Here is a 169,773-nt window from a genome sequence, read left to right as displayed (position 1 = left end):
GATTGGCCTTGTCTTCGCCCAGGGCCTTGCGCAGCACTTGGCGCACATACTCGTCAGTGTCGGACACCAGGGTGCTCTGGGTCTCGGCCACCTTGTCGAAACGGGTCAGCACCTGTTCGACCTTTTCGCGGTCGACCACCTTCAGCTTGGCGATGGTTTCGCCCAGCTTTTGCACTTCCTTCGGCGCCAAATGCTTGAACACCTCGGAGGCTTCTTCCTCGCCGAGGGACATCAGCAAAATGGCTGCGTCTTCTACACCTTTGTCGTCCATGATCTTGTGCGGTAGGAGGTGGGTGTGGGCGGGGGATCAGTCGGTTTCGCCGGCAATCCAGTTGCGCATGATGTTGGCCACGGCAATCGGGTTGTCCTTGGCCAGCTGACGGGCGCGCTCCAACTTGTCGTTCACGGCCGGCGCTTCCAGGGCGGGCAGACCGCCAGGACCCAGGACCACGGGCAACTCGTTCGCGTCGTCGACCACGGCGTTGAGCTCGTTCTTTTCTTCGGGCGGCGCAGGCGGTGGATAGGCGGCACGCAGGGCCGGACGGACCATGCCAAAGACCGCGATCAAGGCCACCGCCACCAGGGCCAGCGGCACCACGGAAGCGCGCAGCATGTCGACCACAAAAGGTTGCTGCCACAGCGGAACATCGACCGGTGTCGATTTGTCGACCATGAAGGGGGCGCTGATGAGCTTGAGCGAATCGCCGCGTTCCTGGCTGAAGCCCATGGCCTCTTTCACCAGTGCGGTCAATTTGTCCAACTCTTCTTGCGAAACCGGCGCGGTATTGGTCTTGCCCTTGGCGTCGGTGGTGCTGCGGTGGTTCAAGACCACGGCGGCGTTCAGTCGGCGCACATTGCCGGTGGCGTTGCGGGTCACCCGCACGGTCTTGTCGAGCTCGAAATTCGTGACGGCTTCGCGGCGGCTGCTGGTGCTGCCGCCGGTGGCGCCTGCGGCTTGCAGCGGCGCGGCTTGGCCGGTGATCGGGGCGGTGGCGGGGGCGGGCGGTTGGTTGCCGGCAGCGCCAGGCACGCCGGTAGGCAGGGCCGGGTTGCCGTTGGTGGATTCGTTGGTCTGCGAGCTGCGCACCGAGACTTGCGCGTTCTGGCCTTGGTTGGGCTTGAACTCCTCGGCGGTGGACTCGACTTGCGAGAAGTCCACATCGGCGGTCACGGTGGAGCGCAGGTTCTCGCGGCCCACCACCGGCTCCAGCAGTTCGTAAATGCGCTTGTTGAAGTTGGCTTCGATCTGCTGTTTGTATTGCAGCTGCTGGCTGTCCAGCCCGGTGCCGTTGTCGTTCGACTGGTTGGAGAGCAGGGCGCCCGAATGGTCCAAAACGCTGACGGCCTTGGGCGCCAGATCGGGCACGCTGGCCGACACCAGGTGAACGATGCCGGCGATTTGCGCGCGGTCAAGCGTGCGGCCGCCGCGCAGGGTCAGCATCACCGAGGCGCTGGGTTTTTGCTGCTCACGGAAGAAACCGTTTTGCTGCGGCATGGCCAGGTGCACGCGGGCATCGGCCACGTCGGCCAGGGCGGTGATGGTGCGGGTCAGCTCGCCTTCCAGGCCGCGCTGGAAGTTCAGTCGCTCGTTGAACTGGGTCTGGCCGATGGAGGTCTTGTCCATCAATTCGAAACCGACCGTGCTGCCCTTGGGCAAGCCGGCCGAAGCCAGCTTCATGCGCACGTCGTAGACCTGGCTCGCCGGTACCAAGATGGTGCCGCCGGCCTCATGGCGGTAGGGCACGTTCAGCGTGGTCAGCTGGCTGATGACGGCGCCGCCGTCTTTGTCCGACAAGCCGGTGAACACCGGGCGGAAGTCACCTTGATTGCTCCACAAGGTGATCGCCAAGACCGCTCCGGCCAAGGTGGCCAAACCCAGGCCCATCATCACCTTGCTGCGCGTAGGCATGGCGGCCAGGCGGGCGCCAAAGCCGTCGCCGCTGCTGGGGGCCAGCGGAAGGGTCGTGACGGCGGGGCTGATGGCGTTGTCCATGGGGCGGCGGCTGAGAGAGCGTGAAGGTGTGAGCAGGAAGAACCGGATGAGAGCTAAATCACGGTTGGCCTGCGGAGCTTTCCGATGTGATGAATTATTCGGATTTGCCCCCTTAAGAAAGCGGCGAACAAGCCGAGGAAGGGGTCGCAGTTCGCGCCTTCAGATCGTGAACAAATGCCTAGGATTCATCCCATCGTCACTGCGGCTATTGCTCTGCAGTTGGCGCCCACGGAGTTGTGATGGACCTGAAGCTAAAACCGTTTGATTTCGCCCAAGCCGCCGCCCGCGCCGGCCTGGGCGTCAATGGTCAGCCCCTGGCCAAGACCCGTGAAACGGCTGGCGCCAGCTTTGGGGACGCCATGGCGCAGGCGATGCGGGGTGTCAGCGCCTCGCAGAGGGAAGCCTCTCGATTGCAGCGCGAGGTGCAACTGGACAATCCCACGGTCAGCCTGGAAGAAACCATGATTGCCATGCAGAAGGCCCAGTTGGGCTTCCAAGCCACGCTGCAGGTTCGCAACCGACTGGTGTCGGCTTATTCCGAAATCATGAACATGCAGGTCTGAGACCTGGGCAAACCCGGCGGACGCCGAATCCTGGTTTTTGCCGCAGCTCAGTGCTTGGCGGGCGCGGTGCCCGGTTCAAGCTTTGCTTTTGCTCAGCATCCGGGCCAGTTTTTGGGTCTGGTCGATGAAGCGCTGCAGGCGCAGCTGTGAGTTCATGTCCATGTTCGTGAACAGCAGGCCCAATTGCCGGCCGGTGTTGGGCTCATGGCATGGACGGTCGGACTGCAGGCGCAGTCCGGTGTTGATGCGGGTCTCCCGGTCCAGCTCGATTTGTGCTTGGACCCACTCAAAACCCGTGGGGAAGGGGGCATGCTCGGGGGGCAGCAGCAAAGCCACGCCGCCCAGACTGAGGTCCAAGATGCGCAGGCGCAATTCCTGATCCGGCTTGGTGGGGTGTTTCAGCCGAACATGCGGTGTGCGGGTGTTGGGGCGGACTCGAAAGGCTTGGCGGCGCTGGAAGCGAAACATCTGGCTTGGCAAGGCCGCGCGCAACTCTCTCGCTTGTTCACGCTCCGATCCCTTCACCAGCATCAAAGCATCGAGATCAAACTGCAGCCGGATTTGGTCCAAATAGGCGACTGCGCTGACCTCGGTGCCACTGATCAGGTCTTGCAGTTCTGGCGCATCGCTACGGACTTCAAACGCCAGACCCGCGTGAGGCTCATCCACGGCGATGAGGGTGGTGCTCAGGTTCTGGCCGGCAGGGGTGCTGAGGTTGATGCGGCAAGCCTGCGTTTGCAGGATGCGCAGGTAGGCGATGATTTCTGCCGGAGCAGAAACGCGAAATTCGCTCGGTTCGCTGGGCTGAGGTTCAGCCACGGCGGACGGAGCGAATCGTTTTTTTTCTGGGTGGGCGTCGCGGCTCATGCGTGCGTTCAGGCTGCCGCCGGATGAAAAGCCGGCGGCTGAGTTTGCTCAGTGCAGGGTCTTGCTCTTGCCGGTCAACACCTGATTCAAATCATCCAACCAGGGTTCGGCCAGATGACGGATCTCGGCGTCGTTGAGCAAGATGCGTTGCATGATGCGCGTCTTGAGTTTGTTCTCGTCCGGTGCCAGCTTTTCGTTAGCGGCCGCGTGCTTCAACTGAGAGATCAGCAGCACACAAGCGCCTTCAAGCTTGACGACTTCGTCCCAATTGCCGGTTCGAGCGGCGCACAACATATCGGCGCTGGCTTGCTCAATGGCTTCGTAGTAGCTCAGGAGTTGGGTATTCATCGCGAGTTCCGCTGGAGACTGTGAGGTGGGGGAAATAAGGGCGGGTTCGTTTCGGGCGAGGGCTCAGGTCGCGCGCAGGACTTCTGGCGCGTGGGAAATGGCCATCCAAGCTTCACGCACAGGGGTCAGGATGCGCTGGCACTCCTCAATGGCTGCGGCATCGCCATGCAGATTCGCACGGGTCAGTCGCATGCAAAGGTAGGCGTAGAGCTCATTCAGATCCCCCGCGAGCGGCCCGGCTTGCATGTTCAAGCTGGCTTTCAGGCCCTCATCAAGAATTCGTACGGCACGGCTCAACGAGCGGTTCTTCAACTCGGTGTTGCCCGTCTCGATGGCGCTGCGAGCTTGGTTCATCGCCTCGAACACGCCGTCAAACAACATGGTGACCAGTCGGTGAGGACTGGCGGATTGAACATCGGTTTCCAAGCCCACCTTTTGGTACATCGACGCGCGCTGGTTGCGTGATGCAAAAGGGGACGCTGAGTTGCCGTACATAGAGTGCTTTCGATAGGGGCCTTGTTGTTTAAGTTTTCGACCTGGGACGCCAAAACTTGAGTGACTCACCTGACCGATCAGTGCAACTTTCCGGGCCGTTTTTGAAAGTGTTTGTGACGGGTGTGACATCTGCCCGCCGCGAGCGCATGGCCAGCTGCGCTTGGGGCTGGGGCGGTCGAAAGCGTTGACTTGGCGAGGGCGTTCAGAAACGAAAAAAGCGGCCTCGTTTGAGGCCGCTTTGCGATTGAGCGGGATGCGGGGCTGTGCGCCCAGCGGCGCGTGACTACTTCACCAGATTTTTCATCTGTTGATTGACATAGGTCGACAGCCCGCTGAGTTGCCCCATCTGCACATCCAGCGCGGTGTAGCGGGCGCGCAGGCGCTTCTCGGTCAGGCTGACCTTGGTTTCCAGTCGCTCGGCGGACTTGCCGTTGTCGTCGATGCTCTTTTTGAGTCCAGCTTGCCGTGTGGACAGCCTGCCATCGACACCCAACTCCTGATCGGCAAACTTGCGCAGCTGTTGGGCCAGTCCGTTGTTGCTGCTGTTGCCGCTGTCGGTCCCCATGAACATCTGCTTGAGGTTGGGGATGTCGGCCAAAGCGGCCTCGAGCTTGGTGCTGTTGAGCTTGAGCGTTCCATCGGCGCTCGGATCCAGACCGATGTCTGAAAAGCGAGTGAACTTGCCGCCTAGGGTGGTCGTGCCTCCGGCCACGATGCGCATCTGAAAATTCATGCCTACCACGCTGGTTTCACCCTGCAGCGCGCCCGCAGTCTTGCTGCCCGCGTCGTACTTGGTTTGGTCGCGCATCAAGGTGGCCGCAGCGTTGTACGCGGTCATGAAGTCCGTGATGGTCTTCTTGATGGCCTCTTTGTCTGGGCCGACACCGAGGGTGACGGGAGAGCTAGTGGGCTTCAAGAGTCCAATCGTCAGACCTTCGATCGAGTCTTTCAGGGTATTGGAGGCCGAATCGATCTTCAGACCGTTGAGAAGGACTTCGGCATTGCTGGCCCCCTGATCCCTGTTCATGAAGGGCACGGAGACGCCAGGGTTGTAGGCGAAGGCCGAGAGACCGTTGTTGTCATCGATGCCGTCGTCATCGGTCACACTGATGCGAAAGCCGTTCATTTCGCCGGTTTCAGACGAGCGCATGACCAAGCGAGCGCCACTGCTGTCTGTGATGATGGAGGCCTGCACCCCCGCACCGGCCGCATTGATCTTGTCTCGAATTTGACTCAGCGAGTCATTGCCCGCCGTGATATCAATCGACACGGCGGTGCTTCCTGCCTTGGCGGCGAAGCTGGGCAAACCTGGCGGGTCACCAGGTGCGGGCGTTGGCGCATCCGTCCATTTGCCCAACTCGATGGTGATGCGGCCTTGGCCGATCGCACCGGTTGTGGGTTTGACGCTGCTGGAGATCGATTGCACCGACGCCAAGCGATTGACCTGAACCGCGATATTGCCTGCCGGCGCGCCGGCTCCGGTCGTGACAGAAACTGCACTGGTGTCGCTGGACGTGCCGAGATTGGCGCCCCAAGTGTTGACCGAGGTCAGCTTGCTGGCAGCGTCGCGCATGGCGGAGAGGGCAGCCTGCACCTTGCCATAGGATGACAACTGGCTTTGTAGCTTGTCGGTCCGGGCCTTGAGTTGGTTGATGGGCGTGCGTTCGACGGCCACCAGTTTGCCGATCAGCGACTCAATGTCGAGGCCGCTGCCGATTCCTGCCGACGTGATGCTAGGCATGAGACTGCTCCCGGAAACACTACAAGTGCAAAAGACCGATAGGCATGAGCTCTATCGGCCATTTGCAAGAGAACCTTGAGGGTCCAAAGACACCTCTGGCAAGAAACTCAACCCTTGAGCAGCGACAGAACTTGTTGCGGCAACTGATTGGCCTGCGCCACCATCGCATTGCCCGCTTGCTGAAGAATCTGGGTTCGGCTGAGGTTGGAGGTTTCTGCCGCGTAGTCAGCATCCATGATGCGGCTTCGTGCAGCGCTCTGGTTTTCTACCGAGACCTGCAAGTTGGAGATCACCGCCTCGAAGCGATTTTGCGAAGCACCTAAAGTGGCGCGCTGGCTGCTGATGGTGTTCAGCGCCACATCGAGGTTGTCGATGATGACTTTCAAGTCAGCTGTCGTCGACGCATTGGTGATGGCCGATGTCGTCACCGCAAGAACCGATGTATCGATGGTCAGATCCGAAGTCGCGACAATGATGGTGTCTTCTGCACCCGTGTTCGGCCCGACCTGGAATTCCTGAGGCAAGGTGGCGTCCGCGCCGAGGATTTTCTTGCCGTTGAAGGTCGTGCCGGCAAGGACGCGAGAGATTTCATTGGCCAGCTCGCCGTACTCCTTGCCGATGGAGTCCAAGTCGGTGGTGGTGTTGGTCGCATTGCGGGACTGGACCGACAGCTCTCGCATCCGTTGCAGCGTATCGCCAACCTTGGCCAACGCGCCTTCAGCCGTTTGCGCCAGGGAGATGCCGTCGTTGGCGTTGCGAATGGCCACATTCATGCCGCGCACCTGGGCATGCATCCGTTCCGCAATCGCGAGGCCGGCCGCATCGTCCTTGGCAGAGTTGACACGCATACCCGAGGACAGACGCTGCATCGACACCCCGAGGGAGCCTTGCGACATATTGAGATTGCGCTGCGCATTCAGCGAGGCAATATTGGTGTTAATGGTCTGGGGCATTTGAGCACTCCTACTTGTTCCGCTAACTTCCGGTTGAACCGGGGTCTTGACGCAACCGCTGCCCCTGGGGCTTTGCAGTTGCTGAACCGCCCGGCCTTTTCAAGATGGATGCCCGTTGGCCGCCACTTGTTCCGAACGTCGGGTTCGCTTTGAAACTCAACCCGATGGACAAATTCTCTGAGTGCTTTAGTTTTTCAAAAGCCCGAATAGCGGGCAAAACAACGGGCATAAAAAAGCTCCGCGCCCGACTGTGGGTCGGGGCGCGGAGCGCGAGGAGGGGAGTTTTTGTGCAGAACTGGTGGCCGCGCAGGGTCAGGTCTTGCGGCCTGACCCGGCCATTTCTTGCTGAATCAGCCGCCGCGCAGCAAGGACAGAACCTGCTGCGGCATCTGGTTGGCTTGCGACACCATCGCCGTGCCCGCCTGCTGCAGGATCTGCGCTCGACTCAAGTTGGCGGTTTCCGAAGCGTAGTCCGCGTCCATGATGCGGCTGCGTGCGGCGCTTTGGTTTTCCACCGAAACCTGCAGATTGGAGATCACAGCTTCAAAACGGTTTTGCGCTGCGCCCAAAGTGGCTCGGGTGGAGCTGACCGTGTTGATCGCAATGTCGATGTTGTCGATGGTGGCCTTCAAGTCGGCGACTGTCTTGGTGTTATCAATGACATCTCCGGTCACCGCCGTGATGGTGGTGTCTGCCGTCATGTCTGTGGTGGTCACCGTGACGGAGTCGTTGACGGTGGTGTTGGCACCGATCTGGAATTCCTGCGATCCCGCGGCGCCCGCCAATACGGCTTTGCCGTTGAAGGTGGTGCCGGCCAGCACGCGCTGAATTTCAGCGCCCAGCTCGATGAACTCCTTGCCGATGGAATCAAGGTCGGTGGTGGTGTTGGTGGCGTTACGGGCTTGAACACCCAGCTCACGCATACGCTGCAGGGCGTCGCCCACCTTCGACAAAGCACCTTCAGCGGTTTGCGCCAAAGATATGCCGTCATTGGCATTGCGTACCGCGACGTTCATGCCGCGAACCTGGGCTTGCATACGTTCTGCAATCGCCAGGCCGGCGGCATCGTCTTTGGAAGAATTGACGCGCATGCCGGATGACAAGCGCTGCATCGATGTCGCCAACGAAAGCTGTGTATTTGAAGCGTTACGTTGAGCGTTCAGGGAAGCGATATTGGTGTTGATGATGGAGGGCATTTTCAATCCTTTCGGTGTCTAAGACTTGCCGGAAACCCGGTCTCACGGTTCGATAACTCAGCTGCTTGAGGAGGCAGCTTTGCCAGCAGTTGGGCAGACGAATCTGCACCTTCTGCACCGTCCGCGTCCTGCCGCTGCACTGGGGCGCAATGCCTTTTGCAATCGGCCGGCTGACCGGACCACGTAGTCCTTGCACTTCCTCGGACCCGTTGGTTTTGTTATCGGAGACACCTCAGATTGACTTGAACTCTTTCTTTGAAAAATGACGCCGCCGAGCAGCGAAAAAATCGCTAAAGATTTTTCGGTCGGCGACGTCAAGGGGCTTGTGCTGGAGGGGTGAGACTTTCCGTTCCTGCAACGACGGGTTTACTCAGGGCCAGCGGTGCTGGCCCGGGGTCATCGAAGCAGCGACAGGACTTGCTGAGGCATCTGATTGGCTTGCGCAATCATTGCCGTGCCTGCCTGTTGCAAGATCTGCGATCGACTCAGGTTGGCGGTTTCCGTCGCGTAGTCCGCGTCCAAGATGCGGCTGCGTGAAGCGCTCTGGTTTTCCACCGACACCATCAGGTTGGAGATCACGGCTTCGAAGCGATTCTGAGCGGCACCCAGTGTGGCACGCTCGGAACTGATCGTGTTGATGGCCGTGTCGATCTGATCAATGGTGGTTTTCAAGTCAGCCGAGGTCTTGGTGTTGTCGATGGCGTCGTTGGTCACCGCAGTGATGTCTGCGTTCCCGGTCAGGTCTGTGGTGGTCACCGTGACAACGTCATTGGCGGTGGTGTTTGCTCCCACCTGAAACACCTTGGCGCCTGCACCGCCGCCGAGGATGGCCGTGCCGTTGAAGGTGGTACCACCCAGCACGCGCTGGATTTCTTTGCCCAGTTCAGCAAACTCCTTGCCGATCGAGTCCAAGTCCTGGGTGGTATTGGTGGCGTTGCGTGCTTGCACGCCGAGTTCACGCATACGCTGCAGCGAATCGGCCACTTTGCCGAGCGCGCCTTCAGCCGTTTGCGCCAGCGAGATGCCGTCATTGGCATTTCGCACCGCCACGTTCATGCCACGCACCTGGGCGCTCATGCGTTCAGCGATGGCCAGGCCGGCGGCGTCGTCTTTGGCAGAGTTGACGCGCATGCCTGAGGACAGGCGTTGCATCGAGATGGCCAAAGAACCCTGTGAGGTCGCAACATTGCGTTGCGCATTCAGAGAGGCAATATTGGAATTAATGATTGCGGGCATGATGTGCTCCTGTTTCAGCTACAAAAGTTCCCGGCTCAGCGCCGACGTGATTCGGACGTTCAAATTGAACATCCGGGATACAGGCCCGAAGTCTTGCGACCCCAAACCTGCCTCGCCCGGCGCCAGTTAACCGTTGCAGCCCCGCACCTCATTCGATTGGGGTGCTCAACCAGCGGCCTCCTTACCGGACCACGTGTTCCGTTTCCAGAACCCGTTGAGAGTGGTATCGGACAACGCCAAGTAAAACTTAAGCGCTGTTTGTCAAGAGGCTTGATCTGTTGATAAGCGCCGGGGTTTTGGCTCTATTCCTGAATTCGCTGAACTTGCTCGTTTTTTGAGCAGTGCGGTCGGGATGAAGGCCGGGCGGCGCTGTTGGGCTTGCGGTACTGGCTCGGGCGAAATCCTTTTTGGAAACTGATGTGCTTTGCGAAACAGCAGCGCAATCATCTGATCTGCGCTGAGGGAGAGCTGTCAGGAGGAGCATCCTGTTCATGCGCTCTGAGTTGTTTTCGGCAGCAGGGCTCAGTCCGAGCTTTTGAGAAAAGGCGGCTAGAGGGTGCTATTCCTTCGATTGAAGGTGTCCGTCGATCCTAAAGTTAGGGCCGTTGCTGTCGAGTCGTGCGCGCATCGCGCGCTTCCTGGTCAGCAAGCGTCCAGGCCCGGTTCGGCTTTGTACGGATCGATCCCGATAGAACTGATCTCGAAAGACTCGTCCGGTCCATTGCTGCAATTGTTGTTGCAGGCATCCGGGCGATGACTGAACCTCAAACCCGGAGAATTTCATGCAAGCTATGTCGCAAGCCCACTCACAGTCGCTCACTCTGTCCAGCCAGCCCGCCGCGGTTCAGGAACACGTCATCAGCGATGAGGCGGCTTTCTTGCTCGCCCGAGCCCGCAATATGGCTTTTGCGGAAGCGGCCCAAGGTCGCTTGGGGCAGGGCCTGTCGCTATTGCAGGATGCGCTGGAAGCGGAACCCTTGGCCCATGATTTGCTCAGCGATATGGCCGCACTGCTGCTTAGCGCCGGAGAGTTGACTCATGCGGAAGCCTATGCCCGCAAAGCGCTGGCGATCTCCCCAGATCATGGCGCCAGTCTGTACACCCTGGCTTTTGCTCAGTCCGGTCAGCAGGCCCCAGAGTTGGCGCGCCAGACTTTGCGTCATTTGCTGCAAGGCGATGCTTTGCGCAGCCTCCTGCATGAGGCCCCAGATCTCTTGCCGGTCGCCATGACGGAGCTGTCGCGTCTGGATGCGCTGCTGGGCTGAGGCCCGACCAACTCGTCCTGGCCGCAGGTTCGGCCCCAAGCAGCCTGCCTGGGCGGACGCTTCCAAGGCGCCGCTTAGCCTTGCTGCTTGCTCAAATGGCCCCAAAACTGTTGCCTGCTCACAGCGGCAGCAGGCCTGTTGACCTGTCGTTCCTGCGGCAGTGTCCTGGCCAAGAACGAAGTTGGAGTGGAGTCAGATCATGGGCCGTTTCAGTCCAGTTGTCCAAGCGCCACGCTACCTCAAAGAGTTCCAGTGCGTGGGTTCGGCTTGTCCGGAGAGTTGCTGCACGGGCTGGCAAGTGGCCATCGACAAGTCCACTTACCAGCGCTATCAAACGGTCAAAACCGAGCCATTGGCCAGTTTGATGCGATTGCATGTCGAAAAGACGCAGACCGGTGTGCGTGATTCCGACACCTTTGCCAAGATCAAGCTGGGCCTGGGCGAAAGCTGCCCCTTTCTGGATGAAGCCAGCTTGTGCCGGATTCAAACCCATCTTGGTGCCGCGGCCTTGTCCAGAACTTGTGCTGAATACCCCCGCATCTATCTTCGGGACGGGACACGTCCCGGCTTGGCCGCGACCTTGAGTTGCCCTGAGGCGGCGAAACTGGCCTTGGCGCGTGAAGATGCGCTTGACATGGTGGATGTCACTTTGGACTTCGCGAATCCGAGCTTGGTGCCGGTGCGCCGCCAGCGTTCAGAGCCAGCCACCACGGAGTCGGATTTGGTGCGCAAGCACGCCGTCCTTGTGGGGCAGGTGATCGAGTCGCTGGTTCGCTCTCCCCAGTTGAGCGCCGCCCAAGCTTTGGTCTACAGCGGCCTGCTGCTGCGACGCATCGGCGGCTTGGCGAAGTTGCCGATGGCGGAGGCCGAGGCCGGCTTGGCCCAGACCTTGAACGAGTACCTCAGCCCGAGTCGTTTGACGCAGGTGCCGACCTTGATCCGTGGACTGGATGTTCCCAAAGCGGTTCAAATGGATTTGATGCAGGGGGCATTGCAGCGCTATCACCATGATCAAAAGGGCGCGCAAGGTGTTCGCCCCTCTTTCTTGAAGCTCTTGATCGAGGTGTTCGACGGTCTGCAGTTGAACCAGGCCGGCCCCCGTGAGGCGAGCTTGGCGCTGTACTGCCAGGCGGAGACAGAGTTTTTCCAGCCCTCGGAACAGGCGTATCCACATGCCTTGAAGAACTATCTGCTCAATGCGCTCACGGGGGGCTTGTTCCCGCGTGAAGGGGCGGACGGCCTGGACGAGGAGTTCATGAGTCTGGCGCTGCGCTTTGGCCTGATCAAGTTCTTGTTGATTGGCCTGGCCGCCAAAGAGCAGCGTGTGTTGAACCTGGATGACTACAGCCGGGTGGCGTTTGTCGTAGCGCGAAACATCGAGCACAACCGGCGCTTCATGCCTGAGGTCCTGCAGTCGCTTCAGGCTCATGACGCCCTGCGTCTGGAAGTTCTGGCAACCTTGGTGGCCTGATAGGAGAAGGGCAGTCCAGCCCTTGAGGCTGATCTGGCCAGTCTGCCGCTGCTCAGCGACCGTGTAGGTATTTGCCTGACAGCCCAGTGCGGTAAAGAGGGACTTCAGTCCTGGATTTGGGCTGATGTTCCGGGCTTGTTTGGATCTTCACAATTCGTTCCAAGTTGTTACGAATCGTGAAGTCCAAAACCTGGAGCCGCCAAATGAACGCAGACCAAATCCTCGCCGAAATCCGTGAAGCCAATCTGTCTTACCTGATGCTGGCGCAGAACCTGATCCGCGCCGACCGCGAGCAGGCCCTGTACCGTCTGGGCATCTCCGAAGACACCGCCACGCTGATCGCCACCTTGAGCCCGGCTCAGCTGATGAAGATTGCTTCGGGCAACACCCTGCTGTGCCGCTTCCGCATGGACGACGATCTGGTCTGGGGCTTGTTGACCAGCCACGGCAAGTCGGCCGCCAACGACGGCGTCAGCCGCCTGCACGCTTCGATCCTGATGGCCGGCCGCCACCAAGAAGCCGCCTGATTCCAGACCTTCCCCGAACCTCTTTCTGACCGAGACCCCATCATGCGCAACAAGAGCATCGTGACCGAAGCCCGCCAAATCGAACGTGCGGTGACCCTGATCAACCTGGGCGCGCGCCTGCAGGTTCTGGAGTCGGAAACCGATATGTCTTACGAGCGTCTGCTGCGTCTGTACAAGGAAGTCTCGGGCAAGAGCCCCAGCAAGGGTCAGCTGCCGTTCTCGACCGATTGGTTCATGACCTGGCAGCCCAATATCCACGCCTCGCTGTTCTTGAATGTGCATGAGTACCTGAACAAGGTCTCGGAGCTGGACGAGATTGATGCGGTCATCAAGGCCTACCAGCTCTACCAAGAGCAGACGCAAGCGCAAGGTCTGGAAGCGATGCTGTCCATCACCCGCGCCTGGCGTCTGGTGAAGTTCATCGACAACGGCATGCTGACGATGACCAAGTGCTCGGATTGCGGCGGCCAGTTTGTGACCCACCCGCACGAGATCGCCCGTCATTTTGTCTGCGGCATGTGCAACCCGCCGGCCCGCGCAGGCAAGGGCCGCGCCCAGGGTTCGATCCAGATGCACTGAGCCATGGCGGACGTGACCGCGACGCAGCACGCTGCTCAAGAAACCTGGCGTCTGGCGCTGGTGGTGATTGCCCGGGACGAAGCGGCGCACCTTGAACGACTGCTGCTCAGTGTCAAGCCCTGGGTGGATGAGATGCTGGTGCTGGACACCGGCTCTGTGGACGCCACGCCCGCCATTGCGCTGGCCTGTGGCGCGCGCCTGGCTCGTTTTTCTTGGTGCGATGACTTTTCGGCCGCGCGCAATGCAGCCTTGGCTGCGGCCGCTGCGGACTGGCATCTGGTCTTGGATGCCGATGAATGGTTGATCGCGGGAGGCGAGTTGTTGCAGTCGCTCAAGCAGCGTCGTCCGGACTTCGTCGGCAGCATTGAGCTGTTGGATGCGTTCGACGATGGGGAGATTCGCCATGCACGTTCGCGTCTGTCGCGTGTCTTGCCAGGACACGTTCGTTACCAGGGGCGCATCCACGAGCAACCTCAACACAGCTTGCCCATCCTGCCGCTGGCACTCGAGGTCGGGCATGACGGCTATTTGCCCGAGCGTCTGGCGCTCAAACGCGGCCGCAACGAGGCCTTGCTGAAGCTTGCCTTGCAGCAAAAGCCCAACGATGCCTATCTTTGGTATCAATGGGGCAAAAACTGTGCGGTTTACGATGACCATGCCGGCGCTGAGCAAGGCTTCGCTCGGGCGGCGCAGCTCGACGCGGCAACTCAGCCGTGGTGGTTGGATTTGGCCGCACGTCGACTGTTTGCGCTCAAGCAATTGAAGCAGCATGAGGCGGCGATGCAGTTTGCCGAAAGTCAGCTGCAGATCTGCCGCGAATCACCGGACTTTTTCTTTGCCTTGGGCGACCTTTTGCTGGACTGCGCCGCCGACGATCCCGCCCAGGGTGAAGCCTTGTTGCCCTTGATTGAAGATGCCTGGCGACGGTGTCTGGAGATCGGTGAGCGGCCCGACCTCAGCGGCGCGGTGCAGGGGCGCGGCAGCCATCTGGCGGCGCACAACCTGGCCTTGGTGCTGGAAGGAACCGGGCGGCCCGAAGAGGCGCAGGCCTTGCGGCAGGCCTACGCGCAGTCTTGAAGCCTTGCCTCAGCCCGGGGCGCTGTCCCTCACCCGGTTCGCCACCACCAGCAAAGACATGCGGTTGAAGAACCACATGCCCTCAATCGCCCAGGGCGTGAACTTGCGCAGCACATTGCTCAAGGTGAAAGGCGTGTACCAGCAGTTGTGGTCGGGATGCACCACCTCCACAAAGGTTTGTGCGCCGCTGCTGTAGTCAAAGTGGCGGCGAAAGCAGCTGTAGGCATCGGGCACCGTGATCACATACTGATCCGCGCCCAGCGCGTCCAGGTGGCGGAAGAAGCCCTCGACATCCGGCACATGCTCCAGCACCTCGGGCACCAGCACCAGGTCGTAATGGTCCTTGACCTGGCTCCAATCGGAAAAGAGCCGCCCGCGCAGATGCGGCTGCATGCTGCTGAAGGCCTCATGGTTGATGTCGAAGCCGTCCAACTGACACAGCGGGTCCAGGCGTAGATGCAAGGACTGGTTCAGGTCGGTGATGGGCCAGTCGACGCAGCCCACATGCAGCACTTTTTTGCCCTCGCACATGGGGCCGAACACTTCCATGCGCGACTTGCCGACCAGGTCTTCGCCCACCCAAGTCTTTTGCACAAAGTAGGGGGCGTGCGCGTGCTCAAGTGCTGACACCGGCGTTTGCGGAACTTGCCTTGTCGTCATTCAGGCGACCTTTCGTTTGTGCAACTCGTCATAGCACTGCAGGGTGCTGCCCCAGGCCTGGTCGGCAAAGGGCAGGGCAGGGCCGCTGTACTGCGCGCCGCTGAAATGATTGGGAATGAAGTAGTGGCTGGGCCAAATCGTCAGCCCGGCGTACTGGTGCATGCGGTGGCATTCGGTCAGAAACAGCGGGCCGACGCTTTGCCAGGCCATGCGGTCGTCCACCCGCTCGGTGTTTTGCAGATCCAGAATCATCTGGCCAAAGAAGGGGTTCTCAGGCACCGAGGCCACATAGCCTGCGGCAATCAGACCGGGCCGGGCCAACTCGTTCTCCCAGCAGGCGCAGGCTTCGCCCTCGAACAACCAGGGCTCCAGCGGGCGGCGGCAAACGCTGTCGGCGTCCACCACAAAGCCCCCCTCTTGGTAGAGGATCTCCCAGCGCATCAAATCGGCCACGCCATTGAGTTCGCGCCTGGACATATCGCGCATATGGCGGGCATTGATCCAGCCATAGTCGCCCAATTCGGCGTTACCCCAGACCTTCAGCGTCCAGTCGGGGTTCTGCTCGCGCCAGGTGGCGATGCAATTGTCGGGGCGCTTGCTCTCGTCGCCGACCCAGATCACATGCAGGGTGCGTGGAATCATTGACTTGCTCCGCAGTCAAAACAGATCTGCAATCTAGCGCTAGGCTGCTTTGGGCAAAGCGGAGATAAGCCCTGGCTTCACTTCCTACATTCCTACAAGGAAAAATTGCCGCTTTGCCCGGAAAACAGCGGTCTGCCCGGCAAAGCAGGGCCGGCGCAGGGCAGGGTTGTAGGAATTTGCCTGACAGGGGTGAGCGATAAACAGGGACTTCAGTCCTGGATTTGGGCTGATGTTCCGGGCTTGTTTGGATCTTCACAATTCGTTCCAAGTTGTTACGAATCGTGAAGTCCAAAACCTGGAGCCGCCAAATGAACGCAGACCAAATCCTCGCCGAAATCCGTGAAGCCAATCTGTCTTACCTGATGCTGGCGCAGAACCTGATCCGCGCCGACCGCGAGCAGGCCCTGTACCGTCTGGGCATCTCCGAAGACACCGCCACGCTGATCGCCACCTTGAGCCCGGCTCAGCTGATGAAGATTGCTTCGGGCAACACCCTGCTGTGCCGCTTCCGCATGGACGACGATCTGGTCTGGGGCTTGTTGACCAGCCACGGCAAGTCGGCCGCCAACGACGGCGTCAGCCGCCTGCACGCTTCGATCCTGATGGCCGGCCGCCACCAAGAAGCCGCCTGATTCCAGACCTTCCCCGAACCTCTTTCTGACCGAGACCCCATCATGCGCAACAAGAGCATCGTGACCGAAGCCCGCCAAATCGAACGTGCGGTGACCCTGATCAACCTGGGCGCGCGCCTGCAGGTTCTGGAGTCGGAAACCGATATGTCTTACGAGCGTCTGCTGCGTCTGTACAAGGAAGTCTCGGGCAAGAGCCCCAGCAAGGGTCAGCTGCCGTTCTCGACCGATTGGTTCATGACCTGGCAGCCCAATATCCACGCCTCGCTGTTCTTGAATGTGCATGAGTACCTGAACAAGGTCTCGGAGCTGGACGAGATTGATGCGGTCATCAAGGCCTACCAGCTCTACCAAGAGCAGACGCAAGCGCAAGGTCTGGAAGCGATGCTGTCCATCACCCGCGCCTGGCGTCTGGTGAAGTTCATCGACAACGGCATGCTGACGATGACCAAGTGCTCGGATTGCGGCGGCCAGTTTGTGACCCACCCGCACGAGATCGCCCGTCATTTTGTCTGCGGCATGTGCAACCCGCCGGCCCGCGCAGGCAAGGGCCGCGCCCAGGGTTCGATCCAGATGCACTGAAGCATGTCGGCGAGCCCAATCTTGCCGATCGCGCCCAAAAGACTTGCCGCCGGGGTCGCCCCGCTGATGCGTTGGCCACTGCCGGCGCTCTTCAGCTGGGGGGCTGCTTGGGCGGTATTTCTCTTCTTGTCGCGCTCTGGCCTGAGTCTTCTTGCGGCCTTGCTGCTGGCGAGCGTTTTGGGGGCCGGTCTGGCTCTGCTGCATTCAGCCCGCTGGCGCCGCATCATGGTGGCCTTGGGCTTCCCCTTGTCGGTGCTGATGTCCGGCCAACTCGCGGCGATGCCGGCGTGGATTTGGCTGCTGCCGCTGGCACTCTTGGCCCTGGCCTATCCGAGTCGGAGCTGGGGCGATGCTCCTTTGTTCCCCACCCCTCGCAATGCCTTGCTGGGGCTGCGCGAACTGGCGCCTTTGCCCGATGGCGCGCAGCTCTTGGACGCCGGCTGTGGCTTGGGTCATGGCTTGCGTGAGTTGCGGCGCGCTTATCCCCAGGCGCGAATTGAAGGCGTTGAATGGAGCGGCTTGCTGGCGCGTGTCGTTGCTTGGCGTTGTCCTTGGGCCAAGATTCACCGCGGCGATATGTGGGCGCAAAGCTGGCAGCCCTACGCCTTGGTCTATGTGTTTCAGCGCCCGGAGACGATGGCGCGGGTCTGGGCCAAGGCCTGCGCCGAATTGCCCGACTCGGCATGGCTGATCAGCCTTGATTTTGCAGTCCCGGAGCAGCAGCCACGGGCGTCGATGCCTTTACCTGGTGGGCACAGTCTTTGGATTTATCAGATAAGGACCAGGCAAAGACCGGGTTAGCGCGGTCAAACCGGCTCAGATGCAAGGACTGAGTTCATAGGGCAGACGGCACACTCAAGAGCCATCAATCCCCGCCGATAAGGGCAGGGAAGCTTCACTCAAAAACACTATGTTCGTCATCATCGGCTGGGTCATCTCAATCGCTTGTATCTTCGGCGTCTACATTGCCCACGGAGGCAATATGGGCGTGATCTTGAAGGCCTTGCCCTTTGAGATGACCACCATTTTTGGTGCAGCGATCGGCGCTTTTCTGGCCAACAACCAGATGAAGGTGGTGAAGGCGGCGGTTGCCGGCTTGGGCAGTTGCTTCAAAGGCAGCAAGTTCAGCAAGGCGCGTTATCTGGAGCTGATGGCCTTGATGTACGACATCTTGCAAAAGGCCCGCAAAGAGGGCTTGATGTCGATTGAAAAAGACGTCGAAGACCCTCACTCGTCGCCCCTCTTTCAAAAATACCCGATCGTGGGCAACGATCACCATGTCACCGAGTTCATTACCGATTACCTGCGCATGATGGTGTCGGGCAATCTGAATGCGCATGAGATCGAATCGCTGATGGATGCCGAGATCGACACCCACCACGCCGAAGAGCACAGTGCCGTGGCCGCTTTGCAGCGTCTTGCCGGCGGTCTGCCGGCCTTCGGCATTGTGGCCGCTGTGCTGGGTGTGGTGAACACCATGGGCTCGGTGGGGCAGCCGCCTGCTGTTCTGGGCGGCATGATCGGGTCGGCGCTGGTTGGTACTTTCCTGGGCATTTTGTTGGCCTATGGTTTCGTTGAACCTTTGGCCGGCTTGTTGGAGCAAAAGGTCGAAGATGCAGGCAAAGAGTTGCAGTGCATCAAAACCACTTTGCTGGCCAGCATGCAAGGCTACGCCCCGCAGGTGGCGATCGAGTTCGGCCGCAAGGTCTTGTTCTCGGGTGACCGCCCCAGCTTCGCCGAGCTTGAAGGCCATGTGAAAGGCAAGAAGTGAGCGTCTTCTTGAATGCGCTGAGGCATTTGATGAGCAAGGCTTTTGGAGCGTGCCATGGCTGGTGACGCCAAGAAACTTCAACCCATCATCATCAAGCGCGTCAAAAAGGGCGGCCATGCCGCGCATGGCGGCGCCTGGAAGATTGCTTACGCTGACTTCGTGACGGCCATGATGGCCTTCTTCTTGTTGATGTGGCTGTTGGGCTCCACCACCGAAGGGGACAAGAAGGGCATTGCGGATTACTTTAGCTCGCCCTTGAAGGTGGCCATGCAAGGTGGCTCGGGCTCCGGGGATTCTTCCCATATCGTCAAAGGCGGCGGTCGAGACCTGACGCGCGAAACCGGCCAAGTCAAGTCCGGCGATGTGGAGGCCAAGCAACGCACCTTCAGCTTGCGCGCGCTGAAGGAAGAGCAGCGCAAGGCCGAACGCGCACGCCTGGAACAGTTGAAAGAAAAAGTCGAAGACGTGCTGGCGAGCAACCCGCAACTGGCCGCGCTGGGCGGGCAGATTCGGCTCGACATGACCAAAGAGGGTTTGCGCATCCAGATCGTCGATGAAAACAACCGCCCCATGTTTGACAGCGGCAGCGCCGTGGTCAAACCCCATATGCGGCAATTGCTGCGGGAGTTGGGTTCGGTGCTCTCAGAAGTGCCCAACCGCCTGACCTTGGAGGGCCATACCGACGCCCAAGGCTACTCAGGCGGTGAGCGGGGCTATAGCAATTGGGAATTGTCCGCCGACCGGGCCAATGCTTCCCGGCGAGAATTGATTGCCGGAGGCCTGCCAGAGCCGCGTACATTGCGGGTTCAGGGTTTGGCCTCCAGCAAGTTGCTGGACAGCAAACAACCTGAAAGCCCGATCAACCGACGTATTAGCATCATCGTCATGAACCGTGACGCGGAGGACGCCGTCTTGAAGAATCCGCCGCCCGATGAACCTGCGGCCGAGGCCGATGATGCGGAAGCCGAAAGAATTCCCTCAAGTTCTGCCCCTAAGCCCCGATAACTCCTTCTAGCCCTCGCGAGGAAAGCCATGAGCACAGACATGAAATTTTTGGTTGTTGACGACTTCTCCACCATGCGGCGCATTGTTCGCGGCTTGTTGAAGGAAATCGGCTACAACAATTGCGAAGAAGCCGAAGACGGGGTGGAAGCCCTGAACATGCTGAAGCAAGCCAAGTTTGACTTCGTGGTCAGTGACATCAATATGCCCAATATGACGGGCTTCGAGTTGCTCAAGGCCATCAAGGAAGACCCCAATCTGAAGCATCTGCCGGTGCTGATGGTGACCGCCGAAGCGCGCAAAGAGGACATCGTGCTGGCCGCCCAGTCGGGCGCCGCCGGCTACATCGTCAAGCCTTTCACCAAGGCGACGCTGGAGGAAAAAGTCCAGAAGATCATGCAAAAACTGGCCGCTGCGGCCTGAGCGGGGGAAACACCATGTCGATTGATCAACTGAGCAAATTGCACGTGGGCACCGACCCTTTGCAGGTGTCCCCCGAGGTGTTTCAGCAGATCGGCACCATCACCCGCGTGCTGCATGACACCATGCAGCAACTTGGCGTCATGCCCAAGCTGCAGGTCGCAACCGATGGCCTGCCCGACGCTCGCAGCCGTCTGAGCTACATCGCCACCAAGACAGCGGCGGCGGCCAACAAGGTGCTGAACTCGGTCGACCAGGCCAAGGAAGATCACGCCTTCATTTCCAAGGCCACCAATGAAATGGCGGCGGCTTTGGTGGCCGACCCGGTCAAGGCGGTGGCCAGCGGCGCGGTGTTGAACTTTGTCAAGGAAGTCGATGCCCGAACGGCCCGCATCGACGCGCACCTGACCGACATCATGATGGCGCAGGATTTCCATGATCTGACCGGCCAAGTGGTCGCCAAGGTGGTGACGCTGGCCAACGACTTGGAAGACAGCCTGGTCAAGCTCTTGGTGTCCATCGTGCCGCCCGAGCAGCGCGAGAAAGTGGACCCCAACATCTTGCAAGGCCCCGTGGTCAACCCCGAAGGCCGCACCGATGTGGTGGCCGATCAGGGCGAAGTGGACGACTTGCTGGCCAGCCTCGGTTTCTGAATCTCCGGTCCGCATCAAAAGAACCCGCATCAGGCGGGTTTTTGTTTTTTGGGATGCAGCATTCGGAAGAGGCTGAAGTTGGCGCTTTGCGGACATCCGACTTGGAACGACCGCTTGTCGGCAAGAGGAACCCTAAAGACCGCGAAGTGCCAAGACCTGTCCTCGGCAACTCGAAAAGGCCGCCCGCAAGCCGCGCGCTTCTCTCCTCGGTACTTTGTCACGCCAAAGGACGGCCTGTTTTACCGATCTTTTCTGGCTTAAGTTTTTGCGGCCACGGCGAACAATGGATCTGCGAGCAATTCCTATGCTCGCCAAGCTTCCATTGCCATGGCCGACCAAGACGCACAAGACAGAAATTTACCGGCCTCACCCAAGAAGATTGAAAAATCTCGGGCTGAGGGCCAGCTGCCGCGTTCGCGGGATCTGCCTCACTTCGCCATGATGCTGGCTGCGGGCATGCTGCTCAGTTTTGGGGGCGGGCGCATCGCGGATACCTTGCAGCAAATGCTGGCTCAAGCCCTGCATTTCGACGCTCGCATGCTGGCGCAGGCTGATTTCATGGGCACGCGCTTGCTGGAGCTGACCCTGTATTTTCTGCTCGTGGTGTTGCCGATCAGTGTGTTCTTGTGCTTGGTGGCGGTGGCCAGCAATATTGCCTCTGGCGGCTGGAACTGGACGATGAAGCCTCTGGCGCCCAAGTTCTCTCATCTGAATCCGATCAGTGGTTTTGGCCGCTTGTTCAGCGGCCAAAACCTTGGTCAAGCCATGAAGGCGGTGCTTCTGGCCCTGGTGTTGGGGGTGATTGGCGCCATGGTGATGAAAGATCGCCTCGCCAGCTATGTGGGCATCATGTCAGTGCCGCTGCCGGCCGCGCTTGCTTACGCAGGGCAGCAGTTGATGGGCGGGGCGGTGTTTCTGGGCATTGCCCTGGCATTGTTTGCCGTCATTGATGTGCCCTTGCAGCGCCAGCTCTATATGCGCCGTATGCGCATGAGCCATGAAGAGGTCAAGCAGGAAATGAAAGAGGCCGAGGGCAACCAGGAAATCAAGGCCCGCCTGCGCGCCAAGATGCGCGAAGCCTCGCGCCGCCGCATGATGGCCGCCGTGCCCACGGCCGATCTGGTGGTCATGAATCCGACCCACTATGCGGTCGCGCTGAAGTACGACGATGCCAGCATGGCCGCCCCGCGCGTGATCGCCAAGGGTGCTGACCTGCTGGCCATGAAGATCCGCGATCTGGCGACCGAGTCCAAGGTGCCGGTGCTGCAGTCGCCGGTTTTGGCGCGGGCTTTGTATGCCCATGCGGAGTTGGACAAAGAAATCCCGGTCAGCCTGTTCTCTGCCGTGGCCCAGGTCTTGGCGTATGTGTACCAGCTCAAGGCCGCCATGGCGGGTCACGGACCGAAGCCCGACCTGCCCAATCCGCCGGTGCCTCCGGAACTGGACCCGCACAACAAGCCTGGCTCGGGCTTGCCCGCCGACCCCGATCTGGAAGGTGACAAAGAATAATGAATGCGCTGATCGCTCAACTGCAAGCTTTGTTCGGGCCGAAGGCGGCCGTGCTGAGCGCCCTGGGTGCGCCGGTGGCGGTGATCTTGGTGCTGGCCATGATGGTGCTGCCGCTGCCGCCCTTCGCGCTGGACCTGATGTTCACGATCAACATCGCCTTGGCGGTGATGGTGATGATGGTGGCCGCCAGCATGGTCAAGCCGCTGGACTTTGCAGCCTTCCCGACCGTGCTGCTGCTGACGACCTTGCTGCGTCTGTCCTTGAATGTGGCCTCGACCCGGGTGGTGCTGATGGAGGGCCACACCGGCACCGGTGCGGCCGGCAAGGTGATTGAGGCCTTCGGACACTTCCTGATCGGCGGTAACTTCGCCGTCGGTTTGATCGTGTTTGCGATTCTGGTGGTGATCAACTTCATCGTGGTCACCAAGGGTGCGGAGCGGATTGCTGAAGTCGGTGCCCGGTTCACCTTGGATGCCATGCCCGGCAAACAAATGGCGGTGGACGCCGACCTGAATGCGGGCCTGATCGACGAGGCTGAGGCCAAGCGCCGCCGTGCCGAATTGGGCGACGAGGCGGACTTCTTTGGCTCCATGGACGGTGCCAGCAAGTTCGTACGTGGCGATGCGATCGCAGGCCTCTTGATCCTGTTCATCACGATCGTCGGTGGCTTCATCATCGGCATGGCTCAGCATGGTCTGTCGGCGAAGCAGTCCGCCGACTCCTACATCTTGTTGGCCGTGGGCGACGCCTTGGTCGCCCAGGTGCCGGCGCTGTTGATCTCGGTGGCGGCGGCCATGGTGGTCTCGCGGGTCGGCACCGACAAGGACATTGGCAGCCAGATCGGCCGCCAAGTCTTCGGCTCGGCGAAGTCGCTGGCCATCACGGCGGGTGTGATCGGCTTGCTGGGATTGATTCCGGGCATGCCGCATCTGGTGTTCTTGTTGACTGCCGGTGGCTTGGGCTACTTGGCTTGGTGGTTGCGAACCCGCGATCAAGCGCAGCAACGAGCGGCCCAGGCCAGCGCAGCCGCGCCCGTGGTACCGACCGGGGAGCCCAATGGCGAAGCCAGCTGGGACGATCTCATCCCCATCGACACCCTGGGTCTGGAGGTGGGCTATCGCCTGATCAGCCTGGTCGACAAGTCCCGAGAGGGCGATTTGCTCAGCCGTATCAAGGGCGTGCGGCGCAAATTCGCGCAGGAAGTGGGCTTCTTGCCGCCTGCGGTGCACATCCGTGACAACCTGGAGCTGCGGCCCAGCCAGTACCGCCTGAGCCTGCGTGGCGCGGTAGTGGGCGAGGCCGAGGCCTTCCCGGGCATGTGGCTGGCCATCAACCCGGGGCACGCCACCCAAAAGCTGATCGGCACCCAGACCACCGACCCCGCTTTTGGCCTGCCGGCGGTCTGGATCGAAGACCGGCAAAAGGAAATGGCGCAAATGGCTGGATTTACCGTGGTTGATTGTTCGACCGTGGTGGCCACCCATCTCTCACACTTGATGCAGGTCCACGCAGCTAAGTTGCTGGGCCGGGTGGAGACCCAGGCACTGGTCGAACACCTGACAAAACAAGCGCCTCAACTGATCGAAGACGTGATTCCAAAAATGGTCGGCATCGCAACATTGCAAAGAGTTCTCCAGCTGCTGCTGGAGGAGGGCGTGCACATCCGTGACATGCGCTCCATCGTGGAGAGCATTGCCGAGAACGGTGCTGCCGCCAATGTGGCCAATGACCCGGCCGAGCTGGCCCGCCGCATCCGCACCCATATCGCCCCGGCCATCGTGCAGCAGATCTATGGCCCGGTGAAGGAGCTGGACGTGATCGCCCTGGAGCCCGAGCTGGAGCGTCTGGTCACCCAAGCCCTGAATTCCCCCCACGGCGCTGCTCTGGACCCCGGTGTCGCCGACACCCTGGCCCGCAGCGCTGCCGAAACCTCGCAAGCCCAGGAAGACCGTGGCGTGCCCGCCTGCCTGCTGGTGCCTGATCTGATCCGCGCCCCCATGGCCAAGCTGCTGCGCCGCGCGGCGCCGCGCCTGAAGGTGCTGGGCCACAGCGAGATTCCTGAAACTCATTCCATCCGTATCGGTTCCATCATCGGAGGCACGGCATGAACGTCAAACGCTTTACCGCTAAAACCTCCCGCGAAGCCATGGCCCTGGTGCGCCGGGCTTTTGGTGATGACGCCGTGGTGCTGTCCAACAAGCCTTGCGCCGAAGGCGTCGAGGTCTTGGCGATGGCGCCGGAAGGCATGTCGCAAATCGAACGCGTGGCCGCCACCGCCCCACGCGTGGCAGCCCCCAGCCGTGTGCAAGCCCGCCCGGCTGCCGAAGCGCCTGAAGCGAACGCCTCGCGCAGTTTTGCGGCCCGCACCGGTCAGCGCCAGGAACCCAGCTTTGGCTACGCCGACCCTGTGGCCGGTGAGGTGGACCAGGACGTGCAGACCCTGGCCATGAGCACCCTGTCTTTCCAGGACTATGTCCGTGAGCGCGTGCTCAAGCGCCGCCAAGCCGAGCTGGACGGCAAGCCCGATCCGATTCACAGCGCCGCCGCAGACGAACCCGCTTATGAGCAGCCCGGTATCAGCTCGATTGCTGCCATTCGCCAGCAGCGGGCCCAGGCGGCCCTGCAAGCCATGCAGCCTCGCCGCGCTGAACCTGCACCTGTTGCGCCGCCCGCCGCGCCGGCCCGGCGTGCGCCGCCCGTTCTGCGTGATGAGATTCGAGTGCCCGCCATGCAGCGCGATGGCGCACTCATGTCGGATCTGGGTCAGCTGAACGATCTGGCTGATTTGCCCGCACGCGGGCGTCGTGATCAGCAGGACATGATGAACGAGCTGCGCTCGATGAAGGGCCTGATCGAAGAGCGCTTTGGCGCGCTGGCCTTCATGGAGAAACTGCAACGCCAGCCGGTGCAGGCTCGCCTGACCCAAAAGCTGCTGGAGATTGGCTTCTCGCCCGCGCTGGTGCGCAAGCTGGTCGAAGGCTGCCCGGCCGAATTCAAGGGTGGTCCGAACGAGGCCGCCGATGAAACCAGCTGGGCCGCCAACGTCTTGTCGCGCAATCTGATGACGGATGAAGCCAGCCCGGCCTTGGAAGAGCAGGGCGGTGTGTTCGCCCTGATCGGCTCCACCGGTGTCGGCAAGACCACCACCACGGCCAAGATCGCCGCCGCTTTCGCCACCCGCTTCGGCGCCGCCAATCTGGGCTTGATCACGCTGGACGCTTACCGGGTCGGCGCCCACGAACAGCTGCGCGCCTATGGCCGCATCCTGGGTGTGCCGGTGCACACCGCGCATGACCGTGCCTCTTTGGAGGATTTGTTGGAGCTCTTGTCCAACAAGAAGATGGTGCTGATCGACACCGCCGGTATGGCGCAGCGCGACACCCGTACCCATGAATTACTGGACATGCTGGCACACCGCAGCGTGCGCAAGATTTTGGTCGTCAACGCCGCTCAACAGGGCGAGACGATTGAGGATGTGGTCAGCGCCTGGCGTGCATCTGAATGCCACGGCGTGGTCTTGTCCAAGATCGACGAAGCCGTGAAGCTGGCGCCCGCGCTGGACACCTTGATCCGCTACAAGCTCAAGGTGCTGGGTGTCACCAACGGCCAGCGCGTGCCGGAAGACTGGCACCGCCTGTCCTCTCAAGCCTTGGTGCAGCGCGCCCTGCGTGCGGTGGCCGCTGGAGCTTGGCGCATGGACAACGCCGATGTGAACCTGATTTTTGCCGGAGGGCCCGCGCTTGGTCCTCAGCATGCGGCCGCCATGGGCGCCTTCTAAGCCGCCGGTCGAACGAAAAGAAAGAATTGGACAGCATCATGCGCAACTTCTCCCTGCCTCACCAGTCCTCGGCGCCGCAAGACCAGGCCGACGGCCTGCGTCGCTTGTTTGCCAGCTCGCGGGTGCGCTTCATCCCAGTGGTCAGCAACCCGCATGTGGTGGGTTCCGGGGTTTTGCTTGAAGGCTTATGCGCCGCTTTCGCCGAGTTGGGTCTGCACACCTTGGTGGTGGATGCAGGCGAAACATCGCCCAAGCCTTCCGAGTTGGCTTCGGTGGATCTGAGTTCCTGCGTTGATCGCTTGTCCAAGGATGTCTCCTATCTGGCTGCTCGTGGCTTGCCGATGCGCTATATCAACGCCAATGGCTCGGCGGCTCAGTTCCTGGAAGCGGTGACCGATGCGGCGCCGCATGCCGATGTGGTCTTGTTGCACGCAAGTGCGGCCGAGTTGGCTCGGGTGGTGGCGCTGCGTGAAGTGCGCCCCGTGCTGCTGGCCGACACCGACAGCCAAAGCGTCACCCATGCCTATGCCGGCATGAAGTGGCTGGCCAGCCGCGCCGGCTTGATGGTTTACAGCCTTTTGCTCGCCAGTTCGCCGCAGCTGCGCTTGTCTGATCGGATTGCGCAGCAGATCAGCAGCTGTGCCGATGGTTTCCTCGGTGCCGTGCTGCGCGACTGGGCTTGTGTGGATCCGAAATGCCCGCCGACAGCCCCGATTGCCCCGGAAGTCCGCCATCTGGCGCGTGAGCTGTTGATGGCTGCGCCTCCGGGCGCCGCCTTGGAGGCTTCGGTCAACGCAAGCCCACTGCGCCCTGCGCAGCGCTCGCCGTTTCTGTCTGCCGCTGCTGTTTGATTGCTGCTGGAGCTGATGATGTATACCGCCAAAGGCCGCCTGGATAACTCTTCACTGATCAAGCAATACAGCCCCTTGGTGCGACGACTGGCGCACCAAATGATCGCCAAACTGCCCGCCAATGTCGAAATCGATGACCTGATCCAGGTCGGCTTGATCGGTTTGACAGACGCCTTGTCGCGCTTTGATATTGGCCAAGGCGTGCAGTTTGAGACCTTCGCTACTCAACGCATCCGCGGCGCCATGTTGGATGAGCTGCGGGGTGGCGACTGGATGAGTCGCGGCACGCGTCGCCAGCAGCGCGAGATCGAAGGCGCGGTACGCAAGCTTGAGCAAGAGCTGGGTCGTGCGCCGGTCGAGAGTGAAATCGCCTCTGAGATGAAGATGCCACTGGCCGAGTACCAGGATTTGCTGGGCAAGGTGCGCGGTACGCAACTGGTGTATCTGGAGGACATGTCGGGCGATGAGGGGGACGAAGATTTCCTGGATCGCCATGTCGCCGACCATACCAACAACCCGATGCTGAAGTTGCAGGACCACCGCATGCGCGAAGCGCTGGTGGCTGCGATCAAGAACTTGCCGGAGCGCGAGCAGTACATGATGAGCATGTACTACGAGCACGACATGAATTTGAAGGAAATCGCGGTCGTGTTGAAGGTGACCGAGTCGCGGGTTTGCCAATTGCATAGCCAAGCGATTGCACGTTTGCGCGTCAAGCTGCGCGACTGGTGAGTGCGCCTCGGCAGCCGCGGCGCGCCTTGCTTGAAGCGGCTACCGCCTCAATGCAGCTAAAAAGATGAGAATGGCGAGTGCTCAGCACCACCCTGGGGAGACTATATGAGTTTTTGGAAGCCACGCAGCTCGGAGCCCAGTGCGGAAAAAAAGATCGCCGTCTCGCCCTCAGAGGGCTCGGGTGTGCGCAACGAGCAACTGGTCCGAGATATTGCCCAACGCGTGTCCAGCGTGGGTCGAGATGCCGCAGAGGTTCGCGGGGTCTTGGAGGACACGCAAAAAGTGGTGATGGCTCAGGCCGAAGCCATGGGTGCCTTGTCCACGGACTTGAGTCAGGTCCGTCAGGCCCAGCAAGCCATCAGCCAAGCCACCGAACAGTCGCGTGCGGCCGTGGGGCGCGCCAGTCTCGCCTTGGAAGGCGTGGGCCAAGAGGTGGGGGGCATTGTGCAGACGCTGCGTCAGGTGTCGGACGCGGCCTCTGAGATCACCAAAATTGCGCTGCAAACCCGTTTGGTGGCCTTCAATGCCTCGGTCGAGGCGCGTCGCGCCGGCGAGGCCGGCCGCGGTTTCGGTGTGGTGGCCGATGCGGTCAAGGATTTGGCTGGCAAGGTCGAGAACTCATCGAAGGCGATCATGGGCACGGTGCTGGCGCTGGATGGGCGCATCGAAGCCTTTGCGCGCGAATTGCGCCACGATGCATCGCAAGCGCAGCAGAGTGCGATCCACCAAGCGTTTGCCGCCGTGCGCAGCGATGTGGACCGGATTGCTGCGTCGGCGCAGCAAAGCGAGCACACGGTGGAATCGTTGTCCGGGCGCGCGGGTGATCTGGAGCAAGAAGTTCAGCAGGCCATGATCAGTCTGGACACGGCGTTCTCTTGCAGTGATCGTTTCTTGAAATTGTCCGAACAGCTGATCGAGCAAATTGCCGGTTCGGGTATTGAGGTCGAAGACACTCCCTACATCCAGGCCGCTCAAGCAGCTGCCGAAGAAATCAGCCAGTTGCTTGAGCAAGCGCTGGTGCGAGGTCATACCGATATGGCCAAGCTGTTCGATGAACAGTACCGGCCCGTTGCAGGCACTCAGCCGGCCCAGCATCTGACACAGTTTGTCGAGACGGCCGACCGTCTGTTTCCTGCGGTGCAAGAGCGCATGCTGAGCTTCTCAGCCAAGGTGGTGTACTGTATTGCCGTGGACCGAAATGGTTATGTTGCCACCCACAACAAGAAGTACTGCCAGCCCCAGCGCAGCGGTGATGTGGTGTGGAACACCGCCAACAGCCGTTATCGCCGCATCTTCAACGATCGCACCGGCTTGGCATCGGCGCGCAATCAGCGCCCGTTTTTGTTGCAAACCTATCGTCGCGATATGGGGGGCGGCAACTTTGTGCTGCTGAAAGAGGTGTCTGCGCCCATCATGGTCAAGGGCAGACACTGGGGCGGCTTGCGCCTGGCCTTCAGCTTCTGAGCGGAACACCCGACCGGGTGGGCTCTTGAGACGGGCAGTTGGCTTGCTTCAAGGCGCGACACAGGCGCGGTTCTTGCCCGTGTGCTTGGCTTCATACAAAGCCACATCGGCGCGGTCCAGTGCCGCTTCCAGTGTTTCCCCGGGGCGGAAATGCGTCACGCCCGCCGAGAAGGTGATGAACACGTCCTTGCCCTCATGCAAGAACAAGCTGGTGGAGAGGGCGCGCTGCAGGCGCTGTAACACCGCTTGCGCTTCATCCAGCGGCGTGGCCGGCAGCATCAGCACGAATTCTTCGCCCCCATAACGGGCCACCAGATCGCCTGGGCGCAATTCCTTGGACACACGCTCGGCCAAAGACTTCAAGGCCTGATCTCCGGCGCCGTGACCGAGTGAGTCATTCAGGCGTTTGAAGTTGTCGATGTCCAACAAGGCCAAGGCGATGCGAGGTGGCGCAGCACTTGGATCAGACCCATCCGCCTCGCTCGCTTCACGTTCGATCTTGGCCTGCTCAATCGCAAAAGCCGCCAACAGCCCGCGGCGATTGGCGATCTGCGTCAGTTGATCGGTTTGCACTTCGTTGGACAAGCGTCGCAACTCGCCTTCCAGCTCTTCCACCCGCTGGCTCATCTGGCTGGCGCGGTCATGCTCCCGGGTCAAGCGTTCCTGGGTCTGTTGAACCAGCGATTGCACGCTGCGGCTTTCTTCCACCATTTCTCGCACGACGCCGGCCAAGCTCTCCAGCGAGTCGGCTTTCTCGATCACTGCGGCATAGCGCCCCACGCTGTTTTGGAAGCGATCGGTGTGCTGTCCCAGTTCGCCCAATTCGGCCAGCATCTGGTGAATCAAGGACTTGAGCGAATCGCGAGCACGGCTGCGCTCATCGCGCAGGGCGCGTTGGCGTTCGCGTGCACCCCCTAGCATTTCGGTGACCGAGCGCACGCCCCGACCGCTCAGGCCTTGCTCCAGCGTGTTGTGCATCGCTTCGCACTGACCTCGCGCCCAGGAGTCATCTTCCGCCAGATCCACCAAGCTGGCGCTGAGTTCTCGGCACAACTGACCCAGTTCATCGAACAAATGCTGGCGGTGATCCAGCATATGGCGAGCGCGCAAGCACAGGGCCTCCATCTGTGTGGCCCGCTCCGGCGTTGCACCGGCCCGCAGCAATTCCTGATGGGCGGCGTCCATTTCGAGCATCAAATCGGCTGCATATGCTTCCCTGCTTTGCAGCGCATACTGAACCGTCCCGTGCAGTGAAGACCCGATGGCTGGCCAACTTGAAGGGGGCGCCGTCGCCCCCAAGGTCGGCGCGGCAGCAAGACTGCCGCTGTCAGGCGCCATCGGTGCCAGATTCAGCAAGGGCGTGTCGGCCTGTGCATCTTCGAGGGCATTGCTGTCCAAACGACTATTCGGAAAGTCCTCTTCCAGCATGAACTGTGTCGGCGAGCCACTGCCGCTGCCGGCCTCATCATCGGAGGTGCTGATATTGGCGTCTGCGACATCGCTGTCCCAACTGCTGACCAATTGCTGCATGCGTTTGAGCATGCGTTTGGCATCGCTGCGATTGCTGTCCAGGACGCGCTGCAAACCATCTTTCTTGCGGGCCAAGGTCCACTGACGGCCTCCGCGTTCCAGCCCCCGAACCAGGCGTTCCAAGACCTGGGCCAAGGACTCGGCTTGCGCGGCGGGCCCCTCGCTTTGTTGCAACTGCTCCACCATGCGGATCGCATCGTCCCAGCGGGCTTCACGCACGCAGGTTTGCAGATCCATGCGTTGCTGGCTACCCCCGATGCCCAGCGCTATCAGCTTGTTGAGCAGATTCTGTGCATCTTCTTGCAATGAAGCCGGTGCGGCCTCGCTGCCGGATTCGACGGCATAAGCCCTCGCGTAATTCTCTGGCGTCGGCTCCAACTGAGCTTGCGCCAGCCGCAGCAGGGCCGCCTTGGCAATCTGAGCCGCAGGAGCCCCCGCGGGAGAACGAGCCGGGGAGGGACGGCGTTGCTCATCCATGCCTAAATCCTAACGAAGACTGCCAACGGGGTAAGGTGCGCCGGACGCGGCACTGTCTGCGCCAGGGTCGAGCTCGCCGTGGGCGCGCGCAATCCAGGGTGCTTTGCGCGGCAACACGGTCTGTGCCAGCCACCGCTCGACCTCTTCGGGCGGCAAGGGCTTGCTGAACAAAAAGCCTTGCATCAGGCTGCAACCCAGGCGGTGCAAAACGTCCATCTGCCGCAGGGTTTCAACACCTTCTGCGATCACGCGCAAACCCATGGCGCGGGCCAAGGCGATGATGGCGGTGACGACGGCCGAACTTTGCGGGGTGATGCCGAGATCGCGCACAAAGGTGCGGTCGATCTTCACTTCGGAGATGGGCAAGGTGGTCAGATAGGCCAGAGACGAGTAGCCGGTACCGAAATCATCGATGGAAATCTCGACGCCGACCTCGTTCAGACGATGCAGCGCGGGGATCACGTTCTGCAGGTCTTTCATGAGATTGTTTTCGGTGATCTCTAGCTGAATCGCGCGGTGGGGCACGCCGTAGGCGCTGACACATTGGTGAATGTGTTCGACCAGGTCTGAGCGCTCGAACATGCGGCTGGGCAGATTGACCGCGATCGAATCGGAGAAGCCAAAATTCAGCTGCCAAATCTTGGCCTGTCGGGCGGCCTCCTTCAAGGCCCATTCGGACAGAGGCACGATCAGGCCGGTTTCTTCGGCCAGCGGAATGAAATCACTGGGCGGCACCAACGTGTCCCCCCGTTTCCAGCGCATCAAGGCCTCGGCCCCGACCATGCGGGCGCCGCGCACATCAATCTTGGGCTGGTAATGAAGAACGATCTCGCCGCGCTCCAGCGCCTTGTGCAGCGCGCTTTCCAGTTCGAGCTTCTCCCGCCCACGGCCCGCCAGTTGCGGGGTGTAGAGCGCCGAGGCATTGCGGCCCTGCGACTTGACCGCATACATGGCGACGTCGGAGTTGCGCAGCAGATCCGCCATGGTCTGCCCGTCGCGCGGAAAGATGGCGATGCCGATGCTGGCTGTGACGAAACACTCTTGGCCCGACAAGAAGATCGGCTCGCGCATCGCCTCCAGCACGCGCTCGGCAACCCGTTCCGCATCGCGCTCGTCCGCCACCTCGGGCAAGAGGGCCACGAACTCGTCGCCGCCCAAGCGGCCGACCGCTTCCAGCGTCCGGTGCGAACGTCCGCCCACCGTTTCGAGCATGCCCTCCATGACCTGATCGGAGTGACGCACGCAGCCGCGCAGCCGTCGGCCGACCTCCACCAGCAACTCATCGCCTGCGGCATGGCCCAGGGTGTCATTGATGATTTTGAATCGATCCAGGTCGATCAGCAGCAGGCCGACCTCATGACCCCCGCGTCGTGCTTGCTCGATGGCGCGTTCGACCCGCCAGATCAGTTGGCGTCGATTGGGCAGGCCCGTCAAGGCATCAAAATGGGCGAGCTGCCGAATGCGGTCCTCGGCGTGACGGCGATCGGTCACGTCTTGCAGCACGCCGGTATAGCCATTGGCATTGCCGAGTTCATTGAACTCGGGCTCTGCTTCGATATGAACCACCCGTTGGCGGCCATCGAGCAAGGTGACCGGCAGGTCGGTCACGAGCACCGAGTTGTGGGCAATCACGTCCCGCAGCAATCGCAAAAACAGGGCCCGTTCCTCTCGGGGCACCATGCGCATCACCCCGATGAAGTCGATGGGCTCATGAGGTCCGCGTCCGAAAACGCGCAGCGCTTCGGCGGCCAGTGTGAAGCCGCTGTTGGCATACCACTCAAAACTGCCCATTCGGGCCAAGTCTTGGGCGCGCGCCAGCCGCGCTTTGCTGCGCTCCAGCTCGATACGGGTGCGTGAGCTGCGCAGCAGGTAGCGCAAGCGGCCCGCCAACAAACTCCATTGCGAGGACTTGACGAAGAAATCAGTCGCACCAACTTGGTAGGCATGGTTGATCGAGGCGTCGTCATCCAGGCCCGTCAACATCAGCACCGGCGTCGATTCAAAGCCGGGCTTTTCGCGCAGAAGCTTGCAGGTCTCGAATCCGTCCAGCTCCGGCATCATCGCGTCAAGCACGATCATGTCGGGTGCGCACGCACTGAGTTGGGCCAGCGCCTGCGTTCCGCTCGGCGCCTCGGTCACCTCAAAGCCGCGTTCTCGCAGAGCGACCGCCGTCAGCAGCAGGTTCACCTCGTCATCATCGACGAGCAGAATCTTCGGCTGTTCGGGCAAGTCCTTGTTCTGAAGAGGGGGCTGAGCTTTCATGAGGCATTTGGCGACAAGTCCAGCAGGGCTTGCCGCACCAGAGCAACTTGTTCGAGCATACCGTCTAGCAGCACGTCCAAACCTTCTGTTTGGCCCATTCTGACCATTGTTTCAATGGTGGCACAGCGTTCCGATAATTCCATCGCTCCCAAGCTGGCCGAAGAGGATTTCAGGGTGTGGCTGATGTGGCGCACCACATTCAAGTCGAGGGTTTCGCCGCGTGCCTCGGATAACTCCGGCAGCATGCGGTCCAAGGCTTTCAAGTAGGCGGCCACCACCCGCTCAATCAGCTTGTTGGCTCCGCTGGGATCGAGTTCTTGCAAACGTTCAAGCGCAATCGGATCCAGGCAAGAAGCAGTGGTGTTCGGCAGAGTCATGGGGCTGGCTTCGGGCGATGTACGCGGTGTGTCTTGGTGCAATCCACTGCTCCTGTCCTCATGAGACTGCGTTGGGTCAACGCGGTCGGCCGTGGCGGGCAGAGTGCGGCAGGATTTAATCAGAATTCAAAAAAAAAGAGGGTCGGAACAGAGAAGTCCGCAATGCAGCAATAACTCGGATTTCAATGCTCGATCTTGGAAGCCCAAAGAGGTCCAGGCTGGAAGGCTGCACTTTAGCGTTTTGCGCCATGAATCTGTTGGCTGGAAAGTTCCACATTGTCAATTTTGTCCAGGCCTTTGCAGGCTTTTTGCACTTCAAGCGGATTCGTTGCATATCGGCTGCGCGCAGGCCGACTTGAGTCTTCGATGCGCCGGCGGGGCGTCCTTACAATGAGCTCCATGAACAGCCTTAGTGAAGCACGCAGTCCCGCGCACCGCTTGCCCCGGTGGAGTGCTTGGCTCTTGCTGTTGGTGGGCTTGGGCCTGATGTTGCTGGCCCTGGCAGCGCTTGTTTTGGCGCTTCGGCAGTTCGAGGGCGTCAGTTTGGGCAGTCTTTTGTTTGCTGCCCTGTGTGCGACCGTGCTTTTGCTGGGTGTGATGGGGTTGGGGTGGCATGTGGGCGTGAGACTCACTCGGCAGCAGTTTTCCGAGGTCTTGCGTGAATCAAGGATGCAGACCCAAGCCTTGGCGCAGTTGCGCAGTGACTTTCTTTGGTCCAGCGATGCCTCGCATCACTTGGTCCGTTGGCAAGCGCCTCATGCCGGGCCGGTTTCTAATTGGGTCGGCCAAGTGGCGACCCAAACACTTTGGGAGCGTTTTGGGCTCGAGGTCGAAGATGGGACGGGGCGGCAGGCATCGGCTCCTGGCCCTGCCTGTGAAGCGCTGCGACTTGAGTTGTCACGGGGGCTGGCGAGTTTGGATTTGCGTGTCGTGTCGAGCGATGGCAGCCAGCAGTCCTGGCGTTTGCGCGCGATTGCCCAGTATGACGGCCAGGGCCGCTTCAGCGGCTATCAGGGCTCGGCTCAGGAGTTGCGTCGTCCCTCGACGACGTGGCTGGAAGCTTTACCCGGGCCCGCCTGGCTGCTGAGTCAGTCAGGAAACGCGGTTGTTCTGCAGGCTCAGAATGCGCAAGCCGCGGCCTTGCTGGGCAGTGAAACCCATCCTGGCGCTTGTTGGAGTGAGTGCACTCAGCAGTTGTCGCCTCTGCTGGGGGAGGTCTTGGCGAAACACCCGCCGCGCCCCTTTGTGGATGCTTCAGGCAGCTATCAGCTGGCGGTGCTGTGGCCTCAGGCCGAGGCGGCACCCCAGGCCTTGCGTGACGAGGCCGACTCGCAAGTGGCGCATGAGCATGAGTCCTTCAGCTACACGGTGTCGCATGATCTGCGCGCACCCTTGCGGGTGGTTGAAGGTTTCGCCCGGATTTTGAAGGAAGACTACGGGCGCGTGCTCGATCGCATTGGCAACGATCATCTCGACCGGGTGATGGGTGCCGCTTCGCGGATGAACAGCATGATTGATTCCTTGCTGTCGCTGGCCCAGTTGTCGGCCCAGCCCTTGTCACGCCAGCCGGTCAATCTTTCGCAATTGGCAGGTTTTGTGCTGGAAGAACTGATGCGTGCGAGCCCGGAGCGACAGGTCTCGGTGCACATTCAGCCGCATATGTTGGCGCAAGGTGATCCGACGCTGCTGCGCATGGTCTTGGAGAATCTGCTCGGCAACGCCTGGAAGTACAGCAGCAAGCGTGCGCAAGCCGACATTCGGTTCGAGGCTTTGCAGGAGTCGGGGCAGTGGATTTACCGGGTCAGTGACAACGGCGCCGGTTTTGATATGCGCTTTGCAGACCGCTTGTTTGGGGTTTTTCAGCGACTGCACAGTGCCAGCGATTTCCAGGGCACGGGCGTTGGTCTGGCGTCGGTGCGGCGCATCGTGCGCCGTCATGGGGGTGAGATCTGGGCCGAGTCGGAAGTCGGCGAGGGCACTCGGTTTTACTTCACTCTGGCCGGTTGAGCCAGCATTTCCACCGCCTCGACCAGCAGCTTGGCTTGCGCCTCGGTCGTACGGCCTTCGGCACTTGAGAGTTTTTCCAAACGATCAAAAGCGTCCTGTCGGCTGAGTGAATAGCGGTGCATGAGCACGCCAACCGCCATGGCGACCAGATGCTCCCAGGTCTGCTCAGGTGCCGGCTTGGCATGCAGGGCGCCAGGGTCTGCCTTGGCGGAAGGTCCTGATGGGCTGGGCTGAGCACTGCGCCGATTGGCGAAAGCAGCCTCAACAGCCGGCACGATCTGGTGGATGTCCAAGGGTTTGACCAAGTAGGCCACGGCGCCCAACTCCTTCACCTTGGCGACCGTATCGTCGTCGGCAAAGGCGGACAGGAACATGAAGGGGATGTGCAGATACTCGCGCAGATAGGCAGCGACATCGAAGCCGCTCATGCCTTCCATGCGGATGTCGAGCAGGGCCAACTCCGGGCGGTGCTCGCGCGCCAGCAGAATCGCGTCGTCGCCGTTGTCGGCATCGATGACCTCAAAGCCTGCTTGTGCCAAGCCATAGGTCAGGGTCGCCAACACCAGGCGATCATCATCGACTACGAGTATCTTGCCCTTGTTGCTCACCGTTGGAGGCCCCCCGCTGTGCTGTCTTGTGGTCGGTTGTTCACCGGTTTTGTATCTCCATTGTCGCCCAAACTGGATCAGGCGTCCGTGGCCAAGACTCAAGCTGGGGGCAGGCTGACGCTGGGGGGGAGTAAATCGACCCGACAAACGACCTGGTCATCGCGCTGAGTCAGGCTCAGCAGGGCCGTTCGGCGCGGCAGCAAGGCGCGCACCAGACCGAGGCCTGAAACACCACCAGGGACCTGGTTCAGACTGAAGTCGGCGGGCAGGTGTCCGGGGTTGATGATCTCAACCGCCACACTGGCCTCGTCGCAGATCAAGCTGCAGTGCACATGGCCATCGGGGCTGTGCTTGATGGCATTGGTCAGCAATTCGTTCAGCGTCAGCGCGATGGGAATGGACTCGGCTTCAGGCAAGGTCCAGTCATTCACCCGGTCCAAGGTGGCGCCCTCGATTTGGGTGCTGATGCTGCGACCATACATGCGTTGCACCGAACCGATGATGGCATCCATCACGCGGCGCACTTTCAGCGGTCCTGAGCTGCCCACTTGCAGGCCGTAGACCTGCGCAATCGCATGCACCTGGCCAACGGCCTCGTTGATCACGGGCGCCACTTCGGGGCGGCGCGCAGCGATCTGCTGAAGCAGACCCGCGACGCCTTGCAAATTGTTCTTGATGCGGTGATGCACTTCGCGCACCAGCAGCTCGCGTTGCGAGATGGCGGCTTCCAGGCGCGCCTCTTCGGCGGCGCGGTGTTCGGTGACATCGGTGGCCACCAGCAAAAGTTGCTCGGGCTCACCGTTCTCAATGCCCTCGGCATCGTCGGTGGTGCCTGCCAGGTGCAGGAATCTTGCATCCCAGACCCGCATGTGTTCACCCGTGCCGAGTTTGTACTCGCGCTGCGTGACCGCGCTGGCTTGCAAGGCTTCCAACATATCGCGCCGAATCAGCTCCCCCTGGTCGCGCCCGAACAAGTCTTCGGGGCTGGCACCCAAGAGTTCTTCTTCGCTTCTGCCTGCCAGGCTGGCTGCGGCCTGGTTGATTTTCTCCACCGCCAAGGTCTTGGCGTCATGCAGGCTGATGGCCAGCGGCGCCGCTTCGATGATGCGGCTCAGTGAAGCCTGCGCCTGAAGGGTCTGGGCTTCGGCCTGGCGGCGCCGGTCAATGTCGAGCAAGGCGTAGGTCAGTTGCCGGCCGGATGCCCGGGAGCCCGTCACCACGACATTGCCCACCACCCAGAACTCGCGGCCATCGCAGGCCTTGAGCTTGCATTCAAAGGCTTCGGCCTGTCCTTCGGTCAACTCTTCCAGATAATGGGTGTGGCGGAAGGGGTGATCCGATGAAGGCGTGGCCACCACGCTCATGGGATGGCCGGCAAACTCATTCAGATCACCGCCGAACATGCGTCGGGCTGAGCGATTCATCCACTCGATGCCGCCGCGCCCGACGGTCACGATGCCGACCAGCACCGAGTCCAGCACCGCGCGCTCGCGCTCGGTTTGCAGCATCAGCGATTGCTGAGCCCGCCAGCGATCGTCCACATTCACATAGGTGGCGATCACCCCTTCGTCGGGGGAACCGGATCGCATGACGCGCTTGCTGACCTGCATCCACAAAGCCGAGCCATCACGCCGACGCACGCGCCGCTCACCGCGCCACAAACCGTGAGTCTTCAAGGCTTGCTCGACGGCGTCATTCTGATGATCAAAGTCCAGTGAGTTGTCAAACAGTTCCTGGTGAGCCAGGCCGCTCAACTCGTGAATTCGGTAGCCGGTCAAATTGGCCAGCGCATCATTGGCACGCGCGACCCGTCCGCCGCGCAAAATGGCAATGCCGACATCGGAGAGGCTGAACATCATTTCTCGGTCTTGCACCAAGGCTTCCAGTTCGGCCTGCTGGGCTTTCAGTCGGCTGATGTCGCTGATGACCGCGATGGTCTCGGGCTGCCTTGCCGGGCCAGGCACTTCGGGTTCCTGGGTTCCACCGACCCGACGCAGACTCAGTGACAGCCAGCGGGGCTCCGAGGCCTCGGTGCCGACCTGCAAGAACTCCGCTTCAAAAGGAGAGTCGCCTTGAACTGAGGGGAGGGCTTCTTGGATTTTTTGGGCCAGCTCAGGCAGGGCGGCGAACAATTGCCCAATGGGCATTCCTGCAGCGGGCGTGCGGGGCAGGCCCAGCATTTGCGCGAAGCCATGATTGCATCGCAGCAAAGACTCGCCGCGCAGATAGGCCAAGCCGAGGCTGGCGCCGTCCATGATGGTGGTCAGCTCATGCAGCAGTTGTTCGCTGCGGTTTTCTGCCTGCGCTTGCGCGGTGACGTCCAGGGTGACCACCGAGGTGGTTCTTTGCCCCGACTTCAATTGCCCGGGCTCAACCCGTGTCAACAACCAGCGTCGGCCCAGTTCCGGGTGGCGCACCGCATAACGAACCTCCACCCGCTCGCTTCTCTTCAGCGCTTTTTGCAGCTTCTCGAATTCGGGCAGGGACGCGGTCTCGACCATATCGCGACCAATCCCCTGCAAGCCCGCCAAGGCATTGCGTGATGGGCTGGCGTGCGCGGCTACGCCACTCGGCCGGGCCGGGCGAGGCCTCAACCAGCCGGCATCTTGTTGAAAGGTGGCCAAGCCGACGCTCGCCGTGTCCATCAGCGCGTCCAGTTGCTGATGGGCCAAGTCCCGTTCTTGCTCGAAGGTGTGATCTTCCAGAGCCGCCAAAAACCGGCGCGGCAAGCCCGGGCGGGTCGGGCTGAGAGCCTGCACCCGGCCTTGCAGCCAATGGACTCGCCCGGAGGGACCGGGCAGGCTGGCCTGCGTGACGATGAAGGCCTCCGGGGAGTGCAGATTCAGCAAGGCTTCTTGCACCTGCCCTTGTTGCCAAGCCAGCAGGGTTTGCAAAGCGGGATCCGCTTCTTGCAAGGCGCTGGGCACTTGCAGGCACAGCGCGGCAAATGCGCCATTGCTCTTGAGCAGCAAACCGTTGGCGTCGAACAGCACCATGGGCGACGGGCTGAGCTTGAACCACTGGTTCAGTTCGGCAAACTCCCGAGCCACCACCTCATTGGCGCAGGCCTGCAACAGGGCTTGCTGAGGATCCGTCTCGGCCTCCGTGCCTCCACTGGCGGCTGGTCCGGCCGTCATCGGCGCTGGTTTCAGCTTGCCGCGCGGCTTCTCTTCGGGGCGTGCATGCAGCAGCCAACGCGCTGCGTCCTCGGCACCTTGCGGTTCCAGGGCGACCAGGGTCAGCAGGGCCCGTTGGCCGCCGGCCAGCTTCAGACCTGGCGCGGGCGGGCCCATGCGCCCATCCATCAGGGCGCGGCTGGCCAAGCGCAGCCAGTCCCCAAGGCGGCCGCCGTGGCTGGTGTGCAGTCCATGCAAGCCTTTGCCCGGACTTTGCCCGGGGGCATGATCGAGCAACTGCAGAGCGCCTGCATTGGCCTCCAGCACCTGCAGGGCCTCGTCCAGCAACAGCACGGGGTCGCTGATCAGGTTGAAAAGGCCGCGCAAGGCGGCCTGATCTTGGGGCAGGAGGGAGAGTTGATCCGAGGACATTGGCCGCGAGTTTACGGGCATGCGAGACGGGGGCTGCGCATCACTCCAATTGTGTGGCCTTGTGCAACGCTCGCAGCACACATTGATTGATTTCTTCGGCGCCCAGCATCAGTTGCTCGGCTGCGGCGCGGAAATCAAACACCGAGGAGTTTTCAATCGCGCGAACCAACTCCAGATAGGGCTGATAGGGCCCGGCCTCGTCGACCAAGGCTTGGCGAACCCGCTCGGGCATGGGGATCGACTGCAGCAACTTGGTGAAGGGCTGCTTCAGCATATGGTCCAGCAAGGAGAACAAGCCGCAGATGAACATCTCGTCGCGCAACTCCGAGTCGCGCATGCCTTTGGCCAACTCTTCCATCAGCAGACCGCGGCGCAGTGCCGCGTACATGATGGGGCGCATGGCGTGGTCTTTGCTCGCTGTGGTTAACAGCAGGGCCAGCCAGCGCTTCATGCGGGCGTAGCCGAGCAGCATGATGGCGTGTCGGAAGGACGACACCTCGACCGGCAGGCCAAATGCTGCGGAGTTCAGGTAGCGCAACAGCTTGAAGGCCAGGCTGGGGTCCCGTTTGAGGGTTTGCTCCAGACGCTCCACGTCTTCGCCCTGGTCAATGCGAGACATCAACTCAACAATGACCTGCAGGTCGGCCTGCACCTCGGATTTGGTGCTGCCAGCAGGGGGTTCATAACTGCCTTGCATGGGCCAACCAATCACGCCCTGGGCGCCGCGCTCGAAAGCGGCGTTGATGGCCGAGCCATCTCGCAGTTCAGAGATCAGGCGCGGCAGGCCGGTATCGGGGCCGCCGCGGCTTTCGTCCTCGGGATCCAGCACGGCGAACTTAAAGCAAGGCTGAATCTCCGCCGGCAGGGGCTGGGCTGGGTGGCCCTTCAGAAGCAGGGCATTGCCCCGCTTTTTCATGGCCTGCAAAAGCTCAACATGAGCCGAGTCGCTGGCCATGAAGGCCGGCACTTCCAGCATCAAATTCGACGAGGGCTCGGTGCGCAGCAGGCTTTCCAGCAAGTCTTCGCTGAGGACCTTCAGAATGGCGGTGCCACCGCCGGCCGGCCAGACCTCGGCCACCGCCGCGAGCAATTCGCTGGCTTCCAGCTTGGCATCGGGGCGCAGGGGAATCACGGTCAGTCGTGTGGCCGTGACCATGCGTTGACGGTCGATTTGAGGGGTGTAGCCGAGCGCAACGCTGCCCAGGATCGGATGGTTCATGTGAGGGATTGTGAAGGGCGTTTTTGGGGAGTCGATCAGCAGCCAAGGGCCACTTCAGGCGGCTTGCAGGCTTCAGGTGTTGATGTACTGGAACAGCGACATTCTCTGCACCATGGCATAGGTCTTGAGGGCGGCGTCATAGCCCGACTGTTGATTCTGGAACTCGGAAATGCCTTGCACCATGTCTAAATCCTCGGCGGCCGAACGTTCGGATTGGTTGTATTGCTTCAAGGCGGCCATGCGGGCTTCGGTCCCGTCCAGATTATTCAGCCGTTCGCCCAGTTGGCTGCGTACATTTTGCAAGTTCACCATCACGGCGTCGAGGTCGCGGATACGGCCCGTGTTGGACTGGGTGATCTCCGGTCCACTGCGCAAAGGGGTTCGCAACTCGGCCACCGTGCGGTCCAGCACATCGAAGAGCTTGAGTGAGTTGGTCGAAGGTTTGATTTCGAACTGATCGCCATCGACCGGGGCGCCCGAGATGGTGGTGGCAATACCGTCGAAACTGATGGCTTTGCCCGGTGTGAACGGGCCAGAAAAGGCGGTGCTGCCCAGATCGGTGTTGGTTACGGTGATCGTCGCGGCAGGGCCAGTGCCACTGATTTGAACCAGGTAGTTGTTGCCGGTCAGCTGGGAGGGGTCGGCGACCCGGCCGGTGTCAATCCAGCCCTTGGGCGCAGCCCCGGGTGGCACCGAAATTGGATTCGGCAAAGGCCCCGTCTCGAAGTTGCCGTTGCCACTGCGAGCCTGTTCGAAGGCCATACGCCCGTCAACCGTCAGCGCGAAGTTGTCGAGGTTGCCCGTTTGAATCGAACCGGAGATGCCATTGAAGCGCACGCCGCCGGCCTGATCCAGGAAGGGCGGATCGCTGGAGCCCTGGCCTGAGAACAGGAATCCTCCTGCGCCGTCGCCACGGTTGGCGATGGCCAGCAACTGATTGCGCAGGCCAGCGATCTTGTTGGCCAAGCCCACGCGCTCTGAATCGCTGTAACTGGCGTTGCCGGCTGCGACCATGGTCTCACGCATTTGTTGCAGCAGTTCATTGGCATCGCCCAGGGCACCTTCACTGAGGGTCAGGCCATTGCGGCTGGCTTCGAGCGCGCGCTGATTGGCATCCACCCGGCCGATCGAAGCCAAGGCTCGCTCGGCGCGAGCGGCCCCGGTCGGGTCATCGCTGGCCATGGCAATCTTCTTGCCCGAGGTGAGTTGGGTCTGGGCTTCCTGCATGCGTTGCTGGCGGCGCTGCAGGGTCGCGATACTGGCATCAAAGAGATTGGAGGTGGACAAGCGCATGGTGGAATCTCCTGGGCCACTTCAATCGAAGGGCTGTGGGGTGTCGCGAAGGTTGACGCTTTATCGCGAGGTCAAGCGCATCAATTCATCAAACATCGATTGGGCCGCCTGCAGGACTTTGGCGGCGGCTTGATAGCCCTGCTGAAACTGCATCAGACGAGAGGCTTCTTCATCGAGATTCACGCCGGCCTGGCCGGCTCGGGTTGATTCTGCGTCGGCCGCCACCGCCACCGAGACGCTGGACAGGTAGGTCGCGCCTTGTACGCGCGAGCCGATCTCGCTCATGGTGGCGGCGTAGGCCTCGTTGATGGTGGAACCTATGGCGATGCTGCCGCCCGGCAGCAGGCGCTGGCCGACGAACTTTTCACCCTGGATGTTCAGAAACGCCTTGGCATTGCCGTTGTTAGTGGCCGGAAACTTGGTTTTCTCAAGTGCGATGGTGTCGCCCTTGCGTGGTACGCCATTCAGGCTCAACTCAAAGCCCAGATCAATCGGCGGTACGGCATTGGGCTCATTGCCGATGCGCTGCCCGGCCGACCAAGTGCCGTTGAGCACCGAGCCGTCTGCCAGGGTCAGGGTGTACTGGAGCTTGGCCGCATCGATCGGGTCGGGGTCGCCGAAGGCGATGGTCATCGGAGCTTGATTGACATTCAGCTTGCCGTTGACCGCGTACAAGGAGTTGATGGTGGTCGAGCCCTTGTTGTTGATGCTGGTGGTGGCGGTCATGGGCGACGCCGCGGCGATGCCGGTCGGTTGGTCCAACACCCGCCTCATGTCGATGGCGGCCTGCGCGACCGGCTCCAGAATGAAGGAGTCACCGATGCCGGGTGCTGCCGAAGTGAAGTCGATCTTGAAGCCGTCGACCGAATCGCCATCAAAGACGGTGCGCTTGCTGCCGTCGCTGAGCCGGGTCAGCTGATAGGCACCGGTCGCGCCGGAAGGGTCGGGTTCCAGCTTGTAGGCACTGGCCTGCAACTGGCTGGAATTGGTGATGCTGATCTTCACCCCGGCGGTGAAGCTGCCGTCTGGATTGCGTGCATTGGCGCTGGCGGGCAGGGCACGGGCCGCGCCGATGCCAAACATCGGAACGCCCTTTCCTGGTGGATTGGACAGATCCAAGCCAAGGGCTTGCTGGTCGTTCACGCGGGTGGCCAGCGCTGTGGCCATCTGTCCCAGAAGATTGCGGGCGTCTTGCAAATCCTTGTTCTGATACTGCAGCAGCGCAGTAATGGAGCCGCCGGTCAGCACGCTTTCGTCCAGGGTCAAATTGCCATTGCTGTTGACCATGCTGAGGGTGGCGCGGCGGTCGTCATAAGGGTCCGGCGTGACCGCCAGTTGCTGTGCCTGTGCACCCAGCACCAGGCGTTGGCCGCCACCAATAAAGACGCCCAAGGTGCCGTCGCTGGCCGGCAAGGTGCTGACCTGGATGTATTCGCTCAGCTTGGAAACCAGCTGATCGCGTTGATCAAGCAGGTCGTTGGGTTGGTGCCCGGTCCCGTTGGTACGGGCGATTTGGTCGTTCGCAAAGGCAATCTGCTTGCTCAGCTGATTGACCACATCAACATTGGCCTTCAGGTCGCTGATCACCCCCGCTTGCAAATCAGCCAGTTGCTGACCGGCGCTGGAAAAGCGTGAGGCCAGTTCGGTGGCCCGCCCCATCACGACTTGGCGGGCTGAGGGGTCGGAGGGCCGGCTGGTCACGTCCACCATGGCGTTGAGGAATTGGCTCGCTGCCGCGCCCAAGCCGGTTTCTCCGGGGGGGAAGAGCTTCTCCAGCTGCGCCAGCTGACCCATTCGGGTGGAGTCCATGCTGGCAATCGATTTGGTGCTGCTGGCTTGACGGGTCAGGAATTCGTTGTGGGCGCGTTCAACGGTTTGAACGTTGACACCCTTGCCAAAGAAGCCTGCGCCGGTGAACTGGCCTTCGGGCGTGGTCAAGACCACCGATTGGCGCGAGTAGCCCGGTGTGTTGGCATTGGCGATGTTTTGGCCCACCGCTTGCAGGGCGGCCTGATTGGCGAACATCGCGCGGATGCCGATTGAAAGCAGGGCTCCCATGGACTTAGCTCCTCAGGCCTCAGGTCTCAAGCCAGTGCGCGCTGCACACGCATCGTGGTGTTGATGACGCGAGCCAATTTATCGGCGTACTCGGGGTCGGTGGCATAGCCGGCTTTTTGCAGGCCACGAGCGAAGCCCTCGGCGCTGCCGTTTTGAGCCTGGGCCATCACCTTGCTGTAACGCTCGTTGCTGCCGATCAGCCGCGCATAGTCTTTGAACGCTTCTTCATAGCTGCCGTATGCGCGGAACTTGGCGGTAACTTTCTGTGCCTTGCCGTCGATGAACTCGGTGGTCTGTACCTCGGCCACGGCGCCGGTCCAACTGGAAGTGGCCTTGATGCCGAAGATATTGAACGAGGGCGTGCCGCCGGCGCCAGTGATTTCGCGTCGGCCCCAGCCGGATTCATGCGCGGCCTGTGCCAGCATGAAGTTGGCCGGAATGCCGGTTTGTGCTTCGACCGCCTTGGCCGCGCTGTCGTGCTTCTGGATGAAGCTCTGCACATGCGGTGCCACGCCTTTTTTGGCCAAGGTCGGCAGTGGTTGAACCGCCCGGTCCGCCGTCTTGTCCGCAATGCCCATCTGACGTTGCAACTGGCGCTGGATGGCTTCGGACAGCCCGCCGGGCAGTCCGCTCATCTTGCCGGCGAACTGGGTGTCCAGCATCTCGGTGCCCATCTGCGTGGCCGAGTTGTCCATCATGCCGGTGGCCATGGTGGAGGCGCGCATGCTTTTCATCACTTCTTGCATGAACAGCGACTCGAACTGCTTGGCCGTTTCGCGGATGCTGGAGCGGGGGTCGCGTGCCGCTGCGCCCTTGAGGGTTTCAATCGAGCGGTTGTCGACATTCAGATTGCCGCCAGCACCGAAGCTGAAATTGCGGCCGGCTGTGCCGTTGAGATTGCTGTTCAGGCTGCTGGTGAGTCGGCCTGGATTGAAGGGGAGTGAGTTAACGGACATGTCAGATCACCTCAAGCTCGGCGTTCAGGGCGCCTGCGCTCTTCATTGCTTGCAGAATTGCCAGCAGGTCTTGTGGTGTCGCACCCAGGGAGTTGAGTGCTTTCACCACATCGGCCAGCTTGGCTCCAGCCGGCAGTTGGATCAGGGCGCCGGGTTCCTGTTTGATCGCGATGTCGGTTTTCTCGGTCACTGTGGTCTGACCGCCGGAGAGGGCATTGGGTTGACTGACCTGGGGCGTTGAGGTGATGGTCACCGACAGGTTGCCGTGCGCCACGGCACAGGCCGCCAAGCTCACCGCCTGATTCAGAACCACCGAGCCTGTGCGGGCATTGATGATGATGCGGGCGGCCGGCTCGGCCATACTGACGGCCAGATTCTCCATATCGGCCAGGAAATTGACCCGTTCGTTGGGGTCGATGGGCGCACGCACCCGCACCACCCGGCCGTCCATGGCTTGAGCCACGCCGGTGCCCTTGGCTCGGTTGATGGCTTGAGCCACGGCACGGGCCGTGTTGAAGTCGGCCGAGTTCAGGTCCAGCTGAATGAACTCGCCGTTTTGCAGCGGTGTGACCACGCTGCGTTCGACCAAGGCGCCTGCCGGGATGCGGCCGGCCGACAGGTGGTTGATCTGAACCTTGGAGCCGCCGGCGGAAGCCCCGGCACCTGCCACGATCAGATTGCCCTGGGCCATGGCATAGACCTGACCGTCCGCGCCGCGCAGCGGTGTGGTGATCAGGGTGCCGCCGCGCAGGCTTTTGGCATTGCCGATCGAGGCCACATTGATGTCGAGCTGCTGGCCTGGCTGCGCGAAAGCGGGCAACTGGGTGGTGACGACCACCGCGGCAACATTTTTGGGCTGCATCGTGACACCGGGAGGCAGGGTCACGCCAAACTGCTGCAGCATCGCTGTCAAGCTCTGGCCGGTGAAGGGCGACTGCGTGGTCTGGTCGCCGGTGCCGTCCAGCCCCACGACCAGACCGTATCCGGTCAAGGCATTGCTGCGCACGCCTTGCACCGTGGCCACTTCCTTGATGCGGGCGGCCTGTGCGTTTGCCGCCAGCCCCATCCAGCCCATCAGGACGCAGACCAGGGCGAGGGTCAGTCTCAGTGCGTTGCGGTGCTGCGGAGTGGGGGTGGTTTGCATGATGGTCGTGAAGGTGGACTTCTACGACCGATTCTGCGCAAACTTAAGTCGGCGAAAGGTTCAAAAAGAACCGGGACAACCAGCCTATTCCATGAGCGTCGGAGGTGGCACCGCGACCTTTTTGCTCGATCCGGACATTGGCGACCGAAGCGGAGGCGACGGTATTGCCTTGGGTGATCATGTGGGGGTCGACCTGGCCCGAAAAGCGCAGGACATCGACATTGTGATTGACCCCGATTTGTTTTTCACCGCGGATCATCAAGTGGCCGTTCGGCAGCACCGCGATGACCACGGCGGTGATGGTGCCAGAGAAATCGTTCGAATTCTCGTTGGTGCCCTTGCCTGTGGATTTGGTCGCCGAGCTGCCGGTGGCGGTCCCGCGCGCAAAGGCGGCCGGGCTGACGAAGGGCAGGGCGCTCACCGAGCCGCTCAGCGAGCCGCTTTTGTTCAGCTCGCTGGTTGAGGTCTGGCTGGCGCTGATTTTCTCGACGATTTGCACCACCAAGGTGTCGCCGACCAAGCGGGCGCGATGATCCTCGAACAGCGGGCGATAGCTCGCGGCTTGATAAATCGCGCCATTGCTGGGGGGGGCGACCGGTAGCGAAGGCAGGTTGACCACCGGGGCCGATTGAATCTCGACCTGCGGTTCCGGGTAGAGCGTGCTGCAGCCGCTCAGACCCAGGATCAGGCCCAAGCCCATCCCGACGGTCTTGGCGCTCAGCCGCAGCTTGGTGTTGAAAGCGTGAGAAAGCTTCATGAACTTGCCTCTTAAATCTGTGACAGCTTTTGCAGCATCTGATCCGAGGTCTGGATCGCCTTGGAGTTCATCTCGTACGCGCGCTGGGTCTGGATCATGGCCACCAGTTCCTCCACCACGTTGACATTGGAGGTTTCAACATAGCCTTGCTGCAGGGCGCCCAAGCCATTGGTGGTGGGGGCGCCGGTGGCGGGCGCGCCGGAGGCACCGGTTTCGGCGAACAAGTTCTGGCCCTTGGGGTCCAGGCCGGCCGGATTGATGAAATTGGCCAACTGCACCTGGCCCAGTGTTTGGGGGACCGCCGTGCCGGGCACGGTGATGCTGACGGTGCCGTCATTGCCGATCGTTAGGCTTTGGGCATTGGCGGGCACGGTGATGCCGGGCAAGACGGCGTAGCCATTGCTGGTGACGATCTGGCCTGCTGCATCGAGCTGGAAGGAGCCGTCACGGGTATAGGCGGTGGTGCCATCCGGCATTTGGACCTGAAAAAAGCCATTGCCTTTGATGGCCATGTCCAGGTTGTTGGTGGTCTGCTGCAAGTTGCCCTGGCTGTAGATGCGCGCCGTGGCCACGGGACGGACGCCCAAGCCAAGCTGCAAGCCCGTGGGCATCTGTGTTTGCTCGGTGGTATTGGCGCCGCTTTGCCGCAGGTTCTGATAGATCAGGTCTTCAAAGATGGCATGCGAGCGCTTGTAGCCATTGGTGGAGACATTGGCCAGATTGTGGGAGATGGTGTCCAGCTGGGTTTGCTGGGCTTCCATGCCGGTCTTGGAAATATGCAGTGAGCGCATCATGGCGGCGGTCCTCGGTTTTGGGCTTTAGGTGCTGCCGAGCAGCTTGGCCGACTGCTGGCCCTGGGTCTGGGCGATTTGCAGCAGTTTCATCTGTTGTTCGAATTGGCGGCCGGCGGCAATCATGCTGACCATGGTGGCCACCGCGCTGACGTTGGAACCTTCCAGCGCGCCGTCTTGCAATCGGGCATTGGCGTCGGCGGGGAGTTGCTCACCTTCCCCGGCGCGAAACAGGCCGTCGGTACCGCGGGTCAGTGGCGCTTCGGGCGTGACCATCTTGAGCCGCCCGACGGTCGTGGTGGTGCCGCGGCTGTCTTTGGCGCTGATGGTGCCGTCACCGCCAATCGAGAGTTCGGTGTTTTGCGGCACATTGATGGGGCCGCCGTCGCCCAGCACCTGCAGGCCATTGCGCAACACCAGCAGACCTTCGGCGTTAACGTCAATCGCGCCCGCGCGGGTGTAGGCCTCGGTGCCGTCGAGTGCTTGCACCGCCAGCCAGGCGCGGTCTTTCATGGCCACATCCAGATTGCGTCCGGTGCTGGTCAGGGCGCCGCCATCCGGGTTGTAGCCGGTGGTGGTTTCCAGTGAATAGACTCGCGTGCTGGCGCCGCTGCCATTGACCGGCACGGCGCGAAAGGCTTGCAACTCTTCGCGGAAGCCATTGGTCGAGACATTGGCCAGGTTGTTGGACAGCACATCCTGGCGCTGCATTGCGGCCTTGGCGCCGGCCATCGAGAGGTAAATCATGCGGTCCATGGCGACTCCTGCTCAGATCGGCTGCGGTGACCCGTCGGCATCTTGCGTTATCAACGCAGGTTGACGATGGTCTGCAGCACTTGGTCTTGCGTCTTGATGGTCTGCGCGCTGGCTTGATAGGCTCGTTGCGCCGTCACCATATTGACCAACTCGGCCGTCAAGTCGACGTTGGATTCCTCCAAGGCGCCCGATTGCAAAGAGCCCAAATTGCCGTCGCCTGGGACGCCGACCACCGGCTCGCCCGAGCCAAAAGTGCGAGACCAGACATTGCCGCCCATCGGTTGCAGGCCTTGCGGATTGCGGAAGTTGGCCAACTCAACTCGACCGGCGGGCTTGGATTGCCCGTTGGAGTAACGCGCCATCACGATGCCGGTGTTCTCAATCAGGATGCCGGACAACTGACCCGGCGCGTAGCCGTCTTGGGTGAGGTTGGTGACGGCGAAACTGGAGCCGTTCTCGGTGGCACCCAGCAAGTCCAGTTTGATGCCTGGAATGTCCAGCGTCGTAGCGCCTCGAGAATTGGTGCCAGCGGGAACATCCATATTGATGACCGCGGCCGGACTCGTTGGTTTGCCGCCTTCGCGTGGGAAGGTGATCGTCGTGTAGGGGGTGGTCGGATTGCCCGCGTCGTCGACGTCAATGGCGCCGCCTTCGGAGTCGGTGGTGAAGTTGGCACCGTTGGCGGTTGCGTAGACATTCCAAGTCGTGCTGCCGTCATCAGCCGGTTGAGCCTTTTGAAAGTACAGCGTAATGGCAACGTCCTGTCCTTTGGCGTCATAGGCCGTGAGCGAGGTGGCGTTGTTGTACGTGGCAGGACTTTTCAGGTCAATGCCGGTGTTGGTGCCGCCAGGGGCCGTGACCTTGGAGCGCGAATCCAGATTGAATTCTGTGACGATTGAAGTGGTGGTTTTGGGGGCAATGCCTGAGGTCGGCAACTTCATTGGTTGAGCCAGCCCTGGCTGGATGACGCCTGATCCATCGGCCGGGTAGCCGAGCAGCTTGAGTTGGTCGTTGTTGACCACAAAGCCATCTTTGCTCAGCTTGAATTGGCCGTTACGGCTGTACATCACCGGATTGACGCCATCGCTGACCTGGAAGAAGCCGCCACCGTTGATGGCCAGATCCATCGGGCTTTCCGTGGTGGTGATATTGCCTTGGGTGAACTGCTGAGCGACTGCGCCTAAGGCCGTGCCGATGCCGACCGGGCTGCTGCCGGCGCCATTGAGAGAGCCGGCGTAGACGTCCTTGAATTCGGCGCGCGAGGCTTTGGAGCCGTAGGTGCTGGCGTTGGCGATGTTGTTGCCGATCACGTCCAGATTGCGGCTGGCGCCATTCAAACCGGAAAGGCCTTGTTGGAAGCTCATGGTAAATCCTTGCGAAGCTACAGGGGAAGTGCGGCGGGTGCCGCACTCTTTCGTCTACTCAGTGGTCAATCAATCGTCTTGACGGCGCCGTAGTCAACCAGTCCGGCGTTCTTCAGTTGCAATTGCAAATGGCTGCCGCCGGTGTTGACTGCCAGGACCTTGTCTATGGCAAAAGGGGTGCTGGGAATCGTGCTGGTGCCTTTGCTGGCGGTGATGCGGAACTGGTACTCGGCATTGGGTTTGTCCTTGCCACCTTCCCACTTGAAGGTTTGGCGGCCCTTGCCTTGCGCGCCCAGCTGCACCGTGTCGACAATGCCGCCGGCACCGTTGAGGACTTCCAGCTTGACCTGATCGGCGGCCGAATCAATGGTGTAGCCGCCTTCGCCGACGCCCCCCACCATATTGAGCTTGTTGCCCGCCACGGTGACCGGGCGGCCCACCAGCGAAACGCTTTGCAGGGCTTGCATTTGCGTGAACTGGCTGGACAGATTCTTGATGCTGGCGTCCAGGGTGCTGACGCCGCTGACCGTTTGGATCTGCGCCATCTGGCTGGTGACCTGGGCGTTGTCCATCGGGTTCATCGGGTCCTGGTTCTTCATCTGCGCCACCAGCAGCTTGAGGAAGCGGTCCTGCGTGTCGGCCGCGTTCTTGTTGCTTTGCTGCGGGACTGCAGTTGGCGTTTTGACGATGCTGCTGACGTCCATGGGCTGCCTTTCGGGTCAGTGAGGGGAGCGAGTCCTTAGGACTGACCCATTTGCAAGGTTTTGAGGAGCAGGCTCTTGGCCGTGCTCATCACCTCGATATTGTTTTGATAGGAGCGCGAGGCCGAGATCATGTTGACCATCTCTTCGACTGTGTTGACGTTGCTGTAGGTCACATAGCCTTCGGCGTCGGCCTTGGGGTGTTTGGGGTCCAGCACGCGCCGGCCGGGTGTTGGGTCTTCGCTGATGGTGCTGACCTTCACGCCGGCGCTGCCAATGTCGTTGCCGGCGCCCATCAAGGCGGTTTGAAACACGACCTGGCGCGCTTTGTAGGCTTGGCCATCGGGCCCGGCTACGGTGTCTGCATTGGCCAGATTGCTGGCCACCACATTGAGGCGTTGGCTCTGCGCGCTGACGGCGCTGCCGGAAACGCTGAAGATCTGGAACATGGACATGAGGAACTCCTTGGCCGAACGCTGTGCTCAGAGGGTGATCAGTTCAGGATCAAGCCGCGATCAGCCCGCGTTGTGCGACTTCATCGCTTCCAGGGCTGTTCGCACCGAGCCGTTGATGAAGCGCAGGGTGGCTTCGTACTTGACCGAGTTGTCGGCAAAACTCGCCCGTTCGCGGTCCATATCGACCGAGTTGCTGTCCATATTGGTCTGGGCTGCGGTTGAGAACAGCAGTTCCGATTCGCGGCGAGCCCCCATCGACAAAGCCAAATGGCCAGTTTGGGTGCGAGCCAAATTGTTCGGGCCTGCGCTGGCGCCGGCGGTACCGGCTGTCCCAAGGGGGGCGCTGTTGCCGCCGACTCCGCTGGCCGAGGTGGCTTCGCGCAGGGCCCGTGCGAAGTCCATATCGCGTGCTTGGTAGCCAGGGGTGTCGGCATTGGCGATATTGCTGGCCAGCAAACGCTGCCGCTCGGACCGCAAGGCAAGCGCTTGGGTCTGGAAGTTCAAGGCATCGGTGATTCGGTTCAGCATGATGGTCTTCCCTTTTCGCCGCCGGGTTGGGCTGTCTATTCCTTGACCCTGGTTCAGGGCCGGACAGGGGAATAGGCGATGTGACCGGATTGTGTTTTCGCTGTCTCCAAAACATTAGCGGGAATAGCAAGGACTTTGCTGGGTATTTCAAGCCGAGGTTTCGGTCCTGCGGGGTCTACAGTTCGGCCATGTTTCAGATTCGCCCTTCATCCCAGATGCAAGCAGCCCGCCTGGCGCCTCGTGCCGGTCGAGTGGGCTTTGGCTGGGTTGCAGGATTGTTTTTCGCCGTGGTCTTGATTTCGGGGGCCAGGGCTCAACAGCCTCGGAGTCAGGCGCCGGGAGATGTGCCGGCCCTCAGTGCGGACCTGCTCACCCATGTGCAGCAAGTTGCCCAGGCCGGGGCTCGCGGAGGGCTGCCAGCCCAGGCTCGCGTCGAAGTTCAGGTCGGGGCCTTGGATCCTCGCTTGAAGCTCGCACCCTGCGCGGTGGTGCAACCTTATTTGCCGCCTGGCCTGCAAATGTGGGGACGTACTCGCATCGGCTTGCGCTGTGTGCAAGGGCCTGTCCGCTGGAATGTGACTCTGCCGGTCACGGTCAAAGTGTTTGCCAAAGCCCTGGTGGCCGCAGACACCCTGGCTGCGGGGACGACCCTGACTCAAGCTTTGCTCAGCACAGCCGAAATCGATATAGCTGCCGCATCAGGCGCAGTGTTTACCGACGCTGCTGGTTTGAATGGTCGCACCTTGAACCGACCTTTGGGTGCGGGTGAGGCGGTGCGAAGCGACAGTTTGAAGGCTCGTCAATGGTTTGCCGCAGGTGACACAGTGATGGTCAGGGCCACCGGCCCCGGTTACTCTGTCAGTCGAGAAGGGCAGGCCATGGCCGTTGGTTTGGAAGGACAGAACGTCAAAGTTCGATTTGAGAGCGGCCGGATTGTGACCGGCCGGGTTGTCGGTGATCGACAGGTGGAGGTGCTGTGATGAACGCGCTCCGCTCACATCGGTTGATGGTCAAGAAAGAAGAACTGTGCTTGGGCCTCAGGGTCGAGGCCGTGGGAAGTCTTTTTGTCGAAAGTTCTAAAGTTTTCATGTCCCGAGTCGATACACCGGAAAACCTGGAAAGGTTTGGGTCCGTCCCAAATCTATGGAGAACACCATGAAGATCGGTAACAGCCTAGAAGTTTCGTCGGCAGCAGTTGGGGCTGACAAGCCTTCCGCCGCCCAAACGGGACGGGCCACCGCTGGATCAGCCCAAGGCGGTAGCCTGGCCGTGGGCGCCAAACCGGCGCCTGAAGCGAGTGCCAAGCTGGAGTTGTCCAGCAATGCCAAGCTTTTGTCGGGCGTGGCAGAAAACGGAGATTTCGATTCGGCCAAGGTTGAGCGCATCACACAAGCCATAGCAGACGGTAAGTTCACCATCAATGCGAATGTGATCGCCGACAAGCTGATCGCCAATGCTCAGGAAATGCTCAGTCGGATGACGCCTCACTGAGGTGTCGTTGCGGCCGGCAGCCCCGTGTTGTCGCCGCAGACCGAGGGTTCCGTTTTTTGAATTTAAGTGCGCCATGAAGGGCGTGCGCTCAACGCCATTTGGCGGGGGTTGCCATGCAAGCTTTGCCTTCCTCAGACCCGAATGCTGCTGCGGTCAGTCAGCAACTGGAACAGCCCCTGCTGGAAGTGGAGAGCTGCTTGAATCTTTTGGGCGACGCGTTGCTGCGTCGGGACACTCAGGCGATCGAACAATACGCCGCCAAGCTGCACCATTCCTTGGCCCAGGCCATTGTCAGTTTCAGCGAGGCTGCTCGCAGCGGCGCCGTGCCGCCCAATCTGCGCCACCGTCTGGCCTTGGCGGGTGGTCGTGTGGCGGCACAACGCGAGTCACTCGCTCGAGCCACAGCGGCACTGGACCGCGCCATTGATGTGTTGATGCCCGGAGAGAACACCGGCTTGTATTCATCGGTCGGCAAAAGCGAGCGTAAGACGTTGGGTGGCTCGATTCAGGCTTGACTTCATCCCAACTGAACACGCCCCTCAAGGCCCCCCCAGCTCAGTTCAAGCACCAACCCCTGCCGCGCGACTGGAGTCGCCGCCCAGGGGTTTTTTTCATCTTGTGGCTTTTTGGCGCACGCTGTCCAGGTAGGCATGACCATCGGGCGGCATGCCGCTGCGCTGCGAGGTCCAGATCATTTCTCCCAGACTGTCCATCGCCGCGTGATGGGCCTCGTGCAAGGAGTTCCGTTTGGCCGCCAGCAACTCGATGGCTTGCCGAATGCCGTGAGGCTGGTCAATCGACTGTTGCTCGCTGATGGTCAAGTGCATTGAGAGATGCAAGAAAGGATTGGTGCGGCCCTCTTCGACGCTGTAGACGGCGGCCAGAGCCGCCTCTTCGTCGGCCAGCTCCTGGTGGTACTCCGGGTGCTGCGCAATCCAGTCGGCCGCGAGGGCCTCCATCGGGATGAGCGGCGAGCCGTCTTGGAGCTTTCTATAGGTGGCGCAGAAAAAACGCCGCACTTCGAGTTGGGATGGAGCAAACATGGCGCTATTGTCGCTGCTTGTCGATGGGCTTGTTGGGGGCCTCAGTGCTCCGCATCGGGCTTGATCCATGCGCGCCCCGCGCCTTGTTGCCCTTGGGCTTTTGCCTGCTCTCGCTCCATGGCAAACAAGGCTTCCAACTGCAAGCGCGCCTCTTTGGCGGCGGCAATCAAGGCCTTGGCGTCATGTTGAAGCGGCACCATCTGCTCCAATTGCTGCACATTGTGGCGTCGGAATCGCCAGGCCAGCTGACGAGCCGCATGCGCATGCAAGCCCAGCAGTTCCAGAATGCTGCGGCCGCTCATCAAGGCAGCATCCAAGGTTTCGCGCTCAATCAGGGTGATGCCGAGCGCGCGCAGCTGCAGATAGTGCCGTACATTGCGAGCCCGGGCGACGACTTGCAAATGGGGGAAGTGCTCGCGTGCCAAGCTCGCAATTGCCAAGCTTTGCGCCACATCGTCAACCGCAATGACCAGAATTCGGGCCTGTTCCGCGCCGGCAGTACGCAGCAGGTCAAGCCGGGTGGCGTCACCAAAGTACACCCGCCAGCCGAATTGGCGCAGCGATTCCACGGCCTCGGCGTCATGATCCAGCACGGTGGCTTGAAACCCATTGGCATAGAGCAGCCGCCCGACAATCTGTCCGTAGCGCCCGAAGCCGGCAATCAAGATCGGCGTGGGCTCGGGGGCTGCCTGTTCGGCGCTCGGTCGCTGGCCTTGAGCCAACTTGGGAAGCAGGAGCCGGTCAGCCAACAAGAGCAGTGCGGGTGTGCAGGCCAAAGAAAGCGCCACCGCTGCCACCAAGGCCGAGTTTTGAGCGGCGCTGATCAGACCCGCTTGCTGAGCCAACTGAAACACGACGAAGCCGAACTCACCACCCTGCGCCAGCAGGATCACGAAGACCGGGCGTTCCAGCAGCGGAATCTTCATCCATCCCGCCATCAAAGCAAGCAGCAAGCCTTTGCACAGCAGCAAAGCCGCCAGCAGACTCAAGACCAACGCAGGCTGTTCGGTCAGAACACTCAAGTCCAAACCCATGCCGACGGCGATGAAAAACAGCCCCAGCAGCAGGCCCTTGAAGGGCCCCAGGTCGGTTTCCAACTCACGCCGGTATTCGCTTTCGGCCAAGAGGACGCCGGCCAAGAAGGCGCCCAAGGCCATGGACAAGCCCACGCTGTGCATCAGCGCGGCCGTGCTCAGCACCAGCAGCAAGGCCGCGGCCGTGAAGATTTCAGGCGTATGACTGTTGGCGATCCAGCGTAGGGCCGGGCGCAGCGCCAGGCGACCGCCCAACACAATGCCGAGGATGGCGAGCACCGCCTTCAAGGCCTGCCAAGCGCCGTCGCCTGCCTCAGCGGGCGCGTCGGCAGCGCCCATGCCCTGCATCGCCATGATGGGGACCAAGGCCAACACCGGAATCGCGGCGATGTCTTGCAGCAAGGCCACGCTCAAGACGCTCTGGCCCGCGGTGGTGCGGCCCAGATTGCGCTCCGCCAGGACCGCCAGTGCCACCGCCGTGGACGACATCGCCAACCCCAGACTCAGCACCAGCGTCATCGGCCAGGGCCAACCGAGCGCGAGCCCCAAGGCCATCAACAATCCAGCGCAGCCCAGCAATTGCAGCGAACCCCAGCCAAAGATCGGGCGGCGCAGCGCCCACAGCCGTCTCGGCTCCAACTCCAGTCCGACCAAAAACATCATCAAGACCACGCCGAACTCGGCCACTTCAAGAATGGTCGCTGGCGCTGTCACCAGACCCAGCACGCTGGGACCGACCAGAACGCCCGCGATCAAGTAACCCAGGACCGAGCCGAGTCGAGCCCAGCGCGCCAAGGGTACGGCGATCACTGCCGCGCCCAAGAGCACCAAGGGCAGTTGCAGCCAATCGGGGGCGGCGCTCATGGCTGTACTCCCGGGTTCGAGGCCAGTGCACCCGCGGGACGTTCGTCCGTGCCCACCGGGGCTGGGTAATGCGGCTGCTCGCTGTTTTCGCACCAATTCGGGTAGCTCAGCAATTGCTGGGCGAAACGCAAGCCATGTTGATACAGGCTGGCGTCATCGGCGCGATGGGCGCTGTGCAAAATGAGCGGCGGCACAAAATGCATGCCGCACAGGCGAGCCGTCTGTGCTTGTGGCAGCAGATAGTCCTCGATCGTGTGTTGATGGTGACCCTCTGGTCGGTAGTCTTGGGCTGAGCCCCCGCTGGAACTGACCACCCACAGGTCTTTGCCTTGCAATGCGGTACCGCCTGGACCGTAGGCCCAGCCGAAGCGCAAGACTTCATCGATCCAGAGTTTGAGCAGGGCGGGCATGCTGTACCAATGCAGCGGGTGCAGCCACACCAGCAAATCACTGCGCGAGACCGCTGCTTGCTCGGCGTCAACGTCGATGTTGTAGTCGGGGTAGAGCTTGTACAGGTCGCGGCACTCAATCTGTGCAGAGTTCAAGCCCAGGGCGGCCGCCTGCAGCGAGCGCGCCACGCGCGAATGCCCGAGGTCAGGGTGGGCCAGCAAGATCAAAATCTGAGGAGTCGTCATGGTTGAGAGGCTGTGGCGCGGCTAGGATGCGGCCTTGTGTTGTATTGCAGCAAGGAGCTGACATGCCCGTGATTCTGGTCGCCAATCCCAAGGGAGGTGTCGGCAAAAGTACGGTGGCGACGAATATCGCGGGTTTGTTTGCCCGACGCGGTCACAAAGTCATGCTGGGCGACGCCGACAAACAACAGTCCTCAAGGCGTTGGTTGGCTTTGAGGCCGCCCGAGTTGCCGGTGATTGAGGGCTGGGACTTTGAGGATGAGAAGACCGTCAAACCACCCAAGGGTGTCAGCCATGTGGTCATCGATACACCCGCAGGCCTGAGCGGCAAGCAGCTCAAGGCGCTTTATAGAGTGGCGGATCGAATCGTCATCCCGCTGCAGCCGAGCTTGTTCGATATTCAGGCCACCTTTGATTTCGTGCAAAAACTCAGCGACTTGCGAGCGCAGGGCCTGCGTCACGATGCCGGGCCGCAACTGGGCATTGTTGGCATGCGGGTCAAGGAGGGCACTTTGTCCATGCAGCAGTTGCAGGGCTTTTTGCCTGAGTTGGCGGTGCCGGTGCTGGCTTGGTTGCGTGACACGCAGAACTATGTGCAACTGGCTGCGCGTGGTTTGACGATCTGGGATGTGGCCACCAGCCGAGTCGAGCGTGATCTGGCGCAGTGGCAGGAGCTGAGCGCCTGGTTGGACGCCCCGCGCACCGCGGCCTGAGTCTCGACCGCCCCGAACGCCTGCGTATGGGGGCTGTTCGGGCATTGTGCACATCGGTGGCTGAGGCGGCCTGACCTATCATCACGCTTGAGCGCCACAAAATAATCGATGTGGAAAACGGTGTGTTGGGCATTGCAAGCGGAAGAAGGCGTGTATGAAGGTTTTGCTGATTGACGATCACCCCTTGATCTTGTCGGCCTTGCAGTCGGTCATCGAGAACTTAGAGGAACAGGTGCAAGTTGTCGGTGCTGACAGCGCGGCGGCTGCCCGAACGGCGCTGTCTGAACACGAGGGCTTCGATCTGGTGTTGCTGGACCTTCAACTGGGGGACGCCAGTGGCTTTGATGTGCTGGATGAGTTCCGCACGGCTTACCCGGCTCTGCCTGTTGTGGTGATTTCGGCCTCGGATCGCGCCAGTGACGTGATCCGCGCCATTGATCAGGGCGCCATGGGCTTTGTGCCCAAACGGGCCGGCACCGAGTTGCTGCTGCAAGCGCTTAAGTTGGTGATGGCCGGCGGCATCTATGTGCCCCCGATGAATTTGGGGCCGGAAACCATGTCACAGCCCAGCAAGGCAGCTGCGGTCAATGCCAAGCTGCAGCAAATACAGCAGCAGGCCATGGCGTCCAACTATCAGGCGACGACGGGCCTGGAGAGTTTGGAGCTGACGCCTCGCCAGACCGATGTCTTGGCCTTGCTTTTGCAGGGCAAGCCGAACAAGATCATTGCGCGGGAGTTGGGCGTGTCGGTTGAGACCATCAAGGACCACGTGGCGGCGGTTTTGAAGGCCTTGGGCGTGAGTTCGCGTACGCAAGCGGTGCTGGCGGTGGGCCAGATGGTGCAGCGCCAGCCGGATGCCCATTTTTCGACTTGGCGCGTGGGTCAGCCCTGAGGGGGCGCTGCTTCAGGCCTGCGGTGCGTAGGCCAGCCGCACGTAGATGGGTGCGAAAGCCTCGGCCTGCGTGATCTCCAGCAGGCGTTCACGCGCTAACTCGAGCATGGCGATGAAGGTCACCACCAAGACCGCTTGGCCACGGCTGACGTCGAACAGATGTTCGAACTCCAAGAAGCGATGGCCTTGCAGGCGCCGCAAGACGATGCTCATGTGCTCACGCACCGACAAATGCTCGCGGCTGATTTTGTGATGCTGGTTCAGCTTGGCGCGGCGCAAGATGTCCAGCCAGGCATCGCGCAGATCATTCGCCTCCACATCGGGGAAGCGAGGCTGTAGCGACTGCTCGATATGCACCTGGGCGCGCAAGAAGTCGCGTCCCGCCACCGGCAGGGCATCAAGCCGCGCGGCGGCAAGCTTGATCTGCTCGTATTCCAACAAGCGCCTCACCAATTCGGCGCGCGGGTCTTCGGGCTCCGCGCCGTCCTCGGTCTTCTTCGGCGGCAAGAGCATGCGCGACTTGATCTCGATCAGCATCGCTGCCATCAGCAGGTACTCGCTGGCCAGTTCCAGATTGTGCTTGCGCAGCTGATCGACGTAGCTGAGGTACTGGCGCGTGACGTCGGCCAGCGGAATGTCGAGGATGTTGAAATTCTGCCGCCGGATCAGGTAGAGCAACAGGTCCAGCGGCCCCTGAAAGGCCTCCAGAAAAACCTCCAGCGCATCCGGTGGGATGTAGAGGTCCAGCGGCATCTGGAACAGCGGCTCGCCGTACAGGCGTGCCACCGCCACCGTGTCCACCACCTCGGGCATGCCGGGTGGAGCAGGGAGGCGTTGCAGGTCTTCGCTCAGCGCTTCGGCCGCTTGCTTGGCAGGCAGATGCTCAGGATGCGGCTGAGCGGACAGCTCATGCGAGGGCTGCGTCATGGCGGTGCCCGGCGAGGCAGGGCCCGAGCTTTACTTGGCCTTGGTCTGGTAGACGTAAGGCTGTTGGGCCACACGTGCGGCGCGGTAGTCGGCCTGGGCGGCGCGGTCCACGGCCTTGTCCCACAGCAGTTCGCGGCCCTGGCGCTGCTCTTGTTCCAGCGTCGGCTTCTTGGCCTTGAGCTCATCGATGAAGCTGCTGGCTTCGGACTTGTAAGGCTTCCAGAACAATGGCATGGCTTTGGGTAGTTTGGCGTGAAAGACGCAGATTTTACAGTGCGGATGCCTGGCTTTGACGCAGCCAAGTGCTGAGATCGGGCTGAATGCCGTCTGGACCCAAGGCATCGGCCAAGCCGCCGCGTTGAATCAAGCTGGCCGGCTGTGGATTGAGGCCGCAAAGCACCAGCACCTGGCCTTGGCGCTGCAGCGTGCGCTGCAACTGCTGCAGCGCGTCGAGCCCCGAGGTATCGATGGAGATCAGCTTTTCAAGGTCCAGGACCAAGACGCGGCAGGGCGGCTTCACTTGTTCGGCCAGGCCTTCGACTTTGCCGACCGCGCCAAAAAAGAGCGAGCCGTACAAACGCATCACCTGGGTATCTGCCGCCAGCCCCGGCAGAGCCACCGGCTCCACCCGGAACAAGGTACTCATGCGATAGATGAAAAAGACGCAGGCCAAGATCAGACCGACCTCGACCGCCACCGTCAGGTCGAACACCACGGTCAGCACAAAAGTGCCCAACAAAATGGTGCGGTAGGGCAGGCTGAAGTGGCGCAGCCGCGCGAACTCATGCCACTCGCCCATATTCCAGGCCACCACCAGCAAGATGCCGGCCAGGGCCGCCAGCGGGATGTGCACCGCCAAAGGAGCCGCCACCAGCACGATCAGCAGCAGGCTGAGTGCGTGCACCATGCCGGCCACCGGGCTAGTGGCGCCGGCTCGCACATTGGTGACGGTGCGGGCGATGGTGCCGGTGGCCGGGAGGCCGCCGAAAAACGGCGTCACGATATTGGCGACGCCTTGGGCCATCAACTCTTGGTTGGGGTCGTGGCGGGGCAGTTCGGTCAGGTTGTCGGCCACACGGGCACAGAGCAGCGACTCGATCGCGCCCAAGAGCGCAATCGTCAGGGTCGGAATCACCAGCAGCCTAGCGCTGTCCCAGCTCAAGGCCGGCAATGCGAAGCTGGGCAGGCCTTGCGGAATGCCGCCAAAGCGGCTGCCAATCGTTTCCACCGGCAGCTTGAAGGCATAGCAGGCGACGGTGGCGCCGACCAAGGCGATCACGGTGCCGGGCAACTGCGACATCCAGCGCTTCATCTGGGTCTTGAGGTCGTGGCTGCCTCTTTGCATGGCATAGGTCTTGGGCCAGAGCAGGACGGTGGCGACGCAGGCAGACCCGAGCAGCAGTGCCACAGGTGAGATCTCGCGCCAGTGTTGACTCAGCACCGCTAACTGGCCGAAGAAGTCGGCCGGCATGTCCGCAATCTTCAGCCCCAGAAAGTCCTTCAGCTGCGACAGGCCGATCAAGACCGCGATGCCATTGGTGAAGCCGATCACGATGCTGACCGGCATGTAGCGCACCAAGGCGCCCAGGCGCAGCAGGCCCATGAGGAACAAAAGGCCGCCCGCCAAAATGGTGGCGATCAGCAGATTGGGCAGGCCGTAGCGCTGGTTGATGCCGTAAATGATGACGATGAAGGCACCGGCGGGCCCGCCGATCTGCACATTCGAGCCGCCCAGCAGCGAAATCAAGAAGCCGGCAATGATGGCCGTGAAGATGCCTTGCTCGGGCTTCACCCCGCTGGCGATGGCAAAGGCGATGGCCAGCGGCAGGGCCACGATGCCGACCGTCAAGCCCGCTCCCAGGTCGGCGATGAAGCGCGCGCGGGAATAGTCCTTGAGCAGGGACAGGGCGCGTGGGCGAAAAGGGTGAAGGTGCGGCATTGCTGTTGATTTTGCGCCTGCTGCAGCCCAAAGCAATACGGGCCACTGTGGAGTAGCCCGTATCTTTGTCGATCAAGGGTCAGGTCTTGCCTGCCCTTCGGTCCAACGCCTTAGCGCACCCGCATGCCAGGCTGCGCGCCGGGGAAGGGTTCCAGCACAAAGATGCCGGGGTTGGTCTTCTCGTCGGCATGGCTGGCAGCCAGCACCATGCCTTCGCTGATGCCGAACTTCATTTTGCGCGGAGCCAAATTGGCCACCATCACGGTCAGCTTGCCTTCCAACTGCTCGGGCTGATAGGCACTCTTGATGCCGCTGAAGACATTGCGCAAGCGGCCTTCGCCAGCGTCCAGCGTCAGGCGCAGCAGCTTGTCTGAGCCTTCCACATGCTCGGCCTTGACGATTTTGGCGATGCGCAGATCGACCTTGCTGAAGTCATCGATCTTGATCTCGGGCGCGATATCTTCGCCGCCGGGCACGACCTTGGGCGCGGGAGGCGCTTTGAACAGGGCCTCGACCATCTTGGCGTCGACGCGCTGCATCAGATGCTCATACGCGCCGATCTGGTGAGGGCCCATGGCGCGAGCGGCGTCAGCAAACTGCAGCGGCTCCACGCGCAAGAAGGTCTCGACCTTGGCGGCCAGCGCGGGCAGCACCGGTTTCAGGTAAATGGTCAGCAGACGGAAGGCCTCGATGCAGACGCTGCACACATCGTGCAACACCGCTTCCATGCCTTCTTTCTTGGCCAGCTCCCAAGGCTTGTTCTGGTCCACATATTCGTTGACCTTGTCCGCCAACAGCATGGTCTCGCGCAAGGCTTTGCCGAACTCGCGTTCTTCGTACAACTCGGCAATCACATCGGCCTGGGCGCGCAGCGCGTCTAGCAGGCTGCGGCCTTCCACACCCAGGTCACCAGACAGATGGCCGTCAAAGCGCTTGCTCAAAAAGCCTGCGGCACGGGACGCGATATTGATGTATTTGCCGACCAAATCGCTGTTGATGCGGGCGACAAAGTCTTCGGGATTGAAGTCAATGTCTTCCACCTTGGCATTGAGCTTGGCGGCGATGTAGTAACGCAGCCATTCAGCGTTCAGCCCCAGGCCCAGGTACTTCATCGGGTCGAGGCCGGTGCCGCGGCTCTTACTCATCTTCTCGCCGTTGTTGACGGTCATGAAGCCGTGCACGAACACATGGTCGGGCGTCTTGCGGCCGCTGAAGTGCAGCATGGCCGGCCAGAACAGGGTGTGGAAATAGGTGATGTCCTTGCCGATGAAATGCACCTGCTCGACCGACTCGTCGGCAAAGAAGGCGTCAAAGTCGCGGCCGGTCTTGCTGAAGTAGTTTTTCAGCGAAGCGAGGTAGCCAATCGGCGCGTCCAGCCAGACGTAGAAGTACTTGCCCGGTGCATCGGGGATCTCGATGCCGAAGTAGGGCGCATCGCGGCTGATGTCCCAGTCGCCCAGGCCGCCATTGCCTTCTTCGTCCTTGGCAAACCATTCCTTGATCTTGTTGAAGACCTCGGGTTGCAAGCGGCCGGGGGTCTGCGTCCATTCTTCGAGGAAGGCGATGCAGCGCGGGTCGCTGAGTTTGAAGAAGTAATGCTCCGAGCTCTTCATCACTGGCGTGGCGCCGGTCAAGACGGAGAAGGGGTTCTTCAGATCGGTGGGCGTGTAGACCGCGCCGCAGACCTCGCAAGAGTCGCCATATTGATCTTTGGCGCCGCACTTGGGGCATTCGCCCTTGATGAAGCGGTCCGGCAAGAACATGGCCTTTTCGGGGTCAAAGAACTGCTCGATGGTCTTCACATCGATCAGCTCATTGCTGCGCAGGGCGCGGTAAACGTCCTGGCTCAGTTCGTGGTTCTCGGGGCCGTCGGTGGAGTGCCAGTTGTCGAAGCTGATGTGAAAGCCATCGAGATAGGACTTGCGACCGGCGGCAATATTGGCCACGAATTGCTGCGGCGTGATGCCGGCTTTTTCGGCGGCGATCATGATGGGCGCGCCGTGGGCGTCATCCGCGCAAACAAAGTGCACCTCTTGGCCGCGCATACGCTGGAAGCGAACCCAGACATCGGCCTGGGTGTATTCCATGATGTGGCCAATGTGGAAGTTGGCGTTGGCGTAGGGCAGTGCGGTGGTGACGAAGAGCTTGCGGGTCATGATGTTCTTTGGGGGCCTGGCAGCAGCGCCGAGCAGCCCGGCATTTTAGGGGCAGCACCCGCAGCCGGCTTATTGTGGCCGGCAGATGCGGCCGGCAAATGCGGATGCGGCAGGCGGGGCGGGCTCGCCGAATGCGGTCAAGGGATCGCGATCAGGCGATCGGTCAATCAGTCGATCAAGGGGCAGCGGGCGGTGTGCCATCGGCAGCGGGCGCATCATCAGCGTTCGCACCGGCTTCGCCGTTGTTACCTTCGTCTCCCGCTTGAGCGTCGCCATCCCCCTTGTTGGCCTTGCGCATGCGCTTTTCTTCGGTCTTGCGCTTCTTGGCCAATTCACGCTGGCGTTTTTCGTATGAGTAGTTGGGTGTTGCCAAGGACGTGCTCCTGCTGGGGGTCCGCGGTGCGCGGATTTGCCTTCACTGTAACCGCTGCGGCGCTCGGCGCCTTGTTTTGCTGTTGTGCGCCCGCGCCTTAGGTGCTCAATCAACTTAGCGCCGAATGCTCTATTTCGATTGAGGCATCTGCGCTAAGTTGCTGATTTGAAATGCCTTCAAAGCCTATCCACCTTTCCTGTGGATAACTTTGTGGGTAAGCCCTGGTGGGCGTCGCTAAACCCTTGAAATTCGGCGCTTGAGCTTGGCTTGCCTCATTTCGATGCAGTTTCTTGCGCGCTATATGAATCAACAACTTAGCGTCGATGTCGAGGGGCAAGCCGGGTGCCGGGGTGATTTGTCATGCGGGATGGGTGTGAACGGCGAAATGGGGATAAGTCAAGGGGCTGGAGGAATATGTCACAAAAAAGAACGAGATTTGCGGGATTGAATCGACTGCTTTTTCCACATTGGCTGTGGATATCCGTGTGGGCGGCGCTGGCAAAGGCGGGCTAAGTGCTTGATGGCACTGGTTCTTTACTGGACTGCTCAAAAGACAGGCAGTCAGAGTTGTCGGGCTTGGGGGCAATGCCTAGCAGGGCTTTCAAATGGCACGGCTAAAATCGCGCCCTTTGCACAAGAACAGCAAGCAATGGCTCAGGCACAAAATGGGAGGGCGGCACAGAAGTTCGCCGAAGTATTCGAGTTGAAGAGCGCGACCTTGAGTCTGCTCTCCTTGGTGCTGCGGTCGGCCGATCTGTCCTTGCTGGAGTCGGCGCTGCAGGAGCGACTGGGCGATACGCCCGATGTGTTCAACCATGATCCCTTGTTGATTGACCTCAGCCATCTGGTCCGTGCCGAGGCGCAGCCCGATCAAGACGCGCCGGCCCAACTGAGCTTGGACGATCAAGCGCAGCCGGTCGATCTTGATCTGGCTCCCGTGGTCGCGCTACTGAGGCAGTACCGCATGCAGCCGGTGGCGGTGCTGGGGGCCACGGCCGCTGAGTTGGCGCAGGCGCTCGCTCTTGGCTTGGCCGAGTCCCCCGAGCCGGATGCGCCTGTGGCCTCACGCAAAGAGTTTTCTTCATCAGCGGCTGATGTGCCGGCGCAAGCGGGCAGCGTCAAGGAGGTCGTGGTTGAAGTGGTTCGCGAGGTGATCCGTGAAGTGCCCGTGCCGGCTGAAGGTTCGGCGCGTACCTTGATCATCGACAAGCCTTTGCGCTCGGGCCAACAGGTCTACGCCAAGGGCGGCGACTTGGTGGTTCTGGCCCTGGTCAACCATGGTGCTGAAGTGATTGCCGACGGCAGTATTCATGTCTACGCACCGCTGCGTGGCAAGGCGATTGCAGGCGCCAAGGGCAATACCGAGGCGCGCATTTTTGCCACCTGCATGGAGGCCGAGTTGATCGCGATTGCTGGCACTTACCGCACCACCGAAAACCCGCTGCCAGAGACCGTGCTGGGCAAACCGGCGCAGATCCGCTTGGAAGGCGAAAAGCTGGTGATGGAAGCGCTGAACTTTTGAATTTGAATGACGTGTTGAATCGTGGGTTGGCTGCATTTGATGCATCGGCCCGTTTGAAAAAATAGTTTGAAAGGCTTGATTCGATGACCAAGATCGTCGTGGTGACCTCCGGCAAGGGCGGCGTGGGCAAGACCACCACCAGCGCCAGCTTTGCAACCGGCCTGGCTCTGCGCGGGCACAAGACCTGCGTGATCGACTTTGACGTGGGCCTGCGCAACCTCGACCTGATCATGGGTTGCGAGCGTCGCGTGGTGTATGACCTGATCAATGTGATCAACGACGAAGCCAAGCTCAGCCAGGCCCTGATCAAGGACAAACAGCTCGACAAGCTGTTCGTGCTGGCCGCCTCACAGACGCGCGACAAGGATGCGCTCTCGGTCGAGGGTGTGGAGCGCGTGCTGGAAGAACTCAAGGCCATGGACTTCGAGTTCATCGTCTGCGACTCGCCCGCCGGCATCGAAACCGGTGCCTTGATGGCCATGCACTTCGCCGACGAAGCCATCGTGGTGACCAACCCCGAAGTCTCTTCGGTGCGCGACTCTGATCGCATCTTGGGCATGCTCAATAGCAAGACCAAGCGTGCCATCGAGGGCAAAGAGCCGATCAAGGAACATCTCTTGATCACCCGCTACAACCCGAACCGGGTTGAGGGTGGCCATATGCTGTCGCTGGAAGACATCCACGAAATCCTGCGCACGCCGCTGATCGGTGTGATTCCGGAGTCGGAAGTGGTGTTGCAAGCCTCCAACCAGGGCTCGCCGGCGATTCATATGCAGGGTACCGATGTGTCGGAAGCCTACAAGGACGTGATCCGCCGCTTCCTGGGTGAAGAGCGCCCGATGCGTTTCATCGAAGCCATCAAGCCCAGCCTGTTCAAGCGCCTGTTCGGCGGCAAGTGAGGAGGGTGCTTCCATGGGATTTTTGAGTTATTTTCTCGGCGAGAAAAAGAGCACGGCCAGCGTGGCCAAAGAGCGCCTTCAGCTGATCTTGGCGCATGAGCGCAATGGCCGCGCGCCCAAGGCCGACTGGCTGCCGCAGCTGAAAAACGAGCTGCTGGTGGTGATCTCCAAGTACATGGACATCGACCCCAAGGACATCAATGTCGACATCCAGCATGTGGGCGATATGGATGTGCTGGAGCTGAAGATCGAAATGCCGGAACCCAAACCGCGCTGATTCGGTTCTGCTACCCATAAAAAACGCGACCCTCGGGTCGCGTTTTGCTTTTTCTCGCAGCCTTTTCGGATCAGGGGCGCGCCTGGCGTTGCTGCTCCCGCAGCATGAAGAGGTAAAGGCTCTCCACCTTGGCGCGTGCCCAAGGCGTTTTGCGCAGAAACTTCAGGCTCGAGGCAATGCTGGGATCGATGACAAAGCAGCGAATTTCGATCTGATGCCCCAACTCTTCCCAGCCGAAGTAGTCCACCAAGGCGGTGACGATGGCTTCCAGCGTTAGGCCGTGCAGCGGGTCTTTCGATTTGAAAGGCTTGGCAGCGGAGTCGCTGGTGTTCGAAGTTTCACTCATTGGTGGTCAAACTGCTGCCAGTTCTTGCCTTTGAACTGCGCGTAGTAGGCCTTGATCTTGACCATATCGGCTTCGATATCTCCACTGGGGATGAACTCCGGCCCGAGGCCGCTGAGCTTGCGCTCGTAGTCCATATACGCCATCACGATGGGCACCTTGGCGGTGTGGGCGATCCAGTAAAAGCCAGTCTTCCAATAGCGCGTTTTGCTGCGCGTGCCCTCGGGCGGAACGATCAACTGCACCGCGCCGTCCGCCGCCACCAGGGCGGCTGCAGACGCGGCCACCAAGTTGGTGGATTGGCCGCGGTTCACCGAGATGCCGCCCAGCCAGCGCATGATGCCGCCGAAAGGGAAGCGGAAGATTTGGCTCTTGCCCATCCAATACGGTGTCAGCCGCAAAGAGAAGGCCACCATCAAGGTGTAGGGCAGGTCCCAGTTGCTGGTGTGGGGTGCGGCGATCAACACGCATTTGTGCTGTTGGGCGGGCAGATTGCCTTCGATGGTCCAGCCCTTCCATTTGAGGAAGGCGACGGAGCCGGCGCGCAGCAAGGTGTTGACGACGGGCGTGGTGAAGATGGTGCGGTGCATGAAGCAAAGGGCGCCGGGGAGGCGCAGACCGTTGAGAGAGGAGGGCTGAGCGATGAGTTGCCGATATTGGGGAGGGATTATCCCGCCGCAGGCAGGCGCTGGCTCAGGCGCCTGCCTATTTTTTGGGCAAATCAGCAAAGAATGAGTGATTTCAAGGACTTGGCGTCTGCATGCGCAGGCTGTACACGGACTTGTCCACAGGCGCTGTGGACGCAGTTGATGCCAGCCGATTGGCATTTCGTCGTGCGTTGCGTTTGCAACACCGATGGCTTCACTACAGTCGCGCCATCCCAATTTCTCTGAGCTGCCCCTATGCTGAGTGCGTCTTCCAAAATCAAGTTTCGCGCCGCCCCCGGTGCATCAGCCGCCGTGCTGGCTGCCATCGCTGGACTGGGCTTTGCGCTGTGTGTGCCTCATCAGGCTCTTGCCGGCCCCTTGCCCGCTGCAGCTGAAGTGGCCGCCTACGCCGAACGACTGATGGACGAGCAAAAGCTGGGCCGCGAGGGCCCGGGTGTGGCCTTGCTGGTGGCGCGCGGCGATCAGCTGCTTTACAAAGGCGCGCGCGGCATGGCCAGCATCGAGCTGGGCGTGCCCTTATCGGCCGAACAGTCGTTCCGCATCGGCTCGGTGACCAAGCAGTTCGGCGCCGCGGCCTTGCTCAAGCTGGTCGACGAGGGCCGAGCCAAGCTGGAAGATCCTTTGTCCAAGTACCTGCCCAGTTATCCGGGCGGCGACAAGATCACCCTGGCGCAACTGCTCAACCACAGCTCGGGCATCAAGAGCTATACCGGCATCCCCGGCTATATGCACAACCCCATCCGACGCGAGCTGAGCACCGAGCAATTGGTGGCCGAGTTCAAGGATCAGCCGTTTGACTTTGCGCCAGGTCAGAGCTGGGCTTACAACAATTCGGGCTATGTCTTGGTCGGCGCAGTGGTTGAGGCCATCAGCGGCAAGCCATGGCATCAGTACATCGACGAAGCCTTGCTGCGTCCGCAGAGAATCAGCTCGGTTCGCTACCCCGGCGAGAACGCCTTGATCAAGGGCATGGTGCAGGGCTATAGCGGCGATGCCGCTTCAGGCTATACCGTGGCGGGCTTGCTCAGCATGACCCAGCCGCACGCGGCCGGCGCCTTGGTGTCGGATCTGGAAGGGTTGTGGCGCTGGAACCAGGCCTTGCATGGCGGCAAGCTGATCTCCGCCGAGTCCTACAAACGCATGACGACGCCGGAAGGCACTGCGATCAAGTCGCCGATGCGTTACGGCTTCGGCCTGGGCGTGGACAGCTTGCGGGGTCAGGCCATGCTGCAGCATGGCGGCGGTATCCATGGCTTTGTCAGCACCTTGAACTACCTGCCGTCCAGCAAGACCACGGTGGTGGCGCTTCGCAATAGCGATGGTCCGGGCTTGGCCATGGACTTGTTGGTGCGCAAGCTCGGTGCCTTTGCGATCGGCGAGGCCTACCCTGAGCCCAAGCCAGTGCAAGTCAGTGCGGCCGAGTTGAGCGCTGCCGAAGGGGTGTACAGCCTGGACGCCAAGACCAGCCGGACCTTGCGGGTCCAAGGTGGTGTGTTGACCAGCACCCGCAGCGGCGGACGACCCATCAATTTGATCCCGCTGGGCCAGGACCAGTTCGCCTTTGAGAACAGCGTGGCGCGTTTGAAGATCGAACGCGGCGCCGATGGCAAGGCCAGCGGCCTGCGCTTTTTCAACGACGGTGATGGCGCCGGCGAAGCCTGGGCTCGCAGCGCAGACTTGCCTGCAGCCCAAGCCAGCGTCAGCCTGACGCCCGAGCAGCAGCAAGCCCTGCTGGGGGATTACGCTTCGTCGCAGTTGCAGGTGAAGATTTTTCTGGGCCCGCAAGGCCAGTTGATGGGCCAGGTTCCAGGGCAGTCGGCCATGGAGTTGAAGGCCAGCGGCCCGCGTATCCTGATGGTTCAGGGCGTGGACGCCAAGCTGGAGTTCTCGGCGGAAGCTGCTGCGGCGCAAGAAGTTACCTTGCTGCAAGGGCCAGCGCGCATCACGATGAAGCGGCGCTGAATCGGCGATGAAGCGGGCTTGTGACCCCGCTACCCGTACGCTGCAGAGCCCCTCATCGAGGGGCTTTTTTCATTGAGCCGAGCGAGAAGTCCTGCATACCCCGTGCAGCTTGAGGCATAGGCTTGTCTCGTTTTGATGCAAACTCAGGACATCGTCACGGAGGGTTTGCGTGCAAGCTGGGGCCGTTCAGTCCAAGTTGAGTGAGGTATGGGCCAGCCTAACAGGGCAATCTTGTGCCTTTGCCTCATCGAGCAGCCTGCCCCTGCTGCAGGAGGACGATGCCTGTTTTTCCCTGCCCATCACCGACGGCGTGACGGGTTACACCAATCACAACCGAGCCCTGGTCCTGCTGCAGATGGGGCGGGCAGATGCGCTGGCCTTGGCCGCGGCCATGTTTGGCCTGCCTGCGGCTGAACTGCAGCCGGCCGATCTGCAAGACGCGGGCATGGAGCTGTGCAATATCTTGAGCGCCTGTTTGCTGGAGTGCCTGGGTGATACCAGTCTGTCGCACCTGGGCTTGCCCGAGGCGCAAGCCCATGAGGCCTGGCGGCAGCTCAGCCAAAGCGCGCCAGCCTTGGCGCTTTATGTATCCGACGACCCAGCCCAGCGCTTGGCCGTGATGATGATTGAAATCTCTACCGTTGCGGGCGAAGCAGGGCTCAACCCTCTGCCGCAGCCTGACGGTCTTTCTAGCGAGCACTGAAATGATGCAAACAGCCACACCCACCCCCCTGCGTGTTCTGATTGTGGATGACAGTCGAGCCATCCAGGCCATCATTCAACGCGTCTTGCAATCGGCGTCGCTGGGGCCTTTGAGCATCGAGCTGGCCATGGACGGCGAGCAGGCCCTGCGTTTGGTGAACTCCTTCCAGCCCGACTTGGTGATCTCCGACTGGCATATGCCCAAGGTCGGCGGCTTGGAGATGTTGCAAACGCTGCGTCAGATTGGCTTGCACGACGTCAAGGTCGGTTTTGTCACCACCGAGACCGCGCCCCGTCATCTGGATCAAGCGCGAAGCAATGGCGCTTTGTTCGTCATCAACAAACCCTTCAAGGACGAAGACTTGTTGCGCGAGGTGCAGGCTGCTTTGGCCCAGCGGGTGGCGGAGTTGGCGGCGCCCGCCAAGCCGGCAGGCGGGCAAGCGCCCGCGATTGAATCGGTCGATGCCTTGAATCAGCTGATCAAGAGCTTGTTGCGCGACATTCCCTTCCGCTTGATCCCTGCGCCCGGGCAAAAGCTGGCCGACTTGAAACTGCCCCACAACCTGGCCATGTATCTGGCCGAGGGGCAAAAAACGCCTCACGCCTTGGCCGCGCTGGATGCCAATTGCTGTTGCATTCTGGGCGGTGGCGGGGCCCAGTTGCAGCCCATGCCGGTGCGTGCCGCCATGCAAACCGGGGCGCCCACGGCGGAGATGATGAAGTTTGCCGATCAGTTCATGCGCAGCGCCGCTGGGCTTTTGAGCAAGGACGCAGCGACGCCAGAGGTTGGCCTGAAGGTGGTCAACCTGATGCCCAAGCCTTTTGAAAAGCTGGATACCTTGATGGGGCGAGGCCTGGCGCGCAGCGACTACCGTCTTTCGGTGCCGGGTTACGGCGAAGGCCGCTTTGTGTTTGTGCGGGTTTGAGGGGCGCTCCTCATGGAACTCAATGTCGAAGGCTTGGCCGCGGTCTCGCTATTCCTGGCCAATGTGGTTGTGATCATTGTGGTGATCGGCACCTACTGGCGCATGACGCGCTACGAGGAGAGCAATCACATCCACATCGTCAATGCTTTGCGCGAGTCACGCGAAGCCGGGCGGGAGATGAAGATCGCCTCCAGAGAGTTGCTGCGCGCTGCCGAGCGAGGTGGCGCGGGAGGCCCCGGCTTGGGCCTCGCTGGCGATCATCAGCTTTCAGCCTCTGATTTGCGCGCCATTGCCGAGCTGCCGCAGCTGGTGCGGCAGCTGCTGGGGGCTTATGGCTCGGATCATGAGTCGATGCCAGGCGCGGAGTCAGGCGGTGCTGACGACGGGGTTGAGCCCATGCGCTGGCCGGAACGCGCCCAAGAGATGGATCAGGAGCAATTGGAGTCGCTCAAGCAGAGCCATCGCAAAGAGGTCGAGCGCATCTTGGCGCAGCGCCGACGTGTGCAGATGGAATTGAGCCATGCGCGAGAGCGCCTGGAGGAAAGCAGTCGGCTCTTGAACAACTTCCGGGCCCGTGCCACCCAGAGTTTGTCGGACAAGGCGGATTTGAATGCAGCGCGCCAACGAGCCGAACGTGCGGAGCGCACGGCCGCCCGGCTGCAGCGAGAGTTGGAGGAGGCGGCGCTCAATCCGCAGGCCATGACCGGATCGCCCGGCAAACCTGCGGCCGCCGACCCAGCAGCCTTGAAGAAGTTGGAGAAAGAAGCCCAGGCGCAGCGCGAACAACTGGCCGATGCGGCGCGCACCATCGAAAAGCTGCGGCGCGATTTGGAGGTCTTGTCGGCCGACCCACCGCAGCATGACGAGCCCAGCCCTTCAGACAATGAATCGGCACGCCACAAGCTCGAGAAAGAGATCGAGAAGCTCAACGGTCGGGTGGAGGAACTGGAAGACTCTTTGCGTCGCAATCTGGTGGAAAAGAACTTCATCGAAGAGCACTACCTGAAGGAGTCGCAAAAGCAGCGCGAGGCCGAAGCGCTGTTGGCCATGCCAGCGCCGGTTCAGCCAGCAGAGGCCCCACAAAGCCAAGAAGAGAAGGACCCGCGCGACGACGCCTCGGCGCGCCCAGCACCCTGAGGCTCGTACCTTGAGACTCGCTTTGAATCAGGCGCAGGTTTTGGCCTGATGGGCCCTCAAGCCGCAAAGTCCGGCCGCCTCAAGCGCAGATCACTGCAGGCCTGGGCTACGCAAGGCAGGATCCAGCCTTCGGCCTTTTCCTCGGCGCTCAAACCCGGCCACTCGATCAAATAGCGGATCTCGCCTTCGAGCAAATGGCAGCGGCAGGCACGGCACGTGCCGTTGCGGCAGGAACTGAGCAGCCCCACGCCGGCTTGCAAGGCGGCCTTCAAGATGGTTTGGTCGGCAAAGGCCTCAAAGGGGGCTTCTTCGCCTTCAATGGCAATGCGCCAGCGTGCTTTCATGCCGCCATGATGCCTTCAATCTTGACCTTGCCGCGGCGCTGCTGGGCGCTAGACGCTATGCTGTCGGCCCTCGCCGACTCCACAAGAGCCCAGATCCCATGCCTGCCATCACGCAACCAGCGCGCGCTTTTTTCGATCAGCTGAACGACACGTACAACGCCGTCCACAAGCGCAAAGAAGACCTGTTTTGGTCCACCTATATGGCCACCAGTGACGACCATGCGGGCTTTGCAGCGGCCGAAGGGCAATACAAGGCCTTTATTTCTGACCCCCTCAAGCTGAGCGAGACGCGCCAGCATCTGCAGCGCCTGCAAGCCTTGCCCGCCGCCGAGCAAGACGCCGGCTTGGTGCATGGTTTGAAGGGTTGGCTGGCGCTGTTTGAGGCCAATATCATCGACAACGATGAAGGCCGCGCCTTGATGGCGCAGATCATCGAGGCCGAGGCGGCGCTGTTCGCCAAGAAGCGCGACTTGCAGCCCACCCACATCAACGAGCAAGGCGAGACCGAGGTGGCCACGCTGAGCATGCTGGCCACCAACCAGGCCACCAATCCGCTGGAGGAACGCCGCCGCAGCTCCTTCGCGGGCTTTCAATCCATCGAACACTGGGTCTTGGCGAATGGCTTCTTGGACCTGGTCAAGCTGCGCAATCGCTTTGCGCGGGCGCTTGGTTTTGACAACTACTTCGAGCTGAAGCTGCGCAAGAACGAGCGCATGACGCCGGCCCAGCTGAAGGGCATCTTGGACGACTTTGTGGCCCGTACCGACGAGGCCCACGCGCGCACGCTGGCCGACCTGAAGGCGCAGCACGGCGAGGCGGCGCTGCAGCCCTGGAACCTGCGCTTCTTCTCCAGCGGCGACGTGGTACGGCGCATGGACGAATACATGCCTTTTGGCCCGGCCTTGCGCCGCTGGGTCGAGTCCTTCCGGCGCCTGGGCATCCAGTACCGTGGGGCCACCATGCAGCTCGATCTGTTGGAGCGTAAGGGCAAGTATCAAAACGGTTTTTGCCACGGCCCCATCCCCAGCTATGTGAACGCGAAGGGCGAGTGGGTGCCAGGCCAGATCAACTTCACCGCCGAGGCCAAGCCCGATCAGGTGGGCAGCGGCTTACGTGCCATCAACACCCTGTTCCACGAAGGCGGCCATGCGGCTCACTTCGCCAATGTGGCGCAGAACTCGCCCTGCTTTTCGCAGGAATTTGCGCCGACCTCGATGGCTTACGCCGAGACGCAGTCGATGTTCTGCGACAGCCTGTTGGGCGATGCCGACTGGCTCAAGCGTTATGCCAAGAACGCCGCAGGCGAGGCCATCCCCGATCAACTGATCCACGACCGCATCGCCAGCAGCCAGCCGATGCGCGCCTTTGATGAGCGCTCCATCGCTGTGGTGCCTTACTTTGAGGCGGCGCTTTACGAGATGCGCGATGAGGACTTGACGGCCGAGTCGGTGCTGGCACTGGCCCGCGCGACCGAGCTGCGGGTGCTGGGCATGGCCAGCCCACGGCCGATGTTGGCGATTCCGCATCTGCTGAACCAGGAATCAGCCGCTTCGTATCAGGGCTATCTGCTGGCCCATATGGCGGTCTATCAAACCCGCGCCTATTTTTTGCGTGAATATGGCTATCTGACCGACAACGTCGCCATCGGCCCGCAACTGGCCCAGCATTACTGGGTGCCGGGCAACAGCATCGATCACGACGCCACACTGCGCAGCCTGACCGGCGAGGGCTTCTCGGCCCGCTACCTGGCCGAGGCCTGCAACCAGTCGGTGGACGACTGCTGGCGTGACGCGCAGGCCAAGCTGGCCGCCGCGGCCACACGCGTCTATCCGAGCGAGGTGCCGGCCGCGCTGGACGCGCAGATCCGCGTCGTCCATGGCGATGAGGTTCTGGCCGACAGCAGCGAGGGCGAGGCCGCGATGTGCAGCCGTTTCGAAGCTTGGGTCAAAGCGAATTTCCCCCAGCCTGTGGTGGCTTGAATCGCGAAGTCTTGCTTGTGAAATCTCTGAAGTACCTGGCGGGCTACCCGGCCGAAACCTTGCTGCAGGTGCAGCAACTGATTGCCGAGGGCCCCGAGCGTTTGGGGCAATTGCTCGCACGCCGCTATCCGCTTGGCCATGAGGTTCGCAGCGACAAGGCCTTGTTCGACTACACCCAGGACTTGAAGCAGCGCTATTTGCGCAATGCCGAGCCGCTTTCCAAGGTCTGCTTCGACGCCAAGCTCAAGATCATTCAGCACGCCTTGGGCACGCACACCCGCGCCGCGCGGGTGCAGGGCAGCAAGCTCAAGACCAAGCGTGAGATCCGCGTCGCCACGCTGTTCAAGGAGGCGCCGGCCGAGTTCTTGAAAATGATCGTGGTGCACGAGTTGGCGCACCTGAAGGAACTCGATCACAACAAGGCCTTTTATCAACTCTGCCAGCATATGGAGCCGAGCTATGGGCAGCTGGAGTTTGATCTGCGCCTCTACCTGACGTACCTGGACTTGCTCGCGGAGGTGCAAGCGTGATCCTCTTGGCCCCAATGGAGGGCTTGCTGGACCATATGTTGCGCGATGTGCTGACCCGTGTCGGCGGCATTGATCGCTGTGTGTCTGAGTTCATTCGCGTTACTGATCGGCTGATGCCGAATCGCGTCTTCACCCGCATCGTGCCGGAGTTGCTGCATGGCGGCCTGACGCCGGCCGGCGTGCCGGTGCGCGCGCAGCTGCTCGGTGCCGACCCGGTCTGCATGGCCGAGAACGCGGCCAAGTTGGCGGCCATGCGGCCGGCCGGCATTGACCTGAACTTTGGCTGCCCGGCCAAATGCGTCAATCAGCATCGCGGTGGCGCGGTCCTGCTGGACGAGCCAGAGCTGATTGCGCAAATCGTCGCTGCGGTGCGCCGCGCGGTGCCACGGGACATGCCGGTCTCGGCCAAGATGCGCCTGGGCTATATGGATGACTCGCGCACCTTGGAATGTGCGCACGCCATGGTGGATGCGGGCGCCGAGGAACTGGTGGTGCACGCCCGCACCAAGGCCGATGGCTACAAGCCGCCGGCCTATTGGGACCGCATTGCCGCGGTGCGCGAAAGCGTGGCGGTGCCGGTGGTGGCCAATGGCGAGGTGTGGACGGCGTTGGATGCCGAGAACTGCCTGGCGCAAAGCGGCTGCAGCGCCCTGATGCTGGGGCGCGGCATGGTGGCCGACCCGGGGCTGGCGCTGGCGATTCGATCGGCCGGTGGCGAGGGTGTCGAGCCCCTCAGCTGGGGTCAGGTCTTGCCCTTGCTGCGCGACTTCTGGGCCTTGGTGCATGCCAATGTCGAAACCAAGCACCAGTCCGGCCGTCTGAAACAATGGCTGAACTATCTGCGTCGCCGCTACCCGGAGGCGCAAGAGGCTTATATGCGGGTGCGCACCATCAATTCCCCGCTGGAACTGCATCAGCAGCTGTTTGGCTGCGCCGCTTAAGACGCTTCGAGACGCTTCAGGACGCTTGAAACCACGATGAGCTCAAACAACAAGAAAACTGCCTCCGGCTTGGCGGGCCTCGGGGCCCTGACCGGCTTGGTCTATTCCACCGACAGCGGCCGTACCTGCCCGGACTGCCGCCAAGCCAAGGCCGACTGTCGCTGCGGCCGACCGGTGCTGCCCAAGGGAGACGGCATCGTGCGCGTCTCGCGCGAGACCAAAGGCCGCGCCGGCAAGGGCGTCACCCTGGTCAAGGGCGTGCCCTTGGATGAAGCCGGCTTGGTTGCCTTGGGCAAAGAACTCAAAGCCGCTTGCGGCTCCGGCGGCACGGTCAAGGACGGCGTCATTGAGGTGCAAGGGGATCACCGCGAGCGGGTGATTGAGTTGCTGAAGAAAAAGGGCAGCTGGACCGTCAAACAAGCGGGCGGCTGAGACCGCGGTATTTATCGCCCGGACGGGTCTTGCTGTAATAGACTGAAAAGCAGGGAGTGGACTAAAAAATAGCGTACGTGCCGCGCAGATCGGCCGAATCACGTTGTTGGGGTGGTCCATGAAATGCACGCAACTGGCTCGATCAGCAGCCCTCTCTGGGCTGGCCCTTTGGTGTACGGGGCCGGCTCTGGCCGCCTCATTGCTTGACCTGGATATTGACGCGTTGTCGCAGCTGGAGGTGCGCAGTGCGACGGGCTTCAAGATGCCGGCTCGCGAGGCGCCGGCCGTGGTGGCGATCGTGACCGCCGCTCAGATTGAAGCGATCGGTGCTCGCACGCTGGAAGAGGCCTTGCAGGGCGTGGCCGGCCTGCATATCTCGCCCAAGACCCGGCAGCCTTTGTTTGTCATTCGGGGCATGTACACCTACGACAACCCGCAGGTGCTGGTGACCCTGAACGATGTGCCAATCAATCAACTGTTCACTGGCTCATTTGGTGCCGGGGTTCGGCTGCCTTTGGCTGGCGTTGACAGGATCGAAGTGGTGCGGGGTCCAGGATCGGCGGTGTTTGGTGCCGATGCTTTTGCCGGTGTGATCAATATCGTGACCCGAGATCCCCTGCACGAGGCCGAGACAGCTGCAGGCATGTATCTGGGGGCTTTTGGCTCGGGTGGTCTGTGGGCGCGCAAGACCAGCAAGGTCGCGGACTGGGGCCTGATGCTGTCGGCTGAAACTCAGCGCAGCGAGGGTGATCGAAACCGGCGTATTCCTTCCGACCAGCAAACCGTGTTTGACGGTTTGTTTGGCAGCAAGGCCACCCTGGCGCCGGGGGCCTTGGACACCCAGTACCGCTTGAGCAATCTGCATGCCGAATTTGCCAAGTCAGACCTGCAACTGCGCTTGTGGCATTACCGCGCCGATCGCATGGGCAATGCTTGGGGCATCGCGGGTGCCTTGGACCCCACTTCGGTGTCTGCGGCGCGCCAGTCCTTGGCTGAAGTGCGGTGGCAGCTGCCCATTCAACATGACAGCATTCGTTCGGCGGTCCGGGCCTCCTGGATGCAGCATTGGTTTGATGCGAGCTATCGTGTCTTTCCCGCCGGTGCGATCTTGCCGGTGAACGAGGCGGGCGTTTTGTTCGGGCCGGGGAAGTCGCGCCTGTACACCTTTGGTGAGGGGGCATCGGCAACCCGGGTTCGGTGGAAAACAGCTACCGACTCGATTGGGAGTTGCAATACTCGGGGTGGGAAGGGCATCGCGTGCGCTTGGCCTTGGGGGCGAATCAGCAGCATTTCCATGCCTGGGAGTCCAAGAACTTCAGCAACGGTGGCCAACTCGGCACGGTGGTGGACGTCACGAACACGCCCTATGTTTACGCCCCGGATCAATCGCGCCGGGTGACCTACGCCTCCGTGCAAGACGTGTGGAAATGGAGCGAGGCGATGGAGCTGACCCTGGGGCTGCGGGCCGATCGCTTCAGTGACTTTGGTTCTACCGTCAACCCGCGTGCGTCCTTGGTTTGGCGCCATTCGCCCAGCGTGGTCAGCAAATGGCTGTACGGCAGTGCGTTTCGCGCGCCCTCGATGAAAGAGCAGTTTGTTGCCTCCAATCCGGTCAATCTGGGATCCCAGGCCTTGCGGCCGGAGAAGGTCCACACCGTGGAATGGCAGGTCGACTGGACCTTGGCAGCGGGCCTCAATCCACGGCTCGCCGTCTTTTACTATGAGATGACGGACTTGATCCGCTTGGTGCAGGGCACTTACCGCAATGTGGGCGAGTTGAAGGCACCAGGTTTGGAGTTGGAGTTGGATTGGCGCGCCTCGGAGCGTTTGCGCCTCGGCCTGAGCTACGCCTATCAACGCGCCCGTGACCCGCAGGGCCTGCCCGCACCCTTGGCGCCGCGCCACACAGCCAATCTCAGCTTGGACCAACGACTCAATGCCGCTTTGACCCTGAATATGCAGGCGCGTTGGGTGGGCGAAAGGCCACGCGAGCCTGGTAACAAGCAAGCGCCTTTGCCGGCCTATTCTCTGCTGGATGTTGGGTTGCACTGGCAGCCACCCGGCGCAGCTTGGTCACTACAAGGGGGGCTGAAGAATGCCCTGGATGCGCGCGCCACCGAGCCTTTGGATTCCAGGGCCATTCCGGGCGATACCCCGATGCCGGGACGGGAGTGGCGGGCGGACTTCAGAGTCGCGTTTTGATGCCCCTGGGCTTTAAGGTAGGAGGCGTGGCGCGCCGCAAGTGTTGGCGAGCACGGCGCCTTTTGATCTCCACTTGGATCCGCACTTTGGCCGCGCTGCTGCTGTGGGGCGGCATGTCTTTGCTGTCCAGCGCGGTGGCCGCTCCCGAGGCGCTGATTGGCGAGTACCGCCTGAAGGCGGCTTTTCTTTACCGGATCACCCAGTTCGTGGAGTGGCCGGATCCCTTGCCAGGCTCGGAGGATGCCGCTTTCACCCTTTGCGTGCTGGGCAGTGATCCCTTTGGCGAGAGCCTGCGCGAACTCACCACACGCAAGGTGGGTCATCGGCGGATCGCTTTGCTCTACCCGAGCTCCGTCAAGGACGCCCGTGTCTGCCAGATGGTCTATCTCGACGAGGTCACGCCGAAGACGGTCGCGGAGTTGAAATCCACTCTCGGTGAGTTGCCTATCTTGACCGTTGGGGGCGCCCCCCAATTCATCGATCAGGGGGGCGCCGTCGGTTTTGTCATCGAGGCCGGCAAGCTTCGCATGGAGATCAATCTGGACTCAGTAAGGCGCGCCAACTTGAAGCCCAGCGCCAAGCTGGTTGAAGTGGCGGTCCGCACGCTCGGTGCGGGTAGGGGGCGGCCATGACGCGCCTGGCTCAAGTCCCGATCCGGCACTTGAGTGTGTTTCTGATCATGTCCGTTTGCTTGGGCAGTTTGCTCTTGTCTAGCCTGATCCATGTCTGGTCCGAGGCGCGCGCCGCTGGGAGCGCCTTGGGCGACGAGTTGACCACCTTGGCCACTGTTTTGGCCAACCGCAGCACGGCGGCGATTGCCTTCGATGACGCCAAGACGGGCGCTGAGAACTTGGCCGCGCTGAAGGATATTCGGCATGTCCTTCGAGCTTGTCTGTATGGCGATCAGGGTGAGTTGTTTGCCAGTTATGTCCGCGAAGCTGCAGCCTCCTCAAAGGATGGGAGGCGAGGGGATTCAGGCCCGTCTGCCTGCCAAAGCTCGATGTCCCAGGGCGGGCAGGCCTTGCGCATTGACGCGGACGGTGTCCAGGTCCGGCTGTCCGTGCCGGTGGATGAGCAAAGACTGGCCTGGTTGCTGATCGACTCTTCCTTAGAGGGGGTCAACCAAAGGCTGCTTTGGCAATTGCAGCTCCAAGGGGGGGTCTTGTTGGTGGCGGCTCTGCTCGCCTTGATGGCTGCCATGCGCTTGCAGCGTTTGATTTCGCTGCCTTTGCAAGAGCTCAGCGGTGTTGCCAAGTCGATTGTGTCCAGCCATGACTACACGCAGCGTGCGCAACGCGGGGGACCTCTGGAACTGGATGAGTTGTCGGCCGCCTTCAATCACTTGATGCTGACCACCCAGCAGCAACATGCCGATTTAGAGTCGGCTCGCCTGGTGGCCCAGGGGCGATTCGAGCAGTTGCGCGACAGTGAGGCCTACAACAAGCTGTTGTTCAGCGAGTCTTGCATGCCCCAAGGCATTCTTGACACGCAGACCCTGCGCTTTGCCGAGTGCAACCGTGCCGCCCTTGAAGTGTTTGGCTTCAATCGCCCCGAGCAGTTGCTGGGTCTGGCACCGGCAGACTTGGCCCCCATCCGGCAGCCTGATGGCCGCGTTTCAGCTGAACTGCTGGCTCAGCATTCGACGGCGGCTTTGGGCGGCGAGCGCTGCGTGTTCGAGATGCAGTTCCTGCGCGAACGCGCCGAGCAAGGGCGATTGCTTTGGGAGGCGGAGTTGCACCTGGACCTCTTTGAGTCGGGGCCAAAGACCTTGCTGCAATTCAGCTTGATCGATGTGTCGGCGCGTGTGCAAGCCCAGCGCGAGCTGGAAGAGTTGAATCAGCAACTGGAGTCACGGGTGGTTCGTCGCACCGAGGCTTTGTCCGCGGCCAACAGCCAGTTGTCGAGTGCCCTGGATGCCTTGCAAAAGGCCAAGGATGAGCTGGTCCGCAGCGAGCGCCTCGCGTCTTTGGGGGCCTTGGTGGCCGGGGTTGCGCATGAACTCAACACGCCGATTGGCAATAGCTTGGTGGTGGCTTCCACGCTGCAGGAGCACAGCTCGGGGCTGCAGCGCGATATGGACAGCGGCCAGATGCGTCGCTCCACCTTGAACTCCTATCTGGAACTGGCGCAAGAAAGCAGCGGCCTCTTGATGCGCAATTTGCAGCGCGCGGCCGAATTGGTCTCGCGTTTCAAACAAGTGGCGGGAGAACAGTCGGGCTGGCAGCGCCAACGCTTCGACTTGGCGCAGCTGGTCCTGCAGATCAGCGATGGCTTGCGACCGCAGTTTCTGGCGACATCGAACCAGCTTTTGAGCGAGGTGCCCGATGGCATCGAGATGGACAGCCGTCCGGTCGCCCTCGAGCAGGTCTTGACCCAACTGGTGTTGAACACCTTGGTGCATGCGCATCAAGGAGGGCGCGCGGGCCACACCTGGATCGAGGCGCATCTGAAGGCCGGCGATCAAACCACATTGCAGCTTTGCGTGCGAGACGATGGTTGCGGCATTGCGCCTGACACGCTGCCCCGCATTTTTGACCCCTTCTTCACCACCCGCATGGGCTCAGGCGGCAATGGCTTGGGCCTGCACACGGTCTTCAGCTTGGTCAACAAAGCCCTGGGCGGCCGCATCACGGTGGAAAGCCATTTGGGCCAGGGAACAAGCTTCATGCTGGAGCTGCCTTGCATCGCGCCCCGCGGGCTGGATGAGAAGCTTTGACTCACGACCGACTGTCGGCAAGGATTCGGGTTTTTACCGGGCAGGGATAATCGGACGATGAACGCACCCGCCCAAGACAAGAACACCTCCTTCGCTCAACTGCCGCTGAGCGCCGCCATGCAAGCCAATCTGGCGCAGCTGGGCTATGCGCAAATGACGCCGATTCAGGCCGCCAGCTTGCCGCTGGCGCTGGCCGGCCAAGATTTGATCGCGCAAGCGCAGACTGGCAGCGGCAAGACCGCCGCCTTCGCGCTGGCGCTGCTGCACAAGCTGGATGCGGCCCGTTTTGATGTGCAGGCTTTGGTGCTGTGCCCCACCCGCGAGCTGGCCGACCAGGTCACGCAAGAGATTCGCCGCCTGGCCCGCGCGGCCGACAACGTCAAGGTCTTGACCCTGTGCGGCGGCTCGCCGATGAAGCCGCAGATGGAAAGCCTGGGCTTTGGCTGCCATATCGCTGTGGGCACGCCGGGTCGCGTGATGGACCATCTGGAGCGCGGCAGTTTGAACCTGGCGGCTTTGAACACGCTGGTGCTGGACGAAGCCGATCGCATGCTGGATATGGGCTTCTTTGACGACATCGTCACCGTCGCCAAGCAAGCGCCCAAGAAGCGCCAGACCCTGCTGTTCTCGGCCACATACCCTGAAGGCATTGCCAAGCTGAGCGCGCAATTCATGCGCGAGCCCAAGGAGGTCAAGCTCAACACGGCCGCCGTGCAAGCGCCCAGCAGCATTCGCCAGCTGGCTTTTGAGGTCAGCGAGGGCGAGCGTCTGCATGCGGTGTCTTTGCTGCTGAATCATTTCCGCCCGGCCAGCACGATTGCCTTTTGCAACACCAAGGCTCAGTGCCGCGACCTGGTGGAGGTGTTGGCGGGGCAGGGCTTTGTGGCCATGGCCTTGCATGGCGACTTGGAACAAAGAGATCGGGACCAGGTCTTGATCCAGTTCGCCAACCGCAGCTGTTCCGTCTTGGTGGCCACCGATGTGGCCGCGCGTGGTCTGGACATTGCGCAACTGGAATGCGTGATCAATGTCGAGGTCACGCCCGATATGGAGGTGCACACCCACCGCATCGGCCGCACCGGTCGTGCGGGCGCTGATGGCCTGGCTTTGAGTCTGGCCAGCCTGGATGAAATGGGCCGCATCGGCCGCATCGAGCAGATGCAGGGCTATCCCTTCGTCTGGCAAGGGCTCGATTCGCTAACGCCCAGCGCTGGCGGTGTGATGCAGCCTCCGATGGATACGCTGCAAATCCTCGGCGGACGCAAGGACAAGATTCGCCCCGGCGACATCTTGGGTGCGCTGACAGGTGAGGCCGGTTTCAAGTTCGAGCAAGTCGGCAAGATCAATATCACCGAATTCCACAGCTATGTGGCGGTGGAGCGCAGCATTGCGCGCGAGGCGGTCAAGCGCCTCTCGGCGGGCAAACTCAAGGGCCGCAAGGTCAAGGTCCGCCGCATGGCCGACCTGGCCGAGCTTGGCGATTGAGGTCTCAGACGCTCCGCTGTTTCGGTGGTACTGCGTTTCGTGACAAATTGGTGTCAGCGAAAGTCCTAGTGCACCGCAGGCTTTGATCCGACGTTATTTCGAGACGTATGCACATGGTCTCCCCCTCATCTGGGGCCTAGTCTTCATGCATGGCAGTCGAGATCATGGTGACGCATCTGGAGTACACGATGGACACCCAATTCATGCAAAGCAAGACGATTCAAAACATGGCGGCACAGGCGGCCGCCACCCTGCCTAGCAGCCAATTTGAGCTGCGCTTTCAGTCGCTGTTCCACACCGGCAAAGCATTGTCTTTCCCTTGTGATTCGCGCGGCGATGTGCTGCTCGACATGCTCAGCAAAAAGGCGCTGGAGAACTATCTGTTCGCCCGCGCCGTGGTCGGCCACGAGTATGCAAGCCCCGTGGTTCAGCCCTTGGAGGACTGAGCCACAGAGGCTTTTTCACGCCCGCTCGGTTTTTTGCTTTACTTGGACCAGCCGTCTTTCAGCCCGGTGATCTTGTTGAAGACCGGCTTGTCGGCTTGGTGATCAAGCCGGTCGGCGACAAAGTAGCCGTGGCGTTCGAACTGGAAGTGCGCTTCCGCAGCCACGCCGGCCAGTGAGGGCTCCAGATAGGCCGTCACCACCTTGCGGCTGTTCGGGTTGATGAAGCTCAAGAAATCGGCATCGCCCGAGTCCGGCTGAGCTTCGGTGAACAAGCGGTCATACAAACGCACCTCGGCCTCAACGGCCTCATGCACGCTGACCCAGGTGATGGCGCTCTTGACCTTCACCGCATCCGCGCCCGGTGTGCCGCTCTTGGTATCGGGCACCACGGTGGCCAGCACGGCGGTGATCTTGCCGTCCGCATCTTTCTCGCAGCCGGTGCACTCGATCACATAGCCGTACTTCAAACGCGTCTTGTTGCCGGGGTAGAGGCGGTGGTAGCCCTTCACCGGTTCTTCCATGAAGTCTTCGCGCTCGATCCAAACCTCGTGGCCGAGTTGGAACTCGCGCTGACCCAGCTCCGGCACTTGTGGGTGTGCCGGGGCGCTGCTGGTTTCCACATGGCTGAGGCTGCCAAACAGCTCGGCCCAATTGGTCAGCTTGAGCTTGACCGGGTCCAGTACCGCGCAAGCACGCGCGGCCTTGCCTTCCAGGTCGGCGCGCAAGCAGCCGTCCAGCACCGAGTACTCCAACCAGGCGTTGCTCTTGGTCACGCCGGTGGCTTCGACCATATTGCGGATGCTGGCGGGCGTGTAGCCACGACGGCGCATGCCTACCAGGGTCGGCAAGCGCGGGTCATCCCAGCCCGACACATGGCCTTCGTCCACGAGCTGGCGCAGCTTGCGCTTGGAGGTGACCACATAGGTCAGATTCAGCCGGCCGAACTCGTACTGATGCGGCAGCGGGTGCGCCAGCAAGCCGCCTTCGGCCAAATGGCCCAGCAGCCAGTCGTAGAAGGGGCGCTGGTCTTCAAACTCCAGCGTGCACAGGCTGTGGGTGATGCGCTCCAGCGCGTCTTCAATCGGGTGGGCGAAGGTGTACATCGGGTAGATGCACCACTGGTCGCCGGTGTTGTGGTGGGTGGCGCGGCGGATGCGGTACAGCGCCGGGTCGCGCATATTGATATTGGGCGAGGCCATGTCGATCTTGGCGCGCAAAATCATCGCGCCATCGGCATGTTGACCGTCCTTCATCTCGCGAAAGCGCGCCAGGTTCTGCGCCGGTGTGCGCTCGCGGAAGGGGCTGTTCACGCCGGGGCGGCTGAAATCGCCGCGATTGGCGCGCATCTCCTCCGGTGTTTGCTCATCGACATAGGCCAGGCCGGCTTCGATCAAGTGCTCGGCCGCGCGATACATGAAGTCGAAGTAGTTGCTGGCGTAGAACAGGTGCGAGGTGCCGCTTTGGTTCCAATCCCAGCCCAGCCAGGACACCATCTCGCGGATGGCGTCCACATATTCCTGTTCTTCTTTTTCTGGATTGGTGTCGTCAAAGCGGAGATGGCAAATACCGCCGTAGTCGCGCGCCATGCCGAAGTTCAGGCAGATGCTTTTGGCATGGCCGATGTGCAAATAGCCATTCGGCTCGGGCGGGAAGCGGGTGCGGATCTTGGCCGCATCCAGCGGGCCGGCGGCATGGTGGGCTGCATCGCCTGGTGTGCCGGCAAAGTGACGCTCGGGCTGCCCGGGTTGGCCTTGTTGGGCCAGGTCGCGCTCGATGATGGTGCGCAAAAAGTTATTGCTCGGGGCGGGCTTGTTGGCGTCGGCAGTCGTTTGGGACATGAAGTCGGCGGCGCAAGTGCGCCGTCAGAGTGGCTGGTTTGCGCTGATTTTATCGGGGTCGGCGCCGAGGACCGGCCAAGCGCCCCCTGCAAGCAGGAATGACGCTCGCCGCCAACTGCCTCTGAGGGCCGTCCGCCGGGCTTCAGCCTCCCTCCTTCACCACATTGTTGCTACCCGAGCGATTGATCTTGGATTTGAATCCGCGCGGCACATGCAGGGTATTGCCTGTGCCGGAGATGTCGATTCGGTCCACTTCGACGCCGGCCTGAATCCGAACATCGTGATTGATGCCGGTGATGTCTAGGCTGCCAACTTTGTTGCCAGAGCTGATGGTGACGTCATTGTTCGAGCCGGTGATCTCGACGTTGTAGATGCCGGCCTTGCTGAGGGTGCTCTTGATGTTGAGGCCGTCCACATAGACGGTGTTGCCGTCCTCGCTGGTGCCGCCGCAGCCCAAGAGGCCCAAGGGCAGCAGGGCCAAGGCCGTGGCGCATAGCAGGCGACGTTGTTTGCTTGTGTTCATTCGGGTGTCCTTTTCAATGGAAGCTGGGGTTTTGAAGCGGATCAAAGTAAATAGCTGAAGCCGCCGAAGGCGCTGAGGCTTCTTGACTTTTGGGTCAGGGGGCTGGCCTTGGCCTCGCTGCCGAGCTGGTTGGCACTCACGCCCAAGGAAAAGCCGCTGCGCTCCGAGAGGGCGTAGCTGAGCAAGAGGTTGATGCGCGCATCTCGGAGTCCCGCCTTGGGGCTGTAGAACGCCCAGCCGCTCTTCTGCGACTGTTGTGTGTTGACGCCGAAGTAACTCTGCATATGTTCAGCGTTGACCACGCTGGCGCCAACGCCGACGCCCAGCAAGAAGCGCGGAGCCACTGGCCTCGTGTAGCTGATGCCAAAGTCGGCCACCAGGCCCTTCTTTGCCTGCCCGGAGCCGTAGCGCAGCGAGTGCGTGGCCTCTAAGCCTTCGGCCAAGGCATAGTTGAAAAAGGCGCCGGCTTCGGGGCGGATGTCCACATCGCCCATGCCGCGCAGTCGAGCATCTAGCGACTCTTTGCGGCCCAAATCGGCAGTCAAGCGCAGACCGTAGGTCGCCGGCCCGGACTTCGCGAAGTTGTAGCCAATGCCATTGCCGCTGCCAGCGAAAAAGCCATTCGCCCAGCGATAGTCGATCAAGGGAAAACCTTGGACGTGGTAGTCCTTGGCTCCCATGTATTTGGGTGCGTAGACGGCCCCGATACCTATCGTTGCGCCGTCCTCGGCAATCTTGGCGCCATACAGGCGGACGGCGTCAAAGCCTTGCGCATGGGCCGTGGCGGCGCATGCGCCGGCCAAGAGCAGTCCGAGTCCTAGATGAGCCGCAGGTCGACGGGCGGTTTTTGCGGAAATGAAGGGATGGCTTGGAGTTGGCGTCGTCATGGGTGTTCCTGAAATGAAGGCGGGTATGAAACCGATAGCGCCGCAAGCTGCGGGCCATTTGTTCGGTAAAGCCATTCTGTTCAGGGGGCGGCTCAGGCTACAGGCCGATGCGACGAGCCGTTAGTTTTCGGCGCCAGAGGTGGTCTAGGGTCGCAAGAGGAGGGAGTTTTTTGAAAGCCAATGGATTCGGCGGTCGTCTTGCCTGCGCAAGAGCTCGATTCAATGAGCCCAGTCTTCCCAGACCTGGCTCGCCCGCATTTGTTTACAGGCCCTTGAACAAGGGCGCGTACAAGCGGCTGACGGCGATGCGGTCGGGGCTGCCGTGCAGGTGCAAAGTCACCTTGCCGTACTCATCTCGGACCACGCGGTCGATGGCGTCCGAGCGCACGATGACGCTGCGATGCACCTGCCAAAAGCGCTGCGTGTCCAGCTGCGGCAGCAACTCGCGCAGCGAGATGCGCACCAGGTGCTCCTTGCCGGCGGTCAGCACCCGTACGTATTTGTCCGCCGCCTCGAAGTACAAGACCTCATCCACCGGCACCATATGGATGGTATTGCCCAAGCCGACTTGCAGCAGGCGCAGTGGCGCAGGTCGGGGGGGCATTACGGCGCTAGCGGTGGCGCACGGCTCGCTGAGGGCGCTGCCCAGCAGTTGACGCAGCTGTTGCATGGCCAACTCCAAAGAAGCAGGCTCAGCGACTTGTTGCCCTGCTGCCTTGGCCTGTTCCGTGGGCTGGCGCAAAGACAGGGCCTTTTTCAAACGCTCGCAGGTCTGTGCCAAGCGCTCGGGCTGGACGGGCTTGAGCACATAGTCAATGGCCGAGCGCTCAAACGCTTGCACCGCGTATTGGTCATAGGCGGTGACAAAGACCAGCAAGGGGAAGGGCCGATCGGCCGGCCAGTCTTCCGCCATGGCGGCAGCGGCTTCCAAGCCGGTCATGCCGGGCATGCGGATGTCCAAGAAGCACACATCGGGGCGCCTCTGCAGGGCTGCATCGACGGCGGCCTGGCCATGCGCAGCCATGGTCACGATCTCTAGCTCAGGCCACAGGCGCGTCAACTCTTGGCGCAGGTTTTCGGCCAACAAGGCCTCGTCTTCGGCGATCAGGGCGGTGTGCTTCATGGGTTCTGAATCGGAATGAGGATGCGCGCCAGCGTGCCGCCTTGTGGCGCTTGGGTGATGCTCAAGCTGGCCTGTGAGCCGTATTGCGTGGCCAAGCGCTCGCGCACCTGGTGCAGGCCAAAGTGGGTGCCTTCGTTGGCGCCGGCGCGACTGTCGCCGGGCGTGCGCGTGTTCTGGCTTGCTTCCGAGCTGATGCCGACACCACTGTCCAAGACGTCGAGTTGCAGATACTGACCAAGGCGCTGGGCGCTGACACTGAGCTCGCCGCCGTCAATGGCGGGCTCCAGGCCATGTTTGATGGCGTTCTCCACCAGTGGCTGCAGCAGCAGCGGCGCAATCGGGAACTCGGCCAATTCGGCCGGCAGGTCCAAGTTGGGGCGCAGCCGCTGGCCCATGCGGATTTGCATCAGCGCCAGATAGTCGCGCAGGCGCTCGAACTCGTCGCGCAAGGGGTGGCTTTCGACGCGCGAGGCGCTCAAGGTGGCGCGCAGGAACGCAATCAACTGGTCCAGCATGTGCTGGGCGCGAGCCGGATCCATGCCGATCAGCACTCGCAGATTGGCCAAGGTGTTGAACAACATATGTGGCTCCAGCTGGGACTGAAGCAAGCGCAGCTGATTCTCGGCGGCCGCACGCTGTGCCGTCAGAGCCAAGGCATGGGCTGCTGCGACGCGGGAGCGTCCAATGAAGAAGAATGTGACGGCCACACCAGGGATCAAGGAAATAAACAAGATGCTGAGCAAGTTGCGCAAGTTCCCGGAATGCAGGCTCGGATTTCGATGGCCGCTCACCGCATTGCCCATTTCATTGCCGATCGATGCGCCAAGAAAGGTCCCTAGCACCAAGCACACAACCATCAAGGGCCAGCCCGGCCAGTCCGATGGCGCTTCGCTGGCCGAGCGAAGGCGGTTGCGCCATGCAGTGGCCGCCCGGCTCAGCAACTGAATCGTGAAAGAGCAAGAGGCGCTGACGCAAAAGGTGTAGAGCAAGACGATCTTCCAGGGCTGCCGAAACATCAGCAGCTGAAAGAGCGTGAACACCAGGGTGATGATGAGCACGATGCCCAGCTGCCTTTTGGCTGCTTGCGCCCAATGGCGGAACTGGTTCTTGTTGACTTCGGTGATGGGCAGCATGGCACTGGGCAAGGCGGAAAGGCGTGGGGGGCGGACCGGATCGGGTTGATCTGAGCTGTCATCCGCACTCGAGTGCTCATGATGTGCGATGTCAGGCGCTTAGGCGAGCCAGGTGCGACAGGGGGCTCGCTACTGGCGCGAAAATCCGGAATCGCGGCGCCACTGGAGAAGGGGCGCCATGCCTGGCTTCCGGCTTGAAGCGTCTCTGGTCCGCCGCCGTTTGTCTGGCACGCAGAGCTTGGGGTGCTCAGCGTTTCCGGCGGGCCCCACCTCCCAGCAGGCTGCCCAGTACGCCTCGCACGATCTCGCGGCCCAGCGTCGAACCCATGGTGCGCATGGCCGATTTGGCTGCAGCTTCAGCCAAGCCGGGTTGGTGACCGCCGCGCGGGCCGGTGCTGCCGAACAAGATGTCTTTCAGTCCGTCCAATATGCCGCCTTCGCCACCCTCAGCGCCGGCGCCGGCTCCGGCGGGCGCTTGTTGCTTGTCGCTTGGTACACCCTCAGGGCCACCCTTGAGTTTCTCGAAGGCAGATTCGCGGTCGACAATTGCCTCGTAGACTCCAGCGACCAATGAGCTTTTGATCAAGGCTTGGCGCTGTTCGGCATTGATGGGCCCAATCTGGCTGCCGGGTGGCAGCACGAAAACGCGTTCGGTCACGCTGGGGCGGCCTTTTTCATCCAGCAGGCTGACCAAGGCTTCGCCCACCGCCAGTTCGGTGATGGCCGCGCTGATGTCCAGGCCCGGCTTGGCTCGCATGGTCTCGGCGGCCGCCTTGACCGCTTTCTGGTCACGCGGGGTGAAGGCCCGCAGCGCATGTTGCACCCGGTTGCCCAACTGACCCAGCACCGCGTCGGGAATGTCCAGCGGGTTTTGCGTCACGAAATAGACGCCCACGCCCTTGGAGCGCACCAGGCGGACCACCAACTCAATGCGCTCGACCAGGGCCGCCGGCGCGTCCTTGAAAAGCAGGTGGGCCTCATCGAAGAAGAACACCAGCTTGGGCTTTTCGAGGTCGCCCACCTCGGGCAGGGTCTCGAACAGCTCGGACAACATCCACAGCAAGAAGGTGGCGTAGAGGCGCGGCGCGTTCATCAGCTTGTCCGCGGCCAGCACATTGATGACCCCTTGGCCGGCCTCGGTTTGCATGAAGTCGGCGATGTTCAGCATGGGCTCGCCGAAGAATTTGTCGCCGCCTTGGGCTTCGATCTGCAGCAGGCCGCGCTGGATCGCGCCGACGCTGGCGGCCGAGACATTGCCGTATTGGGTGGTGAACTGCGCCGCGTTGTCACCCACATGCTGCAGCATGGCGCGCAAGTCTTTCAGGTCCAGCAGCAAGAGGCCGGCGTCGTCGGCAATCTTGAAGACCATTTGCAGCACGCCCTGCTGGGTTTCGTTCAAAGCCAGCATGCGGGCCAAGAGCAGCGGTCCCATATCGGAGACGGTGGCGCGCACTGGGTGGCCTTGTTCACCAAAGACGTCCCACAGTGTGGTCGGGCACGCGAGGGGCGCTGGGGCCTCGATGCCGCGGTCCTTCAAGGCGGCGAGCAGTTTCTCGGAGGGCTTGCCGGTCTGTGAAATGCCGGTCAGGTCACCCTTCACATCGGCCATGAAGACGGGCACACCGATGCTGCTGAAACTCTCGGCCAGTTTTTGCAGGCTGATGGTCTTGCCGGTGCCGGTGGCGCCGGTGATCAGGCCATGCCGATTGGCCAATGCGGGCAGCAAAAGGCATTCGGTGGTGTCATGGCGGGCCAGCAGAATCGGGTCGGACATGGGGGCTCCAGGGCTCACAGTTAATGCGGTTTTGCTTCAAAGAAGACTCATACCGCTAAGCGATGTGGTGTCGGAATTAAAGCGTATTGCGCTTCAGAGAAGACTCATATCGCGAAGCGATGTGATGTCGGAACTAAAATCGCAGTCTATCTAACTAAATGGGGCTCGCGAACGCGCGGGTTCAGCAGGAGCAAGAGCCATATGGCGGGTCATTCCAAATGGGCCAATATTCAGCATCGCAAGGGCCGGCAAGACGAAAAGCGCGGCAAGATCTGGACGCGCATCATTCGTGAAATCACCGTGGCGGCCCGCCAGGGCGGCCCGGACATCAAGGACAACCCGCGCCTGCGCTTGGCGGTGGACAAGGCCAAGGGCGCGAATATGCCGGCCGACCGCATCAAGTACAACATCGACAAGGCCTCGGGCAATATTGACGGCTTGGTCTATGAAGAAATTCGTTATGAGGGTTACGGCATCGGCGGAGCCGCCGTCATCATTGACACCATGACCGACAACAAGGTCCGCACCGTGGCCGAGGTGCGCCATGCCTTCAGCAAGTGTGGCGGCAATATGGGCACCGAAGGCGCGGTGGCCTTCCAGTTCAAGCATTGCGGCCAGCTGGTGTTCGCGCCCGGCAGCGATGAGGACAAGATCATGGAAATAGCGCTGGAAGCCGGCGCCGAAGACGTCATCACCGATGACGACGGCGCCATCGAGGTGCTGACCGCGCCGGCCGACTTTGAAGCGGTGCGCAATGCCCTGGAAGCAGCGGGCCTGAAGGCCGACGCTGCCGAGGTCACGATGCGCGCCGAAAACACCATCGAGCTCAGCGGCGACGAAGGCGTGCGCATGCAAAAACTGCTCGATATGCTGGAAGACCTGGACGATGTCCAAGAGGTCTACAGCAACGCCAGCATCAGCGAATAAGGGTGGGCTGCGGCCTGTCCAGCAAAACCTCAGAAAGTAAGGTCCTCGAATGAAGGTATTGGTGCTTGGTAACGGCGGGCGAGAGCACGCGCTGGCCTGGAAGTTGGCACAGGGCGCGCGCGTCAGCCAGGTGTTTGTGGCTCCGGGCAATGGTGGCACGGCACGCGATTCGCGACTGAAGAACGTGCCCATCACCGATGTGAAGGCCTTGGCCGACTTCGCGGTGGAACAAAAGATCGCGCTGACCGTGGTTGGCCCCGAGGCTTACCTCGCCGCTGGCGTGGTGGATGAGTTCCGCGCGCGCGGCCTGCGCATTTTTGGCCCCACCAAGGCGGCCGCGCAGCTGGAGTCGTCCAAGGCCTTTGCCAAGGACTTCATGAAGCGCCATGCCATCCCGACTGCGGCCTATGAGGTCTTCAGCGATGTGGCTGCGGCGCATGCCTATGTGGACGCGCAAGGTGCGCCCATCGTTATCAAGGCCGACGGCCTGGCCGCAGGCAAGGGCGTGGTCGTGGCCATGACCCTGGCCGAGGCGCATGAGGCGATCGACTGGATTCTGGAGGACAACAAGCTCGGCGTGGTGCACAACGAAGGTGGCGCGCGAGTGGTGATTGAGCAGTTCCTGCAAGGCGAAGAAGCCAGCTTCATCGTTTTGTGCGACGGCAAGAACGTGGTCTCGCTGGCCACCAGCCAGGACCACAAGCGCCTGCTCGACGGCGACGAAGGCCCCAACACCGGAGGCATGGGCGCTTACTCGCCGGCACCGGTGGTCACGCCCAATGTACACGCCAAAGCCATGCACGAAATCATCATGCCCACCATCCAGGGCATGGCGCGCGACGGCATTCCCTTCACCGGTTTCCTCTACGCCGGCCTGATGATCGATGCGCAGGGCCAGCCCCGCACCGTGGAGTTCAACACCCGCATGGGTGACCCGGAGACGCAGCCCATCATGATGCGGCTGAAGAGCGATCTGCTGGAAGTGCTGCTGCACGCTACCGATGGCACGCTGGATCAGGTCGAGTTGCAGTGGGATCGTCGCGTCGCCTTGGGCGTGGTGATGGCGGCCGGCGGCTATCCGCTGTCTCCGCGCAAGGGTGATGCGATCACTGGTCTGCCGGCCGATGCCGAAGACCATATGGTTTTCCATGCCGGTACCGCTGAAGTGGACGGGCAGCTGCGCACCTCGGGTGGACGTGTCTTGTGCGTGGCCGCCTTGGGTGAGTCGGTGCGCAAGGCGCAGCAACTCGCTTATGAGTCGCTGGTCAATATCCAGTTCGAAGGCAAGCAGTACCGCCAGGACATCGGACACCGCGCGGTGAAACGTTGAGCGGACGCGACCTGCTGCCCCAGCCGCGAGTGTTCGCGGCGGCCGAACGCCCGCAGCAGCTGCGCTTACAAGGCAGCGTCTGGGCGCGGCGTCTGCTGCGTCTGGCCGGTTGGCGCTTGGAGTTTGACGGCCTGCCCGGAAAACAGGGCGTGATCCTGGTTTATCCGCACACCTCGAACTGGGATTTCGTGGTCGGCATTCTGGCCAAGTGTGCCTTGGGTTTGCAGCTGCGCTTTTGGGCCAAGGACAGCTTGTTCCAACTGCCGCTGTTCGGCGCCTGGGTGCGCTGGCTCGGCGGTGTGGCGGTGCGCCGTGACAGCCCCCAAGGCTTGGTGCGCGACACGGTGCAAGACATGCAGGCCGCTCAGACGCGTGACCAGATGTATTGGCTGGCGATGGCACCCGAGGGCACGCGTTCCTTGGCGCCGGCTTGGCGCTCCGGCGCTTATCAGGTGGCGTTGCAAGCGCAGGTGCCGGCCGGCCTGGCGTATTTGGACTACCCCAACAAAACCATTTGCCTGCGGCAGTTTGTGCAGCTTGGAGGTGACCCGGCCGCGGATATGGCGCTGATGGCCCAGACCTTCAGCGCGGAACACGGCTTCAATCCGGCGCTGGCCAGTCCGATAAGGATGAAATCATGACGATGAACACCCAGCGGGTGCGTGAGTACCTGCTTGATTTGCAGTCCCGCATCGTGACCGCCTTGCAAGAAGCCGATGGCGGCGAATTCATCAGCGACGGTTGGACTCGCGAACCCGGCAGCCGCTTGGAGGGCGACGGCCTCTCGCGCCTGATCGAAGGCGGGGCGGTGTTCGAGCGCGGCGGCGTCAACTTCTCGCATGTGCGGGGTCGGGTCTTGCCTCCCTCGGCCACTCAGCACCGGCCCGAGTTGGCCGGCGCGCCGTTTGAAGCCATGGGCGTGTCGCTGGTGATTCATCCGCACAACCCCTTTGTGCCGACGGTGCATATGAATGTGCGCATGTTTGCCGCCTTCCCGGCCGATGCCGATCCGGTGGTCTGGTTTGGCGGCGGTATGGACCTGACGCCGTACTACGGCTTTGAGCGCGACGCCCAGCACTTCCACCGCACCTGCGAGGCGGCCTTGCAGCCGCACGGCGAAGACCTGTACGGCCGCTTCAAGCCCTGGTGTGATGAGTATTTCTATCTGAAGCACCGGGATGAGCCGCGCGGCATCGGCGGCATCTTCTTCGACGACTATGCCGAGGGCGGGTTCGAAGCCGCTTTCGCCATGCTGCGCTCGGTGGGCGATGCCTTTGTGCCCGCCTACCTGCCCATTGTTGAGCGCCGCCATGGCTTGGCCTACACCGAGCGCGAGCGTGACTTCCAAGCTTACCGACGCGGACGTTACGTCGAATTCAATCTGGTCTTTGACCGTGGCACCTTGTTTGGTTTGCAGTCGGGCGGGCGCACCGAGGCCATATTGATGTCCATGCCGCCCATCGTGAAATGGCGCTATCAATGGGCGCCGGAAGAGGGCAGCCTGGAAGCCAAGCTGTACAGTGACTTCCTGCGCCCGCGCGACTGGGCACATGAGGCGGCGACGCATCTATGGCTGTAAACCTCTGCGGGGCGGGCCGCACCGGCCTGTTTGGCGGAAGTTTTGATCCGGTGCATCTGGGCCATCTGAGCCTGGCGCGTTGCGCCCTGGAACAATTGAGTCTGGACCGGCTGCTTTGGCTGCCGGCCGGCCGTCCTTGGCAGAAGACCGGCCGAGGCCTGGCGTCGCCGCAGCATCGGCGCGCCATGGTCGAGTTGATGGTGGCGGCTGAACCGCGCTTCCAGGTGGACGACAGCGAGTTGGAGCGTGACGGCGCCAGCTACACCATCGACACGGTGCGCCAGCGCTTGGCCGCTCATCCTGGCGAGCAATTGTTTTTGGTGATCGGGCAGGACCAGTTCGAGCGCTTTCACACCTGGCGTGAGTGGCGTGAGCTGCTCGGCCTGGTAACGCTCGCCGTGGCCGCACGTGCGGGTCAAGAAGTTCAGGGATCGGCCGAAGTACTAGAAATCCTTCAAGCCGAGCCCAACAAAATGCTGAAACTGGCGATGCCGGCGATGCAGGTTTCATCCACCCAAGTGCGCGAACTGGCTTCGCGCGCTCAGGACATCAGCCCCTTGGTGGGCGACGCGGTCGCGGGGTATATTGCCCAGCACCGTCTTTACAGTGAGTAGGTACTGAATGGACATTCGTAAGCTGCAACGCGCCATCGTCGATGGTTTGGAAGATGTGAAGGCCCAGAACATCGTGGTCTTCAATACCGAGCATCTGTCACCGCTGTTTGAGCGCGTGATCATTGCCTCGGGCACCAGCAATCGGCAGACCAAGGCGCTGGCTTCCAGCGTGCGCGTAGCGGTCAAAGAGCGCGGCATGGATGTGCTGCGCTGCGAGGGCGAAGAAAACGGCGAATGGATCATCGTCGACTGCGGCGCCGCCGTGGTGCATGTGATGCAACCCGCCATTCGCGACTACTACCATCTGGAAGAAATCTGGGGCGGCAAGCCGGTGAAGATGGCGCTGGGCGACGGCAAGACCAAGCTGGTCAAGGCCTCGGATGAAGACGAGGACGAAGCGCCCACCAAGAAGCCCGCCAAGAAAGCTGTGAAGCCTTCGCTGCCCGGCAAGCCCGGCGTGAGCAAGAAGGTCGCGGCCAAGGAAGCCGAAGCCAAGCCTGCGGCCAAGAAGACGGCCGCTAAAAAGGTTGTCGCCAAGAAGAGCGCCAGCTCGCGCGAGGTGGATCACAAGACCCCCGCCACTCAAACCCTCAAAGTGGGCTTGGTCAAGCCTGCCGCGAAGAAGGTGACCGCCAAGAAAGTTGCGACCAAGACCGTGGGCGTCAAGAAGGCGCCGACCAAGTCTGCGGCCAAGCCAGCCGCAAAGACGACTGCCGCCAAGGCCCCAGCGAAGACGGCTGCGGCCAAGAAAGTGGCGGCCAAGAAGGTTGTGGCCAAGAAGGCCGCTCGCTGATCCTCGCTGAAGCTTTTTCATGCGTTTGTATTTGGTCGCCGTGGGCCAGCGTCAGCCGGCCTGGGCTGATGCGGCTTATGAGGATTTCGCCAAACGGTTTCCGCCTGAGATGCGTCTCGAGCTTAAGGCCGTGAAGGCCGAAACTCGCGGCAGCAAAACGGCCGAGCAATTGATGGCCGCCGAAGCGCTGCGCATCGAGGCGGCCTTGCCGCGCGGTGTGCGGCGCGTCATCTTGGACGAGCGCGGCGAGCGCCGCACCAGCATGCAATTGGCCGAGCGCATGAAGCTGTGGATGGGCGATGGCCGCGATGTGGCCTTGATCATCGGCGGGCCGGACGGTCTGGCTACTTCCTTGAAAGCCAGCGCCGACGAGACGCTGCGCCTCTCCGACCTGACCCTCCCTCACGCCTTCGCGCGTGTCTTGCTGGCCGAAGGCCTTTACCGCGCGTGGACGGTGATGACGGGGCACCCCTATCACCGCGAATAGTTGCATCTGCCCCATGAGCGTCAACTTCATTTATCTTGCCTCGCAAAGCCCGCGTCGCCGTCAATTGCTGGAGCAGTTGGGCGTGGCGTATGAATTGCTTTTGCCGGGCCCTGATGAGGATGCCGAGAGCCTGGAAGCCGAGATTGCGGGGGAGTCGCCTGAGCACTACGTCGCTCGGGTGACCGAGGCCAAGCTGGAGGCGGCGCTGAAACGGCTGAAGACGCGTGGCTTGGCGCCAGCGCCGGTGCTGTGCTCGGACACGACGGTCGCGATCGATCAGCGGATTCTGGGCAAGCCGCAAGATGCAGACGATGCGTTTCAGACGCTGAGCCTTTTGTCCGGCCGCAGCCACCGCGTGATCACGGCCGTGGCGATCGGCCTGGGCGAGCGCCATACCTCAGCCTTGAATGTGTCCGAGGTGGACTTCATAGAAGTGCCCGAGGAACAGATTCGGCGCTATATCGCCAGCGGCGAACCTTTTGGCAAGGCAGGTGCTTACGCGATCCAGAGTCAAGCGGCGGCGTGGATTTCTCGCATCGAGGGCAGCTATTCAGGCATCATGGGCCTGCCGTTGTATGAGACAGCGCAGCTCTTGCAGCGTTGGGACGTCGTGTTTTGATCCTGATGCGCCTGTTCGTGTTTTGACGCCTGCCGGCATCGCAGCCCGCATGCGTCAGCATTCGAGGTTAGCGATATGGAAGATGTTTTGATCAACTGGTCTCCGCAGGAGACGCGCGTGGCCGTGGTGGAGAACGGCGCCGTGCAGGAGTTGCATGTCGAACGCACCTTGGAGCGTGGCCTGGTCGGCAATGTTTATTCGGGCAAAGTGGCCCGGGTACTGCCTGGCATGCAGTCGGCCTTTATCGACATTGGTCTGGAGCGCGCTGCTTTTTTGCATGTGGCCGATCTGCATGTGAATGGTGCGCCAGCGCATGTGCGAAGCACGCATGCGGAAGGGGGCGTGGCCACTCCGATCGAGCGCCTGGTCTTTGAGGGGCAGGCTTTGACGGTGCAAGTCATCAAGGACCCCATTGGTACCAAGGGCGCACGCTTGTCGACGCAGATCAGCATCGCCGGGCGCATGTTGGTGTTTTTGCCCCAAGATGAGCACATCGGCATCTCACAGAAGATTGGCTCGCCCGAGGCCCGAGAGCAGTTGCGCAGCCGCATGCAAGCTTTGGTGGGCACGGCCGATCAAGGCGGTGGCGGAGGCTTCATCCTGCGCACCAATGCGGAAGATGCAAGCGATGATGAGTTGGCCTCTGACATCGCCTATTTGCGCAAAGCCTGGGCCGCCATCCGCGAAAAAGGTTCAAGCTCACCGCCGGGCACCTTGCTGCACCAAGACCTGAGCTTGGTCGAGCGAGTGCTGCGCGATTTGGTCAGCGAGCGTACCGGCTCGATTCGCATCGATTCCAAGCTGCAATTTGATGTCTTGCACAGTTTCGGCGAAAAGTTCATGCCTGCGGCGACCGCCAAGCTGGAGCACTACCGAGGCGAGCGGCCGATCTTTGATCTCAACAACATTGATGCTGAGTTGAACCGTGCGCTGGCACGACGGGTGGATCTCAAGTCGGGTGGCTATCTGATTTTTGACCAGACGGAAGCGATGACCACGGTGGATGTGAATACCGGCGGTTTCGTGGGCGCACGCAATTTTGACGACACCATTTTCAAGACCAATCTTGAAGCCGCCGGCGCGATTGCGCGCCAGCTGCGGCTGCGCAATCTGGGCGGCATCATCATCGTCGACTTCATCGATATGACGCGCGAGGAGCACAAATCAGCAGTCTTGACCGAGTTCCGAAAGCAACTCAGTCGGGATCGAACCAAGGTCACCTTGGGGGGCTTCACTCAACTGGGCTTGGTGGAGATGACACGCAAGCGCACACGTGAGTCTCTGTCGCGAATGCTGTGTGAGCCTTGTCCGACCTGTGAGGGACGCGCTCATGTGAAGACGGCGCGCACCGTCTGCTACGACATCATGCGCGAGATCTTGCGCGAGGCCCGCCAGTTTTCCCCCAAAGAATTCCGTATTGTTGCTGCCGCCAATGTGGTGGAGATGCTCTTGGATGAGGAGAGCCAACATTTGGCAGGCTTGTCTGATTTCATTGGCAAGCCCATCTCCTTGACGGCCGAGCCGGCGAATCAAACCGAGCATTACGATATTGTTTTGCTCTAGGCTTGGCATCCCGATTCTGTGTCCGCAAGCGCGCCTCAGCGTTTTTTGGGAAAACGAAAAGAGCACCAAAGCGCTACATCCTGTCACCCGCTTCGCGCCGAAGCCGATGAGGGCTCAGGCAGAATGCAGATTCGTTTGAAGCCGCACCCCAGGGTGCTTTGACTGCGATATTCATGACCGCACAGTACACAAATCTTCTTCAGTTGGATTCGTTTGAAGGCCTCGCCGAGGGCAGCCCTGCGGTACAGCGTCGTTCGATCTTGCTGCGCGCCGCAGCTGCGGCCGGCGGATTGACTGGGCTGGGCTTTTTGAATGCATCCGCTCAGGCTCAGTTTCGGGTGGAAATTTCCGGCATTGGTGGCACGCTGCTGCCGATTGCGCTGCCAGAGTTTCGTGATGAATCCCGCGCAGGTCAGGCGGTGTCGGCCATCATCCGCGCGGATCTGGAGCGCAGCGGCAAGTTTCGGATCATTGATGCGCCGCAGTCTGGAATGTTCGAGGGCAGTGCCCCCGCTTGGAGCGATTGGCGGGGTCGAAACGCAGACGCGCTGGCTGCCGGCTCAGCCTCACGCTTGGCGGACGGCCGGATCGACTTGCGCTACAAGCTTTGGGATGTGGTCAAGGGCCAGGATTTGGGGGGCGAAGCGCATGCAGTGGCGCCCGATGATGTGCGTTTGGCTGCTCACCGTATTGCCGACACCATCTATCAAAAGCTGACGGGTGAGCCGGGTGTGTTTGCCACACGCATGGCCTACGTCACCAAAGCGGGTGGCCGTTACAGCCTGCGAATTACTGATGCCGACGGGGAGGGGGGGCAAGTCGCACTGGCCAGTCCAGACCCGATCATCTCGCCCGTCTGGTCACCCAATGGGCGTGACGTGGCCTATGTGTCGTTTGAGACGCGCAAGGCGGTGGTCTGGATTCAAGACGTCTCGACCGGTAAACGGCGCGCCTTGGCGGATTTCCGCGGCACCAACAGCGCCCCGGCGTTTTCGCCCGATGGCCAGCAACTGTGTCTAACGCTGTCTCGCGATGGCGGCTCGCAGTTGTTCATCATCAATCGGGATGGCAGTGGCTTGCGCCGCCTGACCCAGAGCCCGGCCATCGATACCGAATCTGTCTTCTCGCCCGATGGCCGTTCGATTTATTTCGTCAGTGACCGTGGAGGCAGCCCGCAGATTTATCGCATGTCTGTTTCCGGTGGGGCGGCCGAGCGCTTGACCTTCAACGGCGGATACAACATCAGCCCGGCCATCAGCCCGGACGGACGGACGATGGCCTTTATCACTCGTCTGAATGGCGGCACCTTCCGACTCTGTGTGATGGATCTGGCCAGTGGCACTGTTCAGCAAATCAGCGATGGCAGCGATGATGAGAGCCCCAGTTTTGCCCCGAATGGCCGCCTGTTGGTTTATGCCAGTCGAGCCGGCGGTCGAGATGTTTTGATGACGACCACGCTTGATGGCCGCATCAAGGCCAAGCTGATTTCCACGCTGGTCGATGTGCGCGAGCCGACTTGGGGACCGTTCGGTCGCTGATGCAAGCCCGGTGCAATCAGCCGCGCCCTGTTAGGGGTTTGGCCGGTGCGCCGGGCTCAGCTTGGATCCTGTAGCACAATGCCTTGCACTTCGCGCAGAGACGATGTTTTGTAGGTCGTACTCGGCGTGAGGGTTTGATTTTTTCGAAGGAGAGAAACCCATGAAGATGACCCGTTACGCCCTGAGTTTGTTGGCTGCTGCTGTTTTGGCAGGTTGTGGATCGACCGTCAAGCTGGATGAACCCGCCCCGGTTGAAACCCGTCCGGTGGCGCCTCCTACATCGGCTGCTAACAGTTCAGCCAGCACAGCACCGATGGCCGAGTCCAAGGTGGCGACGGTTGATTTGGGCGCGCAGCTGACGGCGGCCGTGGCCAACCAGCGTGTAGTGCTGTTTGACTTTGACAGCTATGCAGTCAAGGACGACTACCGCGGCCTGATCGAGGCGCATGCCAAACGATTGAACAACGACCGCAAGTTGGCGCTGAGCTTGGAAGGCCATACCGACGAACGTGGTGGCCGCGAGTACAACTTGGCTCTGGGCCAAAAGCGTGCCGAAGCGGTGGCTAAGTCTTTGAGCTTGATGGGTGTTGGCGCTGCTCAAATCGAGCCTGTGAGTTTTGGCAAGGAAAAGCCTGCCGCTCAAGGCAGCGATGAGGCCGCTTGGGCCAAGAATCGTCGCGTCGAGCTGAAGGACAAGTGAGATGAACTTGCTGCAGCGTCGCCCGAGCTTCGCTTTGCTGGCTCTTGCGACATGGCTGGCGGTTGCGCCAGCCCAAGCAGCCTTGTTCGATGATGCCGAGGCACGCAAGGCCATCTTGGATTTGCGCGCTCGGCTTCAGCAGTCCGAGGATGCCCAGAGACAGCGTGTCGAGCAATTGTCGACCCTGGTGCAAGATCAGCTCGGGCCTTTGCGCCGCAGCATGCTGGATCTGAATTCGCAAATCGACACCTTGCGTGGTGAGATCGCTAAGTTGCGCGGCCAGAACGAACAACTGGCCCGTGAATTGTCAGAAACGCAACGCAAATTGAACGACCAAGCCCAGGCCTTGGACTCTCGCCTGAAGCCGCTTGAACCCCAAAAGGTGGCGCTTGATGGCAAAGAGTTCCAAGTCGGACCCGAAGAGAAGCGTCAGTACGACGCCGCGATAGGTTTGGTTCGCCGGGGTGATTTCGCAGAAGCTGTCAATACCTTGAACAGCTTTCTGCGGCGCTTTCCCGCCAGCGGGTATGTCGATTCGGTTCGTTTTTGGTTGGGCAATGCGCAGTATGGCAAGCGTGACTACAAGGATGCGATAGCAACCTTCAAGTCATTCATTGCCGCCAACCCGGAGCACCCGCGTGCCAGCGAAGCCTTGCTCGCTTTGGCCAATTGCCAGATTGAGCTGAAGGACATCAAGTCAGCCAGGCGCAGCTTGGAAGACTTGATCAAGGCATACCCAGGCACCGAGGCGGCACAGGCAAGCAAGGAACGTTTGAGCTCGCTGAAGTGAGTGATCGAGCCTCAATGCTTTGAGTCGTGATGAGTTTGGCCCCGTTCGCGGGGCCTTTTTCTTGCCCGCAGGGACGCCTGCTTTGCTTTCTACAATCCTGCCATGAAGAACAACGACCAGCTTTTGCGGCGTAGCGGCAAAGAACCGAGATTGAATCAGTGGGAATGCCGGATATGAGCCTTGCTGAAGATGTGATGGCGGCAGATGAAGAGCGTCGTTTTGGCGGTTTACGTCGCTTGTATGGTGATGCAAGTTACCAAGCCTTGCGCCAAGCGCATGTGGCGGTCGTGGGCTTGGGCGGGGTTGGTTCCTGGGTGGTGGAGGCACTCGCCCGCAGTGGTGTTGCCGCTCTGACTTTGATTGATCTGGACCAGGTGGCTGAGTCCAACATCAATCGCCAAGTGCAGGCCCTGAGTTCTACCCTCGGGATGTCCAAGGTCGAAGCCTTGCGTTTGCGGATACGAGACATTCATCCGAGCTGCAAGGTCACGGTGATTGAAGAGTTTGTGGATGAGCAAAACTGGCCCGCTTTGCTGGCGGGTGGTGAAGGCCGCTTGAATGGGCTGATCGATGCTTGCGATCAGGTGCGCGCCAAGGCTTGTCTGGCAGCGTGGGCTCTGGAGAGGCGCTTGCCTTTTGTCAGTGTTGGCGCAGCCGGCGGCAAGCGAATGCCCCATCTGATGGAGCTCGGAGATTTGGCTGAGATTACGCACGATCCTTTGCTGGCCTCACTTCGACAGCGTTTGCGCAAGCAGTATGGGTCTAGGCGACAGGGCAAGATTGGAGTCACCTGCGTTTACTCTCGCGAACCGGTGCATCGCCCAGTTGCGTCGGAAGGTCAGTCCTGCGAAGTCGATGGCAGCTTGAATTGCCATGGCTATGGTTCTAGTGTGGCGGTCACCGCAAGCTTTGGTATGGCCGCTGCAGCCGAGTTATTGAAGATTATTTTCGAGGATGACCAAAAGGCTATTGCGCGAAACAAAAAAGTCGTATTACAATAGTTGGCTTCACTGGTAGGGGTCGTTAGCTCAGTTGGTAGAGCAGCGGACTTTTAATCCGTAGGTCGCAGGTTCGAGTCCCGCACGACCCACCAGAAATTACAGCAAATATGTGCTATAATGTGAGGCTTGCAAGTTAACTGATTCGAAGTTGATTCGATAAGTTTGCAAAGCGAGGGCTCTTAGCTCAGTTGGTAGAGCAGCGGACTCTTAATCCGTAGGTCGAGTGTTCGAGTCACTCAGGGCCCACCAAAATTAAGAATGGATCAAGCACCGAATGCGAAAGCACTCGGTGCTTTTTTCATTGCTGGCGCAGTGTTGGTTCTGTCGTGTGTTGTGAACTCATGGCACATCAGGCGCCGAGTTCGCGTGTTCCGATATGGGTATGCTGCGGCAGTGTGGCGCTACCTCCTGACGACTTTGAACCGGCGGGATCATTTCAACGCTCTTGGCTCGCGTCGTTGCTGCTTTGCCTTGGCCTAACGCCATGGGTTCGCGGCTTGTTCGAGCAGAGGTATGGCACGCTCAGAATCTGGCTGAGCCGCACTCCGAAGTCGAATGCTTGAACGTGGCACCTTCGCCTTTGCGCGACGAGGGAGACGGGGGGGCTTGAGAAGGAGTGGCATTCAAGAATGCCTGCCGCGTCGGCAATGGGCCCTGTGGGCCAAGGAGATGGGGTTGACGAGCCTTGCCCCGGCACTGGTCACAACGGTTAGGGCTGCTTCGTTCCCGACCTGACCCGGTTGGCCGCGCTTCCATGCGAGGAGGCCCGTCAGCGAGCATTGTAAGCGATAGCGCGTTGCTCTCTGTGGGCGACCCGCTTATTGCGCATGAAAAAGGCACCCAATGGGTGCCTTGCTGAGGGGGGGCTAACTTCGTATCAGCGCAGTTGCAAGTCATCATCACTGAATCTAATGTTCAGCGGTTCAATCAGCAATTGCTTGGGGCCGTCTTCGAGGTGGCCGGCCACGATGGCATCGATGCCGCAGGCCTGGGCTACTTCCACGGTGCGCGCTGCGTCTTCGGCCTTGACGAAGATGGCGAAGCCGGCGCCCATATTCAGCGTCGAGTAGGCCTCGCGGTCATCTTGCTTGGCCTGCTCTTGCATAAAGCGCAGAACGGGTGTCACCGGCGGCACGCTGTGAATGCGGTAGGTGAATTGACCTGGGTGGCGCAGCAGTTTGCGCCAGCCGTGGCCGGTGATGTTGGCGCAGTAGTGGGGCGTGATGCCGGCCTTGAACAAGGCTTCGGTGACTGGGGAATACAGCACGGTTGGGGCAAGCAAGGCATCGCCATAGCTAAGCCCGGGTTCGATCTCGGTGAGATAGCCATTTGGCAGTCGCTCGACCAGTTTGCGTGCCAAGCTCAGGCCGTTGGCATGGATGCCACTCGAGGCCAGCAAGACGATGGCGTCGCCGGCGCCGAGCTTGTCGCCGACCGAAAGTCGCTCTTTGGGGTTGATCAAGCCGGTGCAAGAAGCGGCGAGGTCGATGCGATCGGCCTCGACGATGCCGGCCAGCGCGGGTGTTTCGCCGCCGCCCCAGGCCACTTGGCAGGTGTCGCAAGCCTTCTTCCAGCCCTCCACCAAGCTTTGGGCGCGCAGTTTGTCGCCGAACCAGTCCGAGCCGCCAGCGGCCCAGTAGGCCTGCACGACCAGCGGCGTGGCGCCGACAGTGATCAAGTCGTTGATCGCCATGGCGATGGTGTCTTGGGCGATGCCGGCGTAATAGCTCTTGCCGGTCAGCTTGTACATCTCGTCAGCTACCAGAGTCTTGGTGCCCAGGCACTCAACGATGGAGGCAATGTAGAACGGCCCTACATCGACTACGTAGGCCGATTCGCCGCGCGAAGCCAGCACCTCGCTGAAGCCGTGGCCTCCGAGGTGGGCGCCGGTTGCGGCGGCGGCGCGTTGCGCGCTGATCTTCAGTGGGTCGATCAGGTCGTAATTGACACCGGCTTGGCTGTAGCTGAGGGTGTCGGGGGAGGAGGGGGCGTCATGCGTGCTCATGGGGCGGGATTATCGGTCAGACCGCGGCCATATTCCGCCGAGCGCATTCAAACCTTTCTTTGCCTTCGTTCGACTGGTCTTGCCAAAGAGGTGGAGTCGGCCCCCGTAGAATCCTGCGCCATGAGTTACCAGGTTCTCGCGCGCAAGTATCGTCCCCACAGCTTTGAGGAGTTGGTGGGTCAGGAGCATGTGGTGCAGGCGCTGGCCAATGCGCTGACGCAGCAGCGGCTGCATCACGCCTATCTGTTTACCGGCACGCGGGGCGTGGGCAAGACCACGGTCTCGCGGATTCTTGCCAAGAGCCTGAACTGCACCGGGGCGGATGGGCAAGGCGGCATCACCGCAAAGCCTTGCGGCGTTTGTGATGCCTGCCGCGATATCGATGCAGGCCGATTCGTCGATTACATCGAGCTGGACGCGGCCTCTAATCGCGGGGTTGAAGAGATTTCTCAGTTGCTGGATCAGGCGGTCTACAAGCCGGTGATGGGGCGCTTCAAGGTCTACATGATCGACGAAGTGCACATGCTTTCCAACACCGCCTTCAACGCGATGCTGAAGACCTTGGAGGAGCCGCCGGACTATTTGAAATTCGTGCTCGCCACCACCGATCCGCAGAAAGTGCCAGTCACGGTGCTGTCTCGTTGTTTGCAATTCAATCTTCGCCCGATGGCGCCGCAGACGGTGCTGAGCCATTTGCGCCAGGTCCTGGAGGCAGAAAACGTGCCGGCCGACCCTGGGGCCTTGCGTTTGTTGTCGCGCTCGGCTCGAGGCTCCATGCGCGATGCCCTGTCTTTGACCGACCAAGCGATTGCCTTTGGTGCCGGATCCCTGGTGGAAGAGGGGGTTCGCCAGATGTTGGGCAGCGTGGATCGCGGCCATGTCGTGGCGATTCTGGATGCCTTGATCGCTGCCAATGGTGCCGATGTGGTGGCGCAGGCCGATGGCTTGCGTAGCTTGGGCCTCTCGGCAGCCGGCACCTTGGAAGATCTGGCAGGCTTGCTGCAGCAGATGGCGGTGGCTCAGGCTGCGCCAGGGGCCTTGGATGAGCAGGATCCAGATACCGCTGAGGCTGAGCGTTTGGCAGCGTTATTGCCGGCTGATGAGATTCAGCTGATGTACAGCATGGCCTTGCATGGCCGGCAAGAGTTGGCCTTGGCGCCGGATGAATATGCAGGCCTGCTGATGGTACTTTTGCGCATGTTGAGCTTTCGCCCGAGTGGGGTGAAGGGCTCAGGCGGTAACTCAAGTCAGATGGCTAGGTCGGGTGTCAAATTGGCGGGCAGCCCCTCGGGGGGTGTGAGTGCAGCGCCGGTTGCATCGGTGAGGTCAGCTGCGCCATCCGCGCAAGCTGCACAAGTGAGTGCTCCTTTGCTACGCCCGCAGGCTGCCGTGGCGACCGTACCCGCGCCGCTACCGTCACAGCAGGTGGCGGCCATTGCGCCTTCACGGACACCGCCGGCCCCCTCTGTTTCCGAAGCTTCGGCACCTGCGCTTGTTGCAGACGCCGGTGTAGAGGCTGACGTAGAGACTGACGCAGCGGGACAGGTCGTGGGCGAGATAGCCCCAGCGCCTATCGTTGAGCCTATCGCCCAAGCGCAGGCCGAAGTTGTTGGATCAGATCCTGTGGCCGCTCCCGCCGAAATGAGTGCACAGCCAGCACGGCCTGCTGTGGGGCGCGCTGTGCCCAGCGCAGACTTCAGTGCGCGGCTGCGGCCGCGTGCGATCGAGCCCGAGCTGTCAGCCAAAGCCGACGCGGATGCCCCGCGTCAGTCGGCCTGTGATGAGGTGCCGCCTTGGCTGGACATGCCTCCGCCCGATGACGATGACATGGCGACCTCGAGCGCCATGGCCTATGACGAGGGTGAGGCCGAGGCCGATGATTCATCGCAGGGCGGATCAACTGCTGAGCGTCAGGCCTATGCTTCAACAGCGGGTGAAGATGTTCCCTTGATTCCCACGGCCTTGGGTGAGCGCTGGGCCGAGCAAGTCAAACCTCTGGGCTTGACCGCGCTGACCCGTGAGTTAGCGGTGCGTTCAGAATGCGTGGGCTTTGAAGAGCAAGGTGAGACTTGGCTTTGGCGCTTGCGCGTTGAGCGTGAATCGCTGCGCCAACCCGCCCTGCGGGACAAGTTGCAGGCGGCCTTGGTCGCCCTTTTGCAGCGCCCAGTTTTGATTGAAATGGAGGCCGGCGTGGCACAGGACTCGCCTGCATTGCGCGATTTGGCGCAGGCGCAATCGCGGCAGCGATCGCTCGAGCAAATCGTCATCAAGGACCCGTTGGGTCAGGCTTTGTTGGCGCAGTTCAAGACGGCGCGTATCGTGCCCGGGTCCATCCGCACGCATTGACAGCGCATCTTTTTTCGCCTCGCCCGCAGTGGCGCGGTGAGTGTTTTTATTGAATCTGATAACCGAGGAGTACGGCAATGATGAAGGGTCAACTGGCAGGTCTGATGAAGCAAGCGCAGGCCATGCAAGACAATTTGAAGAAGGCGCAAGAGGAACTGGCCACCGTGGAAGTGGAAGGTCAGTCGGGCGCCGGTTTGGTGAAGGTCTTGATGACCTGCAAGAACGATGTCAAGCGCGTCACCATTGATCCGAGCCTGCTGGCGGATGACAAAGACATGCTGGAAGACTTGGTTGCCGCAGCCTTCAATGACGCGGTGCGTCGTGCCGAAGAGGTCAGCTCGCAGAAGATGGGCAAGTTGACCGCAGGCATGCCCATGCCCCCGGGCATGAAGTTCCCCTTCTGATGCGATTGACCTGATCGGTGGCGGCACTTGAAACTCTGATCGAGGCGCTCAAGCGCCTGCCCGGCGTGGGGCAGAAGTCGGCGCAGCGCATGGCTTACCACCTCCTGCAGCATGATCGCGAGGGCGCGCAGCAACTGTCGACCGCCCTGCGGTCAGCGGCCGAGCAGATCGGCCATTGCCGGCGCTGCCATACCTTCAGTGAAACAGAGATCTGCACGATTTGCGCGGATCCGGCACGCGATCCCAAGCTGCTCTGTGTGGTGGAATCACCGGCCGATCAGGCGGCTTTGGAGCGTAGCAACTCCTACCGTGGCTATTACTTTGTGCTCTTGGGGCGAATCAGCCCGCTGGATGGTGTCGGCGTGGGGCAGATCGGTGCGGCCGAATTGCTTCAACGCGCTGCGGAAACCGGGGTTGAGGAAGTCATCTTGGCCAGCAGTTTCACCGCAGAGGGCGAGGCCACAGCTTATGTGCTGGCTGAAGCGCTGCGCGCACGCGGATTGAAGGCCACACGCTTGGCGCGGGGTGTTCCGGTGGGCAGTGAGCTCGAGTATGTGGACTTGGGCACGATCGCTCATGCCCTGGTCGATCGACGTTAGCCGGTCGAGGCCCACTGTTGTGCGCCCTGACTTGCAGCGCCCGTGTTAACTTTTTTCAAAGCAAGGGAGACGCGATGACCATCGCCCATTACTGCATCATCGTGGCTTGTCTGTTGCCCATTGTTTGTGCCGGGCTTGCCAAGTCCGGAGGCTTTGGTCGTCCGCGCCGAGAAGGCGGATACGACAACCACAATCCGCGGGCATGGTTGGCTCAACAAAGCGGCCGTCAAGCCCGCGCCAATGCGGCGCAGGCGAACAGCTTTGAGGCCTTGCCCCTGTTCATTGCCGGGGTGTTGGTGGCGCAGCAATTGCAAGCGCCGCAGGAATGGGTCAATGCACTCGCGATGGGCTTCATCGCCGCCCGCGTGGCCTATATCGCTGCTTATCTGGCTGACTTCGCCACACTGCGTTCGGGCCTTTGGTTCCTTGGCATGGGCTGCAGCGTGGCCTTGTTTTTCAGCGCGCCTTGAGCGCCTCTTACTGTCGCGTCATTTGCCGAGCAGTCCCATTGGATTGCGATGCCGAAGCCACCACGGCACGCCCGCTGCTTGGCTTGCGAACGGACTTGGCGGGTTTCGCCGCAGCAGATGATTTGCTGTTGGATTTTGCCTGGGCGACTCGCTTGGTTGACGCCTTTGGCGCGGTAAACACCACCACGGTTTGCCCAGGTTTGAAGGTCGATTTGACGCCGACCTTGTTCCATTCGGCGACTTGAGCTGGGCTGACCTTGTAGCGCGCCGCCACCGAGGCGACGCTGTCTTTCTTGCCTGCCTTCAGGCTCAGGCGGCGCAGCGGCGGTGTGTCGGGGGCCAGGTTGATGGCGGCGTGGTCGGCCAAATGTTCCGAAACATCCTCGATTCGATGCGCGGCGCGTGGAACCAGTAGCGTGGAGCCTTTCTTGACCAGCATGCGAGGCGGGATTTTGTTGATTTCCCGCAGCGAAGCTTCGCTCATGCCGACTTCCTTGGCCGCCGCTTGCGGACTCATGGTTCTGGGCACGGACCAGGCGGTCCAACTGGCCAGCGGGCCGCGGTGGGCGGCGAGTGCTTGAGCAAAGGTTCGGGCGTTGTCGTAGGGCAGAAGGATTTGGTTGGTGCCGGCGGCCAGCATCACCGGTTTGTTCATCTGTGGATTGAACTGCTTGAACTCTTCCACCCTCATGCCTGCCAGGCGCGCAGCCAGGTCCACATCCATATCGCGGTCGAGATTGACGCTCAAGAAGAAGGGGTGATTGGCCACAGGCGGCAGCGTTAATGCGAACTTCTGCGGCGCCAACACAATGTTCTTGACCGCTTGCAGTTTTGGAATGTAGTAGCGGGTTTCATCGGGCATCCTCAGACTTTCGTAGTCGGTGGGCAGCCCGGCCTTTTGGTTGCGAGCGATCGCTCTTTGAACATTGCCTTGGCCCCAGTTGTAGGCGGCCAGCGCCAAATGCCAGTCGCCAAAAATCTTGTGCAGGCGTCCCAGATAGTCGAGCGCCGCGCGGGTTGAGGCCAAAACGTCGCGCCTGTCGTCGCGAAAAATGTTCTGCTTCAGATCGAAGTCTCGGCCGGTGGCTGGTACGAATTGCCACATGCCCGAGGCTTTGGCGGTCGACAGTGCTTGGGGGTTGAAGGCGCTCTCGATAAAGGGCAGCAAGGCCAACTCAGTGGGCATGCCGCGCTTTTCCACTTCCTCGGCGATGTGGAACAGGTAGCGCCCGCCGCGGTCGGTCATGCGCTGAACGTAGTCCGGCCGGCTGCTGTACCAGGTCTCGGCCTTGCGGACCAAGTCGTTTTCCAAGTTCTCCATGGCGAAGCCATTGCGCAGGCGCACCCACAAATCGGGTTGGGCTTCGTTCTCGTTCAACTCGATCTTGACGCCGGGACGCAGGCTGTCTTCTAACAGCGCCAGGTTGGCCGCTTCGTTGCTGCTCTCGGCGGCGGCGCTCTGCGTTGGCGCCACCGCGGGCGTCTGGGGGCTTGAGGGGCTCTGAGCCCAGTTGCGCGGCAGTGCATTGCGTTCACTGCTGCTTGTGGGCTCCTGCAGCGGAACCGTGCTGGCACAGGCACCCAGCAGGGCGGTGATCAAGAGCAGGCTCAGGCGCGCCAAGGGACGCACATGAAAGGCCGAAAGGGTTTGTTTCATCTGAACACGTTCTTCCATTGCCGCAGGTGGGCGAAGACCTGCACCGCGCGATCTGTCGCGTCGATGCAGGGGGTTGAATGGGGCTCGTTGGCGGAGAGGGCTTGGGCTGCGAATGCAGCATCAGCGGCGCGTGCAACGGCTGCTTCGTTACAGCGCAAAAAAGGGTTGATCTGCAACTCCAGCGCCAAGTGGGAGGGCAGGGTCGGCAAATCTTGGCTGCGTTGGGATTCGCACCACTGTTGATACTGGATCAACGCGGCATTGTCTGGCTCCACCGTCCTGGCAAATCGCAAATTGGCCAAGGTGTATTCATGCGTACAGCAGATCCGGGTCTGCGCTGGCAAGGTCGCCAGTGTTTGCAGCGAGGCGTGCATCTGTGCCGGAGTACCTTCGAACAAGCGGCCGCAACCGCCAGAAAAAAGCGTATCGCCGCAGAACAAGAGCGGGGCGTTTGCGTCGCTGGGCTTGGCCAGGAAATAGGCGATGTGGCCGGCCGTGTGGCCCGGCACATCAATCACCCTGAACTGCTGCCCCAGCAAGACGATCTCATCACCGCCTTGGCAGGGGGTGCAAACGACGGGCATGGTTTCGAGTGCCGGCGCATAAATTGGACCGTGCAGATGCGCTTGCAAGTCTTTCAGCCCACCGACATGGTCGGCATGGTGGTGCGTCACTAGAATGCCGCAGAGCTGCAGCGAATGCTCGGACAGGAACTTCAGTACGGGGGCTGCATCACCGGGATCCACTACCAGGGCATTGCGGCCATCGTGCAGGATCCAGATGTAGTTGTCCGCAAAGGCGGGAATCGCCTCGAGCTTCATGCAGCCAAGTCCAGACCCGAATTCATGCCCAATTTCATGCGTCCATGCCCATGCCAGGTGAAGCGTCGATTATAGAGTTGGCATCCTGGCTTCAGACCCCGCCAGGGCGCTATTTGCTGTCATGGGAGCAGGCGCAGCTGGACGCTGCCGTGGTGGATCTGTTTGGCTTTCATGCCTTGCAATTGGGTCTACCTGAGTTGCCCGGCCTGCAGGCCAACCGCATGCCGCATCGATGGCTGGCCTTGAACCATACTGATCGGTATTCCGCCACCGCGCTTGCGGGGCCAGGTCTTGCCCTGTTCTGTGAGTTTGAGGCCCTGCCCTTTGAAAGCAATAGCCTGGATCTGGTGGTGCTGCCGCATGCCTTGGAGCTAGCGGCCGATCCGCACGTCTTGTTGCGAGAGGTGGAGCGGGTGCTTCGCCCTGAAGGTCGCTTGGTCATCTTGGGCCTGAATCCGGCCAGTTCCTGGGGGCTCAGGCAGAATCTCGGCCGAGGCCTGCCCGGCAGGCAGCCGCCATTTTTGCCTCGCGAGGGTGAGTTCATTGGGTACTGGCGCTTGCGCGACTGGTTGCGATTGCTCAGCTTTGAGGTGGAAACCGCACGCTTCGGTTGTTACCGGCCGCCGCTGCGTTCTGACCCCTGGTTGGCACGCTGGTCATGGGTCGAGCCCATCGGTGCCCGCTGGTGGCCGGTGTTAGGGGCTGTTTATTTCATCAAGGCCATCAAACGCGTGCATGGCATGCGTTTGATGGGGCTTGATAAAAGTCGCAAGTCCGTGCGCGCGGCCGCACCGGCGGTGGCCGTGCAGAGTCGTCAACCAATGCAACAACATAAAGAACAAGGTTCATGAATCAATCGACCTCTGAGCCGAGCGGCCAGCCTAGCTCCGCTGCCTCCGCCCCCAAGATCGCCAAGCCTGTGGTCGTGATCTACACCGATGGGGCCTGCAAGGGCAACCCCGGCCGTGGGGGCTGGGGCGCTTGGTTGAGCAGTGCCGGCCACGAGAAAGAGCTGTTTGGTGGCGAAGCCAATACGACCAACAACCGCATGGAGCTGACCGCCGTGATTGAGGCGCTGGCTTCACTCAAGCGCAGCTGCCAGATCACGGTTTTCACGGACAGCGAGTATGTGCGCAAGGGCATGACCGAGTGGATGAGTGGGTGGCAGCGGCGCGGCTGGAAAACGGCTGACAACAAGCCGGTCAAGAACGCGGAGCTTTGGCAGCGTTTGGATGCCTTGCGCAAATTGCATCAAGTGGAGTGGCGCTGGGTGAAGGGTCACGCAGGTGATCCTGGCAATGAGCGAGCCGACGCATTGGCCAACAAGGGCGTGGCGGTGGCCGGTCGCTGAAGCACTTGATCCCCGTGGGGTGTTTGTGCGCTTTGCGACCACCGGCCGTGCTTTGGGGGTCTGAAAGCGTGTTTCAGACCCTTTCATGGCTCGGACGATGCCCTGCATGGAACAAATTGAACTGACTGGCGCTAGAGTGCCCGCTCGGAGATCCGCATGACACTGAAGAAGAAAATTCACACCGTTGGGGCGCTTGCCGCTCTTGTTGCCCTGAGCGCTGCGGCCTACTGGTGGCAGCTTCGGCCTGCTGCGGGGCTGTCGAGTCAAGCAAAGCCCAGCGAAGGCCAGGCCGCCAGCCCCTCAAGTCAAGGCAAAGGGCCAGGCAACGCAGACTCAAAGACGCCAAACGCAGGCAAGCCCAGTGGCCCGATACCGGTCGAAGTCGGCACGGTGGAATTGCTTGCACTGCCCGAAGATGCGCAGACGGTGGGAACCTTGAAGGCGCGCCAATCGGCCCTGCTCAAGCCCGAGGTCAGCGGCCGTATCGTCAAACTCGGTTTCACCGATGGTCAGCGCGTGCGCCAAGGGCAAGTGCTGGTGCAGTTGGATGACAGCTTGCAAGCCGCGCAGTTGCAGCAGGCCGAGGCTCAGGCCAGCATTGCGCGCAGCAACCTGAAGCGCAACAAGGAGTTGTTGGCTCAGAGTTTTGTCAGTGCCAGTGCGGTCGACCAAGCGCAAGCGGCCTTGGATGTGGCCGAGGCCCAGGTGAGCTTGGCGCGGGCACAACAAGGCCGCATGCAGGTCCGGGCGCCTTTTGATGGGGTGATGGGCATTCGCTCGGTCAGCGTCGGAGACTATGTCAAGGATGGCAGTGACTTGGTCAGCATTGAGGACGCCTCGTCCATGTGGGTGGACTTCCGATTGCCGGAACGTTCGGTGCCTCGTTTGAAAGTCGGTCAGCCGGTGGAGGTGACCTTGGACGCCTTGCCGGGCCGCAGCTTCAAGGCCCAGATCGAAGCCTTGGACACGCAACTCGAAGCCAATGGGCGCTCCTTGTTGGTGCGAGCCCGTTTGCCGGCCAATGCGCCCGGCAGTGGTGAATTGCGTTCAGGTCTGTTCGCGCGCGTGAGCGTTTTGCTCTCGACCCATCAGAACGCTTTGCTGGTGCCTGAGGAGGCTTTGGTGCCTCAGGGGGGGCAGCAGTACCTCATCAAATTGAGCGGCGATGCATCGGCGCCGACCGCGCAGCGTATCGAGGCCAAACTCGGTTTGCGCGTTCCGGGCAAGGTGGAGATTTTGTCGGGCTTGAAGGCCGGCGACCGGGTGGTGACGGCGGGTCAAGCCAAACTGATGCGCGGCGAAGGTCAGGCCTTGAAGATCGTCGATGTGGACAAGCAAGGCGCGGCTCGCGCAGGCTTGGCGGGCAAGGGCGCTGCTGCTTCAACTTCCGCAGCCTCCGCGGCCAGCCGTTGAGAGGCCTTCGATGAAGATCTCTGAAACCTCTATTCGCCGACCGGTATTTGCGACCGTGATGTCGCTGCTGCTGGTGCTGGTGGGCATCGTGGCTTTTGAGCGCTTGACCCTGCGCGAATATCCCAAGATCGATGAACCGGTGGTCACGGTCAGCACCCGTTTGGTGGGCGCTTCCAGCGAGGTCATCGAAAGCCAGGTCACCAAGCCGCTGGAAGACTCGATTGCGGGTATTGACGGGATTGAGGTGCTGACTTCCAGTTCACGCACCGAGTCGAGCCAGATTACTGCTCGCTTCAAGTTGGAGAAAAATCCCGACGACGCTGCGGCCGATGTGCGCGACCGCGTCGCTCGGGTGCGGGGTCGCCTGCCCACAGCGGCAGACGAGCCGGTGGTAGCCAAGGTCGAGGCCGATGCCCAGCCGACCATCTGGATCGCGTTCTCCAGTGAAGTTCTGAGCCCGCTGGAGATCACTGATCTGGTCAATCGGGTGGTCAAGCCGCGCTTGCAGACTATTCCCGGCGTGGCCGATGTGCAGACCGGCGGAGACCGCAAATACGCGATGCGCATCTGGCTGGATGCCGACCGCCTGGCGGCTTACAAGCTCACCGTGCAAGATGTCGAAGACGCGTTGCGCAAGCAGAACTTGGAGGTGCCGGCCGGCCGAATTGAAAGCCAGCAGCGTGAGTTCAGTGTGACGGCACGCACCGACTTGAACACGGTTGCCGAGTTCTCTGATGTGATGATTCGACAAGCCGGCGCCATCACTGTGCGCCTCAGAGACGTGGCTCGCATTGAGGAGGCAGCCTCCAGTGAACGCTCGCGGGTGCGTCTGAATGGCGTGCTGTCGGTCAGTTTGGGGGTGGTGCGCCAAGCCACGGCCAATCCCTTGGAGGTCTCGGCGGCGGTGCGCGAGATGATGCCCAAGTTGCAGGCCGACTTGCCAGACAGCATCAAGGTTTTGCCCGCGAATGACAATTCGGTCTTCATCGACCGCTCAATCAAGTCGGTCTATCACACCATTGCCGAGGCGGTGGTCTTGGTGGCCTTGGTGGTGTTTGTGTTCTTGCGCACCGTGCGCGCGTCCATCATTCCCTTGGTGACGATTCCCATCAGTTTGATTGGCTCATTTGCGCTGATGGCGGCGGCGGGTTTCACCGTCAACACCCTGACCTTGCTGGCCTTGGTGTTGGCGATTGGCTTGGTGGTGGACGATGCGATCGTGGTGCTGGAGAACATCTTCCGCCATATCGAGGAGGGGATGGAGCCCTTCCAGGCGGCGCTGAAGGGCTCCAAGGAGATCGCTTTTGCTGTCTTGGCCATGACGATGACGCTGGCGGCGGTGTTTGCGCCGCTGGCCTTCACGCCGGGTCGCACCGGACGCTTGTTCGTCGAGTTCGCGATGACCTTGGCCGGCGCGGTCATTGTGTCCGGCTTTGTGGCGTTGACGCTCACGCCCATGATGTGCAGCAAGCTGCTGCGGCACAACGCCAATCCCAGCCGCTTTGATCGTGGCATGGAGCTGGCCCTGGTGTGGATCAGCGAGCGTTATGCGGCCACGCTTCGCTTGGCATTGCAGGCACGTTGGTTGGTGGTCTTGTTGATGCTGGCTTCGGGTGGCGCGAGCTGGTATTTGTTCAGCACCACCAAATCGGAGTTGGCGCCGATGGAGGATCGCGGCGTGATCGTGATGCCGATCAGCGCGCCGGACGGCTCCACCTTGGCGTTCACCGCACGCTACCTGGATGCGGTCGACCGCATTGCCGCCCAGTACCCGGAGTTTGACCGCGCCTTTCTGTTCTCGGGCAATGGCGGGGTGTCTTCGGGGCTGGCGATTCTGCGCACGGTGGATTGGTCCGAGCGCAGCCGCACGACGCAAGAAATTGCCCGCCTGATGTTGCCTCAGGTCAGCATGCTGCCGGGGGTGCAAGCGTTTCCGACCACCCCGGCCAGCTTGGGGCAAGGCTTCACCGCGCGACCGGTGAACTTTGTGGTGGTCACCAGCGACAGTTACGCCAATCTGGCCAAGGTTACGCAGGGCATGTTGGCCGAGATGGCCAAGAACCCGGGCCTCGTGCAGCCCGACAGTGATTTGCGACTCAACAAGCCCGAACTCTATATGGCGGTAGACCGCGAACGTGCGGCCGATTTGGGTGTGCCGGTGGATCAGATTGCGCGCACGGTGGAGACCATGCTGGGCAGCAGGGCGGTAACGCGTTACAAGCGCGGCGCTGACCAGTACGATGTGCTGGTGCAAACCGATGCGGCCAATCGCAGCACGCCTGAGCAGATCGAGAAGTTGTTTGTACGCGGCCGTGGCGACACGATGGTGCCGCTGTCCAGCCTGGTCAAGGTGGAGGAGGCGGTCAGTCCGCGCGAACTCAATCACTTCAATCAACGCCGCTCGGTGACCCTGAGTGCGAACTTGGCGCCGGGGTACTCGCTGGGAGAGGCCCTGGCCTTCATGGACAAGACTGCGGCCAAGGTATTGCCTGTGGGTTATGCCACCGAGCTCAATGGCGTCTCGCGGGAGTACAAATCCAGCAGCGGCGCGCTCGGCTTGGTGTTTGTGCTGGCGCTCTTGTTCATCTTCTTGGTCTTGTCGGCGCAGTTCGAGAGCTTCATCGATCCCTTTGTGATCATGCTGTCCGTGCCTTTGTCCATGGTCGGTGCTTTGGCGGCCTTGCAGTGGTCGGGTGGGTCGCTCAACGTTTATTCGCAAATCGGCTTGATCACCTTGGTGGGCCTGATCACCAAGCACGGGATCTTGATTGTTGAATTCAGCAATCAACTGCGACAGCAGGGGCGCGAGGTCAAGGACGCGGTGATCGAGGCCGCCTCGATGCGCTTGCGCCCCATCTTGATGACCACCGGCGCTATGGTGCTGGGGGCCTTGCCCCTGGCCCTGGCCACCGGCGCCGGTGCCGAGAGCCGCCAGCAAATCGGCTGGGTCATCGTCGGCGGCATGAGTCTGGGCACGCTGCTCACCATCTTTGTCGTACCCACGATGTACACCTTGTTTGCCCGCAAGAGCATCCCGGGCGAGATCACCACGCCGGCTTTGCCCGAAGTCGGCGCCTGAGCCGCCATGGGCTGCGCCTAAAATAGGCGGCAAATCCTGGGAACATCAGATGAGCATCAAGAGCGACAAATGGATCCGCCGCATGGCCGAGCAGCACGGCATGATCGAGCCCTTCGAGCCGGGCCAGATCCGTGCCAATGCCGCGGGTGAAAAGATCGTCAGCTATGGCACCTCCAGCTATGGCTATGACATTCGCTGCGCGCCCGAGTTCAAGGTCTTCACCAATGTCTACAGTTCCATCGTCGACCCGAAGAATTTCGACGACAAGAGCTTTGTCGACATGGAAGGGGACTTCTGCATCATCCCGCCGAACAGCTTTTGTTTGGCGCGCACGGTCGAGTACTTCCGCATTCCGCGCAATGTGCTGACGGTGTGCCTGGGAAAGAGCACCTATGCCCGCTGCGGCATCATCGTCAACGTCACCCCATTCGAGCCCGAGTGGGAAGGCTATGTGACCTTGGAGTTCAGCAACACCACGCCGCTGCCGGCCAAAATCTATGCCGGTGAGGGCTGCGCCCAGGTGCTGTTCTTTGAGAGCGACGAAGTCTGCGAGACCAGCTACAAAGACCGCGGCGGCAAGTATCAAGGCCAACGTGGCGTGACCCTGCCCAAGACCTGATCCTCGGGGGGGCAGGAGAAACTTGAATCGAATCAGCGGGTGAAAGGCCTGCTTTTTCCAATTTAAGTTTTGACCTCGGCCGGCAAGATGTCGCCATCTCCCGTCCTTGCCGAGGTTGTCATGAACAAGGTCTACCACCTGCTCCCAAATCCGCAGCTCAGCGCGCCGGTTTTTTTTGATCTGCGTGAGCAAGCCGGGCCTGACTATTTGTTGGGTGGCGCGCCCTTGGATCCAGCACTTCGTCCGCAAGCCGTGATCGAGTTCGGTTCCCCATTGGTGGGGCCGGTGGATCCCTTGGAGTTGCAGCGCTTTCAGCAACTGATGGCGCAAGACGGGCATGCCTTGCAGCCCACGCGCATGATGTATGACCGCCTCTATGCTTGTGAGCGTTTGGCCGTCGGACATGCCAGCGCCAACCCTGACTTGCGTGTATTGGCGCTCAAGCTGTTCAACAATTACCAGCAAGCTGGTGAATGGATCGGGCTGGCCCATTAAGGCGCCGGGCGGTTCCAACGACATCAAGCCCTCGCAGTGCGAGGGCTTGTTTGCTTTTGGGGCATGTTTACAGCGCCGTCAGCCAGTCGCAACGCAAGCGGCCCTCTCTGTGAAGGTGCTCTCGCCAGCGAGCATAAACATCGGGCAGTAGGAAACCGGCGGGGCACAGCGGTAGCCACGGCCAGGCGTCAATCAACAAGAGACCGGGCAAGGCCACCCAACCCAGCACCCAGGCGGTCAGCACGAGATCCCAAGCATGCAGTTCCATCGGGTGGCCACGCCCATGCAGAAACAGCCAACGCTTGATCGAAGTCAGTTGCATCAAGGTCATAGGAATCTCCTGCTTGAGGGCTTACATTGATTCAATGTAAGTTTCGCGTCAGTAGATTTATCGGTGATTCGGGGAAGAAACTCCAGCGATTTCGCAGCCCAATCCCCGTTTTTTGAGGCTCAGCTTTTTGCCGAGTTCGCTGGCTGATCCTGCGGTGAAAAAGGCGCGACACTGGTCACCTGACTGCCGGAATCTGAGTGATGACACCCGATCAAGAAAAGTCTGCCGCGCTTCAGAGCTTTGACCCTCGGCAGGCGCATGCCCAGCGCCAGGCGCATTTGCACGCGCTGCAAGCCATGGAGCATGGCAAGGTGGTTTCTGCGGCTGAGGCGGTGGCGCTGATCCATGATGGCGATTGCCTGGCGACTTCTGGCTTTGTCGGCATTGGTTTTGCGGAAAACCTGGCCGTGGCCTTAGAAGCGCAGTTCCTGCAAAGCGGGCGACCGCGGAACCTGAGCCTGGTGTATGCGGCCGGGCAGGGTGACGGCCGAGAGCGTGGCCTGAATCATTTGGGTCACGCGGGTCTGTTGCGCCGCGTGGTGGGTGGGCACTGGGGGCTGGTTCCGGCCTTGCAGAAATTGGCTTTGGCGGGCGAAATCGAGGCCTGGAATCTGCCGCAGGGCGTCATCAGCCAGTTGTACCGAGACATTGCCGCAGGCAAGCCCGGGCATCTGAGTCGGGTTGGCCTGGATACCTTTGTCGATCCTCGTCACGGGGGCGGTGCCGTCAATTCGCGCAGCGTCGAGTCGCTTGTGCGCTTGATGAATATCGAGGGTGAAGACTTTCTGTTCTACAAGACCTTTCCCATCGACGTGGCCTTTTTGCGTGGCAGCACCGCAGATGCCGACGGCAACATCACTATGGAGCGCGAGGCGCTCACCTTGGATTCCTTGTCGATTGCGATGGCGGTTCGCAACAGCGGCGGCATCGTGATCGTGCAAGTGGAACGCTTGGCCGAGCGTGGCAGCCTCAATCCGCGGCAGGTCAAGATTCCCGGCATCTTGGTCGATGCGGTGGTTGTGGCCACCAAACCCGAGTACCACATGCAGACCTTTGCCGAGCCCTACAGTCCTGCCTTTGCTGCTGAGTTGCGGGTGCCTCTAAGTGCGGTGCCCCCCTTGCCGATGAGCGCCCGCAAGCAAATGGCCCGCCGGGCTGCCCTGGAGTTGCGGACCCATGATGTCGTGAATCTGGGCATCGGCATGCCCGAGGGCGTCGCCGCCGTGGCGGCCGAAGAGCACATCATTGACTTGATCACGCTGACGGCCGAGGCTGGCGTGATCGGGGGCATCCCGGCCGGTGGCTTGAACTTTGGTGCGGCGGTCAATACGCAGGCGGTCATCGACCAGCCCTATCAATTCGATTTTTACGACGGCGGCGGCCTTGATTTGGCCGTATTGGGTTTGGCGCAGGCCGACGCCGAGGGCAATGTCAATGTCAGCCGATTTGGCGAGCGTCTGGCGGGCGCCGGTGGCTTCATCAACATCAGTCAGAACGCCAAGCGCCTTGTCTTTGTCGGTAGCTTTTTGAGCGAGGGTCGCCCCAAGTTTGTGGCTCAGGTTGAGCAGCGCACCTTCTCCGGGCGTGAGGCTTGTCGACGCGGTCAACAGGTGCTTTATGTGACCGAGCGTTGCGTCTTGGAGTTGCAGCCACAGGGCTTGGTGCTGAAGGAGTTGGCCCCCGGTTTCGATCTGCAGCGTGACGTTTTGGATTTGATGGCTTTTTTGCCCCTGATGCCCAAGCCGCCACAGGCGATGTTGGCCAGCATTTTTGAGGAAGGCAGCATGGGCTTACGGGCCCGATTGCTGATGCTGCCGCTGTCGGAACGCATCAGCTACGACGCGGCCACGCGGCAACTCTTCCTCAATTTGGAGCGGATGACGGTACGCAGCGTCGATGATGTGGAGGCGATCCGCGCTGAGGTGGAACGGCGCCTCGAGTCCATCGGTCAGCGGGTCTGGTGCGTTGTCAATTACGACCACTTCCATTTGGATCCCCAGGTGGCGGATGCCTACGCGGCCATGGTGCGAGAACTGAGCGATCGCCACTATGAGAACGTCACCCGCTATGGCAACGCGGGCTTCAGCCGCAGCTTGCTGGGTGCGGCCCTGAAGGCGCGCGGCATGGCGCCGCATTTGTTTGATTCGGCCCAACAGGCCTTGCTCGAAATCAAGGGGCCTGCCTGACACGCTGGGTGCCGACCGGAACTCGGACTCAGCGCAGGCGCTTGAAGCTCAATTGGTCGAACACCATTTCGCCCCAGGCTGGGCGCTGACGCTCGCTGAGGATTTCGACCAGGCCCATGGACGCCCATTGCTTGAATTCGCGTGCCGCCAAGTCGAACACCAAGGGGTGCTCCAAGCTGCTGCCGGCATGGGGCAGGTCGGTTGGCATGCCCATTCTGGAATCCAGATACACATCGAGTGCCAAAGTTTGCATGAGTTTCTCCTGTTGAGGGCGCGGCAGTTCGGGCCAGGGGCCCGTTGCCACATGGCGGGTGATGGCGGATGAGCTTTGGAGACGGGCTCGGATTACTGCGGCAAGAGCACGCCGCGGACCCAGATCTTTCGGTCCGCGAAGCTCTCAAACGCCGTGAGGAACTCCCCGGCCGAGCTTCCCGTGCTTTGATACTCAAAGCCGCTGACGTCGATCAAGGTGCTCAGTGACTCGGACCAGGCTCGACGCATGTGGGCGCTGAAGGGTTCAATCCCTTGCTGCTCGTCCAGCAGCAACTTGAGTTCATAGTGCTGGGCCGTCAGCGGCTTTTCTGCAAGGGTCAGGATTTGCAAGCCGCTCTTGCTGACGTTGGCTATCACACCGCCATGGCCTTGCTTTTCATGTGCGGGCTTGAAAACCCAGACCGGCACCTGCTCGCGCTGGACGGGGATGAGAAAAAACTCGACGCGTTGGTCTTTGCGTTTGTCTGTCGTTGCTTGTGAGTTCACGGGACTACCAGCTTGGCTGAATACTGCGAAGATGCTGGCGCTATTGGGCCCCGTGGACATGAATGCCGCGTGACAGCTTGCACGGAAGCTACATCCATCAAGCGGCTGCCGTTGCCTGATCCCGGGAGTTCAGGGGCTCAAGTCCGAAAAAAACGCAGCAGCGTGCGGTATTTGGCCGACAAGGGCGTCAAGAAGGATTAATCTTCAAGCATCGCGAGGTCTCATCGCGCGAAGCAGGCAGAGGCTAGCCAGAATTCTCTCGAGTGGCCCCTGCATCGACACTTGCTCAGTCCCTTGGAGTCAAGATCATGCCCGTTGAAATCGACAAAACCGAACAGTCTTGGTTTGAACCGATGTGGGTTCGTATCCCAGTGGTCCTCTTGGTCGGTTTGCTTGGTATCTTGGGCCTGCAACTGGTCATGGATTGGTTGGCGCGCGGCGCTTGAGTCAAGCCGCTGGGGGGGATCCGGGGTAACTGCCCGGCAGCAAGATGCTGCGGTCCACCGTCTCGATGCGGGTATGGCCGCAAAAAGCCATGCTCAGGTCGAGCTCCTTGTGGATGATCTCCAGCGCTTTGCTGACGCCGGCCTCCCCCATGGCACCCAAACCGTACAAGAAGGCGCGACCGATGTAGCAGCCGCGCGCACCGAGTGCCCGCGCCTTCAGCACATCTTGGCCGGAGCGAATGCCGCTGTCCATATGCACCTCGATTTGCGGGCCGACGGCTTCGACGATGCGCGGCAGCGCGTGGATGCTGGATTCGGCACCGTCCAATTGGCGTCCGCCGTGGTTGCTCACCACCAAGGCATCAGCGCCCGAATCGACCGCCAAGCGAGCGTCTTCGACGTCTTGAATGCCCTTGAGAATCAGCTTGCCGCCCCAGCGTTTCTTGATCCATTCCACATCGCCCCAATTGAGCTGCGGGTCAAACTGCTTGGCGGTCCACTCGGACAGCGAACCCATGTTCTCGACGCCCTTGACATGGCCGACGATATTGCCGAACTGTCTTCTGCGTGTGCCCAACATGCCCAAGCACCAGCGGGGCTTGGTCATCAAATTGATCATATTGGCCAGGGTCGGTTTGGGCGGGGCGGACAAGCCGTTTTTGATGTCTTTGTGGCGCTGGCCCAGGATTTGCAAATCCAGTGTCAACACCAGCGCCCCGCAGCCTGCTGCGCGGGCTCGTTCGATCAAACGCTCAATGAAGTCGCGGTCGCGCATCATGTAGAGCTGAAACCAAAAAGGAGCCTGGGTGTGCTGGGCGACGTCTTCGATGGAGCAGATGCTCATCGTGGACAGGGTGAAGGGAATGCCGAATTTTTCAGCTGCCCGGGCCGCAAGGATTTCGCCATCGGCATGTTGCATGCCGGTCAAGCCGGTCGGCGCGATCGCTACCGGCATGGCCACCGGCACGCCAATCATCTGCGTGGCGGTTGAACGGTTTTCCATGTTCACCGCCACGCGTTGGCGCAGCTTGATCGCCTGGAAGTCGCTGCTGTTGGCGCGGTAGGTGCTCTCGGTCCAGGACCCAGAGTCGGCGTAGTCGTAAAACATACGCGGCACTCGTTTTTGGGCCAGAACGCGCAGATCTTCAATGCAGGTGATCACGGGCATGCTTGTCTCTCGGTCTTGGTGTGGTCTTGTTCGGCGATGGCTACAGGCAATGCTAAGGCCGGCCGCTGAAAAGCACTTGAATGCCATTCGAAAATGGCGACATGCATCGGCTGCAGCGTGAGGTCGACCCTGGCTACACTTGCCCAGATGCCAGAGAACAATCCCCGCCCCACCTCTTCGCCGCCTTCCCTGAGCGATTCCACGGCAGACCATTTGGCTGCCGCCGCAGGAGGCTCTTTGGGTGGGGCGGCGAACCCGGAATCCTTGCGGCCCAAGCCAGGTCCGATGGGGTGGCGCGTCTTGTGGTTGTTGGCGGGCATCGCCAGCCTGCTTCTGGGCATCATCGGCATCTTTGTGCCGCTGCTGCCGACCACACCCTTGGTGCTGCTGGCGGCATTTTGCTTCTCACGCGGCAGCACCCGTTGCGAGCGCTGGTTGCTTGAGCACCGTGTGTTCGGCCCGATGGTGCGGGACTGGCGAGCGACCCGCGCCGTGCCGCTGCGAGCCAAGCAGTTGGCCAGTGTGATGATGGCCTTCGGCTCCATCACCGCCGCATTCAAGCTGCCCTTGCATCTGGCTTGGCTACCGGCTGCTTGCTGCGCCTGTGTCGCATGGTGGTTGTGGCGCTTACCAACGCGCAAGCCTTGATGGGCTGAGGCTGTTTCCAAATCTTGTGGCTCAGGCCTGATCATCGATAGGCAATCGCAGGCGCACGCACAGGCCGCGCTCGGTAGGCGGTAGCTCGATGCTGCCGCCCAGGCGCTGGATCAGATTTTGTACGATGTACATGCCCAGGCCAGAGCCCCCCTTGCCGCGCTTGGTAGTGAAGAAGGGCTCGAACATGCGGGCCCGTACGCTTGCACTGACACCGATGCCGTCATCGGCCACATCGAGCATGACCTGGCGTGTGGGGCGATCGACACGGGCGGTGATCGTGATCAGTCCGCCGCGCTGGTCTTCAAAGGCATGGCTGATGCAGTTCATGATCAGGTTGGACAAGACCTGGGTCAGCAGGCCTGAAGCCAAGCGCAATTCGAGATCGGGGTCGATTTCCACACTGATGTTGACAGCCGCCTTGCGGATGGCCGGGCTCAAGACCGCCAGCACACTGTGCACATACTCGGCTAGTTTGAACTCAGCGACGGCCTCTGAGGCCTGATCTACCGCCACACGTTTGAAACTGCCGATCAAGGCGGCCGCTCGCTCCAGATTGCGTTCGACCAAGGGCAGCCCAACGCTCAGCCGTGTCGACAACTGCTGCAGCTCAATGCGGCTGACTTTTTCGTTGCGCAGCAACTCAGCGAGGCGCTGTGCCACTTCGCCAAGGCTGGAGGCAGCCGTGACCGCGACACCGATCGGCGTGTTGACTTCATGGGCCACGCCGGCCACCAGACGACCCAAGGCATCGGCTTTTTCCTGCTCCATCAAGGCTTGGGTTTGTTGCGCTCGTGCCAAGTCATGGCCCAGCAGCAGCCGCTCATATATCTTGGCCAGGTAGCCGGCGTGGAACTGATCGAGTTTGGACCAGGCGCGTGTTTGCTGGGTTTGCTCCAACCACAGCAGCCCGCGCAGTTGTTGCTGCACAAACAAAGGTACTTCGATGCGCGAGCGCGCGGGCAAAAGAGCGAACAAGTCCTGCAATTCTTCCGCGCAAGGATGGAGGGTCAAGTCGCCCAGCACCAGGGGTTCGCGCTGCTGCGTCAGCAAGCGCCAATAGTCGGGTTGCTGTGCCTTGCTCAGTGCTGCATTGGAGCGGGCCGGCGCTTCCAGCGGGACGGGCGCGGAGGCCCGGTTCCCATTGCTTGCGCTGTGTTGCAGCAGCAAGCAGTCGGCCTGCTCGTCGGCCCACCAAAAATGCACCGAATCCAAAGACAGAATCTCGCGGACCTTGTTGCCCAGTTCTTGTGTGGCGACGAGCAAATCATCGCGCGTGTTCAGCGGCCATTGTTGGTTCGACAAGTCCAGCAGCATGACTTCGGGCGGCTTGCGCGATAAATCGTAATGCGCCAGCTTGGACAGCCGCTCCGGCAAGCCCAGTTGCTGAGCCTCCGTTTGCAGGGTCAGGTGTTGCCAAAGATGCTGAAGCGCATCGTTCAAATTGCCCTGAGCTTGCAGCAAATGCGCGAGTTGAAGATGGGCTTGGCTTTCTTGGGTCCGCGACTGAATCCGTAAAGCCTGTTCCAGGCCGAACTGAGCACTGCTCAAGGCCTGGGGTAGGTCGCCCTGGGCCCAGGAGATTTCGGTCAGTGTTTGACTCGCAACGCTTTCCAGCCATGCGTGGTTCAGTTCGCTGGCCAAGCACAGGGCCAATCGGCACTCCTGCGCGGCGAGTTCCATCTGCCCGCGCTCTTTGGCGGCGCGAGCCAACTGCCAGTGGGCCTCGGCCACGAACTCTCGATGCCCGCCGCGTTGGGCTGCGGCCATGCCCTTGTGAAACTGTTGTTCGGCTTCTTCAATCTGCGCGTTCTCGAAGTTCCCAACCCCCAGATTGATGGCCAGCTTGGCTTCAAGATAGCTGTCGTCTAGGTGCTCCAGCAGCAAGGCCGCATCGCGGTGAAAGCGCCGACCGTTGTCCCAGGCGCCCAAGGCATAGTGGATCTGGCCCAGGCCGATGCGAGCGGCCACGCCGATGCGAGTGTCCCCGGCCAAGAGGGAGAGGTCGACGGCCCGTGACCATTTCTCCGCAGCCTCCAGATAGTCCCCCATCTGATAGGCGATTCGGCCGAGCGCCTCCAACAAACGTGCGGATTGTTCATGCAAACCCGCTTGGGTGGCTTGTTGCTGAGCCAGGCCCAGCGCGCCTCGCAATTGCACACCACGACCGCGATGCTCGAGCAGATTGAAGTGTGCATACAAGGCATCAAAGGCCAGCGCCAATTGCTCAGCTTGGCGGGCCTGGGCCTCCAGGCGCTCATACAGGCGAAGCGCCTGGCGCGGATGGCGTTGCGCAACTCTTGCCAGGCGGCTCAGCCATTGCGCGTGCGTGTTCGGGTGGAAACGGGGCTGGCCTGGATTGGAGGGGGTCACAAGTTCCTCGCTGCGGGCGCTGCCTGCGGCCCAACGTGGCCAAGGATAGCGGCGCGGCGTGTTTCTGTCTGCTCGTGATGGCCTGGGGCTGTTGTGATCCTGCTGCGTCGATCGGCCCCGCGATGCAAAAGCTAAAACAGGGGCAGGTTTTGCAAGCGCTCACCCGGCGAAGCCGGTAGAGCCTTGCTCGGATGACGCCGCTTGGGCCGCAGCTCGGGTTCGCCGGGGCGACTCAATCCGCCGACACGTACACCAAGTAAACGGATGCGCTTGTCCAGCGCCACCCGTTTCAAGCAAGTGCCGGCGGCTCGGCGGATGGTCTGCGCATCTTGGGTGGGCAGGTCGAGCGTGGTGTCTCGAGTCACCGTGTGAAAGCCCTCGAAACGCAGCTTCAGCCCGATGCTTCGCCCCTGGTAGCCCTTGCGCATCAGGTCGCCTGCCAACTGTTCGCACAAGCGGGTGAAGATAGCGCCCAACTCGGCGCGGTCATGGACGGCATGCAGATCCCGCTCAAAAGTCGTTTCGCGGCTGATGCTGACCGGCTCGCTGTGGGTCACGACCGGTCGCGAATCACGCCCATGGGCCGCTTCATGCAGCCAGGCGCCGAAACTCTTGCCGAACTGCGAAATCAGCAGCAGCGGATCGGCCGCGGCCAGCTGTTCGACGGTTTCAATCGACAGGTCTTGCAGCTTGGCTGCCGCCTTCGGCCCAATGCCATTGACCTTTCGTACGCCCAAGGGCCAGATGCGCGTGGGGATGTCCTCGGGCGCCAGCAGCAAGGTCATGCCGTCGGGTTTGTCCAGATCGGAGGCGATCTTGGACAGCAGCTTGTTCGGCGTGATGCCAATCGAGCAACTCAGGCCGGTGGCGCGCGCCACCGAGTTCTTGATCTCGCGAGCCACCGCGCGCACCCCGCCCATCGGATCATGTCCCACCGGCTCGCGTATCCCGGGAATGTCACTCAAATCGATGTAGATCTCATCAATGCCTCGGTCTTCAATCACCGGCGCCAACTCCGCCACTGCGGCTTTGAACAGGCGGGAGTAGTGGCGGTAGGCATCAAAGTCAGTGGGCAGGAGGATGGCGTCCGGGGCGCGTAGCGCTGCCTTCATCAAACCCATGCCAGAAAAAACACCCAGATCGCGTGCCGCATAGGTCGAGGTGGTGATGACACCGCGCCCGGTGTAGTCACGCAACCGGGCATAACGGCGCGTGCCGTCGGCTTGCATCACCGGCTCATGCATGCGCCTGCCGCCAATCACCACCGCCTGGCCCTTGAGCTCCGGGTAGCGCAGCAACTCCACCGAGGCATAGAAGGCGTCCATGTCCAAATGCGCAATCAAGCGCTCGGGCAAGGAAGAGCGAGCCGGTTCGTCAGGTTCGACGGCGGCATCATCCAGCGTGAGAGAGGGTAGAGCGGCCATGCCGTATTGTCGGGGCTTACTGCTGACAGGACTTGTCAGCAGCGGCCGGAACTCGCGACCGGGTCCGAGCCTGCTGCGCGGCTCAGCCGCAGTTGGCGCTGCCGCAGGAGCTGATGGCGGTTTCTGCCGGTGCTGGCGGGTGGCTCAGGGTGCCCGTCACTGGGTCGAACCCCACCTGGTTCATGTGGAACACCAGGGCGGCGTCCATCATGTCCACATGGGCCGGCAGCCAGCTTTCAAGCTCGGGCAGCAGATTGCGCATGGGCTCCAGATCTTGCTCGGCGTGGGTGTGCACCAAGACCTGGCGCATCAGGTCCAAAACCATGGCGTGTTGCTTGCTGTGGCAGTTGTCGGGTGCAAAGCCGGTGGCGGCCATGAAACCTTCTTCCATGGCGAAATGAGCTTCGGTGTGATCGAGTAGTCGTTGGTAGATCGGCAGCGCGCTGTCGCAGCTCTGCATGTTCAAACTCAATTCCTTCATCAAGTCGATGAACTCTTGGTGAGTTTGGTCAATCTGCGGCTGATGCAGGGTCAGCTCGTCGGTCCAGGTCAAGGGGCTTGAGGTATTCATGGGGCGGCAGCTTAATGCTTGTTGCGGCTTTTGCGCGCCGAACTGCCGGGCGAGTCGCTGCGATTGGCTGCCCTTTGCGCTGCGTCAAACAAGCGCTGTCGCGCCGCCATGGGTCGGCCCGGCCAGGACGGCACCTGTTTGCGTCGAGTTTTCGCTGCGCCCGATTCTCGTTCTGACCTCACTCCAGGGCCACTAGGGCCGAGCAAGTCAATCGAGCTCAGAGTTGACATGGGTTCGAACCGCAGCAGGCAAACCCTCGTGTGGTTATTCACTTTTCCAGTCTTGCCCCCTAACTGATGGGGGACAGGCGAATGGTTTACCAACCTAAAGTCCGCTCGACTTTTGATGCTGCTGCGTCATGATGTTATGCACGGGGTAACGGTGCATCCTTGAAGTAAGTTGTTTTCAATCAGGCATTGAGATGGCTCGTCCATGGGGTGCGTCTTGGTGTCACTCTTTTCATCGAGGTGACCATGAATAAACCGATAGAACCGAGCCTGCCTTTGTTGCAGGGCATGCAGACTTGTTTTAGCTTCCTAGCTTCGATTTTGAAGGCAACGCCACGCTTGGCTCGCTGCCTTGGCGCCCGGGTGTCGCTCTTGGCCGTATTGATCGCTTCGCCTGCATTTGCAGCGTCGGATAGCAAGGGCACTGATTTCTGGCTGATGTTCAATGCGAACCTCGGGCAGCCCGCGATGAGCCTGTTCATTACCGGCGACACAGCCACAACCGGCATGGTCAGCATACCCGGGCTCGGCTTTTCAGCGCCGTTTACGGTGGTGCCCGGCACAGTATCTACCGTCGTGCTACCGTCAGGCGCTCAAGTGACGGCGAGTGATGCCGTCACCAACCAGGGCATTCATGTCGTGGCCAACGCCGAAGTAACGGTTTATGGCCTGAATCGATTGGAACAAACCACCGACGCTTACCTGGGCTTGCCGACCGATATTCTCGGGACCGAGCACATCAGTCTCGGATATGGGGGGCTGGGTGCCGGTCAAATCGGCATTGTCGGCACCCAAGGGGGGACGACGGTCACCATCACGCCGCGTGTTGCCGTCGGCAGCAGGCCAGCCGGCGTGCCGTATTCGATATTTCTGAATCAGGGCCAGACCTACCAACTCAGCGCTCCGAGTTCGGACTTGACGGGTTCCTTGATCAGCGCGACGGCTCCGATAGCGGTGTTCGGCGGCAATCAATGCGCAAACGTTCCAGTCGGCGTGACCTATTGTGACCACATTGTCGAGCAACTGCCGCCGACCACGACCTGGGGCAAGGCCTTTGTGACGATGCCGCTGGCCACGCGTACCAAGGGCGATACCTTCCGGATCATGGCGTCCGTCAACGGCACCATGGTCACCATCAATGGCGCGAATGTGGCGACACTCAATCGAGGTCAATTCCACGAGCAAATCATCACCGGCCCGGCACGCATCACGGCCACTCAGCCGGTGTTGGTGGCGCAGTACTCGAACGGCACGAGTTTTGATGGTGTGACCTCTGATCCGTTTGAGATGTTGATCCCTCCTTTTGAGCAGTTCCTGGCTGCTTACACGGTGACGACGCCGGCCTCGGGCTTTGCGATCAACTTCATCAATATCGTGGTGCCGAACGCAGCCGTCGGCAGCGTTACGCTGGACGGCGTTGCCGTCGCTGCAGCCAAGTACACAGCTATTCCCGGCAGTGCCTTCTCTGGTGCACAACTCCCGGTGACGGTCGGCGCGCACAACCTGGCTGGCCCCTTGCCCTTTGGTGCCTTCATGTACGGTTATGCAAGTTATGACTCCTACGGTTACCCCGGCGGCATGTCGCTTGCGCAAGTCGCGGTGGTCACATCGCTGACTCTCGCTCCCAAGGCTGCAAACCATCCGGTCAACACTCAGCAATGTGTCAACGCCACTTTGCGTGACAAGAACGGCGTGGCGGTGCCCAGCGTGCGTGTGGACTTCAGCGTCACGGGCGCCAATACCAAGACGGGCTTTGTCAACGCAGCGGCCAATGGCGTCGCGCAGTTCTGCTACTCGGGTGTCAATGGAGGCCTGGACACCATCGTGGCTTCGGTTGGGACCCTGAACGACAACGCCACCAAGACATGGACCAAGACTTTGGCCTGTGATGTCGACAAAGATGGGGACATCGATATCGCTGACCTCAGCTTGATCCGCAACGCGATCGGCCAAGTGCCCGTGGCCAACGACCCGAGGGATGCCAATGCCGACGGCAAGATCACCATCAATGACGTGCGCGCCTGCACCTTGCGATGCACCCGGACCAGTTGCGCCGCAGAAGCCCCTCCAGGCTGATCACGCTTTACTCATTCAAACAAATTAAAGGTACATCATGAAAAAACTTGCTTCCGCGTTGGCGCTTGCCGCTGCGTCTTTGTTTTGCGCTTCCGCTGCGCATTCAGCAATCACGCTGAGTTTTGTTCCGTCGGCATTCAACGTCAATCTCGGTGAATCCATCAAGGTCGATGTCAAGATCAGTGGTCTGGATACGGAAATCCTCTCTGCCTTAGATATCAACCTCATCTGGAATTCCTCGTTTTTGTCCGCAACGGATTGGGATTTCGTACCAGCGTGCAATGCCTTGGGGCTGGGAGCCGAATGCGTCATGGACACCAAGGAACCAGGCAATATCGGCTTGCAGTACTTTTCGGTGCTCAAAGATGCTGAACTTGCGAACCAGGCCGATGAGTTTTCACTCGGCAGTTTGACGCTGAAGGGCGAGTCATCTGGGGCAAGCTTTTTGAGCTTGGGAGCCAATCTTGACGATCAGCGCAATTTTGTCGGGCTTGACGCCCAGTCGCTGAATGTTGAGGTCGGAAGCATTTGCATATCCGTAGGTGAAGCTAGTTGTGCCACGGTGCCCGAACCCGCCTCGTTTGGTTTGGTGCTGCTTGCCTTGGCCGGCACAATGGTGCCGGCAGCGTTCCGGCGCCGCAGCAAGACGACAGTTTGAGTTGAGTTTGAGTTCACAGCGCCCGTTCTGGGCGCTGTCGTTCAAGCAGGCCTTTCGCTACTCCGCAGCGAAAGGCCTTTTGCTATGCCGGCACCGATGTCCGATTTTTTAGCGTGTCAGCCCAAGCGAGCCCGATGCCGCGCCACCTGCGCCCGAACCTGCGCCGGCGCGGTGCCGCCCAGGATGTTTCGCGCATTCAGCGAGCCGCGCAGTGACAAGACCTCGAACACATCCTCGCCAATTCGCGCATCGAACTTCTGCAGCTCGGCCAGCGGCAGGGCGGACAAGTCCAGGCCGGTGCCGATGGCGGTCTTGACCGCGTGGGCAACAATTTCATGCGCGTCGCGGAAGGCCAAGCCCTTTTTGACCAGGTAGTCGGCCAGGTCGGTGGCGGTGGCATAACCCTTCAGCGCAGCGCGCTCCATGGCTTCGGGTTTGACCGTCAAGCCGCCCATCATTTCGGCAAAGATGCGCAGCGTGTCTTTGAGGGTGTCCACGGTATCGAACAGCGGCTCTTTGTCTTCTTGGTTGTCCTTGTTGTAGGCCAGCGGCTGGCCTTTCATCAAGGTGATCAGACCCATCAAATGGCCAACCACACGGCCGGTCTTGCCGCGCGCCAACTCGGGCACATCGGGGTTCTTCTTCTGCGGCATGATGGACGAGCCGGTGCAGAAGCGATCGGCCAGATCGATGAAACCAAAGCTCTGGCTCATCCACAGAATCAGTTCCTCGCTCAGGCGCGAGATGTGCACCATCACCAGCGAAGCGGCGGCGCTGAACTCAATGGCGAAGTCGCGGTCCGACACCGCGTCCAGGCTGTTTTGGCAGACCGCTTCCATGCCCAAGGTCTTGGCCACGCGCTCGCGGTCCAGCGGGTAGCTGGTACCGGCCAGCGCGGCGGCGCCCAGCGGCAGGCGGTTGACGCGGCGGCGCACATCGGCCATGCGCTCGGCGTCGCGCGCGAACATTTCGACATAGGCCAAGAGGTGGTGACCAAAAGCCACCGGCTGTGCCACTTGCAAATGGGTGAAGCCGGGCAAGATGACCTCGGCGTTTTTCTCGGCCACTTCGATCAGGGCCAGTTGCAAGGCGCTGAGCAGCGCTTGCAATTCGTCGATTTCGCCGCGCAGCCACAGGCGCACATCGGTGGCCACCTGGTCATTGCGGCTGCGGCCGGTGTGCAGGCGCTTGCCGGCCAGGCCGACCAGTTCGGTCAGGCGGGCTTCGATGTTCAGGTGCACGTCTTCCAGGTCGAGCTTCCACTCGAATTGGCCGGCTTCGATTTCGCTTTTGATCTGCGCCATGCCGCGCTCAATGGCAGCATGGTCTTCTGCGCTCAGAATGCCCTGGGCATGCAGCATCTCGGCGTGCGCCAAGCTGCCTTGAATATCGGCCGCCCACATGCGCTTGTCGAAGAACACGCTTGAGGTGTAGCGCTTGACCAAATCGCTCATGGGCTCGGAGAAGAGGGCAGACCAGGCTTGGGCTTTGTTGGCGAGGGGATTGTTCGAGATGGAGGACATGGCGGCGGGCGGAGGCGGATTGAGCGTGAATAGGCCTGAACGGACCTGAAAGGGCGTTGGTTCGAGGTTTCCAGCATTGCTGCGCTGGACGGTCATCGGTGCCAGGCTTTGTAAGCGCCAGGAGCGTTTGTCTCCTGAGTGGCGAAGCCAATGACTGACAATTCGGGGTAGATGGATTCTATCGACCCGAGGCCGACACTCTCGCCTCGGCCCTCGTTCTCTCCCAGGGCAGGCATGTTCCCAGCACAGCGTTCAGCGACAAAGCAGGCCGCAACACCTGCATCGAAGTCCGACCTCGGCCAAGGGCCAGATCGGGAGATGCACGGTGATGAATCAGTGAATCGTTTGTTCGAGCCGCGCATCGGTGACTCTCAAGGGCCTGGGCAAGCGCAGTTGCCGCCCTTGTTTGATGCGGCGCGGGTGTTTGATGTTTGCCATGTGGGTCTGGTGTTGCGGGCTGTCCTGGGCGTGCAGGGCTTGCTGGCTTTGGGGCTGGCGCTGGCGGTGAAGAGCTTTGCTCAGTGGATGCAGGCGATGGCGGTGAGCACCGTGGTCAGCTTGTCGGCCTTGCTCTTGTGGCTGCTGCTGGTGTGCGCGGCCAAACGCGTGTTGGCACGCTTGGCCGAGCCCTGGCAGGGCTTGCTCTTGATGGGTTTGGGCTCGCTTTGCGCCTTGCTGGGCTGGCAATTGCTGAACCTCGCCAGCCAGGAACCCACCGGCGCGTTTCGTTGGGTGAGCCTGGGCTTGGCGGGCGCAGCGACAGCGGGTTTGCTATGGGCGTGGCTGAAGCAGCGCCAGCGTTTGCAGCGGCCTGCCGACGCGATGGCGCAACTGGTGGAGTTGCAGGCCCGCATTCGGCCCCATTTTTTGTTCAACACCTTGAACAGCGCCATTGCCTTGGTGCGACTGGATCCGCAAAAAGCCGAGGGTCTGCTGGAAGACTTGAGCGAGCTCTTCCGGGTGGCCCTGGCCGACTCCAGCACGGTGGTCAGTCTGGATGAGGAAATCGAGTTGGCGCGACGTTACCTCGATATCGAGCAGATCCGCTTTGGTGAACGGCTGCGCATTCACTGGCAGCTCGATGCGGCGGCCGGTGACGCTCGAGTGCCGCCTTTGCTGCTCCAGCCTTTGGTGGAGAATGCGGTGCGCCACGGCGTGGAGCCCAATGACGGCGGCGGTGACCTGCAGATCCGCACCCGGAGAATCGGCAGTGAGGTCGAAATTTTGGTGCTCAACAGCGTTGGATTGCCCGCGCGGACGACTGGCCATGGCTTGGCTTTGCGCAATGTCCGTCAGCGCCTGCGCCTGATGCACGATGTGGCCGCCCGTTTTGAATTGAGTCTGGATGAGGGGCAGTTCTCGGCGCGGATTGTTTTGCCGCATTGATGGTCTGATTCTTGGAGGTGTGGCCCATGTCCCTGGCGCCTGTGCTCAAAGTGTTGCTGGTCGATGACGAGCCCTTGGCGCGTCTGCGTTTGCGCAGCTTGCTGGAAGCTTGTGTGGATCCGCGTGTGGTGGTGGAGGCAGAGGCCGCCTCAGCGTCTCAGGCTCAGCAGTGGCTGCGTGAGCATGCGTGCGATCTGGTCTTGTTGGACGTGCAAATGCCGGGTCCGGATGGCCTGCAATTGGCCGACGCGCTGCGCCAGCAGGTGGAGCAAGGGGGGCGCTCCCCGGCCGTTGTGTTCGTCACCGCGCATGTCGAACATGCGCTGCGCGCTTTTGATCTGGAGGCGATCGATTACCTGACCAAGCCGGTGCGCCGCGAGCGCCTGCAGGCGGCGCTGCAACGTGTGGCGCAGCGCTTGGCGGAACGAGCGGCGGTGCAGTCTCGCCCCGCCCTTGCGAGCGGGGCGGCGCCGGCGGATGACGAGGCCGTCATCAATGTCAGCGACCGGGGACGCTTGTTCCGCATTCCCCTGTCTGAGGTTTTGTACTTCAAGGCCGAGTTGAAGTATCTGACCCTGCGCACCGCCACCCAAAGTTTGGTGATGGACGGCAGCTTGTCCGATCTGGAGCCGCGACTGGGGGATCGATTCCTGCGTGTGCACCGCAACGCTTTGGTGGCCAAAGCTGCGGTGCGAGAGTTGGAGCGGCATGCGCCGAGCCCCGGCGCCGATGAGGAGCCGCCCGGCACGGAGGCCGGCGAAGGGTGGGCCGTTCGTATCGCTGGGGTCAATGTCTGGTTGGCTGTTTCCAGGCGGCAGGTGGCTGCGGTGCGAGAGGCTTTGGCCGCGCAAGGCAGTTGATGAGGTGTCGCCAATGCTGGCTGTGCTCGCGGAGGTTTCGGCGGGCGGGCCTCAAGGCAGCCAGATCTCGAAGCGAGTCCCCGTGCCTTGAGGTCGGCCGGTCAAGCGGACTCGCCCCGGGCGATCGCTGAGTTGGTGGGCGCGCGCCACGGCGGCGCAAAGCTCCATGCCCAGTCCCGTGGACGATTGGGCCGACGGGTCGGCGCAACCCAGACCGCCCCCATCGTCCTCGACCGACAGCACCAAGAAACCGTTGACGGCACGCGCATCCAGACACACATCGCTGCGCGCGAAGCGCCAGGCATTGTGCAGCGCCGCCTCCATGGCCAGCAGCACCAGACGGGCATCGAAGTACCAGAACGGGGGGGCCATCAGGGGTTGAGCAATCCGCAACGGTGCGCCGTCGGGGCGAGAGTCCACGCGCAGCAGTTTGTTCAAGAACTCTTGAGGGGACTCATCGGCGCATTGTGCGTACAGATGCTTGTCCGCCGAACCGTACAGTGTCAGGTAGGCGATCAGGCGCTGGCGCAGTTGGGCGCAATGCTGGTGGGCGCGGTGGGCGCGCGGGCGGTCCGGTGCCGCCTCCAGCAGACTCAACTCGGCCTCCAAGACGCCAAGCTGGTTCTTGACGTCATGGACAAAGAGGGCCAGCAACTCCCGATTCATGGGCTCAGCTTGCCCAGGCCCGAGTGGCCCTCAGATGAGCGGCTTGAACTGATCTCGAATGCCCCCTGGCCTTGCAGCGCAGCCAGCGTCTCTCTCAGGTAGCGCCGCATCTGCGCGACGCGGTCATTGGCCGGCAACAGCTTTTCCAGTCGGGCCAGGTAGTCGCGCACTTGATTGATGCGGCCCTCATCGGCGGTTTTCTTCAAGCGCAAGGACATGCAGTTCATTTGCGCGCATTCCAGCAACACGGTGGTGTTGTCCGGGTACTCGGCCAGCTCGGTTTCGATGGCTTTCAATGCTTCGTCCAACTCGCCGCTGCGCAACAGGCGTTTGGCCTCGAACAAGCGGGTTTTCAAGCCCTGCGTGGCGGCTCGAACCATCACCTCGATCTGCTCGGCATGGCCGGTGTCGGTCAAGGCCTTGCAGATGAGTTGTTGCATACGGCTGTTCTCATGATCGGCACTGACCGATTGGCGCAAGAGGGCCAGTCCGGCATCTACTTGCCCTGTTTGCAAAGCGGCACGCGCCACCGCCACGGTAGCAAAGTCGGCCTTGCCATGGCGCAGTCCGAGCAAAGCTTGGTTGGCTTCTTTCTGGGCCAGTCCGTGCTCGCCCAGCAGCGCATGGGCCTGGGCGCGCAGCGCTTGCACCACGGTGTCAAATTCGGGCTTGTGCAGGCCGCGCAGCGCGCTTTCGCTCAAAGTTTCCAAGGCCTCTTTGGCTTCGCCCATATCGATCTGGGCTTGGGCCAGACCCAACAGGTCTTGCGAGTTGGCCGTCATGGCGCCTTGGCTGGATTTCAGTGCCTTGGCCAGACTGGCCTTGGCGGTCGCCAGATCATCATTGCGATAGGCACTTTCAGACAGCAAACGCAGGCGCTTGGCCGAGGGTACGACCTGGGCCGCCTGCTTCAGCGTTTGGAGGGCAGCGCCCGCGTCGCCGAGCGCTTCTTGCGAGCCGGCCAGCAGATCGAATGCAGCCAAACACTTGGCTCCTTCGCGGCTCTCCAGGATTTCTTCGGCCAGGCGCTTGGACTCTTCAAACTTGCCGCTCGCCTTGGCCGCACGGGCCATGCCAATCTGCGCCCACATCAGCCCAGCGCGCAGATTCAAGGCGTCTTGATAGACCTTCTTGGCGTCATCTGGGCAACCCAAGTCCAGCAAGACCTGGCCCTTGATCTGCAGCGCATGCATGAACCAGCGATCTTTTTTTCCCAGCAAGGTATCGCAGGCGTTCAAGGCAGCGCCCAGGTCTTTCTTGTTCAACTGGCGGTTGATTTCCAGCAAGGCTTGGCGTTTGTCGAGCTGGTTCTTCAGCCGGTCTTCAATATCGCCGGCCGTGATCGGTTTGAGCAGATAGGCGTCCGGCATGTGCTCGCTGGCCGCCGCCACCGAGTTGTAGTTGCTCTCTGCGGTGATCATGAAGAACAGGCAGTCGGGGCTGAGCAACTGCTGCTCGCGCAACAATTCAAACAGCTGCTGCCCGTCGGTGCGATGGTTGAGGTTGTAGTCGCACAAGATCAGGCCGTAGGCCTTGCTGCGAATCATGCGCAGTGCATCTTCGGCCGAACCGGCTGCATCGATCTTGCCGATGCCCAGCATGCCCAACTGTCCTCGCAAGGTGGTCTGCTGGGTGGCCATATCGTCCACCACCAGCGCTTCAATGCGGGAATACGGAGTCTCGACGTGCATGGCCTGCCCTTATCGCTGATCGGTAAGCTGAACGGTAAGCTGAACGGTAAGCTGAACGATGCGCTGAAACTTCGGGTTCGCCCCGGGGTTCAGCGGCTTCAAACGGGTCGTGTGCAGGCTTGAGCTTACCGGACGAGCTGTCCCGTGCGAACAGTTCAACGCGAAAAAGCAAGCGTGGGAAGCTGTGTGACTCTGCTCAGGCGTAGGTGTTCAGCCGTGTGCCAAGGCTTCCACTGCTGGCCAACGGCGGGGAGGGTGGGACCGCGTTGAGCAGCTCCATGATCCCTTGCTCTTGCAGTTTCATGGCCTTTTTGAGAACCGTGAGCTGGACTTCGTTTTGCACGGAACCGGGTGTGGCCGATCCAGCTTGCTTGACCAAAGAGGTGTTGGACAGGTCCATGAGGGAGGCTCCATCGGGCTGACTGACCTTTGGCTTATCGGCTGCGCCGCAAGTGGCTTGAGGGTAGCTTCTGCGATGTTGATCAACGAGGGCGGCCCTGGCGCAAACGATAGGCGCGCTCAGAAGGTGCCACCCAGAAAGCACAAAGGCCGTCATGCGACGGCCTATGTTGGCTGGGTGAAGCCTCCCCGGTGGGGAAGGGCCTGAACCTTGCCGCTCAGCCGGTATTGCGCAAACCGGCCGCAATACCGTTGATCGACAAATGGATGCCGCGCTGCACCCGCTCCATGGCCGTGTCTTCTGCGCGTTTCTCCGCGGGGACGGCGCGATAACGACGCATCAGCTCCACCTGCAAATGGTTCAAGGGGTCGATGTAGGGGAATCGATGTTCGATGGACCGTGCCAGCGCCGGATTGCCGGCCAGACGCTGGGCATCGCCGGTGATCAGGTTCAGCGCCAACTGGGTGCGATTGAACTCTTGCTGAACGGCGGCAAAAATTTTCTTGCCCAGGCGCTTGTTCTCGACCAGATCCACGTAACGCTCGGCGATGCCCAAATCGGTCTTGGCCAGCACCATGTCCAGATTCGACAAGAGCGTGCGGAAGAAGGGCCACTGCTTGAGCATGCGCTTGAGCAAGGCCAGATTTTGCGAGTACTGCTCGCTGCCCTCGGCCCCCAGGAAGCCCATCACCGCAGAACCGAAACCGCACCAACCGGGCAAGGCAACACGGCTTTGGCCCCAGCTGAAGCCCCAGGGAATCGCGCGCAGATCTTCGATGGCGCGTGTGGCTTTGCGCGAGGCCGGACGCGAGCCGATGTTCAGCTCGGCAATTTCCCGAATCGGCGTGGCCGCGAAGAAGTAGTCGGCAAAGCCCTCGGTGCCATAGACCAGGCCACGATAGGCCTTGAAACTGGCATCCGAGAGTGATTGAGCGGCTTCCAGAAAGCTCTTGGGCGCGTTCTTGGTGGGGTGCAGCAGCGTCGCCTCGAGCGTGGCCGCCACCAGGGTTTCCAGATTGCGGCGACCGATCTCGGGGTTGGCGTACTTGGAGGCAATCACTTCGCCTTGTTCGGTCAGTCGGATTTGACCATTCACGGTCCCCGGGGGCTGGGCCAGGATGGCTTGGTAGCTGGGGCCGCCGCCGCGACCCACGGTGCCGCCGCGACCGTGGAAGAGGCGCAAGGTGATGCCGTGTTGGGCGCGCAGGGCCTCAAACATCTCCACCAGTGCAATCTCCGCCCGATAGAGTTCCCAGCTGCTGGTGAACACGCCGCCGTCTTTGTTGGAGTCGGAGTAGCCCAGCATGATGTCTTGCTCGGCGCCGCTGCGCACCAGCATCTCGGCCACTCCTGGCAGCGCGTAAAACTCTTGCATGATGACCGGCGCTTCGCGCAGGTCGCCAATGGTTTCAAACAGTGGCGAGACGATCAGGTCGCTGGTCGCCGCGCCATCCAGCGTGCCGCGCAGCAGGCCGACCTCCTTGAGCAGCAGCAAGACCTCCAAGAGGTCGCTGACCGACTCGGTGTGCGAGATGATGTAGTGGCGCAAGGACTCGCGGCCAAAGCGCTGCAGTGATTCGCGGGCGGCTTCAAAGATGGCCAACTCGGTGCGACTGCGTTCGCTGTAGTCCGCGCCATGCACACGCAGCGGGCGGGCGTCGTTCAGCAGGCGCATCAGCAACTCACGCTTTTGGCTCTCGCTCAGGCCGGCGTAGTTGTCTTCGATACGGGCAGCTTGAAACAACTCGGTCACCACCGCTTCGTGTTGGTCCGAGCTTTGGCGCAGGTCCAAGGTGGCCAGATGGAAGCCGAACACCCGAACGGCGCGAATCAGCGGCTTCAGGCGCGGCGCAATCAGGGCTTGCGCATGATGGCTGCGCAAAGAGGCCTCAATCACCCGCAGGTCGGCCAGCAGTTCATCGGGGCCGGCATAAGGCTCCTGAGGAGCGACGGCATGGCGCAGTGCCTCGGTGCCGGTCAGCTGGTGCAAGGTGGCCGCGGCGCGCGCGTACATGCCCGTCAAGGCGCGACGGTAGGGTTCGTCCATGCGGTGCTCGTTGCGATCCGGGCTGCGTTCGGCCAAGGCTTGCATTTCTGGCGAAACCTGGGCCAAGCGGGCGGAAATGGACAACTCGGCGCCGAGTTCGTGCATCTCGGTCAGGTAGTGGCGCAGGGCCACTTCACTCTGATGCGAAAGCGCATAGCGCAATGTGGTGGCCGTCACATTCGGGTTGCCGTCGCGATCTCCACCGATCCAGTGGCCCATGCGTAAAAAGCTGGGAAAGTCGTGGCCGGGCAGGGCTTCTTCCAACTCGGCGTACAGCTTGGGAATCTGGCACAGAAAGGTCGACTGGTAGTAGGAGAGCGCGTTCTCGATTTCGTCGGCCACGGTCAGCTTGCTGTAGCGCAGCATGCGGGTCTGCCAGAGCTGGGTGACCCGCGCGCGGATCAGCGCTTCGTTGTCGCGCTTTTCTCGTTCGGTGTGCAGGGCGTCGCGCTGCTCCACCAGTTCGGCCACCGCACGTTCCGCGTCCAAGATGCTCTTGCGTTGCACCTCGGTCGGGTGTGCGGTCAGCACCGGGGAGATGAAGCCGTGGTGCAAGGTTTTGGCAATCTCGGCGGGTCGCACGCCGGCTTCGTGCAAACGCTCCAGCGCAAAGCCCAAGGAACCAGCTTGCAGGCTGCCCGCACGCTCGTGAATCTCGCGCCGACGGACATGGTGCCGGTCTTCGGCGATATTGGCCAGGTGCGAGAAGTAGCTGAAGGCACGAATCACGCTCACCGCGTGTTCGCCGCTCAGGCTCTTGAGCAGCTTGTCAAAGCTTTTGCCCGCCTGCGCATCGGCCTTGTGGCGATAGGCGACCGACAACTTGCGGATGCGCTCCACCAGTTCGTAGACCTCGCGGCCCTCTTGTTCCCGAATCACTTCACCCAGAATCCGCCCCAGCAGACGGATGTCGTCCATCAGCGGTTGGTTTTTGTCGGTGCCGGCCAGCTTGGGCGCGGAGGATTTTGCAGGGACTCTTTTTGCGGACACTGGGGACTTGGGCGGCATGGCGGGGCTCGTCAAAAGGGTGAAACCAGGATGTAACCAAGTTACATGCTTCTGACTTTAACAGTTTCTTCGGCGTTCTCCCAAGCGGGTTTAACGGGAGCTCTGCCTAATGCGCCTGCGAGGCTCATCGGGCGCGGCGATGCCGCTTGCCGTGGGCCTGCCTGCTAGCATTCGCCCCATGAGTGAAACCATTACCATTGCGACGCGCGAAAGCCGTCTGGCGCTTTGGCAGGCCGAATACGTGAAGTCCCTGTTGGAGCAGGACCTGGGACTGAAAGTCAACCTGCTGGGCATGACGACCCGGGGCGATCAAATCCTGGACCGCAGCCTGTCCAAGGTGGGCGGCAAGGGCTTGTTCGTCAAGGAGCTCGAGACCGCACTTGAAGAGGGGCGCGCCCAGTTGGCGGTGCATTCCTTGAAGGATGTGCCGATGGAGTTGCCCGAGGGCTTTGAGCTGGCGGCGATTCTGGAGCGCGAAGATCCGCGCGATGCCTTTGTTTCTGCGCGCTATGCCCATTTCAGTGAGTTGCCATTGGGCGCGCTGGTCGGTACCTCCAGTCTGCGCCGCGTCGTGCAGTTGAAGGCCTTGCGGCCCGATCTGCGGATTGAGCCGCTTCGAGGCAATCTGGACACTCGCTTGCGCAAGCTGGACGAGGGCGGCTATGACGCCATTGTGCTGGCCGCTGCAGGGCTGATGCGACTCGGCTTGGCGGAACGCATTCGCAGCCGTTTCGACACCCAAGAGATGATTCCATGCGCCGGCCAAGGCGCGCTGGGTCTGGAGGTTCGAGCGGACGCTGGGCGTCTGAAGCAGCAGTTGGCGGGGCTGATTCATCGGCCGACCTGGCTGGCCACGCAGGCCGAGCGTGCCGTTTCGCGCAGCTTGGGCGGCAGTTGCAGCATGCCCCTGGCCGCACATGCCCATTGGGAAGGGGCAGTCTTGCAGATGAACGTGGCGCTGGGCGATGCCGAGCAAACCGATCGCCCTTTGCTCAAGGCCACGCTGAATGCCGAAGTGGGGTCCGTGGGTGAAGCTTTGGCCTTTGGCGAACGCGCCGCTCAGGCTTTGCGGGATCTCGGCGCCGCGGCTTATCTGCCGCAAGGCTGAAGGAAGGGCTGCTTGGTGTCTGGCGCCCGGCTTGTTCTGACACGCCCTCGGCAGCAAACGCTCGATTGGTTGAGCCGCTTGGCGCAGTTCGGCGTTGACGCGCTCAGCTTGCCCTTGATTGACATTGTTCCCAGCGACGGTTCAGCAGCTTCGGCGGCTTGGCAGGAACTACCCGGCGCGGGCATGGCGATGTTTGTCAGTCCGAATGCCGTGTCGCAGTTCTTTGCCCATCGTCCGGCTGGGAGGGTGTGGCCGGCCCAAACCCTGGCGGCCTGTGTCGGTCCGGGCAGTGCTAAAGCCTTGCTGGCCGAAGGCGTGCCCGCTGATCAGATTGTCCAGCCGCCGCTCGGCGCGGCCAGCCTGGACTCGGAGCATCTTTGGCCGCAGCTTCAACAACGCGGGCCTTGGCAGGGGCGCCGCTGCCTGATGCTTCGAGGCGATGGGGGGCGTGAATGGTTGGCCGAGCGACTGCGCGAAGCTGGCGCTCAAACCCTGGCCTTCAATGTCTACCAGCGCCGCAGCCCCAGCTTGGATGCCTCCGGCCAAACCCTGCTGGCGCAGATTCTGCAAAGGCCGGAGCGGCATGTCTGGCTGTTCAGCAGCGCCGAGGCGATTGGCAATTTGCAAGGTTTGGCGCCACCGGCGACCGATTGGAGTCGGGCTTCTTGCATTGCGACCCATGAGCGGATCGCGGCCCGCGCGCGTACGCTGGGATTGGGGCTTGTGGTTTTGGCGCGACCCGAAGCGTCCTCGGTGGTGGAAGCCTTCCGTGCGATGCAAGGGTGACGCCTACAATCGTTTTCACTGTGAGCGATAACTATCCCAACCCCATAGATACTGCCGCCCCGGTGAGTGAAACGGTCGCATCCGCGAGCGCTGCTGCTCCTGCGGTTTCCGCGCCGGCCTCCTTGCCCACTTGGGTGCCGGCAAGCGTCATCGTGCTGTCCCTGACCTCCTTGGCGGGGCTAGGCTTGGCCTGGCAAAGCCTGAGTCGCCAGCAGTCACTGGAGCAGGAGTTGGTACGGCGCCAAGCCACCGTGCAAACGGATGCGGGTGAAGCTCGTGCCTTGGCTCGCCAGTCTCAAGACTTGACCCGGGATAACGCAGCCAAAGTCGCCTTGTTGGAGGCTCGGCTCGCCGAAGTGTCTTTGCAGCGAGGGCAGTTGGAGGATTTGATCCAGTCGATGTCTCGCTCCAGGGACGAAAACGTGATCGGCGACATTGAAGCCTCGATCCGGGTTGCGCTGCAGCAGTCAAGCATCACCGGCAGTGCCGAACCTTTGATTGCGACACTGCGCCAAGCAGATGAACGCCTGCTGCGCTACAAGCAGCCTCGTATGGAAGGCGTGCGCCGTGCGGTTTCGCGGGACTTGGAGCGTGTCAAAGCGGTCAGCGTGGTCGATATCTCCACCTTGACCATCAAGCTGGACGAAGTCGTTCGTCTGCTCGACGAGTTGCCCTTGCTCTCCAATGCTGACAGCAAAGCGACCCAGGCCACCCCTTTGCGCGAGGAAAAACCTCAGGCTCGCAAGGCCGCACCTGCTGCAGCGAGCCCAGCACCTGAGGCTGCCGGTGGCTCGGTTGCTGAATGGCTCCGGCAGGCGCAAAAGACGCTCACCGAAGGCGCCGGCTTGGTCTGGGGTGAGGCGCGAACTCTGTTGCGCGTCACCCGCATCGATCATCCGGAGGCTGCGCTGTTGGCGCCGGATCAGTCCTATTTCTTGCGTGAAAACTTGAAGCTTCGCTTGTTGAACGCAAGACTGGCCCTGCTCAGCCGGCAGTTCGATACGGCGCAGTCGGATTTGCGCGATTCTCAGGAAATGTTGGGGCGTTATTTTGATGCCCGTTCGCGCAAGGTGGCGTCGGCGGCGGACTTGATGCGCCAGGTGGCGGGTCAAGCGCGCCAAGTCAATGTACCGCGTCCGGATGACACGCTGGCTGCGCTGACCGCTGCAGCGGCCGGGCGCTAAGACGGGAGCGGCTGGATGCGTACCGTCATTTGGTTGGTCTTGCTTTTCGCAGTAGCTGTTGTTGCGGCCTTGGTGCTGGGACGCAATGACGGGCTTGCCAGTTTTTACTGGAATGGCTGGCGTTTGGATGTCTCTTTGAACCTGTTTTTGCTGGTCTTGGTGGGCAGTTGCTTCGCCTTTGTTACGGCGATCCAAACCCTGCATTCCTTGACCAGCCTGCCGCGACGTGCTCGGGAGTGGCGACTGGCTCAACGTGAGCGCACCGCTCAGTTGGCGCTGCGTGAGTCTCTGGCTGAGTTTTTTGGTGCGCGTTATGGACGCGCTCAAAAAGCGGCTCAGCGAGCCCTGAGTATTCATTCGCAAACACCGGATTTGTCCCAAGACGCAGGTTTCTTGGCCTTGGGACATTTGCTGGCCGCAAGCAGCGCCCATCGCTTGCAAGACCGGCGCCGGCGTGATGAGCAATTACAACTGGCACTTGATGTATCTCGGCGCAGTGCCAGCACTCGGCCGCAAGAGGAGGGGGCCTTGTTGTTGGCCGCAGAGTGGGCCTTGGATGACCGTGATGCTAGCCGGGCGCTTGAGTTGCTGACGGATTTGAGCCCCGGCGTGGCACGCCGCACGCAGGCCCTGCGCTTGAAGCTTCAGGCTAGTCGCTTGGCCAAGCAGTCCCTCGAAGCTTTGCGTACCGCTCGACTGCTGGCCAAGCACCAGGGTTTCTCCAAGGTGGCGGCCCAGGGCTTGCTTCGTTCTTTGGCTTTTGAAGCCTTGGATGGTGCACGCGATGTGGATCAACTCCGTACCGTTTGGCTGCAGTTGGATGGCGCAGATCGGCGCGATGTGCTGGTGGCTGCGCGGGCCGCGCAGCGCGCCGGACTGCTGGGTGCGCCTGATGATGGGCGTGGCTGGTTGCGCCCCTTCTGGGACGATGTGGCCGAGATGCCGGCCGACGAGCGCATGGTTCTGGCCGAGGCCTTGGTTCAGGTATTGCCTGGCCTGGGGCCGGAGTGGCTGCAGCGCCTGGAGTTGTCGGTGCAGCGCTTCCCCCGTGACAAGTACTTGGCCTATGCCTTGGGTCATGCGCTGGCCGAGCGCCAGTTGTGGGGCAAGGCGCGCCTGATGCTGGAGCAGGTTTGTGATGACCGCGAAATGTCAGCGGCAGCGCGGCGCCGCAGCTGGCTGATGCTGGCGCAGATGGCTGACCACGACGGCAATCAAGAGCGCCGCGCGCGCTGCCACGAAGCAGCCGCCTTGGTCCAGTAATGCAAATATGTGGCAAATTCTTGTCGTGCTCGTGAAAGTCATGCTATAGTGCAAGGCTTCGCGGCTGTAGCTCAGTTGGATAGAGTACTTGGCTACGAACCAAGGGGTCGTGGGTTCGAATCCTGCCAGCCGCACCAAAACAAGAAGAATAGAAACAAGGGTCTGTGATTAATCGCTGGCCCTTTTTCAATATCTCAAATCGAGGGTAGATACTCGTCAAGAGTTCTGTTTCCGAGTCTGATTAAAAGTCAGGCAAAGCTTTTTTGAAAAAAGCGGCGAGAAGTTTTGAAAAGAATTTTTTGACGCAAATCGTTTTTCCTCTTGTGTTGAATTAAAAATCAATGCTATAGTAGAGGGCTTGGAGCGGCTGTAGCTCAGTTGGATAGAGTACTTGGCTACGAACCAAGGGGTCGTGGGTTCGAATCCTGCCAGCCGCACCAAACTAATAAAAAGAGAGAAGGGTCAGTGAGAAATCACTGGCCCTTTTTCCGTTCTGGCCTGGCCTGACTTGGTTTTTCTCTAGTGTTGGGTTTCAAGTTTGGTGGGCGCAAACCTCTTTGCCCCTGGCTACGCATTTGCCCGCAGCGGTTTCAAGGGCGCAGGCTTGTGCGATCAGTTCTGGCGGCAAGCCCAGGGCCGCCAAAACCTCTTGCGTGTGGCTGCCTGCGACCGGGCTTGCTTGCGGTGTGCGTGGCTGGCTGCGGGAAAAACGTGGCGACGCCGCCGGCTGCCATTGGTCCTTGACGCGGAAGAAATTTCCACGAGCCTGCTGGTGTGGATGTTGAGCCGCCTCATCCAGGCTCAGGATTGGCGCAAAGCAGGCATCGCTACCCTCAAGTCGCTGAATCCACTCACTTCGTGTCCGGCTGCGTATGCGCTCGGCGACCCGTGCGCGCAACGCGGGCCACTGGCTTGTGTCGAACTGGCTGGCCGGGTTCACATCGCCTAATTCGAGCAGGCGAAGCATTTCCTTGAAGAACTGCGACTCGATGGCTGCCAATGTAATGAATCCGCCATCCGCGCATTCAAAAGCATCGTAAAAGGGAGATCGGTGCATGAATAGGTTGTGTGCATCTTCCGTCGGCCAGAGTCCGTTCCCTCGCATCGAATGAATCAGTGCACTCAAAGTGCCCACCCCGTCGATCATGGCGGCATCGACGATTTGGCCGCGACCCGAGTGTTGAGACTCCAAAATGGCACACAGCAAGCCAAAAGCGAGGAACATGCCACCTCCAGCCATGTCGCCAATGACCGTGGCCGGAACGCTAGGCGCATTGCCTGGGCGCGCAGAGAGTGAAGCAATGCCTGTCAGGGCGACATAGTTGATGTCATGTCCCGGTGCTTGGGCGAGAGGCCCAGTCTGGCCCCAACCGGTTACGCGTCCGTAAACCAGGCGTGGATTGCCCCCTTCAAAAACAGCAGGCCCCAAACCCAGGCGCTCCATCACGCCTGGCCGATAGCCTTCGATCAGGACGGCGGCATCGTTGATCAAGGCGATGGCGGCCTGCAATCCAGCATCTTGTTTGAGGTCCAGGCGAATCGAACGCTTGCCGCGATTCATCGCTTCACCCGTGTTGAGCGCCTTTAGTGCAGCGGGGCGCTCAATCACGATGACATCGGCACCCATATCGGCAAGCAGCATGCCGCAAAAGGGCGCCGGGCCGATGCCGGCCATTTCGATCACGCGCAACCCCTGAAGGGGGCCGCAATGGGATGTAGGCGAGGGCATGGTTCGAGTCAATGGGTTTTGTTGGTACGACAATACACCCCATGAGCAAGGCATTCACCAAGGAAAACGAGCAGCAAGACGGCGATGACGACGAAGTCGGCCTGCCTGCGTTGCCGCAGGGCACACGCAACTACATGACGCCAGCGGGCTATGCGCGCATGCGGGCGGAGTTCATGACGCTGTTGGACGAGGAGCGTCCCAAGATCGTCGAGATCGTGTCTTGGGCGGCAAAGAACGGCGACCGCTCGGAGAACGGCGACTACTTGTATGGCAAAAAGCGGCTGCGTGAGATTGACCGCCGCCTGCGTTTTCTTAGTAAGCGGCTGGATCTGGCCGAGGTGGCCGATCCCAGCGTCCATCATGGCAGTGAGCAGGTCTTCTTTGGTGCCACGGTCACCTACTGCAATGCCAAAGGCGATGAGCGCACCATCACCATCAAAGGCATTGACGAGTCGGACAGTTTGGCTGGTGAGGTGTCTTGGGTCGCGCCCATCGCTCGGGTGCTCTTGAAGTCGCGTGTGGGCGACGAGTTGCAACTGATGACGCCGGGCGGCGTCGAGCAGATTGAGGTGCTGGAGGTCTGCTACCCCGCACCCAGCAAGTCCTGAAACTCAAGGCTTGACGCGCCAAACCCGCAGCACTACCGGCGAGCGCTTCAAGGTGCGCAAAACATCGGCCAGGTGCAGACGGTCGCGCACCGACAGCAGCAGATTCATCTCGGCGGTTTCGCGCTGCTGAGATTCGTCATTCATCACGATATGGGTGATGTCGGCCTCTGCTGAGCTCACTGCAGCCGCCACCTGAGCGAGCACGCCCTTGCCATTGTTCAAGAGAATGGACACGGCGGCCTCAAAGGGGCGGGTCAGTTCCTCAGACCAACTCACCGCAATCCAGTGCTCGCTGTCGCGCTGGAAGAGTCGTCGGCCCACCGCGCATTCGGCGGTGTGCACCAGCAAGCCTTCGCCGCGACCCAGATAGCCTTTGATTTCATCCCCAGGGATGGGGCGGCAGCAGCTGGCCAGGCGCACCGAGGCGCCCTCGCTGCCGTCTAGGGTGACCTGGCCTTGGGCTGGCGCATCGTCGGCCGCAAAACGGCCCATGCTCAGCATCACAGCATCTGGCCGCTGTCCTTGCTCGGCCAACATGCGCGCCAACTTCTTGGCCACGATGCTGGCGATCTTGCGGCCCAGGCCGATCTCGACCAAGAGTTCGTCCACATGGCGATTGCCGGCCCAGCGGGCCAGTTGTTGCCAGAGTTGCGCGTCATGCGCTTCCTCATCGTTCAAACTGGGCAAGGCCAAGCCTTCGGCGCGCAAGGCTTGGGAGAGCATTTTTTCGCCCAAATCGCGCGACTCTTCCTGCTCCAGATTCTTCAGGAAGTGACGGATCTTGGAGCGCGCTCGGCCAGTTCGTACAAAGCTGAGCCAAGCGGGGTTGGGGCGTGCCCCGGCGGCGGTGACGATCTCGATCACATCGCCGCTGCGCAACTCGGTGCGCAAAGGCACCGGTTCGCCATTGATTTGCGCCGCCACGCAATGGTCGCCCACATCGGAGTGGATGGCATACGCAAAGTCCACCGGCGTGGCGCCTTTGGGCAAGGCCATGATCTTGGACTTGGGCGTGAACACATAGACCGCATCGGGGAACAGGTCGATCTTGACGTGTTCTAAGAACTCATTGGCGTCGCGTGTTTCGTCTTGAATGTCAATCAAGGACTGCAACCAGCGTGAGCCCATCTGTTGGGCGCTTTGAGCGCTTTGGTTGTTGCCGGCGTTCTTGTAGAGCCAATGCGCGGCCACACCTTTTTCGGCCACCATATGCATGGCCTCGGTGCGGATCTGGAACTCCACCGGCGTGCCCAGCGGGCTCACCAGGGTGGTGTGCAGCGATTGATAGCCATTCGGCTTGGGGATGGCGATGTAGTCCTTGAAGCGACCCGGCTGCGGCTTGTAGAGCTGATGCAGCACGCCCAGGCTCAGATAGCACTGCGGCAAGTCATCCACCACGATACGAAAGCCAAAGATGTCGCTCACCTGGGCAAAGCTCAGGTGCTTGTCTTTCATCTTTTTGTAGATCGAATAGAGCGTCTTCTCGCGACCATGGATCTCGACTTTGTGGGTGCTGTGCTCAAACGCCTTCAACACATCCCGCTCAATACGCGACACCAAATCGCGGCGATTGCCGCGCGCCTTGGTGATGGCTTTGTCCAGCGCCGCATGACGCCAGGGGTTGTTGTGCTGAAATGAGAGGTCTTGTAGCTCGCGATAGATCTGATTCAGACCCAGGCGATGGGCGATGGGAGCGTAGATATCCAGCGTTTCACGGGCGATGCGGCGGCGCTTGTGTGCGGCCATGGCCTCCATGGTGCGCATATTGTGCAAACGGTCGGCCAGCTTGATCAGAATGACCCGCACATCGCGCGCCATGGCCAGCAGCATCTTGCGGAAGGACTCGGCCTGCGATTCTTCCTTGGTGGAGAACTGCAGCTTGTCCAACTTGGTCAAGCCATCGACCAACTCTGCGGTGGGCGCCTCGAAGCGCTCGATCAACTCGGTCTTGGTGACGCCGCAGTCCTCCATGGCGTCATGCATCAGCGCGGCCATGATGGCTTGTGCGTCTAGGCGCCATTCAGCACAAATGCCGGCGACCGCAATCGGGTGCGTGATGTAGGGCTCGCCGCTGGCGCGGAACTGTCCCAGATGGGCTTCGTCTGCGAACTTGTAGGCTTCGCGAATGCGCTTGATGTCGGCCTTGGGCAGATAGCTCAGGCGATGGACCAGGGCGTCAAACGATGCCGCCTCGGCCTCGGTTGGCTCGGGCGTTGCGCGTAGGCCGGACAGGCCGCTCAAGGCGGCGGGCAGGCGAGAGACAGCAAATGATCGAAAACCCATGGGCCTAATTTACCGCATCAGCAGCAGAGAGCATGGCTGAAAGGGCATGGAAACGACAACGGGCACCCGAAGGTGCCCGTTGATTCAACTCGGTGTTGAGGCGCTGGCGCTCAGACCGGCACTTTGCGCAGCATCTCGATGCCGACTTCGCCTGCGGCGATTTCGCGCAGAGCGGTCACGCCGGGCTTGTTCTTGCTTTCGATCTTGGGGGTGTGACCTTGGCTCAGCATGCGAGCGCGGTAAGTCGCGGCAAGCACCAGCTGGAAGCGGTTCGGGATCTTGGTCAGGCAGTCTTCAACAGTGATGCGGGCCATATGAATTTTCCAGGTCAGGTGTTCAAAAATATTCGAGAGCAGAAGGCGCTTGTGCGACTCAAGGGAGGTCTAGGGCCGTAAACACGGCCGAGCGGTTTCTGCGCTGAGCCGCGTATTTTAACCGCTGCGCATGAACAATCGCCTTCAAATCGAAAACTGCGGTATCAAAAACCGCATTCACGACCACAAAGTCGAAGTTTTGGGCCTGCGCCACTTCTACGCGGGCATTGGCCATGCGCTTGGCGATGACCTCGGGCTGGGTGTCGCCACGGCGCTTCAGGCGCTGCTCCAACTCATCCCAGCTGGGCGGCAAGATGAAGACCAAGACCGCGTAGGGGAAGAGCTGTTTGATCTGCAGCGCGCCTTGGAAGTCGATCTCCAGCACCACATCATCGCCATGCGCCATGCGGGCTTCGATGGCGGCGCGCGAGGTGCCGTAGAGGTTGCCATGCACCTCGGCCCATTCGAAGAACTCGCCGCGATCGGCCATGGCGCGGAAATCTTCCGCGCTGGTGAACCAGTATTCGCGGCCATGTTGTTCTTGGCCACGTGGCGCGCGCGAGGTGTGCGAGATCGAGACGTCCAGCTTGGCGTCCAGTTCCAGCAAGGCCTTGACCAAGCTGGATTTGCCGGCGCCGCTGGGGGCCGAAACGACGAAGAGATTGCCTGGGTATTCCATGCGGAGTGTTGCCGGTTGTATGTTTATTCGATGTTCTGCACTTGCTCGCGCAATTGCTCCACGGCGACCTTCATCTCCACCGAGATATTGGTCAGCTCCAGCGCTGCGGCCTTGGAGCCCAAGGTGTTGGCTTCGCGGTGCAGTTCTTGGATCAGGAAGTCCAGGCGTTTGCCGATTTCGCCACCCTTTTTGAGCAGGCGGGCGATTTCTTCTAGGTGCGCGCGCAGGCGAGCTAGTTCCTCGGCCACGTCGATGCGGATGGCGTAGGCGGCGGCTTCATTCAGCGCGCGCTCACGCAGGTTTTCTTCCGGAATCGTCTGGGCCGCCCCGGTGGTGGCCAGCGCCTCTTGCCAGCGCTCCAAAAAGCGCTGTTGTTGACGTTGCACGATGGCCGGCAGCATCGGCTCGGCCGCATCGGCCAATTCGCGCAGGCGGGCGATGCGCTCCATCAAAATGGCGACCAGCTTCTCGCCTTCACGTTCGCGGGCTTCCAGCAAGCCTGCCACGCATTGGCGGGCGGCTTCCAGGGCCGGTTCGTCGAGTTTTTCGGTGGCGGAACCGCCGCCTTTGCACCATTGCAAGGCTTCGTGCACCGACAGCGGCTGCGCCTTCGGCAGCCAGCTTTGCACCGTGCTTTCCAGTCTTGAGAGCTTGTTGAGTTGATCCGCCTGCGGCTGCGGCCAGGCGCCGTCGCCTTCGCGCTGGGTGTTGATGCGCATCTCCACCTTGCCGCGCTTGAGCTTGCTGGTCAGCAGTTCGCGCAGGGCGGGTTCGAGTCCGCGCAACTCTTCGGGCATGCGCAGGCTCAGGTCCAGGAAACGGCCGTTGACCGAGCGCAGTTCAACCGTGACGCCGGCATGAGGGCTGGCATTGGAGACCGCAGTGTTTTCACTGGGGGCGGAGGGCTGCGAGCTGGCGCTGGCATATCCCGTCATGCTGTAGACTGGCATCTAGCGTCCGGTGTGTAAATAAAACTCGATTATGTCAAAGCCAAAACCGGCGCCTCTGCCAGCCGGCACGGTGGTTGGGGGCTACCAGATCATCAAGCGACTGGCAGCAGGAGGATTCGGCGTTGTTTATCTCGCCGAAGACCCCGAGCACCACCTGGTGGCCCTGAAGGAATACCTGCCTTCCTCCTTGGCCGAGCGTTCGCCGGGCGAGTTGACGCCGCGCGTCAAACCCGAGAAACAGCCCCTTTACCGCCTCGGGCTGAAGAGCTTTTTCGAAGAAGGCCGCTCGCTGGCGCAGATTTCGCACCCGAGCGTGGTTTCGGTGCTGAACTTTCTGCGCGAGAACGAAACCGTCTACATGGTGATGAACTATCTGCAGGGCGACACCTTGCAGGACTTCATCGTCACCGCGCGCGATATGAAGCGCGACAAGGTCTTCCGCGAGTCCACCATTCGCAGCCTCTTCGACGAGATCCTGCGCGGCCTGCGCATCGTGCATCAGCACAAGATGCTGCACCTGGACATCAAACCGGCCAATATCTTCATCACCAATGAGAACAAGGCGGTGCTGCTGGACTTTGGTGCGGCCCGCGAAGTGCTGAGCAAGGAAGGCAACTTCATCCGGCCGATGTACACCCCTGGTTTTGCGGCGCCCGAAATGTATCGCCGTGATGGCTCGCTGGGCCCATGGACCGACATCTACGCCATTGGCGCTTGCATCTATGCCTGCATGCAAGGCTATCCGCCGAATGACGCGCCGCAGCGTCTAGAAAAGGACCGCTTGGCCCTGAGCTTGTCGCGTCTGCGCAATGTCTACTCCGACAATATGATCGAAGTGGCCGAGTGGTGCATGTCGCTGGACCCCTTGGCGCGGCCGCAAAGCGTCTTCTCCTTGCAAAAAGAGTTGGCCCGCGAAACCGAGCGCCGCTACACCAAGCTGAGTTTCAGTGAGCGCTTGAAGCTGCAACTGGAGAATCTCAAGACCGGAGCGAAGGCGTGAGGTTCAGCACCTACCAGGTCAGCAGGCGTGGCGGGCGTGAGAAAAACGAAGACCGCATGGGCTATTGCTACACCCGAGAGGCGGGTTTGTTTGCACTGGCCGACGGCATGGGGGGGCACCCTGAGGGCGAAGTTGCGGCTCAGCTGGCTTTGCAGACCTTAGCGGCGCTGTTCCAGCGCGAAGCCAAGCCTGCCCTGGCCAAGCCGGAGGAGTATCTGCAAGACGCCATCCTGATCGCGCAGCAGCAACTCTTGCGTTATGCGGCCGACAAGCAGATGTCCGACACCCCGCGCACCACCATCGTGGCCTGCGTTTTGCAGGGGCGCCATGCTTATTGGGCGCATTGCGGTGACTCGCGGCTTTATCTGGTGCGAGCCGGTCGCTTGATCGCCCGCACCCGTGACCATTCCTATATCGAATTGCAAGCGGCCTTGGGCCGGGTGCCGCAAGGGGCCGATGCCTTCAACCGCAATGTTTTGTTCACTTGTCTGGGTAGCCCGGGCAAGCCGATGGTGGACATCAGCGGCCCGATGCAATTGGAGCCGGGCGACCGGCTGCTGCTCTGCTCAGACGGCCTGTGGGGCACCGTCTCTGACGATGAAATCACTGAGCAACTGGCCAAACGGCCGATTGCTGATGCGGTGCCAGAGTTGGTGGAGCAGGCCCTGCGCAATGGCGGGGTGCGCTGCGACAATGTGACCGTGCTGGCGGTCGAGTGGGAAGGCACCGGTGATCCGGAGTCTGATACCGAGGCAATCTCGACCTTGGGCCTGGACGACCAAGGCTTTGCTTCCACCATTCAAGGCCGCATGGGTGCCGCTGGACGGCGCGACGAGATGGACGAAGAAGAGCTGGAGCGCTCGGTGCGCGAGATCAATGAAGTGATCCGCCAGGCGAACAGCCGTGCCGACAACGCTGTCAAGGCGGCGGCGACTGACCCGGCTGCCAAGAAAAATTCCTGAAGAGAGATTTGAATCCATGACTGCAGAAACTTCCCGCGTGAACACACGGGCGGATGGCCGTGGCGCTGACGCTTTGCGCCTGGTCACCATCACCCGCCACTACACCCGCCACGCTGAGGGCTCGGTGCTGATCGAGTTCGGTGGCACCAAGGTTTTGTGCACCGCCTCGGTGGAGGAAAAAGTGCCGCCGCACAAACGCGGCTCGGGCGAGGGCTGGGTCACGGCCGAATACGGCATGCTGCCGCGTGCCACCCACACCCGCAGTGACCGCGAAGCCGCGCGCGGCAAGCAAAGCGGCCGTACTCAAGAGATTCAACGATTGATTGGCCGCTCGCTGCGCTGTGTGTTCGATTTGAAGCGCCTGGGCGAGCGCACCATTGCACTGGACTGCGATGTGATCCAAGCCGATGGTGGCACCCGCACGGCAGCCATCACTGGCGCCTTTGTTGCGGCCCATGATGCGGTCACTTGGCTGCTGGCCCATGGCAAGATCAGCGAGTCGCCGATCGTGAACGCGGTGGCCGCTATCTCGGTCGGCATCGTCGACGGCCAGCCCTTGCTGGACCTGGAATACACCGAGGATTCGGCCTGCGACACCGATATGAATGTGGTGATGACCGCCGGCGGTGGCTTTGTCGAATTGCAAGGAACGGCCGAAGGTCAGGCCTTCAGCCGCAAGGAGATGAATGCCTTGTTGGATCTGGCCGAAAAGGGCATTGGCGAACTGCTCGCCGCCCAGAAGACGGCGCTCGGAGTTTGAAGACGATGAAATTGGTCCTTGCCTCTAACAACGCCAAAAAGCTGGTCGAGCTGCAAGCCTTGTTTGCGCCGCTCGGCATTGAGCTGGTGACGCAGGGCTCGCTGGGCATTCCTGAGGCCGAAGAGCCTTTCGAGAGCTTTGTCGAGAACGCCCTGACCAAAGCGCGCCATGCGGCGCGTTTGAGCGGCTTGCCGGCACTGGCCGATGATTCGGGCTTGGCGGTCGAGGCCTTGAAAGGCGCGCCTGGCGTCTTGTCGGCACGCTATGCCACGTTGTTTGGCCAGCCCAAGTCGGATGCGGACAACAACCGCGTCTTGTTGGAGCAGTTGGCTGGTTTTCCTCAAGCCGAGCAACGTGCAGCGCGCTTTGTTTGCGCATTGGTGGCGGTGCATAGCGCGGCCGATCCTGAACCCTTGATCGCCATGGGCCGCTGGCAGGGTCAGATCTTGCCTCAGGCGCAAGGCGAATCGGGCTTTGGCTACGACCCCTTGATGTTCATTCCTGCTTTGGGCCGCAGCGTCGCGCAACTGAGTGCGGCGGAGAAAAACGTGCAGAGCCACCGGGCTCTGGCGGCTGCAAATTTGGTCGTACAAATGCGTGAGGTCTGGCATCTTGGCTGATGTCTTGCACCTGATGCGACCCGGCACTTTGCAGCTGGCTGCCCTGCCGCCGCTGTCTTTGTATGTGCACCTGCCTTGGTGCTTGCGCAAATGCCCCTACTGCGATTTCAACAGCCATGAGTGGCGGGTGGACGGTGCCGCTCGCGAATTGCCGGCGGACACGGCGCGAGCCTATCTGGCCGCCTTGCGCGCCGACTTAGAAGCAGCGCTGCCCTTGGTCTGGGGTCGGCCGGTGGTCAGCATCTTCATCGGCGGCGGCACGCCCAGCTTGTTCGCGCCGGAGCAGATCGCCGAACTGATCTCAGACCTGCGCGCCCGCTTGCCGCTGGAGGCCGGCTGTGAGATCACGCTGGAAGCCAACCCGGGCACTTTTGAGCGGGAGCGTTTCAAGGGCTTCAGGGATGCCGGCGTCACTCGCTTGTCCATTGGGGTGCAGAGTTTTGACGATGCCAAACTCAAGGCCCTGGGTCGGGTGCACAGTGCCGAGCAAGCGCTTGCTGCCATTGGTGAGGCGGCGCAGGCTTTTGAGACCTTCAATATCGATCTGATGTACGCCTTGCCCGGCCAGACCTTGGCCGAGCTGGATCGGGAGTTGACGACTGCGCTCAATTTCGAACCGCCGCATCTGTCGGTCTACCACCTGACCATCGAGCCCAACACCCGCTTTGCAACGGCGCCGCCGAGTGGTTTGCCGGACGCGGATCTGGCCAGTGAGATGCTGGACCTGATCACCGCGCGGACCGGTGGCGCGCAAATGGAGCGTTATGAGGTGTCGGCCTATGCGCGCGCCGGCCATCGCTGCGCGCACAACTTGAACTACTGGCAATTCGGCGACTACCTGGGCATAGGTGCTGGCGCGCACAGCAAACTGTCCTTCCCGCACCGGGTGCTGCGTCAGGTGCGCTGGCGCGAGCCGGCGGCCTATATGAGCAAGGCGGGCGAGGGCGCTGCGGTGTCGAACGAGAACGAGGTGACGCGCGCCGAGCTGCCTTTTGAGTTCATGCTCAATGCTTTGCGGCTGCGCGAGGGCGTGCCCCTGCAATCCTTCTTGGAGCGCACCGGTCTGCCGCCCTCCAGCATTGCCAAGGCCTTGGCGCAGGCGCGCGCCAAAGGCTTGTTAGAAGCCGACCCGGCGCGCATCGCTGCCACGCCGCGCGGCTTTGACTTTCTCAACGACCTGCAGGCCTTGTTCTTAGCCGATTGACGGCGCGCTTGCCCTTCAAGCCGCCATCACATAAACGCTGAGCTGCTCATGCTTGGCATGGCGCTTGGCGGTGGCGGCTGCGGTGGCCACTTCCTCCGCGCGATGCAGCGTGCCCGGTGCGACACGCACGGCGCCAATGCTCAGCGTGGTGCAGGGGTGAAATCGCAGGTCGCCATGCCGGTCTTCCGCCATGATGCCCCCGGCTTCGAGTGCCGCGGCGTCGAAGAGATTGCGGGCCAGGCTGTTGAAGCGTTCGATGATTTGTTCGCAACGATGCTCCCAGTCATCGCTTTGGAACAGCATCACAAAGTCGTCGCCGCCCACATGGCCGAGAAAGTCGCGCTGGCTGTCGCAATGGCTGCTGGCCACGCGGGCTACCAAACGAATCATTTCATCGCCACGCCAATAGCCGTATTCGTCGTTGAAGGGCTTGAAGTGGTTCAAGTCGGCATAGGCTGCCACGAACTCGCGCCCACTGGTCAAGAGGCGGCCAATGTGCTGGCTGATCGGGATATTGCCGGGCAAGAAGGTCAGCGGATTGGCATGTCGCGCCGCCTCAATGCGCGCTTCGGTGACCGAGCGCACCAGTTGCTCGCCGGTGCCCAGGCCGAGGTAGCGGCCTTCGCGGGTGATGATGAAACCTTCGCGCAAATAGCGCTGGTCGGCTGAAGTGAGCACCGTAGTCAGCGCTTCAATGCCGGTGTCTGCATCCACGATCAGCGGCGTTGGGTTGGCGAACAAGGTGCAGGCGTGGCGGCCGTAGAGGTCGTTGAAAAAAGGCTTGGCCCAGCGGTTGATGAACTGGCTGCGGTCCACCAGCGCTACCGGTTCATGCTTGGCATTCAAGACCGCGATGGCATGCAACTGCTCATGTTGGTTGAACAAGCGGAACAGTTGCTCATGCGTGGTGTCTTCGCGCACGGTGATGGCGTCGACCATCAGGCGCTCGGCGGTGACGCCGTTGCTGGAGGCGCGGCGCAACTCGGGCAGCACGGCGATATCGCTGCTGGCCAGCACTTCGCGCGCGGCCACCAGGGCTTCATGCGCACCTTCTGCGGAGGGACGACCGATCAGCCAGCCTTGCCCAAAGGCCACGCCCAGGTCGCGCAAGACGCGCATTTCTTCTGGACTCTCAATCCCTTCGGCCACCAACTGTGCTCCGAAGGTCTCGGCCAGTTGCAGCAAGGCCCGGAAAGTTTGCAGCTTCTCCGCGTGGGCCGGCAAATCGTGGGTGAAGTACTTGTCGATCTTGACCAGATTGGGTTGCATCTCGGACCATAGCCGCAAGGACGAGCGGCCATCGCCAAAATCATCCAGCGCTATCCCCACGCCTTGTCGGCGCAAGGACGTGATCGCCTGGCGCAGGGTGTCGATGTCGGTCACGCGTTCATGCTCGGTCAACTCGATCATGATGCTGCTGGGCTTGACCCCGAATTCGCCACCAACGAACAGGCCACCACCGGTCGAGTCTTGAGCTACCGCGCGGGCCAGTGCCGTGGCGCTCATATTGATCAGCAGCTTGCCGGGCAGCTTGCGTTGACTCCAGTCTTTCAGCGCTTGCTGGGCGCAGCAGACCTCGAGTTCAACCGTCAAACCTTCACGGCGACCGGCCGCAAACAAGGCGTCGGGGAACTCCAAAGAGCTGCCGGCAGGTCCGCGCACCAAGGCTTCGTGGCCATAGATCAAGCCACAGTCCAGTTGAACAATGGGTTGAAAAAGCGTACGGAGTAGACCTTCGTCGATCAGGGTTCGAACACTCAGGGCCAGAGGGCGCTCAAGACGCCGGGTGTGTTCTGCTTGGCGGACGGGGAGGGAGAGGGTCGTCATACGACCATGCTGCCTGAGCCAGGTGACAGGCTTGCGACGAGCACGAAAAACCGACCATAAAGCCGCAGTTTCGTGAGGAAATACCTGGCGCAGGCTTGAGCGGCTTGTTGTTTGGCTGCTGCGGCGGGCCAGTCCTTCGATCGCGACTCGTCGAGTTGCAAAGGCGAAGCCCTTAGACCCGGTTCACCGAAATGCCGGCCGTGCTACGCAGGCGCTCCACCAAGCGCGTCGCGATCTGGGAGAGGGGCAGCACCTCGTCGGCGGCGCCGGCTGCGATGGCCTCGCGCGGCATGCCAAAAACGACGCAGCTGGCCTCATCCTGAACGAGGTTGTAAGAGCCGGCGTCTTTCATCACCTTCATGGCCTTGGCGCCATCGGCGCCCATGCCCGTCAACATGATGCCCAAGGCGTTGGGGCCGACCACTCGGGCGGCGGAGTGAAACAGGACTTCGACCGATGGCTTGTGACGATTGACGGGCTCCCCGTCTTGAACACGGGCGATGTAGTTGGCGCCCGAACGTTCGACGCTGAGATGAAAGCCGCCAGGGGCGATGTAGCCATGGCCGGGCAAGATGCGTTCGCCGTCTTGCGCTTCCTTGACGCGAATTCGACACAGACCGTCCAGGCGTGCCGCATAGCTCTTGGTGAAGCCGGGTGGCATGTGCTGGGTGATCACAACGGCAGGGCAGTCGGCCGGCAGATTGACCAGCACATCCTTGGTGGCCTCGGTGCCGCCGGTCGACGCACCGATGAAGATGATCTTCTCGGTTGACAGTCGGCCCAAGCTGGCCATGGTGACCGGTTTGGCGGGTGCCGGCGGGGCAGAACTGGGGTGAGCCGCTGCACCGCTTGGGCTGGCGGGGAGGGCGGCATGACTGCGGCGGATATGCGCCTTGGCGGCGATGCGGATCTTGTCGGTGATGTCGTCAGCCAGCAGTCGAATGCCGTCGGCGACGCCAATCTTGGGCTTGGCAACGAAATCCACCGCGCCCAACTCCAGTGCCTTCAAGGTGACTTCCGCGCCACGCTCGGTCAGCGTGGACACCATCACCACCGGCATGGGGCGCAGGCGCATCAGACGCGAAAGAAAGTCCAGCCCATCCATCTTGGGCATTTCAATGTCCAGCGTGATCACGTCCGGATTCAGGTTGCGGATCATCTCCCGGGCCAGCAGGGGATCGGCGGCGGCGCCGATGCACTCCATATCGGACTGCCGATTGATGATCTCGCTCAGGATGCTGCGTACCAGCGCTGAGTCATCCACCACCACGACTTTGATTTTGGCCATTTTTCTAATTCTCCTAAGGGGGCGGACTCAGAACAAGTCGACGGAGCCGCCTGTGGCGACCACCGGTTGAGCCTTCTGCGCCGCGGCGCGATCCTGTTGCACCAAGGCGTCGGCATTGGTGGGTGCCAGCCGTTTGACCATGGCCTTGCCGCTGTGCGGCAGGAAACACACCTTGCGCGGGTAGATGTCCATCACGTCCTTGGAAACGATGGGAATGCGTTCGGTCTTCAGATAGTCAATGACGAAATTGGTGTTGCGCTCGCCGACGTTGATGGTGTTCATGCCGGCGATGACGGCTCCACCGCCGAAGATCTTGGCTTCCATGCGGCTTTTGGCGGCGCCGCGCTTCATCATTTCGTTGATCAGCAATTCCATCGCGAAAGAGCCGTACCGGCCGGAGTCGCCGCTGCCCTCAGGCAGCATGAAGTGATTCATGCCGCCGATCTGGGCATGGCGATCCCACAGACAAGCCGCAATGCAAGAGCCCAGCGTGGTCATGACCAAGATGTCTTCGTTATCGACGAAGTACTCGCCCGGCAGGATCTTGACCGCTGCATTCTTGAAGTGCGCGTCGTAGAAGAAAAACGAAGCCTCGCCATTTTTGCGCGGCATGGCCTTCAACTGGGCTACGCGAGTCGCGCCCGCGCCGCTGGAGTACGTCACGCCGGAGCTGGCGCCGGTGGAGGCGGGTGGGATGCTCATATTTTTGTATCGGCCGCTGTTTATTGGACTTGAGGGACTGGCACGCGACGAGCCGAGCTCAGACTCGCTCGTAGATCGTCTTGCCGCGCAGGCGGAACAGGTCGCGTGACTCAGTGAAGTTCTCCGAATGGCCGACGAACAGCAGGCCTTGTGGACGCATCACTTTGTGGATGCGCTCCAGAACCTTGCGCTGAGTTGGCGCGTCAAAGTAAATCATGACATTGCGACAGAACACGATGTGGAAGGGATCGCCCAAGGACCACTGGGCATCCATCAGATTCAGGGGGCGAAAGTCGATCCAACGCTGCAACTCCGGTTTGACACGGATTCGTCCGGCATTGGCGCCGGTGCCACGCATGAAGAAGTTGCGCAGGCGGGCTTGATCGAGGCCGCGGGCGTCTTCGTTGTAGACCCCGCGCTTGGCGGTGTTCAAGACATTGGTGTCGATATCGCTGGCCGTGATCTGCACCTGCGCATTGCTGCCCAATGCCTCGCTGCAGCTGATGGCGATGGAGTAGGGCTCCTCACCCGTCGACGCCGCGCAACACCAGATGCGCACCGGCTTGCCTGACAGCGGCTTGAGATCGTTCGCGAGCGCGTGGAAATGATGCTCTTCGCGGAAGAAGGAGGTGAGATTGGTTGTCAAGCAATTGACGAACTCTTGCCACTCTTGCGCGCCTTGCGGGCCGGTCACGTTCTCCAGCCATTGCAAATAGGCAGCAAAAGACTTGTGGCCGGTGTCCCGTAGTCGTCGGGACAGGCGGCTGTACACCATGGCGTGCTTGCCATCGTGCAGGCTGATGCCGGCGTGTTTGTAAATCAGTTCTCGCACGCGATCAAAGTCGGCGCGGCTGAAGCTGAACTCGTGGTCAATCACTTCTGCGCCTGAGGCGCTTGGAACAGCGGGCATGTGATGAGCTCGGTTGTTAGTCCCTGGCCTGACGAGCAGGCTGGGATCTGATTTTGCATCGGCGTCAAGTGTGGTCCCAGAATCAGCGTCAGCATAGAGCAAACAAGGCCGGCAATGCGGGCTTGTTTGTGCCCTGCTTGTCTTGGGGCCGCTGCTAGACTGAGATCGTACTTGCCTTGGACTATCTTGGAATCAAGCCCTCAACCCGTTCTTATGGACGCCCGCCGATTGCGGCTCGACCTCGCCCTGCAGCTCTTGCAGCAGGCGGGAGCCTTGCTGCCGGAGTCCGAACCCTATGGCGAAGCGTGGCTGCAAGGCGTCATTGATGCCTTGTGTGATCTTTCCAGCAAGGACGCCTTGACGGGTTTGGTGAACCGACGCAGTTTCGAGATGGCCTTGTCACGCGAGGTCGATCGAGTGGCTCGGTCGGGTGAGTCGGCCCTGTTGCTGACCGTGGACATCGATCATTTCAAGGCGGTCAATGACACCTATGGGCATGCCGCGGGTGATCTGGTCATCCAAGCGGTGGCTGCCGCCATGAATCAGGTGGTTCGACCCATGGACACCGTGGCCCGCGTAGGCGGCGAAGAATTCGCCATCGTGTTGCCCAAATGCGCAGCCAGTTTCGGCGCCATGGTGGCCGAGCGTTTGCGCGAGCGAGTTTCTGAATTGCGTATTGAAGTGGCTTCGGGCCAGATTTTGGCGGTCACGATCAGTCTGGGTGGTGCATTCGCGCCGCAATGGGTGAGATCGTCTTCTCTGCTTTGGATGGAGCGCGCTGACCGTCAGCTCTACCGTGCCAAGGCCGAAGGTCGTAACCGCGCCTGCCTGGAGTCGCAGGTGGATTCCTTGGTCAGCGCCGAGGAAAAAGGCATGTTGTTTGCTGTAACGCAACAGGAAAGTGAATGAGTACGACATCTGATCCTGCTGCATCCGGCGCTGCGCCACTCGCGCAGGCCATGTCCCGACCTCTTGCGGCACGCGGTGGCGCACGCACGCTGGCCGTGACCAGCGGCAAAGGCGGCGTAGGCAAAACTTTTGTAACGGCCAATTTGGCGGCGGCTTTGGCTGCGCGCGGTCAAAAGGTCCTGGTGCTCGACGCCGATTTGGGGCTGGCGAACTTGGATGTGGTGTTGAATCTGCACCCCAAGCTGACCCTGCACGATGTGTTCACCGAAAAGGCCACGCTGGAGCAGGCGATTTTGCCGGCGCCCGGTGGCTTCTCCGTGCTGCTGGCCGGCTCAGGCATGGTGGAGTATTCGCGCTTGACGCCCGATGTCCGCGACAAGCTGCTGCACATCGTCGATCTGGTCAAACCGCGCTTTGACTGGGTACTTCTGGACACCGGCGCTGGCATTTCCGATGTCGTCTTGTTCGCGATTTCTTTGGCCACCGATGTCTTGGTGGTGGCCACACCCGAACCGACATCGTTGACCGATGCTTACGCCACCATCAAGGTGCTGGCCACACAGCAAAACCGGCGCGAGGTTGGTTTGCTGGTCAATCAAGCCAACCGGGTGGGCGAGGGCAAGCTGATCTGCGGCCAGCTGCAGCAAGTCTTGCAGCGCTTCGTGGGTGCCAAGCCGGGTCAGGCCTTCAAGCTGGAGTTACTGGGTGAGGTGAAGAACGACCAGTCCGTGCGTCAGGCGGTGCTCAAGCGTCAGCTGGTGCTGGAGCACTACCCGGGCAGCGATGCCGCCCAGGCCATCAAGGCTCTGGCGAACAAGCTCTTGGGCTGAGCGGCTTCTTCGTTCCTTTAGGTTCCTTTAGGGCGCGCTCAGCCGCCGCGATTGCGCATCCAGTCGGCGGTGCCGTAAAAGGACTCCGCCAACCTTTGCTGCAAAGGCTCGGGCAACTCGCAAGCCTGCATGGCTTCGATCATGCAGGCCATCCATTGGTCTCTTTCCGCAATACCGATGGAATAGGGCAAATGGCGGGCGCGCAGGCGTGGATGGCCGAAGCGTTCGATGTACAAATCGGGCCCGCCGCTCCAGCCGCATAAAAACCAATGCAGCTTGTTGCGTGAATCCTCCAGCGTGCTGGGGTGGAGCGAGCGCAGCAGCGCGTAGTGGGGCTCCAGGTCCATGCGGTCATAGAACTGGTCGACCAGTTCGCGGATGCCGGCCTCGCCACCGAGCAGGTCAAACAGGGTGGTGGCGGGTTCTTGGGTATTGGCTTGGGTGTCTTGCATGGGCGGATTGTCCCGCCTCCTCAATCCACTTGCTGCAGCAAGACCATCAAGGCGCCGGTGCCGCCATCGCTGGCGCGCGCCTGGACGAAGGCCAGCACCTGCTGCTTTTGCACCAGCCAGCGGCGCACCCGCGCTTTCAGCACCGGTTCCCGGCCCGGCGAGCCATTGCCTTTGCCATGCACCACGCGCACGCAGCGCAGGCCGCGCTTGGCGCTGTCTTGGACGAAAGTGCCCAGTGCCTCCCGCGCTTGGTCGCGCCTCAAGCCATGCAGGTCCAGCTGCGCTTGCAGGCTCCAATGGCCGCGACGCAGCTTGCGCACCACCTCTTGGCTGATTTCAGGGCGTCGGAAGGACAGGCTTTCGTCGGTCTCGAGCAGCGACTCCACATCAAAGTCATCCGACAAAGCTTGCAGCAAGACCTGGCGCTCATCGGCCTCGCGCTGCAGCGGCTCCGGCGGTGGACGCATCGGCGTGTGCTGCACGCGTTGCTTGTCTGGCAAGGGCGTCACCGCGCCGACGCTGAGCTCAAACACCCGGCGCTCTTGTTCGGCCAAGCGTTGCGCCGCCGCTTTGCGCTCGCGCTCCTCTTCCGCCAATTTGCGTTGCAAGGCCAGCTCGCGCTGCAGCAGTTTGAGGTCTTGCAGGCTGTGCAGCGCCAGATCAGGCTTTGACTTTTGTGGGTCGCGGGGCCGGTGCTTCACATCAGCCCCCGTTCCGCAAACGACACCACCTCGCCGCAGCCCACCACCAAATGGTCGAGCACCCGCATGTCCACCAAGGCCAGCGCGCTGCGCAGCGCTTCAGTCAGCATCTCATCCGCACGCGAAGGTTCGGCCACGCCGGAGGGGTGGTTGTGCGCCAGGATGACGGCGGCTGCCCCCAAATCCAGGCCGCGCTTGATGACTTCTCTGGGGTAAACCGAGGTTTGCGTCAGGGTGCCGCGAAACATTTCTTCCATGGCAATCAAGCGGTGTTGGGCATCCAAGAACATCACGGCAAACACTTCATGCGGCAAGCCGGCCAGCTTCAGCCGGATGAACTGCTTGACCGACTCTGGTGAATCGAACACCGGCTGCTGTGCCAACTCTTGCAGCAGCGAGCGGCGGGCGATTTCCAGCACGGCTGCGATTTCTGCACGTTTGGCCGGCCCCAAGCCCTTGATGCAGGCCAGGTCGCTGACGCTGGCGTGCAAGAGGCCATGCCAGCCCTTGAACTGATCCAATAGGTTTTGCGCCAGTTGCAAGACCGGCGTGCCCTGGATGCCGGTGCGCAGCAAAAGCGCCAGCAATTCGGCGTCTGCCAAGGCCTGAGGCCCGCGTGCCAGCAGTTTTTCGCGCGGGCGGGCGTCGGGCGGGAGATGAGTTAAAGGCATGGCAAGGGGCGAGGTACAGCAGCGGATGCAGCAAAGTCCGGGCGTCAATTCACGGCAATCCACTGGCATCCAGAAAGGCAATCTTCGCAGGCCGACGAAGCCAAAGCAGCGAGGCCCTAAAATCCCGGCAGTCTAGCCAATATTGTTTCCATGAATCTCATTCAAGCCGGTTCCTTTTTGACCTTGCATTACCGACTGGCTGGCCCGGATGGCAGTGACGTCATCAATACCTTCAATGAAAAGCCGGCCACGCTGTCGCTGGGTAGCGGCCAGTTGTCGCCGGCCATCGAAGCTCGTTTGATCGGCTTGGAAGAGGGCGTGCGCACTCAGATCGAGCTGGCACCCGGCGAGGCTTTTGGGCCGCATAACCCGGACATGCTGCAGCGTGTCAAGACCAGCTTGTTGCATGAGTTTGGCGATCCGGACGAGCAGTACGTCGTCGGTGATGTGGTGCAGTTCCCGACCCCCGATGGGCAAGGTAACTTCACCGGCACCATTCGAGAACTGGGTGAGGACTGGATGTTGTTCGACTTCAACCATCCGCTCGCTGGCCAGCCGGTCAGCTTTGAAGTGCATGTGATCGGGGTGATTTGAGATGAGCGTTGAGATGCAAGCCCAAGAAGTGCTGTTGGCCGAGCCGCGCGGTTTTTGCGCTGGCGTGGACCGGGCGATTGAGATCGTCGAGCGCGCGCTGATCAAGTTTGGTTCGCCCATCTATGTGCGCCATGAGATCGTGCACAACACCTATGTTGTCAATGATTTGAAGGCGCGTGGCGCCATCTTCATTGAGGATCTGGCCGAGGTGCCCCCAGGGGCGACCTTGGTGTTCAGCGCACACGGTGTCAGCCAAGCCGTACGGGCCGAGGCCGTTGAACGGGGCTTTCAAGTGTTTGATGCTACTTGCCCCCTGGTGACCAAGGTGCATGTGGAAGTGGCCAAGCTGCACCGTGAAGGCTATGAGTTCATCATGATTGGCCACAAAGGCCACCCCGAGGTCGAAGGCACCATGGGCCAGTTGAGCGAGGGCATCTATTTGGTCGAAGAGGCCAGCGATGTGCCGCATGTACGAGTCAAGGATCCCAGCCGCTTGGCGGTGGTGACCCAAACCACGCTGAGCGTGGACGACGCGGCCGAAATCTTGCAAGCCGTCAAGACGCATTTCCCGCAAGTGCGTGAACCTAAGAAGCAAGACATTTGCTATGCCACCCAGAACCGCCAAGATGCCGTCAAGGTTTTGGCGCCGCAGGTCGATGTGGTAATCGTGGTCGGCAGCCCGACCAGTTCCAACAGCAACCGATTGCGTGAGCTGGCCGAGCGTCTCGGCACCCCGGGCTATATGGTCGATGCAGCCGAAGACCTGCAGCCCGAATGGCTGGAAGGGCGTGGACGTGTTGGGTTAACTGCCGGCGCGTCCGCGCCTGATGTGCTGGTCCAGGCCGTCATTTTGCGCCTGCGGGAATTGGGCGCGACCACAGTTCGCAGCCTGCCTGGGGTGGAAGAGCATGTGCGCTTCCCTTTGCCGATGGGCCTGGGTGACAAGTCCATGGCCGATTTGGCTTCTTCTCGATCTTGACGCAGGCGTTTCGCTTTCAGCGGCGCCCAGGCATTTTGCGGGGCGCCGCTTTGCTTTCATAGAATCGACCGAGTTTCAAGGATCCATCAAATGTTAGATATCACCCTGCTGCGCAAAGACCTCGACGCCGTGGTCGCGCGCCTGAACACCCGTAAGAATCCGCAAGCGTTCTTGGATGTGGAGCGCTACAGCGCCCTGGAGAACGAGCGCAAGGGTGTGCAAATGCGCACCGAAGAGCTGCAAAGCCGCCGTAACAGCCTGTCCAAGCAGATCGGCATGTTGAAAGGCAAGGGCGAAGATGCCTCGGCGGTGATGGCCGAAGTGGGCGGAATCGGCGACGAGCTGAAGGCCGCCGCGGAGCGGCTGGAGGCCATCCAAGTTGAATTGAGCAGCATGCTGATGAGCGTGCCCAATCTGCCTGATGAAAGTGTGCCGGTCGGAAGCGACGAAAGTGGCAATGTTGAAGTGCGCCGATGGGGCACGCCACGCTCGTTTGACTTTGAAGTGCGCGACCATGTGGATGTCGGCGCGGCTTTGGGCCTGGACTTTGAAACGGGCGCCAAGCTCAGCGGGTCGCGCTTCAGCTTCCTCAAGGGCAAGGTGGCTCGCTTGCACCGTGCGCTGGCCCAGTTCATGCTGGACACCCAGACCGAAGAACACGGCTACACCGAGTGCTACACACCCTATATCGTCAACCGCGAAGTCTTGGAAGGCACCGGCCAGTTGCCCAAATTCAAGGAAGACATGTTCTGGGTGCTGCGCGGTGGTGATGAGCAAGCGCAGGAGCAATACCTGATCTCCACCTCGGAAATCTCTTTGACCAATACCGTGCGCGAGCAGGTTTTGGACGCCGCTGAGTTGCCGATCAAACTGACGGCGCACAGCCCTTGCTTCCGTTCGGAAGCCGGCAGCGCCGGCCGTGACACGCGCGGCCTGATCCGCCAACACCAGTTCGACAAGGTCGAGATGGTTCGCATCGAGCATCCCGACCACAGCATGGCGGCCTTGGAGGAGATGACCCTGCACGCCGAGGCGATTCTGCAAAAGCTGGAGCTGCCGTATCGCACCGTGCTGCTTTGCAGTGGCGATATGGGCTTTGGTGCGGTCAAGACCTACGACCTGGAAGTTTGGGTGCCGGCCCAGAACACCTACCGCGAGATCAGTTCCTGCTCAAATATGGGCGCCTTCCAAGCGCGCCGCATGCAAGCGCGCTTCAAGAATGCCCAGGGCAAGAACGAGTTGGTGCACACCTTGAATGGCTCCGGCCTTGCGGTGGGCCGTACCTTGGTCGCGGTGCTGGAGAACTATCAGAATGCGGACGGAAGCATCACCGTGCCCACGGTCTTGCGTCCATACCTGGGTGGCCAAGAAACCTTGCGTGCCTGACACAAAGTTTCTTGAAACCTGAAAAAGTCCGCTATACTAGCGGGCTTACTCGCTAACACCACGGCGAGCACCAGAATTCGGAGAGGTGGCAGAGTGGTTGAATGTACCTGACTCGAAATCAGGCGGACGGAAACGTCTCGGGGGTTCGAATCCCCCCCTCTCCTCCAAGTAGTACGTAAAAACGGGCCCTAGCGGCCCGTTTTTTGTTTCTATCTACCAATCGTTCTACCAATTCTTGGCCCCATTGAATCTGTTGCATTGGACCGGCACTGATTGGGGTCGTGCAATATTTGCTGTTGGCTGTTGGCTGTCGGCTGTCGGCGTAGCCGATTGAGTATTCCGGTCATCTTGGCCACCTCTTCCGATTCAAAGTAGCCAGGCATTCCGATTCGAACTGGTCACTCATTCCGATGTGGCTAAGCCACACGAAAGTAGGTGTTCGAGACTTACTTTCAACGGGATTGAATGGCTCCCGTGTGCCCAAGGCCGAAGTTCATCGAACCTCAGCGAGAGGCTGGTTGCAGCCGCTCGCATCAGGCCTGACCGCCGACAGCTATCGACCTTGAGGGGCCGGCCGAAGGATGTGTGATTAAAGCTAGCATAGCGGAATGTCCAGCACCAAAAAAAGAACGCACCAGCACTTGATTGACCAGGACGGCCAGTTCTTGTTCAGAGAAAAGCTGCCCAAGCCATGGGTCGTTCGGGAGTACCGACCGGATTACGGCCTCGACTACTCGGTTGAGGTCTTCAAGACGACGGAGGCTGGGCCGTCCGGGCGATCTACGCATGAGACGCTCGGAGAGCACTTCTTCGTGCAGCTGAAGAGCATCGAAGACCCTGATATTCGGCCACTGACGATTTACGGGCGCGGCAACGTTGAGAAAGGGAGTGAACGGCTGAAACGGGACGATCCGGTCGCTACGGTCGACACCTACCGCTTCCCGCTTGAGGTCTCCCTGCTGGCGACAGTCGAGCGTATGGGCATTGGTATCCCTGTGCTCTTAGTCATTGCTGACCTGAAGAACCAACGGTGTTGCTTTGTGTGTTTGAACGACTACGTAGACAAGGTGCTGGTGCCTCGACATGAGGACTACACCGATGCTGGCCATCGGACCGTGCATGTACTTGCGTCGAACGAAATCGGAAGCGCGAAAGGTCTCGTTGCTCTTCGCTGGTACGCCAAACGCGCGAAGTTGCTTGCGGCCTTTCAGCGCTTCACTTACCAGTACTCTGAGCTGCAGTGGGCAGAGGATGCCGACTGGAAAGAGCTAGCGCAGTACTTCGGCAAGCGCATCGCTAGCTACGACTTCTGGGACGACACGGAGATGTGCGAGCCCATTCGCTACAACGGGGCTGGTCTCAAGCGCTTTCTGCAGGACGGCCGGCCGCATTATTTCAAGCCAAATCAGGAAGCCTTCGCAAAACTAAGTCTTGAGCAGCAGGAGTACATGCTCAAAGCCGATGTCTTCGAGCTTTGGCGGCTCCTTGCGCTACTTCCCAAGACTTACGAGGACGTGTGGCGCGAGTGGTTCCTGCCAACCGCGCTCGGGCACGTTGCCTCGGAGCTTTGAACCGCGCTCCTGCTCTGCCAACGCAACGGCACGGCAGTTGTGCGCCGCTCTCTGTTCCCTTCGACGCTAGACGTTCAGTAGCCAGCTGCCATTGGAACGCAGTCCTCAAAGCCGGTGTAGCTTCGCGTCATCTGCATGACCAATTCGGCGTCTGTGACCTGAAGCCCGTCAGCCGCATCAAGGCAATAGAGAAGAATCCGCGCAACTGAGAGGAAGCGCGATGCGCAAGAGCAGGTGAGGGCGAACTTGTCTGCTTCATACGGAGTGCATGTGAGGTACCTCACTGTCCCGTTTGAAGCAGACACCGGTCGTCCGTGTCGGTTGCACGACCGGCTGCATTCGCTGCGGAGCCGACCGTCAACCCTAGATTTGTACTTCACCCACCCCGAGATGCTGACCGGTATGTGCAGCGGAAGGTGCTTTGGTCGACCAGCTTTCGGCAGGTAAGCCAATGCTTCCGCTTGCTGCGGAGCCTGATTGAAGGGCGGATCCAGCCTGTAGAGACTCGACGTGGCGACTGAGTAGAGGATGAATTTGAGCTAGGCTGGCGGCGATGCTCTCTGACTGCGCTGCATGCAGCCCGTTCGAACCCTTCTAGACGCTTGCGTGTGCCGTCCAAAAGCTCAGTATTACTGGAGGCCACAGATTGAAGCTGCTGACAGAGTTCATGGTTGGCGTTAACCAAGGCCTCAATGGGCGCCTGGCTAGCGGCAACTTGTGCAGCATGCCCTCTCAAAGCTTGAACGATCTCATCCGAGTCCACCTCAATTCGCTTTGCGTGCCCATCGACCTTAGTGCGCAATCCGATTGCGAGGAGAGATTGCCCTTCGAGCTTCGATGCAACTTCGCCAACAGACACGCGTACGGCGTCGCCAAGCGCGGCGTTTTGTGTGGCTACCTCGAGGACAGATGTGCGAATCGTCTCACGCAGTGCGACGCTATCTGCGGCTAGGCCCGCAAGTCGTGTCATAACTTCGCCTGAGGCCTGGTTCGTCATGCCCGCCGTCTTCACCACGTTAGCCAGCGCGGATTCGATCTGCGCAATTCGATCAAGGAATCCGGTGTAGGTTGCTGCCTGTTGCTCTGAGCTTGCAAGTAGCGCTTGGTTGTTGATGCCGACCGAAAACTGACCAGCTAAACCACGTAATGCCGACTGAATAT

General features: G+C 61.2%; 159 protein-coding genes, 5 tRNA genes, 1 other RNA gene and 2 pseudogenes. 93 read left to right on the top strand and 74 right to left on the bottom strand.

The window, feature by feature from the left end:
* Positions 1–271 (bottom strand): annotated as a pseudogene (fliG, locus tag ACOVRJ_RS15125) (flagellar motor switch protein FliG); the annotation flags it as partial.
* A gap of 36 nt (positions 272–307) precedes the next feature.
* Entirely contained in the window at positions 308–1,993 is a 1,686-nt protein-coding gene (gene fliF / locus ACOVRJ_RS15120; RefSeq protein WP_422044663.1) for a flagellar basal-body MS-ring/collar protein FliF, read from the bottom strand.
* A 239-nt stretch (positions 1,994–2,232) separates the two neighbouring features.
* On the opposite strand from fliF, the gene fliE reads away from it, so the two are divergent.
* Entirely contained in the window at positions 2,233–2,556 is a 324-nt protein-coding gene (fliE, locus tag ACOVRJ_RS15115; protein ID WP_422044662.1) for a flagellar hook-basal body complex protein FliE, read from the top strand.
* 75 nt (positions 2,557–2,631) lie between these two features.
* Here the strand turns inward: fliE and ACOVRJ_RS15110 are convergent, their stop codons facing one another.
* The 7 genes from ACOVRJ_RS15110 to ACOVRJ_RS15080 all read right to left on the bottom strand — a co-directional run bounded on the left by ACOVRJ_RS15110 (position 2,632) and on the right by ACOVRJ_RS15080 (position 9,392).
* Positions 2,632–3,423: a flagellar brake protein gene (locus tag ACOVRJ_RS15110; RefSeq protein ID WP_422044661.1), complete on the bottom strand. Its 792-nt coding sequence runs from the start codon at positions 3,421–3,423 to the stop codon at positions 2,632–2,634.
* Between the two features lie 48 nt (positions 3,424–3,471).
* On the bottom strand, positions 3,472–3,771 hold the full coding sequence (locus ACOVRJ_RS15105) for a flagellar protein FliT (RefSeq protein ID WP_422044660.1): 300 nt from the start codon (positions 3,769–3,771) through the stop codon (positions 3,472–3,474).
* 63 nt (positions 3,772–3,834) lie between these two features.
* On the bottom strand, positions 3,835–4,215 hold the full coding sequence (gene fliS / locus ACOVRJ_RS15100) for a flagellar export chaperone FliS (protein ID WP_422044659.1): 381 nt from the start codon (positions 4,213–4,215) through the stop codon (positions 3,835–3,837).
* 334 nt (positions 4,216–4,549) lie between these two features.
* Positions 4,550–6,007, bottom strand: a complete 1,458-nt coding sequence (gene fliD, locus ACOVRJ_RS15095) for a flagellar filament capping protein FliD (protein ID WP_422044658.1) — start codon at positions 6,005–6,007, stop codon at positions 4,550–4,552.
* 107 nt (positions 6,008–6,114) lie between these two features.
* Positions 6,115–6,960, bottom strand: a complete 846-nt coding sequence (locus tag ACOVRJ_RS15090) for a flagellin (protein ID WP_422044657.1) — start codon at positions 6,958–6,960, stop codon at positions 6,115–6,117.
* A gap of 350 nt (positions 6,961–7,310) precedes the next feature.
* Entirely contained in the window at positions 7,311–8,156 is an 846-nt protein-coding gene (locus ACOVRJ_RS15085; RefSeq protein ID WP_422044656.1) for a flagellin, read from the bottom strand.
* Positions 8,157–8,552: 396 nt separating this feature from the next.
* Positions 8,553–9,392, bottom strand: a complete 840-nt coding sequence (locus tag ACOVRJ_RS15080; RefSeq protein ID WP_422044655.1) for a flagellin — start codon at positions 9,390–9,392, stop codon at positions 8,553–8,555.
* Positions 9,393–10,174: 782 nt separating this feature from the next.
* Here ACOVRJ_RS15080 and ACOVRJ_RS15075 point away from each other — a divergent pair.
* From ACOVRJ_RS15075 to ACOVRJ_RS15055, 5 genes are all read left to right on the top strand, one after another.
* Complete coding sequence (locus ACOVRJ_RS15075; protein WP_422044654.1) at positions 10,175–10,657, top strand: tetratricopeptide repeat protein; 483 nt, start codon at positions 10,175–10,177, stop codon at positions 10,655–10,657.
* Between the two features lie 199 nt (positions 10,658–10,856).
* A complete protein-coding gene (fliB, locus tag ACOVRJ_RS15070; protein ID WP_422044653.1) occupies positions 10,857–12,128 on the top strand; it encodes a flagellin lysine-N-methylase in 1,272 nt (423 codons plus the stop codon).
* 203 nt (positions 12,129–12,331) lie between these two features.
* On the top strand, positions 12,332–12,655 hold the full coding sequence (flhD, locus tag ACOVRJ_RS15065) for a flagellar transcriptional regulator FlhD (protein ID WP_263539864.1): 324 nt from the start codon (positions 12,332–12,334) through the stop codon (positions 12,653–12,655).
* Positions 12,656–12,697: 42 nt separating this feature from the next.
* Entirely contained in the window at positions 12,698–13,234 is a 537-nt protein-coding gene (gene flhC / locus ACOVRJ_RS15060) for a flagellar transcriptional regulator FlhC (RefSeq protein ID WP_422044649.1), read from the top strand.
* A gap of 3 nt (positions 13,235–13,237) precedes the next feature.
* Positions 13,238–14,311 (top strand): glycosyltransferase, encoded by a 1,074-nt coding sequence (locus ACOVRJ_RS15055; RefSeq protein ID WP_422044652.1) that lies wholly within the window; start codon positions 13,238–13,240, stop codon positions 14,309–14,311.
* Positions 14,312–14,320: 9 nt separating this feature from the next.
* Here ACOVRJ_RS15055 and ACOVRJ_RS15050 read toward each other — a convergent pair whose 3' ends face one another.
* Entirely contained in the window at positions 14,321–14,971 is a 651-nt protein-coding gene (locus ACOVRJ_RS15050; protein ID WP_422044651.1) for a methyltransferase domain-containing protein, read from the bottom strand.
* Positions 14,972–15,613 (bottom strand): glycosyltransferase family 32 protein, encoded by a 642-nt coding sequence (locus tag ACOVRJ_RS15045; protein WP_422044650.1) that lies wholly within the window; start codon positions 15,611–15,613, stop codon positions 14,972–14,974.
* A gap of 308 nt (positions 15,614–15,921) precedes the next feature.
* Here ACOVRJ_RS15045 and flhD (ACOVRJ_RS15040) point away from each other — a divergent pair, with 308 nt between their 5' ends.
* The 13 genes from flhD (ACOVRJ_RS15040) (at position 15,922) to ACOVRJ_RS14980 (ending at position 29,004) form a co-directional block, all read left to right on the top strand.
* Positions 15,922–16,245: a flagellar transcriptional regulator FlhD gene (flhD, locus tag ACOVRJ_RS15040; protein ID WP_263539864.1), complete on the top strand. Its 324-nt coding sequence runs from the start codon at positions 15,922–15,924 to the stop codon at positions 16,243–16,245.
* Between the two features lie 42 nt (positions 16,246–16,287).
* Positions 16,288–16,824: a flagellar transcriptional regulator FlhC gene (flhC, locus tag ACOVRJ_RS15035; RefSeq protein ID WP_422044649.1), complete on the top strand. Its 537-nt coding sequence runs from the start codon at positions 16,288–16,290 to the stop codon at positions 16,822–16,824.
* 66 nt (positions 16,825–16,890) lie between these two features.
* Positions 16,891–17,625: a class I SAM-dependent methyltransferase gene (locus ACOVRJ_RS15030; RefSeq protein ID WP_422044648.1), complete on the top strand. Its 735-nt coding sequence runs from the start codon at positions 16,891–16,893 to the stop codon at positions 17,623–17,625.
* Between the two features lie 109 nt (positions 17,626–17,734).
* Complete coding sequence (gene motA / locus ACOVRJ_RS15025) at positions 17,735–18,595, top strand: flagellar motor stator protein MotA (protein ID WP_422044647.1); 861 nt, start codon at positions 17,735–17,737, stop codon at positions 18,593–18,595.
* Positions 18,596–18,649: 54 nt separating this feature from the next.
* Complete coding sequence (motB, locus tag ACOVRJ_RS15020; RefSeq protein ID WP_422044646.1) at positions 18,650–19,600, top strand: flagellar motor protein MotB; 951 nt, start codon at positions 18,650–18,652, stop codon at positions 19,598–19,600.
* Positions 19,601–19,627: 27 nt separating this feature from the next.
* The gene (gene cheY, locus ACOVRJ_RS15015) at positions 19,628–20,020 is read left to right on the top strand and encodes a chemotaxis response regulator CheY (RefSeq protein ID WP_263539873.1); all 393 of its coding nucleotides are present in this window, start codon (positions 19,628–19,630) and stop codon (positions 20,018–20,020) included.
* A gap of 14 nt (positions 20,021–20,034) precedes the next feature.
* Positions 20,035–20,670, top strand: a complete 636-nt coding sequence (locus ACOVRJ_RS15010) for a protein phosphatase CheZ (protein WP_422044645.1) — start codon at positions 20,035–20,037, stop codon at positions 20,668–20,670.
* A gap of 327 nt (positions 20,671–20,997) precedes the next feature.
* Positions 20,998–22,179 (top strand): flagellar biosynthesis protein FlhB, encoded by a 1,182-nt coding sequence (gene flhB / locus ACOVRJ_RS15005; protein ID WP_422044644.1) that lies wholly within the window; start codon positions 20,998–21,000, stop codon positions 22,177–22,179.
* Positions 22,179–24,287 (top strand): flagellar biosynthesis protein FlhA, encoded by a 2,109-nt coding sequence (flhA, locus tag ACOVRJ_RS15000; RefSeq protein WP_422044643.1) that lies wholly within the window; start codon positions 22,179–22,181, stop codon positions 24,285–24,287. Before flhB ends, flhA begins: the two co-directional genes overlap by 1 nt.
* Positions 24,284–25,957, top strand: coding sequence for a flagellar biosynthesis protein FlhF (gene flhF / locus ACOVRJ_RS14995; protein ID WP_422044642.1), 1,674 nt, complete (start codon positions 24,284–24,286; stop codon positions 25,955–25,957). The genes flhA and flhF overlap by 4 nt, the downstream gene beginning before the upstream one ends.
* A gap of 38 nt (positions 25,958–25,995) precedes the next feature.
* On the top strand, positions 25,996–26,808 hold the full coding sequence (locus ACOVRJ_RS14990) for a MinD/ParA family ATP-binding protein (RefSeq protein ID WP_422044641.1): 813 nt from the start codon (positions 25,996–25,998) through the stop codon (positions 26,806–26,808).
* 18 nt (positions 26,809–26,826) lie between these two features.
* Positions 26,827–27,540, top strand: coding sequence for an RNA polymerase sigma factor FliA (locus tag ACOVRJ_RS14985; protein ID WP_422044640.1), 714 nt, complete (start codon positions 26,827–26,829; stop codon positions 27,538–27,540).
* A gap of 105 nt (positions 27,541–27,645) precedes the next feature.
* Positions 27,646–29,004 (top strand): methyl-accepting chemotaxis protein, encoded by a 1,359-nt coding sequence (locus tag ACOVRJ_RS14980; RefSeq protein WP_422044639.1) that lies wholly within the window; start codon positions 27,646–27,648, stop codon positions 29,002–29,004.
* Positions 29,005–29,052: 48 nt separating this feature from the next.
* Here the strand turns inward: ACOVRJ_RS14980 and ACOVRJ_RS14975 are convergent, their stop codons facing one another.
* Genes ACOVRJ_RS14975 through ACOVRJ_RS14965 form a run of 3 tightly spaced genes read right to left on the bottom strand, consistent with a single transcriptional unit; the run spans position 29,053 to position 33,650 of the window.
* On the bottom strand, positions 29,053–31,011 hold the full coding sequence (locus ACOVRJ_RS14975; protein WP_422044638.1) for a diguanylate cyclase domain-containing protein: 1,959 nt from the start codon (positions 31,009–31,011) through the stop codon (positions 29,053–29,055).
* Positions 31,012–31,020: 9 nt separating this feature from the next.
* Positions 31,021–33,273, bottom strand: coding sequence for a putative bifunctional diguanylate cyclase/phosphodiesterase (locus ACOVRJ_RS14970; RefSeq protein ID WP_422044637.1), 2,253 nt, complete (start codon positions 33,271–33,273; stop codon positions 31,021–31,023).
* A complete protein-coding gene (locus ACOVRJ_RS14965; RefSeq protein WP_422044636.1) occupies positions 33,270–33,650 on the bottom strand; it encodes an Hpt domain-containing protein in 381 nt (126 codons plus the stop codon). Before ACOVRJ_RS14965 ends, ACOVRJ_RS14970 begins: the two co-directional genes overlap by 4 nt.
* Positions 33,651–34,049: 399 nt before the next feature.
* On the opposite strand from ACOVRJ_RS14965, the gene ACOVRJ_RS14960 reads away from it, so the two are divergent.
* Positions 34,050–35,657: a sensor histidine kinase gene (locus ACOVRJ_RS14960; RefSeq protein WP_422044635.1), complete on the top strand. Its 1,608-nt coding sequence runs from the start codon at positions 34,050–34,052 to the stop codon at positions 35,655–35,657.
* Here the strand turns inward: ACOVRJ_RS14960 and ACOVRJ_RS14955 are convergent.
* From ACOVRJ_RS14955 to ACOVRJ_RS14890, 14 genes are all read right to left on the bottom strand, one after another.
* Entirely contained in the window at positions 35,636–36,265 is a 630-nt protein-coding gene (locus ACOVRJ_RS14955) for a response regulator (RefSeq protein ID WP_422044634.1), read from the bottom strand. The genes ACOVRJ_RS14960 and ACOVRJ_RS14955 overlap by 22 nt on opposite strands.
* 98 nt (positions 36,266–36,363) lie before the next feature.
* Complete coding sequence (locus ACOVRJ_RS14950) at positions 36,364–39,813, bottom strand: PAS domain S-box protein (protein WP_422044633.1); 3,450 nt, start codon at positions 39,811–39,813, stop codon at positions 36,364–36,366.
* Between the two features lie 40 nt (positions 39,814–39,853).
* Positions 39,854–41,032 carry an EAL and HDOD domain-containing protein gene (locus ACOVRJ_RS14945; RefSeq protein ID WP_422044632.1) on the bottom strand — a complete coding sequence of 393 codons (1,179 nt, stop codon included), beginning with the start codon at positions 41,030–41,032 and terminating at the stop codon, positions 39,854–39,856.
* A 72-nt stretch (positions 41,033–41,104) separates the two neighbouring features.
* A complete protein-coding gene (gene flgL, locus ACOVRJ_RS14940; protein ID WP_422044631.1) occupies positions 41,105–42,325 on the bottom strand; it encodes a flagellar hook-associated protein FlgL in 1,221 nt (406 codons plus the stop codon).
* A gap of 60 nt (positions 42,326–42,385) precedes the next feature.
* The gene (gene flgK, locus ACOVRJ_RS14935; RefSeq protein WP_422044630.1) at positions 42,386–44,383 is read right to left on the bottom strand and encodes a flagellar hook-associated protein FlgK; all 1,998 of its coding nucleotides are present in this window, start codon (positions 44,381–44,383) and stop codon (positions 42,386–42,388) included.
* Between the two features lie 26 nt (positions 44,384–44,409).
* Complete coding sequence (gene flgJ / locus ACOVRJ_RS14930) at positions 44,410–45,339, bottom strand: flagellar assembly peptidoglycan hydrolase FlgJ (protein WP_422044629.1); 930 nt, start codon at positions 45,337–45,339, stop codon at positions 44,410–44,412.
* Between the two features lies 1 nt (position 45,340).
* Complete coding sequence (locus tag ACOVRJ_RS14925) at positions 45,341–46,483, bottom strand: flagellar basal body P-ring protein FlgI (protein ID WP_422044628.1); 1,143 nt, start codon at positions 46,481–46,483, stop codon at positions 45,341–45,343.
* Between the two features lie 43 nt (positions 46,484–46,526).
* Positions 46,527–47,240 carry a flagellar basal body L-ring protein FlgH gene (locus ACOVRJ_RS14920; RefSeq protein WP_422044627.1) on the bottom strand — a complete coding sequence of 238 codons (714 nt, stop codon included), beginning with the start codon at positions 47,238–47,240 and terminating at the stop codon, positions 46,527–46,529.
* Positions 47,241–47,251: 11 nt separating this feature from the next.
* Positions 47,252–48,034, bottom strand: a complete 783-nt coding sequence (gene flgG / locus ACOVRJ_RS14915; protein WP_422044626.1) for a flagellar basal-body rod protein FlgG — start codon at positions 48,032–48,034, stop codon at positions 47,252–47,254.
* Between the two features lie 24 nt (positions 48,035–48,058).
* Positions 48,059–48,787 carry a flagellar basal-body rod protein FlgF gene (gene flgF, locus ACOVRJ_RS14910; protein ID WP_422044625.1) on the bottom strand — a complete coding sequence of 243 codons (729 nt, stop codon included), beginning with the start codon at positions 48,785–48,787 and terminating at the stop codon, positions 48,059–48,061.
* Positions 48,788–48,837: 50 nt separating this feature from the next.
* Positions 48,838–50,151: a flagellar hook protein FlgE gene (gene flgE / locus ACOVRJ_RS14905; protein WP_422044624.1), complete on the bottom strand. Its 1,314-nt coding sequence runs from the start codon at positions 50,149–50,151 to the stop codon at positions 48,838–48,840.
* A 65-nt stretch (positions 50,152–50,216) separates the two neighbouring features.
* Positions 50,217–50,855 (bottom strand): flagellar hook assembly protein FlgD, encoded by a 639-nt coding sequence (locus ACOVRJ_RS14900; protein WP_422044623.1) that lies wholly within the window; start codon positions 50,853–50,855, stop codon positions 50,217–50,219.
* Positions 50,856–50,890: 35 nt separating this feature from the next.
* Positions 50,891–51,307 carry a flagellar basal body rod protein FlgC gene (flgC, locus tag ACOVRJ_RS14895; protein ID WP_422044622.1) on the bottom strand — a complete coding sequence of 139 codons (417 nt, stop codon included), beginning with the start codon at positions 51,305–51,307 and terminating at the stop codon, positions 50,891–50,893.
* Positions 51,308–51,367: 60 nt separating this feature from the next.
* Positions 51,368–51,835, bottom strand: coding sequence for a flagellar basal body rod protein FlgB (locus ACOVRJ_RS14890; protein WP_422044621.1), 468 nt, complete (start codon positions 51,833–51,835; stop codon positions 51,368–51,370).
* 188 nt (positions 51,836–52,023) lie between these two features.
* Here ACOVRJ_RS14890 and flgA point away from each other — a divergent pair, with 188 nt between their 5' ends.
* The 3 genes from flgA to ACOVRJ_RS14875 all read left to right on the top strand — a co-directional run bounded on the left by flgA (position 52,024) and on the right by ACOVRJ_RS14875 (position 53,841).
* The gene (gene flgA, locus ACOVRJ_RS14885; protein ID WP_422044620.1) at positions 52,024–52,815 is read left to right on the top strand and encodes a flagellar basal body P-ring formation chaperone FlgA; all 792 of its coding nucleotides are present in this window, start codon (positions 52,024–52,026) and stop codon (positions 52,813–52,815) included.
* A 175-nt stretch (positions 52,816–52,990) separates the two neighbouring features.
* Positions 52,991–53,326, top strand: coding sequence for a flagellar biosynthesis anti-sigma factor FlgM (flgM, locus tag ACOVRJ_RS14880; RefSeq protein WP_422044619.1), 336 nt, complete (start codon positions 52,991–52,993; stop codon positions 53,324–53,326).
* Positions 53,327–53,439: 113 nt separating this feature from the next.
* Entirely contained in the window at positions 53,440–53,841 is a 402-nt protein-coding gene (locus tag ACOVRJ_RS14875; protein WP_422044618.1) for a hypothetical protein, read from the top strand.
* Between the two features lie 96 nt (positions 53,842–53,937).
* On the opposite strand, the gene ACOVRJ_RS14870 is transcribed toward ACOVRJ_RS14875, so the two are convergent.
* From ACOVRJ_RS14870 to ACOVRJ_RS14860, 3 genes are read right to left on the bottom strand one after another with little or no spacing between them, the layout of a single operon-like run.
* Positions 53,938–54,369: a DUF1841 family protein gene (locus tag ACOVRJ_RS14870; RefSeq protein ID WP_422044617.1), complete on the bottom strand. Its 432-nt coding sequence runs from the start codon at positions 54,367–54,369 to the stop codon at positions 53,938–53,940.
* A gap of 41 nt (positions 54,370–54,410) precedes the next feature.
* Positions 54,411–56,267: a glutathione-regulated potassium-efflux system protein KefC gene (kefC, locus tag ACOVRJ_RS14865; RefSeq protein WP_422044616.1), complete on the bottom strand. Its 1,857-nt coding sequence runs from the start codon at positions 56,265–56,267 to the stop codon at positions 54,411–54,413.
* Positions 56,264–56,902, bottom strand: a complete 639-nt coding sequence (locus ACOVRJ_RS14860; RefSeq protein ID WP_422044615.1) for an NAD(P)H-dependent oxidoreductase — start codon at positions 56,900–56,902, stop codon at positions 56,264–56,266. Before ACOVRJ_RS14860 ends, kefC begins: the two co-directional genes overlap by 4 nt.
* 62 nt (positions 56,903–56,964) lie before the next feature.
* On the opposite strand from ACOVRJ_RS14860, the gene ACOVRJ_RS14855 reads away from it, so the two are divergent.
* A complete protein-coding gene (locus tag ACOVRJ_RS14855) occupies positions 56,965–57,612 on the top strand; it encodes an AAA family ATPase (protein WP_422044614.1) in 648 nt (215 codons plus the stop codon).
* Positions 57,613–57,766: 154 nt separating this feature from the next.
* On the top strand, positions 57,767–58,504 hold the full coding sequence (locus ACOVRJ_RS14850) for a response regulator (protein WP_422044613.1): 738 nt from the start codon (positions 57,767–57,769) through the stop codon (positions 58,502–58,504).
* A 12-nt stretch (positions 58,505–58,516) separates the two neighbouring features.
* On the opposite strand, the gene ACOVRJ_RS14845 is transcribed toward ACOVRJ_RS14850, so the two are convergent.
* The 5 genes from ACOVRJ_RS14845 to ACOVRJ_RS14825 form a co-directional block, all read right to left on the bottom strand.
* On the bottom strand, positions 58,517–59,431 hold the full coding sequence (locus tag ACOVRJ_RS14845; protein WP_422044612.1) for a segregation and condensation protein A: 915 nt from the start codon (positions 59,429–59,431) through the stop codon (positions 58,517–58,519).
* A gap of 30 nt (positions 59,432–59,461) precedes the next feature.
* On the bottom strand, positions 59,462–59,665 hold the full coding sequence (locus tag ACOVRJ_RS14840) for a DUF3460 family protein (RefSeq protein WP_339596418.1): 204 nt from the start codon (positions 59,663–59,665) through the stop codon (positions 59,462–59,464).
* A 34-nt stretch (positions 59,666–59,699) separates the two neighbouring features.
* A complete protein-coding gene (locus ACOVRJ_RS14835; RefSeq protein WP_422044611.1) occupies positions 59,700–61,370 on the bottom strand; it encodes a SulP family inorganic anion transporter in 1,671 nt (556 codons plus the stop codon).
* Between the two features lie 110 nt (positions 61,371–61,480).
* Positions 61,481–63,526, bottom strand: a complete 2,046-nt coding sequence (gene metG, locus ACOVRJ_RS14830; RefSeq protein ID WP_422044610.1) for a methionine--tRNA ligase — start codon at positions 63,524–63,526, stop codon at positions 61,481–61,483.
* Between the two features lie 175 nt (positions 63,527–63,701).
* On the bottom strand, positions 63,702–63,899 hold the full coding sequence (locus ACOVRJ_RS14825; RefSeq protein WP_422044609.1) for a hypothetical protein: 198 nt from the start codon (positions 63,897–63,899) through the stop codon (positions 63,702–63,704).
* Between the two features lie 649 nt (positions 63,900–64,548).
* Here ACOVRJ_RS14825 and minC point away from each other — a divergent pair.
* The 3 genes from minC to minE all read left to right on the top strand — a co-directional run bounded on the left by minC (position 64,549) and on the right by minE (position 66,597).
* A complete protein-coding gene (gene minC / locus ACOVRJ_RS14820) occupies positions 64,549–65,421 on the top strand; it encodes a septum site-determining protein MinC (protein WP_422044608.1) in 873 nt (290 codons plus the stop codon).
* A gap of 83 nt (positions 65,422–65,504) precedes the next feature.
* Positions 65,505–66,320: a septum site-determining protein MinD gene (minD, locus tag ACOVRJ_RS14815; protein WP_263539911.1), complete on the top strand. Its 816-nt coding sequence runs from the start codon at positions 65,505–65,507 to the stop codon at positions 66,318–66,320.
* Positions 66,321–66,333: 13 nt separating this feature from the next.
* Positions 66,334–66,597: a cell division topological specificity factor MinE gene (gene minE / locus ACOVRJ_RS14810; protein ID WP_422044607.1), complete on the top strand. Its 264-nt coding sequence runs from the start codon at positions 66,334–66,336 to the stop codon at positions 66,595–66,597.
* Between the two features lie 70 nt (positions 66,598–66,667).
* On the opposite strand, the gene ACOVRJ_RS14805 is transcribed toward minE, so the two are convergent.
* A complete protein-coding gene (locus ACOVRJ_RS14805) occupies positions 66,668–66,943 on the bottom strand; it encodes a VF530 family DNA-binding protein (protein ID WP_422044606.1) in 276 nt (91 codons plus the stop codon).
* Positions 66,940–67,530, bottom strand: a complete 591-nt coding sequence (locus ACOVRJ_RS14800; protein WP_422044605.1) for a 1-acyl-sn-glycerol-3-phosphate acyltransferase — start codon at positions 67,528–67,530, stop codon at positions 66,940–66,942. Before ACOVRJ_RS14800 ends, ACOVRJ_RS14805 begins: the two co-directional genes overlap by 4 nt.
* A 312-nt stretch (positions 67,531–67,842) precedes the next feature.
* Here ACOVRJ_RS14800 and ACOVRJ_RS14795 point away from each other — a divergent pair, with 312 nt between their 5' ends.
* The 4 genes from ACOVRJ_RS14795 to ACOVRJ_RS14780 all read left to right on the top strand — a co-directional run bounded on the left by ACOVRJ_RS14795 (position 67,843) and on the right by ACOVRJ_RS14780 (position 72,335).
* Complete coding sequence (locus tag ACOVRJ_RS14795) at positions 67,843–69,570, top strand: serine hydrolase domain-containing protein (protein WP_422044604.1); 1,728 nt, start codon at positions 67,843–67,845, stop codon at positions 69,568–69,570.
* Between the two features lie 169 nt (positions 69,571–69,739).
* On the top strand, positions 69,740–70,273 hold the full coding sequence (locus ACOVRJ_RS14790; protein ID WP_422044603.1) for a hypothetical protein: 534 nt from the start codon (positions 69,740–69,742) through the stop codon (positions 70,271–70,273).
* Positions 70,274–70,277: 4 nt separating this feature from the next.
* On the top strand, positions 70,278–71,198 hold the full coding sequence (locus ACOVRJ_RS14785; RefSeq protein ID WP_422044602.1) for a response regulator: 921 nt from the start codon (positions 70,278–70,280) through the stop codon (positions 71,196–71,198).
* 12 nt (positions 71,199–71,210) lie between these two features.
* A complete protein-coding gene (locus tag ACOVRJ_RS14780; RefSeq protein ID WP_422044601.1) occupies positions 71,211–72,335 on the top strand; it encodes a hypothetical protein in 1,125 nt (374 codons plus the stop codon).
* A gap of 56 nt (positions 72,336–72,391) precedes the next feature.
* On the opposite strand, the gene ACOVRJ_RS14775 is transcribed toward ACOVRJ_RS14780, so the two are convergent.
* Positions 72,392–72,679 carry a 2Fe-2S iron-sulfur cluster-binding protein gene (locus ACOVRJ_RS14775; RefSeq protein ID WP_422044600.1) on the bottom strand — a complete coding sequence of 96 codons (288 nt, stop codon included), beginning with the start codon at positions 72,677–72,679 and terminating at the stop codon, positions 72,392–72,394.
* 98 nt (positions 72,680–72,777) lie between these two features.
* On the opposite strand from ACOVRJ_RS14775, the gene ACOVRJ_RS14770 reads away from it, so the two are divergent.
* The 10 genes and pseudogenes from ACOVRJ_RS14770 (at position 72,778) to ACOVRJ_RS14725 (ending at position 83,410) form a co-directional block, all read left to right on the top strand.
* Positions 72,778–74,658, top strand: a complete 1,881-nt coding sequence (locus tag ACOVRJ_RS14770; protein WP_422044599.1) for a M3 family metallopeptidase — start codon at positions 72,778–72,780, stop codon at positions 74,656–74,658.
* Positions 74,659–74,675: 17 nt separating this feature from the next.
* Entirely contained in the window at positions 74,676–75,188 is a 513-nt protein-coding gene (locus ACOVRJ_RS14765; protein ID WP_422044598.1) for a M48 family metallopeptidase, read from the top strand.
* 14 nt (positions 75,189–75,202) lie between these two features.
* Positions 75,203–76,129 carry a tRNA dihydrouridine synthase gene (locus ACOVRJ_RS14760; protein ID WP_422044667.1) on the top strand — a complete coding sequence of 309 codons (927 nt, stop codon included), beginning with the start codon at positions 75,203–75,205 and terminating at the stop codon, positions 76,127–76,129.
* Between the two features lie 36 nt (positions 76,130–76,165).
* The gene (locus ACOVRJ_RS14755; RefSeq protein WP_422044597.1) at positions 76,166–76,561 is read left to right on the top strand and encodes a translation initiation factor Sui1; all 396 of its coding nucleotides are present in this window, start codon (positions 76,166–76,168) and stop codon (positions 76,559–76,561) included.
* A 118-nt stretch (positions 76,562–76,679) separates the two neighbouring features.
* Positions 76,680–77,141: pseudogene (locus ACOVRJ_RS14750) on the top strand (TonB-dependent receptor plug domain-containing protein); the annotation flags it as partial.
* 617 nt (positions 77,142–77,758) lie between these two features.
* Positions 77,759–78,763 carry a TonB-dependent receptor plug domain-containing protein gene (locus ACOVRJ_RS14745; RefSeq protein WP_422044596.1) on the top strand — a complete coding sequence of 335 codons (1,005 nt, stop codon included), beginning with the start codon at positions 77,759–77,761 and terminating at the stop codon, positions 78,761–78,763.
* Entirely contained in the window at positions 78,763–79,395 is a 633-nt protein-coding gene (locus tag ACOVRJ_RS14740) for a YfiR family protein (protein ID WP_422044595.1), read from the top strand. Before ACOVRJ_RS14745 ends, ACOVRJ_RS14740 begins: the two co-directional genes overlap by 1 nt.
* A 47-nt stretch (positions 79,396–79,442) precedes the next feature.
* Entirely contained in the window at positions 79,443–81,479 is a 2,037-nt protein-coding gene (locus ACOVRJ_RS14735) for an ATP-binding protein (protein WP_422044594.1), read from the top strand.
* Between the two features lie 57 nt (positions 81,480–81,536).
* Positions 81,537–82,964 carry an ATP-dependent RNA helicase DbpA gene (dbpA, locus tag ACOVRJ_RS14730; protein ID WP_422044593.1) on the top strand — a complete coding sequence of 476 codons (1,428 nt, stop codon included), beginning with the start codon at positions 81,537–81,539 and terminating at the stop codon, positions 82,962–82,964.
* 149 nt (positions 82,965–83,113) lie between these two features.
* A complete protein-coding gene (locus ACOVRJ_RS14725) occupies positions 83,114–83,410 on the top strand; it encodes a hypothetical protein (protein WP_422044592.1) in 297 nt (98 codons plus the stop codon).
* A gap of 38 nt (positions 83,411–83,448) precedes the next feature.
* On the opposite strand, the gene ACOVRJ_RS14720 is transcribed toward ACOVRJ_RS14725, so the two are convergent.
* The 6 genes from ACOVRJ_RS14720 to ACOVRJ_RS14695 form a co-directional block, all read right to left on the bottom strand.
* Positions 83,449–85,248, bottom strand: a complete 1,800-nt coding sequence (locus ACOVRJ_RS14720; RefSeq protein ID WP_422044591.1) for a glutamine--tRNA ligase/YqeY domain fusion protein — start codon at positions 85,246–85,248, stop codon at positions 83,449–83,451.
* A 142-nt stretch (positions 85,249–85,390) separates the two neighbouring features.
* Positions 85,391–85,771 (bottom strand): hypothetical protein, encoded by a 381-nt coding sequence (locus ACOVRJ_RS14715; RefSeq protein ID WP_422044590.1) that lies wholly within the window; start codon positions 85,769–85,771, stop codon positions 85,391–85,393.
* 41 nt (positions 85,772–85,812) lie between these two features.
* Positions 85,813–86,658: a MipA/OmpV family protein gene (locus ACOVRJ_RS14710; RefSeq protein WP_422044589.1), complete on the bottom strand. Its 846-nt coding sequence runs from the start codon at positions 86,656–86,658 to the stop codon at positions 85,813–85,815.
* Positions 86,659–86,920: 262 nt separating this feature from the next.
* Positions 86,921–87,781: a LytR/AlgR family response regulator transcription factor gene (locus tag ACOVRJ_RS14705; protein ID WP_422044588.1), complete on the bottom strand. Its 861-nt coding sequence runs from the start codon at positions 87,779–87,781 to the stop codon at positions 86,921–86,923.
* Positions 87,778–88,926 (bottom strand): sensor histidine kinase, encoded by a 1,149-nt coding sequence (locus ACOVRJ_RS14700; protein ID WP_422044587.1) that lies wholly within the window; start codon positions 88,924–88,926, stop codon positions 87,778–87,780. The genes ACOVRJ_RS14705 and ACOVRJ_RS14700 overlap by 4 nt, the downstream gene beginning before the upstream one ends.
* Before the next feature lie 235 nt (positions 88,927–89,161).
* Entirely contained in the window at positions 89,162–90,688 is a 1,527-nt protein-coding gene (locus ACOVRJ_RS14695) for a helicase HerA-like domain-containing protein (RefSeq protein WP_422044586.1), read from the bottom strand.
* A 201-nt stretch (positions 90,689–90,889) separates the two neighbouring features.
* On the opposite strand from ACOVRJ_RS14695, the gene ACOVRJ_RS14690 reads away from it, so the two are divergent.
* From ACOVRJ_RS14690 to ACOVRJ_RS14620, 15 genes are all read left to right on the top strand, one after another.
* Complete coding sequence (locus ACOVRJ_RS14690) at positions 90,890–91,615, top strand: YebC/PmpR family DNA-binding transcriptional regulator (protein WP_422044585.1); 726 nt, start codon at positions 90,890–90,892, stop codon at positions 91,613–91,615.
* A gap of 49 nt (positions 91,616–91,664) precedes the next feature.
* Positions 91,665–92,945: a phosphoribosylamine--glycine ligase gene (gene purD / locus ACOVRJ_RS14685; protein ID WP_422044584.1), complete on the top strand. Its 1,281-nt coding sequence runs from the start codon at positions 91,665–91,667 to the stop codon at positions 92,943–92,945.
* Positions 92,942–93,586 carry a 1-acyl-sn-glycerol-3-phosphate acyltransferase gene (locus ACOVRJ_RS14680; RefSeq protein WP_422044583.1) on the top strand — a complete coding sequence of 215 codons (645 nt, stop codon included), beginning with the start codon at positions 92,942–92,944 and terminating at the stop codon, positions 93,584–93,586. The genes purD and ACOVRJ_RS14680 overlap by 4 nt, the downstream gene beginning before the upstream one ends.
* Before the next feature lie 2 nt (positions 93,587–93,588).
* Positions 93,589–94,524 (top strand): oxygen-dependent coproporphyrinogen oxidase, encoded by a 936-nt coding sequence (gene hemF / locus ACOVRJ_RS14675; RefSeq protein WP_422044666.1) that lies wholly within the window; start codon positions 93,589–93,591, stop codon positions 94,522–94,524.
* Positions 94,515–95,138 carry a nicotinate-nucleotide adenylyltransferase gene (gene nadD / locus ACOVRJ_RS14670; RefSeq protein WP_422044582.1) on the top strand — a complete coding sequence of 208 codons (624 nt, stop codon included), beginning with the start codon at positions 94,515–94,517 and terminating at the stop codon, positions 95,136–95,138. Before hemF ends, nadD begins: the two co-directional genes overlap by 10 nt.
* A 7-nt stretch (positions 95,139–95,145) precedes the next feature.
* Positions 95,146–95,931 carry a ribosome silencing factor gene (rsfS, locus tag ACOVRJ_RS14665; RefSeq protein ID WP_422044581.1) on the top strand — a complete coding sequence of 262 codons (786 nt, stop codon included), beginning with the start codon at positions 95,146–95,148 and terminating at the stop codon, positions 95,929–95,931.
* Positions 95,932–95,950: 19 nt separating this feature from the next.
* Positions 95,951–96,418, top strand: a complete 468-nt coding sequence (rlmH, locus tag ACOVRJ_RS14660) for a 23S rRNA (pseudouridine(1915)-N(3))-methyltransferase RlmH (RefSeq protein ID WP_422044580.1) — start codon at positions 95,951–95,953, stop codon at positions 96,416–96,418.
* 13 nt (positions 96,419–96,431) lie between these two features.
* A complete protein-coding gene (locus ACOVRJ_RS14655) occupies positions 96,432–97,037 on the top strand; it encodes a Maf family protein (protein ID WP_422044579.1) in 606 nt (201 codons plus the stop codon).
* A 75-nt stretch (positions 97,038–97,112) separates the two neighbouring features.
* Positions 97,113–98,600 carry a ribonuclease G gene (gene rng, locus ACOVRJ_RS14650; protein ID WP_422044578.1) on the top strand — a complete coding sequence of 496 codons (1,488 nt, stop codon included), beginning with the start codon at positions 97,113–97,115 and terminating at the stop codon, positions 98,598–98,600.
* Positions 98,601–98,773: 173 nt separating this feature from the next.
* Complete coding sequence (gene tolB / locus ACOVRJ_RS14645; RefSeq protein ID WP_422044577.1) at positions 98,774–100,138, top strand: Tol-Pal system beta propeller repeat protein TolB; 1,365 nt, start codon at positions 98,774–98,776, stop codon at positions 100,136–100,138.
* Between the two features lie 160 nt (positions 100,139–100,298).
* Positions 100,299–100,838, top strand: a complete 540-nt coding sequence (gene pal / locus ACOVRJ_RS14640) for a peptidoglycan-associated lipoprotein Pal (protein ID WP_422044576.1) — start codon at positions 100,299–100,301, stop codon at positions 100,836–100,838.
* A 1-nt stretch (position 100,839) separates the two neighbouring features.
* Positions 100,840–101,628: a tol-pal system protein YbgF gene (gene ybgF, locus ACOVRJ_RS14635; protein ID WP_422044575.1), complete on the top strand. Its 789-nt coding sequence runs from the start codon at positions 100,840–100,842 to the stop codon at positions 101,626–101,628.
* A 173-nt stretch (positions 101,629–101,801) separates the two neighbouring features.
* Complete coding sequence (locus ACOVRJ_RS14630; protein WP_422044574.1) at positions 101,802–102,629, top strand: tRNA threonylcarbamoyladenosine dehydratase; 828 nt, start codon at positions 101,802–101,804, stop codon at positions 102,627–102,629.
* Positions 102,630–102,645: 16 nt separating this feature from the next.
* Positions 102,646–102,721 (top strand) — tRNA-Lys (locus tag ACOVRJ_RS14625).
* An 81-nt stretch (positions 102,722–102,802) separates the two neighbouring features.
* A tRNA-Lys gene (locus ACOVRJ_RS14620) sits at positions 102,803–102,878 on the top strand.
* A gap of 425 nt (positions 102,879–103,303) precedes the next feature.
* Here ACOVRJ_RS14620 and ffs read toward each other — a convergent pair.
* Positions 103,304–103,400: signal recognition particle sRNA small type (gene ffs / locus ACOVRJ_RS14615), an RNA gene on the bottom strand.
* 106 nt (positions 103,401–103,506) lie between these two features.
* Positions 103,507–104,634, bottom strand: a complete 1,128-nt coding sequence (locus ACOVRJ_RS14610) for an AIR synthase related protein (protein ID WP_422044573.1) — start codon at positions 104,632–104,634, stop codon at positions 103,507–103,509.
* A gap of 120 nt (positions 104,635–104,754) precedes the next feature.
* On the opposite strand from ACOVRJ_RS14610, the gene dnaX reads away from it, so the two are divergent.
* The 4 genes from dnaX to ACOVRJ_RS14590 all read left to right on the top strand — a co-directional run bounded on the left by dnaX (position 104,755) and on the right by ACOVRJ_RS14590 (position 108,453).
* On the top strand, positions 104,755–106,980 hold the full coding sequence (gene dnaX, locus ACOVRJ_RS14605) for a DNA polymerase III subunit gamma/tau (protein WP_422044572.1): 2,226 nt from the start codon (positions 104,755–104,757) through the stop codon (positions 106,978–106,980).
* A 77-nt stretch (positions 106,981–107,057) separates the two neighbouring features.
* On the top strand, positions 107,058–107,384 hold the full coding sequence (locus ACOVRJ_RS14600) for a YbaB/EbfC family nucleoid-associated protein (protein WP_263539948.1): 327 nt from the start codon (positions 107,058–107,060) through the stop codon (positions 107,382–107,384).
* Between the two features lie 17 nt (positions 107,385–107,401).
* Entirely contained in the window at positions 107,402–107,983 is a 582-nt protein-coding gene (gene recR / locus ACOVRJ_RS14595; RefSeq protein WP_422044571.1) for a recombination mediator RecR, read from the top strand.
* Positions 107,984–108,057: 74 nt separating this feature from the next.
* The gene (locus ACOVRJ_RS14590) at positions 108,058–108,453 is read left to right on the top strand and encodes an MAPEG family protein (RefSeq protein WP_422044570.1); all 396 of its coding nucleotides are present in this window, start codon (positions 108,058–108,060) and stop codon (positions 108,451–108,453) included.
* 7 nt (positions 108,454–108,460) lie between these two features.
* Here the strand turns inward: ACOVRJ_RS14590 and ACOVRJ_RS14585 are convergent, their stop codons facing one another.
* A complete protein-coding gene (locus tag ACOVRJ_RS14585; protein ID WP_422044569.1) occupies positions 108,461–110,128 on the bottom strand; it encodes a transglycosylase SLT domain-containing protein in 1,668 nt (555 codons plus the stop codon).
* Positions 110,107–110,931, bottom strand: coding sequence for a hydroxyacylglutathione hydrolase (gloB, locus tag ACOVRJ_RS14580; protein WP_422044568.1), 825 nt, complete (start codon positions 110,929–110,931; stop codon positions 110,107–110,109). Before gloB ends, ACOVRJ_RS14585 begins: the two co-directional genes overlap by 22 nt.
* 77 nt (positions 110,932–111,008) lie before the next feature.
* Between gloB and ACOVRJ_RS14575 the strand changes: the two genes are divergently transcribed.
* The 6 genes from ACOVRJ_RS14575 to ACOVRJ_RS14550 all read left to right on the top strand — a co-directional run bounded on the left by ACOVRJ_RS14575 (position 111,009) and on the right by ACOVRJ_RS14550 (position 117,888).
* The gene (locus tag ACOVRJ_RS14575) at positions 111,009–111,782 is read left to right on the top strand and encodes a class I SAM-dependent methyltransferase (RefSeq protein ID WP_422044567.1); all 774 of its coding nucleotides are present in this window, start codon (positions 111,009–111,011) and stop codon (positions 111,780–111,782) included.
* Positions 111,779–112,282: a ribonuclease HI gene (rnhA, locus tag ACOVRJ_RS14570; RefSeq protein WP_422044566.1), complete on the top strand. Its 504-nt coding sequence runs from the start codon at positions 111,779–111,781 to the stop codon at positions 112,280–112,282. Before ACOVRJ_RS14575 ends, rnhA begins: the two co-directional genes overlap by 4 nt.
* 156 nt (positions 112,283–112,438) lie before the next feature.
* Positions 112,439–113,695, top strand: a complete 1,257-nt coding sequence (locus tag ACOVRJ_RS14565; RefSeq protein ID WP_422044565.1) for an efflux RND transporter periplasmic adaptor subunit — start codon at positions 112,439–112,441, stop codon at positions 113,693–113,695.
* Positions 113,696–113,705: 10 nt separating this feature from the next.
* Positions 113,706–116,774, top strand: a complete 3,069-nt coding sequence (locus ACOVRJ_RS14560; protein WP_422044564.1) for an efflux RND transporter permease subunit — start codon at positions 113,706–113,708, stop codon at positions 116,772–116,774.
* Between the two features lie 49 nt (positions 116,775–116,823).
* Positions 116,824–117,393, top strand: coding sequence for a dCTP deaminase (gene dcd / locus ACOVRJ_RS14555; protein ID WP_263539956.1), 570 nt, complete (start codon positions 116,824–116,826; stop codon positions 117,391–117,393).
* A gap of 120 nt (positions 117,394–117,513) precedes the next feature.
* A complete protein-coding gene (locus ACOVRJ_RS14550) occupies positions 117,514–117,888 on the top strand; it encodes a hypothetical protein (RefSeq protein ID WP_422044563.1) in 375 nt (124 codons plus the stop codon).
* 67 nt (positions 117,889–117,955) lie between these two features.
* Here ACOVRJ_RS14550 and ACOVRJ_RS14545 read toward each other — a convergent pair whose 3' ends face one another.
* On the bottom strand, positions 117,956–118,219 hold the full coding sequence (locus ACOVRJ_RS14545; protein WP_422044562.1) for a hypothetical protein: 264 nt from the start codon (positions 118,217–118,219) through the stop codon (positions 117,956–117,958).
* A gap of 296 nt (positions 118,220–118,515) precedes the next feature.
* Between ACOVRJ_RS14545 and ACOVRJ_RS14540 the strand changes: the two genes are divergently transcribed.
* Positions 118,516–120,405: an acyl CoA:acetate/3-ketoacid CoA transferase gene (locus ACOVRJ_RS14540; protein ID WP_422044665.1), complete on the top strand. Its 1,890-nt coding sequence runs from the start codon at positions 118,516–118,518 to the stop codon at positions 120,403–120,405.
* Positions 120,406–120,433: 28 nt separating this feature from the next.
* Here ACOVRJ_RS14540 and ACOVRJ_RS14535 read toward each other — a convergent pair whose 3' ends face one another.
* Both ACOVRJ_RS14535 and ACOVRJ_RS14530 read right to left on the bottom strand, forming a co-directional pair.
* A complete protein-coding gene (locus ACOVRJ_RS14535) occupies positions 120,434–120,658 on the bottom strand; it encodes a hypothetical protein (protein ID WP_422044561.1) in 225 nt (74 codons plus the stop codon).
* 92 nt (positions 120,659–120,750) lie between these two features.
* The gene (locus ACOVRJ_RS14530) at positions 120,751–121,164 is read right to left on the bottom strand and encodes a hypothetical protein (RefSeq protein WP_422044560.1); all 414 of its coding nucleotides are present in this window, start codon (positions 121,162–121,164) and stop codon (positions 120,751–120,753) included.
* A 308-nt stretch (positions 121,165–121,472) separates the two neighbouring features.
* Between ACOVRJ_RS14530 and ACOVRJ_RS14525 the strand changes: the two genes are divergently transcribed.
* The gene (locus ACOVRJ_RS14525) at positions 121,473–121,610 is read left to right on the top strand and encodes a hypothetical protein (protein ID WP_422044559.1); all 138 of its coding nucleotides are present in this window, start codon (positions 121,473–121,475) and stop codon (positions 121,608–121,610) included.
* Between the two features lies 1 nt (position 121,611).
* Here the strand turns inward: ACOVRJ_RS14525 and ACOVRJ_RS14520 are convergent, their stop codons facing one another.
* Positions 121,612–122,778 (bottom strand): alpha-hydroxy acid oxidase, encoded by a 1,167-nt coding sequence (locus tag ACOVRJ_RS14520; RefSeq protein WP_422044558.1) that lies wholly within the window; start codon positions 122,776–122,778, stop codon positions 121,612–121,614.
* A 147-nt stretch (positions 122,779–122,925) separates the two neighbouring features.
* On the opposite strand from ACOVRJ_RS14520, the gene ACOVRJ_RS14515 reads away from it, so the two are divergent.
* Positions 122,926–123,426, top strand: coding sequence for a YbaN family protein (locus ACOVRJ_RS14515; protein WP_422044557.1), 501 nt, complete (start codon positions 122,926–122,928; stop codon positions 123,424–123,426).
* 30 nt (positions 123,427–123,456) lie between these two features.
* Here ACOVRJ_RS14515 and ACOVRJ_RS14510 read toward each other — a convergent pair whose 3' ends face one another.
* From ACOVRJ_RS14510 to ACOVRJ_RS14500, 3 genes are all read right to left on the bottom strand, one after another.
* Positions 123,457–125,805, bottom strand: coding sequence for an ATP-binding protein (locus ACOVRJ_RS14510; RefSeq protein WP_422044556.1), 2,349 nt, complete (start codon positions 125,803–125,805; stop codon positions 123,457–123,459).
* Positions 125,806–125,936: 131 nt separating this feature from the next.
* On the bottom strand, positions 125,937–127,130 hold the full coding sequence (locus ACOVRJ_RS14505; RefSeq protein WP_422044664.1) for a Y-family DNA polymerase: 1,194 nt from the start codon (positions 127,128–127,130) through the stop codon (positions 125,937–125,939).
* Between the two features lie 181 nt (positions 127,131–127,311).
* The gene (locus tag ACOVRJ_RS14500) at positions 127,312–127,800 is read right to left on the bottom strand and encodes a hemerythrin domain-containing protein (protein ID WP_422044555.1); all 489 of its coding nucleotides are present in this window, start codon (positions 127,798–127,800) and stop codon (positions 127,312–127,314) included.
* A 473-nt stretch (positions 127,801–128,273) separates the two neighbouring features.
* On the opposite strand from ACOVRJ_RS14500, the gene ACOVRJ_RS14495 reads away from it, so the two are divergent.
* Both ACOVRJ_RS14495 and ACOVRJ_RS14490 read left to right on the top strand, forming a co-directional pair.
* The gene (locus tag ACOVRJ_RS14495) at positions 128,274–130,103 is read left to right on the top strand and encodes a hypothetical protein (RefSeq protein WP_422044554.1); all 1,830 of its coding nucleotides are present in this window, start codon (positions 128,274–128,276) and stop codon (positions 130,101–130,103) included.
* 37 nt (positions 130,104–130,140) lie between these two features.
* A complete protein-coding gene (locus tag ACOVRJ_RS14490) occupies positions 130,141–130,761 on the top strand; it encodes a PEP-CTERM sorting domain-containing protein (protein WP_422044553.1) in 621 nt (206 codons plus the stop codon).
* Positions 130,762–130,877: 116 nt separating this feature from the next.
* Here the strand turns inward: ACOVRJ_RS14490 and argH are convergent, their stop codons facing one another.
* Complete coding sequence (gene argH / locus ACOVRJ_RS14485; RefSeq protein ID WP_422044552.1) at positions 130,878–132,284, bottom strand: argininosuccinate lyase; 1,407 nt, start codon at positions 132,282–132,284, stop codon at positions 130,878–130,880.
* Positions 132,285–132,620: 336 nt separating this feature from the next.
* On the opposite strand from argH, the gene ACOVRJ_RS14480 reads away from it, so the two are divergent.
* Both ACOVRJ_RS14480 and ACOVRJ_RS14475 read left to right on the top strand, forming a co-directional pair.
* Positions 132,621–133,670, top strand: coding sequence for a sensor histidine kinase (locus tag ACOVRJ_RS14480; protein WP_422044551.1), 1,050 nt, complete (start codon positions 132,621–132,623; stop codon positions 133,668–133,670).
* A 26-nt stretch (positions 133,671–133,696) separates the two neighbouring features.
* The gene (locus ACOVRJ_RS14475) at positions 133,697–134,530 is read left to right on the top strand and encodes a LytR/AlgR family response regulator transcription factor (RefSeq protein WP_422044550.1); all 834 of its coding nucleotides are present in this window, start codon (positions 133,697–133,699) and stop codon (positions 134,528–134,530) included.
* A 51-nt stretch (positions 134,531–134,581) separates the two neighbouring features.
* On the opposite strand, the gene ACOVRJ_RS14470 is transcribed toward ACOVRJ_RS14475, so the two are convergent.
* The 4 genes from ACOVRJ_RS14470 to ppc form a co-directional block, all read right to left on the bottom strand.
* A complete protein-coding gene (locus ACOVRJ_RS14470; protein WP_422044549.1) occupies positions 134,582–135,196 on the bottom strand; it encodes a sensor histidine kinase in 615 nt (204 codons plus the stop codon).
* Entirely contained in the window at positions 135,193–136,887 is a 1,695-nt protein-coding gene (locus ACOVRJ_RS14465; RefSeq protein WP_422044548.1) for a response regulator, read from the bottom strand. The genes ACOVRJ_RS14470 and ACOVRJ_RS14465 overlap by 4 nt, the downstream gene beginning before the upstream one ends.
* 196 nt (positions 136,888–137,083) lie before the next feature.
* A complete protein-coding gene (locus ACOVRJ_RS14460) occupies positions 137,084–137,287 on the bottom strand; it encodes a YjfB family protein (RefSeq protein WP_422044547.1) in 204 nt (67 codons plus the stop codon).
* Between the two features lie 217 nt (positions 137,288–137,504).
* Complete coding sequence (ppc, locus tag ACOVRJ_RS14455) at positions 137,505–140,342, bottom strand: phosphoenolpyruvate carboxylase (protein ID WP_422044546.1); 2,838 nt, start codon at positions 140,340–140,342, stop codon at positions 137,505–137,507.
* A gap of 178 nt (positions 140,343–140,520) precedes the next feature.
* On the opposite strand from ppc, the gene hemC reads away from it, so the two are divergent.
* From hemC to ACOVRJ_RS14425, 6 genes are all read left to right on the top strand, one after another.
* Positions 140,521–141,450, top strand: coding sequence for a hydroxymethylbilane synthase (hemC, locus tag ACOVRJ_RS14450; protein WP_422044545.1), 930 nt, complete (start codon positions 140,521–140,523; stop codon positions 141,448–141,450).
* 15 nt (positions 141,451–141,465) lie between these two features.
* Positions 141,466–142,236, top strand: a complete 771-nt coding sequence (locus tag ACOVRJ_RS14445) for a uroporphyrinogen-III synthase (RefSeq protein WP_422044544.1) — start codon at positions 141,466–141,468, stop codon at positions 142,234–142,236.
* 62 nt (positions 142,237–142,298) lie between these two features.
* Entirely contained in the window at positions 142,299–143,420 is a 1,122-nt protein-coding gene (locus tag ACOVRJ_RS14440) for a uroporphyrinogen-III C-methyltransferase (RefSeq protein ID WP_422044543.1), read from the top strand.
* A 15-nt stretch (positions 143,421–143,435) separates the two neighbouring features.
* Positions 143,436–144,683, top strand: coding sequence for a heme biosynthesis HemY N-terminal domain-containing protein (locus tag ACOVRJ_RS14435; RefSeq protein ID WP_422044542.1), 1,248 nt, complete (start codon positions 143,436–143,438; stop codon positions 144,681–144,683).
* Between the two features lie 60 nt (positions 144,684–144,743).
* A tRNA-Arg gene (locus ACOVRJ_RS14430) sits at positions 144,744–144,820 on the top strand.
* A gap of 226 nt (positions 144,821–145,046) precedes the next feature.
* Positions 145,047–145,123 (top strand) — tRNA-Arg (locus ACOVRJ_RS14425).
* Positions 145,124–145,215: 92 nt separating this feature from the next.
* Here the strand turns inward: ACOVRJ_RS14425 and ACOVRJ_RS14420 are convergent.
* The gene (locus ACOVRJ_RS14420; protein ID WP_422044541.1) at positions 145,216–146,412 is read right to left on the bottom strand and encodes a CaiB/BaiF CoA transferase family protein; all 1,197 of its coding nucleotides are present in this window, start codon (positions 146,410–146,412) and stop codon (positions 145,216–145,218) included.
* A gap of 41 nt (positions 146,413–146,453) precedes the next feature.
* On the opposite strand from ACOVRJ_RS14420, the gene greB reads away from it, so the two are divergent.
* The gene (greB, locus tag ACOVRJ_RS14415) at positions 146,454–147,020 is read left to right on the top strand and encodes a transcription elongation factor GreB (RefSeq protein WP_422044540.1); all 567 of its coding nucleotides are present in this window, start codon (positions 146,454–146,456) and stop codon (positions 147,018–147,020) included.
* Between the two features lie 3 nt (positions 147,021–147,023).
* Here greB and ACOVRJ_RS14410 read toward each other — a convergent pair whose 3' ends face one another.
* The 4 genes from ACOVRJ_RS14410 to ACOVRJ_RS14395 form a co-directional block, all read right to left on the bottom strand.
* The gene (locus tag ACOVRJ_RS14410; protein ID WP_422044539.1) at positions 147,024–149,303 is read right to left on the bottom strand and encodes a RelA/SpoT family protein; all 2,280 of its coding nucleotides are present in this window, start codon (positions 149,301–149,303) and stop codon (positions 147,024–147,026) included.
* A gap of 110 nt (positions 149,304–149,413) precedes the next feature.
* Complete coding sequence (gene rpoZ / locus ACOVRJ_RS14405) at positions 149,414–149,617, bottom strand: DNA-directed RNA polymerase subunit omega (RefSeq protein ID WP_124452325.1); 204 nt, start codon at positions 149,615–149,617, stop codon at positions 149,414–149,416.
* Between the two features lie 58 nt (positions 149,618–149,675).
* A complete protein-coding gene (gmk, locus tag ACOVRJ_RS14400) occupies positions 149,676–150,296 on the bottom strand; it encodes a guanylate kinase (protein WP_422044538.1) in 621 nt (206 codons plus the stop codon).
* A gap of 23 nt (positions 150,297–150,319) precedes the next feature.
* Positions 150,320–151,246 (bottom strand): YicC/YloC family endoribonuclease, encoded by a 927-nt coding sequence (locus tag ACOVRJ_RS14395; protein WP_422044537.1) that lies wholly within the window; start codon positions 151,244–151,246, stop codon positions 150,320–150,322.
* A gap of 31 nt (positions 151,247–151,277) precedes the next feature.
* Here ACOVRJ_RS14395 and ACOVRJ_RS14390 point away from each other — a divergent pair, with 31 nt between their 5' ends.
* The 5 genes from ACOVRJ_RS14390 to hemW are packed head-to-tail and all read left to right on the top strand — an operon-like array spanning position 151,278 to position 155,792.
* The gene (locus ACOVRJ_RS14390; RefSeq protein ID WP_263539983.1) at positions 151,278–152,246 is read left to right on the top strand and encodes a serine/threonine protein kinase; all 969 of its coding nucleotides are present in this window, start codon (positions 151,278–151,280) and stop codon (positions 152,244–152,246) included.
* Positions 152,243–153,208, top strand: coding sequence for a protein phosphatase 2C domain-containing protein (locus ACOVRJ_RS14385; protein WP_422044536.1), 966 nt, complete (start codon positions 152,243–152,245; stop codon positions 153,206–153,208). The genes ACOVRJ_RS14390 and ACOVRJ_RS14385 overlap by 4 nt, the downstream gene beginning before the upstream one ends.
* A 16-nt stretch (positions 153,209–153,224) precedes the next feature.
* Positions 153,225–153,968 carry a ribonuclease PH gene (gene rph / locus ACOVRJ_RS14380; protein ID WP_422044535.1) on the top strand — a complete coding sequence of 248 codons (744 nt, stop codon included), beginning with the start codon at positions 153,225–153,227 and terminating at the stop codon, positions 153,966–153,968.
* A 5-nt stretch (positions 153,969–153,973) separates the two neighbouring features.
* Positions 153,974–154,588, top strand: a complete 615-nt coding sequence (gene rdgB / locus ACOVRJ_RS14375; RefSeq protein ID WP_422044534.1) for an RdgB/HAM1 family non-canonical purine NTP pyrophosphatase — start codon at positions 153,974–153,976, stop codon at positions 154,586–154,588.
* A 13-nt stretch (positions 154,589–154,601) separates the two neighbouring features.
* The gene (hemW, locus tag ACOVRJ_RS14370) at positions 154,602–155,792 is read left to right on the top strand and encodes a radical SAM family heme chaperone HemW (protein WP_422044533.1); all 1,191 of its coding nucleotides are present in this window, start codon (positions 154,602–154,604) and stop codon (positions 155,790–155,792) included.
* Between the two features lie 15 nt (positions 155,793–155,807).
* Here the strand turns inward: hemW and ACOVRJ_RS14365 are convergent, their stop codons facing one another.
* From ACOVRJ_RS14365 to ACOVRJ_RS14350, 4 genes are all read right to left on the bottom strand, one after another.
* The gene (locus tag ACOVRJ_RS14365) at positions 155,808–157,619 is read right to left on the bottom strand and encodes an EAL domain-containing protein (protein WP_422044532.1); all 1,812 of its coding nucleotides are present in this window, start codon (positions 157,617–157,619) and stop codon (positions 155,808–155,810) included.
* Between the two features lie 172 nt (positions 157,620–157,791).
* The gene (locus ACOVRJ_RS14360) at positions 157,792–158,907 is read right to left on the bottom strand and encodes a protein-glutamate methylesterase/protein-glutamine glutaminase (RefSeq protein WP_422044531.1); all 1,116 of its coding nucleotides are present in this window, start codon (positions 158,905–158,907) and stop codon (positions 157,792–157,794) included.
* Positions 158,908–158,934: 27 nt separating this feature from the next.
* Positions 158,935–159,609 (bottom strand): chemoreceptor glutamine deamidase CheD, encoded by a 675-nt coding sequence (gene cheD / locus ACOVRJ_RS14355; protein ID WP_422044530.1) that lies wholly within the window; start codon positions 159,607–159,609, stop codon positions 158,935–158,937.
* Between the two features lie 58 nt (positions 159,610–159,667).
* Positions 159,668–160,519 (bottom strand): CheR family methyltransferase, encoded by an 852-nt coding sequence (locus ACOVRJ_RS14350; RefSeq protein ID WP_422044529.1) that lies wholly within the window; start codon positions 160,517–160,519, stop codon positions 159,668–159,670.
* 213 nt (positions 160,520–160,732) lie between these two features.
* On the opposite strand from ACOVRJ_RS14350, the gene ACOVRJ_RS14345 reads away from it, so the two are divergent.
* Together ACOVRJ_RS14345 and ACOVRJ_RS14340 are read left to right on the top strand one after the other, a co-directional pair.
* Positions 160,733–161,428, top strand: coding sequence for a GGDEF domain-containing protein (locus ACOVRJ_RS14345; protein WP_422044528.1), 696 nt, complete (start codon positions 160,733–160,735; stop codon positions 161,426–161,428).
* Positions 161,425–162,258 (top strand): MinD/ParA family protein, encoded by an 834-nt coding sequence (locus ACOVRJ_RS14340; RefSeq protein ID WP_422044527.1) that lies wholly within the window; start codon positions 161,425–161,427, stop codon positions 162,256–162,258. The genes ACOVRJ_RS14345 and ACOVRJ_RS14340 overlap by 4 nt, the downstream gene beginning before the upstream one ends.
* A gap of 38 nt (positions 162,259–162,296) precedes the next feature.
* Here the strand turns inward: ACOVRJ_RS14340 and ACOVRJ_RS14335 are convergent, their stop codons facing one another.
* The 3 genes from ACOVRJ_RS14335 to radC are packed head-to-tail and all read right to left on the bottom strand — an operon-like array spanning position 162,297 to position 164,082.
* Positions 162,297–162,710: a group II truncated hemoglobin gene (locus tag ACOVRJ_RS14335; RefSeq protein ID WP_422044526.1), complete on the bottom strand. Its 414-nt coding sequence runs from the start codon at positions 162,708–162,710 to the stop codon at positions 162,297–162,299.
* Positions 162,711–162,730: 20 nt separating this feature from the next.
* Positions 162,731–163,411 carry a Smr/MutS family protein gene (locus ACOVRJ_RS14330; protein ID WP_422044525.1) on the bottom strand — a complete coding sequence of 227 codons (681 nt, stop codon included), beginning with the start codon at positions 163,409–163,411 and terminating at the stop codon, positions 162,731–162,733.
* Entirely contained in the window at positions 163,408–164,082 is a 675-nt protein-coding gene (radC, locus tag ACOVRJ_RS14325) for a RadC family protein (RefSeq protein WP_422044524.1), read from the bottom strand. The genes ACOVRJ_RS14330 and radC overlap by 4 nt, the downstream gene beginning before the upstream one ends.
* A 150-nt stretch (positions 164,083–164,232) precedes the next feature.
* Between radC and ACOVRJ_RS14320 the strand changes: the two genes are divergently transcribed.
* The 5 genes from ACOVRJ_RS14320 (at position 164,233) to ACOVRJ_RS14300 (ending at position 168,612) form a co-directional block, all read left to right on the top strand.
* Positions 164,233–164,676: an FKBP-type peptidyl-prolyl cis-trans isomerase gene (locus tag ACOVRJ_RS14320; RefSeq protein WP_422044523.1), complete on the top strand. Its 444-nt coding sequence runs from the start codon at positions 164,233–164,235 to the stop codon at positions 164,674–164,676.
* A gap of 1 nt (position 164,677) precedes the next feature.
* Positions 164,678–165,655 (top strand): 4-hydroxy-3-methylbut-2-enyl diphosphate reductase, encoded by a 978-nt coding sequence (gene ispH / locus ACOVRJ_RS14315; protein ID WP_422044522.1) that lies wholly within the window; start codon positions 164,678–164,680, stop codon positions 165,653–165,655.
* Positions 165,656–165,745: 90 nt separating this feature from the next.
* Entirely contained in the window at positions 165,746–167,041 is a 1,296-nt protein-coding gene (gene serS, locus ACOVRJ_RS14310; RefSeq protein ID WP_422044521.1) for a serine--tRNA ligase, read from the top strand.
* Positions 167,042–167,120: 79 nt separating this feature from the next.
* Positions 167,121–167,208: transfer RNA gene (locus tag ACOVRJ_RS14305), tRNA-Ser, on the top strand.
* Positions 167,209–167,649: 441 nt separating this feature from the next.
* Entirely contained in the window at positions 167,650–168,612 is a 963-nt protein-coding gene (locus ACOVRJ_RS14300; protein WP_422044520.1) for a DUF4365 domain-containing protein, read from the top strand.
* A gap of 376 nt (positions 168,613–168,988) precedes the next feature.
* Here the strand turns inward: ACOVRJ_RS14300 and ACOVRJ_RS14295 are convergent.
* Positions 168,989–169,773: hypothetical protein (locus tag ACOVRJ_RS14295; protein WP_422044519.1), on the bottom strand; the 785-nt coding region annotated here is incomplete at its 5' end.

It is taken from the genome of Roseateles sp., assembly GCF_049240545.1.
GTDB lineage: Bacteria > Pseudomonadota > Gammaproteobacteria > Burkholderiales > Burkholderiaceae_C > Paucibacter_A.
This window is presented reverse-complemented; position numbering and strand designations above follow the sequence as displayed.

What these genes read in the sequence shown, in the direction of transcription:
- fliF (WP_422044663.1), bottom strand. Translation starts at nt 1,993, where the DNA reads ATGGACAACGCCATCAGCCCCGCCGTCACGACCCTTCCGCTGGCCCCC.
- fliE (WP_422044662.1), top strand. Translation starts at nt 2,233, where the DNA reads ATGGACCTGAAGCTAAAACCGTTTGATTTCGCCCAAGCCGCCGCCCGC.
- ACOVRJ_RS15110 (WP_422044661.1), bottom strand. Translation starts at nt 3,423, where the DNA reads ATGAGCCGCGACGCCCACCCAGAAAAAAAACGATTCGCTCCGTCCGCC.
- ACOVRJ_RS15105 (WP_422044660.1), bottom strand. Translation starts at nt 3,771, where the DNA reads ATGAATACCCAACTCCTGAGCTACTACGAAGCCATTGAGCAAGCCAGC.
- fliS (WP_422044659.1), bottom strand. Translation starts at nt 4,215, where the DNA reads ATGTACCAAAAGGTGGGCTTGGAAACCGATGTTCAATCCGCCAGTCCT.
- fliD (WP_422044658.1), bottom strand. Translation starts at nt 6,007, where the DNA reads ATGCCTAGCATCACGTCGGCAGGAATCGGCAGCGGCCTCGACATTGAG.
- ACOVRJ_RS15090 (WP_422044657.1), bottom strand. Translation starts at nt 6,960, where the DNA reads ATGCCCCAGACCATTAACACCAATATTGCCTCGCTGAATGCGCAGCGC.
- ACOVRJ_RS15085 (WP_422044656.1), bottom strand. Translation starts at nt 8,156, where the DNA reads ATGCCCTCCATCATCAACACCAATATCGCTTCCCTGAACGCTCAACGT.
- ACOVRJ_RS15080 (WP_422044655.1), bottom strand. Translation starts at nt 9,392, where the DNA reads ATGCCCGCAATCATTAATTCCAATATTGCCTCTCTGAATGCGCAACGC.
- ACOVRJ_RS15075 (WP_422044654.1), top strand. Translation starts at nt 10,175, where the DNA reads ATGCAAGCTATGTCGCAAGCCCACTCACAGTCGCTCACTCTGTCCAGC.
- fliB (WP_422044653.1), top strand. Translation starts at nt 10,857, where the DNA reads ATGGGCCGTTTCAGTCCAGTTGTCCAAGCGCCACGCTACCTCAAAGAG.
- flhD (WP_263539864.1), top strand. Translation starts at nt 12,332, where the DNA reads ATGAACGCAGACCAAATCCTCGCCGAAATCCGTGAAGCCAATCTGTCT.
- flhC (WP_422044649.1), top strand. Translation starts at nt 12,698, where the DNA reads ATGCGCAACAAGAGCATCGTGACCGAAGCCCGCCAAATCGAACGTGCG.
- ACOVRJ_RS15055 (WP_422044652.1), top strand. Translation starts at nt 13,238, where the DNA reads ATGGCGGACGTGACCGCGACGCAGCACGCTGCTCAAGAAACCTGGCGT.
- ACOVRJ_RS15050 (WP_422044651.1), bottom strand. Translation starts at nt 14,971, where the DNA reads ATGACGACAAGGCAAGTTCCGCAAACGCCGGTGTCAGCACTTGAGCAC.
- ACOVRJ_RS15045 (WP_422044650.1), bottom strand. Translation starts at nt 15,613, where the DNA reads ATGATTCCACGCACCCTGCATGTGATCTGGGTCGGCGACGAGAGCAAG.
- flhD (WP_263539864.1), top strand. Translation starts at nt 15,922, where the DNA reads ATGAACGCAGACCAAATCCTCGCCGAAATCCGTGAAGCCAATCTGTCT.
- flhC (WP_422044649.1), top strand. Translation starts at nt 16,288, where the DNA reads ATGCGCAACAAGAGCATCGTGACCGAAGCCCGCCAAATCGAACGTGCG.
- ACOVRJ_RS15030 (WP_422044648.1), top strand. Translation starts at nt 16,891, where the DNA reads ATGCGTTGGCCACTGCCGGCGCTCTTCAGCTGGGGGGCTGCTTGGGCG.
- motA (WP_422044647.1), top strand. Translation starts at nt 17,735, where the DNA reads ATGTTCGTCATCATCGGCTGGGTCATCTCAATCGCTTGTATCTTCGGC.
- motB (WP_422044646.1), top strand. Translation starts at nt 18,650, where the DNA reads ATGGCTGGTGACGCCAAGAAACTTCAACCCATCATCATCAAGCGCGTC.
- cheY (WP_263539873.1), top strand. Translation starts at nt 19,628, where the DNA reads ATGAGCACAGACATGAAATTTTTGGTTGTTGACGACTTCTCCACCATG.
- ACOVRJ_RS15010 (WP_422044645.1), top strand. Translation starts at nt 20,035, where the DNA reads ATGTCGATTGATCAACTGAGCAAATTGCACGTGGGCACCGACCCTTTG.
- flhB (WP_422044644.1), top strand. Translation starts at nt 20,998, where the DNA reads ATGGCCGACCAAGACGCACAAGACAGAAATTTACCGGCCTCACCCAAG.
- flhA (WP_422044643.1), top strand. Translation starts at nt 22,179, where the DNA reads ATGAATGCGCTGATCGCTCAACTGCAAGCTTTGTTCGGGCCGAAGGCG.
- flhF (WP_422044642.1), top strand. Translation starts at nt 24,284, where the DNA reads ATGAACGTCAAACGCTTTACCGCTAAAACCTCCCGCGAAGCCATGGCC.
- ACOVRJ_RS14990 (WP_422044641.1), top strand. Translation starts at nt 25,996, where the DNA reads ATGCGCAACTTCTCCCTGCCTCACCAGTCCTCGGCGCCGCAAGACCAG.
- ACOVRJ_RS14985 (WP_422044640.1), top strand. Translation starts at nt 26,827, where the DNA reads ATGTATACCGCCAAAGGCCGCCTGGATAACTCTTCACTGATCAAGCAA.
- ACOVRJ_RS14980 (WP_422044639.1), top strand. Translation starts at nt 27,646, where the DNA reads ATGAGTTTTTGGAAGCCACGCAGCTCGGAGCCCAGTGCGGAAAAAAAG.
- ACOVRJ_RS14975 (WP_422044638.1), bottom strand. Translation starts at nt 31,011, where the DNA reads ATGGATGAGCAACGCCGTCCCTCCCCGGCTCGTTCTCCCGCGGGGGCT.
- ACOVRJ_RS14970 (WP_422044637.1), bottom strand. Translation starts at nt 33,273, where the DNA reads ATGAAAGCTCAGCCCCCTCTTCAGAACAAGGACTTGCCCGAACAGCCG.
- ACOVRJ_RS14965 (WP_422044636.1), bottom strand. Translation starts at nt 33,650, where the DNA reads ATGACTCTGCCGAACACCACTGCTTCTTGCCTGGATCCGATTGCGCTT.
- ACOVRJ_RS14960 (WP_422044635.1), top strand. Translation starts at nt 34,050, where the DNA reads ATGAACAGCCTTAGTGAAGCACGCAGTCCCGCGCACCGCTTGCCCCGG.
- ACOVRJ_RS14950 (WP_422044633.1), bottom strand. Translation starts at nt 39,813, where the DNA reads ATGTCCTCGGATCAACTCTCCCTCCTGCCCCAAGATCAGGCCGCCTTG.
- ACOVRJ_RS14945 (WP_422044632.1), bottom strand. Translation starts at nt 41,032, where the DNA reads ATGAACCATCCGATCCTGGGCAGCGTTGCGCTCGGCTACACCCCTCAA.
- flgL (WP_422044631.1), bottom strand. Translation starts at nt 42,325, where the DNA reads ATGCGCTTGTCCACCTCCAATCTCTTTGATGCCAGTATCGCGACCCTG.
- flgK (WP_422044630.1), bottom strand. Translation starts at nt 44,383, where the DNA reads ATGGGAGCCCTGCTTTCAATCGGCATCCGCGCGATGTTCGCCAATCAG.
- flgJ (WP_422044629.1), bottom strand. Translation starts at nt 45,339, where the DNA reads ATGTCCGTTAACTCACTCCCCTTCAATCCAGGCCGACTCACCAGCAGC.
- ACOVRJ_RS14925 (WP_422044628.1), bottom strand. Translation starts at nt 46,483, where the DNA reads ATGCAAACCACCCCCACTCCGCAGCACCGCAACGCACTGAGACTGACC.
- ACOVRJ_RS14920 (WP_422044627.1), bottom strand. Translation starts at nt 47,240, where the DNA reads ATGAAGCTTTCTCACGCTTTCAACACCAAGCTGCGGCTGAGCGCCAAG.
- flgG (WP_422044626.1), bottom strand. Translation starts at nt 48,034, where the DNA reads ATGATGCGCTCACTGCATATTTCCAAGACCGGCATGGAAGCCCAGCAA.
- flgF (WP_422044625.1), bottom strand. Translation starts at nt 48,787, where the DNA reads ATGGACCGCATGATTTACCTCTCGATGGCCGGCGCCAAGGCCGCAATG.
- flgE (WP_422044624.1), bottom strand. Translation starts at nt 50,151, where the DNA reads ATGAGCTTCCAACAAGGCCTTTCCGGTTTGAATGGCGCCAGCCGCAAT.
- ACOVRJ_RS14900 (WP_422044623.1), bottom strand. Translation starts at nt 50,855, where the DNA reads ATGGACGTCAGCAGCATCGTCAAAACGCCAACTGCAGTCCCGCAGCAA.
- flgC (WP_422044622.1), bottom strand. Translation starts at nt 51,307, where the DNA reads ATGTCCATGTTCCAGATCTTCAGCGTTTCCGGCAGCGCCGTCAGCGCG.
- ACOVRJ_RS14890 (WP_422044621.1), bottom strand. Translation starts at nt 51,835, where the DNA reads ATGCTGAACCGAATCACCGATGCCTTGAACTTCCAGACCCAAGCGCTT.
- flgA (WP_422044620.1), top strand. Translation starts at nt 52,024, where the DNA reads ATGTTTCAGATTCGCCCTTCATCCCAGATGCAAGCAGCCCGCCTGGCG.
- flgM (WP_422044619.1), top strand. Translation starts at nt 52,991, where the DNA reads ATGAAGATCGGTAACAGCCTAGAAGTTTCGTCGGCAGCAGTTGGGGCT.
- ACOVRJ_RS14875 (WP_422044618.1), top strand. Translation starts at nt 53,440, where the DNA reads ATGCAAGCTTTGCCTTCCTCAGACCCGAATGCTGCTGCGGTCAGTCAG.
- ACOVRJ_RS14870 (WP_422044617.1), bottom strand. Translation starts at nt 54,369, where the DNA reads ATGTTTGCTCCATCCCAACTCGAAGTGCGGCGTTTTTTCTGCGCCACC.
- kefC (WP_422044616.1), bottom strand. Translation starts at nt 56,267, where the DNA reads ATGAGCGCCGCCCCCGATTGGCTGCAACTGCCCTTGGTGCTCTTGGGC.
- ACOVRJ_RS14860 (WP_422044615.1), bottom strand. Translation starts at nt 56,902, where the DNA reads ATGACGACTCCTCAGATTTTGATCTTGCTGGCCCACCCTGACCTCGGG.
- ACOVRJ_RS14855 (WP_422044614.1), top strand. Translation starts at nt 56,965, where the DNA reads ATGCCCGTGATTCTGGTCGCCAATCCCAAGGGAGGTGTCGGCAAAAGT.
- ACOVRJ_RS14850 (WP_422044613.1), top strand. Translation starts at nt 57,767, where the DNA reads ATGAAGGTTTTGCTGATTGACGATCACCCCTTGATCTTGTCGGCCTTG.
- ACOVRJ_RS14845 (WP_422044612.1), bottom strand. Translation starts at nt 59,431, where the DNA reads ATGACGCAGCCCTCGCATGAGCTGTCCGCTCAGCCGCATCCTGAGCAT.
- ACOVRJ_RS14840 (WP_339596418.1), bottom strand. Translation starts at nt 59,665, where the DNA reads ATGCCATTGTTCTGGAAGCCTTACAAGTCCGAAGCCAGCAGCTTCATC.
- ACOVRJ_RS14835 (WP_422044611.1), bottom strand. Translation starts at nt 61,370, where the DNA reads ATGCCGCACCTTCACCCTTTTCGCCCACGCGCCCTGTCCCTGCTCAAG.
- metG (WP_422044610.1), bottom strand. Translation starts at nt 63,526, where the DNA reads ATGACCCGCAAGCTCTTCGTCACCACCGCACTGCCCTACGCCAACGCC.
- minC (WP_422044608.1), top strand. Translation starts at nt 64,549, where the DNA reads ATGGCTCAGGCACAAAATGGGAGGGCGGCACAGAAGTTCGCCGAAGTA.
- minD (WP_263539911.1), top strand. Translation starts at nt 65,505, where the DNA reads ATGACCAAGATCGTCGTGGTGACCTCCGGCAAGGGCGGCGTGGGCAAG.
- minE (WP_422044607.1), top strand. Translation starts at nt 66,334, where the DNA reads ATGGGATTTTTGAGTTATTTTCTCGGCGAGAAAAAGAGCACGGCCAGC.
- ACOVRJ_RS14805 (WP_422044606.1), bottom strand. Translation starts at nt 66,943, where the DNA reads ATGAGTGAAACTTCGAACACCAGCGACTCCGCTGCCAAGCCTTTCAAA.
- ACOVRJ_RS14800 (WP_422044605.1), bottom strand. Translation starts at nt 67,530, where the DNA reads ATGCACCGCACCATCTTCACCACGCCCGTCGTCAACACCTTGCTGCGC.
- ACOVRJ_RS14795 (WP_422044604.1), top strand. Translation starts at nt 67,843, where the DNA reads ATGCTGAGTGCGTCTTCCAAAATCAAGTTTCGCGCCGCCCCCGGTGCA.
- ACOVRJ_RS14785 (WP_422044602.1), top strand. Translation starts at nt 70,278, where the DNA reads ATGCAAACAGCCACACCCACCCCCCTGCGTGTTCTGATTGTGGATGAC.
- ACOVRJ_RS14780 (WP_422044601.1), top strand. Translation starts at nt 71,211, where the DNA reads ATGGAACTCAATGTCGAAGGCTTGGCCGCGGTCTCGCTATTCCTGGCC.
- ACOVRJ_RS14775 (WP_422044600.1), bottom strand. Translation starts at nt 72,679, where the DNA reads ATGAAAGCACGCTGGCGCATTGCCATTGAAGGCGAAGAAGCCCCCTTT.
- ACOVRJ_RS14770 (WP_422044599.1), top strand. Translation starts at nt 72,778, where the DNA reads ATGCCTGCCATCACGCAACCAGCGCGCGCTTTTTTCGATCAGCTGAAC.
- ACOVRJ_RS14760 (WP_422044667.1), top strand. Translation starts at nt 75,203, where the DNA reads ATGGAGGGCTTGCTGGACCATATGTTGCGCGATGTGCTGACCCGTGTC.
- ACOVRJ_RS14755 (WP_422044597.1), top strand. Translation starts at nt 76,166, where the DNA reads ATGAGCTCAAACAACAAGAAAACTGCCTCCGGCTTGGCGGGCCTCGGG.
- ACOVRJ_RS14740 (WP_422044595.1), top strand. Translation starts at nt 78,763, where the DNA reads ATGCCCCTGGGCTTTAAGGTAGGAGGCGTGGCGCGCCGCAAGTGTTGG.
- ACOVRJ_RS14735 (WP_422044594.1), top strand. Translation starts at nt 79,443, where the DNA reads ATGTCCGTTTGCTTGGGCAGTTTGCTCTTGTCTAGCCTGATCCATGTC.
- dbpA (WP_422044593.1), top strand. Translation starts at nt 81,537, where the DNA reads ATGAACGCACCCGCCCAAGACAAGAACACCTCCTTCGCTCAACTGCCG.
- ACOVRJ_RS14725 (WP_422044592.1), top strand. Translation starts at nt 83,114, where the DNA reads ATGGCAGTCGAGATCATGGTGACGCATCTGGAGTACACGATGGACACC.
- ACOVRJ_RS14720 (WP_422044591.1), bottom strand. Translation starts at nt 85,248, where the DNA reads ATGTCCCAAACGACTGCCGACGCCAACAAGCCCGCCCCGAGCAATAAC.
- ACOVRJ_RS14715 (WP_422044590.1), bottom strand. Translation starts at nt 85,771, where the DNA reads ATGAACACAAGCAAACAACGTCGCCTGCTATGCGCCACGGCCTTGGCC.
- ACOVRJ_RS14710 (WP_422044589.1), bottom strand. Translation starts at nt 86,658, where the DNA reads ATGACGACGCCAACTCCAAGCCATCCCTTCATTTCCGCAAAAACCGCC.
- ACOVRJ_RS14705 (WP_422044588.1), bottom strand. Translation starts at nt 87,781, where the DNA reads ATGAAGCACACCGCCCTGATCGCCGAAGACGAGGCCTTGTTGGCCGAA.
- ACOVRJ_RS14695 (WP_422044586.1), bottom strand. Translation starts at nt 90,688, where the DNA reads ATGTCCGACCCGATTCTGCTGGCCCGCCATGACACCACCGAATGCCTT.
- ACOVRJ_RS14690 (WP_422044585.1), top strand. Translation starts at nt 90,890, where the DNA reads ATGGCGGGTCATTCCAAATGGGCCAATATTCAGCATCGCAAGGGCCGG.
- purD (WP_422044584.1), top strand. Translation starts at nt 91,665, where the DNA reads ATGAAGGTATTGGTGCTTGGTAACGGCGGGCGAGAGCACGCGCTGGCC.
- hemF (WP_422044666.1), top strand. Translation starts at nt 93,589, where the DNA reads ATGAACACCCAGCGGGTGCGTGAGTACCTGCTTGATTTGCAGTCCCGC.
- nadD (WP_422044582.1), top strand. Translation starts at nt 94,515, where the DNA reads ATGGCTGTAAACCTCTGCGGGGCGGGCCGCACCGGCCTGTTTGGCGGA.
- rsfS (WP_422044581.1), top strand. Translation starts at nt 95,146, where the DNA reads ATGGACATTCGTAAGCTGCAACGCGCCATCGTCGATGGTTTGGAAGAT.
- rlmH (WP_422044580.1), top strand. Translation starts at nt 95,951, where the DNA reads ATGCGTTTGTATTTGGTCGCCGTGGGCCAGCGTCAGCCGGCCTGGGCT.
- ACOVRJ_RS14655 (WP_422044579.1), top strand. Translation starts at nt 96,432, where the DNA reads ATGAGCGTCAACTTCATTTATCTTGCCTCGCAAAGCCCGCGTCGCCGT.
- rng (WP_422044578.1), top strand. Translation starts at nt 97,113, where the DNA reads ATGGAAGATGTTTTGATCAACTGGTCTCCGCAGGAGACGCGCGTGGCC.
- tolB (WP_422044577.1), top strand. Translation starts at nt 98,774, where the DNA reads ATGACCGCACAGTACACAAATCTTCTTCAGTTGGATTCGTTTGAAGGC.
- pal (WP_422044576.1), top strand. Translation starts at nt 100,299, where the DNA reads ATGAAGATGACCCGTTACGCCCTGAGTTTGTTGGCTGCTGCTGTTTTG.
- ybgF (WP_422044575.1), top strand. Translation starts at nt 100,840, where the DNA reads ATGAACTTGCTGCAGCGTCGCCCGAGCTTCGCTTTGCTGGCTCTTGCG.
- ACOVRJ_RS14630 (WP_422044574.1), top strand. Translation starts at nt 101,802, where the DNA reads ATGAGCCTTGCTGAAGATGTGATGGCGGCAGATGAAGAGCGTCGTTTT.
- ACOVRJ_RS14610 (WP_422044573.1), bottom strand. Translation starts at nt 104,634, where the DNA reads ATGAGCACGCATGACGCCCCCTCCTCCCCCGACACCCTCAGCTACAGC.
- dnaX (WP_422044572.1), top strand. Translation starts at nt 104,755, where the DNA reads ATGAGTTACCAGGTTCTCGCGCGCAAGTATCGTCCCCACAGCTTTGAG.
- ACOVRJ_RS14600 (WP_263539948.1), top strand. Translation starts at nt 107,058, where the DNA reads ATGATGAAGGGTCAACTGGCAGGTCTGATGAAGCAAGCGCAGGCCATG.
- ACOVRJ_RS14590 (WP_422044570.1), top strand. Translation starts at nt 108,058, where the DNA reads ATGACCATCGCCCATTACTGCATCATCGTGGCTTGTCTGTTGCCCATT.
- ACOVRJ_RS14585 (WP_422044569.1), bottom strand. Translation starts at nt 110,128, where the DNA reads ATGGAAGAACGTGTTCAGATGAAACAAACCCTTTCGGCCTTTCATGTG.
- gloB (WP_422044568.1), bottom strand. Translation starts at nt 110,931, where the DNA reads ATGAAGCTCGAGGCGATTCCCGCCTTTGCGGACAACTACATCTGGATC.
- rnhA (WP_422044566.1), top strand. Translation starts at nt 111,779, where the DNA reads ATGAATCAATCGACCTCTGAGCCGAGCGGCCAGCCTAGCTCCGCTGCC.
- ACOVRJ_RS14565 (WP_422044565.1), top strand. Translation starts at nt 112,439, where the DNA reads ATGACACTGAAGAAGAAAATTCACACCGTTGGGGCGCTTGCCGCTCTT.
- ACOVRJ_RS14560 (WP_422044564.1), top strand. Translation starts at nt 113,706, where the DNA reads ATGAAGATCTCTGAAACCTCTATTCGCCGACCGGTATTTGCGACCGTG.
- dcd (WP_263539956.1), top strand. Translation starts at nt 116,824, where the DNA reads ATGAGCATCAAGAGCGACAAATGGATCCGCCGCATGGCCGAGCAGCAC.
- ACOVRJ_RS14550 (WP_422044563.1), top strand. Translation starts at nt 117,514, where the DNA reads ATGAACAAGGTCTACCACCTGCTCCCAAATCCGCAGCTCAGCGCGCCG.
- ACOVRJ_RS14545 (WP_422044562.1), bottom strand. Translation starts at nt 118,219, where the DNA reads ATGACCTTGATGCAACTGACTTCGATCAAGCGTTGGCTGTTTCTGCAT.
- ACOVRJ_RS14540 (WP_422044665.1), top strand. Translation starts at nt 118,516, where the DNA reads ATGGAGCATGGCAAGGTGGTTTCTGCGGCTGAGGCGGTGGCGCTGATC.
- ACOVRJ_RS14535 (WP_422044561.1), bottom strand. Translation starts at nt 120,658, where the DNA reads ATGCAAACTTTGGCACTCGATGTGTATCTGGATTCCAGAATGGGCATG.
- ACOVRJ_RS14525 (WP_422044559.1), top strand. Translation starts at nt 121,473, where the DNA reads ATGCCCGTTGAAATCGACAAAACCGAACAGTCTTGGTTTGAACCGATG.
- ACOVRJ_RS14520 (WP_422044558.1), bottom strand. Translation starts at nt 122,778, where the DNA reads ATGCCCGTGATCACCTGCATTGAAGATCTGCGCGTTCTGGCCCAAAAA.
- ACOVRJ_RS14515 (WP_422044557.1), top strand. Translation starts at nt 122,926, where the DNA reads ATGCCAGAGAACAATCCCCGCCCCACCTCTTCGCCGCCTTCCCTGAGC.
- ACOVRJ_RS14505 (WP_422044664.1), bottom strand. Translation starts at nt 127,130, where the DNA reads ATGGACGCCTTCTATGCCTCGGTGGAGTTGCTGCGCTACCCGGAGCTC.
- ACOVRJ_RS14500 (WP_422044555.1), bottom strand. Translation starts at nt 127,800, where the DNA reads ATGAATACCTCAAGCCCCTTGACCTGGACCGACGAGCTGACCCTGCAT.
- ACOVRJ_RS14495 (WP_422044554.1), top strand. Translation starts at nt 128,274, where the DNA reads ATGAATAAACCGATAGAACCGAGCCTGCCTTTGTTGCAGGGCATGCAG.
- ACOVRJ_RS14490 (WP_422044553.1), top strand. Translation starts at nt 130,141, where the DNA reads ATGAAAAAACTTGCTTCCGCGTTGGCGCTTGCCGCTGCGTCTTTGTTT.
- argH (WP_422044552.1), bottom strand. Translation starts at nt 132,284, where the DNA reads ATGTCCTCCATCTCGAACAATCCCCTCGCCAACAAAGCCCAAGCCTGG.
- ACOVRJ_RS14475 (WP_422044550.1), top strand. Translation starts at nt 133,697, where the DNA reads ATGTCCCTGGCGCCTGTGCTCAAAGTGTTGCTGGTCGATGACGAGCCC.
- ACOVRJ_RS14470 (WP_422044549.1), bottom strand. Translation starts at nt 135,196, where the DNA reads ATGAATCGGGAGTTGCTGGCCCTCTTTGTCCATGACGTCAAGAACCAG.
- ACOVRJ_RS14465 (WP_422044548.1), bottom strand. Translation starts at nt 136,887, where the DNA reads ATGCACGTCGAGACTCCGTATTCCCGCATTGAAGCGCTGGTGGTGGAC.
- ACOVRJ_RS14460 (WP_422044547.1), bottom strand. Translation starts at nt 137,287, where the DNA reads ATGGACCTGTCCAACACCTCTTTGGTCAAGCAAGCTGGATCGGCCACA.
- ppc (WP_422044546.1), bottom strand. Translation starts at nt 140,342, where the DNA reads ATGCCGCCCAAGTCCCCAGTGTCCGCAAAAAGAGTCCCTGCAAAATCC.
- hemC (WP_422044545.1), top strand. Translation starts at nt 140,521, where the DNA reads ATGAGTGAAACCATTACCATTGCGACGCGCGAAAGCCGTCTGGCGCTT.
- ACOVRJ_RS14435 (WP_422044542.1), top strand. Translation starts at nt 143,436, where the DNA reads ATGCGTACCGTCATTTGGTTGGTCTTGCTTTTCGCAGTAGCTGTTGTT.
- ACOVRJ_RS14420 (WP_422044541.1), bottom strand. Translation starts at nt 146,412, where the DNA reads ATGCCCTCGCCTACATCCCATTGCGGCCCCCTTCAGGGGTTGCGCGTG.
- greB (WP_422044540.1), top strand. Translation starts at nt 146,454, where the DNA reads ATGAGCAAGGCATTCACCAAGGAAAACGAGCAGCAAGACGGCGATGAC.
- ACOVRJ_RS14410 (WP_422044539.1), bottom strand. Translation starts at nt 149,303, where the DNA reads ATGGGTTTTCGATCATTTGCTGTCTCTCGCCTGCCCGCCGCCTTGAGC.
- rpoZ (WP_124452325.1), bottom strand. Translation starts at nt 149,617, where the DNA reads ATGGCCCGCATCACTGTTGAAGACTGCCTGACCAAGATCCCGAACCGC.
- gmk (WP_422044538.1), bottom strand. Translation starts at nt 150,296, where the DNA reads ATGGAATACCCAGGCAATCTCTTCGTCGTTTCGGCCCCCAGCGGCGCC.
- ACOVRJ_RS14395 (WP_422044537.1), bottom strand. Translation starts at nt 151,246, where the DNA reads ATGCCAGTCTACAGCATGACGGGATATGCCAGCGCCAGCTCGCAGCCC.
- ACOVRJ_RS14390 (WP_263539983.1), top strand. Translation starts at nt 151,278, where the DNA reads ATGTCAAAGCCAAAACCGGCGCCTCTGCCAGCCGGCACGGTGGTTGGG.
- rph (WP_422044535.1), top strand. Translation starts at nt 153,225, where the DNA reads ATGACTGCAGAAACTTCCCGCGTGAACACACGGGCGGATGGCCGTGGC.
- rdgB (WP_422044534.1), top strand. Translation starts at nt 153,974, where the DNA reads ATGAAATTGGTCCTTGCCTCTAACAACGCCAAAAAGCTGGTCGAGCTG.
- hemW (WP_422044533.1), top strand. Translation starts at nt 154,602, where the DNA reads ATGCGACCCGGCACTTTGCAGCTGGCTGCCCTGCCGCCGCTGTCTTTG.
- ACOVRJ_RS14365 (WP_422044532.1), bottom strand. Translation starts at nt 157,619, where the DNA reads ATGACGACCCTCTCCCTCCCCGTCCGCCAAGCAGAACACACCCGGCGT.
- ACOVRJ_RS14360 (WP_422044531.1), bottom strand. Translation starts at nt 158,907, where the DNA reads ATGGCCAAAATCAAAGTCGTGGTGGTGGATGACTCAGCGCTGGTACGC.
- cheD (WP_422044530.1), bottom strand. Translation starts at nt 159,609, where the DNA reads ATGAGCATCCCACCCGCCTCCACCGGCGCCAGCTCCGGCGTGACGTAC.
- ACOVRJ_RS14350 (WP_422044529.1), bottom strand. Translation starts at nt 160,519, where the DNA reads ATGCCCGCTGTTCCAAGCGCCTCAGGCGCAGAAGTGATTGACCACGAG.
- ACOVRJ_RS14345 (WP_422044528.1), top strand. Translation starts at nt 160,733, where the DNA reads ATGGACGCCCGCCGATTGCGGCTCGACCTCGCCCTGCAGCTCTTGCAG.
- ACOVRJ_RS14340 (WP_422044527.1), top strand. Translation starts at nt 161,425, where the DNA reads ATGAGTACGACATCTGATCCTGCTGCATCCGGCGCTGCGCCACTCGCG.
- ACOVRJ_RS14335 (WP_422044526.1), bottom strand. Translation starts at nt 162,710, where the DNA reads ATGCAAGACACCCAAGCCAATACCCAAGAACCCGCCACCACCCTGTTT.
- radC (WP_422044524.1), bottom strand. Translation starts at nt 164,082, where the DNA reads ATGCCTTTAACTCATCTCCCGCCCGACGCCCGCCCGCGCGAAAAACTG.
- ACOVRJ_RS14320 (WP_422044523.1), top strand. Translation starts at nt 164,233, where the DNA reads ATGAATCTCATTCAAGCCGGTTCCTTTTTGACCTTGCATTACCGACTG.
- ispH (WP_422044522.1), top strand. Translation starts at nt 164,678, where the DNA reads ATGAGCGTTGAGATGCAAGCCCAAGAAGTGCTGTTGGCCGAGCCGCGC.
- serS (WP_422044521.1), top strand. Translation starts at nt 165,746, where the DNA reads ATGTTAGATATCACCCTGCTGCGCAAAGACCTCGACGCCGTGGTCGCG.
- ACOVRJ_RS14300 (WP_422044520.1), top strand. Translation starts at nt 167,650, where the DNA reads ATGTCCAGCACCAAAAAAAGAACGCACCAGCACTTGATTGACCAGGAC.